Genomic DNA, 224,895 nt, shown 5'->3' on the forward strand with positions numbered 1-224,895 from the left:
AGCTGTCACCCCACACCGCATTGGTGACGAGATTGCCCGACCAGCTATGTGCCAGTTCATGCGCGACGAGCCCGTTGTTCGATCGGTCGCCCGCGATGAAGGTCGGGGTGAGGAAGCTCATCACCGGGTTTTCCATCCCGCCATAGGGGAAGGCGGGCGGCAGCACGATCATGTCGTAGCGGCCCCAGCGGTATTCGCCGTAGAGTTCCTCCGCCGCGACGACCATTTCCTCGGTGTCGTTCACTTCGCGCCATGCCCGGTCGAGCGTGGCGGGTTCGGCCCAGACGCCGGTGCGCGGACCGATCGCGCGGAAATCGATATCGCCCGCCGCGATCGCGATGAGATAAGGCGGCACCGGCTTGTCCATCACGAAGGTAAAGGCACGGCGGCCGTTGCCGAGGTCCTCGGGTTCACCCTGGCGCACGCCGCTCATCACCACGTCGAGCGGCTCGGGCGCGGTGATGCGCGCTTCCCATGTCTGCCGGATGCCGGGGCTGTCCTGCGTCGGGATCCAGCTGCGATTGAGTATCGCCTGTCCTTGGCTGAATAGGAAGGGATGCACCCCGCCCTTGGTCTGTTCGGGGCTGAGCCATTGCAGCGCGCTGGCATCGGCGCGCGCGCGATAGGCGATGCGCAGCGTCTCCGCGCCGTCGAGGCGGATCGTCAGCGGCGCGCCCTTGCCGCCTTCGGCCACCGTTTCGCCTACCGTATGGGACAGCGCGCGGCCCTGCCCGTCGGTGACCTGCGCGATCTCCAGCCCGTTGGTGTCGAGCACGATCTCCTCAGCCCCCGGCGCGGCCAGCACGGTCAGTTCCGCTGTCCCGCCGACGCGCCTGGCGTCGAAATCGAGGTCGAGATCGAGCGCGACATGCGTCACCCGCGCGACCTGCGGCTGCGCATGGGTCAGCGTATCTACCGCCTCGGGCGAGGTGAGGATCGGCGCGACCATCGCTGCGGGAGGCGCGGTCGATACGACCGGTTCGCCCGGCACACCCGCGCAGGCGGTCGTGGCAAGCAGGATGGCGAGGCTGAAGACATGGCTGCGCATTGGGTTCTCTCTTGCATGATGGGCGCACCGGAACGGCGACAGATCGGAAATTCGCCGCGCTATATCAACGATCCCGCCACACCTTTCCAGCCCGCAGAGCGAATACCTATCCACGGACTTCCGAAACGCGCTCCAATGCGCAATGGTAACGTTATCAACGATTCGGGGAGGATCCTATGAACCGCTTTTCGATGCTCAGCCTCGGCTGCGCGCTTGCGCTGAGCTGCGCCGTCCCGGCACAGGCCACCGACACCGGGGAGGCACTGGCGCAGGCCATGACGCCCGAGCGCGAGCTGCTGTTCGCCGACGAATTCGATACCGGCACGCTCGACCGCGACAAATGGATCGTGATCGGGACCGACTTCTGGGTGAACAACGAGCAACAGGCCTATATCGACGACCCTTCGACCATCGCCTTTCGCGATGGTGTAGCGGGCGCCGATGGCGGCGTGCTGGTGCTGTGCCCTGTGTTCACGCCGGGCACTGATCCCAACAAGGACCGTGACGCGCCCTTCGTGTCGGGCCGGATCGAAAGCCAGGGCAAGTTCGACTTCACCCATGGCCGCGCCGAAGCGCGCATCAAACTGCCGGACAATGTCGGCGTGTGGCCCGCCTTCTGGCTGCTCGGCAACGGCCAATGGCCCGAGACGGGCGAAATCGACATCATGGAATATGTCGGCGAGAAGGACTGGATCGGGGTCGCGCTGCACGGCCCGGGCTATTCGGGCGAGACCCCGATCGTGAACAAGTTCTTCTTCCCCGAAGGGCTCGATGTGACGGGCTGGCACACCTATTCGGTCGAATGGACCGACCGCCAGGTCGATTTCATGGTCGACGGGCATGTGCTGTATCGGGCCACCCGGCCAATGGTTGAACATTACGGCGATTGGCGGTTCGACAATGCCAAATATCTGATCCTCAACTTCGCGATGGGCGGTGCGTATCCGGTCAAGACCAATGGCATCCAGAAGCCCTATGTCGGCATCCCGCAGGAAACCGTCGACGCGGTCGAGCGGGGCGAGGTCGAGATGCTGGTCGACTGGGTCCGGGTCTACGCACCGGAGGAGTGATCAGCTCCAGACCGCCTCGGGCGGCAGGCTCATCAAGATCGCGTCGATATTGCCGCCGGTCTTGAGGCCGAACAGCGTGCCACGGTCGTAGACGAGGTTGAACTCGGCATAGCGCCCGCGCCATTCGAGCTGGGTTTGCTTGTCCTGTGCCGTAAACGCGTTGTCCATCCGGCGGCGCACCAGCCGCGGGAAGATATCGAGAAAAGCCTCGCCCACGTCCTTGGTGAAAGCGAGATTGCGGTCGAACGCGGCCCCTTCGTCGACAGCGGGACCCTCGCATTCGAGGTGGTCGTAGAAGATCCCGCCCACCCCGCGGTGCACGCCGCGGTGGGGGATGTAGAAATAGTCGTCGGCCCACTTCTTGAAGCGTTCGTAATAGGTCGGGTTGTGCGCCGCGCAGGCCGCGCGGAAACAGGCGTGGAATTCGTCCGTGTCCTCGGCATAGGGGATCGGCGGATTGAGATCGGCCCCGCCGCCGAACCACGCCTTGCCGGTGGTCAGGAACCGCGTGTTCATATGCACGGCGGGCACATGCGGATTGGCCATATGCGCGACCAGGCTGATGCCGGTGGCGGTGAAACCCGGGCTGTCCGCGCTGGCGCCATTGATCGTGGCGGCGAATTCCTTCGCGAAATTGCCGCGCACGGTCGAGACGTTCACGCCGACCTTTTCGAACACCTTGCCCTTCATCAAGCCGCGCGTCCCGCCGCCAGGATCGGCATTGCCTTCCTCTTCGCGGTTCCAGCTGTCGTACTGGAAGCCGGCATCGCTGCCCGCTTCGCGCTCGATGGCTTCGAATTCGGCGCAGATGCGGTCGCGCAGGCTTTCGAACCAGGTGCGGGCGGTCTCGGTCTGCTGGGTCCAGTCGGTCATGGCAAAAGCCTTGCCATCCCCACTTCGCTACGGCAATAGCGAGCCATGGTTCCCCTTTCGTTCGCAGGCGAGGAATGGCTCCTCACCGAAGGCCGCGCGCTGTACTGGCCGCGCGAACGCGCGCTGCTGGTGGCCGACCTGCATCTGGAAAAAGGCAGTTTCTTCGCGCGGCACGGACAGTTGATCCCGCCCTATGACAGCCGCGAAACGCTGGAGCGCGTGGCGCTGGCGATCCGCGAAACGGGCGCGCGCCGGGTCATCACGCTGGGCGACAATTTCCACGATTCGGCCGGATCGACCCGGCTTGAAGAGCATGCTGCGGGGATGCTCCACGCGCTGACCCGCACGGTCGACTGGGTGTGGATCACCGGCAATCACGATCCCGAAATGGAAGCCCGCTGCGGCGGCACGCTGGCGGAAGAACTCGAGCTCGGCGGGCTGATCCTGCGCCACCGCGCCAAGGCGGGCGAAATCCGCCCGGAACTGTCGGGCCACTACCACCCCCGCCTCCAGCTCAAGGTGCGCCAGCGCCATATCCGTCGCCCCTGCGCGGTGGTCAGCGCGAACGATGGCCCCGGCGGCAAGCCGGGCGGACGCATGATCCTGCCCGCCTTCGGCGCCTTTACCGGGGGGATGGATGCCGCCGATCCGGCGATCCTGAAGGCGCTCCAGCCAGCGCAGCGGATCGATGCGGTGGTCCCGGCCAGGGGCCAGCTGGCGCGCTTCAACCTGTGGAACCGCGCTGCCTGATGGCGCTCCTCCCATTGAACTATGCCTTTGCCAGCCTGACGGTCTGGCATGTGGTCATTTGGCTAGCGCTAAGCGCGCCCATGCTGGCCCTCGCAACCGGAAAATCCGTTGGCGATAGGCTTACGGCCTTCGCGAACGGTGCTATTTTGATCGCGGTCATGTATTGCTGGGTAGCACCGATAGTCGGGCAGGCATTCGGTCAGAAATTCAGCTGGGCGCAAATCTGGCCGAGCGGTTTCATCCTCGCCACGGTGTTTACGGGCGCCGCGGCGCTCCACTTCTCAAAGCTGAGCTGGGGCCTAAGCTTCGCCATGATTTGCGTGGGGATACCATTTTTCGGATTTGGGTTTTCGGCAGCCTACTGGGCGCTGCCCCGCCTTACCGGTCCATGGTTGTTTGATCTGCCAGAAATGCCTTGGGGCGTATCGCTCTAACGCAACGCTCGCGCGCAAATATGCGCCCCATTCGCATAACACACTTCCGAATCCCCGGAACAATGCCTACATGCTGGCTTTCCGAATACCGCAACCAGTTCCGAATACGGCCACCAAAGGAGAGTGCCCCATAGCCCGTCCACCCCGGCGCAGCATGCAAATGCCCGTGAAAAGCGGCCCGCGCTACGATAACATGATCAATGTGCCGAAAGTCCGCGTGATCGACCACGAAGGCGAAAACATCGGCGTTATGTTCACCCGCGAAGCGGTCGAGCAGGCCAATGAACTTGGTCTCAACCTCGTCGAAGTGTCCCCCAATGCGGACCCGCCGGTGTGCAAGTTCCTCGATGTCGGCAAGCACCGCTACGAGGCGCAGAAAAAAGCCAACCTCGCCCGCAAGACGCAGAAGACCCAGGAAATCAAAGAGGTCAAGATGCGCCCGAACATCGACACCCACGATTACGAGGTGAAGATGCGCAATGTCGTCAAGTTCCTCGAGAACGGCGACAAGGTGAAGTGCACGCTGCGGTTCCGCGGCCGCGAAATGGCGCACCAGCAGCTCGGCATGGATCTCCTCAACCGCGTCCGCGACGATGTCGAGGAAATCGCCAAGGTCGAAGCCTTCCCGCGCCTCGAAGGGCGTCAGATGATTATGGTGCTCGCGCCCAAGTAAGGCGCACGCCACACTGCATTGCGAAAGGGCGGCGCTTCGGGGCCGCCCTTTTCGTATCGGGCATCCATGCGCCTGGCGCGTTGCCCCGTCCGCGCACCGCTGTTAGCAGTTCGCGCCAAGGGGGGAGATCGCAGCACATGGCGGCCAGACATATCGGATTGCTGGTGGGCGCTGCGGCGCTGCTGGCCAGCATTTTCCTGCCCACACCCGCGGGCATGGAGCGCGAGGCCTTTATCGTCGCCGGGCTGGTGGTGCTGATGGCCGCCTGGTGGATGACCGAGGCGCTGCCGCTGACCGCGACCGCGCTGATGCCGTTCATCGTGCTGCCCTTTGCCGGGGTGATGAGTGCCAAGGAAACCGCAAGCGCCTATTATTCCGACATCCTGTTCCTGCTGCTGGGCGGGGGGTTCATTGCGCTGGCGATCGAGCGCACCGGCCTGCATCGGCGGCTTGCGCTGGGGATCCTCAGCCTGCTTGGCGGGCGCGGCGGACAGGCCGGCCTGCTGCTGGCCTTCATGATCGCCGCCGCGATCCTGTCGATGCTGATTTCGAACACTTCCACCACCCTCATCATGATGCCCATGGCCGTCGCCGTCCTCGCGGGCGGCGGGGTGCTGGCCGGGGACCGCGACGGGCTGGCGGGCGCCTTGCCCATGGGGATCGCGTTTGCGGCCAGCATCGGCGGGCTCGGCACGCTGGTCGGATCGCCAACCAACGCTATTTCGGTGGGGCTGCTGGACACGATGATCGGCACACAGATCAGCTTTGCCGAATGGTCGTTCTACGGCTTCCCCATCGTGCTGCTCGGCGTCCCGCTCGCGGCTTTCCTCGTCGCGCGGGTCCAGCGCGTCTCGGCGCATCCCTTCGATGTCGCTGCAGCACGCGCCGCGGTGGCCAATGAACAGCCGATGGGGTCAGCCGAACGGCGGTTGATGATCGTCGTCGCGCTGACCTTTGCCGCCTGGATGACGCGGCTGGTGCTGGGACCCTACCTGCCGGAAGGGTCGTGGACCGATGGGACCATCGCCATCATCGCCAGCCTGGCGCTGTTCCTGTTGCCCGATGGCACCGGGCGGCCGCTGCTGGTGTGGGAAGAGGCCAACCGCGCGCCGTGGGGGGTCATCATGATGTTCGGCGGCGGGCTGGCACTGGCGGCGGGCATGAGCGCAAGCGGGCTGGCCGACTGGCTGGGCTATGCGCTGCTCCCGCTCGAGGCCTTTCCGCTCGTATTCGTCGCGCTTGCCGTGGTCGCCATGGTGGTGCTGATCACCGAGTTTGCCAGCAATGTCGCCACCGCCACCGGGATCATCCCGGTAATCGCCGCGCTGGTGGTCGCGCTGGGCGTCGATCCGATCCTGCTTGCCATGCCCGCGGCGCTTGCGGCGAGCTGGGGGTTCATGCTGCCCGCCGGCACCGGCCCCAATGCGATCGCCTGGTCGACCGGGCACATCCGCATCGACCGCATGGTCAAGGCCGGGCTGCTGCTCGACATCGTCGGGATTTTCATGGTCGTCGGCGTGGTGTGGGGCATGGCGGCGCTGGTCTAGCGCGAGGACGCGCGGCGCGGGGGTGCGAGAATTTCCTGCCCTGGCCCCTGCGCGCTAGAGCCCGCCGCATGCCCGGTGCATCGCATTTCCGCGCCTCTTGCCATGACTTATTGGCGGACCGCGCGTTTCTGCATCGGGACCGTGTTCCATGCGTTCCATCCTGTGGGGATCGTCGCAGTTGAAACCAACTTCGGTCCACCATATGGAATGCGCAATAGTGGCGGCCGGTGGAGAAGCGTTCCTGCGGAGGTTAGGAACGGGTGCCCCGGCCCATCCGACTTGGCTCCCGCCTTCCTGGGAGCGTTGATCAGGAAGGAGGTTCGCCGATGAGCGACCACGATATCGACCCGACCTCGCCGCGTATGGCGCCCAAGCCCGAAGTCACCAAGATCGACGGGCGCGAACTCAAGCCCAGCACGCTGATGATGGGCTATGGCTACGACCCGGTGCTGTCCGAAGGCAGCCTCAAGCCGCCGATCTTCCTCACCTCGACCTTCGCCTTCCCAAGCGCCGCCGACGGCAAGCGCCATTTCGAAGGCATCACCGGCAAGCGCCCAGGCGGCGCGGACGGCCTGGTCTATTCGCGCTTCAACGCGCCCAACCAGGAAATCCTCGAAGATCGCCTCTCGGTGTGGGACGGCGCTGAAGACGCGCTCAGCTTCTCCAGCGGGATGACCGCGATCTGCGTGCTGATGCTCGCCTATGCCAGCCAGAACGACGTGATCGTCCATTCGGGCCCGCTCTACGCGGCATCCGAAGGCTTCGTCGCCAAGGTGCTCGCCAAGTTCGGCGTGACCTATGTCGACTTCCCCGCCGGCGCCACGCGCGAGGAGATCGACGCGGTGCTGACAAAGGCGAAGGCGCAGGCCGACGAACAGGGCGGCAAGGTCTGCATGGTCTATCTCGAAAGCCCGGGTAACCCGACCAATGCGCTGGTCGACATCGAAGCGGTCCGCGCCTCGGTCGATGCGGCGCAGCTCGACTGCCCGATCGCGATCGACAACACCTTCCTCGGCCCGCTGTGGCAGCGCCCGCTCGACCAGGGCGCCGACATTGTCGTCTATTCGCTAACCAAATATGTCGGCGGCCATTCGGACCTCGTAGCGGGCAGCATTGCCGGGGCGAAGAAATGGATGGATCCGGTGCGCATGCTGCGCAACACCATGGGAGGTATCTGCGATCCGAACACCGCCTGGATGCTGATGCGCAGCCTCGAGACGGTCGAACTGCGGATGAACCGCGCGGGCGAGAACGCCGCCAAGGTCTGCGATTTCCTCGCCCGGCATTCCAAGGTCGAAGGGCTCGGCTATCTCGGCATGATCAAGGATGCGCGCCAGCAGGACATTTACAACCGTCACTGCAAGGGTGCGGGCAGCACCTTCTCGCTGCTGCTCAAGGGCGGCGAGGCCGAATGCTTCCGCTTCCTCGACAGCCTCAAGATCGCCAAGCTGGCGGTCAGCCTCGGCGGGACCGAGACGCTGGCGAGCCACCCTGCTTCGATGACGCACCTCTCGGTTGCGGAAGGCCGGCGTGCGGAACTGGGGATCTCGGACAACCTCGTTCGTATCAGCATCGGCATCGAAGACGCCGACGATCTGATCGCCGACTTCACGCGGGCGCTGGAGGCGGTCTGACCCGGATCGGCTTCCTCGCCTGTCCCGAAACGCTCCCCGGCGAGGGTCCTCGCCGGGGAGACGCGTTCGAGCACGATCTCGAGGTCGCCGCGCTGCGGCCCGCGTTCGAGGCGGCGGGACTGGAGCTGGTCGAGATCGACTGGCGCGCTTCGCTGGATGCATTCGGCGACATCGCGCTGGTCCTGCTGGGCACTGCGTGGGATTATCAGGACTATCCCGAGGCGTTCCTCGCCCGGCTCCAGGGGCTTGCCGCGAAAGGCATCGCGGTCTGCAATCCCCCCGAGGTGGTCCGCTGGAATGCGGACAAGCGCTATCTGCGCGAACTGGCCGAACGCGGGGCAACAACCGTGCCGACGCTTTGGCTCGACGATGCGGGCCCGGACGACGTGCTTGCGGCGATTGCCGAATTCGCCACTGATCGCGTGGTAGTCAAACGCCAGGTCGGCGCGGGCGGATTGGGCCAGCACAGCTTCGCCCGCGACGCGCTGCCCGATCCCGGTTGGACGATGGGCCGCCCCTGCATGATCCAGCCCTTCCTGCCGGGCATTGTCTCGGAAGGCGAGTACACCTTCGTTTTCATCGACGGCGCTTTCAGCCACGGCGTGCTCAAGCGCGCGGGCGCAGGCGACTATCGCATCCAGTCGCTCTATGGCGGTTACGAGCGCGATTATGCGCCCGACCCGCAGGACCTCGCGAGGGCCGAGGCCATCTTGGCCGCGCTGCCCTTCGACGACCTGCTATACGCGCGCATCGACATGGTGCGGCGGCCAGCAGGCGAACTGGCGGTGATGGAAGCGGAGCTGATCGAGCCATATCTCTACCCCGAGCAGGGACCGGGCTTGGGCCGCAAGCTGGCAGCGGCTATCGTCGCCCGGCTGTAGGGAGGCGGGCATGACGGACAAAATATTCTTGGTAATCGGCGCGGGCGCGGGGATCGGCGGCCATGCGGCCGCGCGCTTCGCCCGCGGGGGCTACCACGCGGTGCTGGCGCGGCGTTCCGACGAAGCGGGGCTGGCCAGGCTGGTCCACGCGATCGAGGAGGACGGCGGCAAGGCCACGGGCACTTTGCTCGACGCGGCGGCGGATGGCTCGATCGAGGAACTGGTCGACCGCATCGAGCGCGACATCGGGCCGATCCACACCGTGCTCTACAATCTTGGGGCGCAGATCGGGAACCGCACGCTTGGCGACACCCCGCATCGGACCTTCGAACTGGGCTGGCGGCTGGGCTGCTTCGGCCTGTTCCGGCTGGCGCATGCGGTGACCCCGCTGATGGTCGCGCGCGGCAGCGGCACCATCCTCGTCACTTCGGCCACCGCTGCCGTACGCGGCAATGCCGGACAGCACAGCCACGCCGCAGCGATGGGCGGGCGCCGGATGCTGTGCCAGACGCTCAATGCCGAATTCGCCCCGCAGGGTGTGCATATCGCGCATGTCGTGGTCGATGGGTCGGTCGATGCGCCCGATACGCTGGGCAAGCTGCTCGGCGATAGGTTCGAGGCATACAAGGCGGCGAAAGGCGAAGACGGGGTGATCGATCCGGGCGCGCTTGCCGAAACCTATTGGCACCTCGCGCACCAGCCGCGCAATTGCTGGACCCACGAAATGGATGTCCGGCCGTTTACTGATGCCCCGTGGTGGAACGACAATCCAATTCCGGCGATCGATACCAAATCGAAATAGCCGCCTTGGCGGCTAGCCCTTCCACTCGCGGCGTTCTTCAGCGGCCTTGAGCACTTCATAGGCCAGCTGCAGCTTCTGGAATTCGGCCGCGGCTTCCTTGTCGCCCGGTTTGACGTCGGGATGGACGGTCTTCGCCTTGTCGCGCCAGGCCTTCTTGATCGCGACGAATTCCGCGTCCGATTCAAGTTCGAGCACGTCGAGCGCGCGCATTTCGTCGGCGCTGCGCGATCCGTCGCCGCTTCCGCTCCAGCCATAATGCTGGGCTTCGGCATAGCCCGCATTCTCGCTGCGTTCAGCAGTGGTGCGGGCTTCCTTCTCGGCCTTGTCGAGGCCTTCGAAATAGTCCCACTTCTGATTGTATTCGGCCGCGTGCTTCTGACAGAACATCCAGCGTTCGGGACTGTTCGGGGCCTTGGGCGCGGGGCATGCCCCCGGCTCTTCGCAACCATGGCGATCGCACAGGCGCACGGTCGTCGCCTCACGCGACGAGCCATAGCCCCGCCAGCGTGGGAAGCCCCAGTCGTTGGAACGGCGCGGCTTAGCCATGCGTCGGGACAATCATTTTTCGGGTAAGCATGGCGTCAATCTAGGAGGATAGGCGAAAGGTGCAAGCGCTCAGGAACCAGTTTCAAATTGAAATGTTGCACTGCAAGCAATGCTTAATATTTTCGCCCTAGAAAGCCGACCGATGAAACCGACCATGAGCAAACAGCTGTGCCTGTCCGCAACCGCCGCGATCCTGTCGATGGCGGTCTTCGTGCTGATCGCAGGACGGGGCGGGCTCCATGCGGACACTGCCGACCAGATGGCCGCCCAGACGCCGCTGGTGAGCCTTACCGTTACGCAATAGCCATCGCCCGCAGATCATCGCAGGCTTGAAAGGGCTCCCGGATCCGGGAGCCCTTTCCATTTGATCAGCTGATGGTGATCGTCGCCGCGCGGCGGTTTTGCGCCCACGCCGATTCGTTCGAACCCAGCGCAACCGGGCGTTCCTTGCCATAGCTCACCGTTCGGATACGGTTTGCCGGAATGCCGATCGAGACGAGGTAGTTCTTCGCCGCATTGGCCCGGCGTTCACCCAGCGCGAGGTTGTAGTCGCGCGTCCCGCGTTCGTCGCAGTGCCCTTCGATGGTGAAGGTCACCTGCGCATACTGGCTGAAATACTGCGCCTGGCGCTGCAGCTTGGTCTGGTCTTCGGCGTCAATATTGAAGCGGTCGGTATCGAAATAGACGACCGTATTTTCCTGCCCGACGGCATTGACGAAATGCTGCTGCGAACCGACCGACGGACCGCTCGGCGCGGGGGCCGGGGCAGGCGTTTCGGTCGGCGGCGGTGGCAGTTCCTCAGGCGCCTTCTTCTGGCAGGCTGCAAGCGCGATGGTCGATGCAAGCATCAGGCCGGTAGCAACACGGGTATTCATAGGCTGTCCCCTTTTAAACAGCGTGGTGAAATCGGTTTTGCCCCCCGAATTCGGTCCCTGTTGTAGTTCAATGCAGTTACGGCAGGATCGGTCCCCAGGCCGGGTCCGACGCATCGACCGGCGTAGGCAGGCGGCGCAGATTGTCGCCGGTCAGATCGACCTGCCACAGCGATGTCTTACCGCTGTTTCGCTCGGTGCGGAAGAACTGGATGATGCGGCCGTTGGGTGCCCACGTCGGGGCCTCGTCCTGCCAGCCATTGGTCAGCGAGCGCAGGTTGCGGCCATTGGGGCTCATCACCGAGACGTTGAAATTGCCCGCGATGTGCGTGAAGGCGATCTGGTCGCCGCGCGGGCTCCATTCGGGCGTTGCCGCGCGTCCGCCGAAGAAGGACAGGCGGCGCTGTCCGGTGCCATCGGCATTCATGATGTAGATCTGCTGGCTGCCCGACCGGTCGCTTTCGAAGACAATCTGGCTGCCGTCGGGCGAATAGGAGCCGCCGATGTCGATCCCGGGCGTATCGGTCAGCCGCTGGCTTTCCCCGCCCCGCGCGGCAACGCGGTAGATGTCGGTATTGCCGCCGACCGCCATCGAATAGAGGATCCAGCGACCGTCGGGGCTCCAACGCGGCGCGAAAGTGGGATTGCTGCTTTCCGTCACCAGCGTCTGGCGACCGGTACCGATGTCATAGACATAGATCCGCGGATTGCCGTCGACATAGCTGAGATAAACGAGCTGCTTGTAGTCGGGCGAATAGCGCGGTGTCAGCGCGGTCGAGCGGCCGGTGGTGATGAAGCGGTGGTTCGCCCCGTCGCTATCCATGATCGCCAGCCGCTTGGTGCGGTTATCCTTGGGACCGGTTTCGGCGATATAGGCAATGCGGCTGTCGAAGAACGGGCTTTCGCCGGTCAGGCGTGCGTAGATCAGATCGGCGCATTTGTGCGCGGCGCGGCGCCAGTCGGCTGGCGGGACCACCCAGCCTTCGCGGACCAGTTCCTGCTGCAGCGCCATGTCGTAGAGATAGCAGCCGACCGTCAGCCGATCGTCGCTGCGCCCGCGGACATAGCCATGGACCAGCATTTCGGCGCCGCGGTTCGACCATGTCGACCAGTTGGGCGCAGTGATCTCGCCAAAGCTCGGCTGCGGCAATGCGTCGGGACCGGTCGGCTTGAACAGGCCGTTGTTGCGCAGATCGGCGGTGATGACGCGCGCCAATTCCTTGCCGAGCGCCGCAGTGCCCGATGAACTCGCCGGTGTCGCGACGTCGCGATCGGTGGCAAAACCGGGAATGGCGATCCCGAGATCGTCGAGATTGCCATCGAAGCTGACCGTTCCCGAAAGGCCTTCGCCCTCGTCGATGGTCTCGACCTCGCCGCCTTCGAGAACCGGCTGGCCAAGGTCCTGGTTCTGCGCCGCGAGCGGCGCTGCGATCAGGAGCGATAGGACGAACAGGGCTGATTGCTTCATCGGGACAGGTTCCAGTCGAAATCAACGGTTACGGTCTTCCACGCCTCGTAATATTCGGGCGGGAGGTCGAAAGGGGCGGCGAGTTGGACCGCCCTGATAGCATTTTCCGCATGGCGCGGCGCCTGCGCGCGATTGGCTTCGGTTTCGCCGCGCTGGCCAAGCAGGCTCGGCGCCCCGGCCAGTGTCCCATCCGGATTGAGCCGGAAGCGGATCCTCGACACCAGCTTCTCGCGATCCGCGCCGTCTACCGGGCGCCAATGCGGACGCAATTGACGGGCGACGGCCTGGAACAGCGATGCTTTGGCACTGGCACCGATCTGCGATGCGGGAACGCGCGTTTCATCGGTCGTCGTGCTGCTTCCAGAACCTTCGAGGAAATTGTCGCTCAAGCGCGAACCGCCACTGCGCTGGCTGCTTTGCGGCTGGTTCTGGCTGCGCTGTGGCTGCGCTTCGCTACGCTGCGCCGGGCTCTGCGTGCGCGGCGGATCGGGGCGCCGCCGCGGACTGGTATCGGCACGGGCATTGGGCGAGGGAACGGGAGATTGGACCTGCGGCGGTGTCGGCCGTGTAATCTGGGGCGATGCGGGCTGGTCTTGCGCAGGCGCAGGCGCCGGATTGATGTCGAGCGTCGGCGCGGTCGAAGCGCGGCTTTCGGTGACCGGATCGGGCGCAGTGGCTTCCATCCCGACGTCCTCGGCGAGGCTCACCGTCATCCGCTGCGGCGGGTCGATCACGGGGGCGGGGAACAGGCCCTGCACCATCAGCATCGCGAACAGCGCAAGGTGCAGCACGACCGCGACCGCCAGTCCGGTCCGCTCCTCTGCGCTGATGCCTGTCCTCTCCATGGATCGCCGCTACGATTCGTCCGATGAACGGTTGTTGACCGCCGCCGGGGCGGCGCTGTTGGTGATCAGCGAGATACGATTGAGCCCGGCGCGGTTCAATTCGCCCATCACCGCCATGACCCGGCCATAATCGAGCGCACGGTCGGCACGCAGCGTGATATCCGGCCCGTCACCGCCCATGCGCGGCAGGCTTTCGAGCGCCTGCGGCAGGCCGCCGAGCGGGACTTCGGTGTCATCGATATAGACATACCCCGCCTGGTCGATGCTGATGGTCACCTGCTGCTGCTCGTTGGACAATTGCGCAGCGCGGCTGTCGGGCAGATCGATCGGCACACCCGCGGTCAGCAGCGGCGCGGTGACCATGAAGATGATCAGTAGCACCAGCATGACATCGACGAAGGGCGTGACGTTGATTTCGGACATCGGCCGGCGATGCCCGCCACGCCCGCGCCGGGTCCCCCGCGCAGAAGCCAGACCCATCGCCATCAGCGCGTTTCCAGCTGGCGGCTGAAAGTCGCATTCAGCTTGTCGGCAAACCGCTGGAGGCGCGCTTCGTAGCGATCGACGCGGTGGCTGAAGCGGTTGTAGGCGATCACCGCCGGGATGGCGGCAAACAGGCCGATGGCGGTAGCGAACAGCGCTTCGGAGATCCCGGGTGCGACCACCGCGAGCGAGGAGCTTTCCTGCGCACCGATCTGGAAGAAACTGTTCATGATGCCCCAGACGGTACCGAACAGCCCCACAAAGGGCGCAACCGAGCCGACAGTGGCGAGAAAGTTCAGCCGTTCGGCAATGTCATCGGCTTCCAGTGCGATCTGGCTGTCCATGGCAGTCGCAATGCGTCCGCGCAGGGCCTCGGGATCGCGGACCGGGTTCTTGGTCGAACGGCGGTATTCCGCCACCGCCGCCTGCGCCACGCGGGCGGCGGGAATGTCCTTGTTGCCGCGCTCGGACGTCAGCCGGTCGAAGCTGTCGGCTTCCCAGAACTCGCCTTCATAAGCGATGGTCCGGCTGCGCAGCTTGCGCATCCGCAGGCTGAAACTGACGATGATCATCCACACCCAGATGCTGGCCAGCAGCAGGCCCGCCATGACCAGCTGGACGACGATATCGGCGTCGAGGAACAGGCGGATCGGATCGAGCCGGGTCGGTGCCGCAGCGGCGAGGAGAGTAAGCGAGCTCATGGGTTCCCTTGATCGGCAAAACGCGCGAAGGCCGCGCGCCATTCCTCCGGCTGGCGCCTGGGCCGGCCTTCGGGTGAAACGAAGCCGACGCGCAATTGTGCCTCGGCCAGAAGTTCGCGCTCTTGACCCGCCAACCTGAACGCAAGCTGGTGCATCCGGCACGACGCCGCGCGCAGTTCGGTGCAGCGGGTTTCGATCAGCACATCGTCGTCGAGCTTGGCGGGGCGAAGGTACTTCAGATTGACCTCCGACACCGCATAGGCGCCCACTCCGGCCTCGATCGCCGAACGCTGGTCGATCTCGAGCTGGCGCAGCAGATCGCTGCGCGCGCGTTCGAACCAGCGCAGGTAATTGGCGTGATAGGTGATCCCCGAAAGATCGGTGTCTTCGTAATAGACACGCACGGCATAAAAGTGCCGGTCGCCGTCGAGCGTGCCATCGGGGAAGGTGGGCAAGGTCATATGCAAGCGCGCCCCTTAGACGAGCCGCTATTCCCGCGGCAATGCAGAACGACGAAACGACATATTCGAGCGACCAGCCGGAAGCGGGTCACTCGCCGCGCAGATCGGACAGCTTGCGCTCCCATTGCAGCGCATGGGTGATGATCTGCGACAGATCGGCATGTTTGGGCTGCCACGGCAGCGTTTCGCGGATGCGCGAGGGGTCCGAGACAAGCTCTGCCGGATCGCCCGCGCGGCGCGCTTCCAGCCGCCTCTCGATCGTCTGGTTGGTCACGCGGTCGACCGCGTCGAGAACTTCGAGCACCGAGAACCCGCGCCCATAGCCGCAATTCATCGTGAGCGAGCGCTCGGGCTGCTCGATCAGCGCCTCGAGCGCCAGCAGATGCGCGGCCGCAAGATCGCTGACATGGATATAGTCGCGCACGCCGGTGCCGTCGGGGGTGTCGTAGTCGGTCCCGAACACCGCCACGCTGTCGCGCTTGCCGGTGGCGGCTTCGCAGGCGACCTTGATCAGATGCGTCGCGCCGGCGGTCGACTGGCCGGTGCGCGCCTGCGGGTCGGCCCCCGCGACGTTGAAATAGCGCAGGGCGCAGAAGTTGAAGCCATAGGCCGCGCTCGAATCGGCGAGCATCTGTTCGGTCATCAGCTTCGACCAACCATAGGGGTTGATCGGCTGCCGCGGACTGTCTTCGGAAACCGGAGAGCTTGCGGGCGTGCCATAGGTCGCCGCGGTCGAGCTGAAGATGAAATGCTGCACCCCGCCCTCGACCGCAGCCTCGATCAGCGCCCGGCTCTTCACCGTATTGTTGTCGTAATAGGAGAGCGGGTCTTCGACCGATTCGGGGACGATGATCGAACCGGCGAAATGCATGATCGCCTCGATCCCCTGCTCGGCGAAGATCTGCTCGAGCAGGATGGTATCGGATATGTCGCCTTCATAGAGCGGCACGTCTTCGGGCACCGCAAAGGCGAAACCGGTCGACAGATTGTCGATCACCGCCACCGGCCAGCCTGCGTCGCGCAGCGCAAGGACCGCATGGCTACCGATATAGCCCGCCCCGCCGGTAACCAGCACGGGCACTTTCGTCGTCTCGCTCATGGCCTGCGGACGTAGCATACCAAATGGTAACGGCAACTTTCTAGATCTGCGGTCCAACGCCCCGGTGCGGATTTGCATCGTCATGCGTTGCAGGGGCAGGCATTCAGGCCGCTACGACGTTAGAAGGATCGCCAGAGATGAACCGCTTCCCCCTCGCCCTCGGCATCGCCGCCACCCTGACACTCGCGGGCTGCACCACGCCGGTCGGCCCGGTCGAGGTAACCCGTTTCGTTGCGCCTGAGCAGGCCGCGCAATTGGGCCAGGGCAGCATCTTTGTCGAAACCGCGCCGGGCACCGGCGGCGACAGCCTCGCGCTGGCCCCCTACAAGGCTGCCGTCGCCGAGGAATTGCGCCGGCTGGGGTATAGCGAAAGCGACCGCAGCGGCGCACGCCAGATCGCGCAGGTATCGCTGTCGCAATACGTAATCGGCAGCGGCGGAAAGCGCAGCCCGGTCAGCGTAGGCGTCGGTGGATCGACCGGCAGTTATGGCTCGGGCGTCGGCGTGGGGATCGGGATCAACCTGGGCGGCGGGGCGAAGGATCGCTTCGGCACCGAGCTTGCTGTAACCATACGCGACGAAGCCACCGGGCAGAGCATCTGGGAAGGCCGCGCCGATTTCCAGCCGCCCGAGAATTCACCCCTTGCGCGGGGCCAGGCGAACGCCCAGACGGTCGCCTCAGCGCTGTTCCGGGAGTTCCCCGGCAACAATGGCGAAACGATAGAAGTAGAGGTTACCGAGTGAACGATATCCGGATCGATTCTGCCTTCGACAGTGGCAATATCGAGGTCCTTTCGGTGGATGGTGCCAGCGCGAAGCTGGCGATCCCGAAGGACACCAATAGCGATTTCAAACAGTGGTTCCATTTCCGGGTCGCAGGCGCTGCGGGACGCGAGCTGGTACTGATGATCAGCGGCCTCGAACAGAGCGCCTACCCCGGCGGCTGGCCCGATTACGACGCCTGCGTATCCGAGGATCGCGATTACTGGGGCCGCGCAGCCTCGTCCTATGACAAGGATGCCGACGGCGGTACGCTGACGATCCGTTATACGCCCGCCAGCGATATCGCCTGGTTCGCCTATTTCGCGCCCTATTCGATGGAGCGCCATCACGATCTCATCGCCGAGGCAGCGTCGTCCGAAGGCGTCGACCATGTCCATCTGGGCACGACGCTCGACGGGCAACCGCTCGATTGCCTCGAAATGGGCGAAGGCCGCTTCAACGTGTGGCTCTATGCGCGCCAGCATCCGGGCGAAACGCAGGCCGAATGGTGGATGGAAGGCGCGCTCGAAGTGCTGACCGATCCCGCCGACAGCGTGGGCCGCGAATTGCGCAAGCGGTGCCGCCTGCATCTGGTGCCCAATTGCAACCCCGACGGCTCGAAGCGCGGCAATCTGCGCGTCAACGCCGCGGGATCGAACCTCAACCGCGAATGGGAAAACCCGACCGCGGAAAAATCACCCGAAGTCCTCGCGATCCGCAACCACATGGACAAGACTGGCGTCGATTTCGCAATGGACGTCCACGGCGACGAGGCGATCCCCGTCAGCTTCCTTGCCGGTTTCGAAGGCATCCCCAGCTGGACCGACGAACAGGGCGAACGCTACTATCGCTACGAAGCGATCCTCGACCGCCGCACACCCGATTTCCAGACCGAACTGGGCTATACCAAGTCGGCACCGGGCCGGGCCAATCTGTCGATGAGCACCAACCAGGTCGCCGAACGCTTCGGCGCGACTGCGATGACGCTGGAAATGCCCTATAAGGACAACAAGGCCAATCCCGAGCCCGAACAGGGCTGGAGCCCGGAACGCTGCAAGATGCTCGCACGCGACTGCCTCGCTTCATTGCTCGAGCTGATCGAAACACAGGACAGCTGAGCGCGGGCTTCAGTCGTCGAGGATCTTGCGCGACACCTCGTCCATCGTGCCGGTGACCAGCAGCGGCTGGCCGCCGACGATACCGACGGTGGTCTGGCCGTTTTCGGCCGCACGCAGCCAAGCGATATTGGACGCAACTACGAGGTAGTTTCCGCCACGCGAATCAAGGGCAACGAATTTCATAATGGGGGGTGTCTCCTGACCCTCCCCCGATAGCCCGAAACCGCCGGGGAAGCGATCAAGATCGCGTGGCTTCAGGCAACAGCCGGTTCGAGCATCCGGAGCGTCCGCGAATCGGCGTCCAGTTCGACAGGGACATTGACGGGCAGGCACAGCTGGTTGCGGACATGGCCGGTGTTGAAGCCCGCGATCACCGGCTTGCCCAGATCGCCCAGATGCCGGTCGAGCACATCGTCGAGCGTAAACCCCACATAGTCGGGATCGCGCACCGTGCAGCGGGTGCATTGGCCGAAGACCACGCCCACCACGCGTTCGAATACCCCGGCCAGCCGCAATTGCTGAAGCATGCGGTCGACGCGGTAAGGCTCTTCATTGATGTCCTCGAGAAACAGGATCGCGCCATCGAAGTCGGGAAGCCAGCCCGTTCCCATCAAGGTCGAGAGGATCGTCAGATTCCCGCCCAGCAACCGCCCGCGCGCGGTGCCGGGAACGAGGGTGCGTGCGGGCCGGCCGGTCGCTTCCTCGATCCTCCCGCCGCCGAGCACCGGCGTTCCCCCGGCAAAGGCGATGCGCCACAGACTGTCCCAGCTTTCCCCCTCCCACCGGCTCGCGGCATTGGGGGCATGCAGCGTCGGGAACCCGGCACGTGCAGCGATCGCGAGATGCAGCGCGCTGGTATCGCTGTAGCCGATCAGCAGCTTGGGATTGGCGCGGATCGTGTCCCAGTCGAGCAGCGGGAGGATGCGTGCCCCGCCCCAGCCCCCGCGCACCGCGAAGATCGCGCGGACATCGGGCGCGGCAAACATGGCCACGATATCCGCCGCCCGGTCCGCATCATTGCCCGCGAGATAGCCTTCCTGGTCCGCAACATGCGTGCCAAGCTGGGGGACCAGCCCCATGCCGCGGATCCAGTGGATCGCGCGGTCGAGTTCATCGGGTAGCGTCACGGCGCTCGCGGGGGCGACGAGGCCCACCGTATCGCCCTGCCGCAGCCGCGGCGGCTTGCGCGGAGACGCTGCTGCCAGTCGGCCCGGCGCCACGGCTGCACCCGCCAGCCCGCCAAGCAGGCCCAGCGCGGTACGCCGCGCGATCATCCGAGGCTCGCGGGTCCGAAAGCGTCGGGCAAAAGGTCGGACAGGCGCACCTTGCGGACGTTGTCCGGCCCCACGCAGAGCACTTCGGGATCGGTCCCACCAAGCTGCGCGAGCTCGTTGAGCACTTGCCGGCAGCGCCCGCAGGGGGTGATGGGATCGGCCCCCGGCCCGGTCACCGCCACCGCTACGAGCCCGCCGCGCACGCCATCGGCCATCGCTTTCGAAACCGCGACCGCCTCGGCGCACAGCGCGAGGCCGTAGCTTGCATTCTCGATATTGGTTCCGGTCACCACGCTGCCGTCGGCAAAGCGCAGGGCGGCGCCCACCGCGAAGTTCGAATAGGGCGAGTAGGAATGGCGCGAAGCCGCACGGGCGGCGGCGATCAGCTCTTCATCGGTCATCACGATATCCTCAGGGCCGGACCACGACCCAGCGTAACGGCTCCTGCGCCGCTTCGGTCTGGTACCAGCGATTGGCGGTCCACATCAGCCAGGGGCGTGTGGAATATTCGGGTTCGAACCAGCTGCGGGTCAGCCACAATTGCCGGTCGAAGCGGCGCGACGGGGCATAGGCCGCCTCGAAATCCTCGACCGGGGCCAGGATGGCGGGTTTGCCCGCATGCGCCTCGATCTGGTTGACCAGCGTCGTCAGTTCGCTCTGCACCGCGGCGTCCGATACCCGCGTCGGGCAATCGCCCGCGGTCTTCTCAAGCAGGATCGCCGGCGGCAGCAGCTCGGCATCGCGCGGGACCATGGTGACGAAATTGCCCGATTGTCCATCGGCCACGGCGCAGGGATCGAAGCGATGCGCCGCACCGACCTGCAGACCGGCATTGCGCGCACGGGCGAAGTTCGGCCCGAAACCGGCGTCCTTGCGCGCGGCCCCGTCGCTGGCCTCGAGATAGACGAACTGGGCGCCGAGCCCGGCCAGCGTGTCGAAATCGACCGCGCCATCGCCTGCACTCACCAGCGCGCCCTGGTCGGGCCAAAGCTCCTCGTCCGGCCGCCAGTCGCGTCCTTCGTGCCAGGCATAGGCCGCCCCGATCAGGGCGATGAGCACCAGGAACATGGCGGTCTTGCCTGCGCGCGACAGCACCGGGGGAAGGCGAACCGTGCGCCGTTTGCGTCCGCGTTTGGCCATGCGCTCCCCCTCAGCCCTTGATATGCAGCACGCAGATCAGCGTGAACAGGCGGCGGGCGGTGGCGAAATCGGTCTCGATCTTCCCCTCGAGCCGCTCCATGAGCAGTTCGGCGGCCTGATTGTGGACGCCGCGGCGGGCCATGTCGATGGTCTCGATCTCCGACGGGGTGGCCTTGCGGATGGCCTGGTAATAGCTGTCGCAGATCGCGAAATATTCGCGGATCAGGCGGCGGAAACGCGCCAGGCCGAGCAGCAATTCCTCGAGCAATTGCTGCTGTTCGTCGGCGATTTCCATCAGTAATCGCCCGTCGCGCACGGCGAGCTTGAGGCGGTAGGGCCCATCGGCGCCGCGTTCGGCCGCGCGCAGCGGCTTGAAGGTATTTTCCTCGATCAGGTCGAAGATCGCGATCCGCCGTTCCTGCTCGATATCGGCATTGCGCCAGATGATCGTCTCCTCGTCGAGCTCGATATGCGCGATGCGATGGTCGCCCGGGGAGGTTGCGGAATCGGTCATGGCTGGGTGCTGCTTTCGCAGAGATAGGCAGGGTGCGGCAAGGGCTTGGCGATGTGTCCCCACTATCCACAACCCGTACGAAAAATTTAGCTGCCCAAATTCCTTGTCATCCATGCACGGCGAAGCGCATCAGGGCGCGATGCCCGATACCGACCTTCTTGTCCCCGCCGACGATTCGACTTCCACGAAACCGGCGAAGGGCCCCGTCCTGCCCGCCAACCTCGAAGCCGAAGCCGCGTTCCTCGGCGCGGTGCTGATCGACAACAAGGTGATCGAGGAACTGACCACGCCGCTGATGGCGGAGCATTTCCACGAGCCGGTGCACCAGCGCATCTACGAACGCGTGCTGCGGCTGCTCGATCGCAATTCGGTGGCCACGCCGGTCACGCTGCGGCCCTATTTCGAAGCCGACGAAGCGCTCAAGCAATTGGGCGGGGTGACCTATCTCGCGCAGCTCACCGCCGACGGGCAGGGCCTGCTTCACCCGCGCCAGCTGGCCGAACAGATCTACGACCTTGCGCTGCTGCGCGAACTGGTCAGCGTCGGGCGCAATCTCGTCGAAGGCGCGCTCGACACCTCGGACGAGGTCGAGCCGCTGCGTAAGATCGAGCAGGCCGAAGCCGATCTCTACCGCGTGGCCGAAGGTGCCAGTTCGGGCAATGAAGCGCAGACCTTCCGCAAGGCTGCCTTCGGCGCGCTGGAAGTCGTCCAGGCAGCGATGAATTCGGGCGGGCGGTTTTCGGGCAAGACCACCGGTCTCGACACGATCAACGACAAGACCAGCGGCCTGCACAATTCGGACCTCGTGATCCTCGCCGGCCGTCCGGCGATGGGCAAGACCTCGCTCGCCACCAATATCGCCTTCAACGCCGCGCGCCGGCTGATGGACGATCAGAAAGCGGGCATCGAGCCCGACAAGTCGCCGGGCGCGGGTGTCGCCTTCTTCAGCCTCGAAATGAGCGCCGACCAGCTAGCCACGCGTATCCTCGCGGAACAGGCCGAAATCTCGAGCGAGAAGCTGCGTTCGGGTAAGCTCAGCCGCGAGGAATTCCAGCGCCTCAGCTTCGCCAGTCAGGAACTGACCGATCTCCCGCTGTATATCGACGACACCCCCGCACTGACCATCGGCGCGCTGCGCACCCGCGCGCGGCGGCTCAAGCGGCGGCACAATATCGGGCTCGTCATCGTCGACTATCTGCAATTGCTGCAGGGTTCGGGGCGCGCCAGCGACAACCGTGTGAACGAAATCTCGGAGATCAGCCGGGGCCTCAAGACGCTGGCCAAGGAACTGCATGTCCCGGTCGTAGCGCTGTCGCAGCTCAGCCGTCAGGTCGAACAGCGCGAGGACAAGCGCCCGCAGCTGTCCGATTTGCGCGAATCGGGCTCGATCGAGCAGGACGCCGACATGGTGTGGTTCATCTTCCGCGCCGAATATTACCACAACGCGCTCAAGCCCGACACGCCCGACGAAACCTCGTCGGAAGAAGTGCGGATGAAATATGCCGAATGGGAAGCGCGCCATCTCGAACTGGTCAACAAGGCCACGCTGATCGTTTCCAAGCAGCGTCACGGCTCGACCGGCAACGTCCCGCTGCTGTTCCACAGCGAGTTCACCAAATTCAGCAGTCCCGACGTGCGCCACTACGACGATTACGAATAGGTCAGATGCCCAGGTTGAGCCTGCGGGTCACCGTGTAATCGATCACCGAGACCAGCAGCCAGCTGAGGTTCCAGCGGATGCGGTTCCACAGCGTCGCGCGCCGCTTGTGCAGGGGCACCGTGATGCGCTGCGACGCGGCGATCTGCTCGCTGACGAAGGCACGCATCCGGTCGGCCAGCGCGGCATCTTCCACCTTCAGCATCAACTCGAGATTGATATAGAGGCTGCGCATGTCGAAATTGGCGCTGCCGAGATAGACGGCATCGTCGAGCACGATCAGCTTGGTGTGCAGCTTGCACGGCGCGAACTCCCAGATCTGCGCACGTTTCGACAGCAGGTAGGAATAAAGCGAGCGGCTCGCCCCGATGGTCGCGCCATTGTCCGACTTGCCCGCCATCACCAACCGCGTCGCGCCCTTTTGCGCGATCGCGCCCATGCGGCGCAGCAACCGCTTGGGCGGGCTGAAATAGGCCATGAACATGTCGAGCCGTTCGCCGTTCAGCAGATCGTCCGACACGCAGCGTGCCCAGCTCGACAGGCCGCGCGTCGGCCCGCCGACCAGCCAGGTGACCCCCGGCTGCTGCCATTGCCAGTCGCGCACCGTCCGCGCGATTTCGCGCGCATGCTGTTCCTCGCGCTCGGTCCAGTGACGCAGCCGGGCATACCAGTCGTTGAGGCCTTCGACCGCCGATCCCTCGATGACGATGCCGAGATCGGCCCAGCCATTTTGTTCGGGCGGCGCGAAATAGGCATCGGCGATGTTGAACCCGCCGAACATCGCACGCACGCCATCCGCAATCACCAGCTTCTGGTGGTTGCGAATCAGATAGCGCCGCGTCCATTTGGCGGAAAAGCGCAGGCACACGCCGTCGGCATCGGTCAGCGGGCGCAGGAAATCATCGCTCGCACCCGCACCGAACTGGTCGACGATCAGCGTTACGCGAACCCCGCGCCGCGCCGCCGCGGCAAGTGCGTCGCGAAACTGCGCCCCGACGCCGTCTTCGGCAAAGATGTAGAAGCACACATCGAGCCGCGTGCGCGCGCTTTCGACCAGGTCGAACAGCGCTGCGCGCCGGTCCGCCCCCGCCGGATAGAAGACCAGCCGCTGCCCCGCGGCCTCGGCCTCGAACGGCGCCGGTTCGGCATAATCCGCATTGCGGTCGGCAGCTTCGGCAGTTCCCATCGCGGAGGGCTTAGCCGCTTGTCCGCACCGCGCAAATCCTTGACTATTTCGCGCGCGGAACCTATGTGGCGCGCTTTCCCGGAATCACTTGATTTGCATCGGAGTGCCCCATGGCGCGCGTTACCGTCGAAGACTGCGTAGACAAGGTCCCCAATCGTTTCGATCTCGTCCTGCTGGCTGCCCAGCGGGCGCGCGAGATTTCGGGCGGTGCGGAGCTGACCGTCGATCGCGATCGCGACAAGAACCCGGTCGTCGCGCTGCGCGAGATCGCCGAACAGACGATCAAGCCCAAGGAACTGCACGAAGCCGCGGTTACCAATCTGCAGAAGATCCTGCCCGACGACGATGACGAGATGGATGAAGTCGGCTCGCTCAGCCAGTCGGCCGAAGCATTGCGGATTACCGCCTCGGCCCCGACGCGCTCGACCTCGATCGGCGCCGATTACGACGGCTGAGCCGTTCGCCACATCGATATGTTTGAAAAGGCCGCCCATCGGGCGGCCTTTTTGCATTGCAGCATAGGGGCCGAGCGCATTACCCTGTCCCGCGACAGGGAGGCAGCATGACCGATATCGCAGAAGGGCTCGGGACAGCCGTGGAAGGCGGGTTGTTTGCGCGCGCCGTGGCCGGCAAGTCGAGCCGGGCGACAACGCTTAGCAAGGGCCATTTCTCCGAGGGTGCATGCCTCAACTGCGGCACCGAACTGATTGGCGACCATTGCCATTCCTGCGGACAGCAGGCGCATCTGCACCGCACACTGAGCGCGTTCATGCACGATCTGCTGCACGGGGCGCTTCACTTCGATGGCAAGACCTGGCGCACGCTGCCGCTGCTGGTCGCCAAGCCCGGCGAACTGACCCGGCGCTACATCGATGGTCAGCGCAAGCGCTTCGTCAGCCCGATGGCGCTATTCCTGTTCTGCATCTTCCTGATGTTTGCCGTGTTCCAGATCGCCGGGATCAGCGCGCCCGTCGACATCCCCGGCGACACCGACGCGCAATTGCAGGAACTGACTGCCGAGCAGCAAAACGAATTGCTCGAACGGCGCGATCTCTTCGCTTCGCGCGTAAATGATCCCGAGATCAGCGAGACGCGCAGGGAACGCGCGCAGGAATCGCTGGCCGATGTCGAACGCCAGCTCGATGCGTTGGTAAAGGCGCGCAGCGAGCTGCCCTTTCTTGGCGAACCGAACGCAGGCGCACGCCCCGCCGTTGCAGCAGAAGCGCCCAAGGAAGGCAGCGACACTGAAATTGCACCGGCGGACGCAAACAGCGAACTGGTCACGGTCGAAGGCTGGGAAGGCGAGCTGGAAAGCGTTCCCTGGTTCCAGGCCGCGGTCAAGAAGTGGCGCATGAACCCCGGGCTCATGCTCTACAAGTTGCAGACCAACTTCTACAAGTTCAGCTGGCTCCTGATTCCGCTCTCGATACCCTTTGTTTGGGTGCTGTTCGCGTGGAAGCGCGCATTCAGGGCATATGACCATGCGATCTTCGTCACCTACTCGCTGAGCTTCATGACGCTGTTCATTCTGGCAATTGTGCTGGCGGGTCTCGCCGGTGCGGGCGCCTCGACCATGACGCTGTTGTCGATCTTCGTCCCGCCGGTCCACATCTACAAACATTTGCGCGGCACCTACCGGCTATCGCGCTTCTCGGCGCTATGGCGACTGGCGGTGCTCAGCGTCGCGATCATGTTCATTCTCTTGATGTTCACCGCGCTCCTGGCGCTGCTCGGGCTCTACTGACACAGCAAAAGGCCGCCCGGTCATCCCGGACGGCCCTTCGCGTTTCCTGTAATGGATCGAGCGGATCAGGCGCCCTGCGGCGCCGGCCCTCCGCCAAGCTTACGGCCCGCCTTGGGCACTGCGATGCCCCCGACCGGCTTGACCGCGACCGGGCCCTTGGGCTCGTCGGGGCGGTCGATCTTGCCGTCCTTCATCAACTGGTCGATCTCGTCACCGGTCAGCGTTTCGTATTCGAGCATGGCCTGCGCGAGCAGGTGGAGCTTGTCCTCCTGCTTGGTCAGAACGTCCTTGGCGCGCGCCAGGCCTTCTTCGACCAGCCGCTTGATTTCGGCATCGATCAGCTTGTTGGTCTCCGCGCCCGACATGGTGCGCGCGGTCTGGCCCATGCCGAGATAGCCTTCCTGGCTGGCCTCGTATTGCAGCGGTCCGAGCTTGTCGCTCATGCCCCATTTGGTGACCATGTTGCGCGCCAGATCGGTGGCATACTGGATGTCGCCCGAGGCGCCGCTCGACACCTTGTCGTGGCCGAAGATGATTTCCTCGGCGACCCGGCCACCCATTGCGACCGCGAGGTTCGCATGCATCTTGTCGCGGTGGTAGGAGTAGTTATCGCGCTCGGGCAGGCGCATCACCATACCCAGGGCGCGGCCACGCGGGATGATCGTCGCCTTGTGGATCGGGTCCGACGCGGGCTCGTTGAGGCTGACCAGCGCATGACCGGCCTCGTGATAGGCGGTCATCTGCTTTTCGTCCTCGGTCATGACCATCGAACGCCGTTCGGCGCCCATCATGACCTTGTCCTTAGCGTCCTCGAATTCCTGCATCGCGACCAGGCGCTTGTTGCGCCGCGCAGCGAGCAGCGCCGCCTCGTTGACGAGGTTGGCGAGATCGGCACCCGAGAAGCCCGGCGTACCGCGCGCGATGGTGCGCGGGTTCACATCGGGCGCCAGCGGCACCTTTTTCATATGGACGGCAAGAATCTTCTCGCGCCCTTCGATGTCGGGCACGGGCACGACGACCTGGCGGTCGAACCGGCCCGGACGCAGCAGCGCGGGGTCGAGCACATCGGGGCGGTTGGTCGCCGCGATGATGATGATGCCTTCATTGGCTTCGAACCCGTCCATCTCGACCAGCAGCTGGTTGAGCGTCTGCTCGCGTTCGTCGTTCGAATTGCCGAGGCCGTGGCCACGGCTACGGCCGACCGCGTCGATTTCGTCGATGAAGAGGATGCACGGCGCGTTTTTCTTCGCCTGTTCGAACATGTCGCGCACGCGGCTGGCGCCGACGCCGACGAACATTTCGACGAAGTCCGAACCGGAGATGGTGAAGAAGGGCACGCCCGCCTCGCCCGCGATCGCGCGCGCCAACAGCGTCTTGCCGGTACCGGGCGAGCCGACCAGCAGCGCGCCCTTGGGGATCTGCCCGCCGAGCTTGGAGAAGCGCTGCGGATCCTTGAGGAATTCGACGATTTCCTCGAGCTCCTCGCGGGCTTCGTCGATCCCCGCGACATCGGCGAAGGTTACCTTGCCCTGCCGTTCGGTGAGCATCTTGGCCTTGGACTTGCCAAAGCCCATCGCGCCGCCCGCGCCGCCGCCCTTCTGGACCTGGCGCAGGGCGAAGAAAGCGATGCCGAGGATCAGCACGAAGGGCAGGATCTGGATCAGCGCGTAAAGCAGGAGATTGCCGCTATCGGCCTCGACCCCCGAATACCGAACGCCATTGTCTTCCAGCAGCTGCGGCAGCGTGGTGTCATTGGGGACGGGAATAGCCGAGAACTGCTCGCCATTCTTCATCTCGCCGACAATCGAGGTGTCGGAAATCTGCACGCTGGCAACCGAACCTTCGGCGACCTTGTCGCGGAAGTCGGAATAGAGGATCTGCGCGCCACCGCCGCTCGACCCGCCGCCGAAGACCGAAACGACCATCAGCAGGGCAAGGAAGATGCCGCCCCAGATCATCAGGCTCTTCACCCAGGGGTTCGGGCCGTTGCCCTCAGGCTCGGGCGGGGAATTCTGGTCGCTCATGCACGGAGTCCTTTCGTTCCCGATTATGTAGGGTGCGACAGGTGAATGGCAAGTTGCGCCGAGCCAAGGGAATTCCCGTTATGCTCGCTGCGGGCACGGTCGGGCCGGCGGCAGCGCTGGCTAGAGGAAAGGCAAGCCCGCGCCGTCGCCCGAAGAATTGAAGTACATGGCAAGCCCCAGAGCGGTGGCAAGCGCGGTAAACAGCAGCGCTCCCAACACCAGCGCGCCGTCGCGTACGGTCAGGGCCAGCCCGAGAACCGCTATGGCGAGCATCGGAACCGAACTGGCGAAAGGCAGGAATTCGAGCGGCGGGACCGTGCAGCACAGGAGGATCACCGCCGCCGCGACCAGCCTGATCGCGGCGCCTTGCGTCAGGCTTTCCAGCCGTCCTTCGCTATGGTGATCGAGAAAATTGGCGAGCCCGCGCAGCTTGCGGACCGATTTATGCAGTTTCTTCGAGCCGACCGAGCGCTGCTGGACGAAGCGCGGCATCCATACATGGTCGCGCCCCACGAGGAGCTGGATCGCGATCAGCGCGATAAACAGCGCCAGCGCGGTGGGCAGGCCGGGGATGCCGCCGATGGGCGTGATTTCAAGCAGCGCGGGGAGCATGATGAACGGGCCGAAGCTGCGTTCGCCGAAATCGTCGAGCACATCGGCAACGCAGACCTCGTCATGCGTCGAGGCCAGCTCGTCGAGCTCACCGAGCACTTCGCCCATGCTGGTCGGTTCGTGTTGCACCTCAAGCATCTCCCTTGCGCCATAAACGCGCCGGGCGCCAAAAGGTTACGCGCGCAAATCGGGACGGTGTCAGGCGGGTCGCTTATTGAGCAGCGCCGAGCGTTCGCAGCGGCACACCACCTCGCCGCGCTGGTTCACCGCTTCGTGCAGGAATGTCACGATCCCAGCATCGGGCCGCGACTTGCTCTCGCGCAGGCCGATCACCTCGCTGGTGGCATGCAGCGTATCGCCGATGAAGACGGGCTTGGGCATGACCAGCTTGTCGTAACCGAGGTTGGCCACAAGGGTACCCAGCGTGGTGTCACCGACACTGAGCCCCACCATCAGCGAGAAGGTGAAGGTCCCGTTGACGAGGATCTGCCCGAACTCGCTCGCCTTGGCCGCTTCCGCGTCGAGATGGAGCGGCTGCGGGTTGTGCGTCATGGTGGTGAAGAGCAGATTGTCGGTCTCGGTCACCGTCCGGCGGATGTCGTGCGTCAGCGTATCGCCGACCTGCCATTCGTCGAAATACTTCCCCGCCATCAGCCGTGCCCCATGACGGCTTTGACCTCGAGGAAGTCGTGGAAGCCCCATTCGCCCCATTCGCGGCCATTGCCCGACTTCTTGTAGCCCCCGAAGGCGGCGTTGAGATCGTAGCCGCCGTTGATCGCCACGCGGCCCGCGCGAATGCGCTTGGCAAGGCTGCGGGCGAGTTCGATGTCCTCGCCGGTGATCGCGCTGGCGAGACCGTATTCGGTGTCATTGGCGATGCGGATCGCGTCGTCGTAATCCTCATAGCCGAGGATACACAGCACCGGGCCGAAGATTTCCTCGCGCGCGATGGTCATGTCGTTGGTGACATCGGCGAAGACGGTCGGCTTTACGTAGTGACCGGTCTCGAGCCCCTCGGGCTTGCCGGGGCCGCCCGCGACAAGCGTTGCGCCTTCTTCGACGCCTTTCTCGATCAAGCCCTGGATCTTGTCCCATTGCGCGCGGCTGACCACCGGGCCGATCGCCGCATTGCCTTTCGGATCGCCGGGGATGACGCCTTCGGCAGCTTCCTTCGCTGCGGCCTTGGCTTCCGCCATTCGCGCATGCGGAACCAGCATCCGGCTGGGCGCGGTGCAGGTCTGGCCCGAATTGCCCATCATTGCGACCGTGCCCTTGGCCACCGACTTGGTGAATGCGGAATCGTCGAGCACGATATTCGGGCTCTTGCCGCCCAGTTCCTGCGCCACGCGCTTGACGGTATCGGCGGCATTCTTCGCGATCGCGATGCCCGCGCGGGTCGAACCGGTGAAGCTGACCATGTCGATATCGGGATGGCCGCTGATCGCTTCGCCCACGCCCGGCCCGTCGCCGTTGACCAGGTTGAACACGCCTGCGGGAACACCCGCTGCATGCATGATCTCGGCGAAGATACAGGCATTGAAGGGCGCGATCTCGCTCGGCTTGAGCACCATCGTATTGCCCGTCGCCAGCGCGGGGAAGACCTTGCAGGCGATCTGGTTGAGCGGCCAGTTCCACGGGGTGATCATGCCGACCACGCCGACCGGCTCCCACACATGCAGCGTCGGCCCGTCGAGCCGTTCGAATGCGAAGCCTTCGAGCACTTCGATGGCCTTCTGGCAATGGCCCGCAAGCAGGCCGACATGCGGCCCGTTGGCGAGGCTCAGCGGCGCGCCCATTTCGTCGCTGACCGCAGTCGCGAGCTCTTCCTTGCGGGTCTCGATCTCCGCCTGGATCGCGCGCAGCAGGGTCAGCCGTTCTTCCTTGCTGGTCTGGCTGAAGCTCTCGAATGCCCTGCGCGCGGCGACCACGGCCTTGTCGACATCGGCCGCGGTGCCGAAGCTGATGTGGCCGATGGTCTGCTCGGTGGCAGGGTTCTCCACCGCAACGGTGTTTTCCTCGACCGGGTCGATCCACTGGCCGTCGATGTAGAACTGGGTGCAATCGCGCATCGGAAACTCTCCTTTGCGCGCGCCTCTAGCTCTCCTGACGCCAGCGCGCCACCACCTCTTCGCCATCGCTGGCGCTGTCGCGGATCGTGTTGGGCGTGCGGTCGAACCGCGGTGCGGGGGCAGTGTGCCAGCGCCCGCCGTGTTCGACGAAAGCCCCGCGCGCCTTCATATGCGGATGATCCTTGGCATGGTCGAGCGGAACGACGGGCGAGAAGCAGGCGTCGGTGCCTTCGAGCAATTCGCACCATTCGTCCTGCGTCTTCGTCACGAATAGCGCAGCCAGATCCTCGGCATAGCTGTCCCAATTGGCCGGGTTCATCTGCGCCTCGCGCAAATGCTCGGGCGCATCGGCGCGCTGGAGCAGCTCGGCATAGAATTGCGGTTCGATCGCGCCGACGCTGATCTCCTTGCCATCCTTGCAGCTATAGCAGCGATAGAAATGCGCCGCCCCGCCCAGCAGGCCCGCGCCGCGATCCACCGTGCGCAGCGCGCTATGCGGCTGGCCGTAGAAGAAGCTCATCAGGCTGGTCACGCCGTCGACGATCGCGGCATCGACCACCTGCCCCTTGCCGCTGCGTTCGCGTTCGAACAGCGCCGCGAGCACGCCCATCGCGCAATACATCGAACCGCCGCCGAAATCGCCGACGAGGTTCTGCGGCGGCACGGGCAGTTCGCCGCGCTTGCCGATCGCGTCGAGCGCACCGGTGATGGCAATATAGTTGAGATCGTGGCCGGCCGCCTGCGCCAGCGGGCCGTCCTGCCCCCAGCCGGTCATCCGCGCATAAACCAGCCGCGGATTGGCCTCGAGCAATTCCTGCGGACCGAGACCCAGCCGTTCCATGACGCCGGGACGAAAGCCTTCGACCAGCACATCGGCATGCGCCAGCGCCTGCTTGACGAACGCCTGGCCTTCGGCGCTCTTGAGATCGACTTCCGCGCGGTGCCGCGCGCGTTCGACCACCGGGTTCATCGGCTGGTGACCGGCGCGTTCGATGCGCACGACCTCCGCGCCCATATCGGCCAGCATCATGCACACGTGCGGGCCCGGGCCGATGCCCTGGAATTCGACGACCTTGAGGCCGGTCAGCGGACCGTTCGACATTACTCTCTCCTCGGAAAAACTATATATTCTAGAAACTCTTGGGCAGGCCCAGGACATGCGTGGCGACATGGCTCAGGATCAGGTTCGTGCTGATCGGCGCGACCTGGTAGAGCCGGGTTTCGCGGAACTTGCGCTCGACATCATATTCCTCGGCAAAGCCGAACCCGCCGTGGGTCTGGATGCACATGTCGGCGGCAAACCAGCTGGCCTCGCTGGCCAGCATCTTGGACATGTTCGCTTCGGTCCCGCCGGTTTCGCCGGCATCGAACATGCGCGCGGCCTTGGTCACCATTTCGGCCGCCGCGGAGAGCTGGACATAGGCGCGCGCGATGGGGAACTGGACGCCCTGGTTCTCGCCGATGGCGCGGCCGAACACGCTGCGGTCCTTCGCATAGGCAGCCGCGCGGTCGATGAAGAAGCGCCCGTCTCCGATGCATTCGCTAGCGATCAGGATACGCTCGGCATTCATGCCCGAAAGGATGTAGCGGAAGCCCTTGCCCTCCTCGCCGATCAACGCGCTGGCGGGGACGCGCAAGTCATCGAAGAACAGTTCGGTGGTGGCATGGTTGAGCATGGTGCGCACCGGCCGGATCGTCAGCCCGTTGCCCACCGCCTCGCGCATGTCGACCAGCAGCACGCTCATCCCGTCGGAGGGCTTGGCGCATTCCTCGCGCGGGGTCGTGCGGCATAGCAGCACCATCAGGTCCGAATGTTCGGCGCGGCTGATCCAGATCTTCTGGCCGTTGACAACGTAATCGTCGCCATCGCGGCGCGCGAAGGTGCTGATCCGCGTCGTATCGGTACCCGCGCCGGGTTCGGTCACGCCGAAGGCCTGCAGCCGCAATTCGCCGCTGGCGATCTTGGGCAGGTATTCGCGCTTCTGCTGGTCCGAGCCATGCTTGAGCAGCGTGCCCATCGTGTACATCTGCGCATGGCAGGCACCGCCGTTCGATCCCGACCGGTGGATTTCCTCGAGCACCGCGCAGGCTGCCTCGAGCCCGAGGCCCGAGCCGCCATATTCCTCGGGAATCAGTACCGACAGGAAGCCGGCCTCGGTCAGCGCGGCAACGAATTCGCTCGGATAGGCGCGCTCGCGGTCGAGCTTCTGCCAGTATTCGCCGGGGAAGCGCGCGCACAGCCGCCGCACCGCTTCGCGGATTTCCGGAAAGGTCTCACTCAAATGTCCGTCTCCCATTGCAACCTGTTTGGCGCGGGAAGACGGCTTTGGCAACGGATGTGAGGAAACTGGATGCCCCGTGAGGATTCGAACCTCAATTGACGGAGTCAGAGTCCGTAGTCTTACCATTAGACGACGGGGCATCAGCTGGCCGGGCGGGCGAGAATCGCGGGCCGCTCCGGAACAGAGGCCGCGCATCTAGTTTTGCCGGGACGCGAGGTCAACCCCGCGCGCGCCGCCTGCCCTTGCCCCGTCTCCGCTTCACCGCTAGCATCGCCGCCAAGTCCCCGTGCACGCTGGTTTGCGCGGGAGGAACAAGAAAGCTCTCGATATGGCGGATCATTCTCCGCCGGACACGAACAGGGGGCCAGGGACAAAACGGGGCGGCAAGTCCGGCAAGGTAGCCGATTTCCGCTACAAGCGCCCCTCCCGGCCCGACGGCAAGCACGGCGACCGGCGCAATGCGTCACGCCGCGATGGCACCTTCGCGCCCCGCCCGAATGTTGCCGCAGCCAGCCCTCCCGCGCGCCGCCAGGCCTATGCCGCGCTCGACCTCGGGACCAACAATTGCCGCCTGCTGATCGCCCGCCCGTCGGGTGAAAATTTCACCGTGATCGATGCCTTCAGCCGGGTCGTCCGGCTGGGCGAGGGTCTGGCCGCGAGCGGCAAATTGTCCGACGAAGCGATGGAGCGCACACTCGCCGCCTTGCAGGTCTGCGCGGAGAAGCTGCGCCGGCGCAATGTCCGGCTGGCGCGCTCGGTCGCCACCGAGGCGTGCCGCCGCGCCAGCAACGGCCCGGCCTTTATCGAACGGGTGCGCCGCGAAACCGGGATCATGCTCGACATCATTTCCGCGCAGGAGGAGGCGCGGCTGGCGGTGCTCGGCTGTCATGTCCTGCTCGAGGAAGGCAACGGCCCGGCGATCATCTTCGACATCGGCGGTGGTTCGACCGAGCTCGTGCTGGTCCAGCCGGGCGAGAACGTGCCGCGCATCGTCGACTGGCTGAGCGTGCCCTGGGGCGTGGTTTCGCTGACCGACACGGTCGAGGGATCGGACGACACCGAAACCACCCGGCTCGAACGCTATTGCGAGATGCGGCGTACCGTCGGACGCAGCTTCGCCGAATTCGCCGAGCGCATCCGCGAGCATACGCATTCGCGCGAACCGATCCGCCTGCTGGGTACCAGCGGCACCGTGACGACGCTAGCGAGCCTGCATCTCGAACTGCCGCAATACGACCGGCGGGCGGTTGACGGGCTGATCGTGCCGTCGCAATCGATGCGCGATATCTCCACCCGCCTGTCGCGGATGAGCAGCGCCGAACGCAAGTGCCTGCCGTGCATCGGCGACGACCGCGCCAATCTGGTCATCGCGGGCTGCGCGATTCTTGAATCGATCCTCGACATCTGGCCCGCCGAACAATTGGGCGTGGCCGACCGGGGCATCCGTGAAGGGATCCTGCGCAGCCTGATCGCCGCCGATGCCGAGGGCGAACGCAGCCGCGCGACAGTACAAAGAATGCGAGAACAGGATGTCTAGATCGGGCAAGGATCGCGACGTTCGCGTGCGCACCGCAAAGAAACGCACGGCGAGTTCGACGCGCTGGCTCCAGCGCCAGCTCAACGACCCTTACGTCAAGCAGGCCAAGGCGGACGGCTATCGCAGCCGCGCGGCGTATAAGCTGACCGAGCTGAACGAGAAATACGATTTGCTCAAGGGCGTCACCCGCGTGGTCGACCTCGGCATTGCGCCGGGCGGCTGGAGCCAGGTGGTGCGCAAGCTCAAGCCCAAGGCGCTGGTCGTCGGAATCGACCTGCTCGAAGTCGAGCCGATCGAGGGCGTCACGATCTTCCAGATGGATTTCATGGACGACGATGCCCCGCGCGTGCTCGAAGAGGCGCTGGGCGGCAAGGCCGAGCTGGTGATGAGCGACATGGCGGCCAATACCGTCGGCCACAAGCAGACCGATCACCTGCGGACGATGGGGCTGGTCGAGGCGGGGGCATGGTTTGCGATCGAGAACCTCGCGCCGGGCGGGACCTTCCTTGCCAAGGTGCTCGCAGGCGGGACCGACAACGATCTGCTCGCGCTGCTCAAGCAGCATTTCCGCACGGTGAAGCACGCCAAGCCGCCCGCCAGCCGCAAGGACTCGAGCGAGTGGTACGTCATCGCGCAAGGCTTCAAGGACAACGGCTGAAACGAAAAAGGCCCCGCCGCAGCGAGGCCTTTTCGATTATCCCGTGAGGGATGGCTTATTCGTCGACCTTGGTCGCGCCATCGTTGTTGGTCGCGGCATTGCCCGCCGGGACCGGCTGGTCCGCGCCCATGCTGCCAGCCGATTCCATGGCCCCGGCTTCCGCGCCTTCGACCGGTCCGGCACCCGCGCCGGGCGCGTCTTCGCCCTCGGCCGGCTCTTCTTCCGCCACGACCGGCGCAGGCTTGGCCGGCGCACCGCCATAGGTGGACATGAATTCCATGACATTGGCGCGGTCCTCAGCCTTGCTGAGACCGGCGAAGCTCATCTTGGTGCCATTGGCGAAGGCGCGCGGGCTAGTCAGCCATTCGTCCATCGCTTCCCAGGTCCAGGAGCCGCCCTTGCTGGCCAGCGCCGAGCTGTAGGCGAAGCCCGCGGCGTGACCGCCGATCGGCTTGCCCATCACGCCATAAAGGTTCGGGCCGATGCCGTTGGCGCCGCCCTGGTCGATCGTGTGACACGCAGTGCACTTGGCAAAGACCTTCTCGCCCGCCGCGGCATCCGCGCTGGCGAGCAGCGTGCCGAGGTCGGGGCCCGCATCGGCACCGCCTTCTTCGGCTGCGCCTTCGATGAAGTAGCCCGGCTCTTCAGGGTGCTCGGCGCTATCGGCATGGAAATACATGCCCGAAACGATGGAGCTGCCCAGTGCCACGATACCGGCGGCAAGGACCCAGCCTGCAGCGGTGTTGAAACGATCGTCCATTGCGTAAAATACCCGGCGAAAATCGGTTGGTCAGATGGTTGCGCGCCGCTCTAGTGTGCACCGCCGCCTTTCGCAAGTGCGCAAGCCGCAATAGCGCTTGATGCGACTGGAACGCAGCCGTAACGCCCGCAGACCATGCGCCAGTTTGCCAAGCCTGCCCTCGCCCTTGTCGATTCGATGCGCGCCGCTGCTGCGCAGGAACCGCTGCGCGCCATCGCCTTTGGCGGGGCCCCGGGATCGAATTCGCACCAGGCGGCGATGCAATTCGCTCCCGAGGCATTGCCGCTGCCGTGCTTCAGTTTCGAGGACGCGCTCGAAGCGGTGGAAAGCGGCGCGGCGGGCTGCGCGATGATCCCGATCGAGAACAGCCAGCATGGACGCGTGGCGGACATCCATTTCCTGCTTCCCGAGAGCGGGCTGTCGCTGGTCGCCGAGCATTTCATGCGCATCACCCACTGCCTGATGGCGCTGGGGCCGGGCCCGTTCGACGCCGCTTACAGCCATCCGCAGGCGCTGGGCCAGTCGCATAAATTCCTCAGCGAGCGGGGCATCGTCGGCCTTGCCCATGCCGATACGGCGGGCGCGGCCGCCTTCGTGGCGGAAAGCGGCAAGACCGACATCGCCGCCATCGCCCCCGCGCTCGCCGCCGACCTCTACGGGCTCGAAATCGTCGAGCGCGAGGTCGAGGATGCGCCCGACAATACGACACGCTTCGTGGTGCTGGCGAACGAGGCACTCGATCCGGCCGCACTTGCGGACGCGCAGGCGATGACGACCTTCATCTTCGAAGTGAAGAACACGCCCGCCGCGCTGTACAAGGCGCTGGGCTGCTTCGCGACCAATGGCGTCAACATGACCAAGCTCGAAAGCTACCAGAAGGGCGCGAGTTTCGCCGCGACGATGTTCTTTGCCGACATCGAGGGCGCGCCAGGCGATGCCCGGGTCGACACGGCGCTGGAGGAACTCGCCTTCCAGACCAATGGCGTGCGCCTGCTGGGCAGCTATGCGCAGGCCCGCCCGCGCGGCTGAACGCCTACTCGTCGCCGTAGATCGCCACTTCGCGCAGCCCGTCGCTGGTAGCGCGCCCGCGGTACATGCCCGAAGTGTTCATGCTGAACAGCGGATGCCCGTCGCGCGTCACCACAATCACCCCGCCGTCACCCCCGAGACTGCCGACATCGGCAATGACCGCGTCGATTTCCTCCTGCGCCTGCGCGGCGTCGAGACCGAATTCGCTGGCGTGGACGATATGGGTCGGAAGACCCTCGTCATCGAGCGGCACACTGGCCTGCGCGGCGTCGATTTCGGTGCGGTAACGATGGCGTAGCCGGGTGCAGATTTCATGCGCCACGCCGACACGGATGAAGAACTCGCCCCAGCCGGTGGCCGAGACCGCGCAAGCGCGATTGTCGGCATAGGTGCCCGCACCGATGATCGGCGCATCGCCGATACGGCCCCAGCGCTTGCCGGTCATCCCGCCGGTCGAGGTGCCCGCGGCCATGTTGCCATCCCGGTCGAGCGCCACCGCCCCGACCGTACCGAACTTGATATCGACATCGAGCGCGGAAAGCCGCTCGGCCTTCATCCGCTCGAGCGCCTTCTGGCGGCGTTCGGTCTCGAACCATTCGGGCGGCATGGTCGCCAGCCCCTGCTCGGCCGCGAACTGAGCCGCTCCGTTCCCGGCCAGCATGACATGCGGACTGTCGGTTATCACCTTGCGCGCAAGCGCGATCGGATGGCGGATGCCCGTGACGCCTGCCACCGCGCCCGCATCGCGGGTACGGCCATCCATGATCGAGGCGTCGAGTTCGATGTCGCCGTCCCAGGTGAATACCGCGCCGCGCCCGGCGTTGAACAGCGGATCGTCTTCCATCGGCTCGATTGCGGCCTGGATCGCATCCATCGCGCTGCCGCCTTCACGCAGCACCTGCGCGCCCGCGTCGAGCGCGCTTTGCAGTGCAGCGCGATAGGCCGCATCCTGCTGCGGCGTCATATCGTCGCGCGCGATGGTCCCCGCGCCGCCATGAATGGCGATCGACCAGCCGGGCTCGTCCTCAGCCGCGGCAGGTACTGCGATAAAGACGAAAAGCGCGGCCAGCGCGCGGGCGATGCGGGTGGAAAATCCTCTCATGTAAAAGCGGTAGCATGACCGCTTTTCCACTTCATCCGTTAATGCGTTTTGGAGAATAACGGTTTGCGTGATAGCCCTTCCCTTACGGAAACCACTTGGGGGACGGGTTATGATTTTCGACCGTTATCGTTTCGACGAACAGGTGGCGATGGAACTGGGAGAAAAGATTCTCCTCGCCGTCGTCGCGCTGATCATCACCTGGCTTATTGCGCGCGGGGCCAAATGGGCTTTCGCCAAACTCGTCGATACCGTCGACTTCTTCAAGCGCGGGACCGGCAGCGGCCAGTCGCTGGGAGAATCGCTCGGCAAGATCGTCAGCCTGCTGGTCTGGCTGTTCGGCCTGTTGATCATTCTCAACATCCTCGAACTCGGCGGAGTAGCCGGCCCGATCGACAGCCTGCTCGAAAACGTCGTCGCCTTCCTCCCCAACCTGCTGTGGGCGGGGCTGATCTTCTTTATCGGGATGATGGTGGCGCGGATCGTCCGCGACCTCGTCGTAACCATGCTGCAGACGGTCGATTTCGACAAATGGGCCAATCGCGGCGGGGTCGAAGGTGTCACCGGCAACAGCGCCATCAGCAAGACCATCGGAACGATCATCTATGTCCTGATCGCGATCCCGGTGGCGATCGCCGCGCTGGAACAGCTCGGGATCGACTCGATCAGCGCGCCGGCCAGCGAAATGCTGCGGATGATCTTCGCTGCCATTCCGAACATCATCGCTGCAGCGGTCCTGCTCGGCATCGGCTATCTCATCAGCAAGTTCGTGGTCCAGATCGCCAAGGAAGTCCTGCCGGGGCTGGGCGTCGACCGGGCCATGGCCGAAAGCGGGCTGGTAACCGAAGGCACGACCGCATCGAGCATCATCGCGCGGGTCGCACAGGTCGCGATCATCCTGTTCTTCGCGATCGCGGCGACGCGGCTGCTCGGCTTTCCCGAGCTGACCGTGATCCTCGACCAGCTGCTCGAACTGGGCGGACGGGTAATCTTCGGGGCGGTGGTCATCGCCTTCGGCTTCCTGATCGCCAACCTGCTCGCACGGCTCATCGCCGGCGATGCGGGCGGGTCGACCGCCGGCACCATCGTGCGCTGGGCGACCATCATCCTGTTCGTCTTCATGGGCCTGCAGTTCACCGGCATCGGCGGGATGATCCCGGCCAATGCGCTGACGATCCTAATCGCCGGCGTCGCGGTGGCCGGGGCGCTTGCCTTTGGCCTCGGTGGCCGCGACTGGGCAGCGCGCAAGCTGGAACAGATGGACAGCGACCTGGGCGGCGCCTCCGCACCCAAGCCGGGCCGCAAGGCGGCGTCCAAATCGGCCGATCCGCTCCCCCCGGGGGCCTAGGCCAACCGACCTTTCGGTCTCGCAGATTACGGGCGTGGGATTAATCATCCCGCGCCCTTTTTTCTGTGCTACGCCGCCTTGCAAAGGGAGAGAGCGTATGAGCGAGTTCGGGTTCGAAAACACGGCCGACGAGGTCCTTGCAGACCGCGATCTGAACGGGCGGACCGCGCTGGTCACGGGCGGATATTCGGGGCTCGGGAAGGAAACCGCGCGGGCGATGGCGGCCAAGGGCGCGCATGTCATCCTGGCTGGGCGCGATACGACCAAGCTGTCCGCCGCCGCCGACGAGGTTGCCGAGGGAACCGGCGCGAGGGTGGACACGCTCGTCTGCGACCTCGCCTCGCTCGACAGCGTGCGCGCGGCAGCCAAGGATGCCGCCAGCCGCTTCGACAAGATCGACCTGCTGATCAACAATGCCGGGGTGATGGCCGCCCCGCTCGGACGCACCGCCGACGGCTTCGAAATGCAGTTCGGCACCAACCATGTCGGTCATTTCCTGCTGACCAATCTGCTGATGCCCCTGATCGAACGGGGGCAGGCCCCGCGCATCGTCAATTTGTCGAGCCGCGGCCACCATATCGACCGCCTGCATTTCGACGATCCCAATTACGATCAGCGCGAATACAACAAATGGGAGGCCTACGGGCAGTCGAAGACCGCCAACATCCTGTTCTCGGTCGGGCTGGAACGAAGGCTCGCGGACAAGGGCATCCATGCCTATGCGGTGCATCCGGGCGGGATCATGACCAACCTCGGACGCCACATGACCGAGCAGGACCGCGAATGGATGATGGAGCGGATGCGCAAGTCGGCCGAGGAATCGGGCCAGCCGGGTCAGGGCTTCAAGACCATTCCGCAGGGCGCAGCCACCACCTGCTGGGCGGCGACGAGCGACGCGGTTGCCGGTAGCGGCGGGCTCTATTGCGAGGATTGCCATGTCGCCGACCAAGACGATGCAAGCCCGATGGGCGGCGTGCGCAGCTATGCACTCGACCCCGACAGCGCCGAACAGCTGTGGGCGATGAGCGAGGACCTGGTCGGCGAACGTTTCGCTTACTGACCGAGGCGCTCGATCCACCCCTCGCCGACCCAGCGGGCCTGCGCCTCGTCTTCCCATGCCGGGTGCATGGCGAACACCGGCCGCTCGCCCGCGCGCCAGACCACCGCACAATGGACGGAGCCGAGCGCCGCGAGATCGGCCGCGGCATCATCCACTTCCCAGCGACGACCAGATCATGCCGGGCGCGGCGGTCGGGCGCGTCACCATGCCGCCGCTGGTGCGCTGGCAGTCAGAGCCAGCGCAACCGGCGGAAGGCGACGATCAGCGCGGTGAACAGCAGCCCGCACAGCGCCACCACCGCCCAGAAGGCGTCGGGGTCCTGCATCCCGGGCATACCGCCGACATTGATCCCGAGCAGGCCGGTGAGGAAGCTCAAGGGCAGGAAAATGCCCGCGACGATGGTCAGCATATAGGTCGCGTGCTCGCTCGAGGCGAGGCTGCGCGCCCGGATCTCGTCCTGCAGCACCAATGCGCTTTCCTTGCTGATGTCGATATCGTCGAGATAGCGGCGCAGGCGAGCGATGCTCTCGGCGATCTCGCGCCGGTCGTGTTCCTCGAACCAGAAGGGCGCATCGCGGCTGATCTGCTCGAGCGCCTCGTGCTGCGGCGCCATGTGCCGCTTGAGCCCGAGGCAATTACGGCGGATCGTCGAGATCCGTTTGAGCATGCGCTCGGCATGTTCTTCGGGATCGTCGTGTTCGAGCACGTCGAGCACATCGTTCATGTCGACGATCGACTGGCTCATCCGCGCGATCAGCAGTTCGGCGAGCAGCGTGATCGTTGCCCCTGCATCGGGCGGCCCATCGCCGCGATCGAGCAGCGCCACGACCTCGCGCGGGATCTGCAGGGGGTCGCGGCGCAGCGTTACCAGCCGCCGCCCGTCGCACCAGAACTGCATCGAGATCATGTCTTCGGGTTCGGCGCCGGGATTGAAATTGATCCCGCGCAGCGTGCCGACCAGCGTTTCGCCTTCGCGAAAAGCGCGCGGACGCGTCTGGTCGCTGACGAGCAGTTCCGCAGTCGGCTCGGGGATATGCAAGCGGCCCTCGAGCCATTCCAGCACGCCGGGGCGGTTGCGGCAGATATGCAGCCACAGCACTTCGCCCGCGGCGGCGGGCTGCCACTCCAGCGCCTCCGCCCAGGCGATCGGCCGCGCCCCGCCCTGGCCATCGAGCACCCGCCCGAACAGCAGCGGTGTTTCGGTCTCGGCGGCGTCGGTTGTCTGGCTCATACCCGCCTGAATGCCGCATCCATCGGGGCGGTGGAAGGGGGAATGCGCCAACCGCGCAGCCCGATGAGCAACCGCAGACCGGGCACCGCGCGCCCGATGCGGTAGAACAGCCAGCATCCGATCGCGGTGATCGCCACGGTCAGCAGGAACGCCGCCCCCGCGGGCATGGCTACCGGGCGCAGATACCAGATGAACATGACGATGATGGTCTGGTGAATGATATAGAAGGGAAAGACCGCCTCGTTGAGCATGGTCCGACAGCGCGCGTCGCGGTTCCAGAAGCGGTCGGCGACCCCAAGCAGTGCGACGATCGTGCACCATGATTGCACCCCGCGCACCACGGCGTAGATCGCCGCCGCCCCGTCCGACCATTCGTGCCCGGTCAGCCACCAGACCTGTCCGACCATGGCCGCCGTAGCCACCAGGGCGATCAATCCCGCAAGGTGCCAAGTGGCGCGGATGCCCGACCACAGCGGCGCGGAATGGCGCAGCAGGAAACCGAACAGGAAAGCGGCGAGGAAAATGTAATGCGCCGCGAAATCGCCGAGCAGCGCATGCGTATCCTCGACCCCGGGAAAGAAGAAGAGGGGGCGCAGCACGGCCCACAGCACCGGGATCGCCAGCAAGCCGCCCGCGGAGGCGAACACCTTGCCCAGCAGTTTGACGATCCAGCGCCGAGCCTGGGCGGGGAGCAGTGCATGGAGCGCGAGGACGACCAGCGTATAGGCGAACAGATAGACGACGAACCACAGGTGCTGCCACGTCGGCATGACGATGCCCTCGAGCGTGCCGAAGCGGAAGTAATCGGTGCGCCAGAAGGCCGCGAAGGGCTGCGCATATCCATGGTTGTACATCAGATCGATCCACACCTGGGGCGGAATGACGACGATCATCGCGAAGACGGTCGGGACCAGCAGGCGTGCGCTGCGCGACCGCAGGAAGGCGAGCCGTTCGCTGCGGGCAAGCAGGGCCGCGGTGGCATATCCCGACACCACGAACAGCAGCGCCAGCCGCCAGCCGTTCAGCGCCAGCATGGGCAGCCGCGAGAACTCGCTGATCTCGCTCCATTGCACATGCCAGCCCCAGGGTACGAAAGCCATGCCGACATGGTAGAGGATCAGAAGCGCGAAGGCCGCGATGCGCAGCCAGTCCATGCCGAAATGGCGGCCGGATGTCGGGTCGGGCAGCGGGTTTGTGTCCATGCTCCGAAGATTAGGCGAAGCGCCGCCCGCTCTGCTATCTCTACGCCATGAACGGGGGAGCGGCAGGGATGGATGGCACCGGACCGGGGACAAGCGGCGGGCCGCGAGGGTCAAACGGCAATCGCTATTTCGTCCTGCTGGGCGTGGTGGCGGCGTTGCTGGTCTATGCGGCGCTGCAGCTGTGGGCCAATGTCGGGTCGAAGCTGACCGATAGCGAAGGCAGCGCCGATCCACAGATCGTCTGGACGCTCGAACTGACCAGCTTTGCCGCATGGTGCATCGTCGTCCTGCTGTTGTGGCGCGCGATCCCGCATATGCTGCCGCCGCGCCGCAGCTGGCCCGTCGCAGCGGTCCTGCTGGTGGTGGGTGCCCCCATCGCCTCGGCGGTTCACGTGGGTCTCATGGTCGGCCTGCGCGAGATCGCCTGGGCGTTCGCCGGCGGGGACTACCACTTCCCCGAAGGGATGCGCGGTTTCCCCTATGAATTGCGCAAGGACATTGCCGACTATACCCTGCTCGCTGCGATTGCGGCGGCACTCCATTGGTACATGCTGCGTCCGGCCCCCGCCCCCGGCCACGGGGCCGGCGCCGAGCGCGTCCTCGAGATATCCGATGGCAGCCGCCGCATCCGCGTGCCGCTTGCCTCCATCGACCGGATCGAAGCTGCCGCGAATTACGTGGAAATCCACGCACAGGGCGAGAACTACCTATACCGCGCAACGATGGCGGGGGTGGAAGCCGAACTGGGCCCCGCCTTCGCGCGCATCCACCGGAGCCGCCTTATCCGCCGCGATGCCGTGCGCGCGATCGAGAGCGGACAGAGCGGGGACTTCACCGTCACGCTGGCAAATGGCGAGCGTGTGCGCGGCAGTCGGCGCTATCGCGACGCCCTGGCCTAGCAGCGTCATTGCCCCTTCACACTGGGGGCTCTATATTGCCGCACATGTCTTCAATTCGTCCCTGGCGCACTATCGAGCGCCGCCCGTCCCGCCAGATCATGGTCGGCAACGTCCCCGTCGGCGGCGATGCCCCGATTACCGTCCAGACCATGACCAACACGCCGACCGAGGATGTCGGCGCGACGATCGACCAGATTCGTCGCTGCGAGGATGCCGGGGCGGACATCATCCGCGTGTCCTGCCCCACGGCGGAATCGACCGCACATTTCGACAAGATCACCGCGGCATCCAATGTCCCGATCGTCGCCGACATCCATTTCCACTACAAACGCGCGCTCGAAGCGGCGGACAAGGGCGCCGCCTGCCTGCGGATCAATCCGGGCAATATCGGCAGCAGCGAGCGCGTCGCCGAAGTCGTGCGCGCGGCCAAGGCCAATGGCTGCGCGATCCGCATCGGGGTCAATGCCGGCAGCCTGGAAAAGGACCTGCTGGAAAAATACGGCGAGCCCTGCCCCGAAGCGCTGATCGAAAGCGCGCTCGACCATATCAAGCTGCTGCAGGATCACGATTTCCACGAATACAAGGTCGCGGTGAAGGCGAGCGACGTGTTTCTCGCGGTCGCCGCCTATCACGGCCTCGCCGAAGCGGTCGATTGCCCGCTGCATCTCGGCATTACCGAAGCGGGCGGGCTGATCGGCGGCACCGTCAAGAGCTCGATCGGCATCGGCAGCCTGCTGTGGGCGGGGATCGGCGACACGATCCGCGTCTCGCTCTCCGCCGAACCCGAACAGGAAGTGAAGGTCGGCTTCGAAATGCTCAAGGCGCTGGGCCTGCGCACCCGCGGCGTGCGCGTGGTGTCCTGCCCCAGCTGTTCGCGCCAGGGGTTCGACGTCATCCGCACGGTCGAGACGCTCGAAAAAAGGCTCGAGCATATCAAGACGCCGATGAGCCTCTCGGTGCTCGGCTGCGTGGTCAACGGCCCCGGCGAAGCGCGCGAAACCGACATCGGCATCACCGGCGGCGGCGCGGGCAAGCACATGGTGTTCCTCTCGGGCGTGACCGACCACCATGTGAAGAGCGAAGACATGCTCGACCACATCGTTTCGCTGGTCGAAGCCAAGGCCGCGCAGATCGAGGCGGGCGAGGCGGTTGCCTTCGATCCGCACGCCACGCAGCCTGCCGAAGCGGCGGAATAAGCACTTTACGTCAAATTAAACCCGATCGCGCATGCTGGCGCCATGCGCGAGGCCATCTTTCTTGCCATTGCCATGCTGGCCTTCGTCGGCGCCGCTTTCGTGCCCGGCGGCGCAATCGATTCAGCGACCGAGGGCGCAGAAGACTTCGCGAGCGAAAAGACCGCCGACCCCGCCGCTCTGGACCCCCATTCGAACAGCAGCGCCAGCTATGCGAGCTGGGCCGCGGGCGCGACCGAACTGCCGCGTGCAGCGGACGGACATTTTTACGCCGACACGCGGATCAACGGGTCGCAGGTTGAATTCCTGGTCGATACCGGCGCGACCAAGGTCGCACTGACCGGCACCGATGCGCGTGCAGCGGGGCTCTACTGGTCCGATGCCGATGTGCACGAGGTGGCGCGCGGGGCTTCGGGGCCCGTCTATGGCGTCAGCGTCACGCTTGATCGCGTTACGCTCGGCGGGCACGAGGCGCGCGATGTCGCGGCGCTTATCGTGCCCGAAGGCCTCGGCGTGTCGCTGCTCGGTCAAAGCTTCCTGTCGACCATCCACCCGGTCCGCATAGAACACGATCGCATGGTGCTGGGCGAATAGCTGCGCCGTTTCGCCGCAATATTCATGACGTGGCCAGCACAAGGCTGTTAAGGTGCCCAAGATGAAACGTCGCGATATTCTCAAAGGCTCGCTTGCTGCCGGTGCGGCGCTGACCGTGCCCGCGCGCCTGTTCGCCCAGGTCAATCCCACCGCCGCGCGCGATGCGCAGTTGATGGCGATCGCGCGCGATGAATTGGCGCGGACGGGCAGCAACATCTGGCGCAAGGATGTGGTCGGTATCGCCGATTTCGGGCTACATTCGGCGCAGAAGCGGTTCCATTTCGTCGATCTCGCGAACGAGCGCGTGGAAAGTTTCCACGTCAGCCACGGTACCGGTTCCGACGGCGAACACGACGGCTGGCTCAAGCGCTATTCCAATATCGAGGGCAGCGAAGCCTCCAGCCGCGGCGCGTTCATGACGCGCAGCTGGTATGTCGGGCGCTATGGCACCTCGCTGCGGCTCGACGGGCTCGACCCGACCAATTCCAACGCGCTGCCACGCGCGATCGTGATGCACCAGGCGAATTACGCCACCCCCGGCCACGTCGATCGCTTTGGCCGGTTAGGCCGCTCGAACGGCTGTTTCGCGATGGGCCCCGAACAATTCGACCGCGCGCTGATCGACCTGTCGGGCGGCCGCCTGCTCGTCGCGGGCAGCTATGGCATCGCCGAAGACGGCAGCCGCGTCACTCCGCCGGTCGCGCAATACGACCTGCTGCGGAATGACCACGGCGGCACATTCGAACGGACCAATCCGGGCGTCTACTAACCCCGTCAGGTGGTCTGCAGGTCGTCGACGATCTCGACCACTTCTTCGCTTGTCTTGCGCGCCCGGTCACGCTCGCGCGGGGCGTCGAGCGCGGCCAGTACCGGCGCATCGCGATCGTAGATGTCGGCGAACTTGGTCAAATTGCCGTTCACGTCCACGCCATAGGTGAAATAGGTAATGTACACCGGCCACTGCTTTTCCATCGGATAGCGTGTGTAGGTCCCGCTGGCGGTGATCTCGGACACTTCCTGTTGGATGACCGGCAGATCCTCGCGCGTTTCGGCATTGCCCAGCATGGCCATCGTCATCGCCAGTTCGCGTGCGCCCTGCACGCGGATGCAGCCGTGGCTGAGCGCGCGATTGTCCTGATTGAACAGCGCCTTGGCAGGCGTGTCATGGAGGAAGATCGCATGCTCGTTGGGCATGTCGAGCTTCATCAGGCCGAGCGAATTGCCCGCCCCCGGCTGCTGCACCACGCTGACCCAGCCATTCGCGCCCTTGGTCGCCTTGTAGCCATTGGCGCGCGCCCAGGCGGGGTTGTTGAGCACTTTCGCGCCCAGTCCCTCGCCCTTCACGATCGATTGCGGCACCGTCCAGGTTGGGTTGAAGATCACCGCCTCGACCATTTCGGAGAGTTGCGGCGTGGCCGTGCGACCGGCCTTGCCCACCACAACGCGGTAATTCTTGATGATCCGGTCGTTGACCGTCAGCCGCAACTGGTATTCGGGGACGTTGGTGAGCAGGTACTGCTTGCCCAGATCGCGCGCCAGCCAGCGCCAGCGATCCATGTTCGCGCGGATCAGCTTGCGCTTGGCCGGATCGGTGGTCTTCGCCAGCTCGGTTTTGAGCCGCGCATAGTCGGGCGACACCGGGTTGAGCGCAGCCAGCGTGCCCGCGATATCGCCACTCTCGACCGCCTGTTCGAGCAGGCGATGCGAGGGCAGGACATCGGGGTCGGGATCGACGACGAACCACTGGCGCCGCGCGTCCATCGGCGTGCGCCCGTCTCGCAGATCCTCGACCAGCCAGATGAAGATCTGGCTCGCGATGTCATTCAGCGCCGCACCTTCGCCCGCGGCGATTGCAGCGGACAGCTCGGCACTGCGGTAATCCGCAGGAACCAGCCCCTCGGCTTCGACAGTGGGGATGAAGGCCAGCAGCTTTTTCGCCTGCGGGATGCTCCATTCGCGGACCATCACCGGCAATTGCTGGACCACTTCGCCCGACGCCGTGCGGATATCGTCGAAGCTGTCCTCGACGCTCGGCGGGGTCGCCCCCGTGGTGGTCCCCGCGGTGTAATCGGGCAGTTTCTCGGTCACCTTCGCCGGTTCGGGCGGCAGCAGGTCTTCGGGCGCATTGTCCTGCGCCATTACCGAAGTTGCACACAGCGCCGCACCCATTGCGGAGCCGAAAATCAGACGGAAGCGTGTCATAAGTCCTACCAGATGCACCCCGCGCCCCTGTAGCGCGTATGGGGGGATATTAGTCCAATGCGCCAAGCTAATCCAATATCCCGGCTTTCGCAGTGCTGAATTACCGGTGACGGTTGCAGGATGCGCGGATAGAGCCGTGCGGTGACCCGCGACCATGTCCTGCTTCCTGTCTTCATGGCCGCGCTGGCGGTCGCCAGCCTGTCGCTGATGGATGCCTTCATGAAGAGCGCCGCACTGGCGGTAGGGGCGCTCACCGCCTCGTGGCTGCGGTCGGTAATCGGTACGGGAATTGCGCTGCCGCTGTGGCTGGCGCGCGGCGGCCGCTGGCCGCAGCGGCATGTGCTCAAGCTGCATCTGCAGCGCTCGGTGGTCGCCACCTTCATGGCACTGGCCTTTTTCTATGCGCTTACCAAGCTGCCGCTGGCGGAAGCGATCGCGATCAGCTTCATTGCCCCGCTGATCGCGCTCTATCTCGCGCGCATCTTGCTGGGCGAGACCATCCGCCGCGAAGCGATCGCGGCGTCGCTGCTCGGTTTCGCGGGGACGCTGGTCATTGTCGGCGGCAAGATCGGGCAGGCCGATTTCGACCGCGATGCCGCGCTGGGGCTCGCCGCCATGCTCTTCTCGGCACTGCTCTATGCCTATGGGTTCATCCTTATCCGGCGCCAGTCGCAGGTTGCCGGCCCGGCCGAGATCGCCACCTTCCATTCGGGTGTTTCGGTGGTCCTGCTGGGCGTGGCCGCGCCGTTCGTGTTCGAAATGCCCGATAGAGCCACTTTGATCGATCTCGGCGCCGCCGCGGCGCTGACCGTAGCCGGGGCGATGGCATTTGCCTGGGCCTATGCCCGCGCCGAGGCGCAGGTACTGGTCCCGCTCGAATATTCGGGTTTCCTTTGGGCTTCGCTGTTTGGCTGGCTGTTCTTTGCCGAGCAGCTCACGCTGCCCACCGTGATCGGAACGGCGATTATCATCGCATCGTGCTGGCTTGCGACCCGCAGGCCCCGCGCGGCAGCGATGCCCCAGCTGCCCTAGCGCGCCTGTTCGACTGCAGCGGCGCGAACCGGCTGGTCGGCAAAGGTGAAAGCGGCGGTAAAGCATCCCGCCACGCCCAATGCCACCGCGGTGACGGCGATCCGCAAGGACCGTCGAGACCTGTCGCCGGCATCGAAAAACGAAGGCATTCAAATTACTCCTCATGCGGCCCTGGTGCCGGTGCGGGGTCAACGCCCCGATTCTGGCACACCAAGCGCACAAATCGCGCAAGGGTTCCTGCGAATACGCGATGTTGCACCGCCGCACACTTGATTTTTGCGGCGTTCCGGCGCAGGTGCGCGGCACATTCTGCAGTCCCGGCCATTGGGCAGGTGACGGCTCTCAAAAGAAAGGATCAACGCGCGCATGACCCAGGTCGGTAAGGACACGCTCGGAACCCGCTCAACCCTCACCGTGAACGGCAAGGACTACGCCTATTATTCCTTCGCCAAGGCGGAAGAAAAGATCGGCGACGTGTCGAAGCTGCCCTTCAGTCTCAAGGTCCTGCTCGAGAACATGCTGCGCTTCGAGGACGGCGGCTTCACCGTTTCGACCGATGACGCGCAGGCCATCGCCGACTGGCAGAAGAACCCGGCGACCGGCAAGGAAATCCAGTACCGCCCCGCGCGCGTGCTGCTGCAGGATTTCACCGGCGTGCCCTGCGTGGTCGACCTCGCCGCGATGCGCGATGCGATTTCCAAGCTCGGCGGTGACACCGCCAAGATCAACCCGCAGGTTCCCGTGAACCTCGTGATCGACCACTCGGTCATGGTCGATGAATTCGGTCACCCCAAGGCGTTCGAAAAGAACGTCGAGCTCGAATATGCCCGCAATGCCGAGCGTTACGACTTCCTCAAATGGGGATCGAAGAGCTTCGAGAACTTCTCCGCTGTGCCTCCGGGCACCGGCATCTGCCACCAGGTGAACCTCGAATATATCGGCAAGGGCGTGTGGTCGACCAATGACCCCGACGGCAACGCGGTCGCCTATCCCGACACCTGCGTCGGCACCGACAGCCACACCACCATGATCAACGGCCTCGGCGTGCTGGGCTGGGGTGTCGGCGGGATCGAGGCGGAAGCCGCGATGCTCGGCCAGCCGATCTCGATGCTGATCCCCGAAGTGGTCGGCTTCAAGCTGACCGGCGCGATGGCCGAAGGCGTCACCGCCACCGACCTCGTACTGACCTGCGTGCAGATGCTGCGCGAAGTCGGCGTGGTCGGCCGGTTCGTGGAATTCTACGGCGACGGCGTCGCCAATCTCAGCCTCGCCGACCGCGCCACGATCGCCAATATGGCGCCCGAATACGGCGCGACCTGCGGCTTCTTCGGCATCGACGAGAAGACGCTCGAATACATGCGCCTGACCGGCCGCGACGAGGAAACCATCGCGCTGGTCGAAGCCTATTCGAAAGAACAGGGCATGTGGTTCACGCCCGAGAACGAGCCGGTCTTCACCAAGACGCTCGATCTCGACGTGTCCAAGGTCGTCCCCAGCCTCGCGGGCCCCAAGCGTCCGCAGGACCGCGTCGCGCTGCCGCAGGTCGACGAGCTTTTCAATTCGGATCTCGAGAAGATCTACAAGAAGAGCGCGCCAGTCCGCGTGGAAGTCGAAAACACGCATCACGATATCGGCGATGGCGACGTGGTCATTGCCGCGATCACCAGCTGCACCAACACCTCCAACCCTGATGTGCTGATCGCAGCCGGCCTCGTCGCCAAGAAGGCGCATGAAAAGGGCCTCAAGCCCAAGCCGTGGGTCAAGACCAGCCTCGCACCCGGATCGCAGGTGGTCACCGACTATCTGGTCAAATCCGGCCTGCAGGAAGACCTCAACGCGATGGGCTTCGATCTTGTCGGTTATGGCTGCACCACCTGCATCGGCAACTCGGGCCCGCTCGCCCCGCCGATCAGCAAGGCGATCAACAATAACGACATCGTCGCCGCCAGCGTCCTGTCGGGTAACCGCAATTTCGAAGGCCGCGTGTCGCCCGACGTGCGCGCCAACTTCCTTGCCTCGCCCCCGCTGGTGGTCGCCTATTCGATCCTCGGCACGGTGACCAAGGACATCACCGACACCCCGGTCGGCCAGGACCAGCAGGGCAACGACGTGATGCTGGCCGACATCTGGCCGAGCAATGCCGAGGTGCGCGAACATCGCGCCGCCAATATCGACCGCGAGATGTTCGTCACCCGCTATGCCGACGTCTACAAGGGCGACGAGCACTGGCAGGCGATCAATGTCGAAGCCAGCGACACCTATCGCTGGAATCCGACCAGCACCTATGTCGCCAGCCCGCCCTTCTTCGAAGACATGGAGATGACGCCTGCGCCGGTGACCGACATCACCGACGCGAAGCCGCTGGCGATCCTCGGCGATTCGGTTACCACCGACCACATCTCGCCCGCCGGTTCGATCAAGGAAGACAGCCCTGCGGGTTCCTATCTGCAGAGCCACCAGGTCGCCAAGCAGGACTTCAACTCCTACGGCTCGCGCCGCGGCAACCACGACGTGATGATGCGCGGCACCTTCGCCAACATCCGCATCAAGAACGAAATGGTCCCCGGCGTCGAAGGCGGCGTGACGACCTACAATGGCGAGCAGATGCCGATCTACGATGCGGCAATGAAGCACAAGGAAGACGGCACCCCGCTGGTGGTCGTCGCCGGCAAGGAATACGGCACGGGTTCGAGCCGCGACTGGGCGGCCAAGGGCACCATCCTGCTGGGCGTCAAGGCGGTGATGGTCGAAAGCTACGAGCGTATCCACCGCTCGAACCTGATCGGGATGGGCGTACTGCCGCTGCAGTTCAAGGATGGCGATACGCGCAACACGCTGGGCCTGACCGCGACCGACAGCTTCACGATCAAGGGCCTCGCCGATCTCAGCCCGAGCCAGGACGTTGAAGTCGAGGTGACCCGCGAGGACGGTTCGACGTTCAGCTTCACGGCGCTGTGCCGCATCGATACTGCGAACGAGATGGAATATTACCGCAATGGCGGCATCCTCCATTACGTCCTGCGCAAGCTCGCTGCGGCCTGATCCGACAGGTACGGTAGCGCTCCGGTAGCATGTCGGTCTTTGACCGCCTGTCACAGCTGCTGGGGCGCGCCGAACCCGATCCGCAGGCCGATCCCGCCATCATGCGCGCGATCGGCACTACGGTTCGCGAACGGCTGCTGGCCGACCCGCGCGTTGAACCGCGTGGCGGGGGGGAAGCCGACCTGTTCCTGATGCGCGGACTGCTGACGCAGCAGCAATGCCGCAAGCTGATCACGGTGATCGACAGCCGCATCCAGCCTTCGGTGCTGTTTTCGGACAAGGCATCGCCGCGCGGACGCACCAGCTCGACCCACTTCTTCGCCAAGGACCTGCCCGAAACCAAGGCGCTGGCGCGCAAGATCGGCGCGGTCACCGGCATCGCGCCGGTCCATGCTGAGCCACTGCAAGGCCAGCGCTATCGCGAAGGCGAGGAATATCGCCACCACCGCGACCATTTCCGCCCCGACCGCCCGCACTGGCAGGTCGAGCGGCGACGCGGCGGGCAGCGCAGCTGGACCGCAATGGTCTATCTCAATGCGGTAGAAAGCGGCGGCGAAACCGAGTTTCCCGAGCTCGACCTCAGGATCGTTCCCGAACCCGGCCTGCTGGTGATGTGGGACAATATGGACCGCAGGGGGCAGCCCAACCGCGCGACGCGGCATGCCGCGCTACCCGTTGGCGCAGGCACGAAATACGTCGTGACGCAGTGGTATCGGCAAGGCGAATGGAGCCTCAGCCAGCGCGATTGAGCGCGATCGGCGTGGGCCTTAGGCCGCGCGTTTGATGCGAAACTTGCGGCGCCCGAGGATCGCGGCGGCGGCAAAACCGAACAGCGCCATCATCGGCGGGGCGGGCACATCGGTGCCGCTGCTGCTGCCCGAGGTCGACGAACTGGTCGACGACGAGGTCGAGCTCGATGTCGAGGTGGAAGACGAAGTCGAACTCGACGTGCTCGTCGAGGACGAGCTGCTCGTGCTGGTGGTGACGTTGCCGCTCGAAGTCGAGACTTCGCCGGTCGAGGTCGAGACGCTGCCGGTAGAGGTCGAAACTTCGCCGGTAGAGGTCGAGATCGACCCGGTCGAAGTCGAGGTCGACGTGCCGCCGGTCGAGGTGGTCGTGGAGACATCGACGATCACATCGGGCGTGTCGCCGCCGGTGGTGGTGGTCGAATTGACGATCACGCTGCCGCCGCCGCTCGATCCGGAAAAGAAGCCGCCAAAGAAACCGCCGCCGCCGAAGCCGCCGCCACCCGAAGTGCTGCTGCCGCCGATCGAGCGCGATGCGCCGCCACCGCGGACCGGCGCGGCTGCGGGCAGCGGCGGGACGGGAACGGGCGCCATCGCCTGGCGATAGACGGGCGGGCAGATATTGTTCGGGCTGTTGGCCGCTGCGGGCGAATCGGCAGGCACGCATTCGACGGGGCGCGGAATCGTCCGCGCCCGCGGCACGGTCGGCCGGGGTACGGCGCGCGGGGTCGCCTGCTTGACGTATTTGACCGCCTTCGACTTATATTGCGGGTTGTCGGAGATCGGACGCTCGGCGACATGCACCGCACCGCCCGCAAGCAGCGCGCCACCCGCCGCGGTGGCCGAGAGTTTGGCGAGAGCTGACTTGACCGACATAACTGTGACTTCCTGTTGCGACCGAGGAAAAGGGTTCTTTTTCCGTCCCTTACCACGATCCGGATGTACTCCGGCGAATCCCTTCCTCGGGGACTCGCCAATCTTTACGTTTCGCGGTACGCCTAGAAAGTAAATTTTTCGCCGAAATGCGAGCTTTGCGCAAGCCCCGTCCCGTTTCGGGACCGTCCAGCGGTGCTTTACTACCGCTGCGGTAACCTCATTTGTCGAACATGTTTCCCTGCGGTGTGGAGGGCGGGGCCAGCCCCAGATGCAGCCAGCCGCCATCGTTGAGACAGCGCCCGCGCGCGGTCCGCGCAATCAGGCCGAGCTGGATGAGATAGGGCTCGATCACCTCCTCGACCGTGTCGCGCGGCTCGCTGAGACCTGCCGCCAGCGTTTCCACCCCGACCGGCCCGCCCTTGTAGGTGGTGGCGATCATGGTGAGATAGCGCCGGTCCATCGCGTCGAGACCGAGGCCATCGACTTCGAGCCGGGTGAGCGCATCGTCGGCCACGCGGCTGGTCACCACCGCCTCGCCCAGCACGCTGGCGAAATCGCGCACGCGGCGCATCAGCCGCCCCGCCACGCGCGGTGTTCCGCGGCTGCGGCGGGCGATCTCGCGCGCGCCGCCCTCGTCGATCCCCATGCCGAGCAGCCCTGCACCGCGCGTGACGACGCGGAGCAGTTCGTCCTCGGTGTAGAAATTGAGCCGCACCGGGATACCGAACCGGTCGCGCAGCGGCGTGGTCAGCAGCCCCTGCCGCGTGGTCGCGCCGACCAGCGTGAACGGCGGAAGGTCGATCCGCACGCTGCGCGCGGATGGCCCTTCGCCGATGATGATATCGAGCGCCCGGTCTTCCATCGCCGGGTAAAGCACTTCCTCGACCACCGGATTGAGCCGGTGGATCTCGTCGATGAACAATACGTCGTGCGGCTCGAGATTGGTCAGCAGCGCGGCCAGGTCGCCTGCTTTGGCGATCACCGGCCCGCTGGTGGCGCGGAAGCCCACGCCCAATTCCTTGGCGACGATCTGCGCCAGCGTGGTCTTGCCGAGCCCCGGCGGGCCGAAAAACAGGACATGGTCCATCGCCTCGCCGCGGCCCTTCGCGGCCTCGACGAACACGCGCAGATTCTCTCGCGCCGCCTTCTGCCCGACGAATTCGGCGAGGCTCTTGGGGCGCAACGCAGCGTCGGGGTCCTCGGGCTGGCGCTCGGGCGTGTGGAGGGGAACGGGCTCGGTCATTGAGGCGCTCTACCAAGCTGGAAGATGTATCCTGCAACCGGTTCGGGACGACGGAGACAGAACCGTTCTCGACCCAATCCGTCACCCTGAACTTGTTTCAGGGTCCATGTCGCGACACGCTCCCCGTCATGCAAGTTGATCGCGAGCCCTGCTTCTACATCCTCGCCAGCCAGCCGCGCGGGACGCTGTATATCGGCGTGACAAGCAGCCTCATCCAACGGCTCTACCAGCACCGGCAAGGCATCACCGGTGGTTTCACCAGCCGCTACGGAGTCCACCGTTTGGTCCGTTTCGAGATGTTCGGCAACATGGAGCTTGCGATCATGCGCGAGAAGCAATTGAAGCGTTGGCACCGTCAATGGAAAATCAATCTGGTCGAACGAGACAATCCGCATTGGGTAGATCTTGCGATCGACCTTGGGTTTGATCCGCTTGCTCCGAGCAGGGCGAAAGATGGATCCTGAAACGAGTTCAGGATGACGGAGGCTTGAGGTTTCCTCTCTCTTCAAAACGGGTTCACCGTATAGCCCGCCTGCTGCAACTGCGCATGCGCGGTCATGGCGGAGAGCGCGAGTTCGACGCCCGGGATGAGATCCGCCTCGGCCAAGCCATGCGCCGCAGCGCTCTGGCCGCAGACGATGAAGCGCACGCCGTAGTCGAGCAGCTGCGTGACCATGTAGTGCGAGCCATTGCTTGTCTCATCGTCGCGCAGATCGTGGACCGCCTTGCCATGCACGACCACCGCGACCCGCATGTTCGCCGGGTCGACCGCGTGCGAGGCATGCATGTTGATGAAGCGTGCGGCGCTTTCGAACCCGCGGTTGCGCGTGCCCGTATCGGCCTGCCCGGCGACGTCGAAGGCGATCGCGAATTCGGTATCGGGGGCGAAGGTGTCGATGCCTTCGACCGGGGCGTGGGCACCGAACTCCTCGAAGATCGGCCCGGTGCGAAACGCGCTCATGTCCTGTGCGCCTGCCGCAGTGGCCAGCAGCGCACCCGCAGCTGCCAGAATAGTGAATCGTATCGCCGTCATCGTCATCCTGCCGCCTTCTTCAATGCCACGCGGATCAACTCGCCCTCGCCCGCACCCTCGCCCAGTTCGCCCTGCGCCGCGGCCACCGCGCGCGCGGCGACTGCGGGCTTGAAACCGAGGTTCTCCAGCGCGCTCACCGCATCGGCGCTGGCGCCGCCTGCCAGAGTTGCGCCTAGGCCAGCGCCCGCCGTACCGCCACCCGGCAGCGCGCCCGCCTTGTCCTTCAGTTCGTTGACGATCCGCCCCGCCAGCTTCGGCCCGACGCCATTGGCGCGCGCGACCGTGGCCGCATCGCCCTGCGCGCAGGCCTGCTGCACTTCGCCGATCGACAGCGCCGAGAGGATTGCCAGCGCGACCTTGCTGCCCACGCCCTGCACCTGCGTCAGCAGGCGGAACCAGTCGCGCTCCGCCGCCTCGGCAAAACCGAGCAGCCGCATGTCGTTCTCGCTCACCTGCAGATCGGTAAAGACGGTGCAGGCTTCGCCCACCTCGCCCAGCGCGGCGAGCGTCTTGGACGAGCAATGCACCAGATAGCCCACGCCCGCGACATCGATCACCGCCCAGTCGGTACCGGTTTCGTCGAGCAGGCCCTTCAGCTTCGCAATCATGGTTTGTTCTTGGCCCTCAAGAAGGATTTGGTCCAGCGAGAATGGACAGGCGCCCACAGTTGCGGGCATGAGACGAGGCATGAGCTGGAACACCTTCGGACGGACGCTGCGCTTCACCACCTGGGGCGAGAGCCACGGACCCGCGATCGGCGCGGTCGTCGATGGGTGCCCGCCGGGGCTGCCGCTGGCCGAAGAAGACATCCAGCCCTTCCTCGATGCGCGCAAGCCGGGGCAGAACAAGTTCACCACCCAGCGCAAGGAACCCGATGCGGTGCGGATCCTGTCGGGCGTCTTCGAAGGCACCACCACCGGCACGCCGATCTCGCTGCTTATCGAGAACACCGACCAGCGCTCGAAAGATTATTCCGAGATCGCCAACACCTACCGCCCCGGCCATGCCGATTACGCCTATGATGCCAAATACGGGCTGCGCGACTATCGCGGCGGTGGGCGCAGCAGCGCACGCGAAACCGCGATGCGCGTGGCCGCGGGCGCGGTGGCGAGGCTGGTGATCCCCGAGGTTTCGATCCTCGCCTATGTCGCCGAGATCGGCGGCGATGCGGTGGACCCGGCGAATTTCGATGTCGACGAGATCGCGCGCAATCCCTTCTGGTGCCCCGATGCGGTCGCCGCGAAACGGTGGGAGGCGCTGGTCGACGAGGCGCGCAAGGCGGGGTCTTCGCTGGGCGCGGTGGTCGAATGCGTCGCCACCGGCGTGCCCGCCGGATGGGGCGCACCGATCTATGCCAAGCTCGACAGCGATCTGGCGGCGGGGATGATGAGCATCAATGCGGTCAAGGGCGTCGAGATCGGCGACGGCTTCGGCGCGGCGCGTCTGACCGGCGAACAGAACGCCGACCCGATGCAGCCGGGCAATGACGGCCCGCGCTTCGCCGCCAACCACGCCGGGGGGATCGCCGGGGGCATTTCGACCGGCCAGCCGGTCACCTGCCGCGTCGCGTTCAAGCCAACCAGTTCGATCCTCACGCCCGTGGACAGTATCACACGCGGCGGCGAGGCGACCGAAGTGCGCACCAAGGGGCGGCACGACCCCTGCGTCGGCATCCGCGGTACCCCGGTGGTCGAAGCGATGATGGCGCTGGTTCTGGCCGACCACAAGCTGCTGCACCGGGCGCAATGCGGATAAGGCGCCTTGGCGAGCCAATACCGCAAATCCATTGTTCTGCCCGAACAAGCCGCTAGGGACACCCTGTGACACCCGGCAAGCATCCCCAGGAAGAGGAACGGCTGCGCGAACTGCGCCGCTATGGCATCCTCGATACCGAGCGCGAGCGCGATTTCGACGAGATCGTCGAACTGGCTTCCGAACTGTGCGGCAAGGCGGTCTCGGTGGTGAATTTCATCGATGACGACCGCCAGTGGTTCAAGGCCGAAGTCGGCCTCGGCGTGCGCTCGACCCCGCTCGACACCAGCTTGTGCGGTCATGTGATCCTGCAGGACGATTTCGTCGAGATCCCCGACACGCTGGCCGATCCGCGCATGGCGGACAATCCGCTGTGCACCGAGGAGCCGGGATTCCGTTTCTACGCGGGCGCGGTGCTCAAGGGCGCGAACGGCCTGCCGCTGGGCACGCTCTGCGTGCTCGATCACAGTCCCGGCACGCTCAACGATACCCAGCGCCGCGTGCTGAAGGTCCTCGCACGGCAGGTGATGCGCGAACTCGACCTGCGGCTGTCACTGGAACGCGAGACCGCACTGCGCCGCGAGATCGACCACCGGGTCAAGAACTCGCTCGCTTCGCTGGGGGCGATCCTCGCGATGCAGGCGCGGCGGTCGGACGACCCCGCAGTGCGCGCAGTGCTCGAGGAAGCCGGCGGGCGCGTCCGCGCGCTTGCCTCGCTGCATGCCGAACTGCACGGCTTCGACGATGGCCGCAGCGTCGATATCTCGTCGCTGTTCAACCGGGTCGAAACCGATTTCCGCCAATTGCTGCCCAAGGGCATCCAGCTTGCCATCACGGTCAAGGGCGACCGGGCCAGCGCCGAGCTCGCCAATGCGCTGCTGCTGACAGTCAACGAATTCGTCTCCAACGCGCTCAAGCACGGGTTTCCCGATGGCACGGGGACGATTGCAGCGCGGATCGCGGTCAATACCGAAGGCTGGTCGCTGGTGTGCAGCGACAATGGCGGCGCCGATGCCGAAGCGGCCGATCGCGCAGCGGCGGGAGCGGGTCTGGGTACGCGCGTGATCGCCTCGCTCGCCCATTCGATCGGCGCGCAACCCGCCTGGCGCGCGGTGGATGGCGGGATGCAGTTGACCCTGCGCGGCGAGCGTCAGGACGACAGCTGAGCCGCGCGTGGAAGCTTTCGCAGCCGGAAAACATCGTTCCACGTCTGTGATAGAAAATTCCGATGCTCGCAATCGCAACATATCGCTTTTGTGCATCGCAACAATGCCTATCTGACACTCTCGAGTTTCAACCCGAACAACGGAGTACACCCATGGGTATCATCGGATCGCAGATCAAACCGTTCACCGCCACCGCCTTCCAGGCCGGCAAGGACTTTTTCGAAGTCACCGACGAAGACGTGAAGGGCAAGTGGGCCATTTTCTTCTTCTACCCGGCCGACTTCACTTTCGTATGCCCGACCGAGCTCGAAGACCTCGGCGAGCAGTATGCGATGCTCCAGAAGATGGACGTCGAAGTCTATGGCGTGTCGACCGACACCCATTTCAGCCACAAGGCATGGCACGACACCTCGGAAAAGATCGGCAAGCTGCAGTTCCCCTTCCTGGGTGACCAGAACCACGTTCTCGCACGCAATTTCGACGTGCTGCGTGAAGGCGTCGGCCTTGCCGACCGGGCGACCTTCGTGGTCGATCCCGAGGGCGTGATCCAGATCATGGAACAGACCTGCGAAGGCGTCGGCCGCAATGCCAACGAACTCGCGCGTAAGATCAAGGCGGCACAGTACGTCCGCGCCAACCCCGGCCAGGTCTGCCCGGCAGCCTGGGAAGAAGGCAGCGACACGCTGGCCCCTTCGCTCGACCTCGTCGGCAAGATCTAGGCGTTAAGCCAAGCGAAAGATCGGGCGTCCTAGCGGCGCCCGCACAAGAGCCCGGGATTCGTCCCGGGACACTGGAAGGCCCGGGGCACCCCCCTCCCCCCGCCCCGGGCCTTTTCCTTCCCCGAATTTTCGAACGTCCGTTTCCCTTCCCGCCCGGAGTCCGCCCATGCTCGACGCAACGATGACCCAGCAACTCAAGACCTATCTCGCCAATCTGCGCGAGCCGGTCGAGCTCGTCGCCTCGCTCGGCGATGACGACAAGAGCGCGCAGACGCGCGAACTGCTCGAGGAAATTTCCGCGCTGCACGATCTCGTCAGCGCGAGCTTCGACGGCACCGACGAGCGCAAGCCCAGCTTCGTGATCCGCCGCGGCAGCGATGCGGAGAAATGGGTCCGCTTTGCCGGCCTCCCGATGGGGCACGAGTTCACCTCGCTGGTGCTCGCGCTGCTGTGGGCCGGCGGGCATCCGCCCAAGGTCGATGCCGACCTGCTCGAACAGGTCCGCGGGCTGGAGGGTGATTTCAATTTCGAGATGTATTTCTCGCTGTCGTGCCACAACTGCCCCGACGTGGTGCAGGCGCTGACGCTGATGGCGCTGGAAAACTCGCGCATCACCGCGACGCTGATCGAAGGCGGCAGCTTTCAGGACGAGGTCGAGCGCCGCGATATCATGGCGGTGCCCGCGACCTTCCTCAACGGCGAACCCTTCTACAACGGCAAGCTCGAACTGGCCGAGATCCTCGCCAAGATCGACAAGGGCAGCGAAGCCAAGGCAGCCGAGAAGCTGGCAGCCAAGGACCCGTTCGAAGTGCTGGTGGTGGGCGGCGGGCCGGCCGGCGCGGCGACCGCGATCTACACCGCGCGCAAGGGTTTTCGCACCGGCATCGCCGCCGAACGCTTCGGCGGGCAGCTGCACGACACGCTCGGCATCGAGAACCTGCCCGGCACGCCCTATACCGAAGGGCCCAAGCTAGCGGGCGAGCTCAAGCGCCATGTCGGCGAATACGACATCGATGTGATGGACCTCGCGCGCGCGGTGAAGCTGGTGCCTGCCAAGCAGGAAGGCGGCCTGCACACGGTCGAACTGGGCAATGGCGCGCGCCTGAAAGCACGCAGCCTGATCCTCGCGACCGGTGCGCGCTGGCGCAATCTCGGCGTGCCCGGCGAAGCCGAATATCGCAACAAGGGCGTCGCCTATTGCCCGCATTGCGACGGTCCGCTGTTCAAGGGCAAGCGCATCGCGGTCATCGGCGGCGGCAATTCGGGCGTCGAAGCGGCGATCGACCTGGCCAAGATCGTCGGCCACGTGACGCTGGTCGAATATGACGACAAGCTGCGCGCCGACGAAGTGCTGCAGGCCAAGCTGCGCAGCATGGACAATGTCGAGATCGTCACCAGCGGCCAGACCACCGAGATCACCGGCCGTGACGGCAAGGTCGACGGGATGATCGTCAAGGACCGCGCAAGCGGCGACGAACGCCGTATCGAGCTCGAAGGCGTGTTCATCCAGATCGGTCTCGTGCCCAATACCGAGTGGCTGCAGGATAGCGGGCTTGAACTGACCAAGCATGGCGAGATCGCCACCGACGAGGAAGGCCGCAGCAATCTGCCCGGTATCTTCGGCGCGGGCGATGTGACCGATGTGCCGTACAAGCAGATCGTGGTGGCAATGGGGGAAGGTTCGAAAGCGGGCCTGTCGGCTTTCGACTACCTGATCCGCACCGAACCGGTCGAGGACATCGCGCAAGCGGCCTAGACTTCTGCCTTTCCCCTCCCTGACTTGCGAATATATAGAATTGAAGTAGTATTCGCGAGCTGGGAGGGGGGCAAATTGGCGAATAATAGAAAATTTATATCGGCTTTGGCCGTGGCGGCACTTGCCGCATCCTGCACTGGCTCTGGGGATGACGGGCGTGGTCCAGCTAGTGGACCGGTGGAAACGCCGACGCCCGTCCCCACGCCGCCACCCCCACCACCTCCTCCTCCGCCACCTCCACCGCCGCCAGTTCCCGATCCACCACCCTCACCGACACCCACGTGGACGGCCTCGCCGGACCTGCCGCCCCGCACAGGCTCACAGCCTGCCCACATCGAGCCGATTGTCGCGGGAAGTTCCGGATACGATAGCTACGCGATGCTGGTGCAGGCCCATTCGGAGGCCGCAAACTGGCTCACCGGAGGCGACAGCGGCACGCTGACGGAAGAAGGGCTGCAGTCGATCCTGGGGGCGTGCGAGGAATTGAATGTCCGCCCCCGCGCTTGTGCTTCCAGAATTGTCAATCGCACCCGTCCCTTCGAGACCATGCGCGATGAGGCAGCTGCAGAGGCAGCACTGCTCTTGCGGGAATGCAGCGCATCGCAAACTCTCGGGGAATGCCGGCAGGATATCGAGGACGCCCGGTACGTCCGGGACCAGAACATCGGCCTCGCCGAACCGGCCACTCTCCAGATGCGCCAGTCCGAGCGGATTGATTGGCTGGTGTCGATAAAATCGACCGATCTCGGGTTCGATCCGGGTCGGCGCAACATCACCGTCCCCTCTCCGACCGAGGCCGATCCTGACCGCCGCGCACGCGTCGAAAACGCAGTTGTCTATACCGAGAACACCTGTTTCGTTCTGGAATACGACCCGCAGGAATTCGACGTGGCGGCAGATCGCAGCTGCCCGGAATACCGGGGTGGTTCCATTCCCTACACTGCCAAGTGGAAGGTGAAGCCGCTGAAATCCGGTGAGCGCCAAATCTCCATCAGTGCGGTGTATGTCCGCGATGGCCGCGAATTCGGCACCGCAACGGTCCCGCCCAGCCCGTTCAAGATTGAGGTGGAAGACTGGAAAGTAGCGTGGATCAAGGACCTTGAGCTGTGGCAGCAGCTCCTTGCCGCAGTCGGACTGATATTTACCACGGTAATGGGGTGGAAAATCTGGCAGCTGTTTCGGGGTCGGAATAAATCCGGTCCAGGCGAGGGATAAAGCATCGTCCCGGGCTTCGTGCGCGCCTCGACGAGTGATCGCACAAGGCAATCAATTCGACGCAATTAATCGATTGGACGAATTACAGGATTTGGCCCATTCCTTCATCTGTAAGATTTTCCGAGTCTAGATGGAGAGATGAACGATGGACGCTAAAACCGGTGAGATGAGTGGCTGCCCCTTCAGTGGCAACGGGGGCACGCGTGCCCTCCTCGGTCGCAACAATCGCGACTGGTGGCCCGACCAGCTGCAGATCGAAATCCTCCAGACTGGTGGGCGCAATCCCGACCCGATGGGCGACGACTTCGATTATTGCGAAGCCTTCAACGCGCTCGACTATGCTGCGGTGAAGCGCGATCTGACCGCGCTGATGACCGACAGCCAGGAATGGTGGCCGGCGGATTACGGGCACTATGGCCCGTTCTTCATCCGCATGGCGTGGCACGCGGCGGGTACCTATCGCACCGGCGACGGCCGCGGCGGCGCCTCGAGCGGGCAGCAGCGCTTCGCCCCGCTCAACAGCTGGCCCGACAATGGCAATCTCGACAAGGCCCGGCGCCTGCTGTGGCCGATCAAGCAGAAATACGGCAAGCACCTCAGCTGGGCCGACCTGTTCGTGCTCACCGGCAATGTCGCGATCGAATCGATGGGCGGGCCGGTGTTCGGCTTCGGCGGCGGCCGCAAGGACGTGTTCGAGCCCGAACTGGTCTATTGGGGTTCGGAAGAAAAGTGGGTCGACGAGGGTGTCGAGACGCGCATTATTCCCGATGAGGGCAAGGCGCTCGAAAACCCGCTCGCGGCGATCCAGATGGGCCTGATCTACGTCAATCCCGAAGGCCCGGGCGGCAATCCGCACGATGCCGAGGGCATGGCGCGCGACATGCGCGAAACCTTCGCCCGGATGGCGATGAACGACGAGGAAACCGTCGCGCTGACCGCGGGCGGCCACGCCTTCGGCAAGTGCCATGGCGCAGCCCCGTCGGACACGTTCGGCGGCGGCCCCGAAGGCGAAGGCCTGCACTCGATGGGCTTCGGCTGGCTGACCGACCCCGAGGAAATCGGCAAGGGTCACATCACCACGTCGGGTATCGAAGGGGCCTGGACCCCCAACCCGACGCAGTGGGGCAACGATTATTTCCGCCTGCTGTTCAAATATGACTACGAGCTCACCCAGAGCCCGGCAGGCGCGAACCAGTGGACGCCGATCAACCCCGAGCCAGAGGACATGGCGCCTGACGCGCGGGACCCGAACAAGAAGGTCCCGACGATCATGACCACCGCCGACATGGCGCTCAAGCGCGACCCCGAATATCGCAAGATTTCGGAACGCTTCCGCGACGATCAGGCGGCGCTCGACGATGCCTTTGCCCGCGCGTGGTTCAAGCTGACCCACCGCGATATGGGCCCCAAGGTCCGTTACCTGGGTCCCGACGTCCCTTCCGAAGAAATGATCTGGCAGGACCCGGTCCCCGCCGGAACCACGCCTTCGGACAGCGCCGTGGCCGAGTTCAAGAAGGCCGTGCTGGGCAGCGGGCTGAGCGTTCGCGAACTGGTCAAGGCAGCCTGGGCTTCGGCTTCGACCTATCGCAATTCGGACCATCGCGGCGGCGCCAACGGCGCGCACATCCGCTTCGATGAGCTGAGGAACTGGAAGGTCAACGATCCCGAGGAACTGGGCAAGGTGCTGGCCAAACTCGACGAGCTGCGCGGCGATATCTCGATGGCCGACGCCATCGTGCTGGGCGGCGCGGCGGCGATCGAGAAGGCGGCCAAGGACGGCGGCTTCGACATCACCGTACCGGTTACCACCGGCCGCGGCGATGCCCGTGAAGACCAGTTCGATGCCGAGAGCTGGGAGCCGCTCGAGCCCTTCGCCGATGGCTTCCGCAACTACCTCAAGACCAAGGCCGAGGTGAAGACCGAGGACATGCTGGTCGACCGGGCGCACCTGCTCGGTCTGTCGATGCCCGAAATGACCGTGCTGGTGGGCGGCATGCGCGCACTGGGCGCAGTGTCCAAGCACACGCAGCACGGCAACGACATCGGCGTGCTGACCGATCGCCCCGGCGTGTTGTCGAACGACTTCTTCGTCAACCTGCTTCACATGGGCACGGTCTGGGAAGTCATCGACGAGAGCGGCGACGAGGAATTCGTCGGCAAGTGCCGTCTCAAGGGCGATGTCAAATGGCACGCCACCCGCACCGACCTCGTCTTCGGCGCGAACTCGCAATTGCGCGCCGTCGCCGAAGTCTATGCCGAGAACGGGCACGAGCGGAAGTTCGTCGACGATTTCGTCGCCGCCTGGACCAAGGTCATGGACGCCGATCGCTTTGACATCATGTATCAGAAGTATCATAATTGATGGACAGACGGCCTGGCTGGTCGTCCACCGAGAGCCCCCGACCACGTGTCGGGGGCTTTTTTGTTGTCTTCTCACCAACTTGCCCGCGAATCGGCGCGAGGAGGTGAACGGGACCGAGCGCGGTCTGAAGGCAGCCCAGGCGGGCGCAAGCGGCGCCAGTGCCGCTACGAGCTACCTAACTACCCAGCTATTTCGCGCCTCTGGCGCACAATTTGTCACATTTCGTGGGTTGTTGCCCCGCGCGGTCGCCGGCCCTGGGCCGTCCGATCAGCGTTCGCGCTTGAGGACGATATATAGCGCGCCGTCGCCGCCATGGCGCTGGTGCGCGCGGCGCACGGCGGCGATAGCGGAATGGTGGCTCGAGGCGGCCAGCCAGTCGAGCACCTTGGCGCGGATTGCACCGCGCCGCGACGCACGGTCCGCCGCTTCGACCGGACGCGCTTTCCCTGTCACCAGCAGGATCGTGCGCGCGCCGATGGCCCGGGCCTGCGCCACCCCGCTCATCAGGCGGTCATAGGCGGCGTCAAGATTGTGGCCATGCAGGTCGAGCGTGAGTTCGGGCTGGAGTGTCCCCGATTTGAGCCGCCGGTCCCAATGCGAATCGAGCCCGCGGTCCTGCACCGCGACCGGTTTGGGCGGCGCTATCGGCGCTGGCCGGGGTGGTGGCACGGGCGCGCGTCTGACCGGTTTGGGCGGTGCGGGCGGCTTGGGCGCGACAACCGCTTTCGGCTGCACCGGTTTGCGCGGATGCAGCGGGGCCACGGTGGCAGCCAGCTTTTCCCACGCCTCCGCCTCTTCGGAAGATAAACCGCGCGGGGAACTCACCGGCGCGATTCAAGGCGGTCGAGCGTGCCGCGTGGCAGGAGTACCAGCGCCGACCCGCGCGCGCTCATGCCGCCCGCGATCTCGCGCGCATCGGCGCCATTGCCCCAGAAGGTATCGAAGCGGTTGGCGCCCTTGATCGCCCCGCCCGTATCCTGCGCGATCCACAGACCGTCGGCGACGCCGCGATCCATGTCGAGGAAGACCGGCGCCCCGTAGGGGACGAACAGCGGATCGACCGCGACCGAGGCTTCGCGCCGCACGGGTACGCCAAGCGAACCCAGCGGGCCGTCTGTGTTGAGTTCGCGGAAGAAAATCCAGCTCTTGTTGAGCCGCATGATGTCGCGTCCATCGGCAGGATTGTCGCGGATATACTCCATGATGCCCTGCATCGAGGTGGCATAGGGCGTGCCCTCGCCGATCATCCCGCGTTCGCGCATGACGCGCCCGATGCCGACATATTCGCGCCCGTTCTGCGCCGCATAGCCGATCCGCATCAACTCGCCATCTGGCAGGCGGACCAGCCCCGAGCCCTGGATCTGGAGAAAGAAGAATTCGACCGGATCGGCGGCCCAGGCGATCTCGAGCCCGCGATTGGCCAGCGCGCCGAGTTCGATCTGGGTGCGGTCGTAGAACAGCACGAACTTGCCGCTGGCATCATACCGACCCAGCGGCGGCCGGCCGGTGCGTTCGCTTTCGGGCACGTCTTCGGGCCATGCGCGGACGAGTTCGGGCGGCGGGGCGTAGATCGGCACGTCGTAGCGGGGCGCGCGCGTGCGGCTCCCGCGTATCTCGGGTTCGAAATAGCCGGTGGCGAAGGCCGCGCCATCGCCGACCCGCGCGGTTTCGAAATAGCTGGTGAAGAAGCGCCGCGCATCGGACACCGGCCAGCTTGTCGCGGCCTCGCAGGCGGGGCGCCAGTCCTCGGCGAAGGTCAGCCCGCTCTGGTCCTCGCGCGTAAGCACGGCCGGGCAGGATTCGAGGAAGGACACGAGCGCGGTGCCGGCATCATCGGGGGTAATTCCCAGCGCATCGACATCGACCCCGCGCACCAGCGGCGAAAAAGCGGCGCTGGATACGGTACCCGGCGGCAGCGGAACCGCCACTTTGGGCGCGGTGTCGGGTACCATGCGCACGCAGGCGGCCAACATCATGGTTGCCGCGATCACCAGCAGATAGCGCATTGTCCCTCCCCGGGTTGCGCGGAGCGTCAGCCCTCGTCGGTCTCGTCGAGGATCCAGTTGGGATTGGCAGCACCGACATGGCGACTGAAAGTCCACACGTCGCGGCTTTCGATCGCATCGTCGAGCGAGCCGGCGATGACGGTGCCGTCGCTGTCGCGTGTCACGGCAGCGATATCGGCGACGAACAATACCGCGATGCGCGCGGTACGGCCATCGATTTCGGCCGATCGCACGGTCGCGTCCTCGATCCGGATGAGGCGGTTGTCGAGCGTTTCTCCCGCTGCCTCGCGCGCGTCGATCGCACCGGCGAAGCTGTCATAGACATCGTCGTCGGTCAGTTGGCGCAGCGTGTCCTTGTCGCCCTTCCAGAAGGCTTCGAGGATCACGCCATAAGCGCTCTTCGCCCCGTCGAGGAAGCCGAGCAGGTCGAAGCCCGGTTCGGCGGCGGCAATCGCGCGGATACCCGCTTCATTGGCCGGGGCGCGGTTGTCGCCCGCGCGCAGCACCACCGGCTGACGGACCGCGCGCGGCGCATTGTCTGCCTGCGGCGGGGTATCGCTGCGTTCGAAACGGTGCGGAATCGCCTCTTCCTCGTGCTCCGACCGGCGGCCGAGCACCGAATAGAGCCGCAGCCCGAGAAAGGCGGCGATCATGGCGAGGATGACGATCTCGGTGATCACGGTAATAACCTGCTTCCCAACTTCATTCCGGCGGCAACGCCCCCGGCAGTCCAACATTTGTCCTGCCCTAGATAGGAAAGAAATACAAACCGGCAATGGTCCTGCGATGAACGGGAGCCCGCGCTGCGCGCGGTCGCGGGCTGCGGATTGCTACGCGCGCCCGACAGTGCTAGTCGCGCGCACCGACGGTCCGGCGCGGCCCATGGCAGCGCGCGCGACCAGCAAAATCGGATAATTGGAAAGCGAATTCTCATGGCCGACGAAGGCGACGTTCTCACCGACCTCAACATGGATCCCGCAGCCGGCGCCAATGGGGCCGACACGCAGCCCAGCGCAGGCGTGATCTCGCAATATATCAAGGACCTTTCGGTCGAGAACCCCAATGCCCCGGCCTGCTTCCAGTGGACCGAGCAGCCGCAGCTCGACGTGCAGGTCAATATCGCCGCCGACAAGGTCGCCGACGATGTGCACGAAGTCACGCTCAAGGTGACCTGCACCGCCAAGACCAGCCAGGGTAATCTCTACCTCATCGACCTCGACTATTGCGGGTTGATGGGCATGCGCAACCTGCCCGACGAGCACGCGCACGCGTTCCTGTTCGCCGAAGCGCCGCGCATCCTGTTCCCCTTCGCCCGCCGCGTGATTGCCGATGCCAGCCGCGACGCGGGCTTCCCGCCGCTGATGCTCGATCCGATGGATTTCGGTGCGCTCTACCAGCAGCAGCTGGCCGCGCGCGCGCAGGAACAGCAGCAGGGCGAAGGCGCGATCCCGCCCGCCGGCGAGGCATAGGGCGCTGAACCGCAGCCGGGGCTCTGACGCGTGAGCCTGCTCAAGAACGTCGGGACGATCGGCGGGCTGACCGCGGTCAGCCGCGTGTTCGGCTTCGTGCGCGACATTCTGGTCGCGCGCGTGCTGGGCGCGACGCCGATGGGCGATGCGTGGCAGCTCGCGTTCATGCTGCCCAATATCTTCCGCCGGCTGTTTGCCGAGGGCGCCTTCGCCAGCGCCTTCGTGCCGCTGTTCAACCGGCGCATGGTCGAAGGGCGAAGCGAAGCGCAGCGCTTTGCCGAAAGCGTGCTGTCGATCCTGCTGCCGATCCTGATCGTGTTCGGCGCGATTGCGATGATGGTGATGCCGTGGGTGGTCGCCTATTTCGCGCCCGAAGGGCTCGAACGCGATCCCGAGGCCTTGCCGATCGCGGTGATGATGGCGCAGATCACCTTTCCCTACCTGCTGTTCATGAGCCTTGCGACGCTGGTCGCCGCAGTGCTCAATTCGCTCTCGCGCTTTGCCGCGGCGGCGGCGGCACCGATCCTGCTCAACCTCTGCCTGATTGCCGCGCTGCTCTATGGCGCATCGCTCGGCGACAGCGTGATGGCGCGGCGCGAAACCGCCTTCTGGCAATCGGTCGCGCTCAGCGCCTCGGGGCTGCTCCAGCTGGTCTGGCTGTCGTTCTGGATGCACCGCGCGGGCTTTCGCATCCGCATGGTCCTGCCGCGCGTATCGCCGGGGGTGAAGGAGCTGGGCATATTGATCGTGCCTGCCGTGTTCGGCGCGGGGATCTACCAGATCAGCCGCTTCGTCGACCTGTTCTTCCTCTCCACGCTGCAGGTCGGCAGCTATACCTATCTCGCAATGGCCGACCGCTGGAACCAGCTGCCGCTGGGCATCATCGGCATCGCGCTGGGCACCGCGATCCTGCCCGCGCTGTCGCGCTATCTCGCGCGCTCCGAAGATGCCGAGGCGCAGCGCCTGCAATCGAATGCGATCGAGCTGGCGATGCTGCTGACCGTGCCGGCCGCGGTCGCGCTGTTCGTCGCGGGAAGCGCCTTCACCCGCGTGTTCTTCGCCGGCGGCGCGTTCAGCGTGGAAGACGCGATGATTACCGGCACGGTGGTCAGCGGGCTGGTCATCGGGCTGCCCGCCTATGTGCTGGTCAAGGTGCTGACGCCCAATTTCTTCGCCCGCAAGGACACCCGCACCCCGGTCTTCACTGCCGCGGTCTCGCTGGTGATCACGGTGGGCCTCAACATCCTGCTGGTCCCGCGCCTGGGCGTGCTGGCGCTGGCGATAGCGGGGTCGATCGGCGCATGGTGCAATGTCGCGCTGCTTTATGCGATCCTTGCCCGGCGCGGATATTTCCGCCTGCCGCCGCGGATTGCGGGGCGCATCGTGCGGATCGCGATCGCCGCGCTGGCGATGGGGGCGGCGCTGTGGCTGCTGATGGACCCGCTCGACCCGTGGTTCGACGGCACGGTGCTCGAACGCACCGGCGGGATTGCCGCGGTGACATTGACGGGCAGCGCGGTCTACGGCATCGCGGCCTTCCTTCTGGGGGTCCTCGACCGGGATACGATCGCCCGGCTGCTGCGCCGCCAGACCTGAACTTGATTGAGAGAATTCATGCGCCCTGAAATGCGGGTAGTCTCCGGCATCCAGCCCACCGGCAATCTCCACCTCGGGAATTACCTCGGGGCGATCCGCAATTGGGTGCGCATGCAGGACGAGATGAAGGACGGCGAACAATGCCTGTTCTTCCTCGCCGATCTGCACGCCATTTCGATGCCGCACACCCCGACCGAGTTGCACAAGGCCACGCTCGAAATGGCTGCGGCCGTCGTTGCCTGCGGGATCGACCCGCAGCGCAGCGTATTGTTCAACCAGGCGCAGGTGCCCGCGCATGCCGAACTGCAATGGCTGCTCAACGGCACCGCGCGGATGGGCTGGCTCAACCGCATGACGCAGTGGAAGGACAAGGCAGGCAAGAACCGCGAAGGCCAGTCGGTCGCGCTGTTCGGCTATCCCGTGCTGCAGGCGGCCGACGTGCTGCTCTACCAGACCACGCATGTGCCGGTGGGCGAAGACCAGAAACAGCATCTCGAGCTGGCGCGCGACATTGCGCAGAAGTTCAACAACGATTTCGCCAGCGAGGATGCGCCGGTCTTCACCCTGCCCGAAGCGATCACCCCGCCGCAGGCTGCGCGGATCATGAGCCTGCGCGACGGGTCGAAGAAGATGAGCAAATCCGACCCGTCCGAAATGAGCCGGATCGAGCTGGCCGACGATGCCGACACGGTGATGAAGAAGGTCAAGAAGGCCAAGACCGACCCCGAACCGCTGCCGAGCGAGGCCAAGGGCCTGGTCGGCCGACCCGAAGCGCTGAACCTGGTGACCATCTACGCCGCAGTCACCGAGAATACGGTCGATGCGGTGCTGGGCGAGTTCGGGGGCGAGGGTTTTGGCAAGTTCAAGCCCGCGCTGGGCGAATTGCTGGTCGAGACGCTGCGCCCGATCTCGACGCGCTTCAACGAGCTGCTCGGCGATCGCGAGGCGCTCGATGCGATCCTTGCGCGCGGTGCCAGCCATGCGCGCGAGTTGGGCCGCCCGACGCTCGATGCGGCTTACACCGCGCTCGGCCTCGTTCGCTGACGCGCGCACCGGTGCAACATATGTGAATCGGGATATTCAATCCGGGTTCATCGACGGACCGCTAAATCCCCGGACATTCGCCGCCAATCCAGCGCGGCAGATTGGCGGGCTGCACGGGCGTGGAAAATCGTGTATTCCCCGCCCGTTACTCGAAAGGTATTGAGTATGACCAACCTGAAACAGGGTTGGGGGCGCAAACTCAAGCTCGCCTCCGTTCCCATGATCCTCGCGGGCCTTGCAGCCTGTGCCACCCCGTTCAAAGCGGATGTTTCGCGCTTCCAGTCGCAGCTGCCCGCCCCGCAGGGCGAAAGCTATGCCGTGGTCGCCGATGACCCGGCGCTCGCCGGCGGGCTCGAGTTCGCGCAATATGCCGATCTCGTCGAAGCGCAGATGACGCGCCTTGGCTATACGCAGGCGGCTTCGGTCGATGACGCATCGCTGCTGGTGCGGTTCGACTACACGGTCGACAAGGGCCGCGAGCGCGTGCGTTCGACGGGCTTCCGCGATCCGTTCTATTCGCCCTGGTACGGCTACACCGCACGCGGCTACCGCGCGCGTCCGGGCTATTACAGCCCGCGCTATTACGGCAGCCATTGGGGCTACGGCTTCAACGATCCGTGGTTCGGCGGGCCCGAAGTGCGCAGCTACACCGTCTATACCAGCGGCATCGATCTGAAGATCGACCGCGCAGCCACCGGCGAGCGCCTGTTCGAAGGCGAGGCGCAGGCCGTATCGACCTCGAACCGGCTGCAATATCTGGTGCCGAACCTGGTCGAAGCTATGTTTACCGATTTCCCCGGCAATTCGGGTGAGACGGTGCGCATCTCGATCGCGCCGGAAAAGACCACCGTGCGCCGGATCGAAGACTGACGATAGCTTCCCGGACGGGATGAGACGAGAGAGGGCGGTTCCGGATCGGGCCGCCCTTTTTCATGCGCGGGTCAGGCGAGCTTGGCGTGACCGCCAGTCGAACCGAACCCGCCCGCGCCGCGCGTGGTGGTGTCCAGTTCGTCGACCTCTTCCCACGCGGCCTGCGTGACGGGCGCAAGGACCAGCTGCGCGATCCGGTCGCCGCGCTGGATCGCAAAGTCGCCGGCGCCGTGGTTGATCAGGATTACCTTGAGCTCGCCGCGATAATCGCTGTCGATCGTGCCGGGCGTATTGGGCACGGTAATGCCGTGTTTGAGTGCAAGGCCCGAGCGCGGGCGCACCTGGATCTCGTACCCTTGCGGGATTGCCACGGCGAGACCGGTTGCCACCGCATGCCGCTGGCCAGGCGCGATCACGCAATCTTCGGCTGCGAGCACATCCATCCCCGCCGCATCGCTGGTGGCATAGGCGGGCAGGGCCAGCCCCTCGCCATGCGGCAAGCGTTTGAGACGCACACCCACGGGATCAGTCATGGTCGTCCTCTACGGGGGCGAGCGCGGCGGCGGCGCGGCGCACCAGTTCGCGCGCAACGTCTTCCTTGGGCATTTCGGGCAGGCTTTCGACCCCGCCCGAGGTGACGATATGAACCTGGTTGAGATCGCCGCCCATCACGCTGTTGCCTTCATTGCTCGAGACATTGTTGGCGATGATCCAGTCGGCGCCCTTGCGCTTGCGCTTCGACTTGGCGTTTTCGATCACATTCTCGGTCTCGGCGGCGAAACCGATCAGCAAGGTCGGCCGCTTGCGCCCTGCCGCAGTGCCCGCGAGGATATCGGGGTTCTCGGCCAGGATCAGCGCGGGCGGTGCGGAGCCGCGCTTCTTCATTTTCTCGCCCGCGACATGGCGGCTCTTCCAGTCGGCGACCGCAGCAACCATGAAGGCGATATCGACCGGCAATGCGCGGCGCACTTCCTCGGCCATATCCTCGGCGGTTTCGACATCAACGCGGTCGACACCCACCGGGGTGGGCAAATGCACCGGTCCCGCGATCAGCGTGACCCGCGCACCGGCAGCGGCGGCCATGGCGGCAATCGAAAAGCCCTGCTTTCCGCTCGACCGGTTGGCGATATAGCGCACCGGATCGATCGGTTCATGCGTCGGTCCGGCGGTGATCAGCACATGCTTGCCGTAAAGCGGGCGGTGCTCGGGATCGGGATCGAAGGCGGCCTGCCCGGCGAGCGGCGAATCGTCGAAGGCAATTTCCGCGGTCTGCACATCATTGGCGATCTGCTGCGGCATGGCGCGCGCTTCCTGCGCCGCCGGATCGAAACCGAGCGCTGCGGGATCGGTCGGCGGGGCGGACGACGCCTTGCCCTTTTTGGCGAGGATCGGCCCGGCATCGGCGCCCTCGGGGATGGGCACGTCGAGCGGATCCAGCGGGCCGGGCATATCCGGCTCCGGTTCGGCTTCGGATTCGGGCTCGGCTTCGAGATCGGCCTCGATCTCGTCATGGCTGCGCTGCTCGGTCGAGCGCGGGATGATCATCGAGAGCAGTTCGCCCAGCCCGCCGCCGCCCTGTTCGGCTTCGCCCTCATCTTCGGCCTCGATGTCAGCTTCGGCCTGTTCCTCGACCTCCGCTTCCGCTTCGGGTTCGCGCGCCGTGAGGACATCGTCCACAGGTGCCTGCGCCACCGGCGCGGCGAGCTGCGCCGCAGCAGGCGGGGCCAGTTCGGGCACTTCGATATCGAGATCGAGCTCCGCGGCGATGCGGCCCAGAATCGCGGGCGGTTCGGGCATCCGCCCGGGACCGAATTCCCCGCAGGCCATCGGGCCTTCGTCGGGATCCATCACCGCGACGCCCGCCTGCCGCAGCCAATCGGCATTGCGCTGGGTCGCGTGATGTTCCCACATCTTCACATTCATCGCCGGAACGGTCAGCACCGGCTTGTCGGTGGCGAGGATCAGCGTGGTCGCCAGATCGTCGGCAATGCCCGCCGCCATTTTTGCCAGCATATCGGCGGTGGCGGGGCATACGACCACCAGGTCGGCCTCGCGGCTGAGCTGGATATGGCCCATCTCGACCTCGTCCTTGAGATCGAACAGCGAGGTATAAACCTTGTTCTCGCTCAGCGCGGCGAGCGCCATCGGGGTGACGAATTGCTGGCCGCCTTCGGTCAGCACGCAGGTCACCTCGCCGCCCGCCTTGCGGATCAGGCGGACAAGCTCGCACGCCTTGTAGGCCGCGATGCCCCCGCCGATGACGAGCAGGATCCGCGGACCGCTCATGCGGTGCGCCCTGCGGCTTGAGGCATGCTCGCGCGGGTCCGCGCGGATCGGCGAATGGATACCCATTGTGTCATCGCTGCGCTTGCTAGCGCCCCCCATCGATCATGGCCAGCGGGTTGCGCTGGCGTTTTTCCCATTACGCCTTAACCTTACGAGGTGAAAAAAACGGAAACGGGGGAGGTTCCGATGCATGTGATTCTAAGCGCGATACTACTCGCGCTGGCGATACTCGACCTGGTGCTGGGGACGAGTTTCCTGGTCGACCCGGACAGTGCGGCAGCCGATTTCGGCATTGCTATCGTCACCACGCACGGCGAATCGACGCTGCGCGGGGATATGACCGCGTTCTTCTATGTCACGGCCTTGTCGCTCGCCTGGGGCGCGTGGAAGCGGCGCGGCGACGTAATGCTGCCCGCGCTGGGCCTGTTCGGCATTGCGTTGACCGGTCGCCTTATCAACCTGGTGGCGCAGGGCCCCTATGAGGGCTGGATCGTGCCGGTGGGCGTGGAGGCGTTCCATTGCCTTGTCATCGTCCTGGCGATGCGGGCGTGGGGCTGGCCGAAGAAGGACGCCTGAGCGCTACGGCGAGATCGGCGACAGCGCACGGCAGGAAGGCGAGGCCGACCCCGTAGGCGGGAATGAACAGCCCCATCCAGTAAAGGTTCTCCTGCCGCGCGAAGATCGCGGCGGCGGCGATGAACCCGGCGAACCACAGGCTGGCCAGCGCGCCCAGCCTGCCGCCTGCGGCAAACCAGCCGAGCAGCGGGAGCACCCCCAGCGGTCCCGCGAGCCAGGTCGGGAGTGTCTGCAGCAGGGTGGAGATATGGATGCCGTAGAGCGGCAAGGCGGGGCCCAGCAGCCCGTGCCACCCGGAGGAGACGAGATCGCCGGGCTGGCGGATACTCGCCACCGCCGCAGCGTGCAGCGCCAGCCCGAGCGCGAGCAGCGCGAGAACCACGGCGATCGCGCGCGCCTGTCGCCGGTCTTGCGCCACCAGGGCAACTGCGCCCCAGGCGAGCAGGAAGGGCAGCGCCAGTTCGCGCAGTGCCACTGCGCAGGTCGCGAGCAGGAGCCCGCCTATCGGGGCATTGCGCGCGGCAAGCGCCAGCGCGAGCGACAGCATCATCCCGGCAAGGATTTCATGGCTGAACGGGATATCGGCAATAAACGAGACCATGCCGAACAGACCGGCAAGGCCCGCCCCCGCCAATCCTTCGAACCGCCCCCGATCGCGCAAGGCCACGAACCAGGCGAGGATATTGGCGGCCCATAGGACTACCGCGATGATCCGCCAGCCGTCTTCGCCCCATAGCGCGCTTGTCCACGCCAGCACGGGCGTGCGCACGGTCACGAAGGGGCTGGTGGGCATGGCGAAGCTGCGATGCTCGATCGCCGCCGCCGCATAGTAATCCTCGCCCGCGGCAACGCGCGCATTGATCGCGCGGTAGAGGTCCATATCGACCCGCTCGCCGCGGCCAAGCCGCTCGGCGACATCCGCCTCATGCGCGGTGTTGCGCGTTTCCAGCGCAAAGCTGTTCCACACAGCTGCAAGCAGCGTCACCAATACCAGCGCCAGCGCCGCCCAGCGCGGCAGGCGCGACAGCGGCCGTGCGGGCAAGGTCATGCCCGCCCCCGCGCGGAGCGCATCAGCGAGGAAAGCGCCATTGGCAGGAAAGCGAGACCGATGAACATGGCCGGCGCGACCACCGCGCCCCAGTAGAAATTGTTCGCCCGCCCGGCGAGCATGAAGGCGAGGCCATAGCCGAGATAAAGCAAAGTACCCGTGGTCCCTGCTGGGGATTTCCAACCGGCCCAGCCGAGCACCATCAGCACGACCAGCGGACCCGCGATGGCATGCGGCAGGAAGCGCAGGTTCGAACTCAGCACGATATTGCCAAGCCAGCCCGACAGCCCGCGCAGCACCAGCCAATCAGGGCTGGAGGGATCGCCCGGCGCCACCTGCGGCGCGAGCTGCGCCCAATGCCACGTGATCGCGCCGAGGAAGACCGCGATCAGCGCGCCCCATGCCGCGGCTTCCTTCCAGTCGCGGCGCCACACGGCCATTGCCCCCAGCAACAGCACGAACGGCAGGGCATGTTCGCGGATCGCCAGCGCCAGTGCGGCGACTGCCAGCGACCAGCCCCAGCGGCCCGGCCGATGGAGGCCGAAGGCCAGCGCGACGAGCATCCCCGCCCACAATTCGTGCAGGACGAAGTAATAGCGGTTGAGGCCGAGCGATGCGCCCATCAGCATCAGCGCGGCGCCGACCCGGCGCATCCGCGGGCCGCCGGGTTCTTCGCCCAGCCGCCGCCACCATGCCCACACGGTCGCCGCCATCAGGGCGATCGCCAGCGCGATCATGCCGCCCTCGCCCAGCCATGCATGGACATAGGCGAGCGTGGGCAGGCGCACGGCAAAGCCGGGGCGCACGGGATAATCGTGCGCGCGCTGTTCCTCGACGATGAAGTCGTAATAGGCCTCGCCGCGCGCAATCCGCTCGATCACGGCATCGTAGAAGGCGAGATCGTCGTCGCGCGGGGGTTCGGCGCTGGCTGCCGGTGTGCTCTGCGCCGGACTCGATGCGGGCGCTGCCGTCTCATCGCGATCGACTGCCAATGGCGTCAGCGCGGCGAGCACCAGCAGGATCGCCGCCAGCGCGAGCAACACCCGCGCGGGCCATGCCCCCCAATGGGCGAAGCGGTCCCAGGCGGGCACCGCGCCGCCGCTGCCTAGCCGATCCACCCCTGCGTTATCGCTGCCCATGTAGCGAGCCCCCCTGCCACTGCCGCAACGGCATAGCCCAGCCAGCCGCGATCATGCTCCTTGCGGCGGCGCCTTTCCCCCATCAATTCGATATCGGGGAGCGGGGGCGGCTCGGGCGCGCCGCCCTTGGGCGGGAAACGATCCTCGATCCGGCGCACCAGTTCGGGGATCCGCAGGAAGGTCGCGGTATCTTCGCGGATGCGATCGGCGATCGCCGCTTCGGGGCCGAGCTCGTCGCGAATCCAGCTGCGCACATAGGGCGCGCTGACATCCCACATGTTGATCGTGGGATCGAGCTGCGTGGCGATGCCCTCGACCATCACCATGGTCTTTTGCAGCAACAGCAAATGCGGCTGCGTCTGCATGTCGAAATCGCGCGTGATCGCGAACAGCCCGTCGAGCATCTGGCCGACCGAAAGTTCGCTCACCGGCTTGCCGCGCATCGGCTCGCCCACCGCGCGCAGCGCGGTCGCGAACTCGTCGACATTGTGATAGCTGGGCACGTATTGCGCCTCGAAATGGATTTCGGCGACGCGTTTGTAGTTGCCCGTCGTCAGCCCGTAGAGGATTTCCGCCAGCCACATCCGCGCGCGGCGGTCGATCCGCCCCATGATCCCGAAATCGATCGCGGCGATCGTCCCGTCGGCTTTCACGAACAGATTGCCCTGGTGCATATCCGCGTGGAAGAAACCTGCCGCGATCGCCTGCTTGAGAAATGCGAGCACCAACCGGCTGGCGAGGTCCTTGGTATCGTGTCCCGCAGCCTTCAGCGCGGCGACATCGCTGATCTTGATCCCGTCGATCCAGTCGACCGTCAGCACGCGGCCATTGGTGCGGTCCCAGTCGATACCCGGAATGTCATAGCCCGCCGTGCCGACCATATGCTCGGCCAGTTCGGACGCGCTGGCCGCCTCGCGCCGCAGATCGAGCTCGCGATTGGTCCAGCGCTTGAAATTGGCGATGATCAGCCGCGGGCGCAGCCGCGCAGCTTCGCCGCCGAAGCGTTCGAGATGCGCGGCGGCCCATTCATAAGTGCCGATATCGCGCGCGAAGCGTTCGCGCACGCCGGGGCGCAGCACTTTCACTGCGACCTGCCGGCCGTCATTCGTCACCGCGCGGTGGACCTGCGCGATCGACGCCGCCCCCACGGGCACGGGATCGAAATCGGCCCACAGCGTCTCGAGCGGCTGCTCGAAACTGGCTTCGATGCTCGACTTGATTTCTTCGAAATCGACCGGGGGAAGATTGTCCTGCAGGGTCAGGAGGTTGCGCGCGGCATCCTCGCCGACGAGGTCGGGCCGCGTGGCCAGCGTCTGCCCCAGCTTGATCGCGGCGGGGCCGATATCGCGAAAGGCGCCCGCATAGTCGGGCTCTTTGGGCTGCACCGTGCCGAAACGGGCAATCCGCGCGAGGCGCTTTACCTGCGGCGGCGTGTTGGGATCGTTCTCGATCCCGCGCAGCGCCCCGTGGCGCGCCAGCGTGCGGCCCCACTTGAGCAGGCGCAGGATATGCGTCGAGGGTCTGGCCACCCTTTAGACCTTCCACCCTGAGTGGATCGCGACAAGACCGCCCATGATCGGCTCGACGCGGGTATTCTCGAAGCCCGCATCGCGGATCATGCGCTCGAAACCGGGCATGTCGGGGAAGCGGCGGATCGATTCGACGAGGTAGCGATAGCTGTCCTCGTCATTGGCGATGGCCTTGCCGATCTGCGGCACCAGCTTGTGCGAATAGAGGTCGTAGGCTTCCTTGAAACCGGGCCATTCGACAGTGCTGAATTCGAGGCAGTAGAAGCGCCCGCCGAACTTGAGCACGCGGTGCGCTTCCTTCAGCGCGCGGTCGATATGCGTGACGTTGCGGATGCCGAACGCGATCGTATAGGCATCGAAGATACGGCTGGAAAAGCTCAGTTCCTCGGCATTCTGGCGCGACCAGACAAGGCCGTCGATCCCGCGTTCCATCGCGCGTTCGATGCCGACATCGAGCATGTCCTGGTTGATGTCGGACACGGTCACGCTGGCGCCGTGCTGGGCCATGCGGAAGGCGATGTCGCCCGTGCCGCCCGCCATGTCGAGGATCGTCTCGCCCGGCTGCGGCTTCACCCGCTTGACGAAACGGTCCTTCCACAACCGGTGCATGCCCGCGCTCATGGCGTCGTTCATCACATCGTATTTGGCGGCAACATTGGAAAAGACCTCGCCCACGCGGCCGGTCTTTTCCGCGGCATCGATATCTTCGTAGCCGAAGGAAACGGTTTCGCTCATGCGGGGGCCTTAGGGGGAATTGTGGCCGGGGCAAAGGGGGGTTGGAGGAGTCTTTGTCGGGTGCGGGAAGCGCATCCGCGCTTCCCTTGCTGTTCCGTCCCACGCCCCCTCCCGGCCACCCATAGAATACCGTGCCGTGGGTGGCCGGGAGGGGGCGTGGGACGGAACAGGGCGCAGCGACCGAAGGGAGCGAATAGACGCCACGAGAAACCGCTGTTACGCGAAACTCGACATGCCCGAGCTCCCAGAAGTCGAAACCACCGTGCGCGGGCTGGCCCGGTTCCTCGAGGGCGAGCGGATCGTCAGCGTGCGCGTCAACCGCCCCGACATGCGCCGACCCTTTCCCCCCGACCTGGTGCAGGCGCTGACCGGGGCGACTGTTTCGGGTCTTTCGCGCCGTGCGAAATACGGGCTGATCCACACCGATCGCGATCATGCGATGGTGTTCCACCTCGGCATGAGCGGGCGCTGGCGAATCGATCCGGAGGCGCCGGACAAGCACGACCATCTGGTGCTCGCGACCGAAGACCATGTCTTCGCGCTCAACGATCCGCGCCGGTTCGGCTCGGTCGATCTGCTGCTGAACCCCGAACTCGACCTGTGGCCGCCCTTTGCCGCGCTTGGTCCCGAGCCTTTGGGCGAGGCGCTGACGCCGGAGCATTTGCGCGAAGCTACGCGTGGCCGCAAGCAGGCGATCAAGCTGCTGCTGCTCGACCAGCGGATCGTTGCGGGGCTGGGCAATATCTATGTCTGCGAAGCGTTGTGGCAGGCCGGAATCCACCCGCGCAAGGCGGGCGGCAAGGTGACCATGCCGCAGCTGAGGCGCCTGGTGCCCGCGATCAAGGACGTGCTTACCCGGTCGATCGAGGATGGCGGTTCGACGCTGCGCGATTTCGCGCAGCCCGACGGCAATCTCGGCTATTTCGCAACGCGCTTCCATGTCTACGGGCGCGAGGGCGAGGCCTGCCACCACGAGGATGGCGGCGTTATCCGGCGGATCGTGCAGGGCGGGCGGAGCACGTGGTTCTGCCCCGTGTGCCAGAAGTAGCCGGTCAGGCGTCGACCAGCGCGTAATGCGGCGGCGGCGGCAAGCCTTCCATCTTCTCGCTCAGCAGCGGGCGGAAGCTGGGACGGCTTTTCATCACCGAATACCAGTGCCGCGTCTGGTCGTGGCCCTTCCAGTCGATCCCGCCGAGATAATCGGCGACCGACAGCTGCGACGCGCAGGCGAGATCCGCCAGGCTCAGGGTCGCGCCGCCGAGCCACTGGCGGTTGTCGACCAGCCAGTCGATGTAATCGAGATGCGCATGTGCGTTCTTCATCGTCTCGCGCAGCATGCGAGAATCAGGCGGCTGGCGCAGGACGAGCCGCTTCTTCATCCGTTCGTGCAGCAGCGGCCCGGTGACATCGGCATAGAGATTTTCGTCGAACAGCGCGACCAGGCGGCGGATTTCCGCGCGCTGCAAGGCCGAGCCATTGACCATCGGGCTACGCTCGACCGTCTCTTCGAGAAATTCGCAGATCGCCTGGCTGTCCGACAGGCTGACCCCGCGCGCCGGGTCATGCAGGACGGGCGTGCGTCCGGCGGGGTTGAGGTGCCAGAATTCGTCGCGCCCCTCCCACGGATACTCGCGCACGAGTTCGTAGGCGATGTTCTTCTCGCCCATCAGCAGGCGCAGCTTACGGCTGAACGGGCAAAGGGGGAATTGGTAGAGCTGCCACATGGATTCGGTCGCCTTGCCACAAGCCGCGGGGGCGCGTCCACTGGCGTGCCGGGGGCTCTCGCTAATTTTCGTGGGGATCAGTTGCGCGGCGGGATCGCGCCGCGCATCCGCCCCGCCATGTCGCGCAGCAACGGTGCCATCGCAGCGAGGCCTTCCGCCATGGTCCCCGCAGCCTGCATGGCGCGCGGGACAGTGCGGGCGACCTCATCGCCCACCCGGTCCGCCTGCGGCACGGCGCGGCGCAAGGTGAGGTCGGGATCGATGTCACGGGTCTTCTCGCCCGCCATTTCGGCAGCGGCCTGCGCCAGCGGTGCAATCGGCATGTCGAGCAAGACTTCGGTCATCGCCTGCAGCATCAGCGCCATGTCGCGCTGATAGGCGGGATCGCGCATCTGCTCGCCCAGATCGGCCAGCGGTGCAGCAGGTGCATCCTGCGCCAACGCGGGCACGGGCAGAGTGCAGGCCGCAAGCGCGGCGGGCAGGATGAATTTGCGCATGGGGGGCCCCTGAAGCGATCGATGAGGCGATCAACGATTGGCCGCCAAGCTGGCGCACCCGCGCTGACCCTGTGCTGAACGCGGTGTCAGAGCCCTGCGGCGTCGAGCATCAACAGGCAGGCTGGCATCACCTCGTCGACCCGCTCGGGGCTCTCTTTCAGCGCTGCGTGTTCGCGCATCACCAGCCCCATGATGGTCTCGCGGCTGGCCCCGAGTTCGTCCATCAACTGCGCGGTGGTGCGGACGAAGAACTCCTGTCCGCGCTCGGCCATGACGGGATACGCCGCCGCCGCTTCCTCGCCGCTGTTTTGCGCGCGGTGGACCAGGCCGAAAGCGACCGAACAGCGCAGCGAACTGGACTGTTCGAGCGTCAGATCGGGGAGCTCGGAGGCGGCAGTCGGCGCACCGCCCGCAGCTTGCAGGAAGGACAGGGCGAGCGGGGCAAGAAGCAGGTGCATGGCATGCTTCTATACCCGCCGCGCTGAACCGCAAGCGACGAGATGCGATCGTCGCTTGTCACAATGCCACACGCGATTAAGGTGGCGAAACGAAACTCACAGGAGAGAGATACGATGTTCAACCACATCATGATCGGCACGAACGATATCGATAAATCGAAGGCCTTTTACGAAAAGGTGCTCAAGGTTATCGGTGTCGAGGGGGCGATGGACAACACACTCGACAGCGGAATCAAGCGCGTGTTCTTCATGCATGACGGCGACGTGCTCGCGCTGTCGCAGCCGATCGACGGCGAGGTGGCCACCTGCGCCAATGGCATGACCATCGGCTTCAAATGCGACTCGCCCGAACAGGTCAAGGAACTGCACGATGCGGCGATCGCCGCGGGCGGCACCAGCATCGAAGACCCGCCGGGCCTGCGCGAAAGTTCGATGGGTGCGCTGCACCTGTGCTATTTTCGCGATCTCGATGGCCACAAGATCTGCGGTCTGCATCGTCCGGGGTAGAATGCGGCGCGGCGGCGGCGGAGCACCGAGCGTGCCCGCCCGCCGCGCATGGCTGAAGCCGGCCTAGCGCGACAGCTCGAATACGGCGAATTCGGCGCGGGCATTGGCACCGATGCGCGCGATTGGGCGCTGATGCGAAAAATACCAATCGCGCTCGATCGTCGCGGATTTTTCACGCGCGAGGTCGCGGAAATCCGCGATTGTTACGTGGTGGATGTTTTGCGTTTCGTACCAGCTGACCGGGATGCTGCGCGTTACCGGCATCCGCCCGCCGACCAGCAGCGCGGCGCGGGTGCGCCAATGCGCGAAATTGGGGAAGCTGACAAAGGCGCGCGTGCCGACGCGGAGGAGCTCGTCGAGCATGCGGTCGGGCCGCACTGCGGTCTGCAGCGTCTGGCTGAGCACGGCATAGTCGAAGCCCTTGTCCGGATAATCGTGCAGATCGCGATCGGCATCGCCCTGCACCACCGACAGGCCCTGCGACACGCAGCGCTCGACGCTGGCGCCGTCGATCTCGATCCCGCGCACATCGCAGCCCAGATCGCGCAAAGCGAGCATCAGCGCCCCGTCGCCGCAGCCGATATCGAGCACGCGGCTGCCCGGCGTGACATGCGCTGCGATCACGGCAAGGTCGGGGCGCAGGCTCATCCGAGGAACCCCTGCACGACCCGGTCGAGCGCAGGCACATCGAGCAGGAAGCTGTCATGGCCATGCGGGGCGGACAGTTCGACAAAACTCACCGCGGCCCCCGCCGCATTGAGCGCATGGACCACATGGCGGCTCTCGCTTGTCGGATAGAGCCAGTCGCTGTCGAAGCTGACGAGGCAGAAGCGCGCGGTGGTCCCGGCGAAGGCATCGGCAAGCCGTCCGCCATGCTCTTCCGCAAGATCGAAATAATCCATCGCGCGGGTGATATAGAGATAGCTGTTGGCGTCGAACCGCCGGGTGAAGCCACTGCCCTGGTAGCGCAGATAGCTTTCGACCTGGAAATCGGCGTCGAAGCCGAAGCTCTTCGCGCCCTTCGTCCCGTCGGGGCGATCCTGCAGATTGCGCCCGAACTTCGCGGTCAGCGCCTCTTCCGACAGATAGGTGATATGCGCCGCCATCCGCGCCACGGAGAGCCCGCTGTCGGGCGCTTCGCCGCCGTAATAGTCGCCGTCCTGCCAGCGCGGATCGGCCATGATCGCCTGCCGCCCCAATTCGTGGAAACCGATGTTCTGCGCCGAATGGCGGCTGGTCGAGGCGATGACGAGCACGCGCTCGGTGCGTTCGGGCCAGTTCGCGGCAAGGCTCAACGCCTGCATCCCGCCCATCGAGCCGCCAACCACTGCGTGCAGCCGGTCGATCCCCAACACGTCGAGCAGCGCGACATGCGCGCGGACCATGTCGCGGATGGTGATGACCGGGAAGCGCATCGCATAGGGCCGCCCGTCGCTGGCCTCGCTGGCGGGACCGGTCGAACCCATGCAGCTGCCGATCACATTGGGGCAGATGACATGGAAGCGGTCGGTGTCGATCGGCTTGCCGGGACCGACCATGCGCTCCCACCAGCCGGGCTTGCCGGTCACCGGATGCACGCTGGCGACATGCTGGTCGCCCGTCAGCGCATGGCACAGCAGGATCGCATTCGATCCGTCGTCGGCCAGCGTGCCATAGGTCTCATATGCGACCTCGACACGCGCCAGTTCGGCGCCGCCATCGAGCGGCAGCGGGTCGGGCAGGAGCAGCGATTGAGGTTGCGCGTTCAAATCGGACCTTGGGATGAAACAATCAAACGCTGTCTCTATCGGCAAGCCTCCGGCTTGTCGAAGGGCCGTATTTCTTTCATGCGGCGAAGCTGAAATGGCAGACACACCCATCATGAAGCCCTGGATCGAAGGCATCCATGCCTATGTCCCGGGCAAATCGACCAGTGCCGACGGGCGCAAGCTGGTCAAACTGTCGGCAAACGAGAACCCGCTGGGGTGCAGCGCCGACGCGCTGGCGGCGCTGGCCGTGGACCATGCCCCCGCGGCCTATCCCGATCCCGACGCCGCCGCATTGCGCGCTGCACTGGGCAGACAGCACGGCATCGATCCCGCGCGGATCGTTTGCGGGACAGGCTCGGACGAAATGCTCAATCTCGCCGCGCAGGGCTTTGCCGGTCCGGGCGACGAGGTCTTGTTCAGCCGCTACAGCTTCGCGGTTTACGACATTGCGGCAAGGCGCTGCGGCGCGACCCCGGTGGAAGCGCCCGACGCCGATTACGGTACCGATGTCGATGCGCTGCTGGCCGCGGTGACCGAGCGTACCCGCGTGGTGTTCCTCGCCAATCCGAACAATCCCACCGGCACCTGCCTGCCCCGCGACGAGGTCGAGCGGCTCCATGCCGGATTGCCGGGCGACGTGCTGCTGGTGGTCGACCAGGCCTATGCCGAATATCTCGAGCCCGGCGAGGAGGACGGCGGGCTGGATCTCGCCGCGCACCACGCCAACGTGCTGGTCACGCGGACCTTCTCGAAGATCTACGGCCTGGCGGGCGAGCGGATCGGCTGGGCCACCGGCGCGCCGGGGCTGGTCGATGTGCTCAACCGCATCCGCGGGCCGTTCAACGTGACCGCCAGCGGCCAGCGCGCCGCGCTTGCAGCCTTGGCCGACACGAATTTCCTCGCCCGCTCGCGCGAAGCCAACCGCGAGGAGCGCAAGCGGTTCGTCCATGCGATCGAGGCGTTGGGCAATCACGGGCTGCGCGCAGTGCCGAGCAAGGCCAATTTCGTGCTCGTGCTGTTCGAAGGCGACCTCGAGGCGGAAACCGCGCTGCAGGCAATCGCCGAGGCCGGCTATGCCGTGCGCCACCTGCCCGGACAGGGGCTGCCGCAGGCGCTGCGCATCACCATCGGGACCGCGCGCCAGATGGACGACATCACCCGCGTATTGCGCACGCTTTGCGGTGCGGGCGCATGACGATTTCGCGCGTCGCAATCATCGGGCTGGGCCTGATCGGCGGTTCGATCGGGCTGGCGGTCCGCGAGATGCTGCCCGGTGTGGCGACCACCGGCTGGGATGCCGATGCCGCCGTGCGCCGCCGCGCTGCCGAACGCGGGCTGGCCGGCACCATTTGCGAAACCGCGGGCGACGCCGTGCGCGAGGCCGAGCTGGTGATCCTGTGCGTACCCGTCGGCGCGATGAATGCGGCGGCCGAGGCGATTGCCGCCGACCTTATACCCGGCACCATCGTCAGCGATGTCGGCTCCTCCAAACGCCGCGTCGGCGAGGCACTGGCCAGGACGCTGCCCGAGGCAGTGGTCATCCCCGCGCACCCGGTCGCAGGGACCGAGAACAGTGGACCCGATGCCGGTTTCCCCGAACTGTTCCGCCATCGCTGGTGCATCGTCACGCCGGGCGACACGGCCCCGCCCGCAGCGGTCGATGCGCTCACGCAGTTCTGGGAAGGGCTTGGTGCCACGGTCGAAATCATGGACCCCGCGCATCACGACCTCGTGCTCGCGGTGACCAGCCACATCCCGCACCTGATCGCCTATACCATCGTCGGCACTGCATCCGATCTCGAGGATGTGACCCGCGGCGAAGTGATCAAATATTCCGCCGGTGGCTTTCGCGATTTCACCCGCATCGCCGCGAGCAATCCGACGATGTGGCGAGACGTGTTCCTGTCCAACCGCGACGCCGTGCTCGAAGTGCTGGGCCGGTTCACCGAAGATCTCAGCCTGCTCCAGCGCGCGATCCGCGACGGCGATGGCGATACACTGTTCGACCTGTTCGAACGCACCCGCGCGATCCGCCGCTCGATCATCGAGGAAGGCCAGGACGACGCGCGGCCCGACTTCGGGCGGACCGATCACTAAAGACCGCGTGAGACTGGCGACCGGCCTGGCGCATCGGCCGAGGTCTCAGTTCAGCGCGTTGATCGCCTCGCGCACGCGCTCTTCGACTTCGGCGCGTGGCAGGCCCGGCGGGATCGGCTCGCCGAAGCGGTAAGTGATCCGCCCCGACCGCTTGAGCCGCCGATGGTAGATCGGCCCGCTGTCCACTGCCACCGGCACCACCGGCAGACCAAGCATCTTGTACAGCCCCGCAAACCCCGATTGCAGCGGCCTGCGTTCGCCATGCGGCACCCGGGTGCCTTCGGGAAAGATCACCAGCGGGCGACCATCCGCGATCAGCGCCTTGGCGTGGCGGATCATCTTCATCAGCGCCTTGGCGCCCGCCTCGCGTTCGACCGGGACCAGGCCGAAGGCGGCCGCGGCGCGGCCCCATAGCGGGATCTTGAACAGCTCCTGCTTGGCGAAGACGCTCGGGCAGTTGAACAGCGCGGGCGCATCGATCGCCTCGAAGAAGCTCTCGTGCTTGATTGCATAGAGTACCGGCTGGTCGAGCGGCGCCCCCTCGTGGACGATCTCGCAGCCGAGCATATGGGTGACGCACCAGCGTTGCCATTGCGACCAATTGCGCACCCGCGCACGGAACGCGGTCACGCTGAACGGCAGCGAGGCCAGCGACGCCGTCGTGATCAGCAGCGAGCCGCTGTAGAAGGCGAGATAGAAGGCGAGGTTGCGGAGAAAGAGCATGGGCTGCGTCAGCGCGGCAGACCTTGCGAGATCGCCGCCGCCAGCAGCTTGTTATATTCGAGATAAAGCGTCGCGAGCTGCGGGTGCGAGACCACCGCGTCCTTGACCACGCGCATATCGGGCGGCAGCGTTTCGCTGAATTCGGCGGCGGAGCGCGCCATGTGCCAGTCGGTCGTCACGAGGCGCACCGAGGTGAACTCGTTTTCCTTGAGCCATTGCGCCGCTTCGCCGGCATTGCTGCGGGTATCGACCGCGAGATAGCCGAGCTTGACGCAGCATTGCATCACCCGCCGCGAGACATCGAATTCGGCGGCGAATTCGGCGGGCGTCACATCGGGATCGACGCCCGAGACGAACATTTCGCGCGCCAGCCCCTGCTCGACCACATCCAGGCCGCGTGCGATCCGGCCCGGCCCGCCGGTCAGCACGATCACCGCATCGGTCTTCTCATCCGCCGCCGGCTGGGGCAGCGAAACGGCAAAGCCGAGGAAACCGAACGCATAGACGAGCATGACGGCAGCGAAGAGGCGGAGGATCACAACATTTTCCTGAGCGACGCGAGCACGGTGAACCGCGCCGTATAGACCGCTAGAACAACCGCCCCCACAGGGACAAGGGCCAAGACCAGCCAATCGCTGGTTTCGAGCCCGCCGCCCGTCACGAGTCCCGAATCCAGCGCTGCGAATTGCGCGCCCATCACCCAGACCGCCGCCGCTCCGAGCGCCAGTCCGAGCACGCCCCCGCCCAGCGCATCGACCAGGATCGAGCGCTGGAAGATCCGCGCGATCTGGTCGTCATTGCCGCCCAGCAGATGGACGATCTCGATCGTGTCGCGATTGCTGCCCAGCGCGTTGCGCGCCGCCAGCCATACCGCCGCCGCGCCGGTGAAGGCGAGCAGGCCGATCAGCCCCAGCGCCATCCAGCCGAGCGCCGAGAGCGCGGCGAGCACGGGAGCGAGCCATTGCGCCTGCGCATCGATCCGCGCCGCGGGGACGCGGTCGGCGAGCAGGCTGCGCAGCCGGTCGAGCGTGGCGGCGTCCGCGCCATCGCGCAGTCGCAGGTCGATGAGCGCGGGGATCGGCACCGTATCTTCGGGCGTGTCGGTGCCCAGCCACGGGGCGAGCAGGGCCTCGACCGATTCCTGCGGGACCACCGCGAGCCCGGCGACCGCCGGGTCCTGCACCAGGATGGTCGCCGCATCCTCCGCCTGCCGCGCGCGCGATTGCGGATCCGCCTCGACGATCTGGACCGTCGCGCTGCCCGACAATTCGCCGCGTGCGCGGTCCGCGAGATTGTCGAGCGCCAGCCCGCCCCCAGCCGCCAGCACGGTCAGCGCGACCATGATCGCGATCACCCATGGCATCGGTCCGCCCAGCCGCGCCTGCGGCAGCAGATGCGCGGCGCGACGGCCCTGGAAGGGCGAGCGACCGCGCTCGACCATGCGCGGCGGGACCGGCGGCTTCTTCATTCGCCCGCCCCCACCCGCCGCGGCGGATAGCGCAGCGCGCCGGTGGGATCGGACAACAGCCCCTTGTCGAGCCGCATGATCAGCGAATCGGGAACCTTGCGCAGCAGGTGGACGTCATGCGTCGCCACCACCACGGTAGTGCCCAGCCGGTTGAGTGCTTCGAACAGGCGAATCAGCTTGAGCGCCATTTCCGGATCGACATTGCCCGTCGGTTCGTCGGCCACGAGCATGTCGGGGCGGCCGATCACCGCGCGGGCGATGGCCACGCGTTGCTGCTCGCCGCCCGACAGCGTCGCCGGGCGCGCATCGGCGCGGTGGGCCAACCCGACCCAGTCGAGCATGTCGGACACCGGCCCCTGCAGATCGGCTTCGCGTACGCCCGAAACGCGCAGCGGCAGCGCGACGTTGTCGAACGCCGACAAGTGATCGACCAGCCGGAAATCCTGGAACACCACCCCCATCCGCCGGCGATAGGCAGGCAGGCGCTCGCGCGGGAGGGTGATGACATCGGTCCCGAACATGCTGATCGCCCCGCGCGACGGGCGCTGCGCGAGATAAAGCAGGCGCAGCAGCGAGGTCTTGCCCGCCCCGCTGGCGCCGGTGAGGAAATAGAACCGGCCGGGGAACAGCGTGAAGGAAACGTTCGACAGGATTTCGCGATCGGTGCCGTAACGCAGCCCGACATTGTCGAACCGGACGACCTCGTCCTCGGGCGCGCTCATCGCATGGCCCGGTCGTTCAAGAGGAAAGTTGCACCCGTCATTGTAGGAAACTGCCTATAACCGCGCTTGCATGTGGAAAAAAGCCGCTCTCGGGGTTTGCGAACAGGGCTGTCGCTTGTCGTGATTCGCAACGGGTCCTAAGGCCTTGGGTCACCATGATCATTGCCTGCCCTGCTTGTTCCACGCGCTATGTCGTGCCCGACAGCGCTATCGGGATCGACGGGCGCACCGTGCGCTGCGCGAAATGCAAACACAGCTGGTTCCAGGATGGCCCCGATGCCGAACGGCTCGCCGCGGTTGCTGCCGTCCCGGTCCCGCCGCCCGCTGCGCCATCCGCTCCCAGACCGTCACCGCCTGCGCCGCCACCGCCCCCCGTGGCGGAGGGCCCCGATCCGCAGGCGCAACCCGGCTTCAGCTATGGCGAAACCGCCACCGCGGCGCCTGTGCGCGATGCCCCCACCCGCGACGCGCCCCTGCGCGACGGGCTCGATTTCGACGAAACCACCCCGCCCTATGGCGAAGTTCAGGACGAGCTGCCGCCCGCGCCCACGCCCGAGAGCGACGATGCCCGCTCGCGCTTCGACCACGCGCCGCCGTTCCGTCCGCGCCGCAATCTCACCAAGCTGTGGACCTGGGCGGCGACGATTTTCGCGGTGATCGCGATCGGCACGATTGCCGCGGTGAATTATGCCGGCCTGCCCGACTGGGTGCCGGTCAGCCGCCCGCTGTTCGGTGCCGCGCAGCCCGATCTGGAATTGTCCTTCCCGGTCGAGCAGCAGGAACGCCGCACGCTGCCCAATGGCACCGAATTCTTCGGCGCGCGCGTGATCGTCAAGAACACCGCGCGCGAATCGCGCCCGATCCCGCAAATCCTGATCGTGCTGCGCGACCAGCGCGAACGGCAGGTCTATAGCTGGGTGGTCCAGCCGCCGCAGTCGACGCTGGCCCCGGGCGAGGAACTGACCATCAACGAGGCGGTCACCGACGTGCCCAAATCGGCGGTCTTCGCGGATATCGGCTGGGCCCCGCGCTAGCTTGCGCAGCCGCGCAACAAAGATGCTTGCGAGGCCGCAGCCTCGCTGCTAGTGGCGCGCTCCTACCGGCGGGAGCCCGTTCGCGGATTCGCTCTCGATGCAGACTGTGTGCGGTCGTGGCGGAACTGGTAGACGCGCAACGTTGAGGTCGTTGTGGCCGCAAGGCCGTGGAAGTTCGAGTCTTCTCGACCGCACCAATTTCTCCTTACCCCGATGACCGCCCTTTAGGACGTCGATATCGGCGCATGCTTGACGCTGCGACCGATTTGCGGAACACCTTAGGCAAGAACAAAAACATTCGTGGGAGAGCTTCGGCAACCCGCGCCGGTCCTGCGGCGCGCGGAAAGGAGACTCCTCATGCGCGCGACCTCGCAGTTTCTTATCGCGGGTGTTCTGCTCGCGCTTTCTCCGCCCATTTCCGCCGCACCCGCCCCCGAGGCCAGGCTGGTCCGCTGCGGCGATGACGATTGCCTGCGGGTTTCGGGCCAGCGCGAGGATGCGCGCGTGCTGGTGATTGTAAACAGCCACGAAACCAGCCCGCGGGGTGCACGGAAATGGCGCGTGGACCTCCCGCTCGATACGGTAAGACGCCTCGCGCCGCTGCATGCGCGGACGGTCGAGGTGACGTTGCGCGATCCGGACACCGGCGACGAGACGTCCGCCAGTGTGCGGCTGCCGATCGGGCTGCTGGGCGGCACGACCCGGCTGACTGCGCTCGAGGTCACCGGTTCATGAGCCTCGCTTCGATTCACCGCGAACCTTGCCAGCGCCGACACCTGGGCATATCTCCCTGCGCAGCCGCCAAAGAGCGGCGCAATAATAACGCAGGAGACGATGATCATGAAAGCTGGCCTGATGGCCCTGGCTGCGTGCGCGCTTGCGGCGCCGGCCATGGCGGAAACCACCCCCTCCGACCCCTTCGTGCAGGACAGCGCGACGCTGCACCTCGACGGGCTCGATCTTGCGACTGTCGACGGGCAGCGCCGCTTGGCCATTCGTATGAACGATGCCGCGCGCGCGGTATGCGGCGACGGCCTCGACACCGTGCATTTGCGCGCGCATGCGCGTTCGCAGGAGTGCCGTACCGAAGTCGTCGCCCGCATCCGCGAACGGATCGAAACGCGCGTCGCGCTGCAGGACACGGCCACCCGGCTCGCGTCGAGCGAGTAGGCCCCACACAGCAGGCCACCGCGCGAGGACCGCGGCGGTGAGCCTGGAGCGACAGGCGCGCGACGCGCTCGAACGCGACGACCTCCTGGGAGCGACACAAGCTGCCAAGGCGATCGTCCTGCAGGATCGCGATGCACCGGCAGGATATTTCCTGCTGGGCATTGCGGCCGAGCAGGCTGGACAGATCGACAATGCGGTCATGTTGTTGGACGCGGCCGTCCAGCGCGGCCCCCAGGCCGAGCATCTGGCCCAGCAGGCCCGGCTGCTCAGCCTCTTGCGCCGTGACGGAGAAGCCGCCTCGGCCAGCAAGCGCGCTCTCGCTCTCGCCCCCGCCGATGCACGCACGCTGGACACGATAGGGTGCGTTCTGACCCGGCTGGGCGACCACGAAGGCGCCATTGGTCCGTTCACCGCGGCGGTGGCCCGCGAGCCCGGCAATCTCGATTATCGCTACAATCTTGCCGCCGCGAGCAGCTTTACCGGGCGCGTCGATGACGCACGGCGGCATTACGAGGACATCCTGCGCGCCGATCCGGGGAATGCGCGCGCGCATTATGCACTCGCCATCCTGTCGCGCCAGACGCCCCAGACCAACCATCTCCCCCGGCTGAAACGCGCATTGGCTGCCGCGCAAGGCCCGGGCGATGCGCTGCGTATCCGCTATGCTCTGGCCAAGGAACTGGAGGATCTGGGCGATCCCACTGCGTTCGAACACCTTGCGGCAGCCAATGCGCAGCAGAAGCGCGCGATCGGCTACGATTTCGCGCAGGATGCAGAAATCTTCGATGCGCTCGAAACGGTGTTTACCAAGCCCGCAGGTGCGCTGCGCGAGGCGCCGGGCCATCCCGATACCGCACCGATCTTCGTCGTGGGCATGCCGCGAACGGGCACTACGCTGATCGATCGCATCCTGTCGTCGCATCCACAGGTCGTGTCGGCGGGTGAGCTTCAGGCCATGCCGGTGGCGGTCAAGCGGCTGGCTGGAACCGCATCGAAAAAGGTCATCGACGCAGAGACGATTGCCGCCAGCAGCACGATCGATCCAGCGCAGCTGGGCCGCGCCTATATCGAACAGGCTGCGCATCATTTGCCCGAACGAACGCCGCGCTTCGTCGACAAGCTCCCCGCCAATTTCCTGTATATCGGCCATATCGCAGCAGCGCTGCCGCATGCGCGGATCGTGTGCCTGCGCCGTAATCCGATGGATACGGTGTGGAGCAATTACAAAAATCTGTTTGCGAGCCAGTCGGCCTATTACGCCTATTCCTACGACCTCCTCGACACGGCGCGCTATTATGCGCGCTTCGACCGGTTGATGGCGCAGTGGGAGACGCTCTTTCCCGGGCGGATATTGCAGCTGGGCTATGAAGGCCTGGTCGCCGATCAGGACGGGCAGACGCGGCGATTGATCGACTTCTGCGGGCTCGACTGGGACGATGCCTGCCTGCACTTTCACAAGAACACGGCGGCGGTGGCCACGCCGAGTGCGGCGCAGGTGCGCCGGCCGCTCAACGCCGATGCCGTGGGCCGCTGGCGGACGCATGAACGCGCGCTGGAGCCGGCGCGCGCCTGGCTCGAAAAGCAGGGCATCTCCACCGGCTGAGGGACGCTTCTACAGTGCGCAAGAATCAAGAATAAGGGCGCCTGCGTAGGAACGCAGGCGCCCTTTGCTTGGGGTGATGGTGTCGCTCAGAACGACATGCGTGCTTCCATCCCGACGACCCGCGGACTCATTACCGCCTGGCGATAGTAACGCACCGCAACACCATCGTTCACGCCGATGCGCGAGCGATCGTTGGCGGTCGATACAACTGCGTATTTGTCGAAGATGTTGTTGGCGAACAGGCTGATGCTGTAGGTTTCCATCTCGTAGGTCAGTGCCGCCCGGTGCAGCGTGTAACCGGGGATCAGATCGCCATAGGCGCGGTCCCACCCGATCCGCGAAACGACATTTCCGCGATAGGTCGCCGTCCAGTTGGCCACCAGATCGGCATCGCCCATCGGCTGGACGTAGGTAACGCCAAGGCTGCCCGAGTTCTTCGCCGAACCGGGCAAGCGGTCGCCATCGAGCGCGTCCAGCTGGACGAAGCGGTTCGAATAATCGCCCGGCGTTTCGCGAATGGTGATGATGCCCGGTACGTCCTCGGTGAGATAGGCGTCGGTATAGGAATAGGTCCCCTGGATCGACAGCTCGGGGATCGGTTTGAGCTGGAACGAGGTCTCGAAGCCGCGCGACTTGGCCGACCCGCCGTTCACCGTGATCCCGGTTGCGCCATAGAGCGTGGAGGAATTGACCTGAATCCCCTGCCACTTCACGTCGAAGACGTTGAAGTTGAGCGCCAGCACGTCGTTGAACAGCTGGCTGCGCATCCCGATCTCGATATTCTTGGTCGTGTCGGGGCCGTATTGCAGCTCGTCAGGCAGCGCGCAGATGATCTGCTGACCCGGTTGGATATCGGCCGGGCAGGGCGCAACCCGGTTGGGCCCGCCGAGGCGGTAGCCCTTGCTGTACGTGGCATAGACCATGAAATCGGGACTGAATTCATACGAGGTGTTGAATTTCCACACCCAGCCGTCTTCGCCGGCATCGCCGCCATTGGACGGCAAATCATAGGGGCTGAGCGGATCGCCCAGGACAGGCAGGGCCGCCGCACCCGAGATCGTCGATGTATAGTCGAAATAGCGCGCGCCCGCGGTGACCTGCCAATCCGGCGTAACCTCGAACGTGGCTTCGCCGAAGATCGCCTTCTCCTTCACCTCGGAGGTGATGTAGCTGACATACTCCAGCGCTTCGGGGTTGGTGGTCGGATCGACCCACGGGTGGTTGGGAATGCGTTCGGCGTAGTCGCTCTGATAATCGTTCTCGTTGTAGAAGCCGCCCAGAACCCAGCTGAACGGACCGCCATGGCTCGACACCAGCCGCAGTTCGAAGTTCTTTTGCTTGCGCGTGCGGTCGGATGCGTAATGGCCCGCGAACGCCGGGAACAACTCGTAATCGTAATCGAGGTCGAGCAGCAGGTCGGTGACGTCGCCCTTATCGCTATAGCCCATCTCGGTGTAGGCGCCGGTGGCGACGATATCGACGATGTCCGCGATATTGGCATTGATCTCGGCGCTGACGAGATGCGCATGACGGTCGACCGGTTCCTTGAACCGGCTGGCGTTCTCATAGCGTCCGGTGCCCAGCACGCCCGCGCTGTTCGATTGCGCACCTTCGGTCTCAGTCTGCTGATACGCATAGGTCAGCAGCAATTGCAGGTCCTCGTCGGCCTGGAACAGCAATTGGTTACGCGTGGTGAAGGTCCGCTCGAAATTGAGATCCTCTTCCTCGTAGAGGTTCGCTGCATAACCCGCATCGGAGATGCTGTCCGGGCCATCGGGCTGCGGCAGCGATACGCCGGGTTCTTGGACGAGCAGCGAATAGTCGATGAATCCCGGGTCGAAGTAATAGCCCGTCGCGCTGCGGAACGCGATGTGATCGGCCACGATGGGCAGGTTGATCACGCCATCGATCTGATAGCCGAAATCGTCGCTATGCGATTTGGCATAGGCGCGCGCATGGACCTCGCCCTCGACCACGCTGGGATCGGGCCGATTGGGAATATAACGGATCGCCCCGGCCAGCGTACCAAGCCCGTAAAGCGTGCCCTGCGGGCCGAGCAGGGTTTCGACGCGGGCGATATCGACCAGCTTGAAATCGTAATAGAGCGGGACTTCGCCCAGATAGATGCCCAGCGCGTCGTCATAGATGGCGCCGCCGTCACCCACGCCCGAGGCATTGAGACCGCGCAGCACCACCGTGCCGGTCGAGCCCGGGCCGGTGTCGGAAATTGTCATGCCGGGGGTGAAATCGGCAATATCGCGAATGTCGTCGATCCGCTGCCGCGCCAGCTCTTCCGCACTGACGGCGGTGATATTGATCGGCGTATCCATCAACGTCGTCGCGCGGCGGGTGGCCGTAACGACGATCGTGACCGGAGCCGCGCTCTCCTCTTCCGGCTCCTCCTGGGCGAAAGCCGGTGCGGCCAGCGTGGTGGTCGAAAACACGGTTGCCGACAGCAGACCGAATTTCAGTTTTGCGCATTTTTTCATCGTTTTCTTCCCGTCTTTTGCGGTTGAGCTTCCCCGGGCCGCGACACGCATGTCGCAGCCGACCCAGCTTTACTTGAGGACCTGAGGTGCGCCTGTGCTCCGTTATTCGGACTTCAGGCATTCACCTTATCGACTCGACGAAACCAACCCGCCTATTCGCACGATCCCGCTTGCTTTTTCTTCGGTTGTTCGGATTTATCCGAATTGCCCCGCCTGCGATTGTTCTTCGTTCTCGATTGAGGGAATGAGAACGCGGTGTTTTCATATGGAGAGGGGTGTTGTGCGGCTCCGTATCGACGGGACCGCAACGAGCGCACGTGGGCGCGCCGCGAGAAATCATGTGCAGGTGTCGAAGATAGGGAGGCGGCCGGACCGGCAGCGCGGACGGCAGAGCGCTTGCTCTTCGCGAAGGTCCCGGCTCCCGATGTTCGGTCCATAGACAATCTCCATATCGAGCCGATAGCCGGCTCAATCCTGCAGATCCCCTTCCCAAGCGTTGCCGTTACTTGCGACGGCATGACACATACGCTAGAGATATTACGGAATGCGTCAAGAGTATTAATTGATCGCCCGAACAGCACCGCGAGCCTGGCGTTTGGAACTGAATTCACACGATTTTCACAGGGTTCGGCAAGTCACGCGAACCCTGTGGTTGCTGCGTCATATCGTTCCCTTCGCAGCCTCAGGGCTTGCGCGGTGCGGCTATCCCGAATCGATTCCGCGCCGTCACCGGGCTTCGCTAGTCCACCATGTCAGCGAGTGGACGTCATGCGCGCTCGTCCATATCCCGTCGGGCGTATAACGCAGCGCGCCGCTGCCCTCCGCCCGTCCGACGCGGGCGAGGATTTCGGCGGTCGCCGCATCGATCACGACGAAGGTCTGGTCGTCGGTCGTACGCAGCCACACCTTCCCGTCGCCCGTGTCGATATCGCCCCATTTGAGGTTGTCGCCGACGAGAGTACGGCCCGCCACCTCGCGCGTTTCGGGGTCGATCCGCGCGACGGTCCCGTCGCCCTGCTCCTGCACCCAGACGGCCCCTTCACCCGCGACGAGGAAACCGGGCGTATCGCCGAGCTGGATCGTGTCGGTGACCGCATTCGTAGCCGGGTCGACGCGCTGCAGTGTCCCCCCGGTCCCGCTTACCGCCCATAGCGCGTCGAACCCGAAGGCGAGGAAAGTCGTACCCGGCGCTACCTCGATCGACGCGGAGATTTCATTGGTCGCGGGATCGATGCGGGAGATCGTCCCCTCCGCCTGGTTGGGTGCCCATACCGACCCGGCGCCGGCGACCACGTTCTGTTCGCCGCTCGGTCCGATGCCCGCCGGTATGGTGGCCAGTACCTGCGCGGTCTCGGGGCCGATGCGATACAGCTCGCCCCCATCGCAATTGCCCACCCAGAGCGATCCGGATTCCATCGCCATCGTGCCGCACGGGCGCGGGATCGCGACCGAGGCTAGCTTCTCGGTTTTCGACCACTGCTCCACCCGGCCGTCATTGGTGGTCCACACGGTATCGCCATCAACCTGGAGGAAATCGGCGAAGCCGGGGACGTCGATCACATTCTCGGCAAATGCGGGCTCGGGGCTCATTTCGGCCGCAGGCGCGCAGGCCGCGGCAATGAGGGGCAGGAGGCAGATCGATCGGGTCATGGGCGTTGGTCCTTGCATGGCAGGCGGGGCGTGCCGGGCCGTCCCGGCGGCGGCGTCAACTGTAGCGATACGGATTGGTGTCGATGGTGGTGAGGCTGCGCGTCTGGTTGCAGAGGAACACCGTGCCGGTAAAATAGATGCCCGGTTCGGTGATCGTCTGGGCGTAGGCATAGGCTTCGCGAAGCTGATCCACCGTCATCTGCACGGGCGCCTCGTCGGGTTGCCAGGTCAGACCGTAGGGGTAATCCTCCCCCGTCGTGCTGATTTCGACATGACACCCCATGACATGCGACACGGGATGGGTGTCGCAGAACTCGATCAGCCGCGTCATGCTGTCGAACCAGGGCTGCCAAAAGGTGATGTAGCAGCGCCCGCGATAGAACATGTCGCCGGTGTAGAGGATCTGCGTGTAGCTGTCGTAATAGGCGAATTCGGACGCCACATGGCCGGGCGAGCCCCAGATAAGGATATCGCGCCCGCCGAGATCGAGCGTGACGCGTTCCTCGGGGAAGTTGGTCATTCCCCAGAAGCCGAGCATCTCCTTATGCGTCAGCCCCATGTAGCGCGTATTGGGCCGGTCGGCGAACTGGTTGACCGCGGCATAGTGATCGGCGTGAAGGTGGCTGAAGGCGACGAGCAATTCGAGGCCGGCAGGATCGCGTCCGTTGCGCCTGCACCAATCCGCGATGCATTCATCGACCACGCCGCGCAGGTCCCAGTCGGTGCGCAACTGGGTAAAGCCCTCGTCGAGCAACAGCACGCGATCATTGCCGAAATACAGCGGGGCGAAAGGCGCCTCGAAGCTGTAGGCCTTGTTCTGCCGAAGGATGGCCGTGTGTGTATTGTACCAGTGCACATGCACCGGCGGATCGGTGTTGTCCTTGAGCGATTCCGAACCGCAGATCCAGCGATCGGGGAAACTGCCCGGGGCAGGCAGGTCGCTTTTGAAATCGACCGGATCGGGCCGCAGCCCGGCGGCCTGCGCGGCCTGGCTATAGGTTGTCAGCGCAGCCGGAACCGCCAGCGCTGCGGCATTGTACGACAGGAAAGTGCGACGGTCCAAAGCGGTTCTCCCGGTCGTCAAAAGGGGTGTGGCGGAGTGATGCGGGCGACGCCTTCGGGCCAGACCCGGGTCCGCTGGTCGGGACTGACCCCGTTGAACAGGACGAAGTCGGGGCGGATCAGCATCATATCGCGGCCCTGCACCTCGCGCGCATAGTGCAAGGCCTCGTCGATCGTGGCGGGCGAAAGCTGCAGGATGCGCTCATAGGGTTTGTAGGTCGCGAAACGGGGATAATAGCAGCCCGGCGCGAACATCATGTCGATATGCCCGCCGAGCACCGCCTCGACCGGATTGCGTGCAGCGAACTCGTGCAACCGCGCCAGCGCCGCAATGTAATCCCGGTCGTTGCCGATGTTGATCCGTCCGGGGAACAACAGGTCGCCCGTGAACAGGAAGTCGCAATAGGGGTCATAGAAGGTCACCCCGTCACGGTGGCTCCCGGGGGTGGGAATGACCTCGATCCGCCTGTCGCCGAGATCGATTGCCCCGGTTCCGCCCGGCCAGTTGCCCGCAAGCCCGTAATGCGCCTGCATCGCCCCGATCGGTCTGGGGACGATGGCGGTTCGCGGGCGATCGGCGAATTGCCGCAGTCCCTGGTTCTGCGCGATGTCTTCGCCCGATGTCAGCGCGATGGTCAGCGGCATGCGCTTGCGGCCGCGCATCTGCTCCCAGCGGGTGATGATCGCATCGACGGTCTCGCGCAGCGGGAAATAGGCCGTTTTCGCGGTGGCCCCGCTGTCGATCAGCAAGGCTCCGGCATTGCCGAACAGCAGATAGACGAACGGCGCTTCCCAATGGACGCAGACGTTCTGCCGCAGGACGAAGGTGTCTTCGTTATACTGCACCACCTGGATGCGCGGATCGGTGTTCTTCGCCGCGACATTCGACCCGTAGATCCAGCGGAAGCCGAGCCGCCCGGGCGCCGGCCCGCTGCTCGAATAGTCATGCACGACAGGTTCGCGGGGATGCAGCGGCAGCGCGGAATCGGTGTTGCGCACTCCCGGCGGATTATACGCCGCCGCGATATCGCCATTCCCCGCGAAGGTCGGCTGGACCGATGGGGCGGGGGTCGGGGTCGGTGCGGGGGCAGGCGTGGTCTGCGGCATCGGGCGCTCCGGGCAAAGCCGCCGGGACAGCGGCAATTGGCTGCCTTCGATGCATGCCCTCCCAGGCGGTCCTCCGCGCGTCGGTCGCCTTACGCACCCGCGCTCTGGAGCGACACCATATAATTATTACCAACAATGGCAATGGTAATAAATAAGTGATGGACAGGGGGCGCTTTTGACGCAATGCTGCACATGCGAAAGGAGTTACCTCTATGTTGAACGGGATCCGCAAAGTGGGGGCAGCCGCAGCGCTGGCCTGTGCCTTATTCGTCGCCTCGTGCGCGCCCGCAGGCGAAGACGCCACCGCGCCCAAGACGCAGTTCACGATCGGCTGGTCGATCTATGCCGGGTGGATGCCGTGGCCCTATGCCGAACAGGCCGGGATCGTGAAGAAGTGGGGGGACAAATACGGGATCGAAATCGATATCGTGCAGGTCAACGATTACGTCGAATCGGTCAATCAATACACCGCCGGGCAGCTTGACGGGGTAACGGTCGCGAACATGGATGCGCTGACCATCCCCGCCGCCGGCGGGAAGGATACCACCGCCCTGATCATCGGCGACTATTCGAATGGCAATGACGGGGTCTTGCTCAAAGGCACCGACAACCTCGCCGGTATCGCCGGACAGCAGGTCAATCTGGTCGAGCTGTCGGTGTCGCATTATCTGCTCGCACGGGCGCTGGAATCGGCAGATCTCGCGATGACCGATGTGCGGACGATCAATACCGCAGATGCGGATATTGCCGGTGCGTTCACCTCGCCCGATGTCACCGCCGCGGTGGCGTGGAACCCGCAGCTCCTGACGATGAAACAGGAAGCGGGCGCGCATGAGGCCTTCAGCTCGGCCGACATTCCGGGTGAGATCCTCGACCTGCTGGTGGTCGATACCGCGACGCTCGAAGCTAACCCGAATCTGGGCAAGGCACTGGTGGGCATCTGGTACGAGACCATCGCGCTGATGCAGCAGGACGACGAAGCGGGCGAAGCCGCGCGTGCAGCGATGGCGCAGCTTGCGGGTACGACGCCGGAAATGTTCGAAGCGCAGGTGGCGACGACCTATCTTTATGTCGAGCCCGAGCAAGCGGTTGCGGCGGCGACCGATCCAGCGCTGATCGAAACCATGACCCGCGTCCGCGACTTCAGTTTCTCGCAAGGCCTGTTCGGCCAGGGTGCCAGTTCGGCCGAAGCGGTGGGCATGGCCTTCCCGGGCGGCAAGACCCTGGGCGATGGCAACAGCATCACATTGCGCTTCGACGACAGCTTCATGCAGATGGCTGCCGATGGCGAGCTATAGGCCGGTGAAGCGGACGGGCAGCGGACCGGGGATCGGCGCGTAGTGCGCTGGGTTGATCGCCGGATCGGGCGGACCAATTCCCTGCTTCTGGGGGCAGTCCCGATCCTGCTCCTGATCCTGGTATATCTGTTCCTCGCGGTCGCGCGGAACGAGATCAACCCGGCCGACAAGATCCTCCCGCTCCCCGGTGCGATGGTGGACGCCATGCGCGCGCTGGTGTTCGAGCGGGAGCCGCTGTCGGGCCGCTACCTGTTCTGGGCCGATACGCTGGCGAGCCTGCAGCGGCTCGGTCTCGGACTGGCCATTTCCACCGCCAGCGCGCTGCTGGTGGGGCTCGTTCTGGGGCTTCTGCCGCCCGTTCGCGCCACCTTCGGCATGCTGGTCACCGGCATTGCGGTGATCCCGCCGATCGCGCTGCTGCCGATCCTGTTCATTGCCTTCGGGCTGGGTGAGACCGCCAAGGTGGCGCTTATCGTGATCGGCATTGCTCCTTTCATGATCCGCGATATCGCCGCGCATACGGCAGCGCTCCCGCGCGAGCAGATCATCAAGGCGCAGACGCTGGGCGCAAGCACATGGCAATTGGCGCTGCGCGTCGTCCTCCCGCAGGCCATGCCAAGGCTGATCCAGGCAGTGCGCCTGTCGCTGGGCCCGGCATGGGTATTCCTGATTTCGGCCGAAGCGATCGCCGCCGATATCGGGCTGGGCTACCGCATCTTCCTCGTTCGCCGCTATCTCGCGATGGATGTCATCCTGCCCTATGTAGCGTGGATCGCTATCCTCGCGGCGATTACCGACCTGCTGCTGTCATGGTCCAGCCGCCGCCTGTTCGGCTGGGCGCATAGGGCCGAGAGATGAGCGGCTTCCTCAGCCTGCGCGACGTCTGGGTCGAATATGGCGACAAGATCGTGCTCGAACGCGTCAATCTCGAGATCGAGGAAGGCGCATTCGTCTCAGTCATCGGGCCATCGGGTGCGGGCAAGAGCAGCCTGCTGCGCGTGGTACTGGGGCAGGATGCGCCGACGCGCGGGACCATCACGCTCGACGGCGTCCCGCTCAAGCCCCAATGCGACAGCGATCGCGGCGTGGTATTCCAGCGCTATTCGGTGTTTCCGCATCTGACGGTCCTGGGGAACACGCTGTTCGGGATCGAATGCGGGCGCGCTCCGCTGGCCGGGCGGCTGTTCGGCGCGGCGCGACGGGCTGCGCTGGCCGAAGCGGAAGAAATGCTGGCAGCGGTCGGACTGGAGGACAGCCTCCATTTGTATCCGGCGCAGATGTCGGGCGGCATGCAGCAACGCCTGGCGATCGCTCAGGCGCTGATCAAACGCCCGCGGATATTGTTGCTCGACGAACCCTTTGGCGCGCTCGATCCCGGGATCCGGTCCGATATGCACGCACTGATCACCAGCCTGTGGAGCGAATATGCGCTCACCGTGATGATGGTAACGCACGATATCGGCGAGGCCTTCGCGCTCGGCAATCGCGTGCTCACGCTCGATAAGCTGCGGCATGACCCGCACGCCCCAAATCGGTATGGTGCCTCCATCGTCTACGATCTTCCTCTCACTCGGAAGGCACCGCAGCGGGCGGAGACCCGCGCTGTCCTGACCCAATCCGCATGAGACAAAAATCGTAGTATTACGATTGACAATATAGATAATACTTGAGAGGACCGTCCCATGGCATCCGAACCCACCAACCTTGCCCGCCTCAGCATGAGCCTGCCCGCGGACCTGTTCCGCCAGCTCGACATGATGGTGGAAGAACGGGGTCTGCCGTCGCGCTCGCAGCTGATCGCCGAATTGATCCGGCACGCCCTCGCCGAGCACGAAGCGCAGACCCGGCCCGAAGAGATGCTCGCGGGCACGATCACGCTTGTCTATGTCGGCGATCGCGGCAGCATCCGCCAGCAGCTCGCGACGACGCAATTGCAATATCTGAAGGAAGTCATCTCCTCGCAGCATGTCTTCCTCGAGGATGACCAGTCGCTCGAAGTGCTGCTTGTGCAGGGTCCGGCGGTGCGGCTCGAGGCGCTGTGCGATTCGCTGCGCTCGATTCGCGGGGTCCACCAGCTCCAGCTGGTCACCACCACCGCGCTGCTGCCGCCGCTGCATGAACAGGGCGAAGCCGACGCCAACGACAACAGTGCAGGCAAGAAGCCCAAACCGCCAAAGTCCGCGGCCGCATGACGGAGGGGCTGGCAAACCCGCTGGCAGCGCGCGACCACGCCCGCGCGATGGCCGGCACGGTGGTCGACGCAATGCCCGTCCTGCCGCCGGTTGCGCCAGACCTTCCCGAAGGCGTGGAGCCGGGCGACCTCCTGTGGGAGGAAACCGTCGCCCCGGGCGGGTATGCTACCCGCAGGCTGGCGCGCGGATCGCGGGTCCGGCTGATCGATCTCGCCGGCGACGCCTGTGCCTCGATGCTGATCTACAATGCCGAAATGCCGACCGAACGGCTGAACGTGGCCGACACGGTCAAGGTGCAGTGGAACGGCTATCTCGGCGCGGGCAAGCTGCTGCTCTCCGACATGGGCCGCGTGATGATGAGCATCCTCGAAGATGGCGCCGCCACGCATGACGTTTTCTGCGGCACATCGAGTGCCGCCACCAATGAAGCCAAATATGGCGAGGGCCGCAACAGCGGCGCCTTTCCCAATGGCCGCGACCGGCTGCTGCTGGGCTCGGCCAAGCACGGGCTGCACCGCCGCGATGTCCACCCTTGCGTCAATCTGTTCAAGGGCACGCGGATCGAGGCCGATGGGGCCATCACGCCGCTGGTAGGCCCTTTCGAGGCGGGGCGCGAAATCGTGCTGCGCGCGGAAATGGATGTGATCGTGGTCCTGGCCAATTGCCCGCATGTCCTCGACCCGCGGGACGACTGGCAGGTTTCGCCGCTGCGCATAAGCGCGTGGCGCGGGCCCGTGACCGATCAGGACGATCCGGTCCGCTGTGCCACGCCCGAGGGCTTGCGCGCCTTCGAGAATGTCGAAGACTACCACCGCCGCTAGCAAGGAAGGGCGCAGACTGCATGACCGCTGATCCCGCAACAGGGGGCCTGTCCGGTGCCGTCGTCCATGACGAAATCGTGCCAGCCCGGGCGCCGTGGCTGCATCACATCGCGGCAGGGCAGACGCTCCGCATTATCGATGTGGAAGGCAATCAGGCGGTCGATTTCCTGCTCTACGCGGATCCCGACGATGCCGAACGGTATAGCTCGCAGGACACCGTGGCCGCGCAGGGGAACCTGTTCCTGCGCCAGGGCAGCGTCCTGCGTTCGAACGAAGGCCGCGCGATGATGACCATCACCGGTACCTCGGTCGCCTATCACGATACGATCGGCGGCGCGTGTTCCTGCGAATCCAACACGCTGCGTTATGGCCACCACACCAAGGCGCAGCACGCCTGCGTCGAGAACTTCCTCGAGGCCAATCTGTCCGAGGGGCGCGGCAAGCGCGACATGGTGCCCAATATCAACTTCTTCATGAACGTGCCCGTCGAGGAAGACGGGTCGCTCGGCATTGTCGACGGCATTTCCGCGCCCGGCCTTACGGTCGACCTGCGCGCGGATATGGATGTGGTCGTGGTGGTGTCGAACTGCCCGCAGATCAACAACCCGTGCAATGCCTTCAACCCGACCCCCGTGCGGATGATCGTCGCTGCATGAGCACGCCGACGGTACTGATCGCCAACCGCGGAGCGATTGCCACCAGGATTATCCGGACCTTGCGGACCATGGGTCTGCGTTCTGTCGCGGTCTATTCGGAAGCCGATGCCGATTCGCTGCATGTGTCGCTGGCGGACAGTACGGTGTGCATCGGGCCGCCCCCCGCAACCGAAAGCTACCTCGATAGCGCCGCGATCATCGCCGCGGCGAAAGAGACGGGCGCGGGCTATATCCACCCGGGCTACGGGTTCCTCGCCGAGAATGCCGAATTTGCCGAAGCCTGCGAGGCCGCGGGGATCGTCTTCATCGGCCCGCAACCCGAGCATATCCGCACCTTCGGCCTCAAGCACAGCGCCCGCGCTCTGGCCGAGGAACAGGGCGTGCCGCTGGCGCCCGGTACCGGCCTGCTGACCGGAGAAGACGAGGCCGCCCGCGCGGCTGCCGACATCGGCTATCCGGTCATCCTCAAGGCGACCGCGGGCGGCGGCGGCATCGGCATGCGCATCTGCGCGGACGAGGCCGAGCTGCGTGACGGCTTTGCCGGCGTGGTACGGCAGGGCGCGAGCAGTTTCGGCGATGCGGGCGTGTTCCTCGAACGCTACATCGCGCGGGCCCGGCATATCGAGGTCCAGATTTTCGGTGATGGCGCAGGCCGCGTCATGCCGCTGGGCGAACGCGACTGTTCGCTCCAGCGCCGCAACCAGAAGGTCGTCGAGGAAGCCCCTGCCCCCTGCCTGTCGGATGCACTGCGCCGCGACCTCATCCTGGCCGCAGTCAACCTCGCTCAGGCAGCACACTATCGCTCGGCGGGGACAGTGGAATTCCTCTTCGACGCCGAACGGCAGGAATTCTTCTTCCTTGAAATGAACACCCGCCTGCAGGTCGAGCACGGGGTGACCGAAGAGGTAATGGGCGTCGATCTGGTCGAATGGATGGTGCGTGGGGGCATGGGCGATTACGCCTTCATGGATCGCGCCGCCCCGACCGCCCGTGGGCATGCGGTCCAAGTGCGACTGTATGCCGAGGACCCGGCGCTCGACTATCGCCCGACCACCGGCACGCTGTCGGCGCTGTCGTTCCCCGCTGACATTCGGGCGGAGACATGGTGCGAAGCCGGCAGCACGATCAGCGCATGGTACGATCCGATGATCGCCAAGCTGATCACGCATGCCGACACGCGCGAAGACGCCATTGGCGCGATGCAGGCGGCCCTCGCCGAAAGCCGGATTGACGGGATCGAGACGAACCTGCGCTGGCTGCGCGATGTCGTGCAGGACGAATCCTTCATCGCGGGCACGGTCACGACCCGCCTGCTCGATACGATTCCCTATGCGCCCAGCAGCCTCCAGATCGTCTCCGGTGGCACTGCCACTACCGTACAGGACTGGCCGGGACGCGAAGGACTATGGTCGGTCGGGGTCCCGCCGTCCGGACCGATGGATGACCGCTCGTTCCGGCTGGGCAATCTGCGGCTGGGCAATCCTGAGGGCACGGCGGGGCTCGAGGTGACCTTCACCGGGCCAACGCTGCGCTTCAATGCGCCCGCGCGCCTGTGTCTTGCCGGGGCGGATTTCGGGGCCAGGCTCGATGGCAATCCGGTGGCGCGCGACACGCCGTTCGATGTCGTCGCCGGACAGACGCTGGCGCTCGGCCGCGTTTCGGGCGGGGGCATGCGCGGCTATATCCTGTTTGCAGGCGGGCTGGATATCCCGCCCTATCTCGACAGCCGTAGCACCTTCGAACTGGGGCAGTTCGGCGGACATGCGGCGCGGCGGCTGCTCGCAGGCGACACGTTGCATCTCGCCGGTAACGCCACGACCCAAAGCACGCCCGCGGAGCCCGAGCCCGAGCTTGGCGATTGCTGGACCTTGCGGGTCCTGTACGGTCCGCACGGCGCGCCCGACTTCTTCACCCCGGACGATGTACAAGCGATCACCACTGCCGAATGGCAGGTGCATTACAACAGCAATCGCACCGGCGTCCGGCTGGTCGGGCCCAAGCCCGAATGGGCGCGCAAGGATGGCGGCGAGGCGGGGCTTCATCCGTCCAATATCCATGACAATCCCTATGCCATCGGTGCGGTCGATTTCACCGGCGACATGCCGATCATCCTCGGCCCCGATGGCCCCTCTCTGGGCGGTTTCGTCTGCCCCTTCGTGGTGATCGCCGCAGATCGCTGGAAGATCGGCCAACTGGCTCCGGGGAACCGCCTGCGCTTCCAGCCCGTGGATATCGCCGAAGCGCAAGCCGCCGACCAGTCCGCGCCCCTAGCCGGGGCAACGACCGGGGTGCCGGCGGACAGCCAGCCGCGCGCACCGGCCGATCACAGCCCGATCCTCGCCGAAATCCCCGCCGAGGGGCATCGTCCGCGAACCGTCTACCGGCAGCAGGGCGATCGCAATATCCTGGTCGAATACGGGGCGATCGTGCTCGATCTCGAATTGCGTATCCGCGTCCATGCGCTGATGACCGTGCTCGAGGCGAAAGGGCTCCACGGGGTGGTCGACATCACCCCGGGCATCCGCTCGCTCCAGCTCCATTTCGACGGCAAGCAGCTCGACCAGCGCTCCGCCCTCGCAGCGCTGATGGAATGCGAGGACGAGCTCGGCGATCTCGAGGATTTCACCATCCCCTCGCGGATCGTCCACCTGCCGCTCAGCTGGCGCGACCCCGCGACCATTGCGACCGTCGAGAAATATATGGCGGCGGTGCGCGACGATGCGCCCTGGTGTCCTGACAACATCGAATTCATTCGCCGGATCAACGGCCTGCCCGATGCCGATGCGGTGCAGGATATCGTATTCGATGCCAGCTACCTGGTGATGGGATTGGGCGATGTCTATCTGGGCGCCCCCGTCGCCACACCCGTCGATCCGCGGCATCGACTCGTTACGACCAAATACAACCCCGCGCGCACCTGGACCCCGCCCAATGTCGTCGGGATCGGCGGCGCCTATATGTGCATCTACGGGATGGAAGGCCCGGGCGGTTACCAGCTGTTCGGGCGCACCATCCAGGTGTGGAACACCTATCGCCAGACCGACGTCTTCAAGGACGGCAAGCCGTGGCTGCTGCGCTTCTTCGACCAGATCCGCTTTTTCGAAGTCTCGGCCGAAGAGCTCGAGGAATGGCGGCGGGACTTCCCTGCCGGGCGGCGGTCGATCGAGGTCGAGCATTCGGAATTCCGGCTGGCCGATTACCGCGCTTTCCTGAGCGAGAACGCGCAATCGATCGCCGCGTTCGAGGAGACCCGGCAGGCGGCATTCGATGCCGAACGGGGCGAATGGGAGCGTAACGGCGAATTCGACCGCCTTTCCGAACTGGCGGACGACATCGGCGGCGCGGCGCTGGATGCGCCGGTGGTAGATGTGCCGGAGGGCGCCGAAGTCGTCGAATCTCCCTTTGGCGGATACATCTGGAAATTGCTCGTCGCCGAGGGCGACGAGGTCGAAAAGGGGGACACTGTGGCCGTCATCGAAGCAATGAAGATGGAGTGCCCGCTGGAAAGCCCGGCTGCCGGGACGATTTCCGCGCTGTATATCGAGGAACGCCAGCCGATCGAACCGGGCGCGCCGCTCATGGCGCTGACGAGGCGGTGTTGATGGACCTCGCACGCCAGAGCGCGAAAATGATCGCCGCGGCGGTCAACACCGGCCAGGCGAGTGCGCTCGCCATTGCCGAGGCGACCCTGGCACGGATCGACGCCTATGACGAAATCCAGCCGCAGGTCTGGATCAGCCGCGCTTCGCCCGATCGAGTGGCAGAGGCCGCGCGCGCAGTGGATGCGCGGATAGCCGAGGGAGAAACGCTCCCGCTGGCCGGCGTCCCCTTTGCAGTGAAAGACAATATCGATGTCGCCGGTTTCGAGACGACCGCGGGATGCCCGGCGTTCTCCTACACCCCCGATACCACCGCACCGGCGGTCGCGCGGTTGCTCGACGCTGGCGCGATCTGCGTCGGCAAGACCAATCTCGACCAGTTCGCGACCGGGCTGGTTGGCACACGCAGTCCCTATGGCATTCCGCGCAACGCCTACAATCTCGCCTATGTGAGCGGGGGATCGAGTTCGGGTTCGGCAGTCGCGGTGGCGGCCGGTCTCGTGGCCTTCGCTCTGGGTACCGATACTGCCGGATCGGGGCGCGTGCCCGCAGCCTTCAACCATTTGGTGGGATACAAGCCGAGCAAGGGACGCTGGAGCACCACGGGGCTGGTACCTGCGTGCCGTACGCTCGACTGCATCAGCGTCTTCACCGACGACATCTCCGAAGCGCGTCTGGTCGACCAGATCATAGCGGGATTCGATCCGCAGGATGCCTATTCTCGCGCCTTGCCCGCTCGGGAATTGACCCCGAAACGCATCGGCGTCCCCCGTCCCGACCAGCGTGGCTGGTTCGGCGACGGCCAGTCGGAAGCGCTCTATTCCCGCGCGCTCGAAACTCTGGGGCGCGGTGCCGAAATCTGCGAGCTCGATATCGCCTTCCTGAACGAAGCCGCGAGCCTGCTCTACAGCGGCCCATGGGTAGCCGAGCGCGCGGCGGCGCTGGCTCCGTTGCTGGCCGCCAACCCCGAGGCGATCGACGCCACCGTCCGCGCAGTGGTGGCGCCGGGCCTCGACATTTCGGCGGTCGAACTGTTCGACGGGATCTATCGCCTCGCGGAACTGCAACGGGATGCCGAGGAGATGTGGGTCAGCGTCGACATGCTCGCCTTCCCGACCACCGGCACGACCTACCGCGTGGCCGAACTGCAAGCCGCGCCGGTCGCGCTGAACAGCAATCTGGGCCTTTATACCAACTTCGTGAACCTGCTCGACATGGCCGCGATCGCCGTGCCGACCGGTGCGCGCGCCAACGGCACCGGCTTCGGGATCACGCTGATCGGTCCGGCGGGCAGCGACAGCGGCCTTATGGACGCCGCCGAAAGCTATCTCGCCAAGGCGGACTTGCCCGCGAGACCCCCGCTCGATCTGGAGGGAAGAATGGAAACCGTTAAGCTTGCCGTCGTCGGCGCACATCTGAAGGACATGCCGCTGCATTGGCAACTGACGTCGCGCGATGCGCGATTCGTCGGTGCGTTCGACACCGCCCCCGCCTACCGGCTCTATGCGATGGCCGACAGCACACCGCCAAAGCCCGCGCTGGTCCATAGCGAGGATGGCGCGGCGATCGCGGTCGAGGTCTACGAACTCGACGTGGCCGCCTTCGGCAGCTTCGTCGCCGAAGTGCCCGCTCCGCTCGCCATCGGCACTGTGACGCTGGAAGATGGCAGCAATGTCAAAGGCTTCGTAGCCGAACCCCGTGCAACCGCCGGGGCCGAAGATATCACCGAGCTGGGCGGATGGCGCGCCTATATTGCTCGCACCTGACCTTCAGCTTCGCATAAATGTCAAAAAAGGACCGTTATTACCCTTGACGGTTTTCATAATATCGATAGCCTCGCCGCAATAGCCAAAAAACGTTCGCCGGGAGAGACACAGAAACCAGCCGGATCGGTCATTCGATCCGAGCAAGGGGGAGTCCGTCGGTGCGCATCCCACAGAACCTCAGGAGGCCGGACAGCAGTCTGCCCAGGGTCCTGCGCATTGTCCGGCGTATCCCCACAGTCTCGCACGGGAGGTAGCGGATATGGCCGGTGTACGCGTAGGAAACAGGATCATCGGGGCGGACTCGCCGGTTACGGTCGGATGGGACAACATTCCCAAGGTGGAAGGCGGCCCGCTGAAGCGGTTCATCTTCACCTATTTCCAGCCCTTCTTCCTCTTTTCGCTGATCGCCTTCTGGTATTACGCGCCCAATTCGCTGGCCACGGCAACGACGGCGATCGCCATTGCCATATCTTTCAAGGTCCTGCTGATCGGGATCGAGCTGGTGAACCCGCGCCACAAGAGCTGGCAGCTCACGTGGAAGGAACTGTGCACCGACCTGTTCTATGTCGGCCTGGGATACACGCTGCTGCGCATGGTCGATGTCTATATCGGCGCCGGCGTGGTCATCGAAGCCATCCAGGGCGCCTATGACTGGGGCAAGCTTGATTGGTTCACCGGCATGCCCCTGCTGGTGCAGGCGCTCCTGATCTCGCTGATCTTCGATTTCGGCCAGTACTGGATGCATCGCGGAATGCACAATTGGTATCCGCTGTGGCTGACGCATGCACCGCATCACTACATCACGCAGCTGAACATCAACAAAGGCGCGGTTGGCAACCCGATCGAATTGTTCCTGATTGGCCTCGGGATCGGCGGGTTCTTCGATTTCCTGCCGCGGGCCGCGCTGCTTGCCGCGACCTTCGGCCTCGCCATCGGCACCTATCAGCACATCAACGTGCGCTTCAACACGCCCCGCTGGTGGCGCTTCCTGTTCAACACGACCGAGCATCACAGCGTCCATCATTCGCAGGATTTCCAGGGCAGCCGTAGCAATTACGGCGCCACCTGGATCATCTTCGACCGGATATTCGGAACCTGCGTCGATGGCGAAGCCGAAAAGCTCGGAATGGAGGGCGGCCGCAGGATGCAGATCAACGAGACGATGGTCTTTCCCTTCACCGAAGGGGTCAGGGCGGTGAAGGAGCGGATCCCCGCACGCTTCCGCCGCTCAAGCGTCCCAGCAGAATAGCCCCACATTGCGGCCTCATCCGGTCGCAACCCGACCCATCCTTCCGACGTGCCTGCCTGCGATCCGCTTCAGGACGTGGAAGGCTTGTGCCCGCCCGAGATTGCCGGAGACCAGCGCCATGCCCAAACTGTCTTTCATCGACTGGATATGGCGCGCGCGCGGTGTCGTGGAGCTGGACCCGCCGCGCACACCGCAAAGCGCGTTCGCACGGCTCGATCCATTGCTGGACGCCGCCAGCCACGAGATCGACGGCGACACGCTGACCTATGTGAAGGACAACCCCGCCGCGCAGGACAAGCTGGCCACCTTCAGCCGCGGCACGCTCCAAGTCGTGGACGAAGGCGGGACCGCCAAGCTGCGCTACGATCTGTTCAGCCCCGCACTGCTGCTGTGTGCGCTGGCCCCGCTGCTGTTCCTCGCGATTGCACAGGCCACCATCGTCATCTCCGAGCTCGAAAGCGCCGCGGAAACCGAGGAGAGCGACGCGGAGGATGAGGAAGACGAGGAAGAGCCCCGGCCGCACAATATCGTCGATCAGATGCTGGGTGCCCCGCCGCCTGAATCGCTCGAGCAAAAGAAGCAGCGGATGGAAGAGGAGGAAGAGGAGCAGGAGGGCACACACTCGCCCACGCCTGCTTTTGTCTTTGCCGGACTGTTCTTCGCGCTGTTCCTCGTGGGCCGCGTGCTCGAGCCCTGGCTGGTCAGGCGGACCTTTCGCCAGGTGCTGAACACCCAGGCCGAATCATCCGAGCCCGAACCGGGCCGCCCCGCCGAGGTCTGACGGCCCGGACGAGCTCGCCAGCGGCGACCCATCCGTCACCCACTCCCGCAACACCCCCAGCCGCCATCGCGCCGGAAGGAGCGCCATTCATGATCAAGCTGCACATCAAGAATCTCTCGGGCACCGAGCAAACCGTCGAGGTCGCACCGGATGGTTCGCTGATGGAAGCAATCCGCGACAGTGGTTTCCAGGACTTGCTGGCACTGTGCGGCGGATACTGTTCGTGCGCGACCTGCCACATTGTCGTGGAATCCGACTTCGTCGCGCCGGAACCGGTGTCGAGCGAGGAGGACGATTTGCTTGACGGGTCCGAGCACCGCCAGGAGGGGTCGCGATTGTCCTGCCAGATTCCGCTCACCGACGCATGTGACGGCTTGCGTTTGCGGATCGTCCCCGCAGATTGACGCTCCTCCGCCGGGCGACCGGAGCGTAAAGGCTAGGCGATCTTGCTCAGCGGCCACCACGGCCCGGTGGGGCGTTCGGCCTTGTGCCGACCCAGGTCGCGCAGCCGCGCCATGAAGGCGGGCTTGAACATCTCGTCATCCTTGAAGTTCTCGCCCACATCGCTCGGGAAGGTGTCGTAGCGGTCGGCGCTGGTCAGCATGATCTTGCCATAGGGATTGTTGAGCCGCAGCCCCGCAATCGCGCCGATCTCGCTTTCATTGACCAGCAGGTCGTAGCCGCGCTGGCCGTTCCTGAGCGGGCCCGAAGTGGTGTTGAGCGCTGCGTCGGGTTTGCGCGCGGTGGGGCCGTTGCGCACGACATAGACGGTCGGCGCCTTGCGTTCGTAATCGTCGCCGAAGCTCGCCTGCTTCATGGTCGCCAGCGCCTCCGGGCCGGTTTGCGCGGCCATCTGCTTGCGCACTTCCTGGTCGACCGCGGCCATCGCCCGGTCGAAGAACACCGAGCGGCGCACCCCGCCGTCATATTGCGTCATCGGCTTCCCATCGCTGCCCGCGACCCGCAATTGCTGGTGGAACACCGGCATGGCGGAAGACGCCATCGACGCCGCCGCCAGCGCCTGGGCCGCTGCCGCCGCATCGGGCGCAGCGTTCACCAGCTGCTTGACCTCGGCATAGCGGAACACGCCGCGTTCGGCCTCGACGAAGCCGACGAACCCTTCGATGCTCGAATTGCCGATCGCCTCGACCAGCCGCGGATCGCCGCCGGGCATCAGCGCCTCGATGATCCGCTTGCGCAGCGGCGCAGTCCCCGCCGCCGAGCCGTAGAGCGGGACGGAAATGAGCTTGGTATTGTTCACCACGTCGCTTTCGCGTTCGGGCGAATAGCCCCACACCAGCCGGTCGAGCGCGAAACGCCGCATGTCCGGGGTCTGCGCGGGGTCGAGCCCGACCATCAGCATCAGCGCCTGCAGCGAACCGGTCGAAATGCCGGTGATCACGCCAATACCCGGCAGGGCGAGTTCATCGGGGCTGTGCCGGCTCAGCGTGTCGAACAGGCCCGCGCCATAGGCCCCCCATTGGCCGCCGCCCGACAGCAGCAGCACATTGCAATCGGGCCGTTCGGCCTGGTTGTGGCATTGCACCGCATCGCGGATCGAACAGGACATGCGGTCATCCAGCGTGCAGATCTTCGCATCGGGCACATCCGCCTGCACATCGCGGATGAAGGGGCCAACATCGCCATCGACCACATGGCTGTAGAAGCCGTCGATCTCGAACGTCAGCGGCCCGCGGCGAAACAGCCGGAAGCCGAGATAGCCGAGCACGCCAAGCGCCACGATCGTCGCGCCGACTCCGAGCAGGAAATTCCCCATGACCGCATCCCCCAGGTTGATCGGGAGGGACAATGCGCCCGTATTGCGGCGAATTCAATCAGCCGTGTGCGCCGAACTCGTTGGCGATCGCGGTCGAGATCCGCAGGCACAGCGCATAGGCCTGCTCGATCGGCTCGATCGAATTGGCGCGGATCGCGGCATAGCCTTCTCCCTCGCCCAGCGGATACTCGCCCGCTTCGTCGAGCGCGAAATCGCCCTTGCGCGGAAAGCTGATGGGGAAGGCGCGGCGCAATTGCGCCAGCGCTTCGTCGATCCGCAGCGTGAACACCATTTCGAGCACATCGGTACGGCTGATGTCGTTGGCGCGGCTGAAGGCAGGCACCGAAACGACCTTGAGGAACATGTGCTGGAGCAGTGCGAGGCGCACCGCCTGAAGCACACCGATCGCGCGGCGCACGCTTTCGCGTTCGGGATGCGGATCGTCATCGGGCACGAGGTCGAACAGGCGGTGGAGCTTGAGCGCATCGACGCGCAGCCGCGAGGCCAGCCGCCGGAACACGCCGTTGCGATCGTCCTTGATCAGATATTCGGCGAGCGCTTCACAGGACTGCGCAAGATGCTGTTCGGTGCCGCGATAGGGGCGGCTCGCCCAATAGGCCGAATTGAACAATTCGCCGAAGGCGGCGACGGTCTTGATGCTGGCCAGCGCATTCGAGGCGCGGACCAGCCGCATGATCTGGCGGCCGCGCGCGCTCTCGGTGAGCAGCGCGCCAAGCTCTTCGATATTGCCTTCGGCCGCGCTGCCGACCCCGGCGATGATGTTCACCGGATAGCCCAGTTGCTGCAGGATCGCGTTGTGCGGGATCGCGCGGATCTGGCGCAGGCTCATCTCGCGATCGGCGGACAGGTCGCTCTGCCGGCGCGACTTGCGGCTGCCGGTTTCGTTGAGCAGCCCGAGGCCGAAGGCGGTAATCGCACGGCTGTAAGTCCGGCTTTCGAGATGGTCGCGCTGGTGCTCCTTGATCGCGCGGTAGAAGTCGAGGCTGAGATCGGTCCGCCGGTAGAAGGGATCGGTGGGAACGTCGGCATCGGTATGCGCCGGGCTGTGCGCGATGACCTGGGTCAGCGTGGCGAGTGCGAGATCGGGCGTGGCGAAGGGCAGATACCCATCACCGCCCTGGAAGCTTGCCTCGGGTTCGAGTGCGATCCCCGCGCGGGCGAAGCGGCGCTGCGCCCAGGCGCTGAGCGCCCATTCGATACGGTCTTCGAAACTGGAGGGATGCGCGCCGCGGCCCATGCCTTCGCCATGCGTGTTGAAGATCAGCGCGGCGACATCGGTCAGCCCGTTGGCGGCCATCGCCTCCGCCAGCCGCCCCTGTAGCCGCTCGATCGCGAGGCTGGCGGGAATCTGGCCGACGAAGCGCCCCGCATCGGAGAAACCCGTCTGGATCGCCACGCGCCCGCGCACCTTGGCATAGGCCTTGTAGTCGGGCTCGGCGAGCAGCAGGTCGAGAAACCGCCCGCCGTGTTCGAGCGCGGTCTCGGTCTCGAACAGCGGCGAGACATCGACCTTGTCGGCAATCCCGAACAGCTTGGCGAAATAGAGCGCGGCGAGCACGGTGGAGGGCTGCTCGCATTCGGCCACCAGCATGCGGATCGGCGCATCGGCGTCCACATGCTTGAGGATCTGCGCCATCGCGAGGAACTGGCGCACCGCGGTGGAGCTTTCGACCGCGAGGCTGGCGAAATTGGCGCTTTGCGGTTCAACGCTGGCGAGCAGTTCGCGCAAGGCGGCAATCGCGCCGCGGCTCGACAAGTCGATATCCGCCGCATCACCGAGCCGGGTGCGGATCGCATTGTGCAATTGCTTGGCATTCACGCGGAAATGGATCCAGCTCATGCCAAGCCCGTCGGCGCGCATGGCGGCCGCCAGCGTGCGCCGGCCGATCGCATCCTCCGCATTGCTGTCGCCCGCCTCGCTCTCGAGCTGGTCGATCAGCGGGGCAAGCGTGAGCAGCTTGGCCGGATGGTCCGCCGTCAGGCGATTGGCGGCGGCCGACATTGCCGCCGGGTCGGACAGGTCCCCGGCGAAGTCCGCCGCGCTCGCCGCCGCATGATCGCGGGCTGCGCGCAGCGCGGCGATGGCCCCATGCGCCACGTCGATTGCTTCGAGCGTATCCGCATAGCGCCCCAGCCGCTGCGCCTTTTCGGCCAGGCGGAAGGCGATCGAATTGTACCAGGTGATATCGGTGCGCCCGTCCATGTCGTAACCGACCCAGCTGGCGAAGCGGAACGGCATGGGCTGCAATTCGGTCCAGCGGTCGGGATAGGCCCCGCGCGCCTCACGCAGCACCGCGGCCACGATGCGGTCGCGCGCATCCTGCGCATTGGCCAGCGCGGCCATGGCGCATTCGTGCTCGTAGCGCAGCGTGATTTCGGGCGTCTCGGAGGGGCCCTGCGGATCGGCTTCGCGTCCCGAGGCGACCGCCGTGGCCACCGCCTCGCTCTGCCGCGGCGTTAGCAGGAAGGTGGGGTGGGCGGTAAACACCGCATGCATGTGCGGGCGTTCCCACGAGGCGCGGAAGCGCTCGAAATCATCGCCTGCCGCCGCCAGCGTGGCGAGCCGGCGATCAGCCTCCTGCGGTTCGAGCAGATTGCCGAGCCGCACAGCCCGCGCGTCGAGCGATTGCGCTTCGAGCTCGTCGACCAGTCCCGCCAGCGCATCGATCCCCAGTTCGCCGCTTTCGAGCTTGCGCGAAATGTCGAGCGAAAGTTGGAACACGGGGTTGAACAGCGGCGTCTCGCGCGTCTGGCTGTGGAGCACGCGCAGCCTATCGCTCAAGCTTGCCAGGGTCGGTTCGATCTTCGTTTCGGCCATCATCATTCCCTATGTCCCGCAGAGCGGAGGGTTCCGCGCGAAACCGGGCGCAGTGTCAAGCGGGGCGCCCATCGGTAGCGCGTGAATACCAATGCGTATGGCTCAGGTGCGCCTTGCACGCGACCCCGCATGCGAACCATTGGCCGATTTGAGGGGTGGACTTAGCCGCTGCCACCCGCCACGCCTCGCCGTCATGTTAACGCGATCTTGACCCGCGCTGCCGGACACGGATCGGCCTGCGACGCGAAAGGGAATATATGAGCGACTGGACCATCGGCATCATCGGAGGATCGGGGCTTTATGCCATCGATGCGCTCGAGGATGCGCAATGGATCCCGATCCAGTCGCCCTGGGGCCAGCCGTCGGATGAAGTCCTGTGCGGAACCATCGGCCATGTCCGCGTGCGCTTCCTGCCGCGTCATGGGCGGGGACACCGCATCGCCCCTTCGACGATCAATGCGCGCGCCAATATCGACGCGCTCAAACGCGCGGGCTGTACCGACATCCTCGCGATCAGCGCGGTCGGTTCGCTATCGGAGGACCTGGCGCCGGGCCGCTTCGTCACGGTCGACCAGTTCATCGACAACACCAAGGGTCGCCCGTCGACCTTCTTCGGCGACGGCTTCGTCACGCATGTCAGCATGGCCGACCCGGTCTGCCCGCGGCTCGCCAAACACGCTGCCAAGGCAGTCACCGGCGCGGGCGGCGAATGCACCGAAGGCGCGACCTATCTTGCGATGGAAGGTCCGCAGTTTTCGACCAGGGCGGAAAGCCGGCTCTACCGCCATTGGGGCGCCGAAGTGATCGGGATGACCGGCATGCCCGAAGCCCGGCTCGCGCGCGAGGCCGAACTGCCCTATGCGCTGCTGGCCATGGTCACCGATTACGATTGCTGGCGCGAAGAGGGCGAGGCCGTCGATCTGGCGCAGGTCGTCGAGCAGATGGAGCAGAACTCCAAACTGGCGCGCAAGGCAGTCGAGACCTTCTGCAAGGGCTTGCCGCGCAAGCGCAGCCCTTCGCCGATCGACCACGCGCTGGACAACGCGGTGATCACCGCCACCCAGCAGCACGATCGTGCCACGCTGGCCAAGCTCGACGCCATTGCCGGGCGGTTGCTCCAGCAGGGATGAGCCAGGCTTACGACCTCCTAGTCATCGGTGGCGGAATCAATGGTGCCGGGATCGCGCGCGATGCCGCCGGGCGCGGGCTGCGCGTGCTGCTGGTCGAGAAAGACGACCTAGCCTCACATACCTCATCGGCCAGCACCAAGCTGGTCCATGGCGGGCTGCGCTATCTCGAGCATTACGAGTTCCGGCTCGTCTCGGAGAGCCTGCGCGAACGCGAAGTGCTGCTGCGCAATGCACCGCATATCATCTGGCCGCTGCGCTTCGTCATGCCGCACGAACCCAGCATGCGGCCCAAATGGATGCTGCGCCTCGGCCTGTTGCTCTACGATCGCATCGGCGGGAAGATGAGCCTGCCGCGCAGCAAGCGTGTCGACCTGCGCGTCGCCCCGCATCGCGGGGTGCTGCAGGAGCGGCTGCGGGCCGGGTTCGAATATTCCGACTGCTGGGTCGAGGACGCACGGCTGGTGGTGCTGACGGTCAAGGATGCCGAGGAACGCGGCGCCGAGGTGCGGGTCGGGACCGAATGCACCGCGCTGGCGCGCGCCGCCGACGGGTGGCGGGCAACACTCCGCGATGGTGCCGGCGATAGCGAGGTGACCGCGCGCGCGGTGATCAACGCCGCTGGCCCGTTTGTCGATCGCGTGGCGAAAATCGCGCTCGGCCGCAGCACGCCGGCGCATCTGCGGCTGGTCAAGGGCAGCCACATCATCGTCTCGCGCCGCTTCCCGGGCGAGCATGCCTATATTTTCCAGCAGCCCGACGGGCGGATCGTCTTCGCCATCCCATACGAGCGCGATTTCACGCTGATCGGCACCACCGACCAGTTGTACAAGGGCGATCTCGACGACGTGCGCATCGCGCCCGAGGAAGTCACGTATCTCTGCGAAGCCGCCTCGCGCTATTTCACCAGCGCAGTGAGCGAGGAGGAGATCGTCTCCACTTATGCCGGGGTGCGCCCGCTGTACGAAGACAATGCGGCGAGCAATTCGACCGTCACGCGCGACTATGTGTTCGAGCTGGAAGCCGAGGGCGGCGCGCCGATCCTGTCGGTCTATGGCGGCAAGATCACCACCTATCGCAAGCTTGCCGATCACGCGCTGGAAAAGCTTGGCCAAGTGCTCGATCTGCCCGGCGCGGCGTGGACCGCGCAGGCGCCGCTGCCTGGGGGTGACATGGCCGATGGCGATTTCGCCGCCTTCCTGTGGCGCGCGAACGAACGCTATGGCTGGGTACCGCCCGAAATGCTCCAGCGGCTGGCGCGCGCCTATGGCACCCGGCTCGACCTCGTGCTGGGCGAGGCGACCTCGCTCGCCGATCTCGGGCGGCACTTCGGCGGCACGCTTTATGCGGCCGAGCTGCGCTATCTCGTCGCGCATGAATATGCCCGCACTGCCGAAGATGTGTTGTGGCGGCGCAGCAAGCTGGGGCTGCACCTGGCGGAGGATGCACAACAGGCCGTGACCGACTGGTTCGCCGCGCGCGACTGAGCGACGCTACGGAACCACCGCGTTCCACAATGCTTGAAAGGGAACCACCGCAGGTCCAAGGGGCCTGCTTGATCCCTCGTTCTCCCGGAGTCGTATGGCCCTGCACGATCCTGCCCGCCTGTCCCCCATTTCCCGCCAAGCGCTCCGCGAAGCCTATCGCGCGGAAGAAAATGCCTGCGTCGCCGAACGCATGGCACAGGCCGGCGCCGCCAGCGCGAAACACGCGGAAGCAGCGCGGATCGCTATCCGCCTGATCGAGGACGCGCGTCAGCGCAAGGCGAGCGGAATCGACGCGTTCCTTCATCAATACGGCCTCGCCACCGAGGAAGGCGTGGCGCTGATGTGCCTTGCCGAAGCATTGCTGCGCGTGCCCGATGCCGCCACCGCCGATGCGCTGATCCGCGACAAGATCGGCGATATCGACTGGGCCGAACATATGGGCGAAAGCTCGTCGACCTTCGTCAATGCCGCGACCTTCTCGCTGATGCTGACCGGCGAGGTACTCGACCGCCCCGAGGATGCACAGAAGGGGATGGGCAAGACGCTCAAGCGCGCGGTCAACCGGCTTGGCGAACCCGTGATCCGCACCGCGACGCTGCAGGCCATGCGCATCCTCGGCGGCCAGTTCGTCTATGGCCGCACGATCCAGGAATCGCTCAAGCGCGCCGCGCCCGAGCGTGCCCGCGGACTGACGCACAGCTTCGACATGCTGGGCGAAGCCGCGATGACCTATGACGATGCCGAACGTTACCGGGTGAATTATCACAAGGCGATCGACCGGCTGGTCAAGGAGGCCACCGGCGATGTCCGCACCGCGCCGGGCATTTCGGTCAAGCTGTCGGCGCTGCACCCGAAATATACCTTCCTTCACGCCGATCTTGCGGTGGCCGACCTGCTGCCGGTCGTGCGCGATCTCGCCACTGCGGCGCGCGATGCCAATATCCATTTCACCATCGACGCCGAGGAAGCCGACCGGCTCGAGCTGTCGATGGATCTGATCGAGGCGCTGGCGCGCGACGACAGCCTGTTCACCCGCCCCGACGGCAGCCGCTGGGAAGGCTTCGGCCTAGCCATCCAGGCCTATCAGAAGCGCGGCGTGCCGATGGTCGACTGGACCGCACGGCTGGCCCGCAAATACGACCGCAAGTTCTTCGTCCGGCTGGTCAAGGGCGCCTATTGGGATACCGAGATCAAGCTCAGCCAAGTCGGCGGGTTCAAGGATTTCCCCGTTTTCACGCGCAAGCTGGCCACCGATGTGAGCTACCTCGCCTGCGCGGAAAAGATGCTCGCCGCAGACGATGCGATCTATCCGGCGTTCGCCACGCATAACGCCTACACCATCGGCGCGATCAAGGCGCTGGCGGGCGGCAAGCCGCTCGAATTCCAGCGGCTGCACGGCATGGGCGAGGACATCTACGGCGCGCTCGCGCAGATGGAAGGCAATGATCGCACCAATGTGCGCATCTACGCCCCCACCGGCACGCATAAGGACCTGCTCGCCTATCTGGTACGGCGCCTGCTCGAAAACGGCGCGAACAGCTCGTTCGTCAATCGCATGGCCGATGCCGAAGTGCCGGCCGCCGAGCTGGCGACCGATCCGGTGGCCGACATGGCAAAGGTCGAACCGTATCGCAATCCGACGACCCCGCTGCCAACCGACATCTTCCCCGGCCGCCCCAATTCAGCCGGAATCGACCTGTCCGATCCGCTGGTGCTCGAGCCGCTGCAGGACCGCCTCGCCGCGCTCGAAAACCGCCATTGGGTGGCCGAGCCGACCTTCGTGTCGGGGGCCGAGGGCGAAGTGGCGCCGATCAACAAGCCTCACGATCTGTCCGCCGAAGTCGGGACGCGGCGCGACGCGCTCGATTTCGAAGTCGAGGAAGCGATCAGCCGCGCCGAAGCGATCCAGCCCGGCTGGGACCGGCTGGGCGGCGAGAAGCGCGCGCTGCTGCTCGATGCCGCCGCCGATCTGTTCGAGGACCATACCGACGAATTCCTCAGCCTGTGCCAGCGCGAGGCGGGCAAGACGCTGATGGACGCGGTGCTCGAACTGCGCGAAGCGGTCGATTTCCTGCGCTTCTACGCCAATGAGGCGCGGCGCCAGTTCACCGGCCCGATCCCGCTGCCCGGCCCGACCGGCGAGGAAAATCGGCTGAGCCTGCACGGCCGCGGCGTGTTTGCCTGCATCAGCCCGTGGAACTTCCCGCTGGCGATCTTCATCGGTACCCCCGCCGCCGCGCTGGCCGCGGGCAACACCGTCATCGCCAAGCCTGCCGAACAGACCCCGCTGATCGCCGCGCTCGCAGTGCGCCTGTGCCATGAAGCGGGCATTCCCGAAGCGGCGTTCCAGCTCCTGCCCGGCGCGGGCGATGTCGGCGAGATGATCACGGCGGATCCGCGCATTGCGGGCGTCGCCTTTACCGGCTCGACCCAGACCGCGCAGGCGATCAATCGCGGGCTGGCGGCACGCGAAGGCCCCATCGCCACGCTGATCGCCGAGACCGGCGGCCAGAACGCGATGATCGTCGATTCCACCGCGCTGCCCGAACAGGTGACGCGCGATGTCGTCGCCAGCGCGTTCCAGAGCGCCGGCCAGCGCTGCTCCGCCTTGCGCGTCCTCTACATCCAGGACGATGTCTATGACGACATGCTGAAGATGATCCGCGGCGGGTTCGAAGCGCTGACGATCGGCAATCCCGAACACCTTGCGACCGACGTCGGCCCGGTGATCGACATGGATGCCAAATCCTCGCTCGAGCGCCATGTCGCGCGCCGCAAGAAGGGCGGGCGACCGGTCTGGCGCCGCCGCCTGCACCGCGGCGCCAATGCCGGTTGCTACGTCGCACCGACGATCATCGAGATGGATTCGATCCTCGACCTGAAGCGCGAGAACTTCGGCCCGATCCTGCATGTGGTCCGCTGGAAGGCGTCCGACCTCGAGCGCGTGGTGGAAGATATCAACGCGACCGGTTTCGGCCTGACGCTGGGGCTCCACAGCCGCAATGACGACACGCGCGCCTTCGTGGAAGCCCGCGCCAAGGTCGGTAATTTCTACGTCAACCGCAACCAGATCGGCGCCGTTGTCGAAAGCCAGCCCTTCGGCGGCGAGGGTCTGTCGGGCACCGGCCCCAAGGCGGGCGGCCCGCATTACGTCGCGCGCTTCGCGACCGAGCGCGTGGTGTGCATCGACACGACCGCGGCTGGAGGGAACGCAACGCTACTGGCGAGCTAGATGAGGCACTAGGGCCACCCACCTCCGCTCAGGCCGAGCGGATGGGGTGCGGGTGCATTGGAGACCCAGCAATCGCCGCGATACGGGATAAATCCCGCCTCCCGCTTGCCCCCGCCCCTCACTTCGGGAATTCCTCTCCCATGGCGATTCTTTCCGACAAGTGGATCCGCGACAAGGCGCAGAACGAGGGCATGATCGAGCCCTTCGTCGAGGCGCAGCGCCGCGAAGGGGTGATCAGCTACGGGCTGTCGAGCTATGGCTATGACGCGCGTGTGGCGCCCGAGTTCAAGATCTTCACCAATGTTAACAGCGCAGTGGTCGATCCGAAGAATTTCGACGGCGACAGCCTGGTCGACCGCGAAACCGACATCTGCGTCATCCCGCCCAACAGCTTCGCGCTGGCGCGCACGGTCGAATATTTCCGCGTGCCCGAAGACGTGCTGGTGATCTGCCTCGGCAAGAGCACCTATGCGCGCTGCGGGATCATCGTGAACGTCACCCCGCTCGAACCCGGCTGGGAAGGCCATGTGACGCTGGAATTTTCCAACACCACCCCGCTGCCGGCGAAGATCTACGCCAATGAAGGCGCCTGCCAGTTCCTGTTCCTGCAGGGCAATGAGCGCTGCGAGACCACCTACCGGGACCGCGCGGGCAAATATATGGGCCAGCGCGGCGTGACGCTGCCCCGGCTGTGACCGCGATCGGATGAGCGTTTCACGCTTTCCCTTCTGGCGCGTCGCGCCGGGTCAGCGCGAGGGCGAATACGTCCTGCCGGTCATGCCGCCTGCCACGGTGGGGCCCGAAGGCGCACCGCATGTGATGGGCGGGGTCGCACTGGCGGCAGCGGTCGACGCGCTCGAACTCGCGAGCGGGCAGACGCTGCTGTGGTCGAACATCCAGTTCCTCGCCCCCACCACACATGCGGAGGAACTGGTCGTTTCCTGCGAACAGTGCGGGGGCGGCCAGTCGGTGGGCCAATGGCAGGCGGAAATTCGCAGCAACGGCCGGCTGACCCACCGCGCCAGCGCGGCGCTGGGTGCGCGCGAGCCGAGCGAGCAGCGCATCTTCGCCGCAATGCCCGATGTCCCGCCCGCAGCCGAATGCGAACCGGGCGATCGCGGCTGGGGCGTGCCCGGTACGCTGGGCGACCAGCTCGAGATCCGCGTGGCGCTGCAGGACGACGCGCGCGGCATCCAGGCGCTATGGTCGCGTTCGCAGGCGGGTTTTCAAGCGGATTCGGGTTGGCTGGCAATCGTCTCGGACTTCTTCCTCGGCGCGCATCCCGCTTCGCGCGGCGGGTCGAGCCTCGACGATACCTATCGCCATATCCAGTCGGCGGAGGATGGCTGGGTACTTTCGGTGACCGAGCTTGCCGCCTTTGATCGCGGCGTGGTCCACGGCAGCGCCCGGCACTTCGCCGAAGACGGACGCTTGCTGGCAATTTCGAGCCAGTCGGGGGTCCTCCCGCGCATTGCGCGCACGCCGTAACGTCTTTGACTCTCCCGCCCGCCACGCGCATTCAGGCGGCAAAGGAGAGACACATGGCCGACACCGAATTCGACATCATCGTCTATGGCGCCACCGGATATACCGGGCGCCTCGTCGCGGAGCATTTCGTGCGTGAATATGGCGCAGCGGCGGATAGGCCGAAATGGGCCATGGCCGGGCGGAGCATGGACAAGCTCGAAGCGGTCCGTGACGAAATCGGCGCACCGGCCACGACCCCGCTGGTGGTCGCCGATGCCGACGATCCCGCCAGCCTCGAAGCGATGTGCCGCCGGACCAAGGTCGTCCTCAGCACCGTCGGCCCCTACCAGCTCTACGGCGACAAGCTGGTTGCCGCCTGCGTCAAAACGGGCACCGACTATGCCGATCTGTGCGGCGAACCGGCATGGATGCGCGAGCAGATCGACCTCCACCACGAAGCCGCCAAGGCCAGCGGCGCGCGGATCACCTTTTCGAGCGGGTTCGATTCGATCCCCTTCGATCTCGGCGTGCTGATGCTCCAGCACGAAGCGGTCGCCCGCCACGGTTCGCCCGCGCCGCGGGTCAAGGGCCGCGTTCGCGCGATGCAAGGCACCTTCTCGGGCGGCACCGCGGCCAGCCTGACCGCGACGATGAAGGCGGCGGCGAAGAACCCCGGGATCATCAAGGTGCTCAACGATCCCTTCGGCCTCGCCCCCGGTTTCGACGGCCCCGACCAGCCTTCGGGCATGATCCCGCATTATGAGGACGAGCTGGGCAAATGGGCCGCGCCGTTCATCATGGCGACGATCAACACCAAGAACGTCCACCGCACCAATTTCCTGCGCGGGCATCCTTATGGCGAGGACTTCCGCTATGACGAGATGATGCTCACCAGCCCCGGCGAAGCGGGCAAGGCGGCGGCCAATGCGGTGGTCGACATGCTCAAGAACCCGTTTGGCGCCAAGCCGCCCAAGCCCGGCGAAGGGCCGAGCAAGGACGAGCGCGAGAACGGGTATTACGACGTGCTGTTCGTGGGCGAATGGCCCGATGGCAAACGGCTCCACTACGGGGTCAAGGGCAAGTATGATCCCGGCTATGGCTCGACCAGCCGGATGCTGGCCGAAACCGGCATGGCCCTGCTCGACAGCGATGCCGAAGGCGGCGTCGGCACGCCCGGCTCGTTCCTCGGCGAAGCGCTGGTCGAACGTCTGCGCGACCATGCCGAATTGCGGTTCGCCGTCGAGGAGTAGGAGGCGGGGTCGCGACCGCGGCGCCGAACAACACCACAGGGGAGAGAGACAATGGCTACCATCGCAGCACTGATCGGGCGTATCCTACTCGGCGCATTGTTCGTCATGGCCGGGCTCGGCAAGGTCATGGATCCGGCGGCGACCGCTGCCTACATGGAAGCCGAATCGCCCTTTCCCGGTAGCCTTGCGCTTGCCGTGGGCGTGTTCGAGGTCGTGGCGGGACTGATCCTGGCAAGCGGCTTCATGACGCGGCTGGCCAGCCTCGCACTGCTCGTCTTCACCGCGCTGGCGACGCTGTTCTTCCACGAACAGGTGACCGACCAGACGCAGGCGGCGATGGCGCTCAAGAACGTCGCCATTATCGGCGGTCTGCTGATGGTGTTCGCCTATGGCCAGGTCCGCGGCCAGGTCGGCCTGTGGCGCGAACGTGACCGCGCGCATGATGCCGAGGTCAAGGCCGCGCATGCCGAAGGGAAAGCCGAAGGGGCGACCGCCGCGGCTGTTCGCAGCGATCGCCCCGCCGACAGTGTCTGACCCGGCCTAGAAGCTGGCGCGGATGCTCGCGCTGAAATTGCGCCCCGCCAGCGGCACGAAATCCTTGGTGACGCTGGTGTGGCGGCGCGCGGTCACATCGAAGATGTTGTCGGCCTTGAGCATCAGCGTGATCGACTCGTTCCCGTGCAGCGGGCGCCAGGCGAGCGCGGCATTGACGAAGGTGTAGCCCTCGGTCGCCGTCTCATACGCCGCGATGTCGTTCTGGTCGTCATACCATTCCACTTCGCCGCGCAGGTCGAAGGCATCGGTCGAAGCGGTCAGGGCGGCCGCGAGGTGAAGCGGCGGAATCCGCGGCACGAAGCTGTCGTCGGCGAGCCTGGCATGGACATAGTCGCCCTGCAGCTCGGTCCCCACGGTGAAATCGCCGGTATCGATCAGGTCGAAAGCCATTTCGCCCTCGATCCCGGTATAGGTCGCATTCTGCTGGAGGAAGAGAAACACCGGTAGATCGTCTTCTTCCTCGCCATCCTGCGCGAGGTAGATGAAATCGTCGAACCAGCTGCGATAGGCGGCGATGCTGAAGCGCGCCCCGCCCACGCTGCCGCGGGCGAAGATTTCCGCACCCCAGGCGCGTTCGATATCGAGATCGGGATTGCCGATCTCGAACGCTTGCGTGGCAATATGCGGACCGTTGGAGAACAGTTCCTCGCCCGCAGGTGCACGCGCCACGCGGGACAGGTTGATCCCCGTCCGGACGGTCGGCGAGACCTCGTAGGCCAGGCCGACCGCGCCCGAGAAGGTGTCGAAACTGCGTTCGATACCCAGCGTGGTCGCATCGACCCTGGTGTTTTCGTAGCGTAGCGAGCCTTCGACCTCGAACGGGCCGTCGCCATATTCCTGGAGCGCGAAAAAGGCGATCTGTTCGGTGCGGTTGGGCGCCACGAAGGCTTCCGCGCCGACCGCTTCGAAATCGCGGAAGTAATATTGCGTGCCCAACGAACCGCGCCAGGCGCCCGAGGTATTCTGGACCAGCTCAGCCCGCGCTTCGAGACCTTCGACCTCGAACACCGTGCCGATCTCGTCGCCTTCGAATTCGGTATGGGTATAGTCCGAATACCCCGCGCGGATTTTCAGCCGCTCGAAGAACCCTTCGCCGAGGAAGATATCGCCGCGCAGGTCGGCGCGGTACTGGCGCAGGCCGATGCTGACCTGCTCTTCGCCATGCTCTTCCTCGCCGTGTTCGTCTTCGTCGTGATCCTCGTCCTCATGGCCTTCTTCCTCGCCATGATGATGCCCCGCACCCGGCCGGCCGGGAACCCCATAGGCAGTGTCGTAGACGCCGAAGGAAACACCCAGATTGCTATCGCCCTTGAAGAAGGCGAGTCCCGCATTGGCAGTCCAGGTTTCGGTCGCGCTATTGGGCAACACGCCGCGCTGGTCGGCGGCCTCGCGCAGTTCCTCGGCCTCTTCGAACTCGCCCTCGTCCTCTTCTTCGGCAGCATCTGCGAGGATTTCGGCGCGCAGCGCAGGCGCCACCGAGAACCCGGCAATCTCGAGATCGTCGCTTTCGCGCCATGATCCGTCGACATGTGCCACGAAGCCGCTGGTGCCGAAGGGCACATCGACCGAGCCGCCGAATTCGCGCAGATCGCTGGCGGTGTCGGTGCGGGCGACAAAATCGACATGCACCGGCTCGTCCGGCACCCGGCGCGGGATCCGCTTGTCGATCACGTTTACCGCGCCGCCAATCGCCTGGCTACCGAACAGCAGCACGGCAGGCCCGCGCAATACCTCGATGCTCTCGGCGGTCAGCGGGTCGATCGAGACGGCGTGATCGTCGGATGTGTTGGAGGCATCGATTGCGCCGATGCCGTCGACCAGCACCTTGACGCGTTCGCCCGAGAGGCCCCGCAGGATCGGGCGCGAGGCGCCCGGCGCGAAGCCCGATGCCGAAACGCCGGGCAGGCTGGCGAGCACTTCGCCCAGCTGGCCATCCATATTGCGCTGCAATTCGTCTGCCTCGACGACGCTGGTGCCCGCCAGGAGGTCGAATTCGCGCAGGCCCTGCGCGCTGACGATGATCTGGCCCTGATAGTTGATCCGGCGGTCGTGCAGGTCTTCGGCCGGGGGCGCGTCCTGTCCCTCCTCCTGTTCGGCATCGACCTGTTGGGCCAACGCCGGACCGGCGGCCAGCATGGCCGCGAGCGAGAAAGTGGAGACGACAAGGCCAAGCGAGTGCTTTGAACGATACAACATATCCTGGGTGTTAACGGCGTTGGCCGGGCGCGCAAGGATTTTCTCTGCCCCTTGCGGCCTAATCGACGAATGCATTCGCAAAGGCGACGAATTGCGCCCGGAAGCGACCGATCATTGGGCGCGTGTATGGAGGGCTATCCGGCCGGCGAGCATCGCAATCGCGACCCCATGGATCGCCAGAATACACGAGATGAACAATCCGGCCGCCCCAAGGCCGTTTTGCAACCACATCACAGGGATCTGCGAGAAGGCGAGTATTCCCCCCGCGATCCAGCCGTCATCCCGCAGGAAAAACCCCGCCATTCCCGCAAGGGCGAGACAGAGCGGGTACCAGAAGTACCAGTAAGCATCGCTTTCCCAGGGCTTGCCTGCGCCCGCAACCCGGGATGCGAGGAGCCAGAAGAGAATGCCTGCACACAACAGGGCGAAGGCTTTCAGCGCATGCGATCCCATGTCGTGAGAATGATCCTATGGATGGGTTGTCGTTCCGCCTGATTGGGCGGGGAGGAGGATACCCCCCTCCCCGCCGCACCGGTCAGAACCGCAGGCCCAGGCCGATCAGGACCTGGTGGCGATCGCTCTGGACATCGATCGACGTCGCTTCGTCCTCGTCGAGGAGATAGGAATCGCTGCCGAAGTCGGTGTAGACATATTCGAGCTTGGCATAGATGCTCGAGGTGATCCCGATTTCGGCGCCGGCACCGAGGTGATAGCCGTCGCGCTTTTCCGAGAAGGCAGCGATTTCGCCGGGTTCCTCGTCGTCATTGTCCGTGACATCGGGATCGTAGCTCAGGTCGAGCTTGCCATTGGAATACCCACCCTTTGCATAAATGAGCGAATTCCTGCCGAACGGCACGCCTGCGCGCAGACCCGCCGTGAAAGTCCTGCCGAGCTCGGCGCAGGAGAGATCGTCTTCGACCAGTTCGACGCAGATATTGCTGTCCGACAGGTCGACGCCGCCATAGGCGCCGACGACGAAGCTGTCGCCGATCTGAAAGTCGTAGCCGATTTCGACCCCGTAGGCAGGGCCGTCATCCTTGTCCTTGCCGACGAGGAATTCGTCGCCGGTTTCGTCTTCGTCGTCTTCCGGGTTGGGAAGCACGGCTTCGGCGCCGGCCTTTTCCCACCCGAGGCGGCCCTCGATGCGGAAGCCCGAGACGTCCTGCGCCTGTGCGGAGGTGCCCGCCAGAGCCATGGCCGCAGCACCGATCAAGAAAATAGCTTTCATAGTCTTTCCTTTCATAAACTCGGAGGTGCGAGGGAATGCGCTCGCGAGTTGCCCGGCTTGCCGGGATCACTTGCGAGACAGCCTTCGACTGCCGCCTCGACCAAGAGACGGAGTCCTCGTTCAATTGCCTTGATCGCAGCCGCTTGCGGGGCGATGGAACCGTTCGTACCTGTCGGCAGCGCCGCGCGGGGCGGCTCGTTGTCTCCGGTTCAGCGATTGCGGTTCACCTGCACGCGAGGCGGCTGTGCGCGAATCGAGAAGTGGGAAGGGTAAAGCTTGCCGTGACCGAGGATCCGGACGATGGACTGCAGGCCGTCTTCCTTGCGAACCGGCAACCGCTTCTGCGTTTCCTCGTGGCGCGCGGCGCCGGTGACGATGCCGAGGACATATTGCAGGAGGTCTGGCTGAAGATTGCCCGCCGCCCGGCCGGTCCCGTCGGCGCGCCGATGGCCTATCTCTACCGCGCGGCCAATATGGCGATGATCGATCGCTATCGTTCCGCAAGGCAATCCGCCGTGCGCGAGAAGGAATGGACCGAAGCCAGTTCCGGACCAGTGCCTGGCATATCCGACAGCCCTTCGGTCGAGCGCGTGATCGCCGGCCGGCAATTCGCCCGCAAGGTGGAAGAGGCGCTGGCGGAATTTCCCGATCGTGCCGTGAAGATCTTTCGGCGCAGCCGCATCGACGGTATTGCCCAGCGCGCCATTGCCGAGGAATTCGGCGTCAGCATCAGTACCGTCGAAGGTGATTTGCGCGCCATTTACCGGGTTCTCGCTGCACTCAGGGAGCGGTTCGATGAGGAATGAACGCAGGGACTCCGTCTATAGGGCAGGAGCAACAATCTATGGCGCTTGATCGCAACATTCTCGATGAGGCCGCCGCCTGGGCGGTCAGGACGTCCGAACCCGGATTCGAGGACTGGTCGCGCTTTACCGACTGGCTCGAACAATCGCCCGAGCATGCAGCGGCCTACGACAATGTCATGCTGGCAGCGGAAGAGGGCGCCGCCATGCTCGAAGCCCAACCTGCCAATGACATCGACGACGAGCGCCCCGCCCCCCGGCGCCACTGGTTCGCTCCCGCGCTTGCCGCGTGTCTTGCGCTGGTGGCGGCGCTGTGGGTCTGGCAGGTGAACGATGCGACCTCGGTCTATCGCACCGTGCCCGGCGAAACGCGCCAGATTGCGCTGGATGACGGGAGCGTGATCGTCATGGCCGGCGACACCGAATTGATCGTCGATCCGGACCGGGATCGTTACGCCCGGCTAGAGCGCGGCCGTGCCCTGTTCGAAATCCGCCATGACGAGAGCAACCCGTTTCGCGTCGATGTCGGCAGCGCCACGCTGGTCGATGCCGGGACGGTCTTCGATGTCAGCATCCGGCGCTCCGAGGTCGGTGTCGGCGTGTCCGAAGGCGCGGTCATCTATAATCCGGCAAGACAGAATGCCCGGATCGAACCGGGCCGCATCCTTACCTTCGACAGGGCCAGCGCAACCTACGAGCTCGCAAACATTCCGCTGGATCAGGTCGGCGAGTGGCGCGAGGGACGACTGACTTTCCTCCGCGCGCCCCTGTCCGATGTCGCCGCCGACATCGCGCGGGCAAGCGGAATCGACTACCGGGCTTCCGAGACCAGCGGCGAGCGGCCCATTTCAGGCAGCATTGCCCTCGCCCCCCTGCGCGCAGACCCGGCTTCGCTGGGTCCCCTGCTCGGGGTCTCGGTCGAGCGGCGCGGCGAGGCCTGGATCCTCGCGTCTCGCTGACCATGCGGCACGCTCCCTATGCCCTTGTTGCCCTGGCGGCCTGTCTTCCCGCGCAAGCCGCTGCGCGCGACGCTTCGATCGACATAGCTCCGGGCACTGTCGCAGAATCGGCCATCGCCATCGCGCGGCAAACCGGCACGAGCATCGTGGTTAGCGACCCGGTGCTTGCCCAGCGGCCCGCGCCGCGCATCCGCGGCCGTATGAGCGCCCGTCAGGCCGTCCGGCGACTGGCCGAAAGCGTCGACGCGAAGGCCGTTGCCATCGGTAATTCCTCGTGGCGGCTTGAGCAGCAACCGCGCAGGGCTGTGCGGTTCGCGCGCACGGCGCGGCGGCCCGAGCCGCTGCCACGGCCAGCTGCCAAATCGCCCCCTCCCCCACCGGCCCCCATGGAAGAGATCGTCGTCGTCGCCAGCAAGCGCGATACACGGCTCGAAGAACTCCCCGCGCAGGTATCGATCGTCGATGGCGAGGAACTTGCTCTCGGCGGTATCGGCGGGACCGAAAAGATCACCCAGCGGATCGCCACCGTCTCCTCGACCTATCTTGGAAGCGGGCGCAACAAGCTGTTCATTCGCGGAATTGCCGATTCCAGTTTCACCGGGCCGACACAGGCAACGGTCGGCCAGTACCTTGGCGATATGCGGCTCAGCTACAATGCCCCCGATCCCGACCTCAGGCTATCGGATCTCGAACGCGTCGAAGTTCTCGAAGGGCCGCAGGGCACGCTTTACGGGGCGGGTTCGCTCGGGGGCATCATTCGCCTGGTGCCGAACATGCCCGAACTCGACCGGCGGGATTTCCGCGCCACTGTGGGCGGGGCGCTGACCCAGCACGGGGCCGGAAGCCTCGATGCGAGCGCAACCGCCAACGTCCCGCTGGCCGCGGAAAAGGCCGCGCTTCGCATCACGCTCGATGCTGCCAGCGAGGGCGGGTATATCGACAAGCCCTTGCTCGGCAGCAGCGACGTGAACCGCACAAGCATCGTGGCGGGCCGTGCGATCGCCCGGCTCGAACTGGCCCCGCAATGGACCGTGGACGTAATCGGCCTCGCGCAATCCACCCATGCTTCCGACAGCCAGTATGCCGCACGCGAGGGGAAACGCTACGTGAGCACGGCGCGCGTCCGTGAAGGTTCGGATGCCGACTATCTTCACGGGCAACTCGTTCTGTCCGGACAGATCGGCGCGCTGGGTTTGCGCTCCACGACCGGACTTGCCCGTCAGGAGCTCGAGGAGCGTTACGATGCCACGATGCCCGATGCCGAAGATCGTGTTTTCATCCAGCGCAATGAAACGCGCATGTTCGCACACGAGACACGGGTCTGGCTGCCACTCGATGAGCGCCGGTTCGGCTGGCTCGCCGGGCTAAGCCTGATCGACAACCGCACGCAGTTGAACCGTTCGCTGGAGCGGGAAAACCAGCGGTCCGCTACGACGGGCGTGCTCAATACGATTACCGAAGCCACGCTCTACGGCGAAGGGTCCTACCGCTTGCGCGATGGCCTCATCGCGACACTCGGTGCCCGCTTCACCCATGCCCGCCTCGGCGGAAGCGCCGAAGACGTGCCGCTTGCCTTGCTGGTGGAGCGCGCGGCGACCACGGCGAGCCGCGACCAGTCGGCCATTCTGCCCTCGGCCTCGCTGCTCGCCTCGCTGGGGCCGAAGACCAGCCTCTATGCGCGCTATCAGGAGGGCTTCCGCCCGGGCGGCCTGGCGATCGAGGGCGAATTCGTCCGCCGCTTCCGCGACGACCACGCCCGGACGCTGGAAGTGGGGGCGCGTCACGGGCGCGCCGGGATCGATTCCTTCGATCTGGCGCTGAACCTGTCCTACACCCGATGGAGCGACATACAGGCCGATTTCATCGACGACCTCGGGCTTCCGAGCACGGCCAATATCGGTGACGGCCGTGTCTGGACCATCAGCGCGTCGGGTGGCGCGTTTCTGACCGACGATCTGCGCCTGACCGGTGGCGCGACGCTCAACCGGAGCGAGATCGACGAACCCGTCCTGCTCGCCTTCAGCCGGATTACACACGTCCCCAATATCGCGGAATTCTCAGGCCGTCTGGGGCTGGAATATGCGCGTTACCTCGGCAGCGGTCTCGATCTCGATGGCCGCTTATGGGCAAGCTACATCGGCAAGTCCCGTCTCGGCATCGGCCCCGAACTGGGCGATTTGCAGGGCGACTATCTCGACAGCGGGCTGCTCGTCCGCGTCGGCAACGAACGGGTCGGCGGGACCCTTTCGATCACCAACCTGGCCGATAGCGAAGGCAATCGCTTCGCGCTCGGCACGCCGTTTGCCGTGATGCGCGAACAGGTAACGCCGCTGCGGCCGCGCACCATCCGGCTGGGAGTCGATTTCTCCTTCTGAATGCCGCGCTGGCGGAATTAGCCGCACGGCGCGGCACTTTTTTCCAAGGCATCGCGCCGCTGTCTCCGTCTCGTCTGCAACCAGACGGAGGATTTCATATGTATCGATACCTGCTGGCCGGGACCGCTCTGGCGACCCTGGCCGTTCCGCTCGCCGCGCAGACGCTCATTGAAGACAAGCGCACGCAGCCGATCCGCACATCGCAGTTGAAGGGCGGGGCAGGCGATGCCGTCAAGGTGACCGACAAGGGTTCGATCGAGCTGACCGCCGGTTCGGCGATCGCCGTCGATGGCGATCACGATACGACAAATGCTGGCAAGATCGTGGTTACCAATGCCGATGGCGCAAGCGGCATCGAGGTGGTCGGCGACCGGCAGGCCGATATCGTCAATTCGGGTACGATCACGATCGACGAAACCTATACGGCAGAGGACATCGACAACGACAAGGACTTCGACGGCCCCTTCGCCGTCGGGCGTGACCGCGTAGCCATCCGCGTTCGCGGAAATCTGGTCGGCGACATCCGCCATAGCGGCACAATCACTGTCGAAGGTAACGAGTCCGCCGGGATTTCGGTAGCGGGCCTGCTCGATGGCGACCTCGTTCACGATGGCAAGACCAGCGTCCTTGGCGACGATAGCGTTGGCGTCGAGGTCGGAGACGTGACCGGCAATGTTCGGCTGGCCGGAACCATATCAGCAGCCGGGGAAGGCTCTTCCGCCGCGCATCTGGGCGGCGATATCGATGGCGCGCTGGTGGTCCAGGGCACCATCGCGGCGACCGGCTATCGCTATACGACTGCGCCGACGGACCCGTCCAAGCTCGACGACGATGACCTGCTCCAGGGCGGCAGCGCGCTGGTGATCGAAGGCGATGTCGCCAAGGGCATCTACTTTGCGGTCCCGCCCAAGGATGCCGACAAGGACGACCCCGACGAGGACAAGGACGGGATCGAGGACGCCAAGGAAGGCAGCGCGAAAGTCGTGTCTTATGGCGCTGCGCCGGCAGTCGTGATCGGCGCCACCGATCGTGACATCGCAATCGGCGCGGTTCCGGCGACCGGGTCGGGCTTCGGCCTGATTGTCGATGGCAGTATTGCCGGGCACGGTGTCTATGCGGGCATCGATGGCAACGGCTTGCTGATCGGCGGACGCGGCGGCGCTGTGACGATCGAGAAGGGCATCGCGGTCGCAGGCGCGGTCGAAGCGACGTCGAAGGATGCCAATGCGACCGCGCTGCGGCTTGGCGGTGGAGCGTCCACCGGCGAACTGCGCGTTTCGGGGAGCATCGCGGCGACGACCGGCAAGGACGCGGATAGCCGCGCGACCGCCATATCGATCGACCAGGGCGCCACGCTTCCGCACCTGCGCAACAGCGGCACGATCCGGGCCGCTTCGGGCGGCGAGGACGGCACCGCCATCGCCATCGTCGATAGCAGCGGCACGCTTGGCCTCGTCGAGAACAGCGGCAAGATCGTGGCGAGCGGTGCAAAGGCGGGTTCGGGGCGTAATATCGCCATCGACCTGTCGAACGTGTCCTCGGGAGCCACCGTCCGGCAGACCGCGGTAGGCTCGGGCGTGGCTGCTCCCGTGATCGAGGGCGATATCCGGTTCGGGACCGGTAGCGACCTCCTCCAGATCGCGGACGGCGTGGTCGCCGGCAACGTTGCTTTCGGTTCGGGTCAGGACCGGCTGTTGATGGCGGGAGATGCAAAGTTTTCCGGACGGGTGGATTTCGGCGGGCAGGCGGACGAGCTGACACTCTCCGGCACCTCATCCTTCTCCGGCACGGCTGATTTCGCTGGCGGCGCGGCTGCGGTCACGCTGTCGGACAAGAGCGCGTTCTCGGGCCGCTTCGTCGACAGCCAGAATGTTGCGGTCGCGCTCGAAGGCGGAACGCTCGATCTGGCCTCGCCGACGACGATCGCTTCGCTCGAGGTCGGGGCCACAGGTGTCATCGTGGCCACCTTGAGCAAGGAAGCGGGCGAAGGAAGCGCGATCACCGTTGGCGGCAATGCCAGCTTCGCCGACGGCGCCAAGCTCAAGCTGCGCCTGACCGATATCGCCGCTGCCGAGGGCACTTATACCGTGATCACCGCGGGCAGCCTCACCGGCGCCGACGATCTGGTGTCCGACAATACGCTGGTCCCCTTCATGTACGATGCCGCGCTGGCAATCGAGGAAGCTGCGGGTCTGGTGATGGTCGACATCGAGCGGAAGGCCAATGAGGACCTGGGCCTGAACCGTGCGCAGGGCGCTGCCTATGACGCGCTCTACACCGCGCTGGCCAAAGATGACGATGTCGCCGGCGTGTTCCTCGGCATTACCGATAAGGATCTGTTCCGCGCCACGGTGGCGCAGGCCCTGCCCGATCATGCGGGCGGCGCTTTCGAGGGGCTGAGCCTCGGCATGCGCACCTTCGCCCGGCGCCTGGCCGACGGCGACGGACCGATCGAAGCGACCGGAAAGCTGCGCCTGACATTCGAGGGCGCCGGCTGGGGTTCGAGCAAGGACGAGCAGGAAAGCGCCGGCTACGATCTCGATGGTCTCGGGTTTTCGGGCGGCGCCGAACTCCTCACCGGCATCGGTAGGGTCGGCGCGAGCGCGAGCTGGCTGTGGAACCGCTATGACAACGGCCCGGAGAACACCGTGCTGTCGAACACCTACGAGGCGGCGCTTTACTGGCGCGGCGACTGGGGTGCCTTTTCCTCCTTCGCGCGCGGATCCTATGGCTTCACCGATTTCGACGGCTCGCGCCAGTTCATCGGCATGAACGGCGAGGAAACGCTGGCCCGCACGATCGAACGCGACTGGTCGGGCAATGTCGTGTCCCTGATGGCCGGTGCTTCGGTCGAGGGCGGCTCGCAATTCTTCTTCTTCCGGCCGTCCGTTTTCGTCGATTACATTCGCCTTGACGAGAACGGCTACGACGAGACCGGCGGGGGCGCGGCGCTCGATCTTTCGGTTGAGGACCGGACGAGTGACGAGCTAGGGCTCAACCTCGCGACAGCGCTCGGCTTCGACCTCCTGGGGATGCGGCGCGGCGACGACCTGTGGATGCGCCTTGAAGCAGAAGGCGGTTGGCGCGAGATCCTCGCGGGCGAGCTCGGCGGCACCACCGCGCGGTTCGGCGACGGGGAAAGCTTCACCTTACTCCCCGACCAGAGTTCGAGCGGCTGGTTCGCGCGGCTGCGCGGCCAGGCCGGGGATGAGTTCTACACGGTAAGCGGCGAGTTTTCGGTCGAGGAGCGCAACGACAAGATCGGATACGGCCTGCGCGCCTCGATCAATTTCGAGCTCTGACGCAGGAATTCCCGATAGGATCCGGTCGGCCAGATCCTCCACCCCTGGATTCCGGGGCCGATCGTATCCGGGCCCGGGCGTGAGAGCGCTCGGGCCTTTCTCCATGAAGAACGAGAGAACAGCAGGGGCGGCAATCGGCTGCGCCAATGTCGAGCGAGCCGCGCGTCGGTGTCTATCTCAGCCGCTATTAAGCGGGTGAAACGGCGTGGGAGGGGGAGCGACGACACGGCCTTCCCCGCGCCCGGAACAAGCCCGGCCGGATGCTGACATCGCTGGAAGAAAATGGAGCGGGCGAGGCGATTCGAACGCCCGACCCCAACCTTGGCAAACTTCCCAGTCGCCTTTTCTATGCTTTTCGATTCTACGCCAAAATGCCCTCAAATATCTGATATCTTGATTATTTTTTGAGTTCGGCTACGCTAGGCTTTTCCAGAGGTGACCGGCGATTTCCGTTCCCGTGGTCACCCGGTGGTCACCCCGACACCCAAGGTTGGGGTCGCTTGACGGAGCATAAAATGGCGAGTCCCAAGTCGATTTTGATCACAAAGCGTTTGCTTGATGCGACGGCGCCAAGATCTAGGCGCTATGAGATCTGGGACAGTCAGATTTCGGGTTTCGGGGTGCGAGTAGGCCCAAGCGGGATCAAGACTTTCGTTGTTCGCTACCGGGCCGAAGGCGGCGGCCGCTCGGCACCCAAACGCTTCGTGTCGATCGGTCGATTTGGTGCGCTGACTGTCGAGCAGGCACGAAAGCGCGCCAAGGAGGTTCTTGCGGCAGCAGCTCTTGGTGCCGACCCTGCGGCCGAACGCAATGCCAAGCGCCTTGAACTGAAGATCGCCGGGCTGGTCGATCTCTATGAAGAAGAAGGATGCTATATCCAGCGCGGGCTACGGCAGGGCGAGCCGATGAAACCTTTGACCAAGAAACACACGATTGGTCGCTTGCGTCATCACGTGGTTCGCCTGCTCGGTCATAAGCGGATCAACGAACTGACCGCTGGCGATATCGAACGTTTCTTCCGCGATGTCGAGCAGGGCAAGTCACGTAAGGACCAGAAGATCGGCCACCGAAAACGTATTGTCGTGCGCGGCGGTCCCGGTGCTGCCCGAAAAGCATTTCGGGACCTTTCCGCCATGTACAGCTTCGCAGTCCGACGAGGACTGGTCGATTCGAACCCTTGCGAGAAAGCCGTGGTCAAGAAAACCGACGGTCGAAGGACGCGCTTTCTGTCACTCGCCGAAATCAGGAAGCTCGGCGAAGCTTGTGACAAGCTAGAGGAAGAGGGCTTTAATCCGAAGGCTCTCAACATCACCCGCATGTGGATCCTGACCGGCTGTCGACGCCAGGAGATCGTCGAGCTTAAATGGGACGAAGTAGACTTCGAGCGTGGATTGCTGGTGCTGGCCGACAGCAAGACCGGGCAATCGACCCGGCCACTTTCAGGGGCGGCACTCGGATTGATCAGGACGATCTCAAGAAACGATGACAGCAAATATGTATTCCCGGCGGACTCCGGGGAAGGCTACTTCCAGGGAACCAAAAAACTATGGCCAAAGATCGTTGCTAAGGCCGGTCTCAAGAACGTGACGCCGCACACACTGCGCCATACCATGGGTGCCATCGCCACTTCGAGTGGCGAAGCCCTCGCTATGACTGGCGCTATCCTCGGCCACGCCAATATGCGCTCGACCATGATTTATGCCCACATCGATTATGATCCGGCCAAAGAGGCCGCCGACCGGGTAGGCGCTACTCTCTCAGCGGCGCTGGGCAGATCAGTGGAGCCCGCCAGCGAACGATCGCCAAAGACAATTGGCTGAGCAGTTGCTCTTCGCAATTGAGTGGCCCGCTTTGAGTCGCAGAGAGACAGCCCACCCACCGAAAATCTCGACGCGAGACTACTGCTAAACCTCTGCTCGCTTTGCGGCACGACGTGCCTTCGCAAAGTCACGGTCGGTAGCCACGAAACGCTCGAGCATGGGCGCAATGAGTTGCTCCGGTGGAGGAGCATCCCTTTCGTTCCCCCCATTCAACACGACACCATACGCGACAAGGTCACTATGCAAGCGCGCAGAAATCTCGATCGACAGTTTGACTGGTTTGACGTCGGTAATGTCGGAGAGTTTGAGCCGGGTCACCGTACCTGCTCCATGATAATATCACGCGTCACCAGCACCCGTACCGGGTAGCCCGGGCGGATGGTGAGCGTCGGACGAATATCGAGCTCGCGCGAGACGATCTGCTCCCCTGCACGGTTGACGGTGTCCTGGCTGCCCCGGCGAAGCGCGCGAACGAGATCGCTGTCACCGCCCAATCCGAGTTCGCTGCCGATGCCGAGCAGGGTTGAGACAAGAGTAGCCTTGACCACCCCGCCCCAGTGATAGTCGACGCCGTCCTCGAGCCCGGCATAGCCTGAAGGGTCGGTGGCGGGCTGGCGTTCAAGAACCAGCGAGCGCCCGTCAGGCAGGATCAGGCGATTCCATGCCAGAAGCACGCGGCGCTGCCCGAAGCCGACATCGGACGCATAATCGCCGATCAGGCGTGCGCCCTGGGGAATAAGCAGAATCCGACCTGTGAGGCTGTCATAGACATTCTGCGTGACTTGCGCGGTCACAAGGCCGGGCTGGTCTGACCGGACGCCGGTGATAAGTGCGGCAGGAATGACCGAGCCCGCCTGAAGCACTGCATCCGTCGGCGCCGCGGCGACTTGCTGCAATGCAGAGGTGCGCCGATCGGCCGGGCGTTCGAGGAAAGCGGGCGCAGATCCCACGGCATCGGCCCGGCTCACAAGCTGCCCTGCGTTCGAATTGGCTGTGGGCGATGCATCGGTGCTTGAAACCGCCGTAGCGCCCGCAAAGAAGAGCCCGCTGGCCCGCGCCACTTCGCGCTCCTGCTCGATGCGCTGACGCGCTGCCTCTGCGGGACTTATTCCCTGCGTCTGCGGCACAGCGGGCTGCGATCCGACTGGTGGAAGCGCAGCGACAGCTCCGCGATCCTGGGCATTGAGGATGGGCTCGCCGAGATCGCCGGGAAGCGGCGGGCCGAGACGCGGTACCTGCGAATAGTCGCTCGGGCCCGAAGCAAGACCGTCGGCGACCGCCACTGTTTCGGTTCCAAACAGCTCATCCGGCCCTGCCTCCGAGACCGGTTGCAGGGCGTAAATCAACGCGCCGCCAACCAGTGTCAGAGCAGCGGCGCTGGCGATGCCGATGGCTTTGCGCGAGAGGCGGACGATGCGCGGTCCCTCTCCGCGTAAACGAACGATGGATTCAGCATCACTAGGCCGGTCCGGTTCGGCTTCACTGTTCATGACCGGCCCCACGCCCGATTGGTGATTTTGACCCGAACCTGCCTGCGCTTGGCGCCGAGCCGCAGTTCGGCCTTCTCGAACAGGCGGTCTACAATCAGGTAGCGGCCCGAAACGCGGTAATTGACCAGCTCCGCCTGCCCATCCTCGCCGATAATGAAGAACGGCGGCATTTCGCCTTGCGCAATATCGGGTGGAAATTCGATCAGTGTGCGCTGCCCGTCATCAAATATCCGCACCGGTCGCCAGTCGGGCCGATCACCCGAAATCCGGTATTCGAAATTGAGATTCTCGAGCGCAAATCCGCTTGCAACCGGCGCGGCGCGCGCTGCGTCCTCTTCGGCCCGGCGAAGAGCGATCAGTTCGTCTGCCGGATAGCTCCAGCTGACCGACGCCATATAGACACTGGGGTTCGCCCGCAGTTCGACATGATAGGTTCGCCGATCGGTGTTGATCACGAGATTGGTCACAATATCGGGCCGGGTGGGTTTGACGAGGATGTGGACGCGCGCGGTAGCGCCGGTCCCGCTCAGCGTATCGCCGATCATCCAGCGCACCGTATCGCCGGCAGCAACCGGTCCGGGACCGACGAGCTTTTCGCCTTCCTGCAATGCGATATCGGTCACCTGGCCCGGCTTGGTATAGATCTGAAACAGCGCGCCCTCGCTATAGGGATAGCGCTGGATCGCATTGTCGAATCCGACATCGTCGGGCTCGACCCGGGCAGCATCGTTCGCCGCTCCCACTTGGCTCTGGGGGTCAGAGGCGGGGCCAGAGCCAGGGGAGCGGCGCGCGGCAGTGGGGGAGGCCTGCCGTGAACTGAAAAGGTGAGGAATTCCGATCTTGTCTTGTAGGGCCGGGATAGCCCCTGCGAGCGCGCCCAATGCGTCGATCGACGCCGCCGCTTGCGGGGCCGGTGTCGCAGCGGCAGGCGAGGCGAGAGCGAGCGAGACAAGGCCGAAAAAGCCGATTGTGGGTGTTGTATGCGAGCGGGACATCAGCCGAGCTCCTTTGACCAGTTAATGGAAGTGACGAATATTCCGAGCGGGTTTGTGCGAAGCGCATCCGCATTCGTGGGTGGTTGGACGGCGATGCCCAGAATCGCGGTCCAGCGGCTCGTCTCGGCGAGCGAGCCGTCACGGTAGCGGCGCTCGATCCAGGCCACGCGGAAGCTCCTCGGCGAAGCGCGGATGACGCTTGTGACATCGACCGCAACCTGTTCGCGGCCGATCGCGGCGAAAGGATCGCTGCGCCGCGCATAGTCGTTGAGCGCCAGCGCACCCTTGTCGCTGGCGAAATCATAGGCTGACAGCCAGTTCTCGCGCACCACGATCGGATCGTCGGGAATGGCGCGCACGTTTTCGATGAACCGGGCAAGATGGAACGCAATCTGCGGATCGCTTGGGTCGAATGCGGCATTGGCGGGCGCAACGCTGCGCGCTTCGCCGAGCTTGTTCACCTCGACCACCCAGGGAACGATGGTTCCCCGCGCGTTCTGCCAGACGAGACTGCCAGTCAGGACTGCCGACAGCCCAAGCGCACCGAAAAAGGCGTAGCGCCAGCTCCTCGCCTGGATGCGCGCCGAACCGATGCGCTCGTCCCAAACCTGGGCCGCGCGCTGGTAAGGTGTCTCGGCTTGCGGTGTCTTGCCGTATCGGATCGAAGGGCGTTTAAACATGAGGCGTCAGTCCTTTTCCTGAGTGTCGATGGAAGCGCCTGCGCCGTGCCCGTCGCCAGCGCGAACGGTGTGCGCGGCAAGCGACGCTGAATGTCCCAGAGATTGTCGCTGCTTCATGGATTTCGCCCAGCTCGGCGGGCCGTTTTCGGACGCTGGCGAAGACGGCGGCGAGGAGGCGACCCGGCCACCCATATTGCTGGCCGCTGCGCGCGCACCTTCGCGAAAATTTCCTTTGGCGCTATCCGCCGCCTTACGAAAAGGTGAGAGGGCAGCACCGCCTGCGGCGCGTCCGACACCGGCCATGCCGCCTGCAACCGCGGCGCCGCCGCTCTTGCCTGCCGAACCTGTCGCATAGGCCATGGTGGCGCCTCCAGCAGCGCGCGATGCGCCACTGGCGACCGAGGATGCTGCGCTCGCTACAGCGCCGCCCGCAAGCTTGGCGCCGGCAATGCCGCCGACGGCTGCCCCGCCGGCCAGCACAGCGGTGCCTGCCGCGGCCCCTGCGCCGAGCTGCGGGCCGCCTGCTACGATGCCGTTGGCAATGCCGGGACCGAAAATGCCGAGCCCGAGCAGGGTAAGACTGGCGAGCACGATCGCCAGCGCGTCTTCGATGGTCGGCTCGCCCGGAATGGCGCTGGTAAACTCAGCGAAAAGCGTCGAGCCGATCCCGATGATCACGGCGAGCACGAGTACTTTGATCCCTGAGGAGACGACATTGCCAAGCACGCGCTCGGCCATGAAAGCGGTCTTGCCGAACAGGCCGAAAGGGATGAGCACGAAGCCTGCAAGCGTCGTCAGCTTGAATTCGATGAGCGTCACGAAGAGCTGGATCGACAGAATGAAGAAGGCGATGACCACCAAGGCCCAGGCGACGAGCAGGATGATGATCTGCAGGAAGTTCTCGAAGAAGCTTATATAGCCGAGCAGATCGGCCATCGACGCAAGCAAGGGCGCGGCAGCATCGATACCGACCTGCGCGACCCGTCCCGGCTGCAGCAGATCGCTAGCGCCAAGGCCAGATCCGCTGGCTTTGAGGCCAAGTCCGGCAAAGCTTTGAAATATGATATTGGCCAGCGCGCTCCAATTGCCGATGATGTAGGCAAAGATTCCGACAAAGAGCGTCTTCTTGACGAGGCGCGCGATAATGTCGTCATTCTCGCCCCAGCTCCAGAACAGCGCCGCGAGTGTGACATCGATGACGATCAGCGTCGTTGCGATGAAGGCCACTTCGCCCGAAAGCAGGCCGAACCCGCTGTCGATATATTGCGAGAAAATCGCCAGAAAACGGTCGACAACGCCGGTGCCTCCCATCTCAATTCTCCCCGCGCGATTGAGGGGCAGGAGATTGAGGCGCAGGAGCGCTCGTCAAGGAGTTCTCACCAACTGGGGCGTAAGCGTCGGGGTGCTCAACCCCGAAGAAACGGCGGCGCTTTTCGGCCCAGGCGGCACGGCAATCGGGCGAGGACAGCGCGAGCTCGCCCATTTGCGCGCAGGCCCTGAGCTGCGCAGGCAGCGGATCGCCGTCAGGCTCCCAGATGCTCGTGGCAGCCTCGGGACGCACTGCAGGCTCCTCGCGCAATTGCACGAGCGTCATGGCGACAGCGAGGCCTACAAAAACGGCTGCACCGGTGCGCGCGAGGACTTTGCTATCCATGGCGGGTCAGTCCGATTTGGCCGGAAGATCGCGCGGGCGCGTCGCCAGAAAGCGCCGTAGCTGCTCGCGCGCCTGAGCCTTCGCCGCCGCACGTTCGGCAGCGTCGAGTGCCTGCGCTCGTCCCATGGCCGCCATGGTCGCGGTAAGATCGGCGAGCTGGCGTGTTTGCAGTGCAAGCAGCTGGTTCCCGGCCTGCGCAGCTTGCAAGGCACCGGCAGCCGACTGGCTCGCGCCCAGCAGGCTATTCACCGCTTCGCGCGAGCCTTCGATATTGGCAACCGCTCCCGCTTGCACCTTGAGCGCATCCTCGAAAGCGGCGACACTATTTTGCCAGCGCGCCTCGGCGCTTGTCACCATGGCCTGCTGCGAAGCACCGAGCGGGATGTTCTTGTATTGCGTTTCAAACGTCGTCTCGATCTCGCGTACATCATAAGCGATGCGCTGGGCCTGCTGCAGCAATTGCTGGGTCTGCTGGATTTGCTGCTGCAGGGGCTGGACGATATTGAGCGGCAGGCTCTGCAGGTTCCTGGCTTCATTGATGAGCGAAGTCGCCTGGTTCTGCAGCATGCGGATTTCATTGTTGATCTGCTCAAGCGTCCGCGCTGCAGTCAGCACATTCTGGGCATAGTTGGACGGGTCGTAAACGATACCGCCGAACTGCGCATGGGCGGGCACCGGTGCTGTGGCAACCACGCCGGCGACAGCAAGCGCAAGGCCACCAACCAGTCCGTTCAAATTCTTACGAAAGGTCATTGGAAGTCTCCTTCATTCTGGGGGTTGAAAAAGCCGAATTCGGCTCGGGAATAGCGAGCAGCTCTGCGGCCCAGTCGAGGCCGCGATGCCTCAGCCAGGCTTCGGTAAAACCTTCGCGCCTTTCGTTTTCGGCAATCCGGGCAATGTCGAGCTGATCGCTTTTCGAAGAGGCAGCCGTGAAAGCGAGCGCCACTTCACCAAGCCCGAGTTCGAACAGGCGATTACCGCGTGCCGACTGGCAATAATAATCGCGTTTAGGCGCAGCCTGGCTGAGGATTTCGATCTGCCGGTCATTGAGCCCGAAGCGGCGATAAATCGCCTGTATCTGCGGCTCCATCGCCCGCTCATTGGGCAGAAAGATGCGTGTCGGGCAGCTTTCGATAATGGCGGGCGCAATCGCCGATGTTTCGATATCGGCGAGGCTCTGGGTCGCGAAGACCACGCTCGCATTCTTCTTGCGCAGCGTCTTGAGCCATTCGCGCAGTTGCGCAGCGAAGGCAGGGCTGTCGAGCACCAGCCAGCCCTCATCGACGATAAGGAGGGTAGGCGATCCGTCTAGCCGCCCTTCGATCCGGTGAAAGAGATAGGAAAGGACCGCAGGCGCTGCCGCCGAGCCGGTCAGCCCTTCTGTCTCGAACGCCTGGAAGCGCGCTTCACCGAGCCGTTCGCTTTCGGCGTCGAGCAGCCGTCCGAACGGGCCGCCGATGCAATAGGGCGCGAGCGCCTGCTTCAATGCCTGCGACTGGAGCAGGACCGCGAGGCCGGTAAGCGTTCGCTCTGCAACAGGCGCTGTGGCGAGCGAGGTCAATGCAGTCCACAGATGGTCCTTGGTGGCCGGATCGACCGCGACACCTTCCGAGGTAAGGATAGCCTGCAGCCATTCGGCGGCCCAGTTTCGTTCGGCCGGTTCGTCGATGCGCGCAAGCGGCTGCAGGAGGACGGCATCGTCGCTGTCTTGCGAAAGGCTTGAACCGAGATCCTGCCAGTCGCCGCGGCATGCAAGCGCCGCGGCGCGGATCGACCCGCCGTAGTCGAAAGCGAATATCTGCGCTCCGGAATAGCGGCGAAACTGCATCGCCATGAAGGCCAGCAGGACAGACTTGCCGGCGCCGGTTGGGCCGACCACCAGGCTGTGACCGACATCGCCGACATGAAGCGAAAATCGAAACGGGGTGGAGCCTTCGGTCTGCGCGTAGAACAGCGGCGGCGCATCGAGATGCTCGTCGTGCTCCGGCCCTGCCCAGACTGCCGAAAGCGGCAGCATGTGCGCGAGGTTGAGCGTCGAGATCGGTGGCTGACGAACATTGGCGTAGACATGGCCCGGCAGCGAGCCAAGCCAGGCTTCGATCGCGTTCATGCCTTCCGTCACACAGGTAAAGTCGCGGCCCTGGATGACTTTTTCGGCGAGCCGCAGCTTTTCGGCTGCGAGTGATGCGTCTTCATCCCAGACAGTGACGGTTGCCGTGACCAATGCCAGCCCGACATGGTCCGACCCCAGTTCCTGCAGCGCTGCATCGGCATCTTCGGCCTTGTTGGCTGCATCGTTGTCGACAAGCACCGAGGCCTCATTGGTCATCACCTCCTTGAGGATCGCGGCGACCGACTTGCGCTTGGCGAACCATTGCCGCCTGATTTTTCCGAGCAGTTTGGCCGCGTCGCTCTTGTCGAGCATGATCGCGCGGGTCGACCAGCGATAGGCGAAGCCCTGCGCGTTGAGGTCGTCGAGCAGTCCCGGAAATGTCGCGCTTGGAAACCCGACTACAGTCAGCGTGCGCAGATGCGCTGCGCCAAGCCGCGGTTCGAGCCCTCCGCAGAGCGGTTCATCGGCGAGCAGCGCATCGAGATGCATCGGCGTTTCGGGTACGCGAACTTGCTGCATGCGCGTGGAAATGCAGCTGTGAAGGTATGTCAGCGTTGCTCCATCATCGAGCCATTGGACTTCAGGAAAGAAGCCTTCGAACAGGCGCAGCAAACGGTCCGTCCGGTCGATGAAGCCATCGAGCAATTCACGGGGATCGACGCCTTTCTGGGCCTTGCCTTCATACATCCAGCTTTCGGCGCGGGCGGCATCTTCGGCGGGCGGCATCCAGAGCAGCGTCAGAAAATAGCGGCTTTCGAAATGCGCGCCTTCTTCGGCAAACTGGGCCGCGCGTTCGCGCTCGACCAGCGCAGAAGCAGGATCGGGAAAATCGCATGCAGGATAGTCCTGCGCAGGTCGGCGCACTGCCTCCGCGAAGAGCGCCCAGCCCGAGCCAAGGCGGCGCAGCACACTGTTGAGCCGTGCGGTCGTTGCAACCAGCTCAGCAGGCGTTGCGCTATCGAGATCAGGTCCCCGGAAGCGCGCGGTGCGCTGGAAACTGCCATCCTTGTTGAGCAGCACGCCGGGACCGATCAGGGCCGCCCAGGGCAGGAAGTCCGCCAGCCGTTCGGCCTTGTTTCGATATTCACGCAAGCTCAGCATGGCTTAGACCTGCAGATGCGCGGGGAAGCGCAAGTGCCGCCGGGCGACATCCACGAATTGCGGGTCGCGCCGCGCCGCCCACATCGCGGCCATATGGCCCAGCGCGAGGAAGGCTATCCCTGCGATCCACAATTGCAGACCGAGCCCGATAGCTCCTGCAAGTGTCGCATTGGCAATCGCGAGCCCGCGCGGCGCACCGCCCAGCAGGATATGCTCGGTCAGTGCCCGGTGGACGGGAACGGCGAAGCCTGGCGGCAATCCAGTTGAACCGGCGCCCATCAGACGAGCGCTCCGCCGCCGAACGAAAAGAAGGAGAGGAAAAACGAGGAAGCTGCAAAGGCAATCGACAGGCCGAAGACAATCTGCACCAGGCGCCGGAAGCCGCCCGATGTATCGCCGAAAGCGAGAGCGAGGCCGGTCGCAATGATGATGATTACTGCAACGATCTTGGCGACCGGTCCCTGGATCGATTCCAGAATCGCCTGCAGCGGCGCTTCCCACGGCATCGACGAGCCGGCGGCTTGGGCCGGCGCGGCAAGCGTAAGTGCGACAACACCGGCAAGAGCTATAGCAGAAAGGCGCGAGCGCGCCTGCGACAGAATAATCATCACGAAGGGTCTCCTTGTGTGTGGGGAAGAGGGGCGAGGACGTATTCGCCCGACGCATCGAGCGCGCGGACCTCGGCCAGTTCGGCGAGCCGCCGTCCGGCGCCATCGCGCACCAGCACAGCGATGACGTCGATGGTCTCGGCGATGAGCGCGCGCGGTACGGTCACCACGCTTTCCTGAATGAGCTGTTCGAGCCGCCGCAGCGTCCCGAGCGCAGAGCCTGCATGGATTGTGCCGATCCCGCCGGGATGGCCGGTCCCCCAGGCCTTGAGCAGATCGAGCGCTTCTGCACCGCGCACTTCGCCGATGGGAATGCGATCGGGGCGCAGACGCAGCGCCGAGCGGACCAGATCGGACAGAGTTGCAACGCCATCCTTGGTCCGCAGCGAGACGAGATTGGGCGCGGCACATTGCAGTTCGCGCGTGTCCTCGATCAAGACAACCCGGTCGGGACTCGATGAGACCTCGGCGAGTAAAGCATTGGTAAGCGTCGTCTTGCCGGTCGACGTGCCGCCCGCGACCAGGATGTTCTTTCGCTCCGCAACCGCAGCGCCAAGCGCCTCGGCCTGCCATGCATCCATGATTCCCGCCGAGACATAGTCGGCGAGCGTGAAGACGGCGACAGCAGGCTTGCGGATGGCAAAGCTCGGCGCGGCGACCACCGGTGGCAGAAGACCTTCAAAGCGTTCGCCGCCATCGGGAAGCTCTGCCGAGACGCGCGGAGCTCCAGTATGCACCTCGGCGCCGACATGATGGGCAACGAGCCGGATGATCCGCTCTCCGTCGGCGGCGCTCATCAGGCAGTCGGTCGCGGCAAGGCCTTCGCCCAGCCGGTCGACCCACAGACGACCATCGGGATTGAGCATCACTTCGATCACCGCAGGCTCTTCAAGCCAGCGTGCGATCTCGCAGCCAAGCGCCGTGCGCAGCATGCGCGCGCCGCGCGACAATGCCTCGGACCGGATCGGAATAACGCTCATGAATTGCCTCGAATTGCGGCAACCGACCACCGGCTGCACTCGCGAGGCAGATCAAAAGGACATCAAAATGCTGTCAGGCAACAGGAATTTGCGCGAAGCGTAGAGTAGAGTGAAATTGGCCGGAAAGGGCGGTGCGAATCCAGCAGGCACGGTTCTCGTGTCGATGCCGCCCTCGTTTGCTGGGTTGTGAATTTCTCGTGTTTGCCCCCAATGGCGCCTGCTCATGGTATCTTAGGCGTTCCCGATTTTCGGAGACCCTTCACCGTGACTTGTCACAAAACCTCTGATAGGGGCATGTCGAGTGCAAGGATTTGTGACATGAAGGCGGCGACCCAACCCACACAACGTGAGATCATGCGCGGGCTCTTTGCGCAGCAACCGATCCTGCGCGCGCGCGAGCTGCGCGAAGCGGGTGTCGATGGAAAAACCATAGCCCGGGCGGTCGACGATGGAGAGATCAACCGCATCTCGCGCGGGCTCTACCAGACCGCCGACGCAGACATCGATGCCGACCAATCGCTCGCTGAAATTGCAAAACGCATCCCCAATGGCGTGATCGCCATGTTCTCAGCGCTCGCCTTTCATGAACTGACCGATCAGATGCCGCGCAAAGTGTGGGTTGCTATCGGCAGCAGCGACTGGTCTCCCGCCCCCTCCTATCCCCCTACACGCACTGTTCGATTTAGCGATTCCTATCACCAGCAAGGGATCGAGCATCACAAGGTCTCCGGCGTATCCGTTCCGATATATTCTGTGCCGAAGACGCTTGCCGATATGTTTCGAAACCCAAAGCTCGTCGATCGATCAGTCGCAATTGAGGGACTGAGGGCCGCGCTTGAACAGCGCAAGGCCACACCGGCTGAAATCTCTCAGGCCGCGATTGAAGGCGGAGCCTGGAGCACGATGAAGCCTTATCTCGAGGCGCTGACCTCGAATGGGTGAGAAGCCCATCAATCTGGCAAAATCGGTCAAAGACCGGCTGCTCAACATCGCACGTGCGAACGGCCGGGTGTTTGAAGTTGTCCTCGTTCGCTTTGCGCTCGAACGCCTGCTTTATCGCCTGTCGCAGTCCGCCCATCGTGATCGATTCGTCCTCAAAGGCGGAATGCTGGTTACCGTCTGGCTGGAAAGCGAAAGCCGCGAAACCCGCGATGCCGACTTCCTGGGTCATGGCGATGAAGGCCCCAAGCAACTCGTTGCGGACTTTCGGGAGATCATGAGCATCGCGGTTGAGGATGGCATAGAATTCGATCTCGACGCTCTGAAAGCCAATCCCATCAGAGAAGAGATGGAATATGGCGGGACGAGGCTCAAGACCTTCGCCTATCTCGAGCGAACGAGGATCCCGGTCACCATCGACATCGGATTTGGTGACGCCCTTGCCCACCCATCCCATGAACTCACCTACCCGACATTGCTCGATCTTCCACCGCCCGACATTCGCGCCTATCCGCCTGCCACAGTGATAGCCGAGAAATTTCAGGCGATGGTTCAGCTGGGCATCGCGAACGGACGTATGAAGGATTATTACGACCTCTGGGCGATGCCCCAGGCCCTCGACGTCTCGGACGACGAGCTCGACGCTGCCATAGCGGCGACATTCGCACGCAGAGGAACTGAGATTCCAACCGATCGCCCGCCCGGCCTGTCGGAAGAGATGGCGCAGGATGGTACCAAGCAAGGCCAATGGGCCGCATACGCCGAGTCAATCGACCTGGAAAAAGTCAGCCTTGAGGAAGTGATCGAAACCATCTGGTCGATGGTCGGATCCGCTTGCAAGCGGATCGCGCAATCGAAGTAGCTTGTATGGTTTGTCCGCTGTTGGGCCGGTAGCGGACTGTCGGCTTCAGACGCGATTGTAGCCAAAGCCGACCTTCACCTGGCTCACGGGTATGATCAGAGCGAATGCGGTTCACCGATTATGGCCTACCTACATGCTCTCGGGACCCTAAATTCTGTCCGAGCGTCTTTCATCCTAGATTGCGATCGCTTTCTGCTCATTGCGTCGGTTTGCAGGACACCAATGACTGTTGTGAGCATGCAATTGCTGATCTAACCACACGCTCACGGGAGACGGATGCTGCACGATTGGTTGCCCTATTGCGGAAAAGCTCCAGATCCTGGGGGCTGGTTAACCAATTGGAATTTCGCACCCGAATTGGTCGCCTGCCTTCTGGTCGTGGTAGGGGGCGCATATTGGCAACGCGAAAGTCTGAGAGCCACGCCGACATACGCAATCCTGATCGTCTTCTGCCTTCTCTACATCAGCCCCTTCTGCGCGCTCGGATCCGCATTGTTCACAGTTCGCATCATCCACGATGTCATACTCGCAGCGGTCTTCGCCCCACTGCTCATTGCGGCCTTTCGGCTCGAGGACAAGAGCTTGCCCGGGACGTTGACCGTATGGACTGCGGTACATGCCATCACCTTCCTGGCCTGGCATGCACCTCCATTGTACGAACTCGCGATGCGTAGCGACGCGGTTTTCTGGCTCATGCAAATCAGCATTGTCGCCACGGCAGCAGCATGGTGGGTCAAGGTCATTCGATCGCCGTCTCCAGCTGCCGCGACAGGGCTGTTGGCGACGATGGTCGCAATGGGGGCACTTGGCGCGCTACTTACCTTTGCGCACCGTGCGTATTATGCCCCACATTGGCTAACGACCCGCTTGTGGGGTCTCTCGCCAATAGAGGATCAGCAGATTGCGGGTATCATTATGTGGGCCCCCGCGAGCCTGGTCTATCTAATCGCTGCATTGACGATACTCTATCGATCGCTTGGTAACAGAGCGGCTGCATGAGGCTTCATGACCTGATCCGAAGATGGGCGGTCAGTTATACCGAGCATGGAAAGTATTCTCCGGTCGGTGTCTGGTTTCACTGGATAATGGCAGGGTTGGTTCTCTTTCAGCTCGGCTCAGGCTGGATGATGTTGCGCTATCCCGTCGGGGCAAGCAAGCTTGCCACCTACGAATTGCATAGCGAGCTGGGGCTGACCATCCTGTTCCTCGCCATCTTAAGGTTTGGCTGGCGCCTTTTTGTCCCCGATCCGGTCAACGACGCCGATGCGCCAGGCTGGCAGAGCACGGCAGCACATATCACACAGTACCTTTTCTATGGCCTGTTCGCGCTACTTCCGCTGAGCGGATGGGCGATGTGGTCGGCTATACAGCCGGTGCAGCCTCTGCGGCTTGCCGGATTGGTCGCTATACCCCCGATGCCCTTTCATACACTCTCCCCAGCGTGGCAGTATCAGGTACTCGACTGGGCGGAGAGCCTTCATGTGCTAGGCGTTATCGGCCTCGCATTGCTGGTGCCGCTGCATGTCATTGCGGCATTGAAACACCATTTCTGGGATCGCGATGATACAGTCAGGGGCATTCTTCCGGAAATCCGAGACGACGAGACGGCTCCGGACCATACGCAATATACGCCGCGAGTGGGCTAATTTCGCTCTCTTGCAGCTTGCTGGCCGCATCGTGCATGACGTTTAGTGCATCGCCGTATCGCTCACCGTTGCGCCAGCGGCGCAATTGTTCGGCGTGGTACTCAGCGCTTTGACCGATCAGGGGTGGGTTGCCGCCACCCGAGCCCAGACCGGTTTCCCCATGGCAAGATGCGCAGGACGATAGAGCGCGTTCGGGTAAGCCTGCATGGTAGATCTCGTATGCTTTCGCAATTTCGCACGAGGGTTCAGTCAAAGTCGTGCTTCCCTCCATGCCCTCGGGAAAGTCCATGGCCGCGTAATAGGCTGACACAGCCAACCGCTCCTCGGAATTTAGACGGCCTGCAAGCCAAGTCATTTGGGGATGGCTACGTTGGCCGTCCGCGTAAAAGCCCAGCTGCCGCACAAGATATCCCGTATCCATGCCCGCTATTCTCGGCACCAACGCTCCGTCGCCGCCGCCGTCCAGCCCATGACAAGTGTGGCAAGCGGCCTGCGGACCCGCGTCCCCGCCTGATAAGGCAATCAATTCGCCGGTGTCGTCGAATGGATCGTCGATCGGGGCAGGAGTGCATGACGCCAGCGCCATAGCAAAGGCGGCGACGGACAGGTTAGAGCGGAAAAGCATCGTCTGGCGGGAACGAAGCATGCAATTGTCCGGTTCCCATGGGAATGGGGAGTGTGGAGCATCGGAATTGGAAAGCCATCGTGGCCGGCGTAGCCTTAGCCGCTTGTGCAGCGCTTGCCGCATGCAAGGACCCGGTCGAGACGCGGCGAGAGCCGGCTATCGGACCGAAGGATCGCGGCTTAATAGCAATCAAGCGCGCAGGCTGTGGATCTTGCCACGAAATTCCCGGGCTGGACTGGCCATCCGGGCGCTTGGGACCATCGCTTGATGGCTTCGACGATGTCGGCTTGATAGCTGGCCAATTGCCGAACCGGCCGGACGTATTGGCGGCCTTCATCCGCAACGCACCTTCCGTGAAGGAGGGCTCTTCCATGCCGCCAATGCCAATTAGCGAGGCTGAGGCGGCAGATATCGCAGCCTATTTGTATGGTCTCGACCATGATTGACGCACTTTGGGGTTGGCCACCTCCGGTACTCGACCCGGCAGGTCCGTATTCAGGCAAAGTTACAACCCTGGCCTGGTCGCTTTTCGGTTTGGGCGCTTTCGTCACATTGGTCGTGGTGTTTGCTCTTTGGGTCGCCATCAAGGGACCAGACAAGTGGAAAGCGAAGCTAGGAGGCGAACGCGCGATCTTGCTCGGCGGGGTGGCCTTTCCGGGCGTCGTATTGACCGCGCTACTGGTGTGGGGACTCACACTTACGGCCAGCCTGACAGAGCCGATCCACGGGGACGAGATGCGTATTCGCGTTACCGGTGAAATGTGGTGGTTCCGTGTGCAATATCTGGACCCATCGGGCGCGGTTGTGATGGAAGATGCGAATGAGATTCACATTCCCGTCGGACGTCCGGTGGTGCTCGAACTGGAATCCGCCGATGTGATTCACAGCTTTTGGGTGCCGCATCTATCGGGAAAGAAGGACATGATCCCCGGGCGACGCACACTGCTGCGGATCGAAGCCGATCGCCCAGGAGAATTCGGCGGGGTGTGCGCGGAGTATTGCGGGCGGCAACATGCGCTGATGGGCTTCGTTGCCGTAGCGCATGAGGACGACGATTTTCGAGAATGGTATGCCGAGCGGAATGAGCGCCTCGTTTCAGCGGGCCTCGACATAACGCGGCAAGTAGAATCATCGTCCGGATCAGGGACGCAGGGTTCGGAGCGATCAACAGTTACGCGTACGGGTGCGGGCGCTAACACAAATTCCGGTCAGCAGTCCGGAAGAACACTATTCATGCAGTCCGGGTGTGCTGCCTGCCATCGTGTCGCAGGGACTGAGGCAAACGGCCTCGCTGGCCCGGACCTCACCCATGTTGGGTCGCGCCGGACGCTGGGAGCGGGTATTTTGCCGAACAACCGCGGGACGCTGATTGGTTGGATCGGCGACAGCCAATCGCTCAAGCCTGGCAATCGCATGCCGAGCTATGACATGCTCAATGCCGACGAGCTCGAAGCTATCGCCATCTGGCTCGAGCAGCAGAAATGAGATCCGAGACGGGTTTCGATTATTCGCTCTATGAGCGCTTCCCCACCGAGAAGCGTCCCGATAGCGAAGTCGAAGAATTGAACCGCATCTGGCGCGCGCCCAAGGGGTGGGCACGTCTTACCGCGGTCAATAACAACTACGTTGGCTTCTGGTACGTCGTCACTGCTTTCGGCTTCTTCTTAGCAGCAGGAATTCTGGCGCTGGGCATGCGTGTGCAACTCGCCGCTCCGATGCAGGATTTCCTCGGCGTCGATACCTATAACCAGTTCTTCACCATGCACGGAACGGTGATGATGTTCCTGTTTGCCGTGCCAATGGTGGAGGCGATCGGGATCATGCTTTTGCCGCAGATGCTGGCGGCACGCGATCTACCGTTTCCCAGGCTGTCAGCATTCGCCTTCTGGGCCTATTTCGTAGGCGGAACGATGTTTTTTCTCTCGCTGTTCGTGGGGTTGGCGCCCGACGGCGGCTGGTTCATGTATCCCCCGCTGACGAGCATCGCCTTCAGTCCCGGTATCAATACAGACTTCTGGTTGCTCGGCATCGGCTTCATCGAGATCTCGGCCATTGCCGGAGCGATCGAGATCATCGTGGGTGTGCTGCGCACCCGCGCGCCGGGGATGACCCTCGACAAGATGCCGATGTTTGCGTGGGCCATGCTGGTGTTCGCGGTAATGATCGTGGTCGCTTTCCCCAGTGTGATCCTGTGCACGATGCTGCTGGAGATCGAACGAGCTTTCAATTGGCCTTTCTTCGATGCGCTACGCGGCGGCGATCCCATGCTGTGGCAACACCTCTTCTGGTTTTTCGGCCATCCAGAAGTCTACATTATCTTTATCCCAGCCGCGGGTCTGATGAGCATGATGGTGGCCGCAGTCGCCAAGGTGCCGCTCGTTGGGTACCGCCTCAACGTTCTGGCGCTGGTCGCTACCGGCTTCATCAGCTTCGGCGTCTGGGCGCATCACATGTTCACTACCGACATGCCGCGCGTCTCGGCAGGCTATTTCTCCGCCGCCAGCATGGCGGTCAGCCTGCCGGCCGGCATCCAGGTGTTCTGCTGGATTGCGACGCTTGCCAGCGGCAAGATAAGATGGACCACGCCTGCGCTATTCGTAGTCGGCAGCGTAGTGATTTTCACGATGGGTGGGTTGACCGGCGTTATGGTGGGCATGGTGCCCTTCGACTGGCAGGCGCATGACACCTATTTCATCGTCGCCCACCTCCATTACGTGCTGATGGGCGGCATGGTTTTCCCGATGTTCGCCGCGTTCTACCACTGGCACGGCATGACTAGCAGCCGGGCGCTATCTGAGCGTGTCGGGAAGTGGGTCTTCGGGCTGATGTTCGCGGGTCTTCACATCACTTTCTTCCCCATGCACCTGACCGGCTTGATGGGTATGCCGCGCAGGGTCTATACCTATTTGCCCGGGCGCGATCTCGATCTGCTCAATCTGGTGTCCACCATCGGCGCTTTCGTGATGGCCGCTGGGATACTCCTTTTCCTGTTCGATCTCGCGCGCCGCTTTCGTTTCACGGTTCATGACGATGCAGGTAATATCTACGGGGGCGGTACGCTCGAATGGCTTCCCACCGGTTTGTACTCCACTCGCTCGATCCCGCTGGTTACGTCTCGCGAGCCTTTATGGGATCGCCCCCAAATCTCGAAGGAAGTCGAAGAAGGGCGCTATTTCCTCCCGAACTCTGCCACTGGTCAGCGCGAGACGTTGATCACCTCGACCGTGATGGCTGAACCACAGTACGTTCAACTCATGCCCGGCCCGTCGCCATGGCCATTGTCAGCAGCTGTGTTCACCGCTCTCTTTTTCCTCTCGCTGACGGTGCAGGGCTACGCCTTTGCAGTGTTTTGCGGGATTGTAGCAGTGCTAAGTACGCTTCGATGGCTTTGGGAAACCGACCGTCCCATCAAACAGGAAAGCGCCGACATCGGCGGCGGTATCGAAGTTCCGATCGCCATCACCGGGCCGAAAAGCCACGGCTGGTGGGCGTTGAACACTTTGATGGTCGTAATCGGCATGATCGGCTTCATGGCCGTGTTCGCCTACCTCTATCTCTATGGCATCAATCCCGAAGTCTGGAGTGCGCCTCCGCCGCTCGGCGCAACTGCAATCATTGTCGGGATAGAAGCGGCGGCGCTTCTTGCGGCCTGGGGCGGGCGTCGGTTTCTCGCATCGAAAGAAGGGCGGCTTGCCGAAGACCTGCCCTGGATGCTGGAGGCACTTGCTGCGACCCTGCTGGTCGGAGCCTTATACCTCGATGTGACTGGATGGCTCGCGACGGGTCTTGAACCCACCGCGAATGGGATGGGTGCGACTGTTTTTATGCTTTCGGTGCTTCAGGGACAGGTGGTCGTGGTCGCTGTCATCATGGCCACCTATCTCGCTTTTCGCGAAGCGCGGGGAATCATGACCACTCCGACAAACGTCACCATGGATATTGTCGCACGTTTCATAATGTTCTGCGCGCTGCAGGGCATGGTCTTTACTCTCTTGCCGAGGGTGTTCCCCGGTGTCTGAAGCAAAGAACAGCGAGATTGGCGAGCCCATCGACCGTCCTTCGATCTATCGCACGCTTCTGATCGCCTTCGTGATCTGGTCGGCGCATTTCGCTATCAGCTACACCGGAGTGCTGGTTTTCCCCGATGACGGGATCGCGCGGATCATCGCGATAGGAGCTGGTCTCATCGCAATCGCCGCATTGCTGGGACAAGTCCTGAGGCTACGTGCTCCACGCTCGCCGCTCGCTCTCGGCGCCCTCGGTCTGGCTGGGGCGGGTGTAATCTTCGGCACCTTCCCCGCGATTGTTGGTTAGTCAGAGTGGCAAAGCCGGAAGAGGAGATTGCCCGCATGGATCGCACAGTCACTAATTCTCGTTCTTTTGCAAATCCCTTGCACGCGATACTGCTCGCCTTTCCCGTGGCGCTTTATCCTGCCGCTCTACTTACCGATATAACCTATCTGAATACGGCGGAGATCCAGTGGTCCAACTTCTCGTCCTGGCTCATTGCCGGGGCAGACCTGTTCGCTGGCCTGGTCCTCGCCTCGGCACTGCTCGCCCTCTTCTTCGGACGAGCTCGACACGCGAAAGGTCGCGGTACGCTCTATCTGATTGTCATCGCCGCAATGTTCGGTCTCGGTGTGCTGAATGCTTTCCAGCATGCTCGTGATGGCTGGCATTCCGTCGGCACTTTGGGCCTCGTGCTTTCGATACTGTGCTCGATCCTGGCCTTGATCGCAGCGTTTGTCGCCTACAGCACCCAGACGGTGGAGAAACGTGCATGAACCGCCTAGCCTATCTCGTCTTGCCGCTTACTTTCGCGCTTGCCGCGTGCCAGGTCAGCAGCGATCCCGATCTCGATCAGACTGGCGAGCGTCCCGAGCTTCCCGAACAGAACGATGCTCTCGTGCCGGCGATGGAAATTCCGACGCCGGAAGGATGGGGGGACGAACTACCCATCGTACCCGAGGGGTACACTGTTTCCGCCATTGCACAGGATCTGAAGATTCCACGGCAGACGCTCGTGCTGCCCAATGGGGACATTCTGGTCGCCGAGGGTTCTGGCGGCAAGGCGCCAAAGTTGAGGCCCAAGGATGTTATCGCAGGCTGGATAAAGAAGCGCGGCAAAAGCCCGGTCGAAGGCGGAGACCGGATAACGCTGCTGCGCGATGAGGACGGAGATGGGCAGACCGATCTCCAGACTACTTTTATCGAGGGTCTCGATGCACCCTACGGCTTAGCTTTCGTTGATGGCACGCTCTACGTAGCCAATCAGGGAAATCTGGTAAGCTTTGAATATTCCGAGGGAGCGACCAGTATCGCGGGATCTGGCACCGAAGTTACAAAGCTCCCTGCCAAGATCAATCACCATTGGACGAAGGCGATGACCGCCAGCCCCGATGGCTCGAAGTTATATGTAGGCATTGGCTCGAACAGTAATGTCGGCGAACGCGGCATGGATGTGGAAGAGGACCGTGCGGTCATATGGGAAATAGACCGCGAAACGGGCGCCAGCCGGATTTTTGCCTCCGGCATCCGCAACCCCACAGCACTCGCTTTTGACCCGTGGAACGAGCAGCTTTGGGCGGTCGTCAACGAGCGTGACGAACTTGGACCGCAACTCGTGCCTGATTACCTGACTTCCGTGCGCGACGGTGCCTTTTATGGCTGGCCCTACAGTTACTACGGTCAAAACGTCGATCCGAGGATCAAGCCGGCGAGGCCCGACCTGGTCAAAAAGGCCGTAGTGCCTGACTACGCGCTGGGCTCACATGTTGCCGCACTTGGTGTCGATTTCACAACCGACGGTGGCTTGGGTGGCCGGTTCGGCGAAGGTGCTTTCGTCGGGATGCACGGAAGCTGGAACCGCGCCGATCCGTCGGGCTACAAGGTCGTCTTTGTGCCCTTCCGTGGTGGACGCCCGGATGGGCGGCCGATCGACCTGCTCACAGGTTTCTTGAAAGACGGGCATGCGAGGGGGCGTCCGGTGGGCGTGACATACGACGAGGCGCGTGGCGTATTATATGTCGCGGATGATGTGTCGAACACCGTTTGGCGTATCGCCCCACGCGGTGCAGTACGCCGCGCTTCCCCGCAGGACAGGACCCAGGTGCTTGGCGGGGCACGGCCGCCGTCCACAACGTCCACCACGAGGTAATCCGGTTTAGTAGCGCCGCCTGAAATCGGGATGCTGCTTGTGTACGTCGGATGCGCGTCCTTGGTTTAAATGTCAGATCGTACGCTCAACAGCTTTCTCGGAATTGACCAGATCGGAACATCCGCGCGGACAGCCCAGTTACTTAACCATGCTTGGATTTCTTCGCATTGACCGAAATTTGGTGGTGTTGATCGCCACCGCGCTTCTCTGTGTTCCCTCGGTATCGCCGGCCCAGTCAACAACCGATGCCGAAGCGGGTATCGAGACGACACAAAGCGAAAGTCTTGATCTGAAAATCCCACCCTCGGTGCCGGAAACGGCATTTTCTGGCGCTCGTTCGCGCGTAGTGCTTGCCGCGCAGGTTATGCTCGATCGAAGCCGCCATTCGCCCGGCGTGATCGATGGTTACATGGGCGGCAACACGATGCGGGCGATCCAGCATTTCCGACGCGCCCGCGGGCTTCCTGCTGAGGGAGGCCTCGATCCGCAGCTGATGCGATCACTGATAAAGTCGCAGAGCGGTGAGATTTTCCAGACCTACACGATCACGCGCGACGACGTGGACGGACCGTTCTTTCGTGTTCCCGACGCTATGTCGGCAATGGCAGCGCTGGAACGTGTTGGCTGGACCTCGCCGCAGGAGCTGATCGCAGACCGGTTCCATATGGATCAGGACCTGCTTCGGGCGCTCAATCCCGAGGCCGATTTCAGCCGCGTGGGGACGCGGATCACTATTGTTGCGCATCGAGAGGAAACACTTCCTTCGCAGGTCGCCCGGATTGAGGTCCGCAAGTCGGACAATTCGGTCGTCGCTTTCGACGAGCGGGGCAATATCCTTGCCAGTTATCCCGCGACGGTGGGCAGCGCGCAATTTCCCAGCCCCTCCGGTTCGATGGAGGTGGTCGCGGTAGCGCCCGATGCAAACTATACCTTCGATCCGAGCGGGCGCGAATGGGGTCCCGACGAAACGCTGATCGTCCCGCCCGGGCCGAACAATCCGGTGGGCGGCATTTGGATCGATCTGAGCAAACCCGGATATGGCATCCACGGATCGCCCGACCCGCAACTGATCGGCAAGACCGCCAGCCATGGCTGCGTAAGGCTTACCAACTGGGATGCGAAGGAACTGGCGGATGCGGTGCGCCAGGGGACGCGCGTGGTGTTCGCCAACCAGGCTGGAGGTGCATCGTGAGCGGCACCGACTATGCTGACCGGCGCCAGTTGATCAACCGCAACCAGATTGCCGCGCGCGGCTTTCGCGACGAGGCGTTTCTGTCCGCCTTTGCCAAAGCCCCGCGCGAGACCTACGTCGATCACCGGATGGATGCGGGGGAAGTCGGGGCAGACGACCGATTGCTCGAGGTCGGGGCGGTAACGGGTTATGCCGCAGCCGTCCTCTCCCGCCCTGCTGGGCAGGTCCATGCGATCAAGTGGCACGAGGCGCTGGCAAGGCAGGCGGCGGCGCGGATTAGGGAGTTGGCCTACGACGATTGCGAGATCATTACGGGAGATGGTCTGAAGGGTCTGCCGAACGAGGCGCCCTTCGACGCGATTTTGGTGGCGGTGCGGTTCGATAGCGTGCCGGACGCGCTCAAGCGGTGATCCGCTGACAGTATGGAGTCTTCTGGCCTTCTTGCGGTACTCGCTCTCGCGCTGCTGCCTTCGCTGGGTAATCTTCTTGGCGTTGCGCTGGCCGAGTGGCGCAAGCCGCCCGAATGGCTGGTCGGCGGCGCGCTCCATGCCGCTGCTGGGATCGCCACCGCGGTTGCCGCAATTGAGCTCATCCCGCGTTCGCAGGAGCGGATCGAGACCTGGCTGTTGGTCGTGGCGCTGATCGTCGGGGCAATCTGCTCCGCAAGTATCGCCAAAGCCACACGAAAGATCCGCGACCGAATGGGTAGCGCCGCAGGCCGTGCGACCACTTGGGGGGCCTATGCCGCAGTGGGCGTTGACTTGCTGACCGATGGACTGATGACCGGCGGCGGGGGAGCGGTGGCGCGCGAACTGGGGCTGCTGCTGGCCCTGTCTCAAGTGGCGGGCAACTTGCCGGGTGGCTTCGCCATCGCTGCGAATTTCCGCTCGGCAAAGATTACGCGCAGGCACCGGCTAAGCGCGCTGGCGATCTATCCGCTGCTTCCGGTGATCGGTGCGTTCGCGGGGTATACCGTGTTGGCCGGAGCGGGGGATGTGCTGACGGGCTTCGTGCTCGCTGTGTTCGCGGGCCTGCTACTGACCGCGACGATCGAGGATATCGTGCCCGAAGCCGACCAGCCCAAGGCTAAGCGCCGTATATCGAGCCCGTCCTTCGCACTGGGCTTCGGAGCACTCCTGTTGACCTCGGCTTATCTTGGACAGTGACATGAGCCTTGCTGGCTTGTCTCTGTTCGCGCTCGTCCCGCTGTTCCTGACCGGAGCCGTGCTCGTCTGGTTCGCCGGAGCACGGCTGGCGGGCTATGCCGACACGATATCGCAGCGGAGTGGCATCGGACAGGCGACTATCGGCGTCATCTTGCTGGGCGCGGTGACTTCGTTGCCCGAAATCACCACCACCAGCGTTGCGGTAATCTCCGACAATCCGCGCATGGCGGTCAATAATCTCGTCGGCGGGGTCGCCTTTCAGGTGGTCGTCATCGCGCTGGCTGATCTGTTCGTGGGCAAAAATGCGCTGACCAGTATGGTGCCGGGGCCGCGCGTTATGCTCAACGCGGCAGTCAGCATCGTGCTTCTGGTGCTCGTGGCGCTGGGCGTGATGGTGGGCGACTGGGAATTATGGGGTATCGGGGTCGGCTTCTTCCCGGTGCTGATCGCCACAATCTATCTTTTGTGCCTCTGGCGGTTAGGGAGGAGCGTCTCTTCGAGAGGCTGGACGCCGGAAGCCTTGCCGGAGGTGGATCGACAAGAAGAAGCTCCTTCCGAGCTTTCCAATATCCGACTTGTCGGCGTCACCGTGACAGCAGCCGTGCTGATTTGTGCAGGCGGCACACTCGTGACATTGGCGGCGGAGGGGATGGCCGAACAAACGGGTACCGATACCGGAGTGATGGGCCTGACCCTACTCGCCTTCGCCACGTCACTGCCCGAACTCAGCACGGCAATTGCCGCGGTTCGCATTCGCCGTGTGGAATTGGCTATTGGCGATATATTGGGCGGAAACATGTTCGATGTGACGCTGATCCTGCTGATCGATATCTTGGCGGCGGGTCCGCTCGTACTCAATCAGGTCGATCGCAGCGCGATGGTGGCCGCGCTCCTCGGCATATTGCTGACCATGCTGGTCCTGATCGGCCTGCTCGAACGGCGGGACAAGGCCATGCTCCGCATGGGCTACGATTCAATCGCCGTGCTTGTCGCCTATTGTGCGGGAATGGCGGCGATCCTGGGCGGCGCCTTTGCCGAATGACTTTCCGACGATTATGGGGTAGAGACCTGCTGTCCAATCCCGTGGCGGAGAAGGCGATGCCAAAGATGTCGATCGACAGCCACGAGGCCGCTACGGGTGAACTGCATCGCGTCCGGGCCGGTTTGGAGACCGCTTATTCCCTCGACGATGCCGGAAGAGGATGTTGCTGAATTCGGCAAGGATTATCCGCTTGGCCGCCCCGCGCAGCCCGCCGAACTTGCGCCGCCATACGTCATGCTGGCGAGCGATGACGCAAGCTACATTTCGGGAGCTACAATCACCGTTACGAGCGGCAAACCAATGATGTGATCATTCGACTCTCTGATATCCGGAATGGGGGCAAGAACTGAGCCTCCGCTAAAGGGCTGTAACCGCGGTCGCGGCCGGAATGACAGTTGCAAAAGGGCCCGACAGTCAAGCCGGGCCCCCCAATGCTCATAGTGCTAAGCTACCTGCGCTGTTTCATAGTATTTGTGAACGCCAGACCGGAAATTATCGTCGTAGGCCTTGTGTCGTTCCTCGGAAGTGAAGCGCGGCCCTTCGCGAAGGGCATCTTCGTCGATGTTAAGGTGGTAGCCACCAAGGTCGGTATCGTAATCGAGCTTCGACCAAGGGACGCAGTGCTTCTCATCACCCATTCCCAGGAAACCGCCGACCGACAAAACTGCCTCTGTTGCCTGTCCACCGCGCTTCTCGATCAATACGTAATCTACGTGGCCGATGTTTTTCCCGCCGCGATCAAAGACGGCTGTACCTTCGACGCGATCACTCGAAATAACAGCGGAATTTTTTTCTGCTTCAGTATGCATTTTGCCACTCCTTTGCTGAAACACACCAGACTACCCGAAAGCACATCGAGAACGGGCCGGTGCTACGGCAAAAAATGCCTTCGATTGAATGTTGATCCGGAACTCGTGGACCCTGTCAGACAGGACGTTCAACAAGTGGGCTAAGAGGGGTACTGTGTGTTTACTTGCGGCTCGCTCTTGATCATGTGCGACCAATGGTTCCCGTCATGCGACCGTTTAACAGCCATTGCCGTTGCCGTAGTGAGTGCAGATGATATTCTAAGCTCGGCCGTTGAGGCGGGGAAACGGTGCGCCAGGGGCGTGGATTTCGTTTCGTCGCCGGAAAGCGGATATTTAAAAGGCAAGGACGGGGACCGGAAATCAATTTCAGAAGTGAGGTTGCTTATGAGTCACTACGTTCTGCATTCTTGGGACCAACGTTCTGCGGCACGCGAAGAGATCGCTTTCGATAGCGTTTCAATTGCTGGGGCGCTGGACAAGGCGAAGAAGGTTGCGCGCGGGACCAAGGCCGACCTTTACGAAAACGGAAGACCTGTCTGCTCTATGGAACTGGTCGGCAAAACGGGGGTCTGGCTGATAGGTAAGCCAAACGAAAGCACGGAAGATTAATCAGGAAGCACTGAGCGCATCGCTGTGATCGGGCTCATATGCGCGTACTTTTCGCCTAGCCGATAAGCGTCGAAAGCGTGCGCCCATAAAATATCTCTTGGTGCCTGTCGGACCATGATTCTTTAGACGCTTTGTCGTCATGCAATATCTGCAGTTTGATCGGACGCTACGATTGAGGAACGGTAGATGACCCCCGAGTTCGCTAAGCTATCCTCCTTGCGGACCAGAGCCAGCATCTGCTTAACGCCCGTATCGGCAATGCGGCGCGCGGCGTTGTGCGAATTGATGATCGCCTCCACCTCGATCCCGTTCATCAGGATCACGCGGCATCTCGTATAGGGATGGACCTCGCGGGTGTCGAAAGGTTTGCTCGTCAATTCCGACCAATTGCGGAACTGACGGTCGATCGGAATGCCTTTTTCTGTAAGTGGATTGAAAGACAAGGGCATCTCCTGAACCTAGTGTTGCAGGTTCGGACGAATGCAGAATCAATTTCAATTAGATCGATAGGTTCCGCCCAAGCTCTGCTTTTGACGATAAGAAATGTTATCTAACACGCTCACATTATTATGAAAAGTCGAGAAACCCGCGGAACAAGGGAAGGCTGGAACAAACTCGAACGTCCAGCGCTCACGGAGTATGACCACGACGAACTTCAGCCAATTGCTACGAGTGGCGCTTGATGACCTGCGGGAGGGCCGTCGCTCACTTGCGTGCAGGATGCAGAAAGTTGCTGTCGCAACAAACGATGCCGTTACGAGAGAGACCTTCCGTACTTTGATTACTCGGTCCAATGAAGAAGCAAACATCCTCGGCCAGATGCTGGGTGATCCTGATGGGAAACCTAATCTCTGGGCAAATGGCATAATGGACGATGCATTGCGCGACGTAGCGTCGACAGCGCAGGGACGGGTGCGAGACGTCGCCGTAATTGGAGCGATCCGCAAATTTCTGGCTGCTGACATCGTGTCGCTGGAAACGGCCATTGCGCTCGATCAGTACGAAGGGGCCGCGAAAAACCAAGCGTTAAATGCGTTTCGCCAGCAAGCTCGGGATACGGACCATCTGCTCCGTGAGCGCTTGGCGGAATTAACCCGGTCGCTTGCTGGGGAATGAGGTAAAGCCTCTTGGCATCTTCACCGAAACCATGCTCTAGCTCGTGCAGCACTGCAGGACAAAGAACGCGTTGAACTCGGCCGAGCGTCTCACGATCGCTGGATTTCTCGCCACTGCAATCGGCTTCGGTCCCGCGAGAGTCGGTCTAGGTCTCTTCATGCCCCAGTTCGCCGATGAGTTCGGCCTTTCGGTGGCCGATGGCGGGCATATCGCGAGTATCGCATTTTCCGCCTTTATGGTGGCTTTGCCAATAACTGCTATCTTTGTTTTTCGGCTCGGACCTCGCACTCCTGTCATTCTGGCCTGCCTGATGGCGTGCGCGGGATCAGTGCTGGTAGCTACTGCATCGAATGCGACAATGCTGACCGCAGGGATAGTCATCGCGGGATCCAGCGCAGGCCTGTGTTGGACCCCGTTCAACGATGCCGCGCGCCACAGTTTAACCGAAGATCGGCGAAATACGGCCCTCTCGATAATCGCGACAGGAACGGCCACCGGCGTAGTAATTGCAGGCGTTCTCTCATTATTTACAGGGATGGGCGCAATCCACTGGCGACACGCTTGGTGGGCCTTCGCCGGCATCGCCCTCTTAGCGGCAATCGTGGCGTGGTTCGGGACCCCGAAGCTCGAACAGAGGCAATCGATGAAGGGGTTCGCCCTTTCGCATTTCTATGGCCGCAAGGCTTGGCCGCTCCACACCCTCGCTTTGGTTTTCGGCGCGACTAACGCGGTCTTCATTACCTTCGCGGCGAAGCGCATAGCCGATACGGGAGGGCTGCCTAGCCTGGTATCGGACGGCGCTTCGGCCGTGGTCTTCATCAGTTACGGTATCCTGGGCTTAGTCGGCGTAGCGGCGGGGCGTCTGGTAGACCGGTTCGGTCTGAGCGGCGTGCTGCGCGTGATTTTCGCGGCTGCCGCCCTCTCGATGGTCCTCATCGCGTTCGCACCCAATGACTGGATCACCGTGATAACCGCAAGCGCATTTCACGGAGCAGCGCTCATGGTCGTCAGCGCGGTGATCTCTTTCTGGAGCCTGAGATTGTTCCCCGGATGGAGCACGACCGGATTCACTGCGGCCCTCATGGCGCTAGCGATCGGGAGCTTGATCGGACCGACTCTCGTGAGCGGAATAGCCGAAAAAATGGGAGGACAGGCGATGTTCGCCATCGCGGCGGTTCCGTCAGTCGTGATTGCTCTCTGGCCCGGGCGTTTGCCCGCCTTGCCGACCATCCGTTCAAGCCCGGCAGGCGATTGCGACCTCGCAACTGCGTCTGACAGATAAACCCGGCCTGAAATTTCACCGAAGAAAGCTCGGTAAAATTGGTCGCAACCCACCAACGCCTCGCCGAGAACGTCCGGAACGGTTTGAGAGGGAATTCGCTGCGTCATCATGTCGCGGAGAAAATCTATGTCTCAAAATTCGAAAATCGGCGCCGGATTGGGCGGCGTCGTTCTTACTGCCGGAGCGATCGCATTCGGAGCGTTCCTGTCCAACAGGCACCAAAATCGCGGATATGGCGATGCCGCCAACCATACCAAACGCCAGCCTGAAGGCGACACCGCGCAGGTCGGCCGATCAGTAACCATCCGCAAGCCGCGAGCCGAAATGTTCGCGTTCTGGTCGGAGTTCTCCAACCTGCCGCAATTCATGGAGAATGTGGAAGCGATCGAAGCCGGCGCGGACGGGGCATCGACCTGGCGGATCAAGGCCCCCGCGGGCCAGACGGTAGCGGTGAAAACCGAAATCGCCAGCAAGAAGCAGGACGAGGTGATCGCCTGGCGCTCGGTCGAGGATTCCGAGATCGAGACCAGCGGCGAAGTTCGCTTCGAGGATGCACCGGGCGAGCGCGGAACCAGGGTCAGCCTGGTGATGGCCTACGACCCGCCTGCAGGCGCGCTCGGCCGAGCGGTGGCGAAGCTGTTCCTGCGCGAGCCGCAGGTCCAGGCCCGGCATGATCTGAAGCGTTTCAAGATGCTCATGGAAACCGGGGAAATAGCGACATCGGCGCGAACGCGGGACGAAACCCGTGCAGCCAAGCAGGAGAACGGATGATGCGAGCACTTACCTGGCATGGAACCAACGACGTTCGCGTGGACACGGTCAGCGATCCGGAAATCATCAATCCCCGCGATGCGATCATCAAGATCACCAGCACGGCCATCTGCGGGTCCGACCTTCACCTTTACGATGGCGTCATTCCCGGCGTGGCGCCGGGCGATGTGCTGGGCCATGAATTCATGGGCGAAGTCGTCGAGACGGGGTCTGCGAGCAATCTGAAGAAAGGGCAGCGCGTCGTCGTGCCGTTCACGATCAGCTGCGGCGGCTGTTTCCACTGCAAGCAGCAGCAGTATTCCGCCTGCGACAATTCCAACCCGGCTGAAAAGCAGGATATGTCGGCGACGCTGTACGGCCAGCCGATGGCCGCGCTGTTCGGCTATTCGCACCTGACCGGCGGCTATTCCGGCGGACAGGCCGAATACGCCCGCGTGCCCTTTTCCGATGTCGGCCCGATCGTCGTTCCCGACCATCTGGAGGACGACAAGGTGCTGTTCCTCTCGGACATCCTCCCGACCGGCTGGATGGCGGCGGAAAATGCCGACATCCAGCCTGACGATACGGTTGCGGTGTGGGGCTGCGGCCCGGTCGGATTGTTCGCGATCCAGTCGGCCATTGTGATGGGCGCATCCAAGGTAATCGCGATCGACCACTATCCGAACCGTCTCGCGCTGGCGAAGCAGCTGGGCGCGGAGATTATCGACTTCCGCGAGACCGATGTGCGCGAGGCCCTGATGGAAATGTCCGGCGGGATCGGCGTGGATGCGGTGATCGACGCGGTCGGCATGGAATCGCACGGCTTCGCGATCGACAACATGTTCGACGTGGTGAAGCAGAAGGTCGGCATGGGCGCCGACCGCGCGAGCGCGCTGAAGCAGGCGATTCTCGCGGTCCGGTTCGGCGGCAAGGTCTCGATCCCCGGCGTCTATGGCGGGATGACCGACAAATGGCCGCTCGGAGCAATGATGGAGAAGGGTCTGCAGGTCCGCGGCGGCCAGACCCATGTCCAGAAATATACCAAGCAGCTGCTCGAGAAGATCGAGGATGGCACGCTCGATACCACGTTCCTGATCAGCCACCGGCTGCCGCTCGAACAGGCGGCCGAGGGCTACAAGAACTTCAAAGAGCAGCAGAATGAATGGACCAAGGTCATTCTGAAGCCTGGGATGGAGAACTGATCATGGCCGGGAAAATCGACAGACTGTCCGGGCTATGCGTGATCACCGGTGCTTCGAGCGGCATCGGGCTTGAGCTCGCGAAGCTGGCGGCCCGCGATGGCTGCGACCTCATCCTCGCCGCCGACCGTGATCTTGGCGCGGCCGAAGCCGCCGCGCGGCAGTGCGGTGCCGCAGGTGTCGAGACGGTTGAAACCGATCTCGCCACCCGCGATGGCCTCCAAACCCTCGTGACGGCGCTCGGCGACCGTACGCCCGATGTCCTGCTGGCCAATGCCGGCCACGGGCTGGGCGAAGCGTTCCTCGATCAGGAGTGGAAGGACATCGCCCATGTCATCCACACCAATGTCACCGGCACGACCTGGCTGCTGCACCATGTCGGGCAGAAGATGCGGGCGAAAAACGCCGGCCGCATCCTCGTGACCGGTTCGATCGCGGGGCACATCCCCGGCGCGTTCCAGCTCGTCTACAACAGCACCAAGAGCTACATCGATTACTTCTGCTTCGGGCTGCGCAACGAGCTCAAGGATACCGACGTCGTCGTCTCGTGCCTGATGCCGGGTCCGACGGATACCCAGTTCTTCGACCGCGCCGGGCTCGAGAACACCGATGTCGGCAAATCGGACAGCAAGGACGATCCCGCCATGGTCGCCGAGGCGGGCTACAAGGCCCTTCTCGAAGGGGACGCGCACACCGTCAGCGGCTTCATGAACAAGATCCAGGATATGTTCGCCGGCGTGATCCCCGACACGGTGCTGGCACAGATGCACCGGCGCATGGCCGAACCCGACGATCGCTAGGCCCGCGCGCCTTCGCCAATCTGCAAGAAACCGAGGAGAACACCTATGCCTCTCACCGCCATCGCCCTGAACTGCTCGCTCAAGAAATCTTCGGGCGAAGCAAGCTCGACCGACGCCATGATCGCCGTGCTGAAAGAGCATCTGGCCGAGCAGGATGTCGAACTGTCCGAAACCATCCGCATCGCCGATTACAACGTCCCGCCGGGCGTGACGTCGGACGAGGGCGAGGGTGACGACTGGCCGGGTATTCGCGAGAAAATCCTGAGCCACGACATCCTGGTTTTCGGCGGGCCGATCTGGATGGGCCAGATCGGGTCGGTCGCCAAACGCGTGCTCGAACGCATGGATGCCTTCACCAGCGAAACCGACGACCAGGGCCGGATGCCGAGCTTTGGCAAGGTGGCGATTGCCGCGATCGTCGGCAATGAGGATGGCGCGCACTGGAGTTCGGCGCAGCTGTTCCAGTCGCTCAACGACACCGGCTGGACGATCCCGGCGGGCGCGGCCTGCTATTGGGTCGGCGAGGCGATGGGCAGCACCGACTTCAAGGAGTTGGCCGAAACCCCCGATGCGGTGACCGAGACCGCGCAGATGTGCGCGATCAATGCCGCGCATCTCGCCAAACTTCTCGCAGGCGACACCTACCCCGGGACGAAGTCCTGACGGCCCGGAACTCTCACACTCCGTAATCTCCTGGGAGATCATCATGGGACAAGGAACCACCAACCGGATCGAGCCGCCCCTGCCTGAACAGCAACAGCGGGTTCCGGGCGCGACCGAGGCAATGCACCCCAAGCCCGATCACGGCGAAGACAGCTACGAGGGCTCCGGCCGTCTCGAAGGAAAAAGGGTCGTCATCACCGGCGGTGACAGCGGGATCGGTCGCGCGGTCGCTATCGCCTTCGCGCGCGAAGGCGCGGATGTGCTGATAGCCTATCTGTGCGAGGATCACGACGCGCAGGAAACGAAGGAATGGGTCGAAAAAGCGGGGCGCAAATGCGCCTTGATGCGTGGCGATATCAGCGATGCGGCGCATTGCCGGGCGATAATCGCCCAGGCTGTCCGCACCTTCGGCGGGATCGATGTGCTGGTGAACAACGCTGCCCACCAGATGACTTTCGAGACATTGGAGGACATTCCCGACGAGGAGTGGGAGCGGACCTTCGCCACCAACATCCACGCGATGTTCTATCTCGCCAAAGCCGCCTTGCCCCACATGGGTGAGGGCAGTTCGATCATCAATTCGGCGTCGATCAATTCCGACCAGCCCAATCCCACGCTGCTGCCCTATGCGACCACGAAGGGAGCGATCCAGAATTACACGGCCGGCCTCGCGCAACTGCTGGCAGACCGGGAAATCCGGGTGAACTGTGTCGCGCCAGGCCCGGTTTGGACACCGCTTATCCCCTCTACCATGCCGGAAGAGGACGTCGCCGAATTCGGGAAGGATTATCCGCTCGGCCGCCCCGCGCAGCCCGCCGAACTCGCGCCGCCATACGTCATGCTGGCGAGCGATGAAGCGAGCTACATCTCGGGAGCCACAATCGCCGTTACCGGCGGCAAACCGATGATGTGACCTCCCGGCTGCCCGAGTAAGGGGGCGGCACAGCGCGGCTGACCAGTTTGGGCTGCCCCGACGAAGATGCGGGTCCGGCGCGGACGCCTATTCGTCGGGCGACCTTCCGATTGAGCGCGCGATGTTACGATCCTCCTTGCCGAACTTGTCCTCCGCAACCCGCAGGACCGTGATCATGATCAGGCTGACTACGGTCAGTATTGCCACCAGGGGCCATTGCGCGGCACCGCAGGCGATGCCCACCATGGTCGCCAGCCATAGATGCGCCGCCGTCGTCAGATTGTGGAGCTGGCCCTTGCTGAAGACGATCAGACCGGCCCCGATTATCCCGATGAACGCTCCGGCTGCCTCGAACAGTCGCAGGGGGTCCATCCGCGGGCCGTCGAGCTGATGGTACAGGGCCATGATCGACACCACCATGGCCGCAGCCGAAACACAAATCAGGCCATGCGTTCGCATGCCGGCGGCATGGCCGCGCCATTCGCGATCAAGCCCCAGCACCAGACCGAGAATCGCAGCCACGCCAAGCCGGCTGATGATATCCCAATCGAGCCATTCGAGGGATGTGACAGGGTTGAGTTCCATGATTGGCTGCTCCGCTTTCTGCCCGGATCCCGGGATGGGTCTTTCCGCTCGCCGCAAGCTGATAGGACAATCAACCCGAGTGCTGCAATTGCTGGGTTGGCTGCTCTCTCCCGCCGACAGCCGGCCAGGCCCCTACGATAACCCGTTGCAAACGTGAGACAATATCTTCCTGGGACCCTTGCCCCATACGGGGTCGCTCATATATTTTCTTAGCGCGGACGGGTACTCGACACGACATGAGGAGAAACGTGATGGCGAAGGGAGACAAGGACAAATACACCGACAAGCAGAAGCGCAAGGCCGAGCACATCGAAGTGAGCTACGAGGACCGCGGCGTCTCGCAGGAAGAAGCCGAACGCCGCGCCTGGGCAACGGTCAACAAGGAAAGCGGCGGCGGCAACAAGTCCGGCTCCGGCCGGGGCGGCCAAGGCGGCAAAAAGAGTTCCAGCGAATACGGAGCGGAAAGCAAGTGATGCATAGCTACAAGCTGCGCGCCCGCGACGATCACAACTCAGTGATTGAAGAGATCGACTTCGAATGTCTCTCGATTGCCGGAGCGCTGGATAAGGCCAAGGCCATGGTCAAAGCCGGCCACGCCGATCTCTACGAAGATGGCATGCCGATCTGTTCGATGGAACTGGTGGCAGAAACAGGCGTGTGGCTGGTTGGTAAGCCGCGGTGATCTGAACGCTTAACGAAATTATAGCCGAGCGCCCCTTAAATCGCGCGCAGTTCCAGCTCTGCGTCTGCTTTTCGAATGCGTCGCGCGCGGCAGCTAAAAGGGGATTCGAAAGCAGCGGTGTACGTCCGGAATGAGGGCGCGAAGCTGCCGTTGCGTGAAATGCAATTGGCGGCTGAGCCATTTTGAGCAGGTTGTGTCCGGCTACACTCGCATTGGCGAATGCTGTGGAAACCAATCAGATATGGCGGGAAGTGGGCCGATTGCGGATCGTCCGCTTTTCTACACCATGAGGCAGAAACAGACATTGCGGAGGCATGTATCTACCGCTCGCTTCGTTCAAGGGTCCGTATCGTTTCTCGGTCCTTGTCGCATGGAAGATATGAGCCGTTCAGCCGGCTAGCGCGACTTCATTGATTTCGCGCGCATTCTCTTCAATGTGCTGTCATCCGTTTAGGATGCTGCCATACTGGGAGGGGCGAGTTGAAAGCAAGCGGGTCCGAGGCGTCTTTCGAGGATGCTCGGAAGCTGAAGATATCTGTCTTCGGCAAGCCCACGATAACGCTTGGCTCCGGAGAAGTCCCCAATCTATCCAACCAGCGCGCCCGCGCCATCCTGGCCATGCTGTGCCTCAATGATGGTGAGGCAATGGACCGTGAGACTATCAGCACGATGCTCTGGCCGGGTCGGTTTCCCGCTCAGGCTCGTGCCAGTTTGCGTCAATGCCTTCTGGCCTTGAGCAAACTTCCACCCGAGAGCGAGTGCAACCCACTCATCAAATCGACGCGCAGCACCATCGAACTCAGTCGAACGCGGATCGATGCTGATCTGTTTGTCCTGTTCGATGCCTTGTCGAACCGGCGCGGTGAGGAAGCCTCTCGCTTGATCGAGGACATCGGCGATCGCCCGCTTCTCGACGGTTTCAGTTTCGGTGCCTCATTCGCCGCGTGGCTTACCGAAAGACGCGATGCGATAGAACATCGACTGGATGCGGAAGTGCGCCGGGTCGTCTCATGGCTGAACTCCCGCGATGATCCAGAGACGGCCGCTCGCCTCGAAGCTGCTCTTCAAATCCGGCAGCGCGAAGCGTATCGGAAGCGCGGTGCGGGCTGCCGCATTGCGGTCCTGCCGTTCCATCAGCACGATGAGATCGGCGGCGAGCTTTTCCTGAGCGAGGGCGTCGTCGATGAGCTTTCTTCGCGTCTTGGCAATATCCAGGATATCACTCTTGCGGGGCGCACATCCATCGCGGCGCTTCTGGAGCGAGGCTATACCTTGCAGCAGATGGGGAGCGAGCTGGGCGTATCGCACCTGATCGAAGGTGAGGTGCGGCGAACACATCAGGGGATCTCGGTACGCATCGCGCTGATCGATGGCCGATACGGCACCGAAATCTGGTCCGATTTCGTAAGCGGATCGATCGAGGAATTCATCGGATCGCGCGACATGATCGGTGCCACCGTGATTTCGGCGATCACCCGGACGCTCGGCCTTTCAGCACCACCTTCGACCTCGCGGCGCATGACTACAAATCGCGATGCCTATGCGCTGTATCTTCAAGGGCGCGCGCTGGCACAGCGCGTGGGCGTCGACGGAGCCATGGCCAAAGCCATCGAGTTTTTGGAAGAGGCCCTGGATACAGACCCCGAATTTGCAAGTTGCTGGACCGCGCTTGCCGATGCGCACATCAGCGTCGCCGCTCTCACGCCAAGTGTCGAGCGCGTCAAGAATTCACGGGATGCTGCACAATGCGCGCAGTGCGCCATTTCCCTCGATCCGGGGCAGGGTCATGCCTTCTCGATCATGGGCATTCACGAGTGGACGCAATTCAATCCGGCGCGCGCACTGGAACTGTCCTTCGAAGCTTTTGCCCGGGACCCCAATGATGCCGATGTGATCTCTCGGTTGGGATCGTGCCTTCTCTATCTCGGCAAGACGCGCGAAGGGCTTCCCTTTATCGAGCAATCCGTTGCTCGCGATCCGATTTATGGGCGCAACCACGTGATGCTGTCCTCAGCCTATCTCAGCATTGGCGAGGTCGACAAGGCGATCGCCGCAGGCCAGCGCATGGTCGATCTTGGCTTTCCCGGAATGTGGCTCGCCGTGGCGTACATGGCTGCGGGAGACCACGAGGCGGCTGTCAAGGCGCATTACGACAGCAGGATATATCTAGGGACGACCATCATGCGACCTCCGGGAATGCCGGTGATGGACGATGCCGCGCGTGATGCCTATTTCGACATTGCCGCGCGCGGAATTTTCAGCGGGAAGGCCGCCGATCGCGCGGTTTACTGCCAGATGCTCGACGGTCTGCATGCCACAATGGCGGATCCCTATGACTCGTCAATCGCCTTCCCAGCGATCTGGATGGGACATGCCGACCTCGTGATGAAACTCTACTCCGAATGCATTCACCCGGCCAACATGTTCAGCTTGATGAGCCTGTGGATCGATATCGACCCGATAAACCGCACCCGCCTCCATCCCGGCTTCATGCTGTTTGCAGAGAAGATCGGTATGGTCGAAGCGTGGGAGAAGTTCGGCTGGCCCGATCTCATTCCGCACGACCCGCGAAACACGTCGTCGGACCCGGATTGACGCTTTTTTGACGGTTGAGCCTATTGACGCTCGGCTCGGTTCGGCAGACAGTTCTCCTCAGTCGCACAACAGATCGACAAGCCTGCCTTAGCCCGGAAAAGCACCGCTTTCCGGTGCCGGCGAAGCTTGGCCCGGTCGTCGTGGGAGGGGGAGGAATGAGCGAGACGCATCCGGCAGGCGAGAACCTGCACAATCTCTATGTGACCGCGATCAATTCGAACGACACGCAGGCGGTCGCAGCACGCCTGTCCGACAACGTGGTGTTTCAAACCCCGGGCGAACCCGAACTGGTCGGCAAGGAAGCTGTGACCGAGTGGGCTTCGAGCTTCTTCGAGGCATTCGAAGCGCACTGGGACAAGACCGAAAACCTCTTCGAGGTTTCGGGCGATTTTGCGATCAGCCGGTACACCTATAGCGCTCGCATCCAGCCGCGTGAGGGTGGCGCGCCGATGGAGGAATTTGGCAAGGGCGTATGCGTTTATCGCCGAGGCACTGATGGCAAGTGGCTGCTCGCGATCGACAGCTGGAGCACGAATGAAGGCGCGCAATGATGCAGCGTATCTGGATATTGGCGGCGCCGCTCCTCCTTGTAACCGGATGCAGCGCCGAACGCGCGGAACCGGTCGACAAGGATGCGATCGCGCAAGCAGTGAAGACCGACGTCCAGTCGATCGTCGATGCCTTCAATGCCCGCGATGCCGATGCCGCGCTGGCGGTGAACGCGCCCGATACGCGGGTCATGTCGCATGGTCAGCCGAACATGGGCTTCGAGGAGAACCTCGCCACGGTGCGCCAGTATGTCAGCGATCCGGCAGTTCATCTGCAGGTGGCGGACGAAGAAGTGGATGTCGCCGATGCAGGGGACATGGCGGTCTACACTGCGACATATGACTGGGAGTTCACCGATCCCGAGACTGGCGACGTGGCAAACGAGCAGGGCAACTGGGTGATGGTCTTCAGGCGCCAGGAAGACGGCTCGCTGAAAATCTACCGCGAAGTCATCTCGGACATTCCAGCGAGCGGGGAAGGTGTCAGCTGATGCCCATGCCGACGCCCAAGCCCGTCCATGTCGTTTACCGGACGTGCCGCTTTGCAGAAATGCTCGACTGGTACGCACAGGTGTTCGGCTCCGAGGTCGTTTACCAGAACCCCGCGCTGGCGTTCATCACTCATGACGACGAACATCACCGGTTCGCCTTTGCCGATCTGAATGTCATCGCGCCCGGCGTCGATCCTGAGGACCGTGGGCGGGTGGGCGTAGATCACGTCGCCTACGACTGCCCGTCGATGCGCGAATTGCTCGAAGCCTATGACGACCTCAAGGCGCGCGGGATCGCACCCTACTGGTGCGTCAATCACGGGATGAGCGCGTCGCTTTATTACGCCGATCCCGATGGCAACCAGCTGGAATTCAGCGTCGATTGCTTCGCCAGCAAGGCCGAATGCACAGCCTATTTCAAAGGCGATGCGATCGGCGAGAACCCGGTCGGCGTGGAATTCGATCCCGATGAATGGCTGGAGAAGCTGCGCGGCGGAATGGCCGAAGCCAAGCTGCTCAAGATCGACCGCAAGGCCCCGGCGTCGCCTATCCGCGGCAAGCTCATGGAGATGACCGATGGCTGACGGGCTTGGCGAGGTTCCAGTGATCGGGCCGATCTCCTGACGATGATCGGCATCTCCACCGCGTTTTTCATGCTGCGCTGAACCAAGAGGAAATCGACCATGTCCCAACAGATCAGTGCGGAAGAGCAGGTTCTCGGCATCGTTACCAACCACTGGCAGGCGCATGGCGTCGGCCTGGCGGCCAAGCTCGAACTGGCCGATCATCTTGCCGACGGTCCGCTGGCGGTCGAGGAGCTTGCCAAGCGTTCCCGGACGCACGCGCCCAGCCTGTACCGCATGCTGCGCGCGCTGGAGAGCACGGGGATTTTCGCGAGCACGGAAAACGGTTCGTTCGAAAACACGCCCGCCAGCGATTGCCTGCGCCGCAACAAGCCCGGCTCGAACTGGGCCTGGGTGCGCTTCACGCTATGCCCCGGCGCCCCGGTTTACGAAGGATGGCGCGGCTTGCCCCTGGCGGTCGAAACCGGCGAACCGGGCTTCGACCAGCTGCACGGCAAGAGCAATTGGGAGAACATGCAGGCAAACCCAGAGGCCTATTCGATCTTCAATCTCGCCATGCGCGATCTTGCCGCCACGATCGGGCCCGCCGTTGCCTCGGCAATCGACTGGAGTCGCTACAACGTAATCGCCGACATCGGCGGCGGTATCGGGTCGCAGTTGTCCGAAATTCTTGCGGCGCATCCCAATACCAGAGGTATTCTTTTCGATCTTCCGCATGTGGTTGCCGAAGCGCCGAAGAACGAACGGTTCGACGTGGTAGCCGGCGACTTCTTCGCGAGCATTCCGGTCGAGGCCGATGCTTATGTGCTGCGCTGGGTACTGCATGACTGGTCCGACCAAGAATGTATTCGCCTGCTCCGCAACGTGCGAGAAGCGATGCAACCCAAAGCGCGATTAATGATCGTGGAATCGATCATCCCAGGCGGTTCGCAGTTCGACATGGGCAAGTGGATGGATCTCAACATGATGGTCATGGCGACCGGCAAGGAACGGACCGAAGCCGAATTCGCGGCTCTTCTCAAGAATGCCGGTTTCGAGCTCATGTCTATCGAACCGACTGCGTCGCCCCTGTCGATCCTGGTCTTTGAGCCCGCGTGATGAAAACCGATCAAGCACTGGAGGAAGTCGATGTCTAAGTATCGGAAGAACGCATTTGTCCGATCTAAGTCTTTGGGCGCGCTTCTAGCAGCCACGATGCTAGCCTCTCCGTCAGGAGCGCAAGAGAGCGATGTCGCTACGACCACCGGCGGGGGCGATGCGAATATCGGCTACGTGACGGGCGATCCCGATACTTGGCCAGCGGAACTCGAGGCTACGGTAGCAGCCGCCGAGAATCACAAGATCCTGCTCGAGAACGATCAGGTTCGCGTTCTGGAAGTGACGCTGGCACCGGGTGAAGTAGAGCCCTTGCATTTCCACCGCTGGCCCAGCGTGTTGTATCTCCAGCAGGCCGGCGACTGGATCGACCGCGATGCCGAGGGCAACGTGATTTTCGATTCACGCAAAGTGCCACCAATGCCCTTTCCGGTGACGCTTTGGAAGGGGCCTGAAGCGCCGCATTCTCCCGTCAACCTGAGCGACGACGTGACGGTCCGTCTCATCCGGGTCGAGATCAAGCCGCAAGAGGCGTGGGCTCCTGGCGGGCCAAGCGATGAATACTCGTTTTTTCCGGCCGACCGCTCGCTCACCCACGCCGAAGACGGGGTCGTCCTCCCCGACGGCAGGTTGTTGGTCGGGTATTGGGATCACGGTCTCGTTACCCTGTCTGCCGACGGCACCAAGACGCCGTTCGGCGATTTCGCGCGAGCGGGCTTCAGGTCGAAGCCGGACCCCATGTGGAACAGCCCGAACGGCGTATCCTGGGAGCCGGACGGTCGCCACGTGCTGGTCGCCGACATAACCGGCGGACACATTTACCGCGTCGATACCGAGACCGAAGCGGTAACGCGGATTTACGATCACCCCTACGGGGTAAACGCCGTCGTGCGCGACCCGACCGGCGCGATCTGGTTCACGCAGTCGACCGAGAACGCAGAAGGCGAAGGCAGCGAAGCGCGGATGTTCGCTGCGGCCGACAAGCCGCTTGGCGACGGGGCTGTTTTCCGGATCGCGCCCGAACAGGTTGGCAAGCCCGAGCCAGTTGCCATCAAGGTGGCCGACGGGCTCGACTTCGCCAATGGTATCGCCTTCGACGGGGCGCGGGCGCGACTATATGTCGCCGAAATCGTGCGGAGCCGCATTCTCAGCTTTGCGGTGGATCAGGCGACGGGCGAATTGAGCGACCGCCGCGTCCTCGCGACCCTTCCCACGCCCGATAATATCGAGCTGGATCGCGATGGCATGCTGTGGGTCGCCAGCCCCTTCGCGAACACCGTTTACGTGGTCGATCCCGATACCGGCGATCGCCGTACGGTGTTCAATCCTGCGCCCGAGACAAGCGCTCGCATCGTCACCGAGACTTATCGACGGTTCGATGCTGGCGAACCGATCCTTTCACTCCTGACACCGGAGATGTGGGGCCCGATGCCCGGCCTGCTTACCGGGATCATCCTCGCACCGGATGGGACGGTTTACGTCTCGAACCTCGGCGATGCGCTGGTGAAGCTCGAACGAGCCGATACGGCCCAAGTCGATCCCTCTCTGGCCAGCGTGCTGACCAACCGGACCGAGGTTGTTCTTGAGGCGATCAAGTCAGGAAACACCGAGCCGATCCTCTCGCTTTACACCGACGATGCCCTCTATTCGCCGTCGGGGGATATGCTGCTGAGCGACCGGACGGCACTCGCTGCCTTCTGGGAAGGCGTTGCCGCAAGCGAGGCCGCCGATGCGACGCTCGAAGTCGTCTCGATCGAGCGCCTCGGGCCAAATGCGTTCACCGAATTGCAGAAATACGAAGTGTTCGACGCCCAGGGCGGCTCACTCTTCGGTGGTTATGCCTTGCTGCTGTGGGTTCGCGAGGATGGCCACTGGCGGATGGCTGCGGATGTCTCGAACGAAGGGAGGCCCTGAGATGGCCGCTTTCGAGGGAAAGGTCGCCATTGTCACCGGTGCAAGCAGCGGGATCGGCAAGGCAACGGCGCTGATTCTGGCCGAGCGCGGAGCCACGGTCGTGGTCGCGGCGCGCCGCACGGAGGTGCTCGACGAACTGGTCGCGCAGATCGAACAGGCGGGAGGCAAGGCAAGCGCTGTCGTCACCGATGTCGCACAGGCCAGCGACGTCGAAGCGATGGTGGCGCATGCGGTAGACACGCATGGACGGCTCGATCTTGCCGTCAACAACGCGGGCATCGGTGCCGAGGTCTATCCGCTGATCGACACGCCAGACGATTACTGGGACCGCGTGATGGCGGTAAACCTTCGCGGCAATTTCCTGTGTCTCAAGCATGAAGCGCGCGCTATGCTGGCGGCGGGCAATGGCGGATCGATCGTCAATATCGGATCGGTCAACACGTTCCTGGGTTGCCCCGGAGCCAGCACATACACCGCGTCCAAGGCCGGCCAGTTGGGGCTGACGACCTCCGCCTCCGCAGAGCTGGCCGAACACGGCATACGCGTGAATCTGCTGTGCCCCGGCGTCATTCACACGCCGCTGCACGAACAGATCAAGGGCAATCTCGGCGCCGAAGCCTTCGATGGCATTCGTCAGCGCAAACATATGCGGCGCTTCGGGGAGCCAGAGGAAATAGCGCGCTGCATCGCCTTCCTCTGCTCCGAAGATGCCAGCTTCGTGACCGGCACTACACTGACACCCGACGGCGGCTTCCACCTATCTTTGTAAGGAGCACACCATGACCAAGGGCACTGGAGATCGTGCAGCAATTCTATGCTGCCGTCGGCACTGGCGACAAGGACACAGCTGCATCGCTGATGGCCGATGACGTCCGCTGGATGGAGGCGGAGAACTTCCCGCTGGCGGACCGCAATCCCTATGTCGGCGCGCAGGCCGTGCTCGAAGGCGTCTTCGCGCGGTTGGGCGACGTGCTGGACGATTTCGGCGTCGAGCCGGGACGTTTCATCGCGGACGAGACCAGCGTCGTGATGGAAGGCCGTTACACCGGCACCGGGAAGGCGACCGGGCAGCCCTGCAACCCGCAGGTTGTCCATGTCTGGACTGTCGAGGATGGCAAGATCGCTACCTTCCAGCAGCATATTGATACACTCGCTGTCGCGCGGGCCACCGGCAAAGCGCCATGAGCGAGGCGGTCGCCCCGATTACTGCGAAAGACAGGGTCGGGGAGCTCGACGTGCTGCGAGGCTTCGCCTTGCTCGGAGTAATGACGATCAACCTGTGGGAATTTGGCGGCGAGAGCGTCACCATCACCGCCGATCAACTTGCCGCATTACCCAACGCCGCGCTCAACAGCTCGATCGAATTCTGGCTGCGCCTGTTCGTTTCCGACAAGGCCAACACCCTGTTCGCCTGCCTGTTCGGCATGGGGTTCTGGATTCAAATGGAGCGCCTGAAAGCACGCGGCGCACCGTTCCGCTCGATCTACTTCCGGCGTGCCGGCATCCTCCTGATCTTCGGCTGGCTGCACTTCTTTCTGCTGTTTTCCTGGGATGTCCTGCATGTCTACGGGATCGCCGCTTTCATCCTGCTGTTCAGTCGCAAGCTGTCAGCGCGCACGATGCTGGTCGTCGGAGGGGCGCTGCTCCTGTTTGCCAAGCCTCTGATCTCCGGTGTTTTCGAGTGGTCCGGCGTTTCGGTCACGCTCGATGCGATCACTTCCGCCGATAGCGAAGTCTTGGCCCGCCAGGCCGCAGCGCAGTCAGGCGATTTTGTCACCTTCATGGGCTTGATGGCGGAAAACAACTGGCTCGGCTGGATCATGAACGGCGGCCCCGTTGCCTGGATCGCATACGCTACCGGGAGGTTTTATATCGGCGCGTGGATCGCGCGAAAGGGGTGGATCCAAAACGCCTCGACGAATCTCGCGCCGTTCCGCCGGGTATTGTGGCCCACCCTGGTGCTTGGCCTTGCGCTGGAAGCGACCCATCTCCTTACCGAGAATGCCGAGCCGGGCACCACGCTCTCGGCGATCAGCGCATGGGGCGGCATTCTTCACGCCTTGGCGACGCCGCTGATTGCAATCGGCTACGGCTGCGCGCTCATTCTCCTTTTCAATGGCCGGTCCGCCAAGTGGCTTGTCGCCCCGTTCGGAGCGGTGGGGCGGATGGCGCTGACCAACTATGTGCTTCAGAGCATTGCGATTGTCCTGATCCTCACCGGGGTCGGGCCTGGACTCGCCTTGGCTGGCAAGGCCGGCATCGCCACCTTCCTGCCACTGGTGGCGATTTTCTACGGGGCGCAAGTTCTGATCAGCAATTTCTGGCTCAAGCGCTTCTCTTACGGCCCGCTCGAATGGGTCTGGCGCGCGCTAACCTATGGTGAGCGGCCCGCGATGCGGCGATCGACCTCCGCCATGATCGCGCAATAGCCAGCGCCCCGCTTTCTGCCAGTCCACGTGCCCCGCCCATCTCGCTCTCATCGAGATGTGAGAGCGTTTCTCCTGTGAAGAGGAGAACGGCAAACCAAGCCGCTGCTGCGAACATGAGGGATCCGCCACGTGCCGGACGGGCACCTGGGGTGTTTGTCGTTCCGGCAAATCGCCCCATCGCATCCGAGCAAATATGACGATCGAAACGACCGCTTTGGTCCTTTTAAGTGCAGCCACGAATGACCGAGATTAGGGCGCAAAACAGTCATAGTGTGAAGTGTAATCGGGCCCGCTGGCAAGCCACGGTCAAGCGACTGCTTCACTCTTGAGCTTCTCAAGCCTTACCGAGCATATATCATGGACAACGCGGCCGAGCTCCTCGACCTGCTCTCCGAGCCATTCGAGTTCCTCCTTGGTGATGCGGTAGTGCTGTGAGTAGCGGGCCTTCACGTAGGCTTCTTTGAGCTTTTCAAAGCGCGCCCGATCGCGGCGCGTATCGCGTGGCCAGACATAGGTGAGGCGTGGATCAATCCTCTCCGCTTGGGTGCGCAGAAAACCGAGGTTGTGCACGTGCGGCGTGTAGAAGGTGCAGACCAAAAGCACGCAGTGATAGAGGAATTCGGCGGATTGATGCATGTCAAACGCTGCCGGTTTTAGAAACCCTCGCTCTCGACCCACCTTTGATAGCTCGTATCGCTGCATCGCGGTTGGAAACCACTCGTCGAAATACTCCTGCGCCATCGCGAGTGCCTGCTCGGGCGTTTTGGGCTTAGGCTTATGCAGTTCGGTGTCGTCTGCCTGGTAGAGCGCCACCCCGTCTTTCGCGACATCCATGAAGAAGTAGCGCCCGTGCGCGAGGCCGTCGTTCACTTCCTGCAATGTGTGGACGATAAAATTCACCGGCGTGTTGAGGGTCTTGGTGACGCCGTATTCGCGCATCAGCCGGTCATCGAGCTTGGACCAGTACTTGATGCGGTCAACCAGACGCTTGTCATTGACGATAACAAGCAGATCATAGTCAGACTGGTAGCCCTTTGCAGTATGGGGTTCATCGACCCATGTTCCGCGTGCATAGCTGCCGTACAGAATGACCTTGAGGATGCGCCCGGCCTTCTTCCAGTCGTGCCTCGCCAGCGCGAAGGCGTCATCGAATTCTTCGAAGATAAGCTGCACCACGCGCTCAAGCTCGCGCTGTTTTTGCGGTGGCAGATGATCGAGTTCGGTGCGCATTACACAACCTCTAGCAAGCAGTTGGAATAGTTGCACCTATAGACTGGCGCGTCGGCAATTCGCCCTGCTCCAGAGCGCATCTCTCCTCCTTCCCAACTGAAGCATTTGACCAAGGTCTGCGCGTCTTTGCGCGCGAAGTTGCCGTGAAGACACCGAGGCGCGCTTCCAATGGCCTATTGGCCATTTTCCGCCTCATCATGTTGTGGCTCCCGACGAATAAGCTCGTCGGACAGGTGCTTTCCCGTTTCCATTCTGCGGGCCAGCGCCTCGACGAGATGACTGAAGCGTTTCTCGGCGTCGGCCCGCGCAGCAGCAGAGGCACCGGCACCAAGCGCGGGCGTGACTTCGAGCCAGCGCCGCAGGTAAAGAGCAAACGCCTCATTTCCGACCTCGACGTGATAGTCGAGCTTGTCGATCTGCCGCGAAATCCGGTCCAACCGCCGGCTGAATGCCGCCTCGAGTCTCTCCGAACCATCGGGCGACAAGAACGAAGCGATCGCGGCTTCGACCACCGAAGCCTGCGATACACGCTTGCGTCCAGCGAAGTCGGCCAGTTGCCGCGAGAGAGCGGGCGGCAGGCGAAAAGTGTGCTTGATGCGGTTGCCCTTGCTCACAATTCGATCCCGTCATCGGGATCAAGCGCCGCCCGCTGTGCATTGGCGCGCATCTGGTCGGCGATCCGGCGGTTTCTGCTCGCCTCTTCGTCATCGCGCCGATCGTCGAACTCGAATTCATTGCGCGGTGGCGATGGCGCGGGCGCAATATCTTCGTGCTGGGGCAGTTCAGGCTCGCGCCGGACACCGCCATCGGCAACTGTGTCGCGATCTTCCAGCTCAGCGGCATCCGACGCCACAAGCGGGCACTTGAGTGCGCGCGCAATCACCCCTTCCCATTCTCCGGCGTCGGGCTCACTGCACGATTGTTCGGCCACCGGCGGCGGCTCGACCCGCTTCGCCAATCTGGGATCGGCATAATAGCGCGCTTTCTTCGCCCGGATCGGATGCGCGCCTGCAAGCATCACAATCTCATCGGTATCGGGCAGCTGCATGATCTCGCCCTGGGTGAGCAAGGCCCGGGCGGTTTCGCTGCGCGAGACCATCAGATGACCAAGCCATGGCGAGAGCCGGTGCCCAGCGTAATTCTTCATCGCGCGCAGTTCGGTCGCGGTGCCAAGCGATTCAGAAATGCGCTTCGCCGTGCGCTCGTCATTGGTCGCAAAGCAGACCCGGACATGACAATTATCGAGGATCGCGTTGTTCTGACCGTAAGCCTTCTCGATCTGGTTGAGCGATTGCGCGATCAGGAATGCCTTGATGCCGTAGCCTGCCATGAAGGCAAGCGCGCTTTCGAAAAAGTCGAGACGACCGAGCGCCGGAAATTCGTCAAGCATCAGCAGCAATCGGCGTCGATCCGATCCTTCGTTCAGGTCTTCGGTCAGGCGGCGGCCCAGCTGGTTGAGAATGAGCCGGATAAGCGGCTTGGTGCGGCTGATGTCGGACGGCGGCACGACGAGATAGAGTGTGACGGGGCGCGCCGGATCGACGAGATCGGCGATCCGCCAGTCGCATTGCCGCGTGACTTTGGCGATCACCGGATCGCGGTAGAGACCAAGGAAAGACATCGCGGTTGAGAGGACGCCCGAACGCTCATTCTCCGACTTGTTAAGCAGTTCGCGTGCGGCGCTCGCCACAACCGGGTGGACGCCTTCCGCTCCCAGATGCTGCGTTGCCATCATTGCGGTGAGCGTCGTCTCGATCGAGCGTTTCGGGTCGGACAGGAACGACGCCACTCCGGCCAGGGTCTTGTCAGGCTCGGCATAAAGAACATGGAGGATCGCTCCGACCAGCAAGGCATGGCTTGTCTTTTCCCAATGGTTGCGGCGTTCGAGTGAGCCTTCGGGATCGACCAGCACGTCGGCGATGTTCTGGACGTCGCGCACTTCGTTAATTCCCCGGCGCACCTCCATCAGCGGATTGTACGGCGCAGAGGCTTCATTGGTCGGATCGAACAGCAGGACCCGACTGAAACGCGAACGGAAGCCTGCGGTGAGATCCCAGTTTTCGCCTTTGATGTCGTGAACGATGGCCGAATGCGGCCAGGTCAGCAGCGTCGGGACAACGAGGCCGACACCTTTGCCGCTGCGCGTCGGGGCGAAACACAGCACATGCTCGGGTCCGTCATGCCGTAAATAGAGATTGGCATGGCGACCGATCACTGCGCCTTTGCCGCCGAGTAGCCCTTCGCGGGCGATCTCGGAGCGGGTTGCCCAGCGCGCGGAGCCATAGGTCGCGCTGGTCCGGGCCTCGCGGGCACGCCAGACCGACATGGCGATTGCCACAACCACCGCAATCAGACCGCCCGATGCGGCGATCATCCCGCCGGTTTCGAATATTCGCGGAGCATAGGCCTCGAAGCTGAACCACCACCAGAAGATCGAATATGGCGGATAGACCGGCTGACCAAACGCGGTGAACCATGCTGGACCGAGCTCTTGCTGGTAGCCGAGCGTTGCAGCAGTCCATTGGGTGGCCGCCCAGACTCCTGCAAGCGCCAGCGCAAATACGGCCAGGATCTGGCCCCACAGGATCTTGGTTGCCGACACAGTCGCCTCCTTTCGCTCAATAACAGGAGGCAGTTGTAACGCCGGTATCAAGTTCGAATGCGTGTGATCGGGGTCCAGCGTAGCCAAAGAAGCAGGAGGCGGGGTCGTGGCAAGACGGATCAATCCAGCGCGGCTGGCACGGAACCCGCTTGCTGGACCCTGTGCCGGATAAGACAACAAGGCTATGATTTGCGAACGAAACCCGACATGTTAAGTCGTTCCAGTATCATGGTATCCGAGAGACCAACGACCACTCCTGCGATTGTCGTGCAGCTTTTGCTAGGCATGGCACTCTTTGGCAGTGCAACGCCGCTCAGCAAGTTAATCGGGCAGCAGTTCTCGGTCTTCACAGCGTCATGCATGCGCATGCTGATCGCTTGTCTGGTCCTTGCTCCATTCACATGGTTGCTGACGAAAAGGTTTGCTCGTGCGAAGCGGTCGGACTGGTTGGTGATTGTCGCGATCTCATTATTCGGGATGGTCGGTTTCACCGCAGCCATGCTTTTTGGCATGCGTCTCACCACAGGCGTGATCGGCTCCACGATCATGAGCGCGACACCGGCAGTGACTGCCGCCGCGGCCGTAGTTTTCTTCGGTGCCGCAATGAACTGGCGCACATCAGGAGCATTGGCCCTTGCGATCGCGGGGATCGTAATGATCAATCTGCTGCGAACCGGGGGAAGCGGAGCCACCGAAGCGCCGATCCTTGGCGCAGCGCTTGTCGCAATGGCTGTGTGCTTCGAGGCAGCCTACACCCTGCTTGCGCGCAAACTGTCCGACGGGATCAGCTCACTGGAAGCCACTCTGGCAGCATCGCTCATTGCCGCTTTGCTCTTCGTTGCTCTGGCTTTTGTTTTCGACTCTCGACCGTTTGATTTTTCCGGCATAGGTCGGGATGGTTATTTTGCGCTGGCCTTTTGGGGTGCGGCCACAGGAGGGCTCGCTCCTGTTCTATGGTATAATGGTGCCCGCAAAGCGCCAGGAGCACTCACGGCAGGTGCGATGGCAGTCATGCCCCTTAGCGCGCTTGTCCTATCTTACGTCCTACTTGGCGAATCCTTTCGCTGGTCTCACCTTTTGGGCTTCGGGTTGGTTTTCGCAGGGCTTGTCCTGATGATAGTCGAGCATGCGAAATCGGCGGATTAATGAGAATGAGATGTTCGTCCCACCCAACCCCTGAGACAGAATGAGCGTCTAGAACCTACGCGGCCTCCCATGTAAATTCAGGACTACCCGACCAGGTCAGACGGTACATGGCGCCCTGAGTCACCGACTGAACGACATTGGGCCATAGCGCCGCGATGCAAATCCCTTCCGGATGGCGAACCGAGGGATAGATGATGCCGTTGTGACCCTCGGCACGAGCCTGCGCCGCCAGCGCGTTGCCGACCGGATAACCCTTTTCAGCATTTGGATGGAGGCCGGGATGATCGGACGTGCCGCGCAGGTCGACAAAGATGCCGGACATACTTGCAATCATCTCGCCATATTCCACCACGGCATTGAAATCGGCTGCATCCGCCAACGCCTGAGTCAGGTGATGTCCGACCTCGGCGAGGCAGGTTTCGACCGCCAGGGCCGCGTACCAAGCCCCACGATCCGCGGGGTTAAATCGCCCCGGCTCGCGTGGTTTGGCGTAAGCGAAACTCGCATTGATGAACTTGGCATGCGGCACGCCGTGCACCAATTCTTCGGCGCTAAGGCCGCCATGGCCGCGCTCCTCGGCTATCAGGCGCGAGCTAGTCGCCCCTTCGATCTCCGCAAGCAGCGTAAGTTCATCGTCATCGTCAGTGAGCGGCGCCATCGCCGCGTCGCGCAGGCGCGCACTCGAAACCAGCCGAATGGTGCGCTCGAACGCTTCTCGTTTGGTAGCCAGATCGGCCGACGGCGGTTCGGGATCGCTCTCAGAGCCCGCCACGAAGCGCGTCAATATACTGGCGGGTTTCGAGCATACGCGGGATACCGCCTTCGATCATTGCCTGGACTGGCGAAAGCCGGTCGAACACAGGTGCCGTATTGACGAGCCTGGGCCAGCGGTCGGCCATGTCGTCGGCAAACAGCAGATGCAGCCCCTTGAACAAGCCGATCAACGCCGAAGCGCGCGTCAACTGGTCCTGGCTAAGCGCGCCTTCCCAAGTTCCGGCCTTCATCCGGTCCCAGGTACTTTCAGAGACACCGAGCAGCGCAGCGCCCTCGGCATTACTGCCACCCCAAGCGTCGACAAGTCGCAGAACGGCTTTGACTGCCGCGCCCGTCAGGCGGTCACGATCATCACTGGCCGCGAAGGTCTGAATGCCTCGCGGTGCTTCGGCTTGCTCTAATGCTATACTTGCCATATCGCATCTCCTGACGCTTGTTTACGCATCACATGGTGTTTCGTCAAGGACAGATTTGTCTGCACAGCCCCGTCAGACAGAAGGCCCCCGTGAGCGCGTGAAGCTCCAGTCAACACTGCCGCGCTCGTTGACCCTGCCTGCGACCGTCTGGCCCAGATGGCGCTCCAGATCCTGCCGCCAGGGGACGAGTTGGAAACCCACACCGTTGTCGATCATCGCGAACCGGCCCGAAGCGAGTGTGACGCGTTCCCGATACACGCCTGCGACATGATCCCCGGAAGTCGCGCTCTGCATGGTGCTTCCGTGACGCGAGGCGAGCGCATCGCTCGCATTGGCCAGGTCCCGGTCACGCAAAGTGCCAAGCAGATTGCGAGCATAGACGATCTTTTGCCCCTGACGCTTGGCTAAGCCTTGCTCCAGGAGGACATCGGCCCGTTTAGCCAATGCCTCGCGTACCTCCGACCCGAACCCGCCTGCCACGGTTTTGAGGCGGGGCGATACGAGTTGCCGATCAAGCCAGGTCGCACCGCCTGCACCGATCTGTCTTTCGAGAGTGAAGTCGGAGCGAACAAGCAGGCTCATCTGCTGCCGGCCTTTCCGATCGGTCCATGCGCTCGTCTCCACGATGGCACCTGGCGCGGCATCACCTGTCCGCTCGAGGTCGGGAAAACGCAGGTGATGAATGCGCCCATCGGCCCCGTCGACGATGGCAAAGGCCTTGCCAGTAAGCTCGTCATGCAGCCCGCGCTCGACGAGCCTGCCAATCACACGCTCACCGTTCGCTTCGTCATGCAAAGCCAGCCGCGCCGGGTCCGCATCAAAGCCTTTGCCGGTCATGGCCCGGTGCATCGTTTTGATGATGTCGCCGCGTTCTCCAAGTGCCCGAAGCGTGGGCTCGATATCGGATGCCAGCGTCCAGCTTGCTGGTCCCACCTGCTCAGCCAGTCCCATGCGTTCGAGCACCTGGGCGCGACCAATCAAGATCGAGCGATCCCTACGTGCGTCCGAACCGGCTTCGGGCCGCAGATCGATCTCGCCAAACGCGCCGCGTTGCTTGTGCAGGCGGCGATCGAGACTGGTCCAGCGTTCAGCGTCAACCTCGCGCGCCAGAGCATTGAGGATATCACGTTCGCTGCGCGGTCCCAGCTCGATGGTCACGCGTTCCTCGGCGCGGGCGCGCATCCCCTCGCTGATATAGGCGCGGTCGATCACAAGGTCCTCGCCGCCTGTCGCGACGCCGCGAACCAGCACATGGATATGCGGATTGTCGGTGTTCCAGTGATCGACGGCCACCCAGTCAAGGCTGGTGTCGAGATCGCTGGCCATGTCGGTCATCAATTCACGCGTGAAGGCGCGCAGGTCGCCCATATCGTTCGCATCCTCAGGCGAGACGATGAAGCGGAAGTGGTGCCGGTCGTCCTCGCAGCGCTCGGCAAAGCTGTCCCCATCGGCCTCGTCGGACGTGGCATCGAACATCCGGCCATGCGATCCGTCGCGCGTCGCTCCCTCGCGCTGAATATAGTTGATATGACGCGCGAGCGGCGCGGACCTGGTCTGGGATTGCCATTGGCGAACAACGCGGGCCTTGATCAGGACACGCCGCCCAAATGCGCCTCTGCTGCGCGTCAGCGCAGCGAGCTTACCGCGTCCATAATGTCCCGTGCCGCGACCGCCTGCGCCGCTTGCCTTGGACCGTGTGTATCCAGCCTTGTGAGAGACCTGAGCTACCCGGCCGAGCAGCGTCTTGGCCTTTCTGTAGGAGCGAGCGCCGCTGTCGCGCGAACGCCCGGGCTCGATATTGAAATCATCGTCAGCCATGCCGCGCAACAAGAGGCGATGGCGCCTTCGCCTTTGAAAAAACACAGAAAATCAGCAGTAGCGACGGCACTGTAGTCGTCCAGACGGCGCTAATTGCCCTGGAAAACCAACCACATGCAGCCCGGGCGACGGCGCTGCTTTTATCTTGCCATCCTCCCTTACCCTTTCTGACCAGCCCGCCACTCGTCCGCAGGTCTTCGCTAGCGGACGACGCGAGACGCAAGGATGCGCGCCTGGCTGTCATTGGTCGGCGACCGTGGAGACGGGCGCGAAAAGATCGTGCGCGGGCTGTACAGGGCGGGCAAAAACCTCGCCCGAAGCCTTCGGGAGACCTAGATCGCCGGGTGCATAATCCGAAGTGGAAACAGGTTCATCGGGCGCGCCCGGAGCGCCCGTAGGGTGCGAGCCCGCCGCGACAAAAATGCGCCCGGGCTGCAGCAGGGGTGCAATCTTCGCGACATAGCGGCGGGTTTCGAGAGGGAGCGAACGCCGTCCGGCAAGCCATGACTCGTAGCGTCCAGGCCCCGCATTATAAGCTGCAAGGAAGCCAGCTACGCCGTAGCGGTCATACATTTCGCGCAAGTACGATGTGCCCGCGAGGATATTGTCGCGCGGGTCAAAAGGATCGCTTCCGAGCGAGTACCGGCCGCGCTGGCGCGCCCAGGTGCCGGGCATGAGCTGCATCAATCCCATCGCGCCTGCCGACGACACTGCGCGCGTCCGGCCCGCACTTTCAATGCGGATCACGGCATAGATCCAGTGCTCGGGAATGCCGAAGCGCTGCGAGGCCTCGCGCACATGTGCTGCAAAATCGATCGAAGCTGCGTGCGTCTGCGCTGCGCGAGATTGCCCGCTCGCTTTCAGCGGATACGCAAGCGCCAATGCGGCGAGAAGAGCGGTTAGCGCGATACCAGGGCGCACCGTTCAAGCCTTTCTGGCGCGCCGCGCAGGGCGCGACCACGTCAGTACATGAGAGCCGTCATCGGATGCGAACAGATTGGCGCGTACCGGCCGGGCGAACGCCGGATCGTCGATCAGCACCGCGATATAGTCGCCGGCCTTGTCGCCGACGCGCTTCCAGCCCGCACCAACTTCGTAGGCGGCGTCGTTGTCACCCCCCATGATCCGGTAGTCCGGCGCATTTTCGGTTTCGGACGGTTCCGCAGGAACGAGGGCGAGCCTTGTATCGAGTGTGAGCGTGTGCAAATGCCCCTCGAAGCCATCGCGGGTCGCTGTGAATGTGCCGATATAAGTCATTGATCGTCTCCTTGGTTGTTGATTGAGGTTGCAGTATTGCTTGGCTGCGCGAACCAGATATGCGCGCCATCACCGTGCTCGTCGGTCCAGACAGGACTGGCGAGGCCAAGCACGCGGTCGCGCGCGATGGGTCCGAAATAGCGCCCGTCGAAGCTGCCTGACGCGCGCCGGTTCATGACGAATATCTCGCCTGCGACGATGGTCCGGCAGCCTTGCCAGACCGGCAGAGCGCGCCCGATACTGTCAGCTGCGCGCGCCACACCGGCGCGCGCACCATTGATGGTGATGGTCAGACCCTGCCTGCAGACAGTGTCGCCGGGACGCGCCGCGACTTCCTTTAGCAGCGGAATTCCCGTCGGCAGATAACCGCGTGTCGCAAGGTAATCGCGCAGCCGAGGCGGCGGATCGATCGCCACGCGCTCGCCAACCTGCAGACCGGTCGTACCGCCGATATGATACAGCCCCGTCGGCACACTGGCGGTCGCGTTCCAGATCAGAATGCGCGAGAGGGGCAGCGCGGCGCTGACCAAAGCGGCGGCACAGACCGTGCCCGCCATAATGAGAGTGCGGCGCTTCATGGCCGAAGATTCCGGTAGCGCAGCCAGACGCGGTGCCGGTCTGGATGATAGGCGCGCGCCTGCATTCCAGCTGCAAGGCGGTTGTCCATGTGCCGCCAGTGGTCGGGCGCGACATCGCACGGATCGGTGCCGCCTGCCTCGATTGCATCGATCAGGCCAAGGACCTGGCGCACCTTTGGCCAGCCCCGGACCGAGAGCAGTATCTCTGCGCCCGGATCGACTTGCGGAAGCGTGGAATAGGTGTCGCCAGCTGCGACCGCGCGCGCAATTGCGAGAGCCGAACGGATGGTGCCATATTCGTTGGACGCCCAGCGCACGAAAGCGAAGAGCTGCCCCGGCTTATAGCTTTCAACCCGTGTCCTGCGATCGATGACGCGCTGACCGACCGGCTTGCCGAAACGGAGCCAGTCTTCGCGCAGGCCTTCCTGCCACACCAGTGTGACATGGGTCAGCGGCGGATCGCCGTCACAACGCCCGGCGCCGCTGCGCGGCGGTGCCAGTCGACCGACCGTGCACAGGCGCGGCGACGTTAGCAGGAATCGATTAGATTCCTTGTTAGGATAGTTAAGGGGCTCGCAAGGCCAGCATTTCTGCGGGTTTGCGCAGCGTTTCGGTTCCCGATAGTCCGAACTTGCGGTTCCTGATAGTCCGTGCGCGGGGGTTCCTGATAGTCCGAACATCACACCGACTTGTCCACAGGAGGCATGCCGATGCGCCGCCGGGCGACATCGAAGGGATCGACAGGAATTGCCACGAAGCTGAGCCGCTCGCGGCCCAGCTGGTGGTCGAGCGAGAGGGTGTAGCCCGGGAGCGGTTGGCGCTGGACGATTGCGCGCATCTCGAAAGCGAACCGCTTGAGCGGTGAAAGCGCACCAGATTTGAGGTGAAGATGGGCAATGTCGAAGCTCCATCCGCCCTTTTGTTTGCCGCCATGCTTGCGCACGATCCGGTATAGCCAGCGCTCCAGGCCCCCGGTCAGCGTGAAATAGGCCGGGTCGATCGTGAGTACGAGCGCGCGGTCGATTACCGCTTCATAGAGCCAGTCCGGCACGATCATCTCGATGCCGAGCGCGCGGCCATTGCCATCGAGGCATTCGCGCCATTCGTTGATCCAGGAAAAGCGGTGGCGACGGCGTGCGCCCAACTGGCGGATCGATGTCGCGATGCTGGTTGATTGCAGCCTGTCGAGCGCGGCTTTCAGTCGCTCATAGGCGGCCTTGCCGGTACCGCGGCGGGTAAAGGCGAGGATTTCATGCGGGGTGGCGGCAATGAGTCGCGACGTCGGCTTTCCGGCATCGCGCGCTTCGACGATCTGGCTGGCCACCCAGATCAGCACATCGGCATCCCATATCGTTGCCATGCCATGTTCGGCAGTTGCCTCGACAAGAATTGAGATGTCGCCCATGCGAAAGTCGATGGGCTTCACCCGTTTCGATTTGGCGAGGCTGAAAAAGGGCCATGCCATCAGGTCCTGCGCATCACGCGCCGCGATTGCTGCGCTGGTTCCGACGAACAGATCGAGCTGCTGTGCTGCGCTGGCAAAGGTCATGTGGGCCGTCATTGGATAAAACTTCAGCGCCGAACCGGGCCGGTGTAGCCGTCAATCCTTTTGGCGGGATGGACCACGCCCTTGCCCGGATCGCTGGTCGAGCGGCGCACCCCTTGTTCGGCCCAGGCATCGAGATCCTCGCGCCGGTAGACGATCCGCCCGCCGAGCTTGTGGTAAACGGGACCGGTCCCGTAGCAGCGGTGTTTTTCCAGCGTACGCGGCGATAGGCCCAGATGCACGGCGGCATCGGGCGTTCGCAGAAAACGGGGGCGAACTGGTTCTGGAACGGCGGTCATGGGTAATCTCCGCAACACATGGGATGGATGGTGCGGCGAGTTGCCGCTTGTTGCAGAGAGGGATGGCGGGCAATTGGTCCCACGGGGGAGCGACGGAACTACGCGAGAACAATTGTCGCCCGTACCTTGCTGCCCTGCCGCCAAATATGGGTCGCTGGCCGTGCGGACCCACGAAAGTCCATCGCCCACCCGATCTTGAGCGATGCCCAGCAAAAATTCCGCACCGCGAACAAGACGGCGGCAAAGGATCGCGTGCGGAGCCAGGGACCGGGACTTGTCGGTCCCGCCAGCTTCGCGCCGGTCCGACCCGCTGCCGGTTCGCAGTGCGCGCGGGGCCCAAAACGAAAACGCCGCGCCCTCAGGAGCGGTGCCGAAGGCAGCGCGGAACAGAGCGCGTCCCCAGCCCCGCTCCGCTTTTCACAGCCATCCCTCATGCATGCGGACACGCAAAGAGGCAGGAACCGGAGAAGGCTCCTGCCCAATCGCGCGTCAGAACTCGAGCATCGCACCGGGCACAGTATGCACTATGCGGTTTGCCAGATGCGGCGGCAGCGCATTGTAGTCGCCCTCATCGAAGGCGAAGTGACCAAGGTCGTCATCCTCGACGACATGCTGGTCAAAGAAGCTGTGCAAAGCACGCCGTTCAGCAACAGCCAGAGCTTCGAAATAGCTGTGCGAGCTCGATACAGATTGAGTGAGTGTAGCCATGATGTCCTCCTGATGTCTGCCTTGAAACGGCAGGAGGACCGGCAGACGGGCGTGCAGGTGCCGGGTCACAGGATCGCCCGTACGGGCGACCACGAAGTGGCGTTGGGGGAAACGATTTTGTCGAACTGCAGCGCAGCGAACGGAGGCAAAATGGTGGGGCCCCGCCGTCCTTGATGCGGTGGCTGCACGCCCGTCATGCTCAGATTTCCGTGGGTCAGCCCCTCCCCGCTCTTACGCTCCTGAACAACACAAGAAGGGGCCCTGTCCGGTGAGGACAGGACCCCTTCGGGAGAGATCGACTGGGAGAGTTCAGTCGATTTCGGGAGCGTCGCGATTATCGCTCTCGCCGCCAGATTCACCGCTCTGATTGTTGCCACGCGAGAGAAAGTCGACCTTGTCGGCGAGAATCTCGCAGCCGTACCGCTTCACGCCGTCCTGATCGTCCCACTGGGTGTAGTGCAGGCGGCCCTGTACCGACACCAGCTGGCCTTTCGAGCAATACTGGCCGACAGTCTTGGCGAGGCCGTTGAAACAGGTCACGCGGTGAAATTCGCTGTCCTTGGCGGTGTAGCCGTTTTCATCCTTGTAGGTCTTGCCGTCCTTGTCGCGTGCGGGGCGATCGGTAACGACGGTGATCCCGGTGACGCTGGTTCCGCTCTTGGTTTCCCGTGTTTCGGGATCGCGGGCAATGCGGCCGGTGAGGATAACGATATTGGTCATGATAAATTCTCCTTCAGCTCTCAACCCGGAAACCATTTCCGGCTTGCGAACGTCGATGAGAAACAGGGCATGGGAGGACTGCACCGCAGGCGCGCAGCGCCAAGGGAAACCCGTTTACGCCGGGTGGTGCGGGCAGCCCGCGCAGCGGGCAACACGGCCGGAAAGAAAATGGGTTGCCGGGCTCAGCTGACCTGGTTCAGACAGGTTCGCATGAAAAGCCGGACTGGGTTCGGAGTGGGCATGAAGGCAGCGCCATGGTCCAACGCTTTATTCGCAGGCCGCGGTGCCTCCGGTTGCAGCAAGAAGGTCCATGAAATTGCGGGTAGCGCCGCAATCATCAGGATCCTCGAACTCAGCTCAAGGTCAGAGGCAGACCCAAGCCTAGGAGGCAACCGCTACCAAGCGAAGCGCTTCACCCGGTCTTGCTCAAAGCCGAAATTGACCCGGCAGCGCTCGATACCCAAGGCAATCATCTCGGGGCTAACCGGCGACACATCGGTTGCAAGGACATGACGTAAAAGGAAATCACTGCGAGTTACGGTGACAAGCTAGCCTTTTTCATTTCTGCGCCATCAGGCGTTACGTTGCTTGCATCAGAGCGTTCGGTACTATCGCGTTTGTCACATGCAGCTCCCACAGCTTCTTGCGGTCCACAGGGCAGCGCGCCGCCTTCTTCTTCCCATCGCAAAAGGTCTCTATCCTTCTTCTCGATCACCATATGGAATTCTCCAAATTGAAGCGGCGACGCAGCAGTCAATCATCGTATCAATCAGAGGCCCAGCGTCTACAGAACCGTTAGTATCACAGCGCCGATAGCACTGTTCCGGTCGCCTGTTCGGGACAGGGATGGCACTTGCACGACACAATATTCATTTCAGGTCGCGGCTCTCCTGAAAATTGCCTTGCGCAGAAGAAACCTCGCGCATGAGCGTGTCATACGCGGGGTTTCAAAGCGGCCCCATTGCACCTGCGACCCGCAGGGCTCCGGGGGGACGTCGGGACCGCCTGTTCGGTGAGCGATGTAAAAGACGCTCGATGTTCTTTCCCGCTCGCGTCACATGTCTTTCATGTCGTGATCCGGCATCGTCCGCATATCGTGACCTGCATGCGGGTCGGCGGGCTCGGCTGTCGGCGTGACCGCGCTGGCATCTGCCGGTAAAATTGGCGTCACTGGTGCCGCGCGCGAGTTGCCGGAGCGCGGCCTGGTTGAGGCCTCGCCCATGCTCTCAGGGGAAGTTCCTGCGGTCACTGACTGCGTCTCGCGGTTAGCATCCGAGGAATTTTCGGAACCCTCAACACCGGGGGAAGCTGTGGCAGCCGATGGCACAGTTCCGATGGTAATTGGCGTCTGCGCGTCAGGTGCCGAAACCCGCGATTCGTCACACCCGGCGAGGAAAAACAGAGCACCCACGACTGGAGCGAGACCGGCGGCTGTCATCTTCGATTTGCTTTTGCGCATCATACGATTCCCTTACAGCCAGGAAATGCCGAGATGGTTCTGGCCATGCGCCAGTTCGCCGCCCAGGAATCCTTGGGCGAGAATGAGCACAGCCATCGAAACAAGCGCAATGCGCAGCATCGTCCGGCTCTCCGGGCGGCGGTGCGCTAGTGCGGCGAGTACAACACCCAGAACAGCAATCAGCATGCCGTTCCAGCGGTGAATCTGCATAGCCGTATCCCCGCCAAACCACAGGCCGGTATGTATCCACCCGAATATGGCTGCAATGACGGCGCCGCCCGCCCCGCCATAAATGAGCACGCGTACGGCGGGCTCCAAGCCGGCTTCTCTACGCTTACCGACGAAGAGCTCGGTCAGCGCTGCCATCAGAAACAGGGCAATCGGGAAATGTATCGTGGCGGGATGCAATCTCTTGAGCACACCGACGATGCCTTCCTCGTTCACATCGGCGGCCTCACCCGATGCTTCGTCGTGCCCGCCGGAAGCATGAGCGTCGCCCGAAGCTCCATTCGATAATTCCTGGGCTTCACCAAAGTTGTCTGCTGGACTGCCTGTCGCAGGCGCAGCTGCGCTCTCGGCCCCGCCATGCGCTTCGTCACCATGCGCGTGGACCGGGCTGACCCAAAGAAGACTTGCACAAACAAGCGCCAACAGTTGGAATGGTTTCAAAATGACAGGTGCCCTTTCATGGCGGCTTACCGCTGCCCATGCAGATTGTTACGCATCTGGAGCTCTCACCCCTCAGAACAATTTATGAAGGGTGGGCTAGCGCAGGATTCATTCGAAATTTGTGGGGTCGGGCAATTTAACGTCTGCCCGAATTGCGACCCATTGCAGCGAGCGGAGCCCGGGGGAGCGTCAGCACCGACCCGGGTCGCCGGTTCCTAGTCTTGCTGCGCCATATCCTGCTGCGCAGCCATCTGCTCCATCATATCGTGCATCATCGTCATGCGCTGGTGACAGGCCGCCATCATGCCGGCGTTGTCCCCTTGCATCATGCCCGCCATGTGCTCCTGCATCTTTTCGCGGTGCTCGGCCATCAGCCTTTGGCGTTCGGCAGGATCGCTCGCCGCGCGGGCCTGCTGCATCAGTGCGCGCATTTCAGCCATCTTCTCACGATGGGCCGTCATGGCCTCGGAATCCTGCATCATGTGGCCACTGTGATCCTGCTGCTGTGCTGCAGCTTGATTTGCATGGTCATGCTGCTGCTGTGCCATCACCGGGGAGGCTGTCAGGCCGGTGGCGAGCAATAGGGCTAGGGCTGTGCGTTTCATCGTCGAGTTCCCTTCTGTAACTGTGTGGTGGATGCCTTGTGCATTCATCACCTTTACGCAGCGAACGTCGCTGCCCCTCAAACAATCACGCAAAAGATGGTGGCGGCGAAGGGCAGGCCAACAGCCGAGCCGGTTGCAGCAGTACTGATTTTCAGCCACGTTTCCGGCATAAGCCCAGAGAAAAGAAAGAGACTGTCATGGTATCAGAAAAGCCGCCAGGAATGCTGCAATGAGCACGGTCAACGATGATGGCAGCTGGCAAGTCCCGGAACCCGACCACGCCGAACTGGTGCAGATGCGCATTCGGCTCATAACGCTCGAAAACATCGTTCTTGGCCTGCTGTCCGGAGCGAGCAGTGAGCAGATCGAACAGATCAGAAAGCGCGCGGACATGATTGAACCGCGCCCCGAGGCGAGCAGGCACCCCCTCACCGAACTGGCAGCCAATGACATGCGCAAATTTCTTGACCGTGCTGCTCGGCTTGCCGACAACGCGGATCATGGAGAGGCGGAGTAATCCGGCAATGCAAACGCGATCGAGGACCGAAAATGCAGGCCGGGCGCGGCTTCGTGATGCACATATCTGCGGTATCCTGGCAACGTGACCAGAACCCATTGGCTAATCTATATTTGCGGCAGCTTGATCGCGTTCGTCTGGGAAATCTACCAGATGCCGTTTTTCGTTTCCGGCAATCTCGAACCCTATGAACAGACCATTCGCTGCGGCATTGCGAGCTTGGGCGATGGACTTATCCTGCTCGCAGCCTACTCGCTCGCAGCCATCAACGGCGAGCGCGCTTGGTTTCGCCAAGGCGCCAAGATATCTTATGCAATATACTTCGGTTTCGGTCTTGTCGTTGCGATCGCTGTCGAAATCATCGCGACGTCGCTACCGTCAGACAGCCTGCTGAGCTGGCGCTATAGCGCTCTGATGCCTCGTGATCCATTGACCGGCATGGCTCTGATCCCGATCGCGATGTGGACGATCGTTCCTGCGCTGACGATCCTTCTGGTTCGGTTTGCTCAAACCGAGCGCAACTGAACTGAAAGCAGTCTCAACGAGCGACTTGGCCACGTCTCGCCCGACGCTTCATCCTCGGGAACCTGTTGGCCAGCAAGACGAAGCCTGAGATCGCGATAATTGTCCCGCCGATGCCGAACAGCAAAAGCCACCAACTGTTGATGCGGTCGCGCTGCGTCCAGTCCATGATGTGCAGCCCCCAGATGAAATCGAAGAACCGCCACGTGTCGCTTCGCGCGGAGAGGACCGCACCGCTCGATGCATCGACATAGACGCGCGTGTTAGCCTCGTCATTATAGGTGATTTGCCATGCAGGAAACGGGCCCCTGAATTCGGTGCCAACGCTTTCGTCGACCAGGCGCGCCGCATGGATGGATGTTTGCGGACCGACCCAGGCGCGCCGCGCAATTGAACGTGCCGTGGCTGCGGGAATCGGAGATAATATCCAACCGCTTTGTGGCTCATGCAAGCTCACTGCGCCATCGGCTCGCCGCACCTCAGTAACAGTCTTGCCATCAAGAACCCGGGTCGTGATTGCGGTAATGTCATCGCTGTCGGACAGCCATCGCGGGATGGCGGCATCGTCGGGAAGCGTTTGCGCTGCACGCGAGATGACGTGCTCGGATCGTACTTCCTCCAGATCGAGAAAGGACATCAGAGCTCCGGTGGCCATCCACAGAAGCACCTGGAGGCCGACGAAGATCGCCAGCCATTTGTGCAGCTTGCTGCCCAGGATATGCAGGCGCAGCTTGAACGAGCGTTTCGCCACCCGGTTGCCCCCTCGCACTCCGATCAGCGGTTGCGCGGCGCGCGCGACGAAGAATGGTATTGCACGATCTTCCAGCCATCGGCGTCATGGGTAAGTACGGATGTTGCCACGCCCTCGCGCTCGATAACCCGTCCATCCGTCAGTTCGATCCGGTAGGTGTACGTTTCGCGCCCGTAAGCGAGATGTCCCATGCGGGTGACCGCGACGGTCGGATCACCGAAGGTGAAACTTGTAATCGCATCCAGTTCTGGTCCCAGGTGATGCTCCATGTAATGCGTGAAGCTGCCTTCGTCCTTGCCGTTCTCGTAAACGAATGATTCGTCGGCAAAAAGGGCATCCATTGCGTCAGCGTCGCGGGCAACCAATGCCTCACGGTAGGCGATCAGAGCCGCTTCTGCACCGGCGACATCGTCGTTCATGGCCGCCATGTGATCGGCATGGTTCATGCCTTGTGCCGAATGGTCCATCTCCATCGCTTCAGTTTGTTCCTGATGCGCCGAATGATCCATGGTCTGCGCCATCGCCGGTACTGCGGAAACTGCAAGGGCCGAAGCCATCAAACCTTGAATGATCATCGAATTCTTCATTAGTCTTTCCTTTTTCTAGAACCAGAACCGGACGCCGACGACGTAGTTCGTCACGCTGGGATCTTCGCCCTCAGCGCGCGCAAAATCGGCGCTGTCGCCAATCCGCCATTCCTGAGAGATGCCGATATACGGGGCGAACTCGCGCGCGAATTCATAGCGCAGCCGCAAGCCTGCCTCGATCCTATCGAGGCCTGCACCCACTCCAAGCTCAGGTATATCCTGAGCGGACAGAGCGATTTCGGCGCGAGGCTGAAGGATCAGTCGCTGCGTGATCCGCTGATCGACTTCGGCTTCTATCCTTGCGGTAACATCGCCCTTGTTCGACACAAACGCTGCGGCATCGACTTCGAACTGGTATGGGACGAGGCCCTGAATACCGATGACTGCATGCGTGCGTTCAGGTCCGGTCAGATCCTGCCGGATACCGCCCTGCAGATCGAAAAACGGGGCTATGGCCCGGCTCCACAGCGCCTGGACCTCGGCTCCCTCGACCGGCTCACCGAAACTGCCTTCGCCTTCCGACTTGAACCAGAACTTGTTAATGTCACCGCCGTAATAGCCCTGCACATCCCACAGATAGCCGTCCTCGCCCGCGCGCACACGATATTCGAGACGGTCTCCCTGGACCCATAGGCGCATGCCGCCGTCGGTGTCCCTGATCAATGCTTCGCGAGCCTCTTCCATAGCCTCTGCCCCCCAGATCGCGATTGCCGCGCGGGCGGGCCCGCTACCGGCTTCTGGCGGCGCAGGCAGTAGCGGGATCGCGGCGTCGGCGTTGGAACTGTCCTGCATCGCGGAATGATCCATTTGGCCGTGATCCATTTGGCTATGGTCCATTTCAGGCTGATCCATCGGCATGGTCATGCCAGCCTCTGCCGCGTCTGCAGCCATTGCCCCGTGGTTCATCTCGGTGTGATCCATAGCGCCGTGATCCATCGAACCGGGCGTGGCGGATTCCGGTTCGCACGCGCCTTCCGGGACCTGGTGGCCCATTGCGCGGTGGCGCTGTGCTTCCAGTGCGCATTGCGCGGCAGCTTCGTCGGCTGCCGCCTGTTCGGCGCTTTGCTGCGGCTCGCTGGTGGTATGGCCAGCGTGCTGCGCCAGAGCGGGCGTGGCCGCGGTTCCGGCGGCGAGGGAGGCGATCAGACTTATGGCGACTTTCTTCATGCTTCGCCTCCAGCCGGATTGGCGACGGTGACGATCTGAAACATCCCGGCATGCATGTGGTAAAGCAGGTGACAATGGAACGCCCAGTCGCCCGGCTCATCGGCGGTCAGATCGAACTGCGCGCTGCCACCGGGCTGCACTATCACCGTATGCTTCAATGGCTGGCGGTTGTCAGGTGCGCCATTGACCAGCTCGAAGAAGTGCCCGTGCAGATGGATCGGGTGCGCCATCATGGTGTCGTTGACCAGCTTAACCCGCACGCGTTCGTTGTAGGCAAAGCGGATCGGCTCGTCCGCTACCGCCGAAAATTTCTTCCCGTCGAACGACCACATATAGCGTTCCATATTTCCGGTCAGGTGAAGCTCCATCCGGCGCGAAGGCGTTCTGCCCTCCTGATGCGGCGTCAGAGCGCGCAGCTTGCGGTAATCGAGTGTGCGGTGCAGAACATCATCAAGGCCAATTCCGGGATCGCCCATCCGGTCGACCGGGTTCATGGCGACCATATCAAGGCCCGGTCCGACTTCCACGTCGGCAGGCAGGCGCGACGTGTCACGCATCTGCATACCGGACATTCCCGACATACCTTCCGTACCAGAGGTGTCGCCCGAGCCATGATCCATACCGGCCATATCGCCATCGCCGTGATCCATGCCCGCCGTGGCACTGTCGCCGCTGCCATGATCCATACCGCTCATGCCCATGTCGGCCATGGTCAGCAGCGGCGGATCACGCAGCGGAGGAATGGCGGCGCGCGCACCTGGCGCAGACGCCAGCGTCGCGATGCCCATGCCGGAGCGGTCCATCGATTCTGCCACTAGCGTATATGCAGCCTGCTCACCGGGGGTCACGACGACATCATATGTCTCGGCCACGCTGATCTGGAACTCGTCGACCTCGACCGGCTCGACATTCTGCCCGTCTGCCTGAACCACGGTCATCGGCAGGCCGGGAATGCGGATATTGAAGAACGTCATTGCCCCTGCATTGATAAAGCGCAGACGCACGCGTTCGCCGGGCCGGAACAGATATTCCAGCCCGTCGAGCGGCCCATGACCGTTGAGCAGATAAGTGTAGGCCGCGCTCGATACATCGAGGATGTCAGTCGGCATCATGCGCATCTTCGCCCACATCCGCCGGTCCTCACCCGACAGCGGATAATCATCCGTCCAGGTGTTCTGGTTGTAGTTGAAGTAGCCTTCGCCCTTCTTGAGCTTGTCGAAGATCGTGTGCGGCGACATCTCGCTGAATTCGCTCAGCACGACGATATATTCGCGGTCCGCCTGAACCGGATCGGCACCCGCCGGATCGACCACGATCGGCCCATAATGGCCCGCCTGTTCCTGAAGGCCGCTGTGCGAATGCCACCAGTACGTTCCCGATTGCCGCACGGGAAATTCGGCCGTGAAGGTCTCGCCTGGCTTGACGCCCGGGAAGCTCACACCCGGGACGCCATCGAGCTCGAACGGCACAAGGAGACCGTGCCAGTGAATGGACGTATCTTCCTCAAGCTGGTTGTGAACGTTGAGCCGGACTGTCGTCCCTTCCTTCAGGCGCAGGAGGGGTCCGGGAATGCTGCCATTGACAGCGATAGCACCGCCGCGGCGGTTGCCGGTTGAAAACGCCGATCGCGCCACCGTCAGATCGATATTGGGGCCAGTTGCCTCGTCGATACCCTTGCGGGCCGCGCCGGTCAGCAGATCGGCTCCGCGCGCCCAGGCCGGAACAGCGCCGGCCAGACCAAGCAGGCCCATGCCGCCCGCTCCTGCGCCAAGAAATTTTCGTCGATTGACGGAGATCATACGTGCGGCTCCTGATGTGACATACACCGACCCTTACGCGCCCGTCAGCTGAACCCCTCAAAGTTTTTAACCCGTTCTCTCAAACGATTCCGGGCGCGATAGATGCGGGTCTCGATCGCCTTCTCGGTCGTCCCGAGCAGCGCGGCGGCCTCGGCCTGGCTTCGGCCCTCGACACTGACGAGCACGAGCGCTTCGCGCAGGCGTATGGGTAACTGCCTGATCTCCGCCTCGACGAGCCTGAGTTGCTCACGGCTGGCTGCAAGGTTTTCGGGATCGGGCGTATCGTCGGCCACCGCCTGTACCTCGCCGGAACCCGAAAAACCGAAGAAACCGACGATCTTCCTTCGGCGAACTCGGTCGCGACACCGGTTCAGGACAATGGTTGTAAGATAAGGGCCGATGGGCTTGGAGGCATCGAGACGATGCCGAGTGAGCCAGACCGATGCGAGGCTGTCCTGGACCACGTCCTGAGCGGACGAGGAAGACCCCAGCATGCGCGTCGCCAACGCAATCAGCCGCGCGATGTGCGCTTCGACAAGAGACGAAAACGCCTGCCTGCTGCCGGCCACTACCTGCGCGACAAGTGTTTGTTCTGAATTGCCCCCCTTTTTTGCCGGCATGCGGGGTCAGCTGCGCGGGCTGTCGGTAAGAGCTTTGGACACTTGCTGGTCAAATCGTCTTTGCTGATCGGGGTCGAGAATTTCACGCATGTCGAAGACATGGCGAACCGTTGCTTTTTGGAGATCGCCCATGCGGGCATGAACCTCGTCGATGGCCGCCCCCACCTCCGGGCCGTATTCGTGCTCGGCTTCCATCGCCTGCGCGAGTTGGGCGTTGGCAGCGCGCGCAGAGGCCTCGAGCCTGGCCCGTTCCACAGCGAAGCGCGCTTCGAGTGCCTCAAGGCGTTGCTTCTGCTCGTTGGTTAGCGTGAGTTCATCATGCACGAACGCATGCAGGCCCGTATCAGCATCGTGATTGGCCCAGCGATCCGCGCCGAGCGCACCGAGACTACCGGCGAGCGCCGCGAGCAGCACCGCGAGGGCAATATGCAATTTCTTCAATGTCTAGCGCTCCACATGCAGCAGCGCGGAGGGCGAGAGCCGCTCTCCGACAATGATACTATCTGCTATGCCAGGTTGCGAACCAGCAAATTGTGCGGGCCACCCGCTGGTGCCTGCGCCGGCTCCCAGACCGACGACGAACAGGCCCGCGAACAAGGCCATCCTGCGGCGTCTTTCAACGATTTCGCCAAGCTGGCCTGCCCGTTGCCATACGCCGGTCATGAAATCGTCCGGGACTTCGAAGGAGTCCTGTGTGCCCAGCGTCCCAAGCATCGCATCGAGTGTCTGATTGTCACGCATCCATTGCTCCTGTCGGTTGCCCGCATCCTATACGCGATAGAATACCCGAACCCTTAAGTTTCTTTTTTGAGGGCTGGGGCCCGGCTGTGCGTATCAGAACGTGCAACGGACAATAGCGAAGTCTGTCTGAATAGATCGGGAATCATCTGGTGAAAAATGCACGCCTCACAGAAGCGGAACGGGAGTTCACTCCGCTGCTTGGCAAGAGCTGGCTTACACCGTTCTATGATCGTGCAATTGGTATATTCACCCGTGAGGCGAAATGGCGCCGGGAGATCGTCAGTCAGGCTCGGCTTCAACCTGGCGACCGCGTCATCGATGTCGGGTGTGGCACAGGTACGTTACTGCGGGCCTTGATGGCAGACTGTCCCGAAGCGGGCCTGGTCGGCGTCGAACCCGACCCTGCCGCGCTGGCCATAGCCCGCAGCAAGTTCGGTCAGGGTGCCGATATGGTACGGTGGCACAACGGCTTTCTCGACAGCCTCGTGCTTGCCGATGATTGGCGGCCCAACATAATAGTCAGCAGCCTCGTCCTGCACCAGGTTCCATTGCCGGAAAAACGCGCGATTCTCGAAGAGATCGAGAGGTTGCTCTCGGCGAACGGTGTAGCACTGGTCGCGGACTATATGCGGCAGGACCATCCGCTGATGCGCGCCCTGTTCCGGGCAACCGTCCAATTCCTCGACGGCGTCGAGGATACCCAGCCGAGCGCTGACGGAGCAGTCGAGAAACTGCTCGGCGAAATTTTTGCAAGCGCAGAGCTGTTCGCTCAGATCCACACCGCAACCGGAACCATTTCGCTCTGGCGCGGCTCCAGGAAAGGCAATGTAACATGATCAAAGACAACCCATCGAAGCCGCTGCGCCGTTCGCTGACGGCATCGGTTCTTCTCACGCTTGCGGCGTGCTCGAATGCCGCACAGGCCGCCACCTACACGATGTTCCGGGATCCGGGATGTGGTTGCTGCCTGAGCTGGGCAGGACATGTCGAGGGCGGCATGGAAGCAGAAGTGGCTTCGGTCGATACTGACGATATGAGTGCGCTCAAGGCAGCCAAGGGCGTACCGCAGGATCTGTGGTCGTGCCACACAATGGAAGTCGAGGGCTATATCATCGAAGGTCACGTGCCCGCCGAAGCGATCGCGCGGCTCCTGCGTGAACGGCCCGCGGGCGTAACCGGCCTCGCCGTTCCCGGAATGCCGCTAGGCTCCCCCGGCATGGAAATGGGCGATCGAGTGCAGCCCTATGAGGTCATCGCTTTTGGTCCGGACGGCCACAAAGTCTTTGCATCCTATCCGTGACCGCCACCCGATCTGTATAATCGCAATGCAATAGGAGATCACTCATGCAAGACCGCTCGCTCAAATCGTCGATCCTCGCCTGGGGCTGGACACTCAGCCTGTTTCTGCTCCTCAGCTACTTGATCTGCATAGCTTTCGGCCTGCTCGCGCCCGAACGGTTCCATATGCATGAGGCCTGGGAACCGCTGCTTCCCGGATTCGAATGGCTGACACTCCCTGGATTTCTCGCAGGCGCAATCGGCAGCTTCTTATATGGGTGGTACATCGCCGTGATCGTGGTGCCTTTGTACCGGTACTTCAGATAACGCTTGAGGAAATCAAACTGGCTTGAAACGGCGCTCTCTCGATCGGATCGAGCACTCGATTTCGCGCGGATGTCTGATGCGTCAAAAGCAGGCCGGCGGCACCAGCCAGTAAAGACGCCCCCAACAGGAGAGGAACAATTTCGCGACATCGATCCAGCGACGATATACAGGGTCTGCTCCTGCACACTGCCATAGGCGCAGTCATGGGTTTCGCGATCCTTCATCCGGCGACGACACTTGTCTACTGGTACGAATTCGGCGCTTCGAACACTGCTGCCCAAAGCAACGCGCTCGCTTTTCTGCTTGACCGCCTGTCTTCGGCATTCGCGTTCGAAATGCTAACGATGAGCGCTGTGTATGTGGCGTTGGGCGCTGCGATTGGGCTCGGATTTGGTATTTATCACAGCCGCCTTTTGGATGAACGCTCGAAAGTTCGTTTCCTCGAACGCGAGCTCGAAGAAGAACTACCCTTGCTCATTGCCCGGGGCGAAGGAGAGCATGTCGAGTTCAAGTCGTCTATGCGTTGGGACAGACGCGAAGAGCGCGTAAACCGGCGCCTGCAGCAGGTTGTCGTGAAGACGATAGCGGGTTTTCTCAACCATGAAGGTGGCACGCTTTTGATCGGCGTGGAAGATGACGGGACTGTTGCGGGAATTGAAGCGGATATGCGAACGCTCAAGCACGCGAACCAGGATGGATTCGAACGACTTTTGATGGACACTGCAAGAGACGCCCTGGGCGGGGATGCTTGTGCCCTGGTCCATAGTCGTTTTCATGGGCTTGGCGGGCTGACCGTTTGCAGGGTGATCGTCGAGAAAAGCGTGCATCCGGTCTACTACACCGAAGGGGGTGTCGCTCATCTCATGCTGCGCACCGGAAACAGTACCCGGGAGCTGGATGTTCGCGAAGCTCAGGCGCACCTTCAACGAAGAGAAGCCGGGCCGATGTGACTATAACCCGGTCGCACGCAGGTGCCTGGAGTTTCACAGAATCTTTTTTGAGGGGTGAAGCCCTGCCGAACGTACGGTTCGGCAATGATGTTTCTCGGACGGGAGGACATCCATAGGGGGATGTATTGCAAGACCATGGTCACCATCGAACGGGCAATACCGCCGGATCCATAACGCTGCTGGGCGGTATCGCGATGGGAACCGGCGTCATGATCGGCGCAGGAATATTCGCGCTTACGGGACAGATCGCCGAGCTTGCCGGCCCGCTTTTTCCACTTTCGTTCATCGCCGGTGCCCTCGTTACATCGCTTGCGGCCTATAGTTACATCAAGATGTCGAACCGCTGGCCATCCTCGGGCGGTATCGCGATGATCCTGCAAAAAGCCTATGGTCCAGGCGTAGTGGCAGCCTCGGCATCGCTCTTGATGGCGCTCTCGATGGTCATCAATGAAAGCCTGGTTGCGCGTACTTTCGCCACCTATGCGCTTCGCCCGTTCGGTCTGGAAAGCACCGGCTGGCTCGTTTCCGCCGCCGCGCTCGCCCTTATCGTCTTTGCCTACCTCGTCAATGCCGCAGGAAACAAGTCGGTAAGCGGTTTCTCGGTAGTCATGTCGGCGATCAAGATCGGCGGTATCGCGCTGTTCGCTGTAGCCGCGATCTGGGCCAGCGGCATCAGTGGCGGCTCATTTACGCAGCCTGCCGCACTTACGAATTTCGAGGCGTTGCTCGCCTCCGTCGCCTTCTCGATCCTTGCCTTCAAGGGATTCACCACGATCACCAATAGCGGCGGTGAGATCGTGGATCCGCACAGGAATGTCGGACGTACGATTATCATCTCGATCGCCGTATGCATCGTGGTCTATCTGCTTGTCGCTGTGGCTGTCGGGTCAAGCCTCACGATCCCACAGATCGCCGAAGCACGCGACTACTCGCTCGCGGCGGCGGCGCGTCCGGCACTGGGGGAGCTGGGCTTCTATTTCACTGTTGCGATTGCAATTGCCGCGACCACGTCGGGCGTGATTGCAAGCGTTTTTGCCGTCTCACGGATGCTCACCATGCTGACCGAGATGAAGATGATCCCGCACAGTCATTTTGGCATGAGCGGCGGGATCCGCAGCCACATGCTGGTCTACACCGTGGTTATCGCAGGCACGCTTGCGGTTCTATTCGACCTGTCCCGGATCGCTTCGCTGGGGGCGTTTTTCTACCTGATTATGGACATGCTCGTTCACTGGGGCGTGTTTCGCCGTCTGCGCGGTGAAGTCGGCGCACGTGCATCGATCCTGCTCGCGGCACTCGCGGCCGATGCGGTCGTGCTGGTCGCATTTACCTGGGTGAAACTAAAGAGCGATCCGGCGGTCGTTGCCTACGCAGTGCTGGGGATTGCAGCCGTCTTTCTGGCCGAGTGGATCTACCTAGCGAAAAACGCAAACACGCCTCGCGATAGCAGCAAAAGCTCCGGGAAAGACACATGAGCACAATGGGCCTCTGGATCAGCATCAAGGTGTTCACATCATAGCCGCCTTACTCCTTGGTATCGTGTTGTTTTTGGTCGCCATTTACGCGCACCTTTCGATCCTGGGTGTCGGTCATTCTCTTGCGAGCGAGCGTCAGGATCTCTTGGCAAAGCTCACCATATCCCTCCTGGTGCTGTTTTCGCACCTGCTCGTCGCTGTCCTGTTTGCAGTAGGCTTCTGGTTGGGCGCCGAATGGGGTCTGGGGAGTTTCGACGAAACCTCCAGCATGAACTGGATGGACTATTTCTATTTCTCGCTGATCAATCTGACGACACTCGGACTGGGCGACATTTATCCAACTGATCACCTGCGGGTGATCGCAGGGATCGAAGCCCTGACCGGGTTCGCGCTTATCAGCTGCTCGGCGCAGCTTTTCTGGAAAATGATGAAGGAAGGAGAAGGTAAATGAGCCAAGATTCACATTCGGACAAGGGAGGGGGCGGCAATTACTGGCGCTTCATGGCGATGGTCTCGACCTCGACCGTCATCATGTTTTTCTTGATGTACACCAACAGCTTCGATGCCGACGACCTGTTCTGGAGCGAAACGCGTTTCTGGATGATGTTCGTCATGGGCGGCGCGATGATGATCGTGATGCTCCTTTTCATGTGGGGCATGTACAAGGACCGGACTAAGAACTTCATCATTCTGGGTGTCGGCGCGATCACCATGGCCCTGGCGCTGTGGCTGGTCCGCAGCCAGACGACGGTCGATGATACCGAATACATGGCCGCAATGATCCCGCACCACTCGATCGCCATCATGACCAGCGAGCGCGCCAGTCTGAAGGATCCCCGGGTGCGCGAACTCGCGCAGGCAATCATCGTCGCGCAGCGCCGTGAGATCGCTGAAATGAAATATCTGATCGATGATATCGAGGAGAACGGCCCAAGGACCGAAGAACGCCTGCCAGAGGAGATGCAACAATGAACAAGTTCGCATACATGACAGTGCTCGCGCTGCCGCTCGCCGCCTGCAATTCGAACACCGCACCTGGAAACGACCGTGAAGCGCAGCTGGACCCGCCTGCAACCGCGGCCCCGATCGAGAGCGCGGCCAGCGCTCTTGCCAATCTGAGTCCCGGCCTGATGCTTCCCGAGACGATGACCGATGCTGACCTTTCTGCGCTCGGCGCGGAAAATTCGTGCCAGTTCCGGCTGACCGAAGTGGCGTTCCCATCTTTCGTTTACGATGGCAACGGACGGGGCGCAATCAAGATTAACGGAAAGCTCATTCCGGTCACCGCGAGCGGTCCCGACAGCTATGCAAGCGGGGAGCTGCGTATCCAGATCCGCGTGCTAGACGACGAGGGCACTGCCGGACTGCAGATGCAGGAGCTGATCGTCGCGGCCCCAAGAGCCAAAGACGAGCTCGGATTCTGGGGCTACACGACCTGCAGCGGCGATCCCGCCTGACAAACGGATAGGCGGACACCGGTCACGTCCGGTGTCCGCTGTCCGGCAAGGACGTGCAGAAACTCATTCTAGTGCTGCACGGATTGGATCAATCAACTTCAAACCGCGGACATGAGCTCATGAGCATTTCGTCACCCATCGCCGTCTTCGGAGCCGGCGGCAAAGCCGGAACCGAAGTCTTGCACCGCGCCCGGCAGGGCGGGCTCGCAGTCCGCGCCTTCGAGCACAATCTACCCGAGCCAGGTGATCGCGTAGAAGGGGTGGAATACGTCCAGTGCGATGTGCTCAAGGATTCCTTCGCCGACCAGCTTCGGGGTTGCGGCGCAGTGATATCCGCGCTGGGGATCGGGTTCAGTCCCTCAACCGCCATAGATCCGCCACCTCTTTACACCGATGGCACGCGCCATCTTTTGGAGGCCATGCGAGAGACCGACATCACACGGATTGTCGTGATCTCGGCTGCGTTTGTCGTACACCAGCCGAGCATACCAGCATGGTTTGAGCTCACCGCGCGCTCCGCCCTGTTCAACATACTCGAACAGATGGGAGCCATGGAAGACATGCTCGAGCAGGAAGTCGGCCTCGATTGGACCTCCGCGCGCCCCGGCTGGCTGCTTGATGAACCCTATACGGGTGAAGCAATCATAACGGACGAGCGCTTGGCAGAACGTTGTTTCCGGTGCCGCCACGGCGACCTTGCTGAAAGCCTCATCGAATTCGTAGCCGAGGGAACCTGGCTGAAGGCGAAGCCCGCAATCGGCCGACCCGAAGCGGAGCGGTTTGAGGAGATGAGTGCCCTCAAAGTAGAACTCGAGTTGGATTGAACAGCCCACCAGTAACCGAAGCGCAATCGGCCAGAGGATCCCGGCTGTTGGCCATGCAACATGCAGTAGCATCCAAAAGTGACAAGGAGACAAACGCAGCCACCGCTTTTCCAAAGACTATTAATGCTCGCAAAAAGAAATTTACCGGCAAAAGGGAAAATATAATGGCCAGGAAGGTAGCAATTTTTGGCGCTGGTGTTGGCGGCCTGACAGCAGCTCATGAGTTTGTCCGGCGCGGATACGAGGTGTCGGTGTACGAACGCAACGACACCGCCGGTGGTTTTTTTCGCAGTACCCGCCGTGAAACCGACAACTTGCCGACCGAATATTCGTGGCATGGCTTTGGTCCTTGGTATCACAACACCTTCGACGTTCTTCGCCAGATACCCTTTGATGACGAGGCATCACTGTATGACCGCGTTCTGTCGAGGCCGATGGAATATGCGGTTGTCCCGAACAGGTTTAATGACGACCAGAAAATAGCCGCTTTCTTTGAAAAGCCGGGCGCATTTCGCATGTCGCTATCAGACAAGGTTTCTCTCGCCTGGGGCATCCTCAAGGCCTGGTCCGTTAACAAGCGGTCAAAACACCGGTATGCTCAGACGAATGCGGCAGCCTACTGGCAGCCACGCATGACCTTGACAGGTCATAAAACTTGGAAGGCTCTGTTCGGGCCGTGGATCGGTGCAGATTGGCCTTACGCGTCCCTGCACCATGTCGGTCTATTTTTCGGGCGCAACATCAGGTCGGGTCCTGCGCACAAGCATCCCGCCGATGAAAACGGCGCGGCCTGGGAACACCGATCGATGGGGGGATGGTCGCTCCTCAAGGGGCCGAGCAATGAAGTGTGGTTCGACAATTGGGTCGAGCATCTGGAAGAAAGCGGCGTAGCGTTTCACTGGCGGGCACCCCTCGAAGCGCTTCAGTTTGATGGAGCGCGGATCACCGGCGCAAGCCTATCTTCAGGCAATGGAGTGCGTGCGGATATATACGTCTTGGCCAGCACTCCGTTCTCGTCTGCCGAAATCGTAGAGCGAACGCCCGCTTTGTTGGTTGACCCCCAGTTGGCGAAACTGAGGCCGCTAATCGAGGACGGCCCGCACACTCAGGTTTCCTTTCGTATCGCCTTCGCTGAACGCATGGCCTGGCCGCGCGAACGCACCGCGATCGCGCTGACTGATTCTCCCTTCAACATCACGCTGTTCGCAAATGAGCAATCGTGGCCTTCCCACATCGATCTAGGCGAGGAGGTGCAATCGCTCTGGACGTGTACCGCATGCGTTGCGACCGTTCCGGGAATAATCCACGGCAAGCCGCTTCGCAATTGTACCAAAAGCGAATTTATCGACGAAGTTCTCGCCCAGATACGCGCATCGGAAGTGCTGGACGGAATGATTCGAAGGACGAATGGCGGTCGCGGAATGGAGGAGTTTGCAATCCTCAAGACCGAAGTCTGGGACGAATGGGAATTCGACCCTTCCGGCATCAGGCCAGAGCAGCCCAAATGGGTGACCACCACGAACACCCGCGACCATCGGCCCTGTCAGGCGACATCGATACCAAACCTCGTCCTGGCGGGTGCCCATACGGACACCGAGGCGGATATCTGGAGCATCGAGGGAGCGGTCGAAAGCGGTCGCCGCGCGGCGAAAATCTTCGAGCCTGAAGTAGTCGTTAAGCCGCAGCACAAGCCTCTCGCGCTCAAGTTCACATCATGGATTGACGATGCATTTTTTGCCCTGCGGCTGCCACATGTGCTGTCGGTGATCGGAGCACTCGTCGGCGCTGTCCTCGTGATCGGTTTGTATGAGCTGATTGTGCGGAGTTGATTGTAAGCGGAACCCGGCTGCGAGGCATAGGTTCGAAAGATATGACTAAAACGCTCAGAGGAGAGCCACCATGGATCGCGTCAAGATTGACAATGACCTTTCAGTACTGAATTTTCCGCCTGAAGCGCACGACATGCAAAATCTTGCAGAGGCTGGCTTCAAGACTGTCGTCAATCTCAGACAGGCAGGCGAGCAAGGGGAAAAGCTTAGCCCGCAGACCGAAGCGGAAGAAGTGCGCGAAGCTGGCCTCGAATATCTTCACTATCCCGTCTCGCCGCCCGATCTGACGGCGGCGAAGGCGAAGGGTCTTGCAGTTCGGCTCGAACAGCTTCCCGGTCCCGTGGCCATTCACTGTGCAAGTGGCCGCCGGGCCAGCTTGATGGCGCTTGTATCGTGGGCGCATCAGCACAATTGCGGTGCATCCGCCGCTGCGGATCGCGGGCGGGAATCGGGCTTGGACATCAGCGAAGCCGAGCTATCGCCAATGCTCGTAGAAAGTGAGGCCCAAGCGTGATTTTCAGACAGCTTATCGAGCGGGAGTCCTCTACCTATACCTATCTGATCGGATGCGAGAACACGGGTGAGGCGGTTCTGCTCGACCCCGTCATCGAGACGTACGACAGGGATCTGAAAGCCGTCGCTGCATTGGGTCTCAACCTGTCCTTCACGCTCGACACGCATATCCACGCTGACCACATCACGGGTGCATGCCGACTGCGCAGTCTGACAGGGTGCAAGGTAGCTTACCCTGTCGATGACAATATCTCATGTGCGGATGTGGAAGTGAGCGAAGAGGCGCCCCTAGCGGTAGGCGACCTGACCATCCGCGCGCTGTTTACACCCGGCCACACTGACAAGCATCACTGCTATCTGATAGAGCAGGGCGGGCATAGGCAGATCTTCTCAGGTGACGCGCTGCTGATCGATGGCTGCGGCCGCACCGATTTCCAGAACGGCGATTCCGAAACCCTTTACAGGTCTGTCCGCGAAAAGCTGTTCGCCCTCCCGGAAGACACGCTGGTCTATCCAGCTCATGATTATTCTGGTCGCCGCGTTTCGACGATCATGCAGGAACGCACACGCAATCCCCGCTTGAATGACGATGTTTCGCTTGCCGAATTCCAGCAAATCATGGCCGATCTTGACCTGCCCTATCCCAAGAAGATCGACGTGGCCGTGCCTGCCAATCTGAAATGCGGAGATTGCGTCGAAGAAGCGGTTGAGCAATTGCATGAGCTCGGCGGGAAGTCGCCGCAGGGATAGGTTGGCCTGCCATAGATCGCACGAAAGCCTGCGCCGGTTATTGCGCGCTATCCGCGCGCACCCATCATTTGATCGAACTGGGAGACGATCACCAGAACCATGTCTGGATGGCAAATCGAACTGCTATGCTTCGGGATCGATGAGTTTTTCCAAATCCGTCGAAATCAAGATCGCCTTGGATCCGCTCGATAACGGAAACGCTTCCCCTCAAACCTTGCCAGGCAGCATCAGCCTGCATCACATGGCAGGCCGAAAAGCGTCTGGAACCATCGTTGCGCAATGGCCCATCGAATCTCTACGCTGGCTTCAGCTATCGCATCAAACGGAGCATACATGCGAGTGGCGTTCTCTCAGAGCATGAGACTACATAAATGCTTTCATAAGAGTTGGCTCGAACAAGCCCCAAGCGGCAGCGATGAAGGTCAACGCAGTTGCAACTAGGAGCATAATTATCTGAGGGTTCAAGAACCATTTATGTGCGGCTTGGGAATCGCAATGACATTTGCGCCGATATTTCCGTAGAAAAATGAGCCAACTAGCCGCCACCGCAATCATCGAAAGGGCGGTCATTGGCCAGTGAAGCGAGCCCAGAGGCGTCAAAATACTGCTCAAGCTCGCACTTAATCCGGCAGCGGCCAGCACCAACGGTAGAATGCAGCAAGAGCAAGCTGCCAAAACAGCAGCCGAACTGCTTATGACACTCACAAAGGCGGTCTTGCCTTCATTCAAAGGAAATGTCTCGACAGCATTAATCTGTTTAGCCATGGAACGACTAGTCGCCACGGGCGGCCCTTAACCACATGTGATCTTTAAATAGATCTGCCATAGTACTCTTTCGACCAGAGGCTTTCCAAGCAAGGGTTCTTCGTATTTCGCGAATGTGGCATAGCCTTCAACCAATTGAAGGTCGAGGTCAATTGCGTCCCAACTTTCTGGCAGCTCCTGAAGCCCGCATTACGCAGCCCTGGTGTCCTAGGTTGCTGGACACCGCAGTCCTTTGGCCAGCATAGCTGCGCCCAACACCCATTGTACCAGAAAGACGGAACCCCGCGCCCAGGGTTGGGTCAAGCGCGGGGTTCCTGAACGGCCCCGGGACACCTGCGACCCGCAGGGCTCGGGGGGAGACGGGGCCGCCATTCTATTAACGAGGAGCAATCCGGCCGGGAACGGATTTGGTTGTTCGCTGCACCTGAGCGTTCACGTTTTTTGCAAATCCATAATTCGAACGGATAGATCCACTCGTAGATGTGGCGACGCACGCAAAACTTAGCATGAGCATGCTGCATTCTCGCCAACACTCAATCGCCGGTCACCTGCTCGCTCAATCAGTCGAGCGGTTCTGGGATCACGCGCAAATACGGTTTCTTTTCGTCCCAGCCAGCAGGGTATTTTGCTTTCGCATCCTCGTCCGACAAGGAAGGCGGGATGATCACGTCATCACCTTTTTGCCAATTGACCGGCGTCGCGACGCCCTTGCGTTCGGTGAGCTGAACCGAATCCAGCAGCCGGAGCACTTCATCGAAATTCCGCCCGCTGCTCATCGGATAAAGCAGCATGGCACGAATTTTCTTGTCTGGGTCGATGATATAGACAGCGCGGACGGTGGCATTGTCGGCTGCGGTTCGCCCCTCCGCATTGCCCGTTTCGTCGGCCGGCAGCATGTTATAAAGCTTGGCGACCTGAAGGTCGCTGTCGCCGACCACGGGATAGTCGACCTTATTTCCGCTCACCTCCTCGATATCGGGAAGCCAATCGCGATTATCCTGGCTGCTGTCGACCGACAGGCCGATAATCTTAGTGCCGCGTTTGGCAAATTCCTCGCCGAGCCCGGCCATGTAACCAAGCTCGGTCGTGCAAACCGGTGTAAATGCCTTGGGATGGGAAAAGAGGATTGCCCAGCTGTCACCCATCCAATGATGGAAGTGAATGCTGCCTTGTGTGGTCTGAGCTGTGAAGTCGGGGGCTGTCGAGCCAATTGAAAGGGTCATGTAGATACTCCTATTTATCTTGTGGGAACTCAGGGCTCATTACTAGCGATGCTCTGAGAAGAATGCGGGTCCGACCTCGTCTTCATCCTGTTCCTCAAAGATGGGCACCAGATCCGCTTTGCTCGGGTCAACCGGTCATACGACAAACCGATCCCAGCCAGCATAATGCTCACCGCTACGCTTGCCTTGAGGCAGGCTCAGTCCGATCAAGAGCAGGCCGGCCACAACCGACGCCACCGTTCCGGCAGACGACGCCCCCGCAAGGAGGAATGGCGCCGCGACAAGCCAGGCACCGAATGCAGCATTGATGAAGCGGAGGGCGCGCGCGACTTCCGCAGTCGCGATGATTGCCACCGTAATCACCAAAGCACCCACCACGTGATCGCTGTTAGCCATCGCGCCCTCGCTGCCAAGCGTGATCCTTGTCAGCATCAGCCAGGCTCCCAGAGCCGTGCTGGCCATCAGGGTCCAGGGGAAGGTCACGCCGCGCACCGTGTTGTTCCAGATCGAGCGCGCATCGGTCATATAGTCGGTATCGTCGATTTCGCCGTGTGACACTGCGCCGCCCTTGAAGAAGGTTCGGATAAGCGGTTTGCCTTCCTTTTTCGACCAGTAGAGATACTGTCCCATGGCGATGACCTCATCGAGCGAGAACGGGATCATGATGAGCATCGCAAGGGCAGCGATCAGAGCCGGCGTACTCCACGTTCCGATCATGATCGGCTGAATGATCACGAAGTAGATACTGACCACGCCCAGCGGAATGACCAGAATGCCGAAAAAGGTGACCATCCACGGCATCGTGCGCCAGCGCGCGCGGGTTCCCATGACCGCCATCAGGATTTCGAGCACATAGCTGACCGCGCCAAGCCCGGCATCCGGGATCGGCCAGGCCTTGGATACATCCGAAGTGATGATTTCCTCGGTCCCGTTCTTGGGATCGGCGAGCGATCCGGAAAAAAACGGTTCCCACGCCACATCGATATGGCCAAGCTGGTAGGAGGTGAGCATGCGCGATATCAACAGGCCGATAATGCCCATCGCAACAATCGGGAATCGCTGGGCATCTGTCGAGGGACTGTAGGTCCACCCGGGCGGGATGGACTTCTTGTCCATCATCCCTTCCATGCTCATGCCGGGCATCATTGGCACCAGCACCGAAAATGCGATCGCCAGTGTACCGACAAGCAGATTGGTCAGATATTGGGCCGCGCTCGGACTCCAGAAGAACAAGGGCGCGAAAAGCAGCCAGATGCCGATGAAGGCTGTCGCCCACTGTCCGAACCAGGCGGTGCGCTTCGAAAGCGACATCGCGCCGAAGATCATCAATACGATCCCGCTCAGCATATCGCTTAGGGCAAGAGCGTTGGCCCGCCATTCGATCGATGGCAAACCCCGCTCCAGAGTGACCGCTACGACCGACGCACGGGCAGTATCGGCGGATACGACGTCATAGACACCCGGACTTGCAGCGAGCCACAGGCCGAGCCCGATGACAGCAAACTGCGTCCAGCGGGTACCACGCTGGGGGCCGTCCATGTCGTGCATGTCGCCGTCCATCTGGTGCCCATCATGAGCCATATCGGTGTCATGCGATTGGGGCCGCGCCGGTTCGGTCTTCCCTGCATCCGAACTCTTTGGATGCCAAGCCACGCGGGACGTGTTCAGCTTATTCGTTTCGTACCAGTCCTGCGGGTCGGCTTTCAACGCGTCGATGATGGTCGGAAGCGTGTCGCGGAGCGAATGTTCTGGCTCCCACCCCAACAGGTTCCGGGCACGGGAGATATCAAGGATGTAGTGAGCATTGGCATCATCGACCATCCATTGCTTGATGAATCCGTCATGGCCAAGGACTTCTTCCTCGATCCACGTGCCCAGTTTCGCCACGCTCTTTGGAATGCGCACTGTCGTCCATTCCTCGCCGTGGATCCGGCAATGGACGATGTCCTGAATCTCGGCGTAGCCCAGCGTTTCGGGCTCGCCGACAAGTATCGGCGTCTCGCCCTCGAGGTCAGCGCGACGCGCGATAGTCTGCTCGACCGCCTTGGTCAGATCTTCAAGATGCAGTGCCGACTGCGCAGCGCACAACATGCCCGGATACAGATGCGCCGACACGCGGTGCTCATACACGCCGGCAATCTGCTCGGCGAGAAAGGCGGAATGCCCCTCGTCGTCGTAGACCCCGGCAAACCGCAGGAATACAACCGGAATGTCGCCACGGTTCTCGCGCAGTACCTGTTCCGCATCGGCTTTCGACTGGGGGTAAGGCCAGGTTGGTCCGAGCGGGCTCGATTCGTCGATACGTACGCCCGGCAGCGGTTTGGGCTCGTGTACAAGCATTGAGCTTGCATAGATGAACTGTTCGATGTCGAAGGCCTGCAGCGCCGTGATCAGTCGGCGTGAACCCTCAACGTTGACCTTCTCGTAGAGAGGATTGGGCTCGCCGGTGATATCGAAATAGGCGGCCAGATGGATACAGGCAGCAAGCTCGTTTCCGAAATCGCCCCTGACCTTTTCGAGGGCAGCAGCCACGGACGCGTCATCGCCGAGATCCATGGAATAGGAGGCTGTGAGATCGGGATTGTCCTCGACGGGAGACCGGTCGAGACCAATGACGCGATATGCGCTGCCAAGGCGCTGCGTCAGCGCGCGGCCAATATATCCGTTCGCGCCAGTAATCAGAACGATACGCCTGTCCATGGGAGTGCCCTCGATTTAATAGCCGGAAGATGTTCCACTTCCGTACGAAGCAGACGGCAGCCGCCCCCTTTCAAAGAGCGGCTGCTGTATATCGTCGCCCTAACAACAGCCGGAGGATTTCCCATCTGCGCGTGATTGGGAAACTTCCTGCACGAGCTCGGCCGTCTTTGCATCGTTACCGGTACGGGCGACATCGGCTTGCGAAACCATGCCGCAGCATTTCCCGTCATCGTCGATAACCGGGACACGGCGAACCTGGTTTTTTTCCATGGACGCCAGACAGTCTTCCAGAGAGGTATCGGGGGTAACGCTCACGACCGACCGGGTCATCACGTCTCCGACGCGTGTCTCCGCCGACATTCCCTCGCCCACAGCCCGGCAACACACGTCGCGATCGGTGATCACACCGACAAGACCACCATCATCGTCGACGACCGGAATTTGCCCACAATCATTGTCGACCATGAGCCTGGCAGCGTCCTGAAGGCTTTGGTCTTCCTTGCAGCATGCCGGATCGCTAGTCATTATTTCGCTGGTTTTCATCTGTTTCTCCAAAGGTTTGGCGTTCCGTTCGATGGGAAGCCGCATCCGCCTAAGGAACTTTGGGAGACGTGACCGCCGCATCGAATCGTCGGGTTCTGCAAACCTAGTGCTTACCATCGTTGGAAGGTCAAGGCCGGCTTGCGAGATTCCATTCTTCCAACAATTCGTCGCCAGGTCGGTTTCCACCCCCAAGGCTGAAAAGACTAAGCATGGGTTTGTTTCAATTGATTGCCCGAGAGCAGCCACGTGCATAGCCCGTCCCCAGCGAGGCCGATCCAATGGTTTAAGCTCTGTCTACTCCTTGGCCCCCAAGAACCGGAAGCTTCAAGCCCCGCAACCGCAGAGCATTCCCGATCACCGAAACCGATGACAGGCTCATCGCTGCCGCAGCGATCATCGGGTTCAGCAGCAAGCCGGTAAAGGGAAACAACACACCTGCGGCAACCGGAATGCCCAGCGTGTTGTAGGCGAAGGCAAAGAACAGGTTCTGTCGGATATTGCGCATGGTCGCGCGCGACAGGACAATCGCCTGCACCACGCCGGTCAGATCGCCGCGCACCAGCGTGACGCCGGCGCTCTCGATCGCCACGTCGGTGCCGGTGCCCATGGCGATGCCGACATCGGCAGCCGCCAGCGCAGGCGCATCGTTGATCCCGTCGCCGGCCATCGCAACACGGCGTCCGTCGGACTTCAGCCTCTCGACCTCGCGATGCTTGTCTTCGGGCGAGACATTGGCGTGCACTTCGTCGATGCCCATTTCCCGCGCGACTGCTTCAGCAGTTCCCCGGCTGTCGCCTGTCAGCATGACCACGCGAATGTTGCGCGCATGTAATGCGGCGATGGCGTTGGCGCTTGTCGGCTTGATCGGATCGGCCACGGCGATGCGACCGGCGGGCCGCCCGTCGAACGCCACGAACATCACCGTTTGCCCCTGAGAGCGACCGCTTTCCGCCGAGCCAAGCCAGGTCTCGTCTTCGACCCCAACACGCCGCATCATCTTCTCGTTGCCGATTGCAACGCGGCGGGCACTAACAGTCGCCTCGACGCCTTCCCCCGTGGTAGAAGCCAGGTTCGTTGCGCTGGCCGGCGACACCCCGCGCGCCCGCGCGCCCTCGACGATTGCGTGAGCAAGCGGATGTTCGCTGCCCATCTCGACGCCCGCGACCGCGGCAAGGAACTCGGTTTCATCGATGCCTTCAACCGGATGAACGGCCACCAGGTCGGGTTTACCCATCGTCAGCGTCCCGGTCTTGTCGACTACCAGCGTGTCGATCTTTTCCAGCGTTTCCAACGCCTCGGCATTACGGATCAAAATGCCGTGCTGCGCGCCCTTGCCGGTGCCGGTCATGATCGACATCGGCGTAGCGAGGCCGAGAGCGCATGGACAAGCGATAATCAGGACCGCGATGGCATTGACGAGTGCATAGGCGAGTGCTGGGGCAGGACCCCAAATCGACCAGACGATAAAACTGGCGATTGCGATAACGACGACTGCAGGTACGAACCATGCGGTTACTTGATCGGCCAAACGCTGTATCGGCGCCCGGCTACGCTGTGCTTCGGCAACCATCTGCACGATTTTGGACAGCATCGTGTCCTTGCCGACATTGATAGCCTGCATAATGAAGCCGCCGGTCTGGTTCACAGTGCCACCGATAACCGTGTCGCCAGCGAATTTTGCCACGGGCAGCGGTTCGCCGCTGATCATGGATTCGTCTATCGCACTCGATCCTTCCTCGATTTCGCCATCAACCGGAACCTTGTCGCCTGGCCGCACGCGCAAGCGATCCCCTGTTGTCAGCTCATCGAGAGGAACTTCGCGTTCATCGCCCTCACCAAAGATCTTGACGGCGCTGGGCGGGGCAAGCTCAAGAAGCGCTCTAAGGGCACTTGAAGTCGAACCACGCGCTTTCAACTCCAACACCTGGCCAAGGAGGACGAGCGTGGTAATAACCGCGGCAGCCTCAAAGTAGACGCCGACGCGCCCTGATTGGTCGCGGAACGCTGCAGGAAAAATGTCCGGTGCTACCGTCGCTACAACGCTGAAGAAATAGGCGATCGCCACGCCGAACCCGATCAGCGTAAACATGTTCAGATTGCGGGTTTTCACGGATTGGATGGCGCGAACGAAGAACGGCCAGCCGCCCCACAGGACAACGGGTGCCGCCAATAGCAACTGAGCCCATTGCGCCCAGACTGGCTCGATCAGACGTTCGAAACTAATCCCTGGGATGAGATCGCCCATTGCATACGCAAACAGCGGTATGGTGAAGAGCGCACTCCACCAGAAGCGGCGACGCATATCGACAAGCTCGGGATCAGGCCCGTCGTCGAGACTGACGGTTTCAGGCTCGAGCGCCATGCCGCAGATCGGGCAAGACCCGGGCCCCGGTTGACGTATCTCGGGATGCATCGGGCAGGTGAAAATCGTACCCTCCGGCACGTCCTCCACCGCGTCGAGATGCGCTCCTGAGAGATAAAGCTCCGGATCAATCTCGAATTTGTCGAGACAGCGCGACGAGCAGAAATAATGCTCAGAGCCCTCGTAGCAGGCCATGTAGTTGGCGCCTTCGATTGTAACGCTCATTCCGCAGACCGGATCGATCGCTGTGCCTTCAATAACGCTTTCTTTCTTGCTCATGACCAGCCCTTCCTAGCTTTTCACCACGACGAACTGCCCCATCATTCCGGCATCCTCATGCTCGAGAATGTGGCAGTGGTACATATATGGCAGACCCGGGTCCGTGTGTTCCTCGAACCGTAATAGCAGGCGCACTTGCTCCCGCGGGTCGACGATGACCGTATCCTTGTAACCAGTCTCCAATGGCGGCGGAGTGCGGCCGTTGCGGTCGATCACGCGGAACTGCGCGTTATGAATATGAAAGGGATGCGCCATCATCGAAACATTGGCGATTTCCCAGATTTCCCACTGACCGACGGGCACCCGCTCGTTGATGACATTCATGTCCATGCTGGCACCATTGATAGACATCCCGCCGCCCATCATTCCCATATCGAGCACAAACCGCCGGGTTCGTACTGCAAGTGAAGGGTCGAATGCTGGTAGCGCAGCAAGCTGCGACGGCAGGTTCCTTCGCGGCGAGGAGTCAGAGGGTCTGATATCGAGGACGCGGAACGGCTCGTCCATCTCGGTATCGTCGCGGCGTCGGCCCATCATGCCGCCGCCCATCATACCGCCGCCGTTGCCCATCATGCCCATCGAATTGTCAGGACTGGTCGCCACAAGACTGAGTGGGCGCCCCTCGGCAAGATCGACGAGGATCTGCGCACGCTCACCCGGAGCGAGCCTGAGCGAGCGGACCGCATGCGGACGATCCAGCAAGCCACCATCACTGGCGATGAGCTGCATGGTCTGACCACCGGACAGCGAGAAATCATAGAAGCGTGCGTTCGATCCGTTGAGGATGCGCAAACGCAACAAGCCAGTGCGTGCATCGAACACAGCGTTATGCGTGCCGTTGACGTAGATACGATCCCCGCGCACGCCCATCATCTGCGCATGCATGTTCTGCGGATAGAGGAGCTTGCCAGAGCTATCGAGCAAGCGGTCCTGAACAATAAGCGGAATATCATCCACGCCGTATTCGCTCGGCAGATCCAGCGCGCCCTCTTCATCATCACGGACATAGATCGGAGCGGCAAGACCAGCATAGACCTGCGGTCCCGTGCCGCGATGCAGGTGCGAATGATACCAATAGAGAGAGGCACGCTGGCGAACTTCGAAAGATGGGCTCCAGCGGGCGCCGGGGCGGATCAGCTGGTGCGGCCCGCCGTCCGCAGCGGCGGGAAGTTCGAACCCGTGCCAATGAACCGTTGCTCCTTCGTCCAGGCCGTTGTCGACATGCAACCGGACGCGCTCGCCGCGGCGCATCTCCAATGTCGGACCGAGATAAGGCGCGTTTACACCGATCGTAGGCGAAACGACCCCGGGAACGAATTCCTTCTGCCCTGCGGATATCGACAGTCGAAAGACCCGTTCGCCTTGTTCGACAATTCCCTGATCGAGCTTGGGAATGGCGAGCGAATTGGCTCCGGCCCCATCGGCACCAAGCAGCGAACTTCGCGCTTCGCACGCAGACAAGGGAAGAGCCATGAGGCCCGCAGCCGCTGTGCCGGCCCGTCCCAGCAAGGCACGTCGGTTTAGGCTGGATGCGTTCGCCCACTGGTCCATTTCACTTGCTCCGGAGATATTTAATCAGCGCAGCGATGCCCAACACAAGAAGGATGGTCAGCAATAAGCAGAACAGACCCATGATCCCCATCATGGCTGCTGGCATGTCACCGTTCATCATCGTACTTCTCCTATCATACCGGCCCCGGGGATACGGTCCGGGGCCGGCTCGCAAATTACTTCTTGGTGATCGAAGTGATCGTGTTGCCGCCTTCACCGGTAGTGAATTCGAACGAGATCGCGTCACCAACCGCCACGTCCTGACGCAGCTGTTCGTCGGCTTCGAACCCCATCGTCATGGCGGGCCATTCAATCTCGGGGACAGCGCCGTGGTCGACGGTGATCGTTCCCGCGTCGGCGTCGATGGCGGTGACGGTTCCTTCGGCGCTGGCGGTCTGCATCGCGCCGTCCGATCCCATCATCGCCATGTCGCCATCGTCCATAGACATCTGGTCATCTGCCATCTGCCCGTCCGCCATCGGCATTTCGTCCATCGCTTCGGTATTGTCGCCGGAATCGCAGGCAGCGAGTGCCAGCGGCGCTGCCAATAGGGTCACGAGGGTTGTAATACGCATTCTTCTTCTCCTTCAGAGGGTTTGGACCGTTTGGTCCGGGGGCGCCGCATCAACAGATATGCAGCGGGAAGTACGAACATCGAGAGCAGGGGAGCAGTGATCATCCCGCCAATCATCGGGGCCGCGATACGGCTCATCACCTCGGACCCGGCGCCGGTGCCGATCAGGATCGGAAACAGTCCGGCAAGAATGACCGCTACGGTCATCGCCTTGGGCCGCACGCGCAACAACGCGCCTTCGCGGATCGCCTGATCAACCTCATCTTCCGAAGGGTTGGGAGGGCGTTCCTCCAGCGCCGCTTTCAGGTAGATCAGCATGACCACGCCGAACTCTGCCGAAACACCGGCAAGAGCGATAAAACCGACAGCAGTCGCGACCGACTGGTTGTAGCCGAGCATATACAGAAGCCAGAACCCGCCGGTCAGCGCGAAAGGCAATGTACCCATGATCAGCAGCGCCTCATCGAAGCGGCGGAAGATCAGATAGAGCAGCAGGAAAATGATCGCGAGCGTCGCCGGGATAACGATCTTCATACGCTCGGCAGCGCGAGTAAGATATTCGAACTGCCCAGCGTAGGATATGCTGACGCCCGCCGGAAGATCGACTTCTGCCGCGATCGCCTCCTGCAGATCGCTGACGACCGAAGTGAGATCTCGTCCGCGAACATCGATATAGACATAGCTCGTCGGTCGACCCTGCTCGCTTTTGAGCATGGGCGGCCCGCTACTTACGCTAATTTGCGCTACGCTACCCAGCGTGATCTGCTGCCCTGACGGTGTCAGGAGAGGAAGCGCTCTGAGTTCGCCCACGCTGTCGCGGATTTCGCGCGGATAACGCACATTGATCGGATAACGTGCCAGCCCTTCGACCGTGCGTGCGACATTGGCGCCGCCGATCGCGCCAGATACGATCATTTGAACGTCGTCGATGTTGAGGCCGTATCGGGCAGCAGCCAAGCGATCGATATCAACGTCGACATAGCGCCCGCCCGACAATCGTTCGGCCAGGGCTGAGCTCACGCCCGGCACCTGCTTCCCGACCTGTTCTATAGCCTGCGCCACCCGGTCGATATCGCTAAGATCCTCACCCGAAACCTTGACCCCGATCGGGCTCTTGATCCCGGTCGCGAGCATGTCGATCCGGTTGCGGATCGGTGGCACCCACACATTGGCCAGACCCGGCACCTGTACCACGCGGTCGAGTTCCTCGACCAGCATGTCGGGTGTCATACCTTCACGCCATTCGTCGCGCGGTTTGAACTGGATGGTGGTTTCGAACATCGTCAATGGCGCTGGATCAGTCGCCGTGTCGGCACGGCCCGCCTTGCCGAATACCGTTTCGACTTCAGGCACTGATTTGATCAAGCGGTCGGTCCGCTGGAGGAGCGCAGAAGCCTGCCCGGGAGACAGGCCTGGAAGCGCACTGGGCATGTAGAGCAGATCACCCTCGTCGAGCGGCGGAAGAAACTCGCCACCAAGCCGGGTAAAGGGGACGAGTGTCGTCGCGAAGACCAGCGCCGCAATGACCAGCGTTGCCTTCGGCCGGCGCATTACCCAGTCCAGACCCGGACGATAGGCGCGGGTCAGGCCCCGGTTCAGGATGTTCTTGTCTTCGGGCGGAATCTTGCCGCGGATCATCCAGCCCATCAACACAGGGACCAGCGTAATCGAAAGGATTGCTGCACCGGCCATGGCATAGGTCTTGGTGAAGGCGAGCGGCGCAAACAGCCTGCCCTCCTGCGCCTGGAGGGTGAACACGGGAATGAAGGACAAGGTGATGATCAGCAGGCTGTAGAACAGCGCCGGGCCAACCTCCTTCGCTGCATCCCCGATGACCCGCCAGCGTTCGTCGCCCGCCAGCACGCTGTCGGGGTTTTCATGCGTCCAGCGCTCAATATGCTTGTGAGCATTCTCGATCATGACGATCGCGGCATCGACCATCGCGCCGATCGCGATGGCAATGCCTCCAAGCGACATGATGTTGGCGTTGACCCCTTGAAAGCGCATGACCACGAAAGCGGCGAGCACACCCAGCGGTAATGTAACGATGGCAACCAGCGCCGAACGTACATGCCACAGGAACAAGGCGCATATCAGGCCTACGACTATGAACTCCTCGGCCAGCTTGGTGGTGAGATTCTTGACCGACGCATCGATCAGTTGCGAGCGGTCATACGTGGTAACGATCTCCACGCCGTCGGGCAGGCTTTGCTGAAGCTGTTCGAGCTTCGCCTCGACCGCGGTGATTGCGGATCGCGCGTCGGCCCCTTGACGCAAGATCACCACCCCGCCGGCGACCTCGCCCTGACCGTTGAGCTCCGCTATCCCGCGCCTCAGCTCGGGTCCGATCTGGATGGTCGCTACGTCGCCCAACGTCACCGGGACTCCTCCACTTGCGACTTGCAAGGGGATCGCCCGAAAATCATCGAGGCTGCCAAGATAGCCGGATGAGCGCACCATATATTCGGCTTCGCCCATCTCGACGATCGAGCCGCCCGCTTCCTGGTTGGAAGCCCGAACCGCCTGCACGACGTCGGCATGCGTCACACCGAGCGATGCCATCCGATAGGGTTGCAGGACAATCTGATACTGCTTGACCATACCGCCGATACTGGCGACTTCGGCAATGCCGGGAATGGTCTTGAGCTCGTAGCGCAGGAACCAGTCCTGCAGACTCCGTAGACCCGCCAGATCGTTGCCACCGGTTCGGTCGACGAGCGCGTATTCGTAGATCCAGCCTACACCTGTGGCGTCGGGGCCGAGGCTGCTCTCCACGCCTGCGGGAAGCTGCCCTTGCACTTGGTTGAGATATTCGAGCACGCGCGAACGCGCCCAGTAAAGGTCAGTCCCGTCCTCGAAAATGACATAGACATAGCTGTCACCAAAGAACGAGTATCCGCGCACGGTCTTGGCTCCGGGTACGGAGAGCATCGTCGTCGCCAGCGGATAAGTGACCTGATCCTCGACGAGCCGGGGCGCCTGACCGGGATAATTTGAGCGAATAACCACCTGAACGTCGGATAGGTCAGGCAGTGCATCCACAGGCGTGGTCCGCACGGCCCAGAACCCCGCGAGCGCGATGGCGATCGAAGCCAATACGATGAACATGCGATTGGCGATCGAGCTTTCTATTATGCGCGCGATCATTGGTCGCCTGCCTTCCTGATGCCGGTGAGGCGTGGGCCGTCCGTT

General features: G+C 63.3%; 226 protein-coding genes and 2 tRNA genes (2 of these 228 running past the window's edge). 120 read left to right on the forward strand and 108 right to left on the reverse strand.

Features of this window, described 5'->3' with window-relative positions; all coding sequences use genetic code 11:
- A protein-coding gene (locus tag J2S32_RS07735; protein WP_253519858.1) for a M1 family metallopeptidase crosses the window boundary here: on the reverse strand, positions 1–1,048 show its 5' portion. 857 nt of this gene lie to the left of the window's left edge; 1,048 of the gene's 1,905 nt are visible here — the first part of the coding sequence; the start codon lies at positions 1,046–1,048; the stop codon falls past the left edge of the window.
- 176 nt (positions 1,049–1,224) lie between these two features.
- Here J2S32_RS07735 and J2S32_RS07740 point away from each other — a divergent pair, with 176 nt between their 5' ends.
- Positions 1,225–2,118 (forward strand): glycoside hydrolase family 16 protein, encoded by an 894-nt coding sequence (locus J2S32_RS07740; RefSeq protein ID WP_253519861.1) that lies wholly within the window; start codon positions 1,225–1,227, stop codon positions 2,116–2,118.
- Here J2S32_RS07740 and hemF read toward each other — a convergent pair whose 3' ends face one another.
- Positions 2,119–2,991, reverse strand: coding sequence for an oxygen-dependent coproporphyrinogen oxidase (gene hemF / locus J2S32_RS07745; RefSeq protein WP_253519864.1), 873 nt, complete (start codon positions 2,989–2,991; stop codon positions 2,119–2,121).
- Positions 2,992–3,036: 45 nt separating this feature from the next.
- On the opposite strand from hemF, the gene pdeM reads away from it, so the two are divergent.
- The 7 genes from pdeM (at position 3,037) to J2S32_RS07780 (ending at position 9,712) form a co-directional block, all read left to right on the forward strand.
- Complete coding sequence (pdeM, locus tag J2S32_RS07750; RefSeq protein WP_253519868.1) at positions 3,037–3,741, forward strand: ligase-associated DNA damage response endonuclease PdeM; 705 nt, start codon at positions 3,037–3,039, stop codon at positions 3,739–3,741.
- Entirely contained in the window at positions 3,741–4,175 is a 435-nt protein-coding gene (locus J2S32_RS07755; RefSeq protein WP_253519871.1) for a hypothetical protein, read from the forward strand. Before pdeM ends, J2S32_RS07755 begins: the two co-directional genes overlap by 1 nt.
- Before the next feature lie 154 nt (positions 4,176–4,329).
- On the forward strand, positions 4,330–4,848 hold the full coding sequence (gene infC / locus J2S32_RS07760; protein ID WP_082835772.1) for a translation initiation factor IF-3: 519 nt from the start codon (positions 4,330–4,332) through the stop codon (positions 4,846–4,848).
- Between the two features lie 137 nt (positions 4,849–4,985).
- The gene (locus J2S32_RS07765) at positions 4,986–6,395 is read left to right on the forward strand and encodes an SLC13 family permease (RefSeq protein WP_253519875.1); all 1,410 of its coding nucleotides are present in this window, start codon (positions 4,986–4,988) and stop codon (positions 6,393–6,395) included.
- 326 nt (positions 6,396–6,721) lie between these two features.
- Complete coding sequence (locus J2S32_RS07770) at positions 6,722–8,029, forward strand: cystathionine gamma-synthase family protein (protein WP_253519880.1); 1,308 nt, start codon at positions 6,722–6,724, stop codon at positions 8,027–8,029.
- A gap of 284 nt (positions 8,030–8,313) precedes the next feature.
- On the forward strand, positions 8,314–8,910 hold the full coding sequence (locus tag J2S32_RS07775) for an ATP-grasp domain-containing protein (RefSeq protein ID WP_253519885.1): 597 nt from the start codon (positions 8,314–8,316) through the stop codon (positions 8,908–8,910).
- Between the two features lie 10 nt (positions 8,911–8,920).
- Positions 8,921–9,712 carry an SDR family NAD(P)-dependent oxidoreductase gene (locus tag J2S32_RS07780; RefSeq protein ID WP_253519888.1) on the forward strand — a complete coding sequence of 264 codons (792 nt, stop codon included), beginning with the start codon at positions 8,921–8,923 and terminating at the stop codon, positions 9,710–9,712.
- Between the two features lie 12 nt (positions 9,713–9,724).
- On the opposite strand, the gene J2S32_RS07785 is transcribed toward J2S32_RS07780, so the two are convergent.
- The gene (locus J2S32_RS07785; protein WP_253519891.1) at positions 9,725–10,258 is read right to left on the reverse strand and encodes a J domain-containing protein; all 534 of its coding nucleotides are present in this window, start codon (positions 10,256–10,258) and stop codon (positions 9,725–9,727) included.
- A 154-nt stretch (positions 10,259–10,412) separates the two neighbouring features.
- On the opposite strand from J2S32_RS07785, the gene J2S32_RS07790 reads away from it, so the two are divergent.
- On the forward strand, positions 10,413–10,562 hold the full coding sequence (locus tag J2S32_RS07790; protein WP_253519894.1) for a hypothetical protein: 150 nt from the start codon (positions 10,413–10,415) through the stop codon (positions 10,560–10,562).
- 64 nt (positions 10,563–10,626) lie between these two features.
- Here the strand turns inward: J2S32_RS07790 and pal are convergent, their stop codons facing one another.
- From pal to galE, 7 genes are all read right to left on the reverse strand, one after another.
- The gene (gene pal, locus J2S32_RS07795; protein WP_253519897.1) at positions 10,627–11,133 is read right to left on the reverse strand and encodes a peptidoglycan-associated lipoprotein Pal; all 507 of its coding nucleotides are present in this window, start codon (positions 11,131–11,133) and stop codon (positions 10,627–10,629) included.
- A 76-nt stretch (positions 11,134–11,209) separates the two neighbouring features.
- Positions 11,210–12,598, reverse strand: a complete 1,389-nt coding sequence (gene tolB / locus J2S32_RS07800) for a Tol-Pal system beta propeller repeat protein TolB (protein WP_253519902.1) — start codon at positions 12,596–12,598, stop codon at positions 11,210–11,212.
- Complete coding sequence (locus tag J2S32_RS07805) at positions 12,595–13,443, reverse strand: energy transducer TonB (protein WP_253519905.1); 849 nt, start codon at positions 13,441–13,443, stop codon at positions 12,595–12,597. The genes tolB and J2S32_RS07805 overlap by 4 nt, the downstream gene beginning before the upstream one ends.
- Positions 13,444–13,452: 9 nt before the next feature.
- A complete protein-coding gene (locus J2S32_RS07810; RefSeq protein ID WP_253519908.1) occupies positions 13,453–13,929 on the reverse strand; it encodes an ExbD/TolR family protein in 477 nt (158 codons plus the stop codon).
- Entirely contained in the window at positions 13,929–14,627 is a 699-nt protein-coding gene (gene tolQ / locus J2S32_RS07815; RefSeq protein WP_253519911.1) for a protein TolQ, read from the reverse strand. Before tolQ ends, J2S32_RS07810 begins: the two co-directional genes overlap by 1 nt.
- Complete coding sequence (locus J2S32_RS07820; RefSeq protein ID WP_253519914.1) at positions 14,624–15,088, reverse strand: YbgC/FadM family acyl-CoA thioesterase; 465 nt, start codon at positions 15,086–15,088, stop codon at positions 14,624–14,626. The genes tolQ and J2S32_RS07820 overlap by 4 nt, the downstream gene beginning before the upstream one ends.
- A gap of 88 nt (positions 15,089–15,176) precedes the next feature.
- Positions 15,177–16,187: a UDP-glucose 4-epimerase GalE gene (galE, locus tag J2S32_RS07825; RefSeq protein ID WP_253519917.1), complete on the reverse strand. Its 1,011-nt coding sequence runs from the start codon at positions 16,185–16,187 to the stop codon at positions 15,177–15,179.
- 137 nt (positions 16,188–16,324) lie between these two features.
- Here galE and J2S32_RS07830 point away from each other — a divergent pair, with 137 nt between their 5' ends.
- On the forward strand, positions 16,325–16,930 hold the full coding sequence (locus J2S32_RS07830) for a DUF4136 domain-containing protein (protein ID WP_253519920.1): 606 nt from the start codon (positions 16,325–16,327) through the stop codon (positions 16,928–16,930).
- Entirely contained in the window at positions 16,927–18,066 is a 1,140-nt protein-coding gene (locus J2S32_RS07835; protein ID WP_253519924.1) for a M14 family metallopeptidase, read from the forward strand. Before J2S32_RS07830 ends, J2S32_RS07835 begins: the two co-directional genes overlap by 4 nt.
- A 9-nt stretch (positions 18,067–18,075) precedes the next feature.
- Here J2S32_RS07835 and J2S32_RS07840 read toward each other — a convergent pair whose 3' ends face one another.
- From J2S32_RS07840 to J2S32_RS07860, 5 genes are all read right to left on the reverse strand, one after another.
- Entirely contained in the window at positions 18,076–18,249 is a 174-nt protein-coding gene (locus J2S32_RS07840; protein ID WP_253519927.1) for a hypothetical protein, read from the reverse strand.
- A 71-nt stretch (positions 18,250–18,320) separates the two neighbouring features.
- Positions 18,321–19,340: a S66 peptidase family protein gene (locus J2S32_RS07845; RefSeq protein ID WP_253519930.1), complete on the reverse strand. Its 1,020-nt coding sequence runs from the start codon at positions 19,338–19,340 to the stop codon at positions 18,321–18,323.
- Positions 19,337–19,741, reverse strand: coding sequence for a cytidine deaminase (locus tag J2S32_RS07850; RefSeq protein WP_253519934.1), 405 nt, complete (start codon positions 19,739–19,741; stop codon positions 19,337–19,339). Before J2S32_RS07850 ends, J2S32_RS07845 begins: the two co-directional genes overlap by 4 nt.
- Positions 19,742–19,751: 10 nt before the next feature.
- Positions 19,752–20,480 (reverse strand): glycoside hydrolase family 25 protein, encoded by a 729-nt coding sequence (locus J2S32_RS07855; RefSeq protein WP_253519937.1) that lies wholly within the window; start codon positions 20,478–20,480, stop codon positions 19,752–19,754.
- 10 nt (positions 20,481–20,490) lie between these two features.
- A complete protein-coding gene (locus J2S32_RS07860) occupies positions 20,491–20,994 on the reverse strand; it encodes a UPF0262 family protein (protein WP_253519940.1) in 504 nt (167 codons plus the stop codon).
- 139 nt (positions 20,995–21,133) lie between these two features.
- On the opposite strand from J2S32_RS07860, the gene J2S32_RS07865 reads away from it, so the two are divergent.
- A complete protein-coding gene (locus J2S32_RS07865; protein ID WP_253519943.1) occupies positions 21,134–22,654 on the forward strand; it encodes a replicative DNA helicase in 1,521 nt (506 codons plus the stop codon).
- A gap of 1 nt (position 22,655) precedes the next feature.
- On the opposite strand, the gene J2S32_RS07870 is transcribed toward J2S32_RS07865, so the two are convergent.
- Positions 22,656–23,837: a phospholipase D-like domain-containing protein gene (locus J2S32_RS07870; protein ID WP_253519946.1), complete on the reverse strand. Its 1,182-nt coding sequence runs from the start codon at positions 23,835–23,837 to the stop codon at positions 22,656–22,658.
- A 110-nt stretch (positions 23,838–23,947) separates the two neighbouring features.
- On the opposite strand from J2S32_RS07870, the gene rpoZ reads away from it, so the two are divergent.
- Positions 23,948–24,292, forward strand: a complete 345-nt coding sequence (rpoZ, locus tag J2S32_RS07875) for a DNA-directed RNA polymerase subunit omega (RefSeq protein WP_253519965.1) — start codon at positions 23,948–23,950, stop codon at positions 24,290–24,292.
- 107 nt (positions 24,293–24,399) lie between these two features.
- A complete protein-coding gene (locus J2S32_RS07880; RefSeq protein ID WP_253519969.1) occupies positions 24,400–25,581 on the forward strand; it encodes a DUF3667 domain-containing protein in 1,182 nt (393 codons plus the stop codon).
- 65 nt (positions 25,582–25,646) lie between these two features.
- On the opposite strand, the gene ftsH is transcribed toward J2S32_RS07880, so the two are convergent.
- From ftsH to J2S32_RS07915, 7 genes are all read right to left on the reverse strand, one after another.
- The gene (gene ftsH, locus J2S32_RS07885; protein ID WP_253519972.1) at positions 25,647–27,605 is read right to left on the reverse strand and encodes an ATP-dependent zinc metalloprotease FtsH; all 1,959 of its coding nucleotides are present in this window, start codon (positions 27,603–27,605) and stop codon (positions 25,647–25,649) included.
- A gap of 120 nt (positions 27,606–27,725) precedes the next feature.
- Positions 27,726–28,346, reverse strand: a complete 621-nt coding sequence (locus J2S32_RS07890) for an exopolysaccharide biosynthesis protein (RefSeq protein WP_253519975.1) — start codon at positions 28,344–28,346, stop codon at positions 27,726–27,728.
- 69 nt (positions 28,347–28,415) lie between these two features.
- Entirely contained in the window at positions 28,416–28,868 is a 453-nt protein-coding gene (locus tag J2S32_RS07895) for a MaoC family dehydratase (protein ID WP_253519978.1), read from the reverse strand.
- The gene (locus tag J2S32_RS07900; protein ID WP_253519992.1) at positions 28,868–30,286 is read right to left on the reverse strand and encodes an aldehyde dehydrogenase family protein; all 1,419 of its coding nucleotides are present in this window, start codon (positions 30,284–30,286) and stop codon (positions 28,868–28,870) included. The genes J2S32_RS07895 and J2S32_RS07900 overlap by 1 nt, the downstream gene beginning before the upstream one ends.
- Before the next feature lie 25 nt (positions 30,287–30,311).
- On the reverse strand, positions 30,312–31,388 hold the full coding sequence (locus J2S32_RS07905) for a CaiB/BaiF CoA transferase family protein (protein WP_253519995.1): 1,077 nt from the start codon (positions 31,386–31,388) through the stop codon (positions 30,312–30,314).
- A gap of 28 nt (positions 31,389–31,416) precedes the next feature.
- On the reverse strand, positions 31,417–32,583 hold the full coding sequence (locus J2S32_RS07910; protein WP_253519998.1) for an acyl-CoA dehydrogenase family protein: 1,167 nt from the start codon (positions 32,581–32,583) through the stop codon (positions 31,417–31,419).
- Positions 32,584–32,634: 51 nt separating this feature from the next.
- Positions 32,635–32,708 (reverse strand) — tRNA-Gln (locus tag J2S32_RS07915).
- 188 nt (positions 32,709–32,896) lie between these two features.
- Between J2S32_RS07915 and J2S32_RS07920 the strand changes: the two genes are divergently transcribed.
- A complete protein-coding gene (locus J2S32_RS07920; RefSeq protein WP_253520001.1) occupies positions 32,897–34,105 on the forward strand; it encodes a Ppx/GppA phosphatase family protein in 1,209 nt (402 codons plus the stop codon).
- A complete protein-coding gene (locus tag J2S32_RS07925) occupies positions 34,098–34,763 on the forward strand; it encodes an RlmE family RNA methyltransferase (RefSeq protein ID WP_253520005.1) in 666 nt (221 codons plus the stop codon). The genes J2S32_RS07920 and J2S32_RS07925 overlap by 8 nt, the downstream gene beginning before the upstream one ends.
- A gap of 55 nt (positions 34,764–34,818) precedes the next feature.
- Here J2S32_RS07925 and J2S32_RS07930 read toward each other — a convergent pair whose 3' ends face one another.
- A complete protein-coding gene (locus J2S32_RS07930; RefSeq protein ID WP_253520009.1) occupies positions 34,819–35,523 on the reverse strand; it encodes a c-type cytochrome in 705 nt (234 codons plus the stop codon).
- A gap of 135 nt (positions 35,524–35,658) precedes the next feature.
- Between J2S32_RS07930 and J2S32_RS07935 the strand changes: the two genes are divergently transcribed.
- Complete coding sequence (locus J2S32_RS07935; protein WP_253520033.1) at positions 35,659–36,552, forward strand: prephenate dehydratase; 894 nt, start codon at positions 35,659–35,661, stop codon at positions 36,550–36,552.
- Between the two features lie 4 nt (positions 36,553–36,556).
- Here the strand turns inward: J2S32_RS07935 and J2S32_RS07940 are convergent, their stop codons facing one another.
- Positions 36,557–37,654 carry an isoaspartyl peptidase/L-asparaginase family protein gene (locus J2S32_RS07940; protein ID WP_253520036.1) on the reverse strand — a complete coding sequence of 366 codons (1,098 nt, stop codon included), beginning with the start codon at positions 37,652–37,654 and terminating at the stop codon, positions 36,557–36,559.
- A gap of 109 nt (positions 37,655–37,763) precedes the next feature.
- Between J2S32_RS07940 and J2S32_RS07945 the strand changes: the two genes are divergently transcribed.
- A complete protein-coding gene (locus J2S32_RS07945) occupies positions 37,764–38,999 on the forward strand; it encodes a mechanosensitive ion channel (protein WP_253520040.1) in 1,236 nt (411 codons plus the stop codon).
- Between the two features lie 97 nt (positions 39,000–39,096).
- Entirely contained in the window at positions 39,097–40,059 is a 963-nt protein-coding gene (locus tag J2S32_RS07950) for an SDR family NAD(P)-dependent oxidoreductase (protein WP_253520043.1), read from the forward strand.
- Here the strand turns inward: J2S32_RS07950 and J2S32_RS07955 are convergent.
- From J2S32_RS07955 to J2S32_RS07965, 3 genes are all read right to left on the reverse strand, one after another.
- A complete protein-coding gene (locus J2S32_RS07955) occupies positions 40,053–40,214 on the reverse strand; it encodes a hypothetical protein (protein WP_253520047.1) in 162 nt (53 codons plus the stop codon). The genes J2S32_RS07950 and J2S32_RS07955 overlap by 7 nt on opposite strands.
- Positions 40,215–40,288: 74 nt before the next feature.
- Positions 40,289–41,290, reverse strand: coding sequence for a zinc transporter ZntB (locus J2S32_RS07960; RefSeq protein ID WP_253520051.1), 1,002 nt, complete (start codon positions 41,288–41,290; stop codon positions 40,289–40,291).
- A complete protein-coding gene (locus J2S32_RS07965) occupies positions 41,287–42,492 on the reverse strand; it encodes an acyltransferase family protein (protein ID WP_253520055.1) in 1,206 nt (401 codons plus the stop codon). Before J2S32_RS07965 ends, J2S32_RS07960 begins: the two co-directional genes overlap by 4 nt.
- 47 nt (positions 42,493–42,539) lie before the next feature.
- On the opposite strand from J2S32_RS07965, the gene J2S32_RS07970 reads away from it, so the two are divergent.
- The 4 genes from J2S32_RS07970 to J2S32_RS07985 all read left to right on the forward strand — a co-directional run bounded on the left by J2S32_RS07970 (position 42,540) and on the right by J2S32_RS07985 (position 45,947).
- Positions 42,540–43,391 carry a LytTR family DNA-binding domain-containing protein gene (locus tag J2S32_RS07970; RefSeq protein WP_253520058.1) on the forward strand — a complete coding sequence of 284 codons (852 nt, stop codon included), beginning with the start codon at positions 42,540–42,542 and terminating at the stop codon, positions 43,389–43,391.
- 44 nt (positions 43,392–43,435) lie between these two features.
- Positions 43,436–44,587: a flavodoxin-dependent (E)-4-hydroxy-3-methylbut-2-enyl-diphosphate synthase gene (ispG, locus tag J2S32_RS07975; protein WP_253520060.1), complete on the forward strand. Its 1,152-nt coding sequence runs from the start codon at positions 43,436–43,438 to the stop codon at positions 44,585–44,587.
- Between the two features lie 42 nt (positions 44,588–44,629).
- Entirely contained in the window at positions 44,630–45,178 is a 549-nt protein-coding gene (locus J2S32_RS07980) for a retropepsin-like aspartic protease family protein (protein WP_253520062.1), read from the forward strand.
- Between the two features lie 61 nt (positions 45,179–45,239).
- Entirely contained in the window at positions 45,240–45,947 is a 708-nt protein-coding gene (locus tag J2S32_RS07985; protein WP_253520065.1) for a murein L,D-transpeptidase catalytic domain-containing protein, read from the forward strand.
- Positions 45,948–45,952: 5 nt separating this feature from the next.
- Here J2S32_RS07985 and J2S32_RS07990 read toward each other — a convergent pair whose 3' ends face one another.
- Complete coding sequence (locus J2S32_RS07990) at positions 45,953–47,380, reverse strand: L,D-transpeptidase family protein (protein WP_253520066.1); 1,428 nt, start codon at positions 47,378–47,380, stop codon at positions 45,953–45,955.
- A 141-nt stretch (positions 47,381–47,521) separates the two neighbouring features.
- Here J2S32_RS07990 and J2S32_RS07995 point away from each other — a divergent pair, with 141 nt between their 5' ends.
- Positions 47,522–48,412, forward strand: a complete 891-nt coding sequence (locus J2S32_RS07995) for a DMT family transporter (protein ID WP_253520067.1) — start codon at positions 47,522–47,524, stop codon at positions 48,410–48,412.
- On the opposite strand, the gene J2S32_RS08000 is transcribed toward J2S32_RS07995, so the two are convergent.
- Positions 48,409–48,561, reverse strand: coding sequence for a hypothetical protein (locus J2S32_RS08000; RefSeq protein ID WP_253520068.1), 153 nt, complete (start codon positions 48,559–48,561; stop codon positions 48,409–48,411). The two genes, J2S32_RS07995 and J2S32_RS08000, sit on opposite strands and share 4 nt — an antisense overlap.
- Before the next feature lie 217 nt (positions 48,562–48,778).
- Here J2S32_RS08000 and acnA point away from each other — a divergent pair, with 217 nt between their 5' ends.
- Genes acnA through J2S32_RS08015 form a run of 3 tightly spaced genes read left to right on the forward strand, consistent with a single transcriptional unit; the run spans position 48,779 to position 52,807 of the window.
- Positions 48,779–51,454 carry an aconitate hydratase AcnA gene (acnA, locus tag J2S32_RS08005; protein ID WP_253520069.1) on the forward strand — a complete coding sequence of 892 codons (2,676 nt, stop codon included), beginning with the start codon at positions 48,779–48,781 and terminating at the stop codon, positions 51,452–51,454.
- A gap of 29 nt (positions 51,455–51,483) precedes the next feature.
- Positions 51,484–52,203 carry a prolyl hydroxylase family protein gene (locus tag J2S32_RS08010; protein ID WP_253520070.1) on the forward strand — a complete coding sequence of 240 codons (720 nt, stop codon included), beginning with the start codon at positions 51,484–51,486 and terminating at the stop codon, positions 52,201–52,203.
- Between the two features lie 34 nt (positions 52,204–52,237).
- Entirely contained in the window at positions 52,238–52,807 is a 570-nt protein-coding gene (locus J2S32_RS08015; RefSeq protein WP_253520071.1) for a hypothetical protein, read from the forward strand.
- 486 nt (positions 52,808–53,293) lie between these two features.
- Here the strand turns inward: J2S32_RS08015 and ruvB are convergent, their stop codons facing one another.
- Positions 53,294–54,319: a Holliday junction branch migration DNA helicase RuvB gene (ruvB, locus tag J2S32_RS08020; RefSeq protein WP_253520075.1), complete on the reverse strand. Its 1,026-nt coding sequence runs from the start codon at positions 54,317–54,319 to the stop codon at positions 53,294–53,296.
- A 128-nt stretch (positions 54,320–54,447) separates the two neighbouring features.
- On the opposite strand from ruvB, the gene J2S32_RS08025 reads away from it, so the two are divergent.
- Positions 54,448–54,783 carry a GIY-YIG nuclease family protein gene (locus J2S32_RS08025; RefSeq protein WP_253520077.1) on the forward strand — a complete coding sequence of 112 codons (336 nt, stop codon included), beginning with the start codon at positions 54,448–54,450 and terminating at the stop codon, positions 54,781–54,783.
- Positions 54,784–54,824: 41 nt separating this feature from the next.
- Here J2S32_RS08025 and J2S32_RS08030 read toward each other — a convergent pair whose 3' ends face one another.
- Both J2S32_RS08030 and ruvA read right to left on the reverse strand, forming a co-directional pair.
- Positions 54,825–55,352 (reverse strand): DsrE family protein, encoded by a 528-nt coding sequence (locus J2S32_RS08030; RefSeq protein WP_367398976.1) that lies wholly within the window; start codon positions 55,350–55,352, stop codon positions 54,825–54,827.
- Positions 55,353–55,354: 2 nt separating this feature from the next.
- On the reverse strand, positions 55,355–55,960 hold the full coding sequence (gene ruvA, locus J2S32_RS08035; RefSeq protein ID WP_253520081.1) for a Holliday junction branch migration protein RuvA: 606 nt from the start codon (positions 55,958–55,960) through the stop codon (positions 55,355–55,357).
- A 79-nt stretch (positions 55,961–56,039) separates the two neighbouring features.
- Between ruvA and aroC the strand changes: the two genes are divergently transcribed.
- From aroC to katG, 6 genes are all read left to right on the forward strand, one after another.
- Entirely contained in the window at positions 56,040–57,107 is a 1,068-nt protein-coding gene (gene aroC, locus J2S32_RS08040) for a chorismate synthase (RefSeq protein ID WP_253520083.1), read from the forward strand.
- A gap of 65 nt (positions 57,108–57,172) precedes the next feature.
- The gene (locus J2S32_RS08045; RefSeq protein WP_253520087.1) at positions 57,173–58,270 is read left to right on the forward strand and encodes a sensor histidine kinase; all 1,098 of its coding nucleotides are present in this window, start codon (positions 57,173–57,175) and stop codon (positions 58,268–58,270) included.
- Between the two features lie 152 nt (positions 58,271–58,422).
- The gene (ahpC, locus tag J2S32_RS08050; RefSeq protein ID WP_253520100.1) at positions 58,423–58,989 is read left to right on the forward strand and encodes an alkyl hydroperoxide reductase subunit C; all 567 of its coding nucleotides are present in this window, start codon (positions 58,423–58,425) and stop codon (positions 58,987–58,989) included.
- 166 nt (positions 58,990–59,155) lie between these two features.
- Positions 59,156–60,745 (forward strand): alkyl hydroperoxide reductase subunit F, encoded by a 1,590-nt coding sequence (gene ahpF / locus J2S32_RS08055; RefSeq protein WP_253520102.1) that lies wholly within the window; start codon positions 59,156–59,158, stop codon positions 60,743–60,745.
- 378 nt (positions 60,746–61,123) lie between these two features.
- Entirely contained in the window at positions 61,124–61,960 is an 837-nt protein-coding gene (locus J2S32_RS08060; protein WP_253520104.1) for a hypothetical protein, read from the forward strand.
- Between the two features lie 145 nt (positions 61,961–62,105).
- Positions 62,106–64,322, forward strand: coding sequence for a catalase/peroxidase HPI (katG, locus tag J2S32_RS08065; protein ID WP_253520115.1), 2,217 nt, complete (start codon positions 62,106–62,108; stop codon positions 64,320–64,322).
- Between the two features lie 267 nt (positions 64,323–64,589).
- Here the strand turns inward: katG and J2S32_RS08070 are convergent, their stop codons facing one another.
- From J2S32_RS08070 to J2S32_RS08080, 3 genes are read right to left on the reverse strand one after another with little or no spacing between them, the layout of a single operon-like run.
- Positions 64,590–65,147 carry a Smr/MutS family protein gene (locus J2S32_RS08070; RefSeq protein ID WP_253520117.1) on the reverse strand — a complete coding sequence of 186 codons (558 nt, stop codon included), beginning with the start codon at positions 65,145–65,147 and terminating at the stop codon, positions 64,590–64,592.
- The gene (gene mltA, locus J2S32_RS08075) at positions 65,144–66,328 is read right to left on the reverse strand and encodes a murein transglycosylase A (protein WP_253520120.1); all 1,185 of its coding nucleotides are present in this window, start codon (positions 66,326–66,328) and stop codon (positions 65,144–65,146) included. Before mltA ends, J2S32_RS08070 begins: the two co-directional genes overlap by 4 nt.
- A gap of 26 nt (positions 66,329–66,354) precedes the next feature.
- Positions 66,355–67,008, reverse strand: coding sequence for a Tim44/TimA family putative adaptor protein (locus J2S32_RS08080; RefSeq protein ID WP_253520132.1), 654 nt, complete (start codon positions 67,006–67,008; stop codon positions 66,355–66,357).
- Positions 67,009–67,260: 252 nt separating this feature from the next.
- Between J2S32_RS08080 and secB the strand changes: the two genes are divergently transcribed.
- The 4 genes from secB to J2S32_RS08100 all read left to right on the forward strand — a co-directional run bounded on the left by secB (position 67,261) and on the right by J2S32_RS08100 (position 71,307).
- Positions 67,261–67,797 carry a protein-export chaperone SecB gene (gene secB / locus J2S32_RS08085; RefSeq protein WP_253520134.1) on the forward strand — a complete coding sequence of 179 codons (537 nt, stop codon included), beginning with the start codon at positions 67,261–67,263 and terminating at the stop codon, positions 67,795–67,797.
- A gap of 30 nt (positions 67,798–67,827) precedes the next feature.
- Positions 67,828–69,393, forward strand: coding sequence for a murein biosynthesis integral membrane protein MurJ (murJ, locus tag J2S32_RS08090; RefSeq protein WP_253520136.1), 1,566 nt, complete (start codon positions 67,828–67,830; stop codon positions 69,391–69,393).
- A gap of 30 nt (positions 69,394–69,423) precedes the next feature.
- Positions 69,424–70,437 carry a tryptophan--tRNA ligase gene (gene trpS / locus J2S32_RS08095; protein WP_253520139.1) on the forward strand — a complete coding sequence of 338 codons (1,014 nt, stop codon included), beginning with the start codon at positions 69,424–69,426 and terminating at the stop codon, positions 70,435–70,437.
- A gap of 165 nt (positions 70,438–70,602) precedes the next feature.
- Positions 70,603–71,307 carry a DUF4136 domain-containing protein gene (locus J2S32_RS08100; RefSeq protein WP_253520141.1) on the forward strand — a complete coding sequence of 235 codons (705 nt, stop codon included), beginning with the start codon at positions 70,603–70,605 and terminating at the stop codon, positions 71,305–71,307.
- A gap of 71 nt (positions 71,308–71,378) precedes the next feature.
- Here J2S32_RS08100 and dut read toward each other — a convergent pair whose 3' ends face one another.
- Both dut and J2S32_RS08110 read right to left on the reverse strand, forming a co-directional pair.
- Complete coding sequence (dut, locus tag J2S32_RS08105; RefSeq protein ID WP_253520146.1) at positions 71,379–71,840, reverse strand: dUTP diphosphatase; 462 nt, start codon at positions 71,838–71,840, stop codon at positions 71,379–71,381.
- A complete protein-coding gene (locus tag J2S32_RS08110; RefSeq protein WP_253520148.1) occupies positions 71,833–73,593 on the reverse strand; it encodes a bifunctional phosphopantothenoylcysteine decarboxylase/phosphopantothenate synthase in 1,761 nt (586 codons plus the stop codon). Before J2S32_RS08110 ends, dut begins: the two co-directional genes overlap by 8 nt.
- Before the next feature lie 186 nt (positions 73,594–73,779).
- On the opposite strand from J2S32_RS08110, the gene J2S32_RS08115 reads away from it, so the two are divergent.
- Positions 73,780–74,169 carry a hypothetical protein gene (locus J2S32_RS08115; protein WP_253520150.1) on the forward strand — a complete coding sequence of 130 codons (390 nt, stop codon included), beginning with the start codon at positions 73,780–73,782 and terminating at the stop codon, positions 74,167–74,169.
- On the opposite strand, the gene J2S32_RS08120 is transcribed toward J2S32_RS08115, so the two are convergent.
- The 4 genes from J2S32_RS08120 to J2S32_RS08135 are packed head-to-tail and all read right to left on the reverse strand — an operon-like array spanning position 74,120 to position 78,620.
- Entirely contained in the window at positions 74,120–75,217 is a 1,098-nt protein-coding gene (locus tag J2S32_RS08120) for a hypothetical protein (RefSeq protein ID WP_253520152.1), read from the reverse strand. The genes J2S32_RS08115 and J2S32_RS08120 overlap by 50 nt on opposite strands.
- Complete coding sequence (locus J2S32_RS08125; RefSeq protein WP_253520154.1) at positions 75,214–76,356, reverse strand: hypothetical protein; 1,143 nt, start codon at positions 76,354–76,356, stop codon at positions 75,214–75,216. The genes J2S32_RS08120 and J2S32_RS08125 overlap by 4 nt, the downstream gene beginning before the upstream one ends.
- Positions 76,323–77,885 (reverse strand): 2-polyprenylphenol 6-hydroxylase, encoded by a 1,563-nt coding sequence (ubiB, locus tag J2S32_RS08130; RefSeq protein WP_253520161.1) that lies wholly within the window; start codon positions 77,883–77,885, stop codon positions 76,323–76,325. The genes J2S32_RS08125 and ubiB overlap by 34 nt, the downstream gene beginning before the upstream one ends.
- Positions 77,886–77,888: 3 nt before the next feature.
- Positions 77,889–78,620, reverse strand: coding sequence for a class I SAM-dependent methyltransferase (locus J2S32_RS08135; protein WP_253520163.1), 732 nt, complete (start codon positions 78,618–78,620; stop codon positions 77,889–77,891).
- A 232-nt stretch (positions 78,621–78,852) separates the two neighbouring features.
- Here J2S32_RS08135 and mutM point away from each other — a divergent pair, with 232 nt between their 5' ends.
- The gene (gene mutM / locus J2S32_RS08140; protein ID WP_253520173.1) at positions 78,853–79,668 is read left to right on the forward strand and encodes a bifunctional DNA-formamidopyrimidine glycosylase/DNA-(apurinic or apyrimidinic site) lyase; all 816 of its coding nucleotides are present in this window, start codon (positions 78,853–78,855) and stop codon (positions 79,666–79,668) included.
- Positions 79,669–79,672: 4 nt separating this feature from the next.
- On the opposite strand, the gene J2S32_RS08145 is transcribed toward mutM, so the two are convergent.
- The 3 genes from J2S32_RS08145 to J2S32_RS08155 all read right to left on the reverse strand — a co-directional run bounded on the left by J2S32_RS08145 (position 79,673) and on the right by J2S32_RS08155 (position 81,299).
- Positions 79,673–80,344, reverse strand: coding sequence for a glutathione S-transferase family protein (locus J2S32_RS08145; RefSeq protein ID WP_253520175.1), 672 nt, complete (start codon positions 80,342–80,344; stop codon positions 79,673–79,675).
- Positions 80,345–80,421: 77 nt separating this feature from the next.
- Positions 80,422–80,841 carry a hypothetical protein gene (locus tag J2S32_RS08150; protein WP_253520177.1) on the reverse strand — a complete coding sequence of 140 codons (420 nt, stop codon included), beginning with the start codon at positions 80,839–80,841 and terminating at the stop codon, positions 80,422–80,424.
- 86 nt (positions 80,842–80,927) lie between these two features.
- A complete protein-coding gene (locus J2S32_RS08155; protein ID WP_253520179.1) occupies positions 80,928–81,299 on the reverse strand; it encodes a hypothetical protein in 372 nt (123 codons plus the stop codon).
- Between the two features lie 114 nt (positions 81,300–81,413).
- On the opposite strand from J2S32_RS08155, the gene J2S32_RS08160 reads away from it, so the two are divergent.
- Complete coding sequence (locus J2S32_RS08160) at positions 81,414–81,806, forward strand: VOC family protein (protein ID WP_253520181.1); 393 nt, start codon at positions 81,414–81,416, stop codon at positions 81,804–81,806.
- 63 nt (positions 81,807–81,869) lie between these two features.
- On the opposite strand, the gene metW is transcribed toward J2S32_RS08160, so the two are convergent.
- Both metW and metX read right to left on the reverse strand, forming a co-directional pair.
- Positions 81,870–82,454: a methionine biosynthesis protein MetW gene (gene metW, locus J2S32_RS08165; protein WP_253520184.1), complete on the reverse strand. Its 585-nt coding sequence runs from the start codon at positions 82,452–82,454 to the stop codon at positions 81,870–81,872.
- A complete protein-coding gene (gene metX / locus J2S32_RS08170; protein WP_253520186.1) occupies positions 82,451–83,554 on the reverse strand; it encodes a homoserine O-acetyltransferase MetX in 1,104 nt (367 codons plus the stop codon). Before metX ends, metW begins: the two co-directional genes overlap by 4 nt.
- A gap of 94 nt (positions 83,555–83,648) precedes the next feature.
- Here metX and hisC point away from each other — a divergent pair, with 94 nt between their 5' ends.
- Positions 83,649–84,749, forward strand: a complete 1,101-nt coding sequence (gene hisC, locus J2S32_RS08175) for a histidinol-phosphate transaminase (protein ID WP_253520189.1) — start codon at positions 83,649–83,651, stop codon at positions 84,747–84,749.
- Complete coding sequence (locus J2S32_RS08180; protein WP_253520191.1) at positions 84,746–85,651, forward strand: prephenate/arogenate dehydrogenase family protein; 906 nt, start codon at positions 84,746–84,748, stop codon at positions 85,649–85,651. Before hisC ends, J2S32_RS08180 begins: the two co-directional genes overlap by 4 nt.
- Before the next feature lie 45 nt (positions 85,652–85,696).
- Here the strand turns inward: J2S32_RS08180 and J2S32_RS08185 are convergent, their stop codons facing one another.
- The 4 genes from J2S32_RS08185 to ftsE are packed head-to-tail and all read right to left on the reverse strand — an operon-like array spanning position 85,697 to position 88,564.
- Positions 85,697–86,374, reverse strand: a complete 678-nt coding sequence (locus tag J2S32_RS08185; protein WP_253520193.1) for a lysophospholipid acyltransferase family protein — start codon at positions 86,372–86,374, stop codon at positions 85,697–85,699.
- Between the two features lie 8 nt (positions 86,375–86,382).
- Complete coding sequence (locus J2S32_RS08190) at positions 86,383–86,913, reverse strand: YdcF family protein (protein ID WP_253520198.1); 531 nt, start codon at positions 86,911–86,913, stop codon at positions 86,383–86,385.
- The gene (locus J2S32_RS08195; protein ID WP_253520200.1) at positions 86,910–87,842 is read right to left on the reverse strand and encodes a cell division protein FtsX; all 933 of its coding nucleotides are present in this window, start codon (positions 87,840–87,842) and stop codon (positions 86,910–86,912) included. The genes J2S32_RS08190 and J2S32_RS08195 overlap by 4 nt, the downstream gene beginning before the upstream one ends.
- A complete protein-coding gene (ftsE, locus tag J2S32_RS08200) occupies positions 87,839–88,564 on the reverse strand; it encodes a cell division ATP-binding protein FtsE (RefSeq protein WP_253520202.1) in 726 nt (241 codons plus the stop codon). The genes J2S32_RS08195 and ftsE overlap by 4 nt, the downstream gene beginning before the upstream one ends.
- Before the next feature lie 155 nt (positions 88,565–88,719).
- On the opposite strand from ftsE, the gene J2S32_RS08205 reads away from it, so the two are divergent.
- From J2S32_RS08205 to J2S32_RS08225, 5 genes are all read left to right on the forward strand, one after another.
- Positions 88,720–89,598, forward strand: coding sequence for an MJ0042-type zinc finger domain-containing protein (locus J2S32_RS08205; protein ID WP_253520205.1), 879 nt, complete (start codon positions 88,720–88,722; stop codon positions 89,596–89,598).
- 110 nt (positions 89,599–89,708) lie between these two features.
- Positions 89,709–89,795, forward strand: a tRNA-Leu gene (locus J2S32_RS08210).
- A gap of 160 nt (positions 89,796–89,955) precedes the next feature.
- Complete coding sequence (locus J2S32_RS08215) at positions 89,956–90,333, forward strand: hypothetical protein (protein ID WP_253520207.1); 378 nt, start codon at positions 89,956–89,958, stop codon at positions 90,331–90,333.
- A 105-nt stretch (positions 90,334–90,438) separates the two neighbouring features.
- Positions 90,439–90,768, forward strand: a complete 330-nt coding sequence (locus J2S32_RS08220; RefSeq protein ID WP_253520209.1) for a UrcA family protein — start codon at positions 90,439–90,441, stop codon at positions 90,766–90,768.
- Positions 90,769–90,805: 37 nt separating this feature from the next.
- On the forward strand, positions 90,806–92,371 hold the full coding sequence (locus J2S32_RS08225; protein WP_253520212.1) for a tetratricopeptide repeat-containing sulfotransferase family protein: 1,566 nt from the start codon (positions 90,806–90,808) through the stop codon (positions 92,369–92,371).
- A gap of 86 nt (positions 92,372–92,457) precedes the next feature.
- On the opposite strand, the gene J2S32_RS08230 is transcribed toward J2S32_RS08225, so the two are convergent.
- The 4 genes from J2S32_RS08230 to J2S32_RS08245 form a co-directional block, all read right to left on the reverse strand.
- A complete protein-coding gene (locus J2S32_RS08230) occupies positions 92,458–94,860 on the reverse strand; it encodes a TonB-dependent receptor (protein WP_253520214.1) in 2,403 nt (800 codons plus the stop codon).
- Positions 94,861–95,586: 726 nt separating this feature from the next.
- Positions 95,587–96,510, reverse strand: coding sequence for a Vgb family protein (locus J2S32_RS08235; RefSeq protein ID WP_253520216.1), 924 nt, complete (start codon positions 96,508–96,510; stop codon positions 95,587–95,589).
- Between the two features lie 55 nt (positions 96,511–96,565).
- Positions 96,566–97,573: an MBL fold metallo-hydrolase gene (locus J2S32_RS08240; protein WP_253520218.1), complete on the reverse strand. Its 1,008-nt coding sequence runs from the start codon at positions 97,571–97,573 to the stop codon at positions 96,566–96,568.
- Positions 97,574–97,590: 17 nt separating this feature from the next.
- Complete coding sequence (locus tag J2S32_RS08245) at positions 97,591–98,679, reverse strand: MBL fold metallo-hydrolase (RefSeq protein ID WP_253520221.1); 1,089 nt, start codon at positions 98,677–98,679, stop codon at positions 97,591–97,593.
- A 212-nt stretch (positions 98,680–98,891) separates the two neighbouring features.
- Between J2S32_RS08245 and J2S32_RS08250 the strand changes: the two genes are divergently transcribed.
- The 11 genes from J2S32_RS08250 to J2S32_RS08300 all read left to right on the forward strand — a co-directional run bounded on the left by J2S32_RS08250 (position 98,892) and on the right by J2S32_RS08300 (position 111,445).
- Positions 98,892–99,977, forward strand: a complete 1,086-nt coding sequence (locus J2S32_RS08250) for a putative urea ABC transporter substrate-binding protein (RefSeq protein ID WP_253520223.1) — start codon at positions 98,892–98,894, stop codon at positions 99,975–99,977.
- 42 nt (positions 99,978–100,019) lie between these two features.
- Positions 100,020–100,835 (forward strand): ABC transporter permease, encoded by an 816-nt coding sequence (locus J2S32_RS08255; protein WP_253520226.1) that lies wholly within the window; start codon positions 100,020–100,022, stop codon positions 100,833–100,835.
- Positions 100,832–101,602 (forward strand): ATP-binding cassette domain-containing protein, encoded by a 771-nt coding sequence (locus tag J2S32_RS08260; protein ID WP_253520228.1) that lies wholly within the window; start codon positions 100,832–100,834, stop codon positions 101,600–101,602. Before J2S32_RS08255 ends, J2S32_RS08260 begins: the two co-directional genes overlap by 4 nt.
- Positions 101,603–101,659: 57 nt before the next feature.
- The gene (locus J2S32_RS08265; protein ID WP_253520231.1) at positions 101,660–102,169 is read left to right on the forward strand and encodes a CopG family ribbon-helix-helix protein; all 510 of its coding nucleotides are present in this window, start codon (positions 101,660–101,662) and stop codon (positions 102,167–102,169) included.
- The gene (locus J2S32_RS08270) at positions 102,166–102,990 is read left to right on the forward strand and encodes an urea amidolyase associated protein UAAP1 (protein WP_253520234.1); all 825 of its coding nucleotides are present in this window, start codon (positions 102,166–102,168) and stop codon (positions 102,988–102,990) included. The genes J2S32_RS08265 and J2S32_RS08270 overlap by 4 nt, the downstream gene beginning before the upstream one ends.
- Positions 102,991–103,010: 20 nt before the next feature.
- Entirely contained in the window at positions 103,011–103,646 is a 636-nt protein-coding gene (locus J2S32_RS08275; protein ID WP_253520237.1) for an urea amidolyase associated protein UAAP2, read from the forward strand.
- Complete coding sequence (gene uca, locus J2S32_RS08280; RefSeq protein WP_253520250.1) at positions 103,643–107,248, forward strand: urea carboxylase; 3,606 nt, start codon at positions 103,643–103,645, stop codon at positions 107,246–107,248. The genes J2S32_RS08275 and uca overlap by 4 nt, the downstream gene beginning before the upstream one ends.
- A complete protein-coding gene (gene atzF / locus J2S32_RS08285) occupies positions 107,248–109,011 on the forward strand; it encodes an allophanate hydrolase (RefSeq protein ID WP_253520252.1) in 1,764 nt (587 codons plus the stop codon). Before uca ends, atzF begins: the two co-directional genes overlap by 1 nt.
- Before the next feature lie 259 nt (positions 109,012–109,270).
- Positions 109,271–110,260 carry a sterol desaturase family protein gene (locus tag J2S32_RS08290; RefSeq protein WP_253520254.1) on the forward strand — a complete coding sequence of 330 codons (990 nt, stop codon included), beginning with the start codon at positions 109,271–109,273 and terminating at the stop codon, positions 110,258–110,260.
- A 118-nt stretch (positions 110,261–110,378) separates the two neighbouring features.
- Entirely contained in the window at positions 110,379–111,041 is a 663-nt protein-coding gene (locus tag J2S32_RS08295; RefSeq protein WP_253520256.1) for a hypothetical protein, read from the forward strand.
- 89 nt (positions 111,042–111,130) lie between these two features.
- Complete coding sequence (locus tag J2S32_RS08300) at positions 111,131–111,445, forward strand: 2Fe-2S iron-sulfur cluster-binding protein (RefSeq protein WP_253520259.1); 315 nt, start codon at positions 111,131–111,133, stop codon at positions 111,443–111,445.
- Positions 111,446–111,477: 32 nt separating this feature from the next.
- Here the strand turns inward: J2S32_RS08300 and J2S32_RS08305 are convergent, their stop codons facing one another.
- Together J2S32_RS08305 and J2S32_RS08310 are read right to left on the reverse strand one after the other, a co-directional pair.
- Positions 111,478–112,851: a patatin-like phospholipase family protein gene (locus tag J2S32_RS08305; RefSeq protein ID WP_253520261.1), complete on the reverse strand. Its 1,374-nt coding sequence runs from the start codon at positions 112,849–112,851 to the stop codon at positions 111,478–111,480.
- 25 nt (positions 112,852–112,876) lie between these two features.
- Positions 112,877–115,660 carry a phosphoenolpyruvate carboxylase gene (locus tag J2S32_RS08310; protein WP_437181934.1) on the reverse strand — a complete coding sequence of 928 codons (2,784 nt, stop codon included), beginning with the start codon at positions 115,658–115,660 and terminating at the stop codon, positions 112,877–112,879.
- Positions 115,661–115,914: 254 nt separating this feature from the next.
- On the opposite strand from J2S32_RS08310, the gene mtnP reads away from it, so the two are divergent.
- The 7 genes from mtnP to J2S32_RS08345 all read left to right on the forward strand — a co-directional run bounded on the left by mtnP (position 115,915) and on the right by J2S32_RS08345 (position 124,754).
- Entirely contained in the window at positions 115,915–116,787 is an 873-nt protein-coding gene (mtnP, locus tag J2S32_RS08315) for an S-methyl-5'-thioadenosine phosphorylase (RefSeq protein WP_253520263.1), read from the forward strand.
- On the forward strand, positions 116,784–118,271 hold the full coding sequence (glpD, locus tag J2S32_RS08320; protein WP_253520264.1) for a glycerol-3-phosphate dehydrogenase: 1,488 nt from the start codon (positions 116,784–116,786) through the stop codon (positions 118,269–118,271). The genes mtnP and glpD overlap by 4 nt, the downstream gene beginning before the upstream one ends.
- 94 nt (positions 118,272–118,365) lie before the next feature.
- On the forward strand, positions 118,366–121,503 hold the full coding sequence (gene putA, locus J2S32_RS08325) for a bifunctional proline dehydrogenase/L-glutamate gamma-semialdehyde dehydrogenase PutA (protein WP_253520265.1): 3,138 nt from the start codon (positions 118,366–118,368) through the stop codon (positions 121,501–121,503).
- Between the two features lie 140 nt (positions 121,504–121,643).
- A complete protein-coding gene (dcd, locus tag J2S32_RS08330) occupies positions 121,644–122,198 on the forward strand; it encodes a dCTP deaminase (protein WP_160766087.1) in 555 nt (184 codons plus the stop codon).
- 10 nt (positions 122,199–122,208) lie between these two features.
- The gene (locus tag J2S32_RS08335) at positions 122,209–122,991 is read left to right on the forward strand and encodes an acyl-CoA thioesterase domain-containing protein (RefSeq protein ID WP_253520266.1); all 783 of its coding nucleotides are present in this window, start codon (positions 122,209–122,211) and stop codon (positions 122,989–122,991) included.
- Between the two features lie 53 nt (positions 122,992–123,044).
- Complete coding sequence (locus J2S32_RS08340; RefSeq protein ID WP_253520267.1) at positions 123,045–124,220, forward strand: saccharopine dehydrogenase family protein; 1,176 nt, start codon at positions 123,045–123,047, stop codon at positions 124,218–124,220.
- A gap of 51 nt (positions 124,221–124,271) precedes the next feature.
- On the forward strand, positions 124,272–124,754 hold the full coding sequence (locus tag J2S32_RS08345; protein WP_253520268.1) for a DoxX family protein: 483 nt from the start codon (positions 124,272–124,274) through the stop codon (positions 124,752–124,754).
- A 6-nt stretch (positions 124,755–124,760) separates the two neighbouring features.
- Here J2S32_RS08345 and J2S32_RS08350 read toward each other — a convergent pair whose 3' ends face one another.
- From J2S32_RS08350 to J2S32_RS08360, 3 genes are all read right to left on the reverse strand, one after another.
- A complete protein-coding gene (locus J2S32_RS08350; RefSeq protein WP_253520269.1) occupies positions 124,761–126,971 on the reverse strand; it encodes a TonB-dependent receptor in 2,211 nt (736 codons plus the stop codon).
- Between the two features lie 111 nt (positions 126,972–127,082).
- Positions 127,083–127,424, reverse strand: a complete 342-nt coding sequence (locus J2S32_RS08355) for a hypothetical protein (RefSeq protein ID WP_253520270.1) — start codon at positions 127,422–127,424, stop codon at positions 127,083–127,085.
- 82 nt (positions 127,425–127,506) lie between these two features.
- Positions 127,507–128,199, reverse strand: a complete 693-nt coding sequence (locus J2S32_RS08360; protein ID WP_253520271.1) for an outer membrane protein — start codon at positions 128,197–128,199, stop codon at positions 127,507–127,509.
- 35 nt (positions 128,200–128,234) lie between these two features.
- Between J2S32_RS08360 and J2S32_RS08365 the strand changes: the two genes are divergently transcribed.
- From J2S32_RS08365 to J2S32_RS08385, 5 genes are all read left to right on the forward strand, one after another.
- Complete coding sequence (locus tag J2S32_RS08365) at positions 128,235–129,005, forward strand: RNA polymerase sigma factor (protein ID WP_367398977.1); 771 nt, start codon at positions 128,235–128,237, stop codon at positions 129,003–129,005.
- A 38-nt stretch (positions 129,006–129,043) separates the two neighbouring features.
- A complete protein-coding gene (locus tag J2S32_RS08370; RefSeq protein WP_253520272.1) occupies positions 129,044–129,961 on the forward strand; it encodes a FecR family protein in 918 nt (305 codons plus the stop codon).
- 2 nt (positions 129,962–129,963) lie between these two features.
- Positions 129,964–132,336 (forward strand): TonB-dependent receptor, encoded by a 2,373-nt coding sequence (locus J2S32_RS08375; RefSeq protein ID WP_253520273.1) that lies wholly within the window; start codon positions 129,964–129,966, stop codon positions 132,334–132,336.
- A 98-nt stretch (positions 132,337–132,434) separates the two neighbouring features.
- The gene (locus tag J2S32_RS08380; protein ID WP_253520274.1) at positions 132,435–135,638 is read left to right on the forward strand and encodes an autotransporter outer membrane beta-barrel domain-containing protein; all 3,204 of its coding nucleotides are present in this window, start codon (positions 132,435–132,437) and stop codon (positions 135,636–135,638) included.
- Between the two features lie 515 nt (positions 135,639–136,153).
- On the forward strand, positions 136,154–137,458 hold the full coding sequence (locus J2S32_RS08385) for a site-specific integrase (protein ID WP_063504980.1): 1,305 nt from the start codon (positions 136,154–136,156) through the stop codon (positions 137,456–137,458).
- An 84-nt stretch (positions 137,459–137,542) separates the two neighbouring features.
- On the opposite strand, the gene J2S32_RS08390 is transcribed toward J2S32_RS08385, so the two are convergent.
- The 11 genes from J2S32_RS08390 to trbB are packed head-to-tail and all read right to left on the reverse strand — an operon-like array spanning position 137,543 to position 147,079.
- A complete protein-coding gene (locus J2S32_RS08390; protein WP_050599499.1) occupies positions 137,543–137,776 on the reverse strand; it encodes a DUF2274 domain-containing protein in 234 nt (77 codons plus the stop codon).
- A complete protein-coding gene (locus J2S32_RS08395; protein WP_253520275.1) occupies positions 137,773–138,948 on the reverse strand; it encodes a TrbI/VirB10 family protein in 1,176 nt (391 codons plus the stop codon). The genes J2S32_RS08390 and J2S32_RS08395 overlap by 4 nt, the downstream gene beginning before the upstream one ends.
- Positions 138,945–139,943, reverse strand: coding sequence for a P-type conjugative transfer protein TrbG (trbG, locus tag J2S32_RS08400; protein ID WP_253520276.1), 999 nt, complete (start codon positions 139,941–139,943; stop codon positions 138,945–138,947). The genes J2S32_RS08395 and trbG overlap by 4 nt, the downstream gene beginning before the upstream one ends.
- Positions 139,943–140,623, reverse strand: a complete 681-nt coding sequence (gene trbF, locus J2S32_RS08405; protein ID WP_253520277.1) for a conjugal transfer protein TrbF — start codon at positions 140,621–140,623, stop codon at positions 139,943–139,945. The genes trbG and trbF overlap by 1 nt, the downstream gene beginning before the upstream one ends.
- A 6-nt stretch (positions 140,624–140,629) precedes the next feature.
- Positions 140,630–141,934 (reverse strand): P-type conjugative transfer protein TrbL, encoded by a 1,305-nt coding sequence (gene trbL / locus J2S32_RS08410; RefSeq protein WP_253520278.1) that lies wholly within the window; start codon positions 141,932–141,934, stop codon positions 140,630–140,632.
- 1 nt (position 141,935) lies between these two features.
- Positions 141,936–142,277: a putative entry exclusion protein TrbK-alt gene (trbK-alt, locus tag J2S32_RS08415; protein WP_253520279.1), complete on the reverse strand. Its 342-nt coding sequence runs from the start codon at positions 142,275–142,277 to the stop codon at positions 141,936–141,938.
- Between the two features lie 6 nt (positions 142,278–142,283).
- Positions 142,284–143,030, reverse strand: a complete 747-nt coding sequence (gene trbJ, locus J2S32_RS08420) for a P-type conjugative transfer protein TrbJ (protein ID WP_253520280.1) — start codon at positions 143,028–143,030, stop codon at positions 142,284–142,286.
- Complete coding sequence (gene trbE, locus J2S32_RS08425) at positions 143,017–145,491, reverse strand: conjugal transfer protein TrbE (protein ID WP_253520281.1); 2,475 nt, start codon at positions 145,489–145,491, stop codon at positions 143,017–143,019. Before trbE ends, trbJ begins: the two co-directional genes overlap by 14 nt.
- Before the next feature lie 3 nt (positions 145,492–145,494).
- Complete coding sequence (locus J2S32_RS08430) at positions 145,495–145,770, reverse strand: VirB3 family type IV secretion system protein (protein ID WP_050599507.1); 276 nt, start codon at positions 145,768–145,770, stop codon at positions 145,495–145,497.
- Entirely contained in the window at positions 145,770–146,099 is a 330-nt protein-coding gene (locus J2S32_RS08435) for a TrbC/VirB2 family protein (RefSeq protein ID WP_253523021.1), read from the reverse strand. Before J2S32_RS08435 ends, J2S32_RS08430 begins: the two co-directional genes overlap by 1 nt.
- Entirely contained in the window at positions 146,099–147,079 is a 981-nt protein-coding gene (gene trbB / locus J2S32_RS08440; RefSeq protein WP_253520282.1) for a P-type conjugative transfer ATPase TrbB, read from the reverse strand. The genes J2S32_RS08435 and trbB overlap by 1 nt, the downstream gene beginning before the upstream one ends.
- Positions 147,080–147,397: 318 nt before the next feature.
- On the opposite strand from trbB, the gene J2S32_RS08445 reads away from it, so the two are divergent.
- The 4 genes from J2S32_RS08445 to J2S32_RS08460 all read left to right on the forward strand — a co-directional run bounded on the left by J2S32_RS08445 (position 147,398) and on the right by J2S32_RS08460 (position 150,526).
- Positions 147,398–148,021 (forward strand): type IV toxin-antitoxin system AbiEi family antitoxin domain-containing protein, encoded by a 624-nt coding sequence (locus J2S32_RS08445; protein ID WP_063504975.1) that lies wholly within the window; start codon positions 147,398–147,400, stop codon positions 148,019–148,021.
- On the forward strand, positions 148,014–148,880 hold the full coding sequence (locus tag J2S32_RS08450) for a nucleotidyl transferase AbiEii/AbiGii toxin family protein (RefSeq protein WP_253520283.1): 867 nt from the start codon (positions 148,014–148,016) through the stop codon (positions 148,878–148,880). The genes J2S32_RS08445 and J2S32_RS08450 overlap by 8 nt, the downstream gene beginning before the upstream one ends.
- Positions 148,881–149,156: 276 nt before the next feature.
- Positions 149,157–149,879: a cytochrome c oxidase assembly protein gene (locus J2S32_RS08455; protein ID WP_063512440.1), complete on the forward strand. Its 723-nt coding sequence runs from the start codon at positions 149,157–149,159 to the stop codon at positions 149,877–149,879.
- Complete coding sequence (locus tag J2S32_RS08460) at positions 149,876–150,526, forward strand: cytochrome b (RefSeq protein ID WP_050599076.1); 651 nt, start codon at positions 149,876–149,878, stop codon at positions 150,524–150,526. The genes J2S32_RS08455 and J2S32_RS08460 overlap by 4 nt, the downstream gene beginning before the upstream one ends.
- Here the strand turns inward: J2S32_RS08460 and J2S32_RS08465 are convergent.
- Positions 150,450–151,172, reverse strand: a complete 723-nt coding sequence (locus J2S32_RS08465) for a c-type cytochrome (RefSeq protein ID WP_197458104.1) — start codon at positions 151,170–151,172, stop codon at positions 150,450–150,452. The genes J2S32_RS08460 and J2S32_RS08465 overlap by 77 nt on opposite strands.
- A 230-nt stretch (positions 151,173–151,402) precedes the next feature.
- Between J2S32_RS08465 and J2S32_RS08470 the strand changes: the two genes are divergently transcribed.
- The 11 genes from J2S32_RS08470 to J2S32_RS08520 are packed head-to-tail and all read left to right on the forward strand — an operon-like array spanning position 151,403 to position 161,017.
- Positions 151,403–151,597 carry a hypothetical protein gene (locus J2S32_RS08470; RefSeq protein ID WP_197459409.1) on the forward strand — a complete coding sequence of 65 codons (195 nt, stop codon included), beginning with the start codon at positions 151,403–151,405 and terminating at the stop codon, positions 151,595–151,597.
- Complete coding sequence (locus J2S32_RS08475) at positions 151,590–152,636, forward strand: cytochrome c oxidase subunit II (RefSeq protein WP_224801993.1); 1,047 nt, start codon at positions 151,590–151,592, stop codon at positions 152,634–152,636. The genes J2S32_RS08470 and J2S32_RS08475 overlap by 8 nt, the downstream gene beginning before the upstream one ends.
- The gene (locus tag J2S32_RS08480; protein WP_063535109.1) at positions 152,633–155,170 is read left to right on the forward strand and encodes a cbb3-type cytochrome c oxidase subunit I; all 2,538 of its coding nucleotides are present in this window, start codon (positions 152,633–152,635) and stop codon (positions 155,168–155,170) included. The genes J2S32_RS08475 and J2S32_RS08480 overlap by 4 nt, the downstream gene beginning before the upstream one ends.
- Positions 155,163–155,465 (forward strand): hypothetical protein, encoded by a 303-nt coding sequence (locus tag J2S32_RS08485; protein ID WP_063505649.1) that lies wholly within the window; start codon positions 155,163–155,165, stop codon positions 155,463–155,465. The genes J2S32_RS08480 and J2S32_RS08485 overlap by 8 nt, the downstream gene beginning before the upstream one ends.
- 35 nt (positions 155,466–155,500) lie before the next feature.
- Complete coding sequence (locus J2S32_RS08490) at positions 155,501–155,935, forward strand: DUF2231 domain-containing protein (RefSeq protein WP_063505650.1); 435 nt, start codon at positions 155,501–155,503, stop codon at positions 155,933–155,935.
- Positions 155,932–157,308 carry a PQQ-dependent sugar dehydrogenase gene (locus J2S32_RS08495; protein WP_050599081.1) on the forward strand — a complete coding sequence of 459 codons (1,377 nt, stop codon included), beginning with the start codon at positions 155,932–155,934 and terminating at the stop codon, positions 157,306–157,308. Before J2S32_RS08490 ends, J2S32_RS08495 begins: the two co-directional genes overlap by 4 nt.
- Before the next feature lie 37 nt (positions 157,309–157,345).
- On the forward strand, positions 157,346–158,500 hold the full coding sequence (locus J2S32_RS08500) for a L,D-transpeptidase family protein (RefSeq protein ID WP_253520284.1): 1,155 nt from the start codon (positions 157,346–157,348) through the stop codon (positions 158,498–158,500).
- The gene (locus tag J2S32_RS08505) at positions 158,497–158,910 is read left to right on the forward strand and encodes a protein-L-isoaspartate O-methyltransferase family protein (RefSeq protein WP_063505652.1); all 414 of its coding nucleotides are present in this window, start codon (positions 158,497–158,499) and stop codon (positions 158,908–158,910) included. Before J2S32_RS08500 ends, J2S32_RS08505 begins: the two co-directional genes overlap by 4 nt.
- A gap of 12 nt (positions 158,911–158,922) precedes the next feature.
- Entirely contained in the window at positions 158,923–159,666 is a 744-nt protein-coding gene (locus tag J2S32_RS08510; RefSeq protein WP_063512442.1) for a ZIP family metal transporter, read from the forward strand.
- A gap of 1 nt (position 159,667) precedes the next feature.
- The gene (locus tag J2S32_RS08515) at positions 159,668–160,708 is read left to right on the forward strand and encodes a sodium:calcium antiporter (RefSeq protein ID WP_063505654.1); all 1,041 of its coding nucleotides are present in this window, start codon (positions 159,668–159,670) and stop codon (positions 160,706–160,708) included.
- A 36-nt stretch (positions 160,709–160,744) separates the two neighbouring features.
- On the forward strand, positions 160,745–161,017 hold the full coding sequence (locus J2S32_RS08520; RefSeq protein WP_082835581.1) for an SDR family oxidoreductase: 273 nt from the start codon (positions 160,745–160,747) through the stop codon (positions 161,015–161,017).
- 134 nt (positions 161,018–161,151) lie between these two features.
- On the opposite strand, the gene J2S32_RS08525 is transcribed toward J2S32_RS08520, so the two are convergent.
- Positions 161,152–161,517 (reverse strand): PRC-barrel domain-containing protein, encoded by a 366-nt coding sequence (locus J2S32_RS08525; protein WP_082850799.1) that lies wholly within the window; start codon positions 161,515–161,517, stop codon positions 161,152–161,154.
- Between the two features lie 177 nt (positions 161,518–161,694).
- Between J2S32_RS08525 and J2S32_RS08530 the strand changes: the two genes are divergently transcribed.
- The gene (locus J2S32_RS08530; protein WP_234004107.1) at positions 161,695–162,126 is read left to right on the forward strand and encodes a hypothetical protein; all 432 of its coding nucleotides are present in this window, start codon (positions 161,695–161,697) and stop codon (positions 162,124–162,126) included.
- Between the two features lie 137 nt (positions 162,127–162,263).
- Here the strand turns inward: J2S32_RS08530 and J2S32_RS08535 are convergent, their stop codons facing one another.
- A complete protein-coding gene (locus tag J2S32_RS08535; protein ID WP_156491280.1) occupies positions 162,264–162,569 on the reverse strand; it encodes a hypothetical protein in 306 nt (101 codons plus the stop codon).
- 196 nt (positions 162,570–162,765) lie between these two features.
- Here J2S32_RS08535 and J2S32_RS08540 point away from each other — a divergent pair, with 196 nt between their 5' ends.
- From J2S32_RS08540 to J2S32_RS08570, 7 genes are all read left to right on the forward strand, one after another.
- Positions 162,766–163,242: a hypothetical protein gene (locus J2S32_RS08540; protein ID WP_157052051.1), complete on the forward strand. Its 477-nt coding sequence runs from the start codon at positions 162,766–162,768 to the stop codon at positions 163,240–163,242.
- Positions 163,243–163,285: 43 nt separating this feature from the next.
- Positions 163,286–164,524, forward strand: coding sequence for an MFS transporter (locus J2S32_RS08545; protein ID WP_050599275.1), 1,239 nt, complete (start codon positions 163,286–163,288; stop codon positions 164,522–164,524).
- A 126-nt stretch (positions 164,525–164,650) separates the two neighbouring features.
- The gene (locus J2S32_RS08550; protein WP_253520285.1) at positions 164,651–165,295 is read left to right on the forward strand and encodes an SRPBCC family protein; all 645 of its coding nucleotides are present in this window, start codon (positions 164,651–164,653) and stop codon (positions 165,293–165,295) included.
- Positions 165,295–166,476: a zinc-dependent alcohol dehydrogenase gene (locus J2S32_RS08555; protein ID WP_253522991.1), complete on the forward strand. Its 1,182-nt coding sequence runs from the start codon at positions 165,295–165,297 to the stop codon at positions 166,474–166,476. Before J2S32_RS08550 ends, J2S32_RS08555 begins: the two co-directional genes overlap by 1 nt.
- Before the next feature lie 2 nt (positions 166,477–166,478).
- A complete protein-coding gene (locus J2S32_RS08560) occupies positions 166,479–167,273 on the forward strand; it encodes an SDR family NAD(P)-dependent oxidoreductase (protein WP_253518886.1) in 795 nt (264 codons plus the stop codon).
- A 45-nt stretch (positions 167,274–167,318) separates the two neighbouring features.
- Positions 167,319–167,936, forward strand: coding sequence for a flavodoxin family protein (locus J2S32_RS08565; protein ID WP_253518881.1), 618 nt, complete (start codon positions 167,319–167,321; stop codon positions 167,934–167,936).
- Between the two features lie 43 nt (positions 167,937–167,979).
- Positions 167,980–168,849, forward strand: coding sequence for an SDR family oxidoreductase (locus J2S32_RS08570; protein ID WP_253518878.1), 870 nt, complete (start codon positions 167,980–167,982; stop codon positions 168,847–168,849).
- Positions 168,850–168,936: 87 nt separating this feature from the next.
- On the opposite strand, the gene J2S32_RS08575 is transcribed toward J2S32_RS08570, so the two are convergent.
- Positions 168,937–169,434 carry an MgtC/SapB family protein gene (locus J2S32_RS08575; RefSeq protein WP_050599070.1) on the reverse strand — a complete coding sequence of 166 codons (498 nt, stop codon included), beginning with the start codon at positions 169,432–169,434 and terminating at the stop codon, positions 168,937–168,939.
- A gap of 251 nt (positions 169,435–169,685) precedes the next feature.
- Here J2S32_RS08575 and J2S32_RS08580 point away from each other — a divergent pair, with 251 nt between their 5' ends.
- The 11 genes from J2S32_RS08580 (at position 169,686) to J2S32_RS08630 (ending at position 179,772) form a co-directional block, all read left to right on the forward strand.
- On the forward strand, positions 169,686–169,907 hold the full coding sequence (locus tag J2S32_RS08580; protein WP_050600379.1) for a hypothetical protein: 222 nt from the start codon (positions 169,686–169,688) through the stop codon (positions 169,905–169,907).
- Positions 169,907–170,116 (forward strand): hypothetical protein, encoded by a 210-nt coding sequence (locus J2S32_RS08585; RefSeq protein WP_050599068.1) that lies wholly within the window; start codon positions 169,907–169,909, stop codon positions 170,114–170,116. Before J2S32_RS08580 ends, J2S32_RS08585 begins: the two co-directional genes overlap by 1 nt.
- Positions 170,117–170,596: 480 nt before the next feature.
- On the forward strand, positions 170,597–172,711 hold the full coding sequence (locus tag J2S32_RS08590) for a hypothetical protein (RefSeq protein WP_253520286.1): 2,115 nt from the start codon (positions 170,597–170,599) through the stop codon (positions 172,709–172,711).
- A gap of 155 nt (positions 172,712–172,866) precedes the next feature.
- A complete protein-coding gene (locus J2S32_RS08595; RefSeq protein ID WP_050600381.1) occupies positions 172,867–173,262 on the forward strand; it encodes a YybH family protein in 396 nt (131 codons plus the stop codon).
- A complete protein-coding gene (locus J2S32_RS08600) occupies positions 173,259–173,750 on the forward strand; it encodes a YybH family protein (RefSeq protein WP_063512585.1) in 492 nt (163 codons plus the stop codon). The genes J2S32_RS08595 and J2S32_RS08600 overlap by 4 nt, the downstream gene beginning before the upstream one ends.
- Positions 173,750–174,334, forward strand: coding sequence for a VOC family protein (locus J2S32_RS08605; RefSeq protein ID WP_050600383.1), 585 nt, complete (start codon positions 173,750–173,752; stop codon positions 174,332–174,334). Before J2S32_RS08600 ends, J2S32_RS08605 begins: the two co-directional genes overlap by 1 nt.
- 99 nt (positions 174,335–174,433) lie before the next feature.
- Positions 174,434–175,432 (forward strand): methyltransferase, encoded by a 999-nt coding sequence (locus J2S32_RS08610; protein ID WP_050600384.1) that lies wholly within the window; start codon positions 174,434–174,436, stop codon positions 175,430–175,432.
- Positions 175,433–175,528: 96 nt separating this feature from the next.
- On the forward strand, positions 175,529–177,343 hold the full coding sequence (locus J2S32_RS08615) for an SMP-30/gluconolactonase/LRE family protein (protein WP_253520287.1): 1,815 nt from the start codon (positions 175,529–175,531) through the stop codon (positions 177,341–177,343).
- Position 177,344: 1 nt separating this feature from the next.
- Positions 177,345–178,112 carry an SDR family NAD(P)-dependent oxidoreductase gene (locus J2S32_RS08620; protein WP_050600387.1) on the forward strand — a complete coding sequence of 256 codons (768 nt, stop codon included), beginning with the start codon at positions 177,345–177,347 and terminating at the stop codon, positions 178,110–178,112.
- A 32-nt stretch (positions 178,113–178,144) separates the two neighbouring features.
- Positions 178,145–178,528, forward strand: a complete 384-nt coding sequence (locus tag J2S32_RS08625; RefSeq protein WP_253520288.1) for a nuclear transport factor 2 family protein — start codon at positions 178,145–178,147, stop codon at positions 178,526–178,528.
- Entirely contained in the window at positions 178,525–179,772 is a 1,248-nt protein-coding gene (locus J2S32_RS08630) for a DUF418 domain-containing protein (RefSeq protein WP_253520289.1), read from the forward strand. The genes J2S32_RS08625 and J2S32_RS08630 overlap by 4 nt, the downstream gene beginning before the upstream one ends.
- A gap of 306 nt (positions 179,773–180,078) precedes the next feature.
- Here J2S32_RS08630 and J2S32_RS08635 read toward each other — a convergent pair whose 3' ends face one another.
- The 3 genes from J2S32_RS08635 to J2S32_RS08645 all read right to left on the reverse strand — a co-directional run bounded on the left by J2S32_RS08635 (position 180,079) and on the right by J2S32_RS08645 (position 183,604).
- On the reverse strand, positions 180,079–181,002 hold the full coding sequence (locus J2S32_RS08635) for a HEPN domain-containing protein (RefSeq protein WP_050600390.1): 924 nt from the start codon (positions 181,000–181,002) through the stop codon (positions 180,079–180,081).
- 173 nt (positions 181,003–181,175) lie between these two features.
- Entirely contained in the window at positions 181,176–181,616 is a 441-nt protein-coding gene (locus tag J2S32_RS08640; RefSeq protein WP_050600391.1) for a hypothetical protein, read from the reverse strand.
- Positions 181,613–183,604, reverse strand: a complete 1,992-nt coding sequence (locus tag J2S32_RS08645; protein WP_253520290.1) for a conjugal transfer protein TraG — start codon at positions 183,602–183,604, stop codon at positions 181,613–181,615. The genes J2S32_RS08640 and J2S32_RS08645 overlap by 4 nt, the downstream gene beginning before the upstream one ends.
- A 228-nt stretch (positions 183,605–183,832) precedes the next feature.
- Here J2S32_RS08645 and J2S32_RS08650 point away from each other — a divergent pair, with 228 nt between their 5' ends.
- Positions 183,833–184,750: a DMT family transporter gene (locus tag J2S32_RS08650; RefSeq protein WP_320181093.1), complete on the forward strand. Its 918-nt coding sequence runs from the start codon at positions 183,833–183,835 to the stop codon at positions 184,748–184,750.
- A 55-nt stretch (positions 184,751–184,805) separates the two neighbouring features.
- Here J2S32_RS08650 and J2S32_RS08655 read toward each other — a convergent pair whose 3' ends face one another.
- The 14 genes from J2S32_RS08655 to J2S32_RS08725 form a co-directional block, all read right to left on the reverse strand.
- On the reverse strand, positions 184,806–185,534 hold the full coding sequence (locus J2S32_RS08655) for an RES family NAD+ phosphorylase (RefSeq protein ID WP_198143449.1): 729 nt from the start codon (positions 185,532–185,534) through the stop codon (positions 184,806–184,808).
- Positions 185,509–185,940 (reverse strand): antitoxin Xre-like helix-turn-helix domain-containing protein, encoded by a 432-nt coding sequence (locus tag J2S32_RS08660; protein WP_050600394.1) that lies wholly within the window; start codon positions 185,938–185,940, stop codon positions 185,509–185,511. The genes J2S32_RS08655 and J2S32_RS08660 overlap by 26 nt, the downstream gene beginning before the upstream one ends.
- A gap of 72 nt (positions 185,941–186,012) precedes the next feature.
- On the reverse strand, positions 186,013–187,758 hold the full coding sequence (locus J2S32_RS08665; protein WP_253520291.1) for a relaxase/mobilization nuclease domain-containing protein: 1,746 nt from the start codon (positions 187,756–187,758) through the stop codon (positions 186,013–186,015).
- A 240-nt stretch (positions 187,759–187,998) separates the two neighbouring features.
- Positions 187,999–188,556 carry a lytic transglycosylase domain-containing protein gene (locus J2S32_RS08670; RefSeq protein WP_437181920.1) on the reverse strand — a complete coding sequence of 186 codons (558 nt, stop codon included), beginning with the start codon at positions 188,554–188,556 and terminating at the stop codon, positions 187,999–188,001.
- 126 nt (positions 188,557–188,682) lie between these two features.
- On the reverse strand, positions 188,683–189,015 hold the full coding sequence (locus J2S32_RS08675; RefSeq protein ID WP_253520292.1) for a DUF736 domain-containing protein: 333 nt from the start codon (positions 189,013–189,015) through the stop codon (positions 188,683–188,685).
- Entirely contained in the window at positions 189,012–189,593 is a 582-nt protein-coding gene (locus tag J2S32_RS08680; protein WP_253520293.1) for a S26 family signal peptidase, read from the reverse strand. The genes J2S32_RS08675 and J2S32_RS08680 overlap by 4 nt, the downstream gene beginning before the upstream one ends.
- Positions 189,590–190,129, reverse strand: coding sequence for a DUF2840 domain-containing protein (locus J2S32_RS15710; RefSeq protein ID WP_437181935.1), 540 nt, complete (start codon positions 190,127–190,129; stop codon positions 189,590–189,592). Before J2S32_RS15710 ends, J2S32_RS08680 begins: the two co-directional genes overlap by 4 nt.
- Before the next feature lie 143 nt (positions 190,130–190,272).
- Positions 190,273–191,142 (reverse strand): replication initiator protein A, encoded by an 870-nt coding sequence (locus J2S32_RS08690; protein ID WP_253520295.1) that lies wholly within the window; start codon positions 191,140–191,142, stop codon positions 190,273–190,275.
- Between the two features lie 23 nt (positions 191,143–191,165).
- Positions 191,166–191,438, reverse strand: coding sequence for a helix-turn-helix transcriptional regulator (locus J2S32_RS08695; protein WP_063510871.1), 273 nt, complete (start codon positions 191,436–191,438; stop codon positions 191,166–191,168).
- A gap of 489 nt (positions 191,439–191,927) precedes the next feature.
- Positions 191,928–192,146 carry a hypothetical protein gene (locus tag J2S32_RS08700; protein ID WP_253520296.1) on the reverse strand — a complete coding sequence of 73 codons (219 nt, stop codon included), beginning with the start codon at positions 192,144–192,146 and terminating at the stop codon, positions 191,928–191,930.
- Between the two features lie 309 nt (positions 192,147–192,455).
- Positions 192,456–192,866: a single-stranded DNA-binding protein gene (locus J2S32_RS08705; protein ID WP_253520298.1), complete on the reverse strand. Its 411-nt coding sequence runs from the start codon at positions 192,864–192,866 to the stop codon at positions 192,456–192,458.
- A gap of 535 nt (positions 192,867–193,401) precedes the next feature.
- Positions 193,402–193,584 (reverse strand): hypothetical protein, encoded by a 183-nt coding sequence (locus J2S32_RS08715; protein ID WP_253520300.1) that lies wholly within the window; start codon positions 193,582–193,584, stop codon positions 193,402–193,404.
- 753 nt (positions 193,585–194,337) lie between these two features.
- Positions 194,338–194,994, reverse strand: a complete 657-nt coding sequence (locus J2S32_RS08720; RefSeq protein WP_253520302.1) for a DUF2231 domain-containing protein — start codon at positions 194,992–194,994, stop codon at positions 194,338–194,340.
- Positions 194,995–195,209: 215 nt separating this feature from the next.
- Positions 195,210–195,599, reverse strand: a complete 390-nt coding sequence (locus J2S32_RS08725) for a hypothetical protein (protein ID WP_253520304.1) — start codon at positions 195,597–195,599, stop codon at positions 195,210–195,212.
- A gap of 229 nt (positions 195,600–195,828) precedes the next feature.
- Here J2S32_RS08725 and J2S32_RS08730 point away from each other — a divergent pair, with 229 nt between their 5' ends.
- Positions 195,829–196,116: a hypothetical protein gene (locus J2S32_RS08730; protein ID WP_063510859.1), complete on the forward strand. Its 288-nt coding sequence runs from the start codon at positions 195,829–195,831 to the stop codon at positions 196,114–196,116.
- 123 nt (positions 196,117–196,239) lie between these two features.
- Positions 196,240–196,641, forward strand: coding sequence for a hypothetical protein (locus J2S32_RS08735; protein WP_253520306.1), 402 nt, complete (start codon positions 196,240–196,242; stop codon positions 196,639–196,641).
- A 13-nt stretch (positions 196,642–196,654) separates the two neighbouring features.
- Here the strand turns inward: J2S32_RS08735 and J2S32_RS08740 are convergent, their stop codons facing one another.
- From J2S32_RS08740 to J2S32_RS08770, 7 genes are read right to left on the reverse strand one after another with little or no spacing between them, the layout of a single operon-like run.
- Positions 196,655–197,389: a PepSY domain-containing protein gene (locus tag J2S32_RS08740; protein ID WP_253520309.1), complete on the reverse strand. Its 735-nt coding sequence runs from the start codon at positions 197,387–197,389 to the stop codon at positions 196,655–196,657.
- A 23-nt stretch (positions 197,390–197,412) separates the two neighbouring features.
- The gene (locus J2S32_RS08745; RefSeq protein WP_253520311.1) at positions 197,413–197,976 is read right to left on the reverse strand and encodes a YybH family protein; all 564 of its coding nucleotides are present in this window, start codon (positions 197,974–197,976) and stop codon (positions 197,413–197,415) included.
- A 15-nt stretch (positions 197,977–197,991) separates the two neighbouring features.
- Positions 197,992–199,143, reverse strand: coding sequence for a copper resistance protein B (locus J2S32_RS08750; protein ID WP_253520313.1), 1,152 nt, complete (start codon positions 199,141–199,143; stop codon positions 197,992–197,994).
- Complete coding sequence (locus tag J2S32_RS08755; protein ID WP_301298749.1) at positions 199,140–200,942, reverse strand: copper resistance system multicopper oxidase; 1,803 nt, start codon at positions 200,940–200,942, stop codon at positions 199,140–199,142. The genes J2S32_RS08750 and J2S32_RS08755 overlap by 4 nt, the downstream gene beginning before the upstream one ends.
- Positions 200,943–200,986: 44 nt before the next feature.
- On the reverse strand, positions 200,987–201,562 hold the full coding sequence (locus J2S32_RS08760) for an RNA polymerase sigma factor (RefSeq protein ID WP_253520317.1): 576 nt from the start codon (positions 201,560–201,562) through the stop codon (positions 200,987–200,989).
- 6 nt (positions 201,563–201,568) lie between these two features.
- Positions 201,569–202,003 carry a Spy/CpxP family protein refolding chaperone gene (locus J2S32_RS08765; RefSeq protein ID WP_253520319.1) on the reverse strand — a complete coding sequence of 145 codons (435 nt, stop codon included), beginning with the start codon at positions 202,001–202,003 and terminating at the stop codon, positions 201,569–201,571.
- A gap of 3 nt (positions 202,004–202,006) precedes the next feature.
- A complete protein-coding gene (locus tag J2S32_RS08770; RefSeq protein WP_253520321.1) occupies positions 202,007–202,303 on the reverse strand; it encodes a hypothetical protein in 297 nt (98 codons plus the stop codon).
- A 149-nt stretch (positions 202,304–202,452) separates the two neighbouring features.
- Here J2S32_RS08770 and J2S32_RS08775 point away from each other — a divergent pair, with 149 nt between their 5' ends.
- The 12 genes from J2S32_RS08775 to J2S32_RS08830 all read left to right on the forward strand — a co-directional run bounded on the left by J2S32_RS08775 (position 202,453) and on the right by J2S32_RS08830 (position 211,706).
- The gene (locus J2S32_RS08775; RefSeq protein WP_253520323.1) at positions 202,453–203,139 is read left to right on the forward strand and encodes a class I SAM-dependent methyltransferase; all 687 of its coding nucleotides are present in this window, start codon (positions 202,453–202,455) and stop codon (positions 203,137–203,139) included.
- Entirely contained in the window at positions 203,136–203,603 is a 468-nt protein-coding gene (locus J2S32_RS08780) for a DUF411 domain-containing protein (protein WP_253520326.1), read from the forward strand. Before J2S32_RS08775 ends, J2S32_RS08780 begins: the two co-directional genes overlap by 4 nt.
- A 44-nt stretch (positions 203,604–203,647) precedes the next feature.
- Positions 203,648–203,908 (forward strand): DUF5676 family membrane protein, encoded by a 261-nt coding sequence (locus tag J2S32_RS08785; protein WP_253520328.1) that lies wholly within the window; start codon positions 203,648–203,650, stop codon positions 203,906–203,908.
- A gap of 203 nt (positions 203,909–204,111) precedes the next feature.
- Entirely contained in the window at positions 204,112–204,858 is a 747-nt protein-coding gene (locus J2S32_RS08790) for an AlbA family DNA-binding domain-containing protein (protein ID WP_253520330.1), read from the forward strand.
- Positions 204,859–205,028: 170 nt separating this feature from the next.
- A complete protein-coding gene (locus J2S32_RS08795) occupies positions 205,029–206,333 on the forward strand; it encodes an APC family permease (RefSeq protein ID WP_348035637.1) in 1,305 nt (434 codons plus the stop codon).
- Positions 206,334–206,397: 64 nt separating this feature from the next.
- Positions 206,398–206,784 (forward strand): potassium channel family protein, encoded by a 387-nt coding sequence (locus tag J2S32_RS08800; protein WP_253520332.1) that lies wholly within the window; start codon positions 206,398–206,400, stop codon positions 206,782–206,784.
- 56 nt (positions 206,785–206,840) lie between these two features.
- A complete protein-coding gene (locus J2S32_RS08805; protein ID WP_397489915.1) occupies positions 206,841–207,305 on the forward strand; it encodes a DUF305 domain-containing protein in 465 nt (154 codons plus the stop codon).
- The gene (locus J2S32_RS08810; RefSeq protein WP_253520336.1) at positions 207,302–207,790 is read left to right on the forward strand and encodes a DUF6692 family protein; all 489 of its coding nucleotides are present in this window, start codon (positions 207,302–207,304) and stop codon (positions 207,788–207,790) included. The genes J2S32_RS08805 and J2S32_RS08810 overlap by 4 nt, the downstream gene beginning before the upstream one ends.
- Positions 207,791–207,909: 119 nt before the next feature.
- Entirely contained in the window at positions 207,910–208,614 is a 705-nt protein-coding gene (locus J2S32_RS08815) for an NAD(P)-dependent oxidoreductase (RefSeq protein WP_253520338.1), read from the forward strand.
- A 53-nt stretch (positions 208,615–208,667) separates the two neighbouring features.
- Positions 208,668–210,443 carry an FAD-dependent oxidoreductase gene (locus J2S32_RS08820; protein WP_253523027.1) on the forward strand — a complete coding sequence of 592 codons (1,776 nt, stop codon included), beginning with the start codon at positions 208,668–208,670 and terminating at the stop codon, positions 210,441–210,443.
- A gap of 70 nt (positions 210,444–210,513) precedes the next feature.
- Positions 210,514–210,957 (forward strand): beta-lactamase hydrolase domain-containing protein, encoded by a 444-nt coding sequence (locus J2S32_RS08825; RefSeq protein ID WP_253520341.1) that lies wholly within the window; start codon positions 210,514–210,516, stop codon positions 210,955–210,957.
- The gene (locus tag J2S32_RS08830; protein ID WP_253520343.1) at positions 210,954–211,706 is read left to right on the forward strand and encodes an MBL fold metallo-hydrolase; all 753 of its coding nucleotides are present in this window, start codon (positions 210,954–210,956) and stop codon (positions 211,704–211,706) included. The genes J2S32_RS08825 and J2S32_RS08830 overlap by 4 nt, the downstream gene beginning before the upstream one ends.
- A gap of 363 nt (positions 211,707–212,069) precedes the next feature.
- Here the strand turns inward: J2S32_RS08830 and J2S32_RS08835 are convergent, their stop codons facing one another.
- The 9 genes from J2S32_RS08835 to J2S32_RS08875 form a co-directional block, all read right to left on the reverse strand.
- Entirely contained in the window at positions 212,070–212,471 is a 402-nt protein-coding gene (locus J2S32_RS08835; protein WP_253520346.1) for a hypothetical protein, read from the reverse strand.
- A gap of 560 nt (positions 212,472–213,031) precedes the next feature.
- On the reverse strand, positions 213,032–213,694 hold the full coding sequence (locus J2S32_RS08840) for a peroxiredoxin (RefSeq protein ID WP_185884339.1): 663 nt from the start codon (positions 213,692–213,694) through the stop codon (positions 213,032–213,034).
- A 135-nt stretch (positions 213,695–213,829) separates the two neighbouring features.
- On the reverse strand, positions 213,830–216,394 hold the full coding sequence (locus J2S32_RS08845) for an NAD-dependent epimerase/dehydratase family protein (protein WP_253520348.1): 2,565 nt from the start codon (positions 216,392–216,394) through the stop codon (positions 213,830–213,832).
- A gap of 99 nt (positions 216,395–216,493) precedes the next feature.
- Complete coding sequence (locus J2S32_RS08850; RefSeq protein WP_253520350.1) at positions 216,494–216,937, reverse strand: CBS domain-containing protein; 444 nt, start codon at positions 216,935–216,937, stop codon at positions 216,494–216,496.
- A gap of 283 nt (positions 216,938–217,220) precedes the next feature.
- Entirely contained in the window at positions 217,221–219,578 is a 2,358-nt protein-coding gene (locus J2S32_RS08855; protein ID WP_253520353.1) for a heavy metal translocating P-type ATPase, read from the reverse strand.
- A gap of 12 nt (positions 219,579–219,590) precedes the next feature.
- A complete protein-coding gene (locus J2S32_RS08860; protein WP_253520355.1) occupies positions 219,591–221,051 on the reverse strand; it encodes a multicopper oxidase family protein in 1,461 nt (486 codons plus the stop codon).
- Positions 221,052–221,305: 254 nt separating this feature from the next.
- Complete coding sequence (locus J2S32_RS08865; RefSeq protein WP_253520357.1) at positions 221,306–221,704, reverse strand: copper-binding protein; 399 nt, start codon at positions 221,702–221,704, stop codon at positions 221,306–221,308.
- Positions 221,683–224,850, reverse strand: a complete 3,168-nt coding sequence (locus J2S32_RS08870; RefSeq protein ID WP_253520359.1) for an efflux RND transporter permease subunit — start codon at positions 224,848–224,850, stop codon at positions 221,683–221,685. The genes J2S32_RS08865 and J2S32_RS08870 overlap by 22 nt, the downstream gene beginning before the upstream one ends.
- On the reverse strand, positions 224,847–224,895 hold the end of the coding sequence (locus J2S32_RS08875) for an efflux RND transporter periplasmic adaptor subunit (protein ID WP_253520361.1). It continues 1,478 nt past the right edge of the window; 49 of the gene's 1,527 nt are visible here — the last part of the coding sequence; its start codon lies off the right edge, out of view; the stop codon is at positions 224,847–224,849. The genes J2S32_RS08870 and J2S32_RS08875 overlap by 4 nt, the downstream gene beginning before the upstream one ends.

Origin of the sequence: Qipengyuania citrea, assembly GCF_024171405.1 — a bacterium.
GTDB lineage: Bacteria > Pseudomonadota > Alphaproteobacteria > Sphingomonadales > Sphingomonadaceae > Qipengyuania > Qipengyuania profunda.

What these genes read in the sequence shown, in the direction of transcription:
- J2S32_RS08145 (WP_253520175.1), bottom strand. Translation starts at nt 80,344, where the DNA reads ATGTGGCAGCTCTACCAATTCCCCCTTTGCCCGTTCAGCCGTAAGCTG.
- J2S32_RS08160 (WP_253520181.1), top strand. Translation starts at nt 81,414, where the DNA reads ATGTTCAACCACATCATGATCGGCACGAACGATATCGATAAATCGAAG.
- J2S32_RS08560 (WP_253518886.1), top strand. Translation starts at nt 166,479, where the DNA reads ATGGCCGGGAAAATCGACAGACTGTCCGGGCTATGCGTGATCACCGGT.
- J2S32_RS08010 (WP_253520070.1), top strand. Translation starts at nt 51,484, where the DNA reads ATGTCGGTCTTTGACCGCCTGTCACAGCTGCTGGGGCGCGCCGAACCC.
- J2S32_RS08480 (WP_063535109.1), top strand. Translation starts at nt 152,633, where the DNA reads ATGAGATCCGAGACGGGTTTCGATTATTCGCTCTATGAGCGCTTCCCC.
- trbE (WP_253520281.1), bottom strand. Translation starts at nt 145,491, where the DNA reads ATGCTGAGCTTGCGTGAATATCGAAACAAGGCCGAACGGCTGGCGGAC.
- J2S32_RS08840 (WP_185884339.1), bottom strand. Translation starts at nt 213,694, where the DNA reads ATGACCCTTTCAATTGGCTCGACAGCCCCCGACTTCACAGCTCAGACC.
- J2S32_RS07900 (WP_253519992.1), bottom strand. Translation starts at nt 30,286, where the DNA reads ATGCGCGATTGCACCCAGTTCTACATCGACGGCCAGTGGATCGACCCG.
- J2S32_RS07765 (WP_253519875.1), top strand. Translation starts at nt 4,986, where the DNA reads ATGGCGGCCAGACATATCGGATTGCTGGTGGGCGCTGCGGCGCTGCTG.
- J2S32_RS07945 (WP_253520040.1), top strand. Translation starts at nt 37,764, where the DNA reads ATGATTTTCGACCGTTATCGTTTCGACGAACAGGTGGCGATGGAACTG.
- J2S32_RS08295 (WP_253520256.1), top strand. Translation starts at nt 110,379, where the DNA reads ATGCCCAAACTGTCTTTCATCGACTGGATATGGCGCGCGCGCGGTGTC.
- J2S32_RS07790 (WP_253519894.1), top strand. Translation starts at nt 10,413, where the DNA reads ATGAGCAAACAGCTGTGCCTGTCCGCAACCGCCGCGATCCTGTCGATG.
- J2S32_RS07905 (WP_253519995.1), bottom strand. Translation starts at nt 31,388, where the DNA reads ATGTCGAACGGTCCGCTGACCGGCCTCAAGGTCGTCGAATTCCAGGGC.
- aroC (WP_253520083.1), top strand. Translation starts at nt 56,040, where the DNA reads ATGAGCTGGAACACCTTCGGACGGACGCTGCGCTTCACCACCTGGGGC.
- tolQ (WP_253519911.1), bottom strand. Translation starts at nt 14,627, where the DNA reads ATGAGCTCGCTTACTCTCCTCGCCGCTGCGGCACCGACCCGGCTCGAT.
- J2S32_RS08555 (WP_253522991.1), top strand. Translation starts at nt 165,295, where the DNA reads ATGCGAGCACTTACCTGGCATGGAACCAACGACGTTCGCGTGGACACG.
- J2S32_RS08250 (WP_253520223.1), top strand. Translation starts at nt 98,892, where the DNA reads ATGTTGAACGGGATCCGCAAAGTGGGGGCAGCCGCAGCGCTGGCCTGT.
- J2S32_RS08345 (WP_253520268.1), top strand. Translation starts at nt 124,272, where the DNA reads ATGGCTACCATCGCAGCACTGATCGGGCGTATCCTACTCGGCGCATTG.
- J2S32_RS08155 (WP_253520179.1), bottom strand. Translation starts at nt 81,299, where the DNA reads ATGCACCTGCTTCTTGCCCCGCTCGCCCTGTCCTTCCTGCAAGCTGCG.
- J2S32_RS08030 (WP_367398976.1), bottom strand. Translation starts at nt 55,352, where the DNA reads ATGACGGCGATACGATTCACTATTCTGGCAGCTGCGGGTGCGCTGCTG.
- J2S32_RS08730 (WP_063510859.1), top strand. Translation starts at nt 195,829, where the DNA reads ATGAGCACGGTCAACGATGATGGCAGCTGGCAAGTCCCGGAACCCGAC.
- J2S32_RS07950 (WP_253520043.1), top strand. Translation starts at nt 39,097, where the DNA reads ATGAGCGAGTTCGGGTTCGAAAACACGGCCGACGAGGTCCTTGCAGAC.
- J2S32_RS08365 (WP_367398977.1), top strand. Translation starts at nt 128,235, where the DNA reads ATGCGCTCGCGAGTTGCCCGGCTTGCCGGGATCACTTGCGAGACAGCC.
- ispG (WP_253520060.1), top strand. Translation starts at nt 43,436, where the DNA reads ATGTCTTCAATTCGTCCCTGGCGCACTATCGAGCGCCGCCCGTCCCGC.
- J2S32_RS08725 (WP_253520304.1), bottom strand. Translation starts at nt 195,599, where the DNA reads ATGAAACGCACAGCCCTAGCCCTATTGCTCGCCACCGGCCTGACAGCC.
- J2S32_RS08750 (WP_253520313.1), bottom strand. Translation starts at nt 199,143, where the DNA reads ATGAAGAAAGTCGCCATAAGTCTGATCGCCTCCCTCGCCGCCGGAACC.
- J2S32_RS08595 (WP_050600381.1), top strand. Translation starts at nt 172,867, where the DNA reads ATGAGCGAGACGCATCCGGCAGGCGAGAACCTGCACAATCTCTATGTG.
- J2S32_RS08385 (WP_063504980.1), top strand. Translation starts at nt 136,154, where the DNA reads ATGGCGAGTCCCAAGTCGATTTTGATCACAAAGCGTTTGCTTGATGCG.
- pdeM (WP_253519868.1), top strand. Translation starts at nt 3,037, where the DNA reads ATGGTTCCCCTTTCGTTCGCAGGCGAGGAATGGCTCCTCACCGAAGGC.
- J2S32_RS07805 (WP_253519905.1), bottom strand. Translation starts at nt 13,443, where the DNA reads ATGGAGAGGACAGGCATCAGCGCAGAGGAGCGGACCGGACTGGCGGTC.
- J2S32_RS08265 (WP_253520231.1), top strand. Translation starts at nt 101,660, where the DNA reads ATGGCATCCGAACCCACCAACCTTGCCCGCCTCAGCATGAGCCTGCCC.
- ftsH (WP_253519972.1), bottom strand. Translation starts at nt 27,605, where the DNA reads ATGAGCGACCAGAATTCCCCGCCCGAGCCTGAGGGCAACGGCCCGAAC.
- J2S32_RS07855 (WP_253519937.1), bottom strand. Translation starts at nt 20,480, where the DNA reads ATGGCCAAACGCGGACGCAAACGGCGCACGGTTCGCCTTCCCCCGGTG.
- ruvA (WP_253520081.1), bottom strand. Translation starts at nt 55,960, where the DNA reads ATGATTGCGAAGCTGAAGGGCCTGCTCGACGAAACCGGTACCGACTGG.
- J2S32_RS08760 (WP_253520317.1), bottom strand. Translation starts at nt 201,562, where the DNA reads ATGCCGGCAAAAAAGGGGGGCAATTCAGAACAAACACTTGTCGCGCAG.
- galE (WP_253519917.1), bottom strand. Translation starts at nt 16,187, where the DNA reads ATGAGCGAGACGACGAAAGTGCCCGTGCTGGTTACCGGCGGGGCGGGC.
- J2S32_RS08185 (WP_253520193.1), bottom strand. Translation starts at nt 86,374, where the DNA reads ATGCTCTTTCTCCGCAACCTCGCCTTCTATCTCGCCTTCTACAGCGGC.
- J2S32_RS07770 (WP_253519880.1), top strand. Translation starts at nt 6,722, where the DNA reads ATGAGCGACCACGATATCGACCCGACCTCGCCGCGTATGGCGCCCAAG.
- J2S32_RS08580 (WP_050600379.1), top strand. Translation starts at nt 169,686, where the DNA reads ATGGCGAAGGGAGACAAGGACAAATACACCGACAAGCAGAAGCGCAAG.
- J2S32_RS08495 (WP_050599081.1), top strand. Translation starts at nt 155,932, where the DNA reads ATGAACCGCCTAGCCTATCTCGTCTTGCCGCTTACTTTCGCGCTTGCC.
- J2S32_RS08855 (WP_253520353.1), bottom strand. Translation starts at nt 219,578, where the DNA reads ATGAGCAAGAAAGAAAGCGTTATTGAAGGCACAGCGATCGATCCGGTC.
- J2S32_RS08450 (WP_253520283.1), top strand. Translation starts at nt 148,014, where the DNA reads ATGGGTGAGAAGCCCATCAATCTGGCAAAATCGGTCAAAGACCGGCTG.
- J2S32_RS08635 (WP_050600390.1), bottom strand. Translation starts at nt 181,002, where the DNA reads ATGCGCACCGAACTCGATCATCTGCCACCGCAAAAACAGCGCGAGCTT.
- J2S32_RS07970 (WP_253520058.1), top strand. Translation starts at nt 42,540, where the DNA reads ATGAACGGGGGAGCGGCAGGGATGGATGGCACCGGACCGGGGACAAGC.
- trbF (WP_253520277.1), bottom strand. Translation starts at nt 140,623, where the DNA reads ATGTTTAAACGCCCTTCGATCCGATACGGCAAGACACCGCAAGCCGAG.
- J2S32_RS07850 (WP_253519934.1), bottom strand. Translation starts at nt 19,741, where the DNA reads ATGACCGATGAAGAGCTGATCGCCGCCGCCCGTGCGGCTTCGCGCCAT.
- J2S32_RS08060 (WP_253520104.1), top strand. Translation starts at nt 61,124, where the DNA reads ATGCTGGTGCAGGCCCATTCGGAGGCCGCAAACTGGCTCACCGGAGGC.
- tolB (WP_253519902.1), bottom strand. Translation starts at nt 12,598, where the DNA reads ATGAAGCAATCAGCCCTGTTCGTCCTATCGCTCCTGATCGCAGCGCCG.
- acnA (WP_253520069.1), top strand. Translation starts at nt 48,779, where the DNA reads ATGACCCAGGTCGGTAAGGACACGCTCGGAACCCGCTCAACCCTCACC.
- J2S32_RS07935 (WP_253520033.1), top strand. Translation starts at nt 35,659, where the DNA reads ATGCGCCAGTTTGCCAAGCCTGCCCTCGCCCTTGTCGATTCGATGCGC.
- J2S32_RS08870 (WP_253520359.1), bottom strand. Translation starts at nt 224,850, where the DNA reads ATGATCGCGCGCATAATAGAAAGCTCGATCGCCAATCGCATGTTCATC.
- J2S32_RS07985 (WP_253520065.1), top strand. Translation starts at nt 45,240, where the DNA reads ATGAAACGTCGCGATATTCTCAAAGGCTCGCTTGCTGCCGGTGCGGCG.
- J2S32_RS08125 (WP_253520154.1), bottom strand. Translation starts at nt 76,356, where the DNA reads ATGGGCAGCGATAACGCAGGGGTGGATCGGCTAGGCAGCGGCGGCGCG.
- katG (WP_253520115.1), top strand. Translation starts at nt 62,106, where the DNA reads ATGGACGCTAAAACCGGTGAGATGAGTGGCTGCCCCTTCAGTGGCAAC.
- putA (WP_253520265.1), top strand. Translation starts at nt 118,366, where the DNA reads ATGGCCCTGCACGATCCTGCCCGCCTGTCCCCCATTTCCCGCCAAGCG.
- J2S32_RS08695 (WP_063510871.1), bottom strand. Translation starts at nt 191,438, where the DNA reads ATGACCGCCGTTCCAGAACCAGTTCGCCCCCGTTTTCTGCGAACGCCC.
- J2S32_RS08475 (WP_224801993.1), top strand. Translation starts at nt 151,590, where the DNA reads ATGATTGACGCACTTTGGGGTTGGCCACCTCCGGTACTCGACCCGGCA.
- J2S32_RS08850 (WP_253520350.1), bottom strand. Translation starts at nt 216,937, where the DNA reads ATGAAAACCAGCGAAATAATGACTAGCGATCCGGCATGCTGCAAGGAA.
- J2S32_RS08445 (WP_063504975.1), top strand. Translation starts at nt 147,398, where the DNA reads ATGAAGGCGGCGACCCAACCCACACAACGTGAGATCATGCGCGGGCTC.
- J2S32_RS08000 (WP_253520068.1), bottom strand. Translation starts at nt 48,561, where the DNA reads ATGCCTTCGTTTTTCGATGCCGGCGACAGGTCTCGACGGTCCTTGCGG.
- trbB (WP_253520282.1), bottom strand. Translation starts at nt 147,079, where the DNA reads ATGAGCGTTATTCCGATCCGGTCCGAGGCATTGTCGCGCGGCGCGCGC.
- trbL (WP_253520278.1), bottom strand. Translation starts at nt 141,934, where the DNA reads ATGGGAGGCACCGGCGTTGTCGACCGTTTTCTGGCGATTTTCTCGCAA.
- J2S32_RS07910 (WP_253519998.1), bottom strand. Translation starts at nt 32,583, where the DNA reads ATGGGAGACGGACATTTGAGTGAGACCTTTCCGGAAATCCGCGAAGCG.
- dut (WP_253520146.1), bottom strand. Translation starts at nt 71,840, where the DNA reads ATGACTGATCCCGTGGGTGTGCGTCTCAAACGCTTGCCGCATGGCGAG.
- J2S32_RS07780 (WP_253519888.1), top strand. Translation starts at nt 8,921, where the DNA reads ATGACGGACAAAATATTCTTGGTAATCGGCGCGGGCGCGGGGATCGGC.
- J2S32_RS07810 (WP_253519908.1), bottom strand. Translation starts at nt 13,929, where the DNA reads ATGGCGATGGGTCTGGCTTCTGCGCGGGGGACCCGGCGCGGGCGTGGC.
- J2S32_RS08660 (WP_050600394.1), bottom strand. Translation starts at nt 185,940, where the DNA reads ATGGCAAGTATAGCATTAGAGCAAGCCGAAGCACCGCGAGGCATTCAG.
- J2S32_RS08565 (WP_253518881.1), top strand. Translation starts at nt 167,319, where the DNA reads ATGCCTCTCACCGCCATCGCCCTGAACTGCTCGCTCAAGAAATCTTCG.
- J2S32_RS08270 (WP_253520234.1), top strand. Translation starts at nt 102,166, where the DNA reads ATGACGGAGGGGCTGGCAAACCCGCTGGCAGCGCGCGACCACGCCCGC.
- J2S32_RS08235 (WP_253520216.1), bottom strand. Translation starts at nt 96,510, where the DNA reads ATGACCCGATCGATCTGCCTCCTGCCCCTCATTGCCGCGGCCTGCGCG.
- J2S32_RS08515 (WP_063505654.1), top strand. Translation starts at nt 159,668, where the DNA reads ATGAGCCTTGCTGGCTTGTCTCTGTTCGCGCTCGTCCCGCTGTTCCTG.
- J2S32_RS08340 (WP_253520267.1), top strand. Translation starts at nt 123,045, where the DNA reads ATGGCCGACACCGAATTCGACATCATCGTCTATGGCGCCACCGGATAT.
- J2S32_RS07965 (WP_253520055.1), bottom strand. Translation starts at nt 42,492, where the DNA reads ATGGACACAAACCCGCTGCCCGACCCGACATCCGGCCGCCATTTCGGC.
- J2S32_RS08205 (WP_253520205.1), top strand. Translation starts at nt 88,720, where the DNA reads ATGATCATTGCCTGCCCTGCTTGTTCCACGCGCTATGTCGTGCCCGAC.
- J2S32_RS08745 (WP_253520311.1), bottom strand. Translation starts at nt 197,976, where the DNA reads ATGAAGAATTCGATGATCATTCAAGGTTTGATGGCTTCGGCCCTTGCA.
- J2S32_RS08490 (WP_063505650.1), top strand. Translation starts at nt 155,501, where the DNA reads ATGGATCGCACAGTCACTAATTCTCGTTCTTTTGCAAATCCCTTGCAC.
- J2S32_RS08820 (WP_253523027.1), top strand. Translation starts at nt 208,668, where the DNA reads ATGCAACATGCAGTAGCATCCAAAAGTGACAAGGAGACAAACGCAGCC.
- J2S32_RS07960 (WP_253520051.1), bottom strand. Translation starts at nt 41,290, where the DNA reads ATGAGCCAGACAACCGACGCCGCCGAGACCGAAACACCGCTGCTGTTC.
- dcd (WP_160766087.1), top strand. Translation starts at nt 121,644, where the DNA reads ATGGCGATTCTTTCCGACAAGTGGATCCGCGACAAGGCGCAGAACGAG.
- trbJ (WP_253520280.1), bottom strand. Translation starts at nt 143,030, where the DNA reads ATGACCTTTCGTAAGAATTTGAACGGACTGGTTGGTGGCCTTGCGCTT.
- J2S32_RS08455 (WP_063512440.1), top strand. Translation starts at nt 149,157, where the DNA reads ATGCTGCACGATTGGTTGCCCTATTGCGGAAAAGCTCCAGATCCTGGG.
- hemF (WP_253519864.1), bottom strand. Translation starts at nt 2,991, where the DNA reads ATGACCGACTGGACCCAGCAGACCGAGACCGCCCGCACCTGGTTCGAA.
- J2S32_RS08690 (WP_253520295.1), bottom strand. Translation starts at nt 191,142, where the DNA reads ATGACCTTTGCCAGCGCAGCACAGCAGCTCGATCTGTTCGTCGGAACC.
- pal (WP_253519897.1), bottom strand. Translation starts at nt 11,133, where the DNA reads ATGAATACCCGTGTTGCTACCGGCCTGATGCTTGCATCGACCATCGCG.
- J2S32_RS08665 (WP_253520291.1), bottom strand. Translation starts at nt 187,758, where the DNA reads ATGGCTGACGATGATTTCAATATCGAGCCCGGGCGTTCGCGCGACAGC.
- J2S32_RS08195 (WP_253520200.1), bottom strand. Translation starts at nt 87,842, where the DNA reads ATGAAGAAGCCGCCGGTCCCGCCGCGCATGGTCGAGCGCGGTCGCTCG.
- ruvB (WP_253520075.1), bottom strand. Translation starts at nt 54,319, where the DNA reads ATGACCGAGCCCGTTCCCCTCCACACGCCCGAGCGCCAGCCCGAGGAC.
- J2S32_RS08600 (WP_063512585.1), top strand. Translation starts at nt 173,259, where the DNA reads ATGATGCAGCGTATCTGGATATTGGCGGCGCCGCTCCTCCTTGTAACC.
- J2S32_RS08375 (WP_253520273.1), top strand. Translation starts at nt 129,964, where the DNA reads ATGCGGCACGCTCCCTATGCCCTTGTTGCCCTGGCGGCCTGTCTTCCC.
- mtnP (WP_253520263.1), top strand. Translation starts at nt 115,915, where the DNA reads ATGAGCGACTGGACCATCGGCATCATCGGAGGATCGGGGCTTTATGCC.
- J2S32_RS08605 (WP_050600383.1), top strand. Translation starts at nt 173,750, where the DNA reads ATGCCCATGCCGACGCCCAAGCCCGTCCATGTCGTTTACCGGACGTGC.
- J2S32_RS08865 (WP_253520357.1), bottom strand. Translation starts at nt 221,704, where the DNA reads ATGCGTATTACAACCCTCGTGACCCTATTGGCAGCGCCGCTGGCACTC.
- J2S32_RS08680 (WP_253520293.1), bottom strand. Translation starts at nt 189,593, where the DNA reads ATGAAGCGCCGCACTCTCATTATGGCGGGCACGGTCTGTGCCGCCGCT.
- J2S32_RS07830 (WP_253519920.1), top strand. Translation starts at nt 16,325, where the DNA reads ATGAACCGCTTCCCCCTCGCCCTCGGCATCGCCGCCACCCTGACACTC.
- J2S32_RS07865 (WP_253519943.1), top strand. Translation starts at nt 21,134, where the DNA reads ATGCCCGATACCGACCTTCTTGTCCCCGCCGACGATTCGACTTCCACG.
- J2S32_RS08395 (WP_253520275.1), bottom strand. Translation starts at nt 138,948, where the DNA reads ATGAACAGTGAAGCCGAACCGGACCGGCCTAGTGATGCTGAATCCATC.
- J2S32_RS08810 (WP_253520336.1), top strand. Translation starts at nt 207,302, where the DNA reads ATGAACAAGTTCGCATACATGACAGTGCTCGCGCTGCCGCTCGCCGCC.
- J2S32_RS08805 (WP_397489915.1), top strand. Translation starts at nt 206,841, where the DNA reads ATGGTCTCGACCTCGACCGTCATCATGTTTTTCTTGATGTACACCAAC.
- J2S32_RS07990 (WP_253520066.1), bottom strand. Translation starts at nt 47,380, where the DNA reads ATGACACGCTTCCGTCTGATTTTCGGCTCCGCAATGGGTGCGGCGCTG.
- J2S32_RS08015 (WP_253520071.1), top strand. Translation starts at nt 52,238, where the DNA reads ATGCGAAACTTGCGGCGCCCGAGGATCGCGGCGGCGGCAAAACCGAAC.
- J2S32_RS08135 (WP_253520163.1), bottom strand. Translation starts at nt 78,620, where the DNA reads ATGAGCGAAACCGTTTCCTTCGGCTACGAAGATATCGATGCCGCGGAA.
- ahpF (WP_253520102.1), top strand. Translation starts at nt 59,156, where the DNA reads ATGCTCGACGCAACGATGACCCAGCAACTCAAGACCTATCTCGCCAAT.
- J2S32_RS08360 (WP_253520271.1), bottom strand. Translation starts at nt 128,199, where the DNA reads ATGAAAGCTATTTTCTTGATCGGTGCTGCGGCCATGGCTCTGGCGGGC.
- J2S32_RS08100 (WP_253520141.1), top strand. Translation starts at nt 70,603, where the DNA reads ATGACCAACCTGAAACAGGGTTGGGGGCGCAAACTCAAGCTCGCCTCC.
- J2S32_RS08675 (WP_253520292.1), bottom strand. Translation starts at nt 189,015, where the DNA reads ATGACTTATATCGGCACATTCACAGCGACCCGCGATGGCTTCGAGGGG.
- J2S32_RS08815 (WP_253520338.1), top strand. Translation starts at nt 207,910, where the DNA reads ATGAGCATTTCGTCACCCATCGCCGTCTTCGGAGCCGGCGGCAAAGCC.
- J2S32_RS07860 (WP_253519940.1), bottom strand. Translation starts at nt 20,994, where the DNA reads ATGACCGATTCCGCAACCTCCCCGGGCGACCATCGCATCGCGCATATC.
- J2S32_RS08460 (WP_050599076.1), top strand. Translation starts at nt 149,876, where the DNA reads ATGAGGCTTCATGACCTGATCCGAAGATGGGCGGTCAGTTATACCGAG.
- J2S32_RS07840 (WP_253519927.1), bottom strand. Translation starts at nt 18,249, where the DNA reads ATGAAATTCGTTGCCCTTGATTCGCGTGGCGGAAACTACCTCGTAGTT.
- J2S32_RS07740 (WP_253519861.1), top strand. Translation starts at nt 1,225, where the DNA reads ATGAACCGCTTTTCGATGCTCAGCCTCGGCTGCGCGCTTGCGCTGAGC.
- J2S32_RS08435 (WP_253523021.1), bottom strand. Translation starts at nt 146,099, where the DNA reads ATGATTATTCTGTCGCAGGCGCGCTCGCGCCTTTCTGCTATAGCTCTT.
- J2S32_RS08260 (WP_253520228.1), top strand. Translation starts at nt 100,832, where the DNA reads ATGAGCGGCTTCCTCAGCCTGCGCGACGTCTGGGTCGAATATGGCGAC.
- J2S32_RS08610 (WP_050600384.1), top strand. Translation starts at nt 174,434, where the DNA reads ATGTCCCAACAGATCAGTGCGGAAGAGCAGGTTCTCGGCATCGTTACC.
- J2S32_RS08525 (WP_082850799.1), bottom strand. Translation starts at nt 161,517, where the DNA reads ATGCATACTGAAGCAGAAAAAAATTCCGCTGTTATTTCGAGTGATCGC.
- J2S32_RS08290 (WP_253520254.1), top strand. Translation starts at nt 109,271, where the DNA reads ATGGCCGGTGTACGCGTAGGAAACAGGATCATCGGGGCGGACTCGCCG.
- trbK-alt (WP_253520279.1), bottom strand. Translation starts at nt 142,277, where the DNA reads ATGGATAGCAAAGTCCTCGCGCGCACCGGTGCAGCCGTTTTTGTAGGC.
- J2S32_RS08120 (WP_253520152.1), bottom strand. Translation starts at nt 75,217, where the DNA reads ATGACCTTGCCCGCACGGCCGCTGTCGCGCCTGCCGCGCTGGGCGGCG.
- J2S32_RS08150 (WP_253520177.1), bottom strand. Translation starts at nt 80,841, where the DNA reads ATGCGCAAATTCATCCTGCCCGCCGCGCTTGCGGCCTGCACTCTGCCC.
- J2S32_RS08230 (WP_253520214.1), bottom strand. Translation starts at nt 94,860, where the DNA reads ATGAAAAAATGCGCAAAACTGAAATTCGGTCTGCTGTCGGCAACCGTG.
- atzF (WP_253520252.1), top strand. Translation starts at nt 107,248, where the DNA reads ATGGACCTCGCACGCCAGAGCGCGAAAATGATCGCCGCGGCGGTCAAC.
- J2S32_RS08510 (WP_063512442.1), top strand. Translation starts at nt 158,923, where the DNA reads ATGGAGTCTTCTGGCCTTCTTGCGGTACTCGCTCTCGCGCTGCTGCCT.
- J2S32_RS08650 (WP_320181093.1), top strand. Translation starts at nt 183,833, where the DNA reads ATGGTATCCGAGAGACCAACGACCACTCCTGCGATTGTCGTGCAGCTT.
- J2S32_RS08825 (WP_253520341.1), top strand. Translation starts at nt 210,514, where the DNA reads ATGGATCGCGTCAAGATTGACAATGACCTTTCAGTACTGAATTTTCCG.
- secB (WP_253520134.1), top strand. Translation starts at nt 67,261, where the DNA reads ATGGCCGACGAAGGCGACGTTCTCACCGACCTCAACATGGATCCCGCA.
- J2S32_RS08575 (WP_050599070.1), bottom strand. Translation starts at nt 169,434, where the DNA reads ATGGAACTCAACCCTGTCACATCCCTCGAATGGCTCGATTGGGATATC.
- J2S32_RS08570 (WP_253518878.1), top strand. Translation starts at nt 167,980, where the DNA reads ATGGGACAAGGAACCACCAACCGGATCGAGCCGCCCCTGCCTGAACAG.
- J2S32_RS07870 (WP_253519946.1), bottom strand. Translation starts at nt 23,837, where the DNA reads ATGGGAACTGCCGAAGCTGCCGACCGCAATGCGGATTATGCCGAACCG.
- J2S32_RS08755 (WP_301298749.1), bottom strand. Translation starts at nt 200,942, where the DNA reads ATGATCTCCGTCAATCGACGAAAATTTCTTGGCGCAGGAGCGGGCGGC.
- J2S32_RS08780 (WP_253520326.1), top strand. Translation starts at nt 203,136, where the DNA reads ATGATCAAAGACAACCCATCGAAGCCGCTGCGCCGTTCGCTGACGGCA.
- J2S32_RS08115 (WP_253520150.1), top strand. Translation starts at nt 73,780, where the DNA reads ATGCATGTGATTCTAAGCGCGATACTACTCGCGCTGGCGATACTCGAC.
- J2S32_RS08350 (WP_253520269.1), bottom strand. Translation starts at nt 126,971, where the DNA reads ATGTTGTATCGTTCAAAGCACTCGCTTGGCCTTGTCGTCTCCACTTTC.
- J2S32_RS07845 (WP_253519930.1), bottom strand. Translation starts at nt 19,340, where the DNA reads ATGATCGCGCGGCGTACCGCGCTGGGCCTGCTTGGCGGGCTGGCGGGT.
- J2S32_RS08705 (WP_253520298.1), bottom strand. Translation starts at nt 192,866, where the DNA reads ATGACCAATATCGTTATCCTCACCGGCCGCATTGCCCGCGATCCCGAA.
- J2S32_RS08465 (WP_197458104.1), bottom strand. Translation starts at nt 151,172, where the DNA reads ATGCTTCGTTCCCGCCAGACGATGCTTTTCCGCTCTAACCTGTCCGTC.
- J2S32_RS07895 (WP_253519978.1), bottom strand. Translation starts at nt 28,868, where the DNA reads ATGGCGGGGAAGTATTTCGACGAATGGCAGGTCGGCGATACGCTGACG.
- J2S32_RS08540 (WP_157052051.1), top strand. Translation starts at nt 162,766, where the DNA reads ATGACCACGACGAACTTCAGCCAATTGCTACGAGTGGCGCTTGATGAC.
- J2S32_RS08620 (WP_050600387.1), top strand. Translation starts at nt 177,345, where the DNA reads ATGGCCGCTTTCGAGGGAAAGGTCGCCATTGTCACCGGTGCAAGCAGC.
- J2S32_RS08025 (WP_253520077.1), top strand. Translation starts at nt 54,448, where the DNA reads ATGCAAGTTGATCGCGAGCCCTGCTTCTACATCCTCGCCAGCCAGCCG.
- J2S32_RS08835 (WP_253520346.1), bottom strand. Translation starts at nt 212,471, where the DNA reads ATGGCTAAACAGATTAATGCTGTCGAGACATTTCCTTTGAATGAAGGC.
- J2S32_RS07785 (WP_253519891.1), bottom strand. Translation starts at nt 10,258, where the DNA reads ATGGCTAAGCCGCGCCGTTCCAACGACTGGGGCTTCCCACGCTGGCGG.
- trpS (WP_253520139.1), top strand. Translation starts at nt 69,424, where the DNA reads ATGCGGGTAGTCTCCGGCATCCAGCCCACCGGCAATCTCCACCTCGGG.
- J2S32_RS08300 (WP_253520259.1), top strand. Translation starts at nt 111,131, where the DNA reads ATGATCAAGCTGCACATCAAGAATCTCTCGGGCACCGAGCAAACCGTC.
- J2S32_RS07880 (WP_253519969.1), top strand. Translation starts at nt 24,400, where the DNA reads ATGACCGATATCGCAGAAGGGCTCGGGACAGCCGTGGAAGGCGGGTTG.
- J2S32_RS08110 (WP_253520148.1), bottom strand. Translation starts at nt 73,593, where the DNA reads ATGAGCGGTCCGCGGATCCTGCTCGTCATCGGCGGGGGCATCGCGGCC.
- J2S32_RS08335 (WP_253520266.1), top strand. Translation starts at nt 122,209, where the DNA reads ATGAGCGTTTCACGCTTTCCCTTCTGGCGCGTCGCGCCGGGTCAGCGC.
- J2S32_RS08310 (WP_437181934.1), bottom strand. Translation starts at nt 115,660, where the DNA reads ATGATGGCCGAAACGAAGATCGAACCGACCCTGGCAAGCTTGAGCGAT.
- trbG (WP_253520276.1), bottom strand. Translation starts at nt 139,943, where the DNA reads ATGTCCCGCTCGCATACAACACCCACAATCGGCTTTTTCGGCCTTGTC.
- infC (WP_082835772.1), top strand. Translation starts at nt 4,330, where the DNA reads ATGCAAATGCCCGTGAAAAGCGGCCCGCGCTACGATAACATGATCAAT.
- J2S32_RS08245 (WP_253520221.1), bottom strand. Translation starts at nt 98,679, where the DNA reads ATGCCGCAGACCACGCCTGCCCCCGCACCGACCCCGACCCCCGCCCCA.
- J2S32_RS08785 (WP_253520328.1), top strand. Translation starts at nt 203,648, where the DNA reads ATGCAAGACCGCTCGCTCAAATCGTCGATCCTCGCCTGGGGCTGGACA.
- mltA (WP_253520120.1), bottom strand. Translation starts at nt 66,328, where the DNA reads ATGCGCTATCTGCTGGTGATCGCGGCAACCATGATGTTGGCCGCCTGC.
- J2S32_RS08715 (WP_253520300.1), bottom strand. Translation starts at nt 193,584, where the DNA reads ATGGTGATCGAGAAGAAGGATAGAGACCTTTTGCGATGGGAAGAAGAA.
- J2S32_RS08430 (WP_050599507.1), bottom strand. Translation starts at nt 145,770, where the DNA reads ATGGGCGCCGGTTCAACTGGATTGCCGCCAGGCTTCGCCGTTCCCGTC.
- J2S32_RS07920 (WP_253520001.1), top strand. Translation starts at nt 32,897, where the DNA reads ATGGCGGATCATTCTCCGCCGGACACGAACAGGGGGCCAGGGACAAAA.
- J2S32_RS08615 (WP_253520287.1), top strand. Translation starts at nt 175,529, where the DNA reads ATGCTAGCCTCTCCGTCAGGAGCGCAAGAGAGCGATGTCGCTACGACC.
- J2S32_RS08550 (WP_253520285.1), top strand. Translation starts at nt 164,651, where the DNA reads ATGTCTCAAAATTCGAAAATCGGCGCCGGATTGGGCGGCGTCGTTCTT.
- J2S32_RS08180 (WP_253520191.1), top strand. Translation starts at nt 84,746, where the DNA reads ATGACGATTTCGCGCGTCGCAATCATCGGGCTGGGCCTGATCGGCGGT.
- J2S32_RS08585 (WP_050599068.1), top strand. Translation starts at nt 169,907, where the DNA reads ATGCATAGCTACAAGCTGCGCGCCCGCGACGATCACAACTCAGTGATT.
- metW (WP_253520184.1), bottom strand. Translation starts at nt 82,454, where the DNA reads ATGAGCCTGCGCCCCGACCTTGCCGTGATCGCAGCGCATGTCACGCCG.
- glpD (WP_253520264.1), top strand. Translation starts at nt 116,784, where the DNA reads ATGAGCCAGGCTTACGACCTCCTAGTCATCGGTGGCGGAATCAATGGT.
- J2S32_RS08630 (WP_253520289.1), top strand. Translation starts at nt 178,525, where the DNA reads ATGAGCGAGGCGGTCGCCCCGATTACTGCGAAAGACAGGGTCGGGGAG.
- J2S32_RS08220 (WP_253520209.1), top strand. Translation starts at nt 90,439, where the DNA reads ATGAAAGCTGGCCTGATGGCCCTGGCTGCGTGCGCGCTTGCGGCGCCG.
- ftsE (WP_253520202.1), bottom strand. Translation starts at nt 88,564, where the DNA reads ATGAGCGCGCCCGAGGACGAGGTCGTCCGGTTCGACAATGTCGGGCTG.
- J2S32_RS08845 (WP_253520348.1), bottom strand. Translation starts at nt 216,394, where the DNA reads ATGGACAGGCGTATCGTTCTGATTACTGGCGCGAACGGATATATTGGC.
- J2S32_RS08215 (WP_253520207.1), top strand. Translation starts at nt 89,956, where the DNA reads ATGCGCGCGACCTCGCAGTTTCTTATCGCGGGTGTTCTGCTCGCGCTT.
- J2S32_RS08275 (WP_253520237.1), top strand. Translation starts at nt 103,011, where the DNA reads ATGACCGCTGATCCCGCAACAGGGGGCCTGTCCGGTGCCGTCGTCCAT.
- J2S32_RS08790 (WP_253520330.1), top strand. Translation starts at nt 204,112, where the DNA reads ATGGGTTTCGCGATCCTTCATCCGGCGACGACACTTGTCTACTGGTAC.
- J2S32_RS08380 (WP_253520274.1), top strand. Translation starts at nt 132,435, where the DNA reads ATGTATCGATACCTGCTGGCCGGGACCGCTCTGGCGACCCTGGCCGTT.
- rpoZ (WP_253519965.1), top strand. Translation starts at nt 23,948, where the DNA reads ATGGCGCGCGTTACCGTCGAAGACTGCGTAGACAAGGTCCCCAATCGT.
- ahpC (WP_253520100.1), top strand. Translation starts at nt 58,423, where the DNA reads ATGGGTATCATCGGATCGCAGATCAAACCGTTCACCGCCACCGCCTTC.
- mutM (WP_253520173.1), top strand. Translation starts at nt 78,853, where the DNA reads ATGCCCGAGCTCCCAGAAGTCGAAACCACCGTGCGCGGGCTGGCCCGG.
- J2S32_RS07980 (WP_253520062.1), top strand. Translation starts at nt 44,630, where the DNA reads ATGCGCGAGGCCATCTTTCTTGCCATTGCCATGCTGGCCTTCGTCGGC.
- J2S32_RS08860 (WP_253520355.1), bottom strand. Translation starts at nt 221,051, where the DNA reads ATGGCTCTTCCCTTGTCTGCGTGCGAAGCGCGAAGTTCGCTGCTTGGT.
- J2S32_RS07925 (WP_253520005.1), top strand. Translation starts at nt 34,098, where the DNA reads ATGTCTAGATCGGGCAAGGATCGCGACGTTCGCGTGCGCACCGCAAAG.
- J2S32_RS08700 (WP_253520296.1), bottom strand. Translation starts at nt 192,146, where the DNA reads ATGGCTACACTCACTCAATCTGTATCGAGCTCGCACAGCTATTTCGAA.
- J2S32_RS07820 (WP_253519914.1), bottom strand. Translation starts at nt 15,088, where the DNA reads ATGACCTTGCCCACCTTCCCCGATGGCACGCTCGACGGCGACCGGCAC.
- uca (WP_253520250.1), top strand. Translation starts at nt 103,643, where the DNA reads ATGAGCACGCCGACGGTACTGATCGCCAACCGCGGAGCGATTGCCACC.
- J2S32_RS07940 (WP_253520036.1), bottom strand. Translation starts at nt 37,654, where the DNA reads ATGAGAGGATTTTCCACCCGCATCGCCCGCGCGCTGGCCGCGCTTTTC.
- J2S32_RS07755 (WP_253519871.1), top strand. Translation starts at nt 3,741, where the DNA reads ATGGCGCTCCTCCCATTGAACTATGCCTTTGCCAGCCTGACGGTCTGG.
- J2S32_RS08770 (WP_253520321.1), bottom strand. Translation starts at nt 202,303, where the DNA reads ATGCGTGACAATCAGACACTCGATGCGATGCTTGGGACGCTGGGCACA.
- J2S32_RS08355 (WP_253520270.1), bottom strand. Translation starts at nt 127,424, where the DNA reads ATGGGATCGCATGCGCTGAAAGCCTTCGCCCTGTTGTGTGCAGGCATT.
- hisC (WP_253520189.1), top strand. Translation starts at nt 83,649, where the DNA reads ATGGCAGACACACCCATCATGAAGCCCTGGATCGAAGGCATCCATGCC.
- J2S32_RS07930 (WP_253520009.1), bottom strand. Translation starts at nt 35,523, where the DNA reads ATGGACGATCGTTTCAACACCGCTGCAGGCTGGGTCCTTGCCGCCGGT.
- J2S32_RS08370 (WP_253520272.1), top strand. Translation starts at nt 129,044, where the DNA reads ATGGCGCTTGATCGCAACATTCTCGATGAGGCCGCCGCCTGGGCGGTC.